Origin of the sequence: Streptosporangium sp. NPDC023963, from assembly GCF_040639135.1 — a bacterium.
GTDB lineage: Bacteria > Actinomycetota > Actinomycetes > Streptosporangiales > Streptosporangiaceae > Streptosporangium.
The window spans coordinates 1-226,054 of record NZ_JBEZZK010000003.1; the positions used below are offsets into that span (position 1 = coordinate 1).

A 226,054-nucleotide genomic window follows, 5' to 3' on the forward strand; every position below is an offset into this window, starting at 1 on the left:
CATGGGCACTGGCCCTGACCATCGCCTACCTCACCATCCTGGGCATCGCCAGATTCTTCCGCGGCCACGCCCTCACCTGGCCCACCCTGGCCACCTCCTCGGTCGACATGCCCTTCCACCTCGCCCTGATCGGCGAGGTGAAACACCACCTGCCCCCCACCGTCCCCATGATCGACGGCGAACCCCTGCTCTACCACTGGTTCGTCTACACCCACTTCGCCGCCTCAAGCTGGATCACCGGCATCGAACCCCTCGTCCTGCTCTTCCGCCTGGGCATGCTGCCCATGCTGGCCGCCCTCCTCGTCCTCCTGGCCATGATCGCCCACCGCCTCACCGGCTCCCGCCCCGCCGCACTCCTGGCCCTCACCGGCACGATCTCCGTCGGAGCGGCGAGTCTTTACCTGGGGACAAGTGAGCTGTTCACCTGGGGAGGCATTCCAGACGCTTCATGGACGAGCCCCACCCAGGCCTTCGGAGCCCTCCTGTTCGCCCCGGTCGTCCTGCTGCTCGCCGACCTTCTCGAACGGCGGAGACGTGACGTCGGCAGATGGCTCCTGCTCGGCGTGTTCATCGTGGCGGTCATGGGGGCCAAGGCCGTCTACCTGCCTCTGCTCGCGGCGGGACTGGCCGCCGTCGTCGGGGTCGAGGTGGTCAGGCGGCGCCGGGCGCCCCGGGCCGCGCTCGCCGCGCTCGGGATGACGGCGGCGTGCTCTCTCTTCGCGCAGTTCGCGCTGTTCGGCCGCGTTCGGCAAGGGCTGATCGTCGAACCTCTCTCCTTCGCGCGAGCCGCATGGGGCGAGGTGACCGGTCTGGGCGACCAGGTGGAACCTCCGACCGGCTCGGTGGTGGGCGTCGCGTCGATCTACCTGCTGTGCTGGGTCGTCGCATGGTGCGGGATCCTCGGGCTGCTGTGCAGGCCGCGACTGCTCCTGCGACCGGCGGTGGTCCTCCTGCTCGGCACGGGCGCGGCGGGTGCGGGCGCGGCGCTCCTGTTCGGGCACCCCGGCCGGAGCCAGCTCTTCTTCCTCTGGGGGGCCTATCCCTACCTGGTGATCGTCGCGGTCTACGGGATCCTTGTCCTCGTGCGGCGGGCACGGATGCCGCTCAGGACGATCGCGTACGCGGCCGGCGCCGGGACGGTCGCCGCCTATGCGATCCCCATCCTGTGCGGCGTCAGGATCCCTCTCGATCCGGGCGAGGGGGACTTCGTCCTCTACCGGCCGTACATCGTGCTGACGATGGCCGCCGTGCTGGTGGCCGCCGTGCTGGTCGTCAAGTGTGGAGGACTTCGCGCGTGGGTCCTCATGACGGTCGTGTTCGCGGCCATCGGCCTGCCCGCCTATGGGCATGCGCGTGTGCTTTCGGCCATGGACCGCCTCCTCGGAAAGGACTCTCGTGGAGTGGCCGGGCCGGTGGCGTCCACGTCGGTCCCCCGGGGTGTCATGGAGGCCGGCCGCTGGCTGCGCGCCCACTCCGATCCGGGCGACCTGGTCGCCACCAACGCCCACTGCCGCTGGGGGTACGAGGATCCGTGCGACAGCCGCCAGTCCTGGGTGGCCGCCCTGTCCGAACGGCGCGTGCTGGTCGAGGGTTGGACCTACACCTCCGCGAACATGAGCCGCTGGCGTCCGGGGTCCCTGCCGGAGCATCTGCCGTTCTGGGACGGCGAGCGGATCCGGCTGAACGACGCCGCCTTCCAGGCACCCTCGGCGGCCGCGATCGGGCGGCTGCGCGAGCGCTACGGGGTGCGCTGGCTCCTCGCCGACGAGCGCCGCACCGGCCGGGCACCGGGGATCGGGGACATCGGGGACTTCGCCGAACTCCGCTTCCGTTCCGGCGACTACGCCGTCTACCGGATTCCGGAGTACGGGATCCCGGCGAGTCCCGCCGGTGGCACACCCGGCGACGAAGCATCCGCCCGGCTCGGCCGAGCCGGGAAGGCACCAGGCCCATCAGGGGATTGACATGAGGATTCTCCATATCGGATACCGGCTCCCGCCCATGCCGGGGGGGAAGGAGCGCTACATCGAGCTCCTCGCCCGCGAGCAGATGCTGCGTGGACACGAGGTGATCGTCGCCCACCGGCGCGGCGATCTCCCGCTTGGCGCGCAGGCGCTTCCCCTGATACGGACCGGCGCCAGCCGTGCCGTCTCCAGGAAGTCGGACGTGATCGCCTTCGCCATGGAGTGCGCGCGAGCACTTCGCCGGGCACGCCGGGTCGACGTCGTTCACGCGCACGGCGACCACCGCGAGGCGCTCGGTCTCGGCTCCGCCGCACGACGGCTCGGGATTCCCCTGGTGATCCACGTCCACGGCGCCCTCACCGTGCGTCACCGGCGGATCATGCCGTGGGCCTTCCGCCATGCCGACGGGTTCATCGTGTCCGGAGACCGGCCGCAGGGGGACCTGCTGGCGGCCGGCATCCCCGACCGGCGGATGCGGATCGTGCCCAGCGGCCTGAGCCTCGACCACCTCGCCCGGTTCCGGGAGAACCATCCGGTCGAACCAGGATTGATCGTCAGCGTGGGCTCGCTGGTGGGGGTGAAGAACCACGCGCTGACCATCCAGGCCTTCCACCGGCTGCGCGCCGTCCGCCCCGACGCGCGTCTCGTCATCGCGGGGGACGGCCCCGAACGCGCCCGGCTGGAGCGGCTCGCCCGAACAGGCTCGGGAATCGAGTTCGCCGGGCACCTCCCCGCCGACGGCGTCTACTCGCTCGTGAGCCGTGCCCAGGTGGTCGTGCACGCCTCCCACCGGCTTCCCACCGTCGGGGAGGGCATTCCCACCGCCCCCCTGGAGGCTCTCGCGCTGGGCACCGCCGTGATCGTCTCGTCCGACGCCTCGCTCGGCACGGCCGTCGCGGACGGCTCCGCCTACCGCGTCTTCCGCTCGGGATCCGTGGACGACCTGGTGACGCATCTGCGAGTGGTCCTCGACGACGAGGCGCTGTGCCTGCGGATGATCGAACGCGGCGTACGGGCCGTATCGGACCTCGATTGGCGGGTGGTCAGCGGCCGCATCGGGGAATGGTACGAGACGCTCATCGCCGACCGGCCTCCTCTCGCCCCCGCGAGCGCGTCATGAGGAGCCTGCACGTCTGCGAAGTGATCAAAACGCTGGACGTGGGCGGCGCGGAGGTCCTGCTCGTCGAGAGGCTGCTCTCCGCTCCCCCGACGGGCAAGCGCTACACCGTCGTGTGCCTGCGGGCCTCCACCCCCGTGCTGAGCGGGCGGCTGCGATCGGCGGGCATCCGGGTCGTCGACCTCACCGCGTGCCCGCGCTGGCTCCGCCTGGTCCGCCTCGCGTGCGTGGTGCGGAGGTTGGAACCCGACGTCCTCAACATTCACTCCCCCCTGCCGGCGTCGCTCCTGCGGCCCGTGTCCCAGTTCTTGAGTCCACGCCCGGCCCTGGTCTCGACCGTGCACAACGTCCGCTACCGCCTGCCGACGATGTTGCTCGACCGGGCGACGGGGTGGCTGGACACCCGGACCGTGGCCGTCTCGCCTGAGGTCGCCCGCGCTCGCACCGGCAGGCGCTCGCGGGGCCTGTCCGTTCGCGTGCACGGCGTCCACCTCGCGGAACAACGCCGCTGGGCGGCTCGATCGGAACAGACCAGGCGAGAGTGGAACGTTTCCCCGGACGCCTTCCTGGTCGTGCACGTCGCCAACTTCCACGCGCAGAAGAACCACGAGCTACTCGTCGAAGCCGCGGCGATGGTCGGGGAGCGAGACCCCCGTCCCGTGTTCCTGCTCGCCGGATCCGGTCCCCTGCACGCGCGGGTGGCTCGCCGGGTCGAGGAACTCGGCCTGGGCAACGTACGCCTGCTCGGTCACGTGCCCGACGCCGGCCGGCTCATCGCCTCCTCCGACCTGCTCGTGCTCAGTTCCTCGTACGAAGGGCTGCCCGTGGTCGTCATGGAGGCTCTCGCCGCGGGCGTGCCCGTCGTGTCCACCGCCGTGGGCGGAGTGCCCCATCTGATCGAGGACCGCGGGAACGGCCTTCTGGTCAGGCCGGGGAACCCCGCCGCCCTCGCCGAGGGCATCCTGCGGGCGACGCGCCCGGAGATCCACGCGCGCCTTCGCGAAGGAGCGCGGGAAAGCGCGGAACTCGTGGACATCAGCCGGGCGGCCGCCTGGTTCGACAGGCTGTACGACGAGGTCTGCTCGTAGGACATGGTCAACACTCTCGGACGTGCCGTCCACCGGATGCGCCCGCCTGGCGGGCGCCATCTGCGGACCTTCACCTCGCTGGCCGCCGCCGGCCTGGGCGAGGCGGTCCTTCCCACTCTCAGCCTGATCGCCCTGGTGCGCCTGACGGGAACCGAGACATCCGGTCAGGTCATCTTCGCCCAGTCCGTGGCGACCGTCTGGTTCCTTTTGTGCGATCCCTGCCTGGAGAACGCCGCCCAGCGATTCGTCCCCATCGAACAGCAGCGTAGCGGGCGGGGCTCCTCGCTGTTCATGCGCCTGATCCGCTGGGACGTGGCGATCGGGGTGGCCGCGGCCTGTGTCGGTCTTCTGGCGGTGCTGACCGCGCGCCTGCTGGGCTCCCTGCCGGACGAGTTCGCGTTCATGTTCGCTCTCGCGATCATCACACGCGGGGCCATGGCGTCGTACGGCACGGCGGGCGCGGCCTTCGCGCTGACAGACCGGCTTCGCGCTCTGGGCGTGCTCAGGATGCGGTGTGCGCTCCTGTCCTTCGGGCTGTCCCTCGGCGGGTTGTTCCTGGGAGGGCCCCTCCTCTACCTGGCGGGCCAGGCCGCGGGTGCGCTGGTGATGGCGGTGGTGTCCTACCTGCTCGCGACCCGAGGGCTCCTCGCCGAGCTGGGGCCGGCCGTCCATCGGGTCCGGATGCCCTCAGGCATGATCGCCTTTACCGTGAAGACGTCCATGGGAACCAGCGTGGCCGGGATCTCCGACTCGGGCATCCTCACCCTCGCGGGCCTGCTGGGCGGTCCGACCCTTGTGACCATCCTCAAGATCGCGTCAGCTCCCGGCCGCTTCTACGCCAACCTGGCCGTTCCCGTGGCCGCGATGCTCTATCCGCGGATCATCCGGGCCACCACGGCGGGGGCGGGGACGGCTCCCGTCAGGCGGGACATCGTGCGCACGATCCTGCTGCTCACCGTGGCCGGAGCGGCGACCCTCACCGTCGCGCTCCCGACGACCGACACCGTCATCGGCATGGCCTACGGCCCCCAGTACGCCCACATCGGCGTGGTCGCCGTGGTGCTCCTGGGCGGCGCGTGCGTGAAGGGATCCGTGTGCTGGTCCAACGTGCTTCCCCTCGCCCTCGGCAAGCCGGGCTGGCGGCTCGCGTACCTCTCGGCGGAGGGGGCCATGCTCCTGGGCATGCTTCTCGCCGCCAGCTGGACCACCTCGGGCCCGTTCCAGGCGTCGCTCTGTTTCGCATGGGGCACGCTGGCCGTCGCCGCGCTCGGCACGGGTTTTTGGATCGCGTCGTTGCGGCGCATCACCGACCTCGGTCGTCCGGACCGCACGTGATCTTCCAGAAGCGAAACGCGGATATGCGGAATATCTATAAACAAGGCTAATTCGCCTTATTTCCATCATGGCCACTCGCGAAGTCGCCGGCCCCAATGGGGATCATCGGGCGGACTGCGAACACTTGGGGCGACCCAGCTAGATCATGCCTAGGTAGGGAATAGGAAAAACCTCGCGCCGTCACCGTGATGGTGTCGGCGGACAGCTCAAAGAGCGAACTAGTTTCTCCGACGTGAGCCAGGCCTGTCACCGAGGAGCCCGTATGAAGCCGGACGGCCGGATTCGTGTAATGGAGATCATCGCCCGAATGAACGTCGGCGGCCCCGCCACGCAGGTGTCGGGGTTGTCGGAAGGGTTGGACACGAAGGAATTCGACCACCGCCTTTACACCGGCTACGTCGACGACCACGAGTGCGACCACCTCCGGCTGCACGACACGGAGACCCGGGTCCAGCGGGTCCCCGGCCTCGGCCGGTCGGTCAGGCCCGGAGACGACTACCGCGCGCTCTTCTGGCTGATCAGCGCCATGCGGGCGTTCCGCCCGCACATCGTCCACACCCGCACGGCCAAGGCGGGCGCCCTGGGCCGGGTGGCCGCCCGCCTGGCCGGCGTCGGCTCGGCGCGGGTGCACGTCTTCCACGGGCACCTCCTGCACGGCTACTTCTCCCCGGTCAGGCGCGAGCTCTACGTGCGGTCGGAACGGCTCCTGGCGTCCGTGTCGGACCGGCTGGTGACCGTGGGTTCCCAGGTCAGGGATGATCTGCTCCAGGCCGGGATCGGGCGCCCCTCCCAGTACGTGGTGATCCCTCCCGGTGTCCGGCTGGGACCGGTCCCCGACCGCAGGACGGCACGCGCCACGCTGGGGCTACCGCCGGACGCGCCCGTCGTGGCGTACGTGGGCCGCCTCACCCAGGTGAAGCGGCCCGACCGGTTCCTCGCTGTGGCCGACACCGTGTCCAGGCAGATCCCCGGCTGCCGCTTCGTCATATGCGGAGGCGGCGACCTGGAGCGGCAGGTCACGCGGGACGTCGAACCCGTCCGCGACTCCTTCCACCTGCTCGGCTGGAGGAAGGACGTGGAGGCCGTCTACGCCGCCGCCGACGTGGTCGTGCTGACCTCCGACAACGAGGGAACCCCGCTCACCCTCATCGAGGCGGGCATGGCGGGCACGCCGGTCGTCTCCACCCGGGTGGGAAGCGTCGCCGAGGTCGTCAGGGACGGGCACACCGGCCTGCTGGCCTCGACCGACCCGGCCGAACTGGCGGCGCACACCGTCCGCCTGCTCTGCGATCCGGATCTGGCCCGCCAGATGGGCGAGGCAGCCCGCGACTGGACGAAGTATGCGTTCGGCCTGGATCGCCTCGTCTCCGACACCGAGCACCTCTACCGGTCGCTGTGCGGGAAGGCCGGCCGGCGGCTCGTGGCGGAAGAGAACACGCGATGAGAGTGCTGGTGACGGGCGGCGCCGGGTTCATCGGCGCGCACATGTGCCGGGCGCTGGCGGCCAGGTCCGACGTCGGGAACATCACGGTGCTGGACGACCTGAGCAGCGGGGACCTCGCCAACCTGGACGGCGTCGAGGCCGACGTCGTGATCGGCAGCATCCTGGACCGGGATCTGCTGACGGACCTGGTGGCCGGCGCCACGCACGTGATCCACCTCGCCGCCAGGCCGTCGGTGCCCCGGTCGCTGGCCGACCCGCTCGCCTCGCACGCCGTCAACGCGACCGGCACCCTGTACGTGCTGGAGGCGTGCCGCGCGAGCAGGCCGCACGTGATCCTCGCCTCCTCCTCCTCGGTGTACGGCGACCGCCCCGAACCCCGCAAGCACGAGGACCTGCCCACCAGGCCGCTCAGCCCGTACGGGGCCGGCAAGCTCGCCGCGGAGGCCTACGCGCTGGCCTACGCGCACAGTTACGGCCTGCCGGTCCTGCCGTTCCGCTTCTTCAACGTCTACGGCCCGCTGCAGAGCGCCGGGCACGCGTACGCGGCGGTGATCCCGGCGTTCGTCTCCGCGGCGCTGCGGGGCGAGCCGGTCCCGCTGTACGGCGACGGCGGCCAGGCGCGGGACTTCACCTACGTGGAGTCGGTGACCGGGGTCCTCGCCGACGCGGCCGCCCGCCGGGTGACGAGCACGAAGCCGGTGAACCTGGCCTTCGGCACCCGTGTCTCCCTGCGGCACCTGATGGACGTCATCTCCGAGATCCTCGGCCGGGTGGTGGAGCCGGTCTCCCTGCCGCCGCGCAGGGGCGACGTCCGGGAGTCCCAGGCCTCCGCCCGCCTGCTGCGCGAGCTGTTCCCCGGGGCGCGCCCCGTCTCCCTGGAGGACGGGCTCCGCACGACGGTGGCCTGGTTCGAGAGGACGCGGGCCGCGAACGTCGAGGTGGCCGGTGTGCAGGCGTGAGCGTCCGTCTCCCGCCGACGACAGAGATCTCTCCAGGCACGTGATGAGGAGAAGCCCGTGAGCAAGACACCACCTACCAGATACCTGATAACGGGCGGCAGCGGATTCATCGGCTCGCATCTGGCCGACGCCCTGCTCGCCCGCGACGACTCCGTCGTCGTTTTGGACAACCTCTCGACGGGACGGCTGGAGAACCTCAGGCCGCACCCGAACCTGCGCTTCGTGCACGGTTCGGTCCTGGACGAGCTCATGGTCGACGAGCTGGTCCACCGGTGCGACGTCGTCGTCCACCTGGCGGCCGCGGTCGGCGTGAAGCTGATCGTCGAGCAGCCGCTGCGGTCCCTGACGACCAACATCCGGGGCTCGGAGATCGTCATCGAGGCCGCGCACCGGTACCGGAAGAAGATCCTGATCACCAGCACGAGCGAGATCTACGGCAAGAACTCCTCGGGCGCGCTGCGCGAGGACGCCGACCGCATCCTCGGCAGCCCCGCCGTGGTCCGCTGGGCCTACAGCACCGCGAAGGCCGTCGACGAGATCCTCGCCAACGCCTACCACAAGGAGCGCGGCCTGCCGACGATCATCGTCCGGCTGTTCAACACGGTGGGCCCGCGGCAGAGCCCGAGCTACGGCATGGTCATCCCGAGCCTCGTCCGGCAGGCACTCTCGGCCGTCCCGCTGACCGTGTTCGGCGACGGGACCCAGACCCGCTGCTTCGCGCACGTCGCGGACGTCGTCGACGCGCTGCTCAAGCTGCTCGACGAGGACGCGGCGGTCGGCGAGACCTTCAACATCGGTTCCGGCGACGAGGTGAGCATCATGGAACTGGCGAAGCTCATCATCGAGTTCACCGGATCCACCTCCGGGATCGACCTCATCCCCTACTCCGAGGCCTACGAGCGGGGGTTCGAGGACATGACCCGCAGGGTTCCCGACACCGCGAAGCTCAGCGCGCTCACCGGCTGGGTCCCGCGGCGGAGCCTCGACGAGATCCTCACCGAGATCATCAGGGAGGCCTCCGGAGAGTCGGCGGCGTCCATCCCGTGAGCGGGACCGTCGCCCTCGTCTCGGGAGCGGCCTGCGCGCTCAGCGCCACGGCCGTCGTGCCGCTGAGGCGTCTGGCGATCCGCTGGAACCTCGTCGACACCCCAGGCGGGCACAAGGTACACGCCCGCCCGACCCCGTACATCGGCGGCATCGCGATCGTGACGGGCACCGTCGTGCCCGCCCTGATCGCCCTCGGCCTCGCCGACCTGCAGATCACCGCGATCGTCCTCGCCGCGGCCGCGGTGTCCGTCCTCGGGCTGATCGACGACATCGCCCCGCTGCCCGCGGTCACCAGGCTGGCCGTGGAGACCTCGGTGGCGATCGGGGTGGTGCTCTCCGGTGTCCAGGCGACCGTGACCGGGACGTGGCTGGACGGCGTCCTCACGGTGGCGTGGATCGTCGTGATGACGAACTCCTTCAACCTGCTGGACAACATGGACGGCGCGCTGGGAACCGTCACCGCCGTCACCGCGGCCCTCCTGGCCGCCACCGCCCTGGCGCAGGGCCACGTCGCGCTCGCGCTGCTCCTGTGCGCGCTCACCTGCGCGTGCCTGGGTTTCCTGCCGTACAACTGGGCGCCCGCGAGGGTGTTCATGGGCGACTCGGGGTCGCTGTTCATCGGATTCACGCTGGCCTGCTCGGCGGCCGTCCTCGCCGTCGGGCGCCCCGCGGACGCGGCGGTCGCCGGATTGTTCCTGCCGACCTTCCTGGCGACCCTCGACACCTGCGTGGTCTTCGTCTCCCGCATGCTGGCGGGCCGCTCACCGTTGCGGGGCGGCACCGACCACGTGTCCCACCGGCTGCGCCGGACCGGCCTGGGAACCCGCGCGGTCGCGGCGGCGCTCGGCGCGATCGCGGCGATCTCCGGCGCCCTCTGCCTGGCGATGGCCCTAGGCCGGGTCTCCCCGCTCGCCGCGACGGCCGCGGCCTGCGTGATCGCCGTCGCCCTCACCGGCCTGCTGCGAGGCGTGAGCGGGCGCGCCCCGGCCCTCCCCCCCGAACCCCTCCCGAAGATCCGCGAAAGGCGGCACTGACATGGAACTCCTCTATTACACGCGGCTCGCGCGCAGGAACTGGCCGTTCATCCTCCTGGCGCTGGTCCTGGCGGTGGGCGCGTCGGCCGCCGTCACGGCCGGCACGCCGCCGAAGTACGTCGCGACGATCTCCATGCTGGTCTCGGGCCACGACAGGGAGGGAAGCCTGTCCACCGCCTACCAGGCGGGGATGCTGTCGGCGCAGCGGGTGCACTCGTACGCGACCCTTCTCTCCAGCCGGCGGGTGGTCGCCCAGATCACCGGCGAGGACGACGTGGAGCGCGTGCAGGCGAACATCACCGCGGAGGCCGTCCCCGGCACCGTATTGCTGCGCGCCACGGTCGGCGATCCCGACCCCTCCCGGGCCGCCGGCCTGGCCAACGCCCTGGGCGAGCGCTTCGCCGAGCTCATCGACCAGATCGAGCGGCCCAGCCCCTCCAGCCGCCCCGTCGTGAAGGTCACGCTGGTGGACCGGGCCGAGACGCCCGAGGCACCTGTCAGTCCCAGGCCGGTGGTCAACCTGGTGATGGCCCTGCTGATCGCCCTGGTCCTGGCCATGGCCGTCATCGTCGTCCGCGACCGCCTGGACACCACCGTCAAGTCGACGGAGGCACTGCAGCAGGCGTCGGGCAGCTCGACCCTGGGAATCATCGGCTACGAGCGGGACGCGCGGCGCCATCCGCTGATCGTGCGCAACCAGGGCCGGTCGTCCAGGTCCGAGGCGTTCCGCACGCTCCGCACCAACCTGCAGTTCATCGGCGTCGACCGGCAGCCGAAGTCACTCGTGGTCACCAGCTGCCTGCCGAGCGAGGGGAAGTCCTCGGTCTCGGCCAACCTGGCGATAACCCTGGCCCAGGCCGGATGGCGGGTCGTCCTGGTGGACGGCGACCTGCGCCGCCCGACCATCCCCAGCTACCTCGGCATCGAGGGGACGACGGGCCTGACGGACGTGCTGATCGGCAGGGCCCAGCTGAAGGAGGTCATCCAGGTCTGGGGCGAGCCGGGCATGTCGGTCCTGCCGAGCGGGCGGATCCCGCCGAACCCGAGCGAGCTGCTCGGCTCCGGCGGGATGCGCGAGGTGCTGGCCCAGCTGACCGAGACGTACGACATGGTGATCATCGACGCGCCGCCGCTGCTGCCGGTGACCGACGCCGCGACGCTAGGCGCGCTCTGCGACGGCGTTCTCCTCGTCACCCGTCACGGCAAGACCCGGCGCGAGCACATGGTGCGCGCCACGGAGCTGCTGGCGTCGGTCAACGCCCGAGTGGTGGGAACCGTCCTGAACTTCTTCCCGCTCAAGGACAACACGTACTTCGGCTACGGCTACGGCTACGGCCACGACGCCGAGGAGTCCAAGCCCGAGGTCAAGCATCCTGTGAGTGTGTGAGCAACCCGAGCGGGACGGCGAGCGCCCTGGCGATGGTCCGCCCTGCCGCCCGGTAGGCCAGCCGGGAACCCCCGTAGGGGTCGGCGATGTCGAGCTCGTCCACCCGCACCAGCCCGCGCAGCGCCCGCGCCTCGTCGACCAGGGCGCGGGCCCGATGCGCGGGATCGCGATGCCGGGTGACCTTCCCGGGCGGCACGGCCCGCACCAGCGTGCCGAACTCGGCGATGGTGAAGGCCCGGCCGGCCGCCGCGAGATGCAGGGCCACCGCATGCGCCCGGTGCCGGCCGGTGGCCGTCAGCACCAGGTCCGCCTCGGCCACCAGCTTGGGGACGAGGAGGCGGGAGCCGAAGCCCGCGGGGTCCCCGCCGAGCCGTACCAGTGTCCGCCGGGCGTGCCCGGCCATCTCCATCCCGGACTGGGCGTGTGTGCCCGCGCTGGACACCTGGACCGCCGGGCACGGCCCGAGCGCCGCGCGGGTCAGCCGCTCGGCCAGCGGGGAACGGCAGATGTTGCCGGTGCACACGAAGAGGATGCGAAAGCGGGCACCCTCCCGCGGCTCCCACGCCTCCCGGACATCCCGCCAGCAGCGCCGCCCACAGCCCTCATGCCCGGCCGGGGCGCCCTCGCCCGGGGCCGCGGCACCCTCCGCGGCCCCGGGGTCCTGTGCGGTCCCACCGGTCCGCGGTGAAGCCTTCATGGCGCGAGAGTAGATCGCCCCCGGTTACGCCACCGCCCACGGCACGCGGTTCTTTGCTCTTTTCTGCCGATACGGACGGACGATACGGACGATACGGCGCGGGAGCGCACCGGGTGGCGGCCCCCGGCCCTCCACCGGAAGGTCCGGCGTCAGGGTGGGCAGCCCCGCGGGTCCTGGGTGACGCGAGTCCGCTGGGGACGGGCGAGCGGCTGCACCGGAACCCGCGGCGGCTCGCCGGAGGCGAGTTCGGTGAAGTCGAACTCCAGCCTCCTGGACTGTCCGGGGGCGAACTCTAAAAGGGCCGAGTAGACGGGATGGGAGCGTTCGGTCTCCCTGATGACCGCGACCCGGTCGCCGTCGAGGCGGGCCGCGGTCATCCTCGTGCCGAGTCCGCCGTAAAGCGACACCCAGAGCAGGTTGGAACCGGGGAGGTGGCGGTGCCCCGGATCGTCGAGCCGGCCGGTGACGTAGGAGGGCAGCGTCCGCCGCGGGACGTCGTTGGTGAGCCCGATCCGCACCGTCGAGGAGCGCGACCCGCCCCGGCAGGGGCCCAGCTCGTAGTCGAGAGAGCGCTCCAGGTAGTAGTCGAGCTTTCCGCCGGCGGAGTTGTTGACCACCAGCCCCGCGAACGGCCCGGGCCGCGACGGCAGCACGCCGCCGATCGGTGTGCCCGACAGGCGCCGCTGCTCCGCCTCGTGGCGGCTCCAGACCTGGATCCGCCGCTCGCTCACCATGTCGGACAGCACGGGCAGCAGCCTGGCGGGGGCGGCGAGGGAAGCGGGCAGCGCCTCGCCGACGGCACCGGCGATCTCGATGAGGAACCGCTTGCGCTCCGCGGGGTCGGGGTAGCGGGCGTAGGCCTTCCGCTCGGTGAGGTCGACGACGTTCCCGGCGGTGACCCTGCCCCCTCCGGGGAGGGGGACCGGCCCGATCAGCCTCAGCAGGTGGGCGAGACCCACCGGGTCGGTGGCGACGGCGCCGTCCAGCCGCCTTCGGCTCTGCCGCTCCCACAGCCCCGTCCAGGTGGCCGCGGCGTACGGGAAGTGCGGGGAGAGGTTCGAGACGGAGAGCATCCTGGTCGCACTCGTTCCATAGCGCTCGAGGAAGTCCCGGCCGTGCTCGGCGACGGGAACGGGACTCGTGGCCAGCCCCGTGTTGGCGGAGAGGTGCCCGACGGCGACCCTGCCGCGGTCGGCCTTCAAAATGCCGAAGGCTCCGACCAGCCCTCCGGTGCCGCGCGCCTCGGCATTGGTCTGGAAGGCCAGGAAGTAGTGGCGGGGGCCGTCGCGGCCGAGCATCGGAGGCAGCAGGGCGGCGGCGTCGGCGGCGTGGCCGAGCAGGCCGCGCAGCCGGTCGATCTCGGCCAGTGCCGTGCCGCGCGCCTCGTCCAGCCGGTCCAGGCCGGTACCGCCGGGGGCGGCCGCCAGGCGTGAGAGCGCCCGTCCGAGGCGGGAGACGCCGTCGTCCAGGACCGGTGCCGCGGCGTCGAGCGCGGCCAGCCGGTGGCGCAGGTCGTCCGGGGAGTGCGACCCGATCGCCAGGAAGGGGGCGGCGACCTCCCGCACGTCGGCGAGAACGCCGGTCAGCTCGGCGGCGGCCTCGGCGAGACCGCGCACGGTCGCCGCGGCGTTCCCCACGATCGGAGCGTGGGCGATCGTCCACCACTCCGGGCCCCCGGTGAGCCGCCGGGCCTCGGCCGCGTGCCACCGAGCCTCGGCCAGTGCCGTGGCCGCCGGGCGCGGGTCGCCCGCGCCCACCGCCGCGCGCAGCCGGACCAGTGCGGTCCCGGTGGCCTCCAGGTGGTCGCGGACGCGCATGCCGAGATGGGCCGACCAGCCCCCCGCGAGCACCAGGCCCGCGGAGGCCAGCAGGCCCACTGCGACTACTCGGCGTCGTCTCCTATTCGGCACTGGCGGATCGGCGGCGCCGTACCGCGATCAGCGTGCCGACGGTTCCCGCGGCCAGCAGTCCGCCTCCGAGCATGGCCACCGTCGTCAGGGGCGCTCCCGTGAACGGCAGGTCCGCCACCGAGTCCGGCCGGCAGCCGTCCCCGCTGGCGGAGCTGTCGTCCCCGCAGCAGTCCCCCTCGCAATCGTCCGAGGAGCCGCCGCGGTGGTTCTTCCTGTCCTTCAGGTCGATGTTGGTGGCGTTGTCGTTCTCCTGCTTGATGCTGTTGACCTCCTCGTTGGGACCTGGCGGGTACGGCACCTGCCCGACTGCCGGCGCAGGCAGACCGGTCACGGCGGTCGGCGGCGCGGCCGAGGCCGCCGTGGAGGCCCCGAGGACCAACGCGGCCCCGGCGCTCACCGCCAGAACAATAGATGTCGAATAATTTTTTGCCATTTCAGACTCCCGGCGGCAGCATTTCAAGCTATAGAAGTAGCGCCCGCAATTCGGGCAGCATGTCCATGGAACCCGTTATATGCACCCTCGCCGGGAACGAGCTCGCCGCCTCGCGACGCTTGCCGAACAATCACCGACTTTTCGCCCCTCTGTGACGAGCCGACACGGCCTCCGGCGGTGACCGCCGCACGCCGCCGGCCACCCGTCGCGGCGGGCGGAGCCGGACGCTCTCCCCGGATCGCCCACCCGCCCCGGGGCGGGCGTCCAGAGCCGGGGTTCTAGCCGGCACCCGGCTCCAGGCGGTACACGGGCCCCGACAGGCTGAGCGCGTACAGCTCGCCGTCGTGGTCCTGGCCGAAGGACGACAGCTGCTCCACCGTGCCGAGGTCGTCGCCCCGCCCCTTCCCGCCGGGGGGCGCGGCCTTGACCCATCCCGCGCAGAAGTCGCCGTAGACGAACCGTCCCTCCAGGCCGGGGATCTTCTTGCCCCGGTAGACGTATCCGGCGATGACCGAGCAGTTGCCGCCCTCGCCCAGCGGATACTCGATGACGGGGTCCACAGTGCCGCCGCCGTCGCCGTCACCGCCGCCCTCGAAGGGGTGGGTTCCCTCCTTCAGGTTCCAGCCGTAGTTGCGGCCCCCCTCGCCCTTCGGCTCGAGATCGACCTCCTCCCAGGCGTTCTGGCCGACGTCGCCGATCCACATGTCGCCGGTCTTCGCGTCGAAGGTGAACCGCCAGGGGTTGCGCAGGCCGTACGACCAGATCTCCGGCCTGGCGCCCCGCCTGCCGACGAACGGGTTGTCGCGGGGGACCTTGTACGGGGTGCCGCGCGGGTCGATCCTGAGGATCTTGCCGAGCCAGGTGTCCAGGTTCTGGCCGTTGCCCTGCGGGTCTCCCCCGCTGCCGCCGTCGCCGAGGGCGATGTAGAGGTGCCCGTCGGGCCCGAAGGCGAGCTGCCCGCCGTTGTGGTTGGCGTACGGCTGCCGCTGGGTCAGCACGTCCCTGCGGCCGGTCGCCTTGCCTCCGGAGAAGGCCCATTCGGTGAGGTGGGTGTGCCCCTCGCGGTCGGTCCAGTCGAGGTAGAGGAAGTTCCCTTCCGGGTGGAAGGCCACCCCGAGCAGCCCCTGCTCGTTGCCCGTGCTGATCTCCCCGGAGAGGTCGACGACGGGCGCCTCGGCGACCTTCCCGTCCCGCACCGCGCGCAGCCGTCCCGTCTGCTCGGCGATGTAGAGCGTCGGATCGTCCTTGCGCAGGGCCATCGCCACCGGCATGTCGAGCTGTGCGAACTCGGTGAAGCGGACCTTCGGCGCGGCCTCCGTCCCCGCCTCCCCGGTGGGTTCCGCCCGCGAGGCCGTGGGCGAGACCGCGGGAGGGGCGGATCCGGAGCCGGCGGACCCGGGGGTCTCGGCGGACCCGGTGGCCCCGGTGGAGGAGCAGGCGACCAGCGCCGCGCTCAGCAGGGCCAGGCCCCATCCTGTCCGGCATCCTGTCCGGCGGGAGATCGGCACGGTTCTCAGCCTCCTGTGTTCGTCGCCTGCATCAGATGATCACCTGTACGCGCCGGACGCCGCGAAGGTTCCGGCCGCGGGGCGACTCCCGCACGTCCCTGCCCTCCCCAGGCCGCGTACGTCCATTCTCCGTTCGCTGATTCTCAGTGTCTCTCCGAGGGTCAACGGCGTTCAGCCGGCCCGCCCGACACCCCTGTGCACCCGAGCCGTACGGTCGATGAGCTCGCGCAGCGCGCCCTCGTCGACGTCGTCGAGCCGTTTCAGGTAGAGGCAGCCCTTTCCGGCTTTGTGGGGACCCAGCCGGGTGAGCACCGACGCGTATCGTTCCTCGAACCCACCCACCAGGTAGACAACGAGATGCTGCTTTCGCGGCGAGAAGCCCACCAGAGGCCAGTCGCCCGCGCGTCCGCTCTCGTGGGTGTGGCGATAGCTGCCGAAGCCGACGATGCTCGGGCCCCACATCATCGCGGGCTCACCGGTCACCTCGCGCAGGATCGCGCGGAGGCGCTCCGCGTCGGCTCGCCGGCGTTCGTCGGGGACCGCAGCCAGAAAACCGTCGACGCTGACGTCGGTCGGAACCGTCACCGGCTGTTTCGATGTCGCCATGGGGGCATGCTGACACACCGGTACGACAAAAGGCTGAGATCCGTGGCGCAACCCCTGGAACTCTCCCGGCCGCCCCCTCCCTAGACTGCTGGCATGCCAACCGCACTGATCACGGGGGCGACGGCCGGCATCGGTGCCGCCTTCGCCCGCCGCCTGGCCGCCGACGGATTCTCACTCGTCCTGGTCGCCCGCGACGAGAAGCGCCTCGTCTCCGTCGCCGAGGAACTGCGCCTGCGCTACGGGGTGAGCAGCGAGGTTCTCGCCGCCGACCTGGTGACCGACGAGGGCCTGGAGGCGGTGGAAAGGCGGCTCGGGGAGGGAGTCGACCTGCTGGTCAACAACGCGGGCTTCGGCCACCGGGGGCACTTCCTCGACGTGCCCGCGGAGGAGGAGCTGCGGATGCTCAAGCTGCACTGCGAGGCGGTGCTGCGGCTGACGCTGGCCGCGCTGCCGGGGATGAGGGCCCGCGACCGGGGCGCGGTGATCAACGTCGCGTCGGTGGCGGCGTTCTTCCCCCGGGGCTCCTACAGCGCGTCCAAGGCGTGGGTGGTCAGCTTCAGCGAGTCCACGGCCGTCGAGATGGCCGGCAGCCGCGTGCGGGTCATGGCCCTGTGCCCGGGGTTCGTGCACACCGAGTTCCACGAGCGCGCCTCGATGGACAAGTCGGGCATCCCCGAGTTCTTCTGGCTGTCGGCGGACAACGTCGTCCGCGAGGCGATGCGCGATCTGGCCCGGGGCGTGCGGGTCAGCATCCCCGACCTGCGCTACAAGGTGATCGTCAGGGTCGGCAGGCTGCTCCCCCTCGGCCCGATCGGCCGCTTCTCGCGCCGCCTCGCCCGCCGCTGAGGGAAGACCCCAGGAGAAAGACCGCAGGAGACCGGCGGTGGGAGACCACCGGCGAAGGCGAGGAAGACGAAAAGGGCCCGCGCCACGGGAGGGGGTCGTGGCGCGGGCCCTTCCGGCCTGCGGTGGTGGTCGGGACGCGTCTCGCGGCCCGCGCGGTGGATCAGACGCGGGCGTTGGCCTCGTGACCGATCGCCAGACCCGAGACCGGGTCGAAGAAGTGCAGGTTGTGGGTGTCGACGATCAGCTCGATGTTCTGGCCGGGACGGACGTGGCTGCGGGAGTTGACCCGGGCGGTCCACAGCGACTTGTCGCCCACCAGCGGCAGCGTCGCGTCCTCCTCGCCGTCGTCGGCGGCGGCGGCCACGGTGTCCTGGTGCTGGACCGGCGGGGCGTCGATCAGGAACAGCACGTTGATCTCGGAGCCCAGCTCCTCGGTGACCTCGGCGCGGACCGGCAGGCGGACCCAGCCGGAGGAGGAGCCGTTGGCGGCGATCGAGTCGTCGAAGTCGGAGGGGCGGATGCCCAGGATGATCTTCTTGCCGAAGTACTGGTCGAGGCCGCGCTTCTCGGCGAGGGTCTCGGCCGGCACCGGAAGCTTGAAGCCCGCGAACGCGACGGCGGCGCCGCCGTCGCCGCGCACCAGCTCGGCGTTGACGAAGTTCATCGACGGGGAGCCCATGAAGCCCGCGACGAACAGGTTGACCGGCTTGTCGAAGAGGTTCTGCGGGGTGTCGACCTGCTGGAGCAGGCCGTCGCGCAGCACGCAGACGCGGTCGCCGAGGGTCATGGCCTCGACCTGGTCGTGGGTGACGTAGACGGTCGTCACGCCCAGGCGCTCGTGCAGGGTGTTGAGGGAGGCCCGCATGGAGACGCGGAGCTTGGCGTCCAGGTTGGACAGCGGCTCGTCCATGAGGAAGGCCTGCGGCTCGCGCACGATCGCGCGGCCCATGGCGACACGCTGGCGCTGGCCACCGGAGAGGGCGGCGGGCTTGCGCTTGAGGTACTGGTCCAGGCCGAGCATCTTGGCGGCCTCGCCGACGCGCTTGGCGATCTCCGCCTTGGGCATCTTGCGGAGCTTCAGACCGAAGGCGAGGTTCTCCTCGACGGTCATGTGCGGGTAGAGCGCGTAGTTCTGGAAGACCATGGCGATGTCGCGGTCCTTCGGAGGCAGGTGGTTGACCACCCGGTCGCCGATGGAGATCTCGCCGCCGCTGATGTCCTCGAGCCCGGCGATCATCCGCAGGGCGGTGGACTTGCCACATCCGGACGGACCGACCAGCACCATGAACTCCCCGTCCTTGATCTCAAGGTCGAGGCCGTTCACGGCTTTGACGCCGCCCGCGTAGATCTTGTCGACTTTGCTGAGAACAATGGATGCCATGGAAGTCCTTGTCGCCTCGGGCCAACCCCGCGTTCACCCGATATTGGATACGTTTTCATGCATCTCATCGGAAACGGACATCCGTGTCAAGAGTCTGCCCGGTTCTGGCCTGTCAGCAGGACCACTGTTGCCGCTCCGCACTGGATCGGGCTCGGAAATCATGATGGAATCGTTTCCATGAACATGCGTCGTACGACGATCAAGGATGTCGCCGGGGCGGCCGGGGTGGGGGTCGCCACGGTGTCCCGGGTTCTGTCGGGCGGGTCGGCCAGCCCGGAGACCAGGGAGCGGGTGCTGACCGTCGCCGCCCAGCTCGACTACCGGCCCAGCGCGCTCGGGCGCAACCTGCGCCAGCGGCGCTCGGGCGGGATCGGGCTGCTGCTGCCCGACATCACCGACACCTTCTACGGCCGGGTGGCCGACGGCGTGCTCGCCTGCGCGCGCTCGGCGGGCGAGCCGGTGATCGTGGGCGCGACCGGCGACGATCCCGAGTCCGAGGCCGAGCTGATCGGCACGCTGCTGGAGCAGGGCGTGGACCGGGTGATCGCGGTCCCCTCGGGCGACGGCGACAGCTGGGCGCCGACCCTGCGGGCCGGGGTGGTCACGGTGTTCGCGCACCGGCTCGCGGCCGGGCGCGACGACATCCCCGCGGTGGTGGCCGACGACCGCGCGGGGGTCAGGACCGCGGTCGACTACCTCACGGGGCTGGGACACCGGCGCGTCGCCTATCTGGGCGGCCCGGGGCAGGAGCAGCGCCTGTCGGTCTTCAGGCAGGCGCTGGGGCCCCTCGTCGACGAGGAGCTGATCGTCGTCGCCCGGGGCAGCCGCGACTCCGCGTACGCCGCCGCCGCCGGACTCTTCCAGCACCGGCCGGACCTGACCGCCGTGCTGGCCGGGGGCAACCTGCTGGGTGAGGCGGCCGTGCTGGCGGCACGGGAGCTGGACCTGCGCATTCCCCGGGACCTGTCCCTGATCATGTTCGACGACGTGCCCTGGGCCGAGCTGTGCTCACCGCCGCTGACGGTGATCGCCCAACCGGCCAGGGACATCGGCTACCGCGCCGCCGAGCTGGTGCTGCGCGGCGGTGCCAGGAGGCCGCGGGGCGTGCTGCTGCCCACCGAGCTGATCGTCAGGGGCAGCTGCGCGCCTAAAGGGACTTCTCGATCGCCGCGATGAGGGCGGGGTCGTCGGGCTGGACGGTCGGCCGGAACCTGGCCAGCACCTCCCCGTCCCGCGCGACGAGGAACTTCTCGAAGTTCCACTTGACGTCGCCGGCCTCTCCGCCGGCGTCGGGGGTGGCGGTCAGCGCCTCGTAGAGGGGGTGCCTGTCGTCGCCGTTGATCTCGGACTTGGCCAGCAGCGGGAAGTCGACGCCGTAGGTGGTGGAACAGAACTCCTGGATCTCCTCGGCGGTGCCCGGCTCCTGACCGTAGAACTGGTTGCACGGCACGCCGACGACGGTGAAGCCCCGCTCGCCGTAGGTCCGCTGGAGGTCGACGAGCCCCGCGTACTGGGGGGTGAGGCCGCACCGGGAGGCGACGTTCACGACGAGGACGGCCCGGTCACCGGCCAGCTCGGCCAGGGTGGTGGGCGCGCCGGCAAGAGTGTGAATGGAGATATCACGGATTCCCATGATCAGCAGCCTAATCCCTCTGTCACATTTGAGAGTTATGACGTCCACCAAGTGAAATGTGACCGACACCACAGGTGAGACGACGCCCGCCTCACCAACGCTCTGATCATTCTCTTACCGATCTTTGACAGGACCCCTGACAGGCGCTGTCGACTGGCCCGCCGCCGGATGGCCGGGCATCGTGTCGGCCGTCCCCCGTCCCCGAAGCACAGGGAGTCCCATGTCGACGCTCCGCCGTACCGGTGTGCTGGTGATCACCTCGGTGCTCGCCCTCGGCACCACCACGGTCGCCCAGGCGTCCTCGGCAAGACCGGGCAACCAGGCCGTCGCCAGGCCCATGGTGTCCGCGCACGGCTGGAACAACAGCCAGTTCGCCTGCCTCAGCAGGCTCTGGACCAGGGAGAGCAACTGGAACCACCGCGCCCGCAACCGCTCGTCGGGCGCGTACGGCATCCCGCAGGCGCTGCCCGGCGGCAAGATGGCCAGCGCCGGACGCGACTGGCGCACCAACCCCAGGACGCAGATCAGGTGGGGGCTCGGCTACATCAAGCAGCGCTACGGCTCGCCGTGCCGGGCGTGGGCGCACTTCACCACGCGGGGCTGGTACTGATCAGGGAACGGTGAATTGAAACCCCATGGCAGGGTGATTTTCACACCGTCTCCCAGCATGGGTGATTCGCCGGTCGTAACCGCCCCTTCTCCGAATCACCCGTAAATCCCGAAGATCGGGCAAACACCTTTCCTTCGCGTGTCCCATCCGCCGCTCGGCGCGCTCTCGCGTAATAGAAAGCGGCCTAGAGAGATCGCCGCGGCGTCTCATGCCGGAAACAGGCCGGAGAGACCGCGCGGACGTTCCCCGTCCGAGCCACGGACGCCGGATCGTCGGACGCCGGAGGGCACCATGTGCCCTCCCGCGCCTTCCGCACGCGGCCAGAGGACAAGGATCCACGTGAACAGCTACCGCGTTCTGCGCAACACCGTCATGACCGTGCTCACCGCCTCGGCGATGGTCGGTCCACCGACGGCGGGGCAGGCTGACAGCACCTCCGAGACGTCCAGGAAAGGGACGGCGAGGACGGTGTACCGCCTCACCTGGGCCACCCAGGCGAAGCCAAGGGTCAAAGCGGTCGCGAGGACCGCCAAGGGCAGGAACAAGACGATCGCCTATCGTCTCGTGTCCCGCCGAGCGTGGCCGCACCGCCAGTTCCGCTGCCTGGACAGTCTCTGGACCAGGGAGAGCAACTGGAACCACCGCGCGTACAACCGTTCGTCGGGTGCGTACGGCATCCCGCAGGCGCTGCCCGGCTCGAAGATGGGCGGCAGCGGCAGGGACTGGCGATACAACCCGAGCACGCAGATCCACTGGGGTCTGCGATACATCAAGAGCCGCTACGGGTCACCGTGCGGCGCGTGGGGTCATTTCCGGTCGAGCAACTGGTACTGACCCGCGCGGAGAGTGTCCAGGGGAAGGGAACACTCTCCTGACGCCCGGGGCCTCGCGGCCCCGGGCGTCACCCTCCGGGCCGCCCGGCCGCGCCGGCGACCGTCAACGGTTGAGGCGCACCGCCATCGCCTGGATGAGCATCTCCAGCCCGAAGGCGAACTCGGCCTCGTGGTCGCACTCGTCGAGGATCGGAGCCAGCTCGCCGACCTGGGGGAACAGCACGGGATCGACCTCGTCGACCCTGACGTCCGAGCGGTGGACCGGGGCGAACGTCGGGGTCACCCCGACCTCCCGCAGCAGCGAGCCCACGATGTAGGCGATGAACACGCGCAGGGCGCGCACCGCCTCGTCGCCGCCGAACCCCGCCTGGCGCAGCGTGTCCAGCGCCCGCTCCACGGGGAGCAGCCCGGCGGTGGAGCGGAGCTGGCGGCTGACCACCACCATCGTGCAGCGCGGGTAGTGGCTCGCGATCTGCCGGAAGGCGAGCGCCTGCATGCGCACCCGGTCGGTCCACTCGGCGTCCGGGTCGTCGGTGAACTCGATCTGCGACAGGACGGTCTCGGCCACCGCGTCCAGCAGCGCCTCCTTGTTCGGCACGTGGTTGTAGAGGGACATCACACCCACGCCCAGATCGGCGGCGATCGCGCGCATCGACACCGCGTCGGCGCCCTCCCGCTCGATCAGCGCGATGGCCGAGGCGACGATGCGCGGCCTGGACAGTGGCTGGACAGGCATATGGCCGTCGTCCCCTCATCGGTTCCATTGACGTACGTACAGCGTACGTGACAACCTCGATGGATACGTACGGTGTACGTCTCTGGAGGCAGCATGTCGACGCACGATCTCTACACCATTCCCGCCGAGCTCTCCACCTGGGACGTCGAGGCGGCCGGGGCCGCCCGCTTCACCTGGGAGTACGACGACGGCAGGGACCGCATGCTCGCCCTCTACCAGAAGGGCAAGGACAAGCAGTGGGACTCGGTCAAGCGCATCGACTGGGACCTGGAGGTCGATCCGTACGACGTGCTCGGCGTCCCCGACGAGACCATCGCGATCTTCGGTACCCCGCTCTGGGAGCGGATGGACGACAGGCAGCGCAAGGACGTGCGCCTGCACAACGCCTCCTGGCAGTTCTCCCAGTTCCTGCACGGCGAGCAGGGCGCGATGATCTGCTCGGCGCGGATCGTGGAGTCCGTCCCCGACCTCGACTCCAAGTTCTACGCCGCCACCCAGACCATGGACGAGGCGCGACACGCCGAGACCTACGCGCGGTTCCTCCAGGAGAAGGTGGGCCTGGCCTACCCCATCAACCCGCACCTGAAGTCGCTGCTCGACAACACCCTGAGCGACTCCCGCTGGGACATGCCCTATCTCGGCATGCAGGTGCTCATCGAGGGCCTCGCCCTGGCCGCCTTCGGCGTGATGCGCGACATCACCACCAAGCCGCTGCCCAAGCAGATCCTCGCCTACGTGATGCAGGACGAGGCCCGGCACGTCGCCTTCGGCCGGATGGCGCTGCGCGACTACTACGCGCAGCTCGGCGAGTCCGAACTGCGCGAGCGCGAGGACTTCGTCATCGAGGGCTGCTACCTGATGCGCGACCGGCTGCGCGGCCGGGAGACGTGGGAGAACCTGGGGCTGACCAAGGCCGAGGTCAACGAGGCCATGGAGTGCGTCGACAAGTCCGAATATCTCAGGATTTTTCGCTCTCTGCTTTTCAGCCGCATCGTCCCCTGCGTCAAGGACATCGGGCTGTGGAGCCCCCGCCTGCAGCAGGCCTACGCCGACATGGGCGTGCTGGACATGGCCGGCCAGAGCCTGGACAAGCTGATGCGGCAGGACGAGGACATCGCCGAGAGGCTCGACGCCGAGCGGTTCGCCGCCGAGGAGGCCGAGCGCCACGCGGAGGTCGCCGAGACCGTCTCCCTCGGCGAGGAGCCGCGGCCCTGACCCGATCCGCCACGGGGCCCGCGCCCCCGCAGGACCGCCCTCACCGGACCTCAGGGCAGGTGGAGGGCGCTCAGACCCAGCAGGAGGGCCTGCCGGTCACGGGTGGTCAGGCTCTCGTACGGCCGCGCGGCGCGGCGGTTCGTCTCCGCCTCGATCCGGTCGCGGGCGGGTCCCGGGGGCAGGGCGATGATCTGGGCCGCGGTGAGGCCCTCCCGCGTCCAGGCGCCGGCGTGCGCGTCGGCACGGTGGTAGCGCAATACGGCCAGCCGGTTGAACAGCAGCACGCCCGGCGGGGTCCCCACCGGCTCGTGGGGCGGCGAGGCCTGGGCGAAGGCCGCGCCGCCGCCACCGGCCGCCACGAGCCTGCCGGCGAGATCCGCGAGCTCGGGCAGCCGGTCGGCCTGGCCGGCCCACAGCTCGCCGGTCACCGCCGCGTGCACCTCGTACAGGGAGGCGATGAAGGAGAGCGCGGCCTCGGTGGCGCGCAGCGCGCCGCCGTCGTCGACGAGGGCGCCCTGGGCGATCTGCGCGTCGATCTCCGACCGGTCGAAGGGGTTGTAACGGTAGAGGGCGGCCAGCCCCTCGGCGGTGAGCGGCCTGGCGGGGAGCACGAATCGGAGATCGACCAGCAGGTCCGTCTGGAGGCCGGACCGCTCGGTGAGCTCCCGGCTGAGGGGCCTGCTCGCGATGTGAACGCCGAGATTGACCGCGTCGATCAGCGAAGCGATCGACGCCGCGTAACCGGGCAGATCATCGAAGCGTGACATGCTGCGATATCTTGCCGCATTTTTTTACCTTCCGAACCTTCCCAGAACGAAGGCGGCGGCTCCGGCCACGGCGGCGAGCGTACCGAGCCAGGCGATGAGGGCGTCGGCCCGGTTGTCGAGGGGACGGCTCCCGTGCAGGGCCTCCTGGGCGCGCCGGTAGCGGATGCCCGTGTGGGTCAGCAGCAGGACGGCGCAGAACACGGCCGGGACGAAGGGGATGATCGCCACCGCGGGCGTGCCGGCCCGCAGGGCCACCCCCGCGCCGGCCAGGCTGGTGACGGCCAGCATGGCGGTGGTGCGGACCCAGGCCAGGCGGGTCCGCTCGCTCTGCAGGCCCGCGTCCCACAGCCTGTTCACCGGGGGCTCACCGGGACAGCAGGATGAGGATCAGGGCGAGTACGGCGACCGCCGCCACGCCGTACCCGAACAGGGGCGCGAGGGCGGGGGGCGGGAGCGGGGCGGAGCTGCGCAGGGCGCGCTGGACGCGGCGCCAGCGGGGGTAGGCCATCGCGGCCGCCAGGGCGGACAGCGACACCAGGACCACCGCGAGCACGGTGCGCATCCATGGGACGAAGACGTCGGCGGAGACGGCGGCCATCGCCACGCCGCCCGCGCTCAGCGCGAGCGACGTGCTCAACCAGGTCAGATACGTGCGTTCGTTGGCAAGGGTGAACCGGGGATCCGGCTCACGGTCCGGAGAGTTCATGAACTGTCCTGGGTCTTCATAGAAATGACGGTATTTCAACCACATTTCCCCTAGAGAACCCGGGATTCCCGGAGGTGCCCGCGGGCACCTCCGGCCGGCCCCGCCGGGCGGCGGCCCCCGCCCCGGGCGGGACGGGCGTGCCGCACCGGGGCGGCGGGGACTACCCGCAGGCGTTGGTCAGCTGCTGGACCCACTGCACCGAGTCGGTGGCCACCTTCTGGGCGGCGTCGACGGCGCTGTTGGCGTCGGTGACGTTGAAGCCCTCCAGGGTGCCGGAGACGCCCTCGGCGGCCTCCTTCAGCGAGGTGTTGGCCGCCGTGTCGGCCAGGTCGCCCAGCTTGGCGCCACCCTCGTTCAGCGCCTTCTCCATCGCGGCGGGGTCGTTGAGCAGCCCGGAGACCTTGGCGGCGGTCTCGGTGACGATGCCCGCGGCCTGCACGCACTGCTGTGCCTTGTCGATGCCCTGGCTCACCTCCTGGAGCTCGGAGCAGCCGGTGGTGACGAGGACGGCGGCCAGCGCAGAGGCGGCGAGGACGGGAATTCGTCGCGGAAGGGGTCGCATGACCCGACCCTACCCAACGGGCCGCCGCGGCAGGCGGTGCCGTACCGGCTCGTTACCCACCGGTCCGCCGGCGGGCCGGAACGCGGGGGAGACGGCGGAACCGGGAGGCGCGAAGATCGCGAAACCGGAACACGGGAGGTGGCGGAATCGGGACGCCGCGATGGTCGTACGATCATCAGTAATAACGATGAGGGGGAGACCATGACGACCTGTGAGCACATCGTGGAGGCCCAGGACACGCCCGCGCGCACTCCGCAGGGGTGCGAGGAGTGCCTGGCGACGGGCGGCCGCTGGGTCCACCTGCGCAGGTGCCTGGCCTGCGGGCACATCGGCTGCTGTGACTCGTCGCCCAGCAAGCACGCCACCGCCCACTTCGCGGAAGACGGCCACCCGGTCGTCGCCTCGTTCGAACCGGGCGAGGACTGGCGCTGGTGCTACGTGGACAACGTCATCGGCTAGTCGCGCTCCAGGGTGGCCTCTTCGAAGTCGATCTCGTGGAGGACCCGGCGGAGCACCTCGTCGTCGATGCGCCGCTCGTCGCGGAGGCGGACGAACACGTCGCGCTCGACCGTCAGCATCTCCCGGCGGAGCCGCCGGTAGACGTTGCTCGGCGTCTCCGCCCCCTCCTGCCCCGTGCCGCCGCCCAGGCGCTCCCAGGCGGTGAGGGTACGGCGCTCGGCGCGGGATCTGAGCTGGTCGACGACCTCCCGGTGGACCTCGTCGACGCCCTCCGCCACCAGCTCGTCCAGCCGGGCCAGCGAGGCCGTGGCGGCCGCCTGCTGCGCGGCCGCCTCCGCCAGGTTGTCGGTGTAGGTCTCCTGCGCGTTGGAGACCCTCAGCCTGCGGATCAGCGCCGGGAACGTCAGGCCCTGGACGAGGAGGGTGCCGATCACCACCGAGAAGGTGAGGAAGAGGAGCAGGTCGCGGCCGGGGAAGCTCGCCGGGATGGCGAAGGCCGCGGCCAGGGAGACCACGCCGCGCATGCCCGCCCAGCTCACGATGGTCACGTTCTGCCAGGTCGGCGCGTGGATCTCGGTCCTGCGGATCTTCTTCGACAGCATCCGGGGCAGGTAGATGCTGGGCACGACCCAGACCACCCTGGCGACCACCGCGGCGGCGAAGACGGCGAGCGCCATCCCGGCGAGTTTCCACCCGTCGCCCCACTCCAGCCCGCGCATGATCGGCCACATCTGCAGGCCGATCAGCGCGAAGACGATCGTCTCCAGGAAGAAGTCGAGGACCTTCCAGACCGCGTCGGACAGCAGCCGGGTGCCGAAGGCCGCCCTGGGCATGCGGTGGCCGATGTAGAGGCCGACGATCACCACGACGATCACGCCGGAGACGTGCACGCTCTCGGCCGCCAGGTAGACGGCGAACGGGATCAGCAGCATGACGGTGTTCTCGACGAGCGCGTCGCGCAGCCGGACCAGCACCCAGGCCAGGGCCCAGGCGAGCGCGAGGCCCATCACCACGCCGCCCGCCGCGGAGCGGGCGAAGTCGAGGGCGGCGTGCTGCCAGGTGATGCCCTGCCCGACCGCGGCGGCGATGGCCACCCGGTAGGCGGTGAGCGCGGTGGCGTCGTTGAACAGGCTCTCCCCCACCAGGATGGTGACCACCTTGCGGGGCAGCCCGAGCCTGCGGGCCACCGCGACGGCGGCGACCGCGTCGGGCGGGGCCACGATCGCGCCCAGCGCGAACGCGGCGGCGAGCGGCAGCTGGGGCAGGAGCAGGTGGGTGACCCACCCGATGACCAGCGTGGTGAACAGCACCAGGCCGACCGAGAGCAGCGCGACCGGCCTGCGGAAGTCGTTGAGCCTCAGGTAGGAGCTGTCGATCGCCGCCGAGTAGAGCAGCGGGGGCAGGAAGACCAGCAGGACCAGCTGGGGGTCGAGCTCGTAGGTGGGGACGAACGGCGACAGCACCACCCCGGCGAGCACCAGCAACAGCGGCGCGGGCCATCCTTTGCGCCTGGCCACCGCGGCCACCGCGATCGCGACGACCGACACGGCCAGCATCTGCAGCACCGTCGACTCGTCCACGCCACCCCGCCCGATAGGGATCGATCAGCCTATGTGCCCCGGCACGCCTCGCGAACCGCCCGGGGCGGCCGAAACCACCACACGGCGCCGGACCACGGACCCGGCGGACGCCACACGGTATCCCCTCCGGCGGCGAGCTCGCGACCTGGGCCCGGCGGCGCCGGGTCTCGGAGGAAGATCACCAGTCGCGGTGCTCGTCCCTGTCGTCGCGGCGACGGCCCTCGCGGCGCCCGCCCTCGTACTGGCGCCCGTCGTCGTACTGGCGCTCGTCGCGGCGGCGGTCGTCGTACCGCTCGTCGTAGCGCTGCTCGTCGTAGCGCTGCTCGGGGCGGAGCCTCTCGCCGGTGGAGTGCGGCGGTTCCTGGACGTAGGGGCGGGGCAGTCTCTGGTCGGGCGCCGCCTGGCCGAGCAGGCCCAGCGGGTCGGACGGGTCGACGTCCTGCTGCGGGTAGGCGGGCGGCGAGCCGTACAGGTCGCGCAGGTCGGCCGGGTGACCGGCCTGGTGGGACTGGTGGGGCTGCTGGGCGCCGAACGCGTACGGGTCGGGCTGCGAGGGGGGCGGGTAGCCGCCGCCGTACTGGTCGGCCTGCGCGTTCCCGTAGGCGGCCTGCTGCTGGGCGGCGAACCCGAAGGGGTCGGTCGAGTTCTGCTGTCCCGGCCCGTAGGAGTCGGGCTCCGGCCGCTGGGCGGAGTCGGCGAACTGGCCGAAGAACTGGTCGGGGCGCGGCGTGAACGGGGCGGCCGGCTTCTGCCGGCCCTCCGGGGGCGCGAACGGGTCGACGGGCTGGGGCGGCACGCCGTACGGGTCCGGCTGCTGGGCGCCGAACCGGTCGGCGGGCCCGGCGTAGGGGTCGGGCCGCTGCTGGACGGGCGGGGCGGCGTAGGGGTCGGGCTGCTGGACGCCGTACGGGGGCTGCGCGGGCGGATAGCGGTCGCCGGACAGCTGGTAGGCGGGCTCGCCGGGGACGGGACCCGCGCCGAGCGGCTCGACGGGCTGCGGCTGCCCGTAGGGCAGGGAGTCGTTCACGATCATGTTCTCGCGTGGCACGGCGTCGGAGGAGCCGTATCCGGGGGCCATCCGGTCCTGGGGCCGGTCCAGGGGCGGCGGCACCACGCCCCGCGCGACGAGCACGTCGTTCGGGCCCAGGGCGGCGACCTGGCGGGGTTCGTCCAGCGGCGAGGGGGCCAAGGGGATGTGGCCCGCCGGGTCGGGATACTGCTGCGGCTGGGCGTAGTCCTCGGGCCGGGGCCGGGCGTACTGGCCGGTGCCGGGATACTCGCCGTAGGCCTGCGGCTCGTCCTGCGGGGGCTGCTCGGCGTGCACGGGCTCGCCCACCTCGTCGGGGTACTGCCCACCGGCCTCGACGAAGCCCTCGTCAAGGGTGTCGACCAGGCGCCCCACATCGCTCATGGGCATGCGGAAACTCGCGGTGCACATCTCGCCGCGCCACAGGCTCAGCACCAGCGTGCCTTCGTGCCAGGTGACCCGGAGCACCCGCTCCTGGCCACGCTCGTCAAAGAACACCTCGCCGAACGACGGCAACGGGACAACTTCCGACATGGAGGACATAGTGCTTTAACCAGCCTTTATTCGTCCACTCGACCTCGGGAAACCCTACCGAACCGGTCTTTCCATCCCTATCTTCCGCCCCAACGGCACCAGAACGGTAGACCTTCCCTTGACCTTACGAGGATTGATGAGCCGGGTGATCCAGCCAGTTTGCCATGCGAGGTGAACCCCGGGTTCCGGAATACGGGTATGCGTCCAGCCGCGACTCGCCGGAGCAGCCGCGACTGTCGGGCCGAACGGGTACGGTTGGCTGTCGTGCCGACCGACTCCATCGCCCCATCCGAAGACGTCTCCTCAAAGGTGGATATTCCCCCGGTTGAGGATCTGCTGAGCACCGCCGTCGAGGCGGTGGGCGGGGTCGAGCGCCCCGGCCAGATCACCATGGTGAGGGCGGTGCAGCACGCGATCGAGTCGGGCGACCACCTGGCCGTGCAGGCGGGCACGGGCACCGGCAAGTCGCTCGCCTACCTGATCCCCTCGATCAGGCACGCGATGACCTCCAAGGGCGCCGTGGTCGTCTCCACCGCCACCATCGCCCTCCAGCGCCAGCTCGTCGACCGCGACCTGCCGCGCCTCGCCAAGGCGCTGGCCCCGCAGCTGCCGCACGAGCCGGCGTTCGCGATCCTCAAGGGCCGCCGCAACTACCTGTGCCGCTACAAGGCGAGCGCGGGGTGGCCCGACGAGGAGCAGGACCAGCTCTTCGACCCCCGGGAGGTCAACGCGACGGGCCGGATGGTCCAGCGCATCCAGGAGTGGGCGAACGAGACCGAGACCGGCGACCGCGACGAGCTCGTCCCCGGCGTCAACGAGCAGGCCTGGCGGCAGTTCTCGGTCAGCGCCAGGGAGTGCCTGGGGGCCACGCGCTGCCCGAGCGGCACGGAGTGCTTCGCCGAGCTGGCCCGCGCCCGCGCCGGCGAGTCCGACGTGGTCGTGACCAACCACGCGCTGCTCGCGATCGACGCGATGGAGGACTTCCCGCTCCTGCCCGAGCACGAGGTGGTCGTGGTCGACGAGGCCCACGAGCTGGTCGACCGCGTCACCTCCGTGGTCAGCGGCGAGCTGTCGGAGACGATGATCACGGTGGCCGCGCGGCGGGTCGGCAAGCTCATCGAGCAGCACCTCGCCGACCGGCTCATGGAGAGCGGCGAGGACCTCAAGTCCCTGCTGGCCGCCGCTCCCGCCGGGCGCCTCGACGAGCTCCCCCAGGTGCTCGGGATGACGCTCGCCCTGATCCGCGACGCGGCGTGGGCGTGCATAACGGCCCTCGGCCCGCGCAACGGCGACAAGGACGACCCGGAGGGCGCGGGGCTGCGCAGGGCGGCCTTCACCTCGCTGGACGAGGTCCACGACACCGCGCAGCGCATGCTCGACGCCTTCGGCCACGCCGAGGAGGTCGACCGCGCCGAGGTGGTCTGGCTGGAGGCGGGCACCGACCGGCGCCCGCCCCTGCTGCGGGTGGCGCCGCTGACGGTGGCGGGCATGCTCCGCGACAAGCTCTTCGGCGACCGCACGGTCATCCTGACCTCGGCCACGCTCGCCCTGGGCGGCGCCTTCGACGGCCTGGCCCGCCAGTGGGGCCTGGGCGGCGGCAGGAGCGCCGCCGAGGACGAGAACGGGAAAGAGGGGAAGAAGGAGGGGAAGGGCGGCAAGGGCCGGGCCGGGTGGGCCGGCATCGACGTCGGCTCCCCCTTCGACCACCCGCGCAGCGGCATCCTCTACGTCGCCAAGCACCTGCCCCAGCCGGGCCGCGACGGCCTGCCCGAGGCCTACCTCGAGGAGATCACCGAGCTGATCGAGGCCGCGGGGGGCCGCACCCTCGGCCTGTTCTCCTCGATGCGCGCGGCCAAGGCGGCCACCGAGGCGTTGCGCGACCGGCTGAGCGTGCCGCTGCTCTGCCAGGGTGACGACTCCACGATGCTGCTGGTCAAGCAGTTCGCCGAGGACGAGCCGACCTGCCTGTTCGGCACGCTGTCGCTCTGGCAGGGCGTCGACGTCCCCGGCCCCTCGCTGCGCCTGGTCATCATCGACCGCATCCCCTTCCCCCGCCCGGACGACCCGCTCAGCTCCGCCCGCCAGCGCCACGTCGCCGCCAAGGGCGGCAACGGGTTCATGTCGGTCGCCGCCACCCACGCCGCGCTGCTCCTCGCCCAGGGCGCGGGCCGCCTGCTGCGCAGCCAGCACGACAAGGGTGTGGTCGCGGTGCTCGACCCCCGGCTGGCGACGGCCCGTTACGCCGGGTTCCTGCGCGACTCCCTGCCGCCCTTCTGGCCCACCAACGACCCGGCGAAGGTCCGCAGCGCCCTCAAGCGCCTCAGCGATTCCTGAGGCCGCCGGCCGCGCGGGACACCCGTGCCGAGGCGCCCCGCGCGGGGCTCGTACGAACCGGCCGTGGCTACGGACCGGCCGTGGCCCGGCACGGGTTCCGGGGCGTCTCGGAGGCGTGGGCTCAGGAGGTGGTCTCGGCGATGGCCTGCAGGGCCAGCACGTACGACCTCAGACCGAAACCCGCGATGGTGCCGGTCGCCACGGCGGCGACCACCGAGGTGTGCCGGAACTCCTCGCGGGCGGCCGGGTTGCTGATGTGCACCTCGACCAGGGGCGCGGTGCGCTGGGCGATGGCGTCGCGCAGCGCGTAGGAGTAGTGGGTGAACGCCGCCGGGTTCAGCACCACGGGGATCCGGCCGTCGGCCGCCTCGTGCAGCCAGCCCAGCATCTCGGCCTCGTCGTCGGTCTGCCGGACGTCGACCGACAGGCCGAGCTCCCTGCCGGTGTCCCGGCAGAGCGCGGCCAGGTCCGCGAAGGTCTCCGCGCCGTAGACATCCGGCTCGCGGGTGCCGAGCCGCCCCAGGTTGGGGCCGTTGAGCACGTAGACGGGTCTCATCGGGTCACTCACCGCTCCTTGATGGCCGCGCGCCTGCCGCGCGGCCGACGTCACTCACCCGGCGCGCCGCCCGGCACGGTCCCGCCGCGCCTCGCCGGCGCCCCGGAACCGGCCCCCGCCGCGCGGAAGCCCCCGGGCCGCCGGGAGCGTAGGAGGCGTAGGGGGCGCACGGGGACGCGAGGCTCACCGGGCGACCTGGTGGTAGGCGGCCTCGAGGAGTTCCTCCGGCGGGTCGACCAGCGGGGACACCTTCGCCAGGTCGTCCAGGAGGACGAAGCGCAGCTTGGCGCCGCGGCTCTTCTTGTCGAGGCGCATGTGGTCGCGCAGTTCCGGCCAGGCCTCGCGGCGGTAGGCGGTGGGCAGCCCGACCGAGCTCAGGATGGACCTGGTCCGCTCCACGAGGTCGGCGCCGATCCTGCCGTCCAGGCGGGACAGCTCGGCGGCGTAGACCATGCCGATCGCGACGGCCTCGCCGTGGCGCATCCGGTATCCCTCGACGCGCTCGATGGCGTGCGCCAGCGTGTGGCCGTAGTTGAGGATCTCCCGCAGGCCACCCTCGCGCAGGTCGGCTCCGACGACGTCGGCCTTGATCTGGATCTTCCGCTCGATCAGCTCCCGGGTGTGCCGCCCCTCGGGGAGCCTGGCGCCCTCCGGATCGTCCTCGATGAGCGTGAGGATCCGCGGGTCGGCGATGAAACCACCCTTGACGATCTCCGCGAGGCCGCCCACGTAGTCGTCGCGGGGCACCGAGACCAGCGTCGCCAGGTCGCACAGCACCCCGGCGGGCGGGTGGAAGGACCCCACCAGGTTCTTGCCCTCGGGGGTGTTGATGCCGGTCTTGCCGCCCACCGCCGCGTCGACCATGCCCAGCAGGGTGGTCGGCACCTGCACGACCTTGACGCCGCGCAGCCAGGTGGCGGCGGCGAACCCCGCCAGGTCGGTGGTGGCTCCCCCGCCGACGCCGACCACGGCGTCGGAGCGGGTGAGGCCCGCGCGGCCGAGGGCGGACCACAGCCCCGCGAGCACCTCGACCGTCTTGGCGCGCTCGGCGTCGGGCACCGGCAGGGCGACGACCTCGTACCCGGCCGCCTCGATCGCGCCGCAGACCGGGCGGGCGATCTCCGGCAGGCTCTCCGGGTGTATCACCGCGACGGTGCTCACCCCCGCGCCGAGCAGGCCGGGCAGCTCGCCGAGCACCCCGGTGCCGACCACCACGTCGTACGGGCTCTCGCCGGGGACCTCGATCCTGGAGATCGTCACGGCTTCAGGCCCTCCACGATCTCGTCGACGATCTGGCCGGGATCGCGCTCGTCGGTCGCCACGACGATCGTGGCCAGTCCCTCGTAGACGGGACGGCGGGCGTCCATCAGCTTCTTCAGCTGGCTGCGCGGGTTCAGTACGAGCAGCGGCCGCGCCGAGGCCAGGCCCACCCGCTGGACGGCGTTGGAGAGGCCGACCTCCAGGTAGATCACCGGCTGCCCGGCCAGCAGCTCGCGGGTGGCCTCGGCGAGGACCGCGCCACCGCCCAGGGAGAGCACGCCGTCGTGCTCGGCCAGCGCCCGCCGCACGGCGTCGGCCTCCAGCTCCCGGAAACGCTCCTCGCCGTCCTCGATGAAGACGTCGCTCACCGGCTTGCCCGCCGTGCGCTCCACGTCGGCGTCGGTGTCGCGGAAGGCGACTCCGAGCCGCTCGGCCAGGAGCTGCCCGACGGTCGACTTGCCCGATCCCGGAGGACCGATCAGCACTGCTCGGGGACTCATCTGCTCTCCTTCGACGCCGGCCCGCTCACCGGGGAACCGGGAGCGCCCTCGCCCGGACGCCCGCTCACTTGATCACCAACGAGGAGAGGTAGCCGGACAGGTTGCGGGCGACCTCCTCGACGGAGTCGCCGCCGAACTTCTCGATCGCCGCGTCGGCCAGGATCAGCGCGACCATCGCCTCGGCGACGATCGCGGCCGCCGGGACCGCGCACACGTCGGAGCGCTCGTGGTGGGCCTTGGCGGCCTCGCCGGTCAGCACGTCGATGGTGGCCAGCGCCCGGGGGACGGTGGAGATCGGCTTCATCGCCGCGCTGACGCGCAGCGGCTCGCCGTTGGTCATGCCGCCCTCGACGCCGCCGGCCCGGTTGGTCGTCCGGCGTACGCCGTCGGCGGTGTTCTCGATCTCGTCGTGGGCCAGGGAACCGGGGCGGCGGGCCGTCTCGAACCCGTCGCCGACGCCGACGCCCTTGATCGCCTGAATGCCCATCAGGCCGGCCGCGAGGCGGGCGTCGAGGCGGCGGTCCCAGTGGGTGTAGCTGCCCAGGCCCGGCGGCAGGCCGTAGGCGATCACCTCGACGACGCCGCCCAGGGTGTCGCCGTCCTTGTGCGCCCTGTCGATCTCGGCGACCATGGCCGCGCTGCCCTCGGGGTCGGCGCAGCGCACCGGATCGGCGTCGACCGCCTCCAGGTCGCCGGGGCCGGGGACGACGCCCCGGGTGCTGACGGCCCCGCCGATCGAGACGACGTGGCTGACGATGTCGACGCCGAGGGCCTGCTTGAGGAAGCTCCGCGCCACCTGGCCGAGCGCGACGCGGGCGGCGGTCTCGCGGGCGCTGGCCCGGTCGAGCACCGGGCGGGCGTCGTCGAAGCCGTACTTCTGCATCCCGGCGAGGTCGGCGTGGCCGGGACGGGGGCGGGAGCGCGGCGCGTTGCGCGCCTGGCCCTCCAGCACGGCCGGGTCGACGGGGTCGGCGGCCATGACCGTCTCCCACTTGGGCCACTCGGTGTTGCCCACCCGGATGGCCACGGGGCTGCCGAGCGTCCGGCCGTGGCGGACCCCGCCCGCGATGGTCACGACGTCCTGCTCGAACTTCATCCGCGCGCCACGGCCGTAGCCGAGGCGGCGGCGGCGCAGCGCCTCGTCCAGCTGTGCCGTGGTCACCTCCACCCCGGCGGGCAGGCCTTCCAGGATCGCGACGAGCTCGGGGCCGTGGGACTCTCCGGCGGTCAACCAGCGCAACATGGTGACAAGTCTTCCACGTGTCGCCCACTGGAATGGCCTCCGTTCACCGGTTGAGACATCCGCCGGTGATCGTCCCGCCGGAGGCTGGAGGCGGCGGCAGAGGCGGGCGGCCCAGAAGCGGGTGATCCAGGGGCGGGTGATCCAGGGGCGGGTGATCCAGGGGCACGTGGTCCAGAGGGTGGACGGTCATGAGGGCGGCCCGGCCAGAAGGCGGTCCAGCCAGAAGGCGGTCCAGTCAGAGGGCGGTCCGGTCAGAGGGCGGCTAGGACGGCGGCCAGGGCGCCGATGGCCATGAAGGGGCCGAAGGGGATCTCGCTCTTGCGGCCCGCGCGGCGCAGCACCATCAGGGCGGCCCCGTACAGCCCGCCGGCCAGGAGGCCGAGGAAGGCCCCGGTGACCAGGGTGTCCCAGCCCAGCCAGCCGAGGGCGGTGCCCAGGCTCGCCGCGAACTTGACGTCGCCCAGCCCCATCCCCGCCGGGTTGACCAGGAACAGCACCAGGTAGAAGCCCGCCAGGGCGAGGCCGCCCAGCCCGGCGCCGAGCAGGTCCCCGAGGCGGCCGTCGGCGAGGGCCGGCACGGCCAGCGGGGCGGCGGTCCCCAGGTAGGCGGCGAGGGTGAGCCGGTCGGGCAGCCGGTGGACGGCGGCGTCGACGAAGGACAGGGCGACGGCGACCACCGCCAGCCAGCCGAAGGCGAGCAGCTCCCCCGTCCTGCCGACCGGCGTGATCCCCGCCCCCGGCGCTCCCGGCCACGCGGCCGTCCCCGCCGCGTCCGGCCACAGCGCCCGCAGCGCGAGAGCGGCCAGCACCGCCGCGGTCACCCCCTCCACCGCCCCGGCCGCGGGCCAGGGGCCGTACCGTCCCCCTTCGGCCTTCTCGGCCCCTTCCGCCCTCTCGGCCCCCTTGGCCCCCTCGGCCCTTTCCGCCCTCTCGGCCCTATCAGCCCTTTCCGCCCTCTCGGCCCTTTCCGCCCCCTCGGCCGCCGAGTGGCGGGCCACCACGCGCCGCGTCCCGGACCCGATCGCCAGCCCTGCCAGGGCCGCGAGCGCGGGGAGGAGCAGAAGGGTCACCGGGGGGCTCATGGACCGACCATAATCCGCGAACCCCGGCCGCGCCGGGGATCCCGGGCACTCCCCCGCCCCGTCCGGGGGCGGAAGTGACCTCGGAGGTCATTGACGGGCACCGCGATGATCACGGAGGCTGGAGGCATCCCTACCCCCGGAGGGCCGGACGGCGTGGACACGGATCGCTTCAGCAAGATTCCCGCGGTCATCGCGTCACTCGTCCTCCTGCCGGTGCTGCTCGAACTCCTCGCGTGGTACATCGAGGGCGAGGAGTACGACGTGGCCCGCGCGGTCACCGTGATCGCGGTGATCGTGACGCTCGCCCTCATCGCCACCGTGCTCGGCCGGATCAGGGCGCGGCTGCCGGTGCTGCTGGTGGTCGCCCTGACGGTCACCGCGGCGGGCGAGGCGGTGCTGGGGTTCGTGGCGGCGTTCGGCCCGGTGCTCTGGCGGGGCGGGGTGCCCGGCGAGTTGCACGGGCTGATCACCGCGGGGGTGAGCGCGTTCGCCGTCGCCACCGGCGTCTACCTGCTCGTCCAGTACCGCCGGGGCCTCTACCTGCCGTACCTGGAGGCGGGGATGGGCCCGCTGCCCACCGCCACCAAGCGCAGGGTGATCGGCGAGTCGGAGATCCTGATCCGCACCATGCCGGGCATCGGCCCCTCGGTGGAGAAGGCGCTGGCCAGCTGCGTGGCCATGGTCGACCAGGACGACCTGCACTTCGTGGCCTACTTCGCCGACCAGAAGTGCTGCTTCTACACCGACGTGCTGGAGGACGGCGACCTGGCCCACTTCTTCCACGAGACCGACCAGGAGGAACGCAGGAAGATCTACCTCAAGGCCGGAAACCAGCTCAACTGGCTCACCCAGCGGCTCAACCGGCAGCTGCGCAGGCTGGAGGGGGGCGTCCTGATCCGCACGGTCCTCGACGTGGAGCGCGGGGCCATGTTCTTCTACTGGATCGACGAGACCCGCTACCTCATCGGGGTGACCCTGGACCAGCGCAAGGTCGAGACCTCCGACGACAAGATGGCCAGGCTCGTGGACACCATCCGCGGGCACTTCACCCTGCCCCCGATCAACCAGCGAGAACGCGCCCCGAAGCCTCAGGGGCACCTGCGATCCATTCCGAGGAGTGAGCGGTGGCCCGAATCGGGCTCTTGATCGTCGTCGTCGGCCTCGGCTGGCTCGCCGCCGACCTGGGCGGCCTGCGCAATCTGGAACACTCGGGCGCGTACGTGCTGTTCAGCAGCCTGCTGCTCGCGATCGGCCTGTACGGCAGCACGCACGGGATCGACCGCGCCGAGGCCAGGGAGCACTCCCGGCTGATCGTGCTCGCGGTCACCGTCGGGGTGCTGCTGAAGGCGGCGTTCATCGCCGGGGTCGTCTACCTCGTCTCCGGCGACCCCCGGGCGCTGATCATGGCGGTGGTGGTCGCCCAGATCGACCCGCTGTCGGTCGCCGGGGTGATGCGGGACAGCCGGCTGTCGAACCAGGCGAAGACGATCCTCGGCGCGTGGTCCTCCTTCGACGACCCGGTGACGATCATCCTGGCCGTCTACGCGGCGGCGCTGGTGAGCGGCTCGGGGGGCGGCGGTCTGTCGGCCTCGTACTTCGCCGACCTGGGGCTGAACGTGCTGTTCGCGGGCGCGGTCTACCTGCTGTGGCGGCTGATCAGGAACGCCCCGCCGGTGCTGACGTACGTGACGGCGGCCGGGGCGGTCGTGTCGGCCGCGTGGACCTCCCTCATGCTCGGCATAGCGACCGCCGGGCTCTACCTGCGCCTGCCCGACGCGCGCTGGCTGGGCCGGGCGGTGAGCGTGGCGTTCGCGCTGTCGGCGTTCCTGATGGGCCTGCTGCTCGTCGGCGGGACGAACATGGGCATGGGCGTGCTGCTCGGGCTGGCCGCGTACGCCGCGCAGATGGTCGCCGCGCTGGTGCTCACCCACGGCCTGCCGATGATCGACCGGGTGCACCTGGGGCTGGCCCAGCAGAACGGAGTGACGGCGGTGATCCTCGCCCTGGTCTTCGAGCGCGACTTCGGCGGGTTCGTCGCCGTGGTCGCCCCGGCGATCCTGACGGTCAACCTCGTCCACGCGGCGGCCAACCGAACCGCCGACGCCTGGGAGGCTCGTCGATCTCTTCGATCCGCGCCACGGTGACGCCGGGGGCCTCGGCCCCCAGCCGGTCGAGGGTGCCCGACTCGACCGCGGCGAGCGCCCGCAGGAGACCGCCCTCGATCACGAAGGGCACCGGGCCCGCGACGTCCATCACCACGGCCGCGGTGCCCTCGTGCACCGCCGCCTGGCAGACCTGGAGGATCGTGGCCTGGATGGGCCTGGCGTCGGGGCGCCAGCGCCGCAGCGGCTCCATCCCGGTGAAGGCGAGCACCGCCTCGCGGCCGTCCGCGCCGACGAGCTTGGGGAGAGCCATCTCGCTCTCCTTCTCCTGCCGCAGCCCGTGCTCGCCGATCTCCGACTCCTTCAGCAGGGCGACCACCGGCACGAGCAGCCGGGCCCCGCTCAGCGCGGCGACGACCTCGCCGGCCTGCGCCTTCCCCGCGGCGAAGGCCGCGAGCACGGATGTCACGGCGGCGTCGGCGGCGCCGTCGTCGCCGGGGACCAGGGGCTGCGGAATGCTCGGCACGAACCGGGAGCCTACCCGCGGCCGGGACGGGAGGACGAACGCCCCGCCCGGCGCGCGCCCCGGCCCGCCCGGGTGCGGCACGGGCCGGGGCGGGTGCCGCCCACCGGCGCCGCCCGTCAGGAGCGCGCCCGTCAGGAGCGCGCCCGGGTACGGCACGGCCGGGGCGCGTGCCGCCCGTCAGGAGCGTGTCCGGGTACGGCACGGCCGGGGCGCGTGCCGCCCGTCAGCCGAGGTCGGCGATGGCGGCCACCGGGCCCCCGCCGCTCGGCCCCTGGTGGACCGCCGCGACCGAGACGAACACGGCCGGGTCTCCGGTGACGCTGGCCGCGACGCCGCCCACGGTGGCCTTGATCTGGCGGTGCCAGTGCACGTCGGAGTCGTCGAGCATGATGTTGCGGCGGCCGCGCACGCTGCCCGACGGGTCGGCCTCGCACTTCATGAAGACGTTGACGAGCCGGTCGCCCAGGTCGGACGGGTGGGGGCGCTCCGGCAGCTCGATGCCGCTGGAGCGGATCGCCTCCCAGATGCCGTCGGCGTCCAGCGCGTCCTTCATGACCGAGTGGCCGATCCGGTAGCGGCCGCCGATGCCCCGTACGTTGCCGACGACCACGATCTGGGCCCGGTCCAGCTCGACGCCCGAGGAGCACGACGCGACGGAGGAGTAGAGCGACAGGTCGCGGTGGATCTGGTCGGCGGCGGGCATCTCGATCTCGCCGAGGGCGACGGCGACGCCGAGCGCGGTGGTGGAGTTGGAGATGTCCATCGACGGGCCGGTGTCCTCGATCACCACGTCCTTGCCGCGCGACTTGGCGTCGTTGATCGTGGACAGCGTGAGCAGCGGGGTCTTGGTCTGGACGTAGTGGACGTCGGCGGGGTCGTCGATCCCGGCGAGCTTCATGGCCTCGCGGACCCCGGCGGCGACCTTCTCCACCATCGCGGGGCGGCCGATGTCCTCGGGCAGGATCACGTCGCTCATCGCGATGCCGACGCTCACCCTCGGCTCGTCGTTCGGCTCGGCGTTCGCGGTGGTGGCGAAGATCGTGGCGTGCGGGCTGAGCACGCCGTCGGTCCCGCCCGACCACACCAGCGGCACGCTCTCGGGGGACGGATGCCCCTTGGCCGCGAGCACCCCGCGGAAGGCCGTGTCGGCCAGGATGCGGGTGTAGTCGTTCACCCCGCCGTTGCCCTCGGTCTTGCCGATCACCGCGAGCACCCGGTGCGCCTCGATCACCCCGTCGTCGATGAGCCGGGCGAGCCCGGAGGCGTCGGTCACGCTCTCGATGGGGACCTTGCGCACTTCAATGGGTTCGGGCATCCCTGCCACCTTTCGATCGCGTCATGTTCACTTTCGCACCACGGTGCCGGTCTCCCCGGTGAGCGCCGCTCCCATGTCCTCGAGAGAGGTGATCACCGACCGGTCGCCGCCCTGCTCGACGAAGCGCAGCGCGGCCTCGACCTTCGGGCCCATGCTGCCCCCGGCGAAGTGCCCGGCGGCGTGCAACACGCGCAGCTCGGCCGCGGTGACGTGGCCCAGGGGCCGGGCCCCGGGCGTGCCGAACCCGACGACGGCCCGGGGGACGTCGGTCGCGATGACCAGGACCGTGGCCCGCACGGCCCGGGCGAGCACGGCGGCGGCCAGGTCCTTGTCGATCACGGCCTCGACCCCGGCCAGCCGCCCCTCGCCGTCGCGGGTCACGGGCACGCCGCCGCCGCCCGCGGCCACGACGGTGAACCCCGCGGCCACCAGCGCGGCCACCGCGGGCGCGTCGAGGATCTCCAGCGGCTCGGGGGAGGCCACCACGCGGCGCCAGCCGCGCTCGAACCGGCGCCAGGTCTGGCCGAGGTCCTCGAAGCGGCGTGCCTCCGCCTCGCTGAAGTAGCGGCCGATCGGCTTCACGGGGTCCTGGAAGGCCGGGTCGGCGGGGTCGACGAGCGTACGGGTGACCACGACCGCGGCGCGGCCGCCGAGCGCGTTGAGGATGAGGGTGCCGATGGTGGCCTGCGTCTGCGCCCCGCACCAGTCGAGCGGCACCGGGGGCACGACGTGGGCGGCGAGCTGGTTCTTCAGGATCAGGTTGCCGACCTGGGGGCCGTTGCCGTGGGTGAGGGTCACCTGGTGGCCGTCCTCGATGAGCGCGACGACGTGGCGCACGGCCTGCTCGACCGCGCGGTGCTGGTCGACCGGCGAGGCGCCGCCGTCGGGCCCGGTCATCGCGTTGCCGCCGAGCGCGATCAGTACTCGTTCACCCACCTGGCCGACGCTAACGGCCTCCCCGCCCCACCTCATGGGCACTCGTTGCCCAAGGGGTACCGTTCCTTCGGCACAACCAGCCAACCGGCCGGCTTTCGTGCGTCGCGAGGGACGGCCGCTCACCCCAGGAGCGTCCGGGCCGTCCTCTCGACCACCGGCGCACGCTGCGGCTGCAGGTAGAAGTGGTCGCCGGGGAAGACGGTCAGGGAGAAGTCTGAGCTCGTACGGGTCTCCCACGACTTGGCCTGGGCCGGGGTGACCACCGGGTCGGCGTCGCCGACGAAGGCGGAGATCGGGGTGTGCAGCGGAGGTCCGGGACGGTGGCGGTAGGCCTCGACCAGGCGGAAGTCCGCGCGTACGTAGGGCAGGACGATCTCGCGCATCGCCCGGTGGGACAGGATCTCCACCTCGGTGCCGCCGAGCTTCGCCAGCTCGGCCACGAGGCGGTCGTCGTCGTACTCCGAGATCGGAGGCCTGTCGCGGGGATCGTGCGGCGCTCTCGCGCCGGACACGAACAGCCGTGCCGGAGCGATTCCCCTGGTTTCGAGGCGACGCGTGACCTCGTAGGCGAGCGTCGCCCCCATGCTGTGCCCGAACAGCGCGAAACGCCTGTCCAGCAGCGGCAGCATCGACCCGGTCACCTCGTCGGCCAGCGTGTCCATGTCGTCCGGCGACGGCTCGTTGAACCGGTCGGCCCGGCCGGGCAGTTGCGTCGCGTGCAGCTCGACGGACGCGGGCAGCAGCTCGGACCACGCGCGGTAGGCGGTGGCCGACCCTCCCGCGTGCGCGAAGCAGAACAGCCTCGTGGTCGCCCCCGGACGGGGGAAGGGGCAGCGCAGCCAGCTCATGCGACTTTTCCGCTCACTGTCCCGTGGCCTTGGCCGGGGTGCCGGGCCGCGTGTCGGTCCGGCCGGCCTCGATGTGCTTCACCGCGTGTCCTCTCTGGAAAGCGCCGCGATCTCCGCGACGGGCCCGGGATGCACCATGTTCGCATGCCGCGGGCGACCGGATGATCGCGGGCGGCGCCGGGACAGGCTCGGCGCTTCATATCCCAAGACAGGCCTCACATCCCGAGACAGGCCTCACATCCCGAGACAGGCCTCGAAGACGGCGGTGAGGCGGGCGACCACGACCTCGTGGTCGGGGGCCGCGGCGGCGTCGGGACCGTAGAGCTGGCGCATCGTGCCGGTGCCGGTGACGAGCGCGGCGGCGACCGTCGCCCGGAAGGCCGCGTCGGGCCCGGAGAGCCGCGCCGACAGGGGTTCCAGGATCGCCGAGCTGACCCGGTCGCGGATGATCTCGTGGATCTCCGGGGAGCTGGACGACCGGATGAGCGCGGCGAGCACCACGCTCCCCTGGTCGGAGCGGAGCCGGTCGGCGACGTACTCGGCCAGGCGGCGGGGCAGCTCCTCCTCGGGCCCCTCCAGGACGCCGGGGAAGCGCCCCTGCATCGCGAGCACCTCGGCGAACAGCTCCCGCTTGCTGCCGAAGTAGCGGTTGATCAGCGCGATGTTGGCGTCCGCCTCCGCGGCGATCGCCCGCATCGTCACCTGGTCGTACCCGAGGTCGGCGAACAGCCGGCGGGCGGCGTCGAGGATGCGCCGCCTGGTGCCCTCCCTGTCGCGCTGCCGTGTCTCGTCCACCTACGGGATCCTTCCAGATTTGACGAGTAAACAAGCGTCTACTAACTTCATGTGTACTGTACATGTATTGGGGGAAGGTTCATGCCGACCGAACAACAGATCCAGGCCGAGGCCGCACCGGTTTTCACCCACAGACAGGTGCTGGAGATCCTGGCCGGACTGATGCTCGCCATGCTGACGTCGATGATCTCGACCTCGGTGGTGGGAACCGCGCTGCCGACCATCGTCGGCACGCTCGGCGGCCAGGACCAGCTCGCCTGGGTGGCCAGCGCGACCCTGCTGACCATGACCGCCTCCACCCCGATCTGGGGCAAGCTCTCCGATCTCTACGGCCGCAAGCTCATGTTCCAGGTCGCGCTGGTCGTCTTCCTGCTGTCCTCCGTCGCCGCCGGCTTCTCCCAGGACATGGGCCAGCTCATCGCGGCCAGGGCGGCTCAGGGCATCGGCGCCGGCGGCCTCGCCGCGCTGCCGCAGATCATCCTCGGCGACGTGGTCGAGCCCCGCGAGCGCGGGCGGTACTCCGGCTACATCGGCGCGGTCTTCGGCGTCTCGACGGTGACCGGCCCGCTGCTCGGCGGGTTCATCGTGGACAACATGTCCTGGCGCTGGACCTTCTGGATCTGCGTGCCGCTGGCCGTGGTCGCGTTCGTCGTCATCCAGAAGGTGCTGAAGCTGCCGCTCGTCCGCCGCGACACGAAGATCGACTGGTGGGGCGCGACCTTCATCACCGGCGGCACCACCGCGCTGATGCTGCTGCTCTCCCTCGGCGGCAAGGAGTTCGGCTGGAACTCCGCGTGGACCTACGGCCTGGGCGCGCTCAGCCTGGTGCTGTTCGGCCTCGCCGTCGTCGCCGAGCGCAAGGCCGCCGACCCGATCCTGCCCCCGCACCTGTTCCGCAACCACACCTTCGTGCTCACGTCCGTCGCCTCCCTGCTGGTCGGCGCGGCGATGTTCGGCGCGCTGATGTTCCTGCCGCAGTATCTGCAGATCGTCAAGGGCATGAGCCCCACCGGTTCGGGCCTGATGACCCTGCCCCTGGTGCTCGGCCTGCTCACCTCCTCGATCCTGACCGGCCGGTTCGTCAGCCGGACGGGCCGATGGAAGATCTTCCCCGTCGTGGGCATGCTGCTGGTCGCGGTCGGCCTGTTCCTGCTCTCCCGCCTGCACGTCGACAGCTCGCTGGTGATCGTCGGCCTCGACAACGCGGTGCTCGGCATCGGGCTCGGCGCCTCCATGCAGATCCTGATCCTGGCCGCCCAGAACGCGGTGACCCGCGCGAACCTCGCCTCGGCGACCTCCGGGGTGTCGTTCTTCCGCTCCCTCGGCGGCGCGGTGGGCGTCGCGGCCTTCGGCGCGATCCTGTCCAACCGGCTCACCTCGGAACTGATCTCCCTGGCGAAGGCGGCACACCTGCCGCTGAGCGGTGGCACGGTTCCCAGCCTCGGCTCCCCCAAGGCCATCCACGATCTTCCCGCGCCGATCCTGGAGATCATCCTGGAGGCCTTCACCCGGGCGATGAGCGCGGTCTTCTTGGTCGGCGTCCCGATCGCCGTCCTGGCCGCGGTGGCCGCCCTGATGCTCAGGGAGATCCCCCTGCGCTCGGCGCGGACCGCCACCCCGGCGGTCACCGCCGACCCGACCGCCCCGCCGGTCGCCACGACCGATCCGCTCACCCCGCCGGCCTCCCCGACCGATCCGGCCACCCCGCCGGCCGTCGCGGGAAGGCGGTAACGCCCCCGCGCCGCCCGGGACCGGCCCGCTCTCCGGCCGGCCCCGGGCCCTCCCACGCCCGTCTCACCCGAGCCGCCCGCCCCTGGAGGGGGGCGATCCTCCCGGCGGCGCCGCGAGGATCGCCCCCCTTCCCCGTCCGGGGGTCAGGCCCCGGCGCGAGGAAACAGCGGACACGGCCCGCACCACCGCACCCCGTCCGGGGGTCAGGCCCCGACGCGAGGAAACAGCGGACACGGCCCGCACCACCGCACCCCGCCCGAAGGTCAGGCCCCGGCGCGAGGAAACAGCGGACACGGCCCGCACCACCGCACCCCGCCCGAAGGTCAGGCCCCGGCGCGAGGAAACAGCGGACACGGCCCGCACCGCCACCCGCGGGCGGCGGACGTCAGAGCGTCCACTTCTGGTTGGCCCAGCCGTTGCAGTTCCACAGCTGTACTTTGGTCCCGTTCGCGTTGATGGTCCCCAGGTCCGCGTCCAGGCAGCGCCCGTTGTACATGCTGTAGATCGTGCGGCTCGTCGCGTCGTAGATCCATTTCTGGTTGGCCCAGCCGTTGCAGTCCCAGAGCTGCACCTTGGTCCCGTTCGCGTTGATGGTGCCGAGATCGGCGTCCAGACAGCGGCCGTTCTCCTTGCTGTGGATCGTGTGACTGGACACGTCGTAGCTCCACGACTGGTTGTCCCAGCCGTTGCAGCCCCACAGTTGCACCTTCGTCCCGTTCGGGCCGATGCTGCCGAGGTCTGCGTCCAGACAGCGCCAGTTCTGGTGGCTGCGAATGGGACCCCAGGCCGCGGACTCCGAACCCGAGGCGGTCGCCGCGCCGGGGACGAACCCCGCGCATCCCAGCGCGACCGCCGCCGCCGACGCCAGCACCCTGAATCTCCGTCGCATCGTCGATGCTCTCCTTCCTGCGAATCACGGCAGTGTGGAGAGCGGCGCACGCCACCGGGAGGAAACCGCCCAGCCCGATCCACTCCGCACCGCGCGCACCGCTCCCGCGAGCACGCCCGGCCATCACTCTCCGCAGCAGAAGGTACACGCAGAGAGATCGATTCCGGGTCGGCGACACGACGACCGGCGTTTCGCGGGGGTACGGGCGTCCTCCGGGCGGGCTACCGGGGCCCCTCCCCCGCGAGGGAGCCCGTGGCGCGCTCGGCCGCCGTGATCGCGTTGCGGAACAGCATCGCGACCGTGGTGGGCCCGACCCCGCCGACCCTGGGGGTGATGGCCCCGGCCACCCGGGCGCAGGACTCGTCGACGTCGGGCAGCAGGCGCCTGCCCTCGTAGCGCACCCCGCCCCCGATGACGACCGCGCCGGGCTTGACGTGCTCGGGCTGGACGATCCCCGGCACCCCCGCGGCGGCGACCAGGACGTCGGCGCGCCGCGTGTAGCGGGGCCAGTCGCTCACCCCGGTGTGGACGACGGTGACCGCCGCGTTCGCCGTCGGGCGCTTCTGCGCGAGGAGGATCGACAGGGGACGGCCGAGGGTGGCCCCGCGGCCGAGGACGACCACCTCCCGGCCCGCCACCGGGATGTCGTAGTACGCGAGCAGCGCCTCGATCCCGGCGGGCGTGCACGGCAGCGGGCCGGGAAGCTCCAGCGCCAGCCGCCCGATGTTGAGCGGGTGCATGCCGTCGACGTCCTTGTCCGGATCCATGACCTGCAGGGCCCGGTCGTAGTCGAGGTGCTTGGGGACGGGGTGCTGCACGAGCAGCCCGTGCACCGCCGGGTCGTCGTTGAAGGCGGTGATGACCGCGTGCAGGTCCGCCTGGGTGGCACTCGCGGGCAGGTGCTCGTGCGGCGAGGCGAAGCCGAGCTCGGCGGCCTGCCGCTGCTTGATGCGGATGTATCCGGCGCTGGCGTCGTCGTCACCGACCAGGACCGTCGCCAGGCTCGGGGTGACACCCTCGCGGGTCAGGGCGGCCACCCGCGCGGCCACGTCGGCGAGGATCCTCTCGGCCACCGGGCCGCCCGGGAGAAGCCGGGCCGACGGCGCGCTCTCGGACTCCGGGCCGTTCGCTGCGAACTGGGACATGCGCGTCCTCTCGGCGTGGGCGCCCAGGCGGTCGACTCCCACGACGAGCTCCCCGATGGTTGATGCCATCCCCTAGCCGCCAGTCGCGTCACCCCCAGGATGCCCGATCACCCCCCGCCGGGTCGAACCGCCCCCGCCGCCGCGCCGAGACCGGCCAGGCGGCTCACGGCCTCGTCGATGACCTCGTCCCGCTTGCAGAAGGCGAAGCGGACGAAGTGCCTGCCGCGCTCGGGGCGGGCGTAGAAGACCTGGGTCGGGATGGCGACCACGCCCGCCAGGGACGGCAGCTCGCGGGTCAGGGCGAGGCCGTCGGTGAAGCCCAGGGGACGGATGTCGGTCTGCACGAAGTAGGTGCCCGCGGGGCGGTAGACCTCGAAGCCCGCCGCGGACAACCCCGCCGTCAGGCGGTCGCGTTTGGACTCCAGGTCCGCCCGCAGGGAGGAGACCCAGTCGAGCTCGTGGCGCAGGCCGTGGGCGACGGCGAGCTGCCAGGGCGCGGCGGCGGTGAAGGTGAGGAACTGCTTGACGGTCTGCGCGGCCCTGACGAGCTCGGGCGGCGCGCAGATCCAGCCCGTCTTCCAGCCGGTGACCGAGAAGGTCTTGCCCGCGGAGGAGATCATCACGGTGCGCTCGCGCATGTCGGGCAGGGTGGCGATCGGCACGTGCTCGACACCGTCGAAGGTGAGGTGTTCGTAGACCTCGTCGGTGACGACCACCAGGTCGCGCTCCAGGCACAGGCGGGCGATCTCGTCCAGCTCGGCGCGGGTGAAGACGGTACCGGTGGGATTGTGCGGGGAGTTGACCAGGACGGCCCGGGTGCGCGGCCCGGCGGCGGCGCGCAGCTCGGCGGGGTCGAAGGTGAAGCGGCCCTCGACCGGGCGCAGGGTGACCGGGCGCAGCACGGCCCCGGCGAGGGCGACGGCGGCGGCGTAGGAGTCGTAATACGGCTCGAAGGCGATCACCTCGTCGCCGGGCTCGCACAGCGCGAGGATCGTCGCGGCGATCGCCTCGGTCGCGCCGACGGTGACGAGGACCTCGCCGTCGGGGTCGTAGTCGAGCCCGTAGTGGTCCTTGCGGTGCTCGGAGACGGCCCGGCGCAGCTCGGGCACCCCCGGCCCCGGCGGGTACTGGTTGGCGCCCTCGCGGATCGCCGACACCGCGCGCTCCAGCATCGCGGCGGGCCCGTCGGTGTCGGGGAAGCCCTGCCCGAGGTTGATCGAGCCGGTCCGCAGGGCCAGCGCCGACATCTCGGCGAAGATGGTCGTGCCGAACTCGCGCATCCGCGCCACCAAAGGATCACTCACGCGCTCCAGCGTAGTCCCGCCCCCGCGGCGCCTCGCGGTCACCGCCGCGTTCTCCTCCCGGAGAACATCCTGGCGACTTCCCGGAGGACATCCCCGCGGACCCACCATGACGCGCCGAATGCCTGGTCCGTCCCCGGCTTCGTAAATGCGGGCGGCCGTGAACACCGCGGCGGTGAATCCCCGTTCCGTAGATCACCGAAAGCCTCTCTCGGTGGTGATGGTCCGACGTAGGGTGAACGCGAAGTCTCGGGAAACCACCGGCGGAGACGACTGACAGATGGCGAACAGCGAGAAGACCGCGGAGACCTCGCCTTCGACGGACACCACCGGCTCGACGGAACGCGCGTGGCAGATGGTGACCGGTTTCTCCAACGCCCTCGTCCAGACACTGCTGGTGCTTCTCGCCCTCTCCATTTCCACCGCCTCGAAAGTGCTCCTGGTCTGCGGGATTCTCGCGCTGACGGCATTGACCATCTTCCCCGGCCACCTGCTGAAGAGCACCGCCTGGCTGCGCCGCGCGATTCCGGGACGGCTGTACGGCCTTCTCGGGACGTTCTCCCAGTGGGTGCGCCAGGACGCCTGGTGGCTGCTCTCCGCCGGGGTCCTGGTCACCGTCGTCGTCACCCTGGCCGTCGTTCCCAAGGACGAGCCGTGGGTCACCTGCCGGATCCCCGACGAGATCACGCTCCTGGCCTCCGCCGAGACCTCCCCGGCCATCCAGCGGGCGGCCGGCGAGTTCATGGCCGGGAAGACCGACTGGTGGGGCTGCCGTCAGATGAACATCAACGTCAGCGGGCTGCGCGCCGACGAGGTCCGGGACCGGCTGGGCGACTGGACGTTCCCCGTCCAGCCGGCGACCGGGCGGACGGCGGAGCCGATGCCCCTGCGGCCCCCGGGCGCCCGGCCCGACGGGTGGATCGCCGACTCCCCGCAGGAGATCGACTACCTGGACAGGAGCGCGGACGGCATGCCGGCGTTCGGCGCGCGGACGGTCGTCGCGACCTCGCCCCTGGTCATCGCCGCGCCGGAGGAGCTCGCCGAGGAGCTCACCGAGGCCAACAGGAAACCGGGAGACCGCGACTGGGCCGACCTGCTGCGAAGCAGGCCGGGCGCCCGGCAGGTCGTGCGCACCCACCCGCTGGCCTCCAACGTCGGCCTGATGGCCACGGCCGCCGCCCCCGGCCGCGCGGAGGGGCTGTCCACGAAGGTACGGCCGGGCGACGACGTCCGCGACGTGATGTGCCGGTACGCGGGCTCCCTCGACACGTCCGCGATGGTCCTGACCGAGCAGCAGTTCCACGAGCTCAACGTCTCCCTGTCGGGCGCCGACCCCGCGCTCCCCGCGTCGGGCGGCTGCGCCGTCCCCGGTGCGGGCTCGCCGGGTGCCGCCTCCGCGCCGGAGAACGCCGGGGACCGGCCGCCGTCGCTGACCGCCGTCTACCCGAGGGGCGGCCACGCCATGAGGTACGCCTGCGTCTCCAAGCGGTGGCCGGACCTGAGGCGGCCCCCCGCCGTCGAGCGGACGGTCAGGGAGTTCTGCGACTTCTTGCGGGAGGCCCTCCCCCGCTACGGATTCCGTGACGCCGAGGGCCGTCTGAACGTCGGGAGGCTGCCGGCGAAGGCGCCCTGGCTGAGGCCGGGCGCGCCGGTGGCGGCGGGCTGGAGGCCGGACATCTCCAAGCTGCTGTACAAGCTGGCGACCCCGCTCGCCGACCACGTGCTCGTCGTGGTCGACGTCTCCGGGTCGATGGCGGGCAACAGGGTGAACGACGGCAGGTCACGGCTGGAGGCGGCGATCCAGGTGGCCCAGCTCGCCGTCACGTCCAGGCGCGGTGAGCTGACCACGGGGATCATGACGTTCTTCCCTGACGACGACGACGGCCGCGGTGTCCCCCTCGCGCCCGTCGCCGACGAGGGAAGGGCTCTCGCCGGCAGGCTCACCGCCGTCCAGAAGGCCTACCGGGACAGCTCGCACCGCGATCCCCCGATGCGCCCCATCATCAGGGAGGCGCTCGGCCAGATGGCGAGGATCGGTGACCCCGGGGAGCGGAAGGCCGTGCTCGTACTCACCGACGGGGGGAGCCCTCACGGGCTGACCGTCGGGGACCTCAGGGAACACGACGGTGTCCGCCTGCTGATGCTCTCCTTCGACCTGCACGGCTGCGCCACGGCCCCGCTGCCGAAGCTCAGGGACGAGGGCCTGATGTCCTGCTACGACGCGAGCACCGACCCCGACCAGAAGCTGGACGACGCGTTCACCGAACTCCGGACGGTCACCGATTGACGTCCTCCCCAGGGCCGAAGCCCGAGGTCTCCCCGCTGGAGGTATCCGATGAGCCGCCCCTCGCCGTCCACGACGTCCGCCCCGGGCGGGACGGGCGGGCGGGGCACGCCCTCCGGCGCGAAGCCGGTCGGCCACGGGGTGATCCTTCTCCTCCTGCTGCTCGTCCTTCTGCCCTCCCTGGGGGCGAGCGCCGCGCCCACCCCGCCCCCCGGCCCGCCCAGGGACGACTGCGTCCTGCGCATCGCCAGCGGCGCCGACGTCTCGGGAGGGGCCCGCGAGCGGGCGCTCCAGGCCGTCTGGAACGGCTTCGGCGGCAGGCCCCGGGCGTGCTTCGTGGCGATCTCCTCGGTCGCGGACGAGCAGCGCAGCGCGATGATCTCGGCCGCCCAGTCGAAGGCCGGGCACTACGACGTGTACAACCTCGACATCCAGTGGATCCCCGAGTTCGCCGAGGGCGGCTATCTGCGCCCGATCGACACCTCCGAGCACGGCGGGACCAACGACTTCCTCTCCCAGATCTGGTCCGCGGGCGCCTGGGACGGCGTCCAGTACGCGGTGCCGTTCAACACCGACGTGGGGCTCCTCTACCACCTCGACGACCTGCGGGAGCCGAAGGACTGGCGGGACATGACCGGCCTCGCGAAGGCGCGCCGCGCCGGTCCCGGCTCCACCGTCCTCGGGCTCACCGGGCAGTTCGCCTCCTACGAGGGGCTCACGGTCAACGCCCTGGAGGCGATCTGGGCCAACGGCGGGGACGTGGTCGACGCGAACGGCCGCGTGGTGATCACTCAGAAGGAGGGCGTGGAGGCCGTCCGGCGGCTCATCGAGACGGTGCGGGCCGGCGTGATCTCCGGGGAGACCCTCGGCAGCACGGAGACGGAGTCGCTGACCGCCTTCCGCAAGCGGCACGCGCTGTTCCTGCGGCACTGGCCCTCCGCCCACGAGGTGCTCTCCGGGGAGTCGAAGTCGGGAGGGGTCGCCTTCCGCGCGGCACCGCTGCCCTGGCAGGGGGTCCTCGGCGGCCAGTACCTCGCCGTCTCCCGGCACACCGTCCGGCGCGACGCCGCGCAGCAACTGGTGGCGGCGCTGACCGGCGGGGAGGCGGCCAGGCTGCTCTACCACTGCGGCGGGTTCGCCCCCGCCAGGGTCTCCGCGCTCTACGCGCGGCCGGAGAGCGGCTGCGGCGGCCCGTCGCCCGCGGCGACCCCGTCCGAACCCGCCGCCGAACCCGCCGCCCGGCCCGGCTCCACCCCCTCCCCCGCCGCCGAGCCCGAGTCCGAGAGCGTGCGGCCCGACACGCTGCTGCGCGCGCTGACACAGGCCAGGGCCCGCCCGCCCTCCCCGTACTACAGCCAGTTCAGCCGGGTCTTCCGCACGGAGGTCCACGAGCTGCTCGGCTGCTGGTCGCTCGGGCGCAAGGGGTGCGAGGACGCCAGGACGTTCACGGCCGGCCTCGCCCCCAAGCTGAGAAAGGCGCTGGCCGGCGGCTGACCCCCGTTACCTTCCTCACGTCCCCACCGTGAGGTGGGGAGCCGGGTCACCCGCCCCGGCTCCGGCACTTGCCCCCGACGTAAGGTCATGGTTTCCACTGGGGGCATGAAGCCCGTTCCCCTGATCTACCTGGCCTCGTACGCCCTGTCGTTGCTGGGAAACTCGATTGCCGCGGTGGCTCTTCCCCTGATCGTGTTGCAGACGACGGGAAGCGTCCTCTCCGCGGGGGTCCTCTCCGCCGCCACCGCGGTGCCGGCCTTCGTCTCGGGCCTGGTCATGGGTGTAGTGATCGACCGGATCAACAGGCGCACGTCGTCGGTGATCACCGATCTGATCTCCGCCGCGTCGCTGGCCGCCCTGCCCGTCGTCGACCTCGTGACCGGGTTGAACCTGGGGTGGTTCATCCTCTTCGGCATCGTCGGCGCGGTCGGTGACGTGCCGGGGATGACGGCCCGCGAGGCGATCCTGCCCGCGATCGTGCGGACCGGCGGCATCCCCGCGCACCGGCTCATGGGCATCAGGGAGGGCCTCGGCGCATTGATCATGGTGATCGGGCCGGCCGCGGCCGGGAGCCTGCTGGTCCTGTTCGACGGGTCCATGGTGCTGTGGATCACAGCAGGTACCTCGTCCGCCGCGGCGATGCTCACGCTCCTGATCCCGAGGAACGTCGGCGTGATCCCCGCCGGGACCGGCCCCGTGTCTCCGCCCGCTTCGGGATGGGGGCTGTTGAAGGAGGGCTGGCGCGTGCTGTTCCGGCGCGACCGGTTCCTGCTCGCGGTCACGATGCTCAACCTGGTACTGATCACCGTGATCGTCTCCCTGCAGGGAATCGTCCTGCCCGCGCACTTCACGCTGATCGGCAGCCCTGAGACGCTCGGTTTCGTGCTCACCGCGATCGCCGCGGGAACCCTCGTGGGTGGCGGCCTCTACGCCGCTCTGGCGACACGCGGGTCACGCCGGGTCTGGTTCGTGACCGGGCTGCTGGGCAGCGCCGTGGGCATCGGTGTCATCTCGGCCCTTCCCCCGGTGTGGACCGTCTTCGCCGGCGCGTTCGTGCTGGGGCTCTCCTCGGGACTGCTCGGCGGCCTGCTCGGGGTGCTCATGATCGAACGAATCCCCGAGGACCTGCGCGGGCGCATCATGGGCACGCAGAACTCCCTCATGACGATCGCCGGACCGGTGGGGATCCTCGCCGCCGCGCTCATCGGCCATTTCGGTGGCCTGGCCGCCGCGGGAGCCACCATGGGCGTCGTCTGGCTCGTCACCGTGCTGGCGGCGCTCCGCGCGCCCGCGCTGCGTAGCCTTGAGGCGGAGCGGGAGGTGACCGCGCGTGCGGAGTAGCGAGCTGGCGTCACTCGCGGACGTGACGGTCCGCACGCTGCGCCACTACCACCGGATCGGCATCCTGCCCGAGCCCGGGCGCGACCCGAGCGGATACCGGCGCTACACGATCCAGGACCTGGTCAGGTTGCTGCGCATCAAACGGCTCGCCGCGCTCGGGATCCCCCTCGACAAGGTGGCGGGCCTCCTCGACTCTGAGGAGGAGGACCACCACGATCTGCTGAGCGACCTCGAGCACGAGCTCGACGCCCAGATCGCCCGTCTCACCAGGCAGAAGACGATGCTGGGGATCATCCGCGAGCACCGCACCCTCCCCGACGTGCCCCCGGAACTCGCGCGGTTCTTCGAGGCCTTCGCCCTGTCGGGCATCTCACCGGCCATGAACAGGATCGACCGGGAGCAGTCCGTTCTTCTCGCGCATCTCGTCGGCGAGGCCGGCATCGAGCACCTCGCCGAGTTCTACGAGCACATCGCCGCGCCCGGCACCGTCGAGGTGGTGGCGGGGCTCGCCCGGCGCTTCGACCGGCTGGACGCGGACGCGGATCCGGCGGTCACCGACCGCCTCGTCGAGGACTTCACCGAGCGGCTGGGGATGATCGTCGCCGACTTCACCGGGTGGGACGGGGGCACCGACCTCATCGACGGGAAGCTGTACGGCCTCTTCGAGCAGTACCTGCGCGACGCCCTGAACCCCGCGCAGCGAATGGTGGTCGCCCGGATCACGGAAAGGCTGAAAGCGCTCACCGGCCCGCCGGCGTGAGAGCCGGTCACCGCCGAGCGCCGTGCCCGCGCCCCCGGAATGAACCTCTCGCGGTGGCCGGTCGCGCCGTCGGACCGGCCGCGCGATCCGGTCCGGGCGCCGGCAACCGGGTGGGTCGTCTATGCGTAGGTGATTATGGGATGGTACGTCTATTTCCTGTGACCCGACCGACCCCACCGGCCGACCCGGCCGACCCGGCAGGACCGGACCGACCGATCGAACCGGCGGGACCGGCGGGGCCGGCCCGGCTCGACGCGCTCGACGCGCTCCGCGGCTTCGCGGTGTGCGGGATCATGGTGGTCAACACCTGGCAGCACACGCGTGAGCATCTGGGCGCGTCCGATCGCAACGCGGTCGACTGGGCGATCGACAACCTGCTGCAGAGCAGGTTCTACCCGATCTTCTCCTTCCTGTTCGGGCTGAGCTTCGTCCTCTTCCTGAGGTCGGCGGCCGAACGGACCGAACACCCCCGGGCCGTGCTGCTGCGCAGGCTGGCGGTGCTCGCCGCCCTCGGCGCGGTCCACCAGGTCCTCAACTCGGGCGAGGTGCTCCTGCCTTACGCGATCTTCGGGGCGTTGGTCCTGCTGCCCGCCTCGTTCTTCCCCCGGCCCGCGGTGGCGGTGCTGGGCGTCGCCCTCACCGTGTGGGCGGTGTACCAGGGCGGCGCGATCATCCTCGTTCCCGGCCTGTTCCTCCTGGGCATGCTCCTGATGGAGCGCCCGCCGCCCGGGTGGCTGCTGCCGCCGGCGTTCGTGGCGAGCGCGGTGCTGGGCGTGACGCTCACCTGGCTCTGGCTGCGCATCGCCAATGACCCCCTCCTCTTCCACGCGTCCGTCCACGCGGCCGCCGGGCTCGCCGTCGCCACGGCCTACGGCACCGGGCTGCTGCTCCTGCTGCGGACCCGGCTGCGCGGCCCGCTGCTGGCGGTCCTGGCCCCGCTCGGCCGGATGGCGCTGACGAACTACCTGGTGAGCACCCCGATCATCCTGATCTTCGTACCCCTGCTCGTCGCGGACACGACCCGGCTCGCCGGCGTGGCGCTCTCCGTCGCCGTCCTGGCGCTTCAGGTGCTGTTCAGCCGCGCGTGGCTGGCCAGGTTCAGGTACGGGCCGCTGGAATGGGCGTGGCGGAGCCTCACGTGGTTGGAACGAGTGCCGAACAGACGGATAGGGTCACATCCGTGACGCGCATCGCCCTCTGTCAGATCCCGGTGGCCGAAGACCCCGCCGCCAACCTCAGCCGTGCCCGCGACGCCCTCGCCGAGGCCGCCGCGGGCGGCGCCGAGCTGGCGATCCTCCCGGAGGCCGCCCTCACCCGGTACGGCAAACGCGTCACCGACCTCGCCCAGCCGCTGGACGGGCCGTTCGTCACCGGGCTGGCCGCGGCGGCGCGGGAGCACGGCCTGTCGGTGATCGCGGGGGTGTTCGAACCCGGCGAGGACCGGGTCCACAACACCGCGGTCGCCATCGGCCCCTCGGGCTCGATCGAGGCGGCCTACCGGAAGATCCACCTGTTCGACTCCTTCGGCGCCCGCGAGTCGGAGCTGGTCGCGCCGGGCGACACGCCGGTCGTGGTGGAGCTGGCCGGGATCCGGGTGGGCCTGGTCACCTGCTACGACATCCGCTTCCCCGAGCTCACCCGGGCCCTGGTCGACCTGGGGGCCGAGATGTTCGCGGTGATCGCCGCATGGGGTTCGGGGCCGATGAAGGAGGAACACTGGACCACCCTCGTCAGGGCCCGCGCGATCGAGAACACCACCTGGGTCGCGGCCGTGGGTCAGGCGCCGAACCCGGAGGCCCGCGACGGCTTCGGGATCGGGCGGAGCATGCTGGTCGATCCGATGGGAGTGGTACGCACCGATATGGGGCCCACAGCCGCCGTGCAGACGTGCGAAATCGACGCGCAGATCACGATTGCCACCCGGAATGCCCTGCCGTGCCTGGAACACCGGCGGCTCCAGGTCGGCGGATCGTAAAATGCCGACCGTGAGTGAGCCACCTGGGCGTAGAACGCAGATGCAGAAGGTCATACCGCCTCGGCTGCTCGTGCCCTATCTGGCCGGCAGACGCACCGTGATCTCCGGGTACGTGTACCGGGTTCAGGACTGCGCGCGGCTGACCACCCCCGCGCAGCTCTTCGCCGGCCTCGACCTGGGGTTCGAGGGCTCGGAGCTGAGCGCGACGGTCCCGGAGATCTATCTGATGCGCTGGTTCGCCCGCGACATGGACGCCTACGTCGTACCATACGGCCCGCACATGGGCGGTGACTGGAACGATTCACCGCCCTTCACCGGAAACGGCTTCACCACCTCGCGGGAGCACGTCGTGCCGCAGTTCCACACCACGCCCATGCCGATCCCCGCGGGGGCCGAGATCATCCACGTGGTCCCCGGCGAGGAGCGCCTCTTCGGCCTCTACGACGGCCTGAGCTGGCGGCCCGCCTCATGAGCGCCGAGATCGAGCCGGTGGCCTCGGGGTTCGCCGCCCGCTACCTGGGCCGTACGTACGCCGCGGCCCTCGGGCCCGGCAGCGCCGAGGTGGTGCTGTTCAACGAGGAGGCGCAGAAGGGCTTCGAGGCGGCCTCCGGCTACTGGCGGCTGGTCGTCGCCCGCGAGGACCTCGAATGGCTGGTGCTGGTCCGCACGGTCGGCGCGTTCGGCGGGGAGCCGTGCCTGGTCCTCGACGTCTCCGAGGAGAACGGCGAGGAGAGCCTGCACATCGCCTACACCGGGCACAGCGGGATGAAGGCCGAGGCGCTGGGCTACTGGATGGTCGACCACGGGGCGTACGAGGTCGTCGTCCCCCGCGACGAGGTCTTCTCCATCAGGATCGAGCGCCTGCCCGTCCCGCTCACCCCGGAGGGCGCCGAGCCGTAACGCTCCCGGCACACCCACGGGGCGGCTCACCGGCCGGCCGGGAGCCGCGAGCCGGGCCCGCCGGTCGGCCGTCGGTCTGCCGGTCGGCCCGTCGATCGGCCCGTCGATCGGCCGGGAGCGTCTCATCGCCCGGCGTCCTCGCGGAGCAGGATCACCACCAGCAGGGCGATGCCCGCCATCAGGACGGCGCTGATCGCCGCGGTCAGGTGGAAGCCCTGGACGAACGCGGTGCGCGCCGTGTCGAGGAGTCCGGACGCGAGCCGTCCGGGAAGGCTCCCCGCGACCGCCACCGCGGCGTTGAGGTTGTCGCGAGCGGCCTCGGGAACCTCCGCCGGTGAGATCCGGCTCCGGTAGACCGCGGTGATGACGCTGCCGAGGACCGCGATGCCGAGCGCGCCGCCGAACTGGGGCGCCACCGAGGCGATCGCCGCCGCGGCACCGGCCCGGCGAGGCGGCGCGGAGCCGACGACCAGGTCGGTGGCGAGCGCCATCATCGGCCCCAGCCCCGCGGAGACGACGACGGCACCGGACACGAGGACGGCGAGCCCGCCCGTCCCCTGCGTCCGGGTGAGCACGATATAGCCGGCCGCGGACACGGCCAGGCCCGTGGCGATCACTATGGAAGGCGGGATCCTCCGCGCGATCCGGGGGGCCAGGAGGGAGCCGGCGATGACCCCCGCCGCCGAGGGCGCCGTCCACAGGCCCGCCTCCAGGGGCGACAGGCCGTGCACCAGCTGCAGGTACTGCGCGACGGCGTAGTTGGAACCCCACAGCACGTAGATGCCGAGCGCCAGCGTGGCGGCCGCGGCGCTGAACGTCCGTCCGGCGAACAGCCGCAGATCGACGAGGGGATCGGCCAGCGTGCGCTGCCTGCGGACGAACACCGCCGCCAGCGCGAGCCCGGTCACGACCGCGACCGCGGACGTCACCTCCGGGCCGTCGGCCGCGATCCGCTTGAGCCCGTAGACCAGCGGCAGCACCGCGCCCAGTGACAGCACCGCGCCGGCGACGTCCAGCCGCCCCGCGGCGGCGTCCCTGCGCTCCGGCAACAGGAGCGGCCCCGCGACCAGCAGCACCGCCATGAAGGGTACGGCCAGCAGGAACGCCGACCCCCACCAGAAGCGTTCCAGCAGCCAACCCCCCACCAGCGGGCCGATCGCGGTGCCTCCCGAGACGCTGGCGACGATGATCCCGATGGCCGTCGCCCGCTGCCGCGGATCGGAGAACATGGACGTGGCCAGGGAGAGTGTGGAGGGCATCAGCGTCGATCCGGCGACACCCATCAGCCCCCGGGCGACGATCAGGCTCCCGGCGTCGGGCGCGTAGGCGGCCAGGACCGAGGCCAGGCCGTACGCCACCGCCCCGATCAGCAGCAACCGGCGGCGGCCGATCCGGTCGCCCAGCGCGCCCATGGTGATGAGCGACCCGGCCAGCAGGAAGGCGTAGACGTCCACGATCCACAGCGACTGGGTGCCGCTCGCCGCCAGATCCCTGCCGATGGCGGGTAACGCGAGGTTGGTGACGGTCAGTTCGAGGGAGGCGAGGAGGGCGGGCAGCGCCAGCACGGCGAGGCCCGCCCACTCCCGCCGCCCGGCCGTAACCGGCGTGGCCGGCGTCGCGGGCGTGGTCGGATCGGTCATGGTCATCAGAATGAGACCTCAACCAAAGTTGAGGTCAACCGCCGACGGCCACCTCTGGGCCCCGGGGGCGTCCGGCATCCGTACGGGTGATACCGCCGTCCCCCGGGCCGGGGATCCTCAGCTCACGCCGACCCCCGGGCCGGGGATCCTCAGCTCACGCCGAGCCGCCGGTAACGGGCCAGCCTGGCGGCGAGGCGGTCGGCGGGGGCCTGGCCCAGCAGTCCCGCGATCTCGTGCTCCAGGGTGCGCGCGACCCGGACGCAGAACGCCTCCGGCTCGTAGGCGGCGTCGGGGAACTCCGGGATGATCCGGTCGACGAGGCCGTCCCTGCGCAGGTCGGTGGACCTCACCCCCTGCGCCGCGGCGATCTCCGGGGCGAAGTCGACACTCCGGTACAGCAGGGCCGAGGCCCCCTCGGGAGACAGCGGCGACAGCCAGCCGTGCTGGGCGCACAGCACCCGGTCGGCGGGGAGCAGCGCGAGCGCGGCACCGCCCGCCCCCTCCCCCAGCAGCAGGCACACGGTCGGGGCGTCGAGCATCACCAGATCGGCCACCGAACGGGCGATCTCCGCCGCCAGGCCGCCCTCCTCGGCCGCCTTGGACAGCGCGGCCCCGGCGGTGTCGATCACGGTGACCAGCGGCAGCCCCAGCTCGGAGGCGAGGCGCATGCCCCGCCTGGCGACCCTGAGCCCGGCCGGGCCGAGCGGGGCGTCGATCCGCTGGTGCCGCCGGTCCTGGCCGAGCACGATCGCGGGGGCCTCGCCGAACCTGGCCAGGGCGAGGATCAGCCCGGGGTCGTTCTCGCCCACGCCGGTGCCGTTGAGCGGGGTGACGTCGGAGGCGCCGAGCTTGAGCAGCGCCCGAACCCCGGGACGGTCGTCGCGGCGGGAGCGGCTGATCGCGTCCCACGCCTGGACCGTCGGGACCCGCTCGTCCGGCTCGGGCCCCGGATCCAGGTCCCGGCGGGGGGCGCACAGCACGGCGAGCGTCCGTATCGCGACCCGGCGGGCGTCCTCCGCCGACACGACCGCGTCGACCAGGCCGTGGGCGAAGAGGTTCTCGGAGACCTGGACGCCCGCGGGGAACGGGTAGCCGTGCAGCGACTCGAACACCCTCGGCCCCAGGAACCCGATCAGCGCGCCCGGCTCGGCGGCGGTGACGTGCCCGAGCGACCCCCAGGAGGCGAAGACGCCTCCCGTGGTGGGATGGCGCAGGTAGACGACGTACGGCAGCCCCGCGGCGCGGTGCGCGGCCACCGCGGCGGTGATCTTCACCATCTGGACGAAGGCCACCGCGCCCTCCTGCATCCGGGTTCCGCCCGAGGCGGGGGCGGCCAGCAGCGGGAGCCCCTCGGCGGTGGCCCGCTCGACCGCGGCGGTGAGCCGCTCGGCGGCGGCCACCCCGATCGAACCGGCCAGGAAGGAGAACTCGCACACGGCGATCGCCACCCGGCGCCCGTCCAGCAGGCCCTCCCCGGTGATCACCGACTCGTCGTATCCCGTCTTGACCCGGACCGCGGCCAGCTCCTCGGCGTACCCCGAGCCGGGCGCGGCGGGGTCGGCGGGCGGTTCGTCCCACGACCGCCACGTGCCCGGGTCGAGGAAGGTGTCGATCAGCGTGCGCGCGTCGGGCCGTGCCGGGGTCATACCCGCGCTCCGCGGGACGGCGTCCGGGCGTGGACGGGGGGTGTGCCTGTCATCGCTCGCGCGCCTCCAGCCAGGCGAGGACCTCGTCGTCGTGCTCGCCGAGAGCGGGCGGGGCGGCGTGGCGCACGGGAGGGTCGCCGTCGAAGCGGAGCGGCGGTCCGGGCAGCTCGATGGTGCCGAGCACGGGATGGTCCACCTCGACGACCAGGCCCTGGGAACGGGTCTGGTCCCAGGCGTAGACCTCGTCGAGGGACCTGATGGCCCCGGCGGGCACCCCGGCCTCGCCGAGCGCGGCCAGCCAGTGGGCCCGGTCGTGCTCGGTGAGCGCCCGCTCCATGTCGGCGATCAGCTCATCTCGATGCGTAAATCTTTCCCGGTTGGTCGCATATTTAGCGACATATGGGTCGCTGTCCAACCCGAGCAGGGCGGCGACCTTGCGCCACTGCGCGTCGTTCGCCGCCGCGATCTGGATCATGCCGTCGGCGCAGCGGAAGGCGCCGTACGGGGCGATGGAGGCGTGGTGGTTGCCGCCCGCCCGGGACACCTGGCCGCCGACCGTCCATGCCGTGCCGTGGTAGGAGTGCACCCCGGTCACCGCGGCCAGCAGCGAGGTCCGCACGACCTTGCCCCGCCCGGTCCGCTCCCGCTCGTAGAGCGCGGCGACCACCCCGTACGCGCCGTGGATACCGCCGAGCAGGTCCGCGACCGAGGCGCCCACCCGGTACGGCTCCTCGGGCGAGGGGCCGGTCAGGCTCATCAGCCCCGCCTCGCCCTGCGCGATCTGGTCGTAGCCGGGCCTGCCGCCCTCCGGGCCGTCATGGCCGAAACCGGTGATCGACAGGATGACCAGGCGGGGGTTGAGCTCGTGCAGCCGCTCGGCGGAGAGGCCCAGCCGGTCCATGACCCCGGTGCGGAAGTTCTCCACCAGCACGTCGCTCTGCCGCACCAGGCGCTCGACGAGCGACCTGCCCTCGGCGGACTTGAGATCGACGGCGATCGACTGTTTGTTGCGGTTGGCCGCCAGGAAATATGTGGAGATGTCCTGGTCGGGGCCCACGAACGGCGGGCCCCAGCCCCGCGAGTCGTCACCTCCCGCGGGATGCTCCACCTTGATCACGCGGGCGCCCAGGTCACCGAGCATCTGCGCGGCGTGCGGGCCCGCGAGCGCGCGAGAGAGATCGAGGACGACGATGTCGCCGAGTGCTCCCTGCAAGATCAACCTCCGGTGCGTGGCGGCCGGCCCGGCCGGCAAGGGCTCCCCCGCTCCCGGCCCGCTTGCCATGAGACCACCTGGCTTAGCCATGAGACCACTTGGCACGACATCCGGACGGAGGAACACCCATGATCTCCCATACCGTCACCCGGCGGGACGGGAGGGGGCAAGATCATGAGGATGTGTTCGTCACGATCTCCCGCACGGCTCCGATCGGAGGACCGGAGGCGGCCGGGTACGTACGGCTCACGGCCGGGGAGAACGGGAGGCGCCCGCGCCGGGCCCTTCTCGCCCGCGTCCGTCCGGTCGTGGCGGCGGGCGCGCGGGACCCGGCCAGGACGCGCCGGGAGCAGCCACCCCCGGCCTCGACCCCGCCGGTCCGTGAGCGGATCGGCGTGCGGGCGGGTTCTCGATCGGCACGGGCGTCCCAGGCCGGTGACGACCAGAAGTACATTCTGGAAATCGGCACGCTTCCGGATGTCGAGAAACCGCGCGCGGCTTCGTCCCCGCGGTGAACAGCCGACACGGCCACAATGGGCCGTACCGCAACAAGGAGAACACGATGGCCAAGTACCTGCTGCTCAAGCACTACCGGGGCGCGCCGGCGGCGGTCAACGACGTGCCGATGGACCAGTGGACGCCGGAGGAGGTTTCGGCCCACGTGCAGTACATGAGTGACTTCGCCACTCGGCTCGAGGGCACCGGCGAGTTCGTCGACGGTCAGGCGCTCTCCCCGGAGGGCACGTTCGTCCGCTACGACGGCGAGGGGCGGCCGCCGGTCACCGACGGCCCGTTCGCGGAGACCAAGGACCTGATCGCCGGCTGGATGGTGATCGACGTCGAGACCTACGAGCGGGCGCTCGAGCTGGCCGGCGATCTGTCCGCGGCTCCGGGTGCGGGTGGCAAGCCCATCCACGAGTGGCTCGAGGTGCGCCCGTTCTACGCCGAACCGCCCACGGTGACCGAGTGAACGAGTCGCTGCTGCGGGAGCTGGTGCCCGCGGTGATCGGTGTCCTCGTCCGTCGCGGAGTCGACTTCGCGGCGGCCGAGGACGCCGTGCAGGACGCCCTGGTCGAGGCAGTGCGCGTGTGGCCGGACGACCCGCCGCGGGACCCCAAGGGCTGGCTGGTCACCGTGGCCTGGCGTAAGTTCCTCGACGCCGCCCGCGCCGACACCTCCCGGCGGCACCGCGAGGTACGCGTCGAGACCGAGCCCGTGCCCGGCCCGGGCGAGGCGGTGGACGACACGCTCCGGCTGTACTTCCTGTGCGCGCACCCGTCCCTGACACCGGCCTCGGCCGTCGCGCTCACGCTGCGCGCGGTCGGCGGCCTGACCACGCGCCAGATCGCGCAGGCCTACCTCGTGCCGGAGGCGACCATGGCCCAGCGGATCAGCAGGGCCAAGCGGACCGTCTCGGGCGCCCGGTTCGACCGGTCCGGTGACGTCGCCACGGTGCTGCGCGTGCTCTATCTGGTCTTCAACGAGGGCTACTCCGGCGACGTCGACCTCGCCGGCGAGGCGATCCGGCTCACTCGCCACCTGGCGGCCAAGATCGACCATGAGGAGGTCGCGGGCCTGCTCGCGCTCATGCTGCTCCACCACGCCCGGCGCCCGGCACGGACCGGCCCCGACGGCAGGCTCGTGCCTCTCGCCGAGCAGGACCGCGGCCTGTGGAACACCCGCCTGATCGCCGAGGGCGTCGACGTGCTCCAGAGGGCCCTCGCCCGCGACCGCCTGGGCGAGTTCCAGGCCCAGGCCGCCGTCGCCGCGCTCCACGCCGACGCCCTGACGGCCGAGGAGACCGACTGGGTGCAGATCGTCGAGTGGTACGACGAGCTGGTGCGCCTCACCGACAGCCCGGTGGCCCGCCTCAACCGGGCCGTCGCGGTCGGCGAGGCCGACGGCCCGCGGGCCGGCCTGGCCGCCCTGGCGGAACTCGACCCCGCCCTGCCCCGCCACACCGCCGCCGCGGCGTACCTGCACGAGCGTGACGGTGACCCGGCGACCGCGGCACGGCTCTACGCCGAAGCCGCCCGAAAGGCGCCCAACCTCCTCGAACGCGACCACCTCACGCGACAGGCCGCCCGGCTCAACGTGCGGCTGCGCGGGTGAGCGGCACGATCGCCACGAGGCACCTCCGACGAGCGTGCCGCGGTGGCCTCCGTTCCTCGGACCGCGCTCCTGATCACCGGAGGCCGCTCCGCGGGCGGCAGGTCGCACTCCGCAGGCACCCGGCAGGCACCCGGCAGGCACGGTCCCGCTCCCTCTCCTCGCTCACGGTTCCTCGATCACGGTCTCTCGCTCACGGTCTCTCGTTCACGGCGCGGGAGCGCAGGCCGACGGCCGAGGGCGGGGACGCGAAACGAGCCGGGGCCCGCACCTCAGAGAGGTGCGGGCCCCGGCCCGTGATGTGCCTGTACTACTAGGCGGGAACGATGTTCTCCGCCTGCGGGCCCTTCTGGCCCTGCGTGACGTCGAAGGAGACCTTCTGGCCCTCCTGCAGCTCACGGTAGCCCTGGGCGGCGATGTTGGAGTAGTGGGCGAAGACGTCGGCGCCGCCGCCGTCCTGCTCGATGAAGCCGAAGCCCTTTTCCGCGTTGAACCACTTAACGGTGCCAGTCGCCATGATCATTCTCCTTCGATAGGGGGCAGAGCCGAGATCCACACCGCGTGGATCTCGCGTCGCCGCGATGAGCCCATCCGGAGATGACCGGGAAAACAAAATGCACCTGAAGGGTTATCCGTCAGGTGCACACAAAGTTTCATGGGTACCACAACCGCAACTACGTTCAGGCTAGCACCTGTCCGGGCCAACGCACGAGTCCACCCCGGCCCGGGCACCGGGAACCTGTGGCGATCACCCGCCCGACCGCTCCTTGCGCGCCAGGACCCGCTTGTGCGCGGCGTCCAGAACCGCGATCACGGCCAGGGCTGCGATCGTCGCGCCCGCCGCCGCGAGGTAGCACCAGGGGGCGGGCAGGTAGTTGGCCGCGGTCAGGGCGTTGGGGGCCTTGTCGGTGAACACCCGGAAGACGACCGCCAGCGGCCCCTCCCAGACACCCGCGGCGAGCACCAGAAGCATTCCGAGCCGGTACCAGGCCTCGTTCATCTCGAACCTCCTTACGTGTGACCCAAGAACGATACAAACGTATCAAACGATCATGAATCAAAAGGCTTGTGATCTGGACTATTCACGACTTACGTCACAGATTATTGGGAATATGCTGTGAGAGTGCGTGATGAAAACAGGGCGGCCTGCCGGGTCTGCCGCACCCCGCTGCCGGCGGTGACGCGAGGACGGCCCCCGGCGTACTGCTCGCGCGGCTGCCAGGCCAAGGCGTACCGGCGGAGGAAGAACCCGCCCGTCGCGCCCCCGGCTCCCGCGCCGGGCACGGGGCCGTCCAGGCGCCGCGAGATCAGCGAGGCGCTCTGGCGCGTCGCCGCCGAGCGCGGGCTGGACGCGGCGAGCATGCGGGAGATCGCCGCCGAGGCCGGGGTGTCACTGCGGGTGGTCCAGTACCACTTCGACAGCAAGCACCGGCTCCTCGTCTCCGCGCTCCGGCTGCTGAACGAGGACAACGAGCGGCACGCACGGGTGCGGATGGCCTCGGTCGATCCCTCCGACTCCCGTGCCCTGCTGCGGGCGATCCTGGGCGAGTTCCTGCCGCTGGACGACCAGCGCCGCGCGGCCCTGCGGGTGCTCGCCGCCTACTACGCCCGCAGCCTCACCGATCCCGCGCTGGCCTCGGTCTTCCTGCACGACGCCCAGCCCCTCGAACAGCTGGTCGCCGGTGTCATCGAGCGGGCACAGCGCGACGGCACGGCCGCGCCGGGGCTCGACCCGCGCCACGAGGCCGACCTCCTGGTGGCCGGTGTCACCGGGCTGGGCATGGACGTCCTGCACGGGCGGCGCACGATGGCCGAGGTCAGGCGCGTCGTCGACTACCACCTCGGCCGCGTCTTCACCACGGGCCCGAAAGGCGGCCCGGGTCCGAAAGGCGGCACAGGCCCGGGAGACGCCACGGGCCCGGGAGACGCCACGGACCCGGGAGGCGGCCCGCGCGTGGCCGGGCCGTCCTGATGCGGAGCTTGACATTCCCCGGCCCGAGCTCCACCCTTTCACTACTTAATTAGTGAAAGGGTGTGGACGTTGATCGAATTCCGCCTCGATCGGGGTTCGGGGGTGGCGACGTACCTCCAGCTGGTCCACCAGGTCCGGCACGCGCTGCGGCTCGGCGTGCTGCGGCCCGGCGACCGGCTGCCGACGGCCAGGGAGGTCGTGGCCCAGCTGGCGATCAACCCGAACACGGTGCTGAAGGCGTACCGCGAGCTGGAGCGTGAGGGCCTGGTCAGCGGGCGGCCGGGGCAGGGCACGTTCGTGGAGCGGTCGCTGGGCCAGACCTCCATGGGCGACCGCGCGCGGTTGCGCGCGGACCTGGTGCGCTGGGTGCGCGACGGGCGCCAGGCGGGTCTGGACCTGGAGGATCTGGAGGCGCTGGTCGCCTCCGTCCTGACCGGCTTCTCCCACGAGACCCCCGAGACCCCCGGTGCCCGCGAGTCCCGTGACTCCCACGACTCCCACGACTCCCGTGAGGAGATCGCGTGACCGCGCTGGAGACCGAGGCGCTGGGCAGGCGTTACCGGCGGACCTGGGCGCTGCGCGACTGCTCGGTGGCGGTGCCGTCCGGGCGGGTGGTCGCGCTGGTGGGCCCGAACGGCGCGGGCAAGTCGACCCTGCTCCACCTGGCCGTCGGCCTGCTCACCCCGACCACGGGGACCGTGCGGGTGTTCGGCGGACCCGCGCGCGAGAACCTGCGGCGCATCGCGTTCATGGCGCAGGGCAAGCCGTTGTACGCGGGCTTCAGCGTGGCCGAGATGCTCACGTTCGGGCGCGGGCTCAACCCCCGGTGGGACGACGCGGCGGCCAGGAGGCGGCTGGCGGAGCTGGACATCCCGCTCGGCCGCAGGGTCGGCGGGCTGTCGGGCGGGCAGCGGACGCAGGTTGCCCTCACCGTCGCGCTGGCCAAGCGCCCGGACCTGCTGGTGCTGGACGAGCCGCTTGCCGACCTCGACCCACTGGCCCGCCAGGACGTGATGCGCGGCCTGATGGCGGCGGTCGCCGAGACAGGGCTGACCGTGCTGCTCTCCTCGCACGTGGTGTCGGAGCTGGAGGGGACCTGCGACTGGCTGATGGTGGTCAACGGGGGCCGGGTCCAGGTCAGCGGCGACATCGACGAGCTGGTGGCCGGGCACCGCCTGCTGACCGGCCCCGCCGAGGGCGCCGACGCGCTCGCCGCCCGGCTGCCGGTGATCTCGCGGGGCGGGACGGGTCGGCAGACCACCCTGCTCGTCCGGGACGGCACTCCGCCGCCCGACCCGCGCTGGACCGCCCGCCCGGTGAACCTGGAGGAGACGGTGCTGGCCTATCTGCGCGCCCCGGACCTCGCGGCCCTCCCCCGCCCCACCCTGACCTCCACCCGCTGATCACCCCGCCTCCACCGTACGGAACCGGCACGAGGCCGGCGGGTTCGCGCGGTCCCCCGTATGGGACCGGCACGAGACCGGCGGGTTCGCGCGGTCCCCCGTATGGACCGACACCGGACCACCAGGTTCGCGCGGTTCCTCATAGGGGACCGGCACCGGACCGCCCAGGTGAACCGGGCGTACCACCTGAAGGGATTCCTCCTTGCTCTGGCTGACCTGGCGACAGCATCGCGCACAGATCCTGGTGACCTGCGGTCTGCTGCTCGCCCTGGGGGTGCTGCTGCTCGTCTCCGGCCTGCGGACGACCGCCTACATCGCCGGCCACGCCCCGCCCGGCTGCCCCGGGCCCGCCGCCGCGTGCTCCGGCGTGAACTCGAAGATCTACGACGATTACTACTACCCGGTCTTCATGGTCTTCGGACTGCTTCCCATCGCCGGGTCCGCGCTGGTCGGCGCCTTCTGGGGCGCGCCGCTGCTGGCGGCCGAGTTCGAGCGCGGGACCAGTGCGCTGGCCTGGACCCAGTCGGTCTCCCCTCTGCGGTGGCTCGTGACCAAGCTCTGCCTGCTCGGCGGCATGGTCGTGGCCGCCGCCCTGCTCCTGTCGGTGATGATCGGCGCGTGGCTGCCGGTGTTCCGCGACGTGATCGGCGACAAGTCACTGGAACCCGGGACGTTCACCGTCATCGGCGTCGTCCCGGCCGCGTGGTGGCTGTTCGCGTTCGTCCTGGGCGCCGCCGCCGGGACGTTCTTCCGGCGCACCCTGGCCGCGATGGCGGTGACCGTGGCGCTGGTCGCCCTGACCGTCCCGTCCGTCTTCTTCTCCCGCGACTCCTACGCCGAGCCGGTGCGTACCGTCACCACCGGCTGGACGGCGCTCTACCAGGGCGGCGGCACCCTGGTCGGGGAGGCCTGGGTCGATCCTTCCGGCCGGGAGACCACGGAGCCGCCCGCCGGTGCCTGCCCTCCGCCCGCCGGGGTGGACGCGCGTTCGGAACGGGCCCAGTTGCTGAAGGAGGAGTGCCTGATCGACGAGGGCTACCGCAAGGCGGTCTACCACCATCCGGTCGACCGGTTCTGGCGCTTCCAGTGGACCGAGACCGGCATCCTGCTGGCCGGCACCCTCGCCCTCGGCGGCCTCACCGTCACCCGCACCCTCCGCCGCCGGAGGTGAGCCGCCCCGCGAGCGCCTCGCGGGCGCCTCGCGAGCGTCATATGAGGTCCACCTCCGCGTGCGGCAGGCCGCCCGACAGGGTGGGGAAGCCCGGACCCCGGTCGAAGAAGGGCCGGTCGGCCGGATCGGCCGGGAGGAGTGCGCGGAGCCCGGCCCGGCGGGTCGCGGTGGCCTCGACGTCCACCCGCAGGTCGTCGGGGCCGCCGTACAGGACGACCCCGTAGTCGTCGCGGGCGCCGTCGGCGGAGACCTTGCCGTCGCGGACGTCGGCGGCCACCAGGGCGGGGTCGCGGTCCAGCGGGGAGCCCCAGCCGCCCCCGCCCGTGGTGCGCACCCGGATGATCTCACCGGCCCGGACCGGCGAGTCGTCCACCAGGCCCTCCATCTCCCTGCCCTCGATCTCCACGACGAAGGGCCGTCCGGCGCGGCCGCCGTTCACGCCCCAGCACGACAGGATCGAGCGGTCGGCGATGGACATGAACGAGGCGTCGCGGAGCATCCGCAGGTGCTTGTCGTAGCCGAGGCCGCCCCGGTAGAGGCCGGGGCCGCCGGAGTCGCGGGCCAGGCCGAGCCGCTCGACCCGGAACGGCCAGCGGGACTCGGCGAACTCGACCGGGATGTTGCGCGAGTCGGGCACCACGTGGATGGTGTCCTCACCGTCGGCGTACCACCGGCCGCCGGAGCCGCCGCCGAGGACCTCCCTCATCAGGTACGGGGTGCCGTCGAGTCCCTCGCCGTAGACGCCGGTGTAGCGGATGGTCTCCTGGTCGGCGGGCATCCGGCCGCCGGTCGCCTTGGCCAGCACCCCGGCCAGCACGCCCAGCAGGCGCAGGATCACGAACGTGCGGGCGTTGGTGGGGGCGGGGAAGATCGGGGTGAGCAGGGTGCCCTTCCCGGGGAACCGCATCTCGATGAGGGGGACGACCCCCTCGTTGACGTCGAGTTCGGCCATCCGCTCGGGGGTGTCGGCCAGGTTGCGCAGGATCGGCGCCAGCCACTTCTTCAGGAACACCCCGTCGGCGTAGTCGCCCGCGTGGTTGATCGGGCCCTTGGCCTGCGGGGAGGTGCCGGTGAAGTCGATGACGAGCGGCACCTCGGCGGAGTGGTCGACGGTGAGGGTCATCCGCTGCGTGTGCAGGCGGGGCTCGTCGACGCCGTCGTGCTCGGCGTAGTCCTCCCACACGTGCGTGCCCTCGGGGATCTTGGCCAGCAACTCCCTGCGGAACGTCTCGGTGGTGTTGGAGATGATCGCGTCGAAGCACGCCTCAACCGCCTCGCGCCCGTACCGGTCGAACAGCTCTCCCAGCCGCCGCGCGCCCATCAGGCAGGCCGAGCACTCGGCGTCCAGGTCTCCGGCGAGGGAGTCGGGCATCCGGGAGTTGCGCGTCATGATCGTGAGTGCCGCCCGGTTGGGCACGCCCTCGTCCCACAGCCTGATCGGCGGGACCATCAGCCCTTCCTCGAACACGCTGCGCGCGTTGCTCGGCATGGAGCCCGGCACGGCCCCGCCGATGTCGTCGTGGTGGCCGAACGCCTGCACGAAGGCGACGACCTGCCCGTCGTGGAAGACCGGGACCGTCACGCAGAGGTCGGGCAGGTGCCCGATGCCGCCCTCGGACAGGTAGACGTCGTTGTGGAAGAACACGTCGCCGGGCCTCATCTCGCCGACCGGGAAGTCCCTCACGATCGGCTGGACCAGCGCCGAGTAGGACCTGCCGGTCAGCTTGCGCAGCCGTACGTCGTGGATGCCGGCGCGGAAGTCGTGCGCGTCGCGGATCATGGGTGAGCGGGCGGTACGGGCGATGGCGGTCTCCACCTCCATCTCCACCGACGCGAGCGTCCCCTCGACGATCTCCACCAGCACCGGGTCGGCCCCGTTCACCGGCCGCTCACCCTGCCGGGCTCGCTGCGCGCTCATCGGTCGCTCACCGCTCCTCGCTCACTTCGCGGGCCGCTCGTCCCTCGCGGACCACTCCGCTCGCCGCGTCGGGCTCGCTGCGTGCTCATCGGTCGCTCACCGCTCCTCGCTCACTCCGCGGGCCGCTCGTCCCTCGCGGACCACTCCGCTCGCCGCGTCGGGCTCGCTCCGCGTCATGCACGGCGTACCTCCAGGTTTCCGAACTCGTCCGTGGTCGCGGTGAAGCCGGGGTGGAGCGGCAGCGTGGAGCCGTACTCCTCGATGACCGCCGGGCCGGTGACCTGCGCTCCGGCGGTCAGGTCGGAACGGCGGTGGACGGGGGTCGCGCCCCACTCGTCGTAGAAGACCTCGCGGAAGGCGGCCGGCTCGGGCCGCGGGTCGCCGTGGGGCCTGCGCCCGATGACGGGCCGGGTGATCGGGCCGATGCCGGAGACGCGGAGGTTGACCCACTCGACGCCGTGCCGGGGGTCGTCGCGGTATCCGTACCCGTAGAGCTTGCCGTGCTCGGTGTGGAAGCGGTCCAGCACCTCGGCACGCCAGTCCTCGTCCAGCGGGCCGGACGGCGCGGACACCCTCACCTCGTAGGCCTGGCCGTAGTAACGCAGGTCGGCGCTGCGCGCGTAGACGTGCGCGCCGGGGGCGAAGCCCTCGCGGTCCAGGGCCGCGGCGGCCTGCCCCTCCAGGTCGCCGAAGATCTCCCCGGCGGTCTCCAGGGAGAGGTCGCGGGTGACGAAGGTGCGCACGTAGTCGTTCTTGACGTCCACGGTGAGCAGTCCGAAGGCCGAGACGTTGCCCGGGTCGGGCGGGACGATCACCGACGGCAGTCCGAGGATGTCGATCAGGCGGCAGACCAGGAGCGGGCCCGAGCCGCCGAAGGCGACCATCGGGAAGTCGCGCACATCCAGGCCGCGTTTGACGGTGATCTGGCGGATGGCGTTCGACTGGTTGAACGCGCTGATCTCCAGGATGCCCGCCGCGGTCCGTTCCGGGGACAGCCCGATCTTGCCCGCGAGCGCCTCGATCCCCTCGCGGGCGGCGTCGGCGTCGAGCGGGATCTCCCCGCCGAGCAGGTGCGGGGGGACCCGGCCGAGGAAGACGTGCGCGTCGGTGACGGTGACCTCGGTGCCGCCCCGGCCGTAGCAGAGCGGGCCGGGGTCTGCCCCGGCCGATCTGGGCCCGACCTTCGGCGTGCCCTCGGGGGAGATCCACGCGACGGAGCCGCCGCCCGCGCCGACGGTCACGATGTCGATCATCGGGATCTTGCAGGGGTAACGGCCGATGCTGCCCTCGGTGGTCAGGGACGGCTCTCCGTCGACGACCACCGCGACGTCGGTCGAGGTGCCGCCGCCGTCCAGGGTGATCACCGAGGGGTGCCCGGCGGTGGCGGCGATCAGCGCGGCGCCGAGCGCGCCCGCGGCCGGTCCTGAGAGCACGGTGGTGATCGGCTGGTGTACGACCTCGGCCGCGGACAGCACGCCGCCGTTGCTCTTCATCACGGAGAACGGCAGGCCGCTCCCCCTCACCGCCCGCGCGACGCCCGCCGCGGACCGCGCCACCGCCGGGCCCCCCGGCGTGACATCCGGCGCGGGCGGCGCCTCGCCCACGACACCCTCCAGGTACGTCCGGTCGCCCGCGTCGCCCGCGTGCGCCCGCCCGTCCGCGTCCCGTGCGTGGCTCGCCGCCTCCAGGCGTTCGGCCAGGTTGGCGATGTAGCGGCGCATGGTCGGTTTGACCGCGGCGTCGACCAGGGTGGTGACCGACCGCTCGTACTCGCGGTACTCGCGCAGCACGTCGCACGAGATCGAGACGACGGCGTCCGGGTGCTCCCGTTCGAGGACCTCCCGCATGCGCAGCTCGTGGGCGGGGTTGGCGTACGAGTGCAGGAAGCACACGCCGATCGCGGTGATGCCGCGGTCGCGGAACCAGCGGGCCGCCGCGACGGCCTGCTCCTCGTCGAACGGCCGCACCTCGGCACCGGTGTGGTCCAGGCGCCCGCCGACGGTCCTGACCCGGTGCACCGGGACGATGCGGGGCGGCTTCACCCAGAAGTAGGAGTTGCCGTAGCCGTCCGGCACGCTCTGGCGGGCGATCTCCAGGATGAACTCGAAGCCCTCGGTGGTGACGAAGCCCAGGTCGGCGATGCGGTCTTCGAGGAGCTGGTTCGTGGCGACCGTGGTGCCGTGCACGACGGCCGACACCGCCTCCATGGCCGCGTCGCCCGCGTCGCCCGCGTCGGCTACGTCGGCTACGTCGGCTACGTCGGCCGCGTCGCTCACGTCCTCCGAGCCGGCCGCCTTCCGCAGGACTTTCCGCACCCCCTCCATGAACCCGTCGGCCGGGTTGGCGGGGGTGGAGGGAGTCTTGGTCGTGGTGATCTCACCGGTCTGCTCGTCCACCGCGACCACGTCGGTGAACGTGCCTCCGGTGTCGACCCCGATACGGACGCTGCGCATGCCCCCGTGTCTACCCAGTCCCGGCGAGTCCGCAAATCGGCGGACCCTGCCGAAGCTGTGCCCGGTCCTTGGGCAGTGTTGGCGGGAAACGACCTCGAACGACCTCGAACGAACTCGCCGGAAACGGACCCGCCGCCCCGGTCACGGACCGGGGCGGCGGGAGCGGCTCCTAGCGGCGGCGGGGACCCATGGTGGTGTTGATCACCGCGTCGGCGTCGTGCGCGTGGATCTTGGCGGCGAGGCGGATGGCCATCTCGTTCGTACGGCGCAGTTCGGCCTCGACCCGGTCCTTGCCGGACTGGCCGACCTGCACGCCGAAGTAGGCGCCGATGATCGCGCCCGAGACCCCGACGAGCCCGGCGAACGGCGCGGCCGTGTCGCCCTCGCGCAGCGCGATCACCACGAAGCCGATCAGGATCACCACGAGTCCCATGACGACGACGTAGAACCCGTACCGCCAGCGAGCCGCCTCGGCCTGGGCGGCGACGGCCTCGTCCTCGGTCATCATCGCCGCGAGCGCCGCGGGCATCTCCGTGGTCTCCGCGCCGGAGGGACCGGGGGTCACGACGGCCGGGGTCTTGCCGAGGGGTGGAGCGGAGTTGTTGGTGGTCGTCACAGATTCTCCCACTTTTCGATAGACCAAAAGGAATCTCCCACGGTTCTCACCGCCAAGCCAAGTCAGGCCGCGCCCGGGCTTGCCGGCTGGGGATCACCCCCTTTTACCAGCGCATCTTCCACCTAAACGTCCTCATATACCCCACAGTGCACTACCAGTTGTAGATCGTTATCTTTCAAGCGGATGCACGAGGTCGGGCCGTCCACGAAACATGAAGATCACGATCCATGCTCGGCGCGGTAAAACGGGACTCGGATGAGATAGAAGACATTCACCACTCTCATCTGGTTTTCAGAGGTATCTGTGACGAAGCTTCTCCGGCTCCTCGTGGCCCCGCTGTCCGCCGCCGTCCTCCTTCTCAGCGTGTTCTCGACCCCCGCCCGGGCCGACACCGACCCCGTGCTCGCCGCGCGGTGGCAGATCGCGTGGGACACCTACCGGTTCTACGAGTGCCTCACCGCCCCCCTCCCGATAACGGGACGGAGCCAGGCCAAGCGCGACATCTCCATCGAGATCAACGCGCCGGTGCAGCACGTGTTCGACGCCTACTCGAACATCAACAACCACCTGGGCATGCACTCGTTCCTGAAGCGGGTCGTCACCCACGCGGACTGGACCGACGCCGGAACGCGCTACGTCAACTTCACGGCCGTGGAGGACATCCCGGTCGCCGGGCTGCCCGTCACCTCCAACACGCACGCGCAGCAGCGCATCCACCGCGACGAGCTCTACTACGAGACCGACACCTGGACGCTGCCGAACGTCGTCACGCACCAGAAGATCGTCTTCGAGGACCTGGGCGACGGGCGGACGCGCGTCACCGAGCATCTCACCTTCGAGGCGAGCATCCTGCTCATCGACTTCACCGTGACGAACGGCGTCTCCTCCCACCAGGCGACGCAGGCGGGTCTCAAGGCGGCGATCGAGAGCGGCGAGCTCTGAACCGATCCCGTACGCTCGGCGGCTGGTGAGGGCGACGAACCGACGGTCAGGGGTGGAGATCGTGGAACGCGGCCGGAGTACTAGGCTGGCCCCCCGTGACCGAATTGTCTGCCCTCTCCGCCGTTCCCGCCGGTTCCCGGGACGGAGTGCTGCGCTTCTACTTCGGCCCGATGGACTGCGGCAAGTCCACGCTGGCCCTGCAGATGAACTACAACCACGGCCGCCAGGGCAGGCGTGGCCTGGTGCTCACCAAGCACGACCGCTCGGGCGCCCCGCAGGTCACCAGCCGGATCGGCCTGGGCAGCGAGGCCATCGAGGTCGTCGACGACCTCGACCTGGTGGCCCTGGTCCGCGCGCACGAACCCATCGACTACGTCATCTGCGACGAGGCGTGCTTCTACACGGTCGCCCAGATCGAGCAGCTCGCCGACCTCACCGACGGCTACGGCATCGACGTCTACGCCTTCGGCCTGGCCTCGGACTTCCGCTCGCAGATGTTCCCCGCCACCCAGCGGCTGTTCGAGCTGGCCGACGAGATCAGCCGCCTGCAGGTCGAGGTCCTGTGCTGGTGCGGGCGCCCCGGGCGCCTGAACGCCCGGGTGGTCGGCGGCAGGATGGTCCGTACCGGCGAGCAGGTCGTCATCGGCGACACGGGCGCCGACCCGATCCGCTACCAGGTGCTCTGCCGCCGCCACTACCGCTCCGGGGAGCTCGGCCTGACCGGCTGAGCCCTGCGCCGGGCGGGGGGACGCCCCGCCCGGCGGTGTCAGACGGCGCAGTGGCCCTCGTCGTCACAGGCGTCGCCGCCGTTCGTGGCGGCCTTGACGGCCCTGGCGGCCGGCGACTGGCCGGTGCGCTCGGCGACCTCTTCGAGGGCGGCGAGCAGGGTGTCCTCGGGCTGGGCGCCGGAGACGGCGAACTGGCCCTCGAAGAGGAACAGCGGCACCGAGCTGACACCGAGGGCGCGGGCCTGGGCCAGCTCCTCCTTCACCGCCGCCGCGCCGTCCTCCCCGTCCAGGTCTGCCTGCACGCCGAGCTCGCGGGCCAGTCCGGCGAGGACCTCGCGGGAGCCGACGTCGAGGCCGTCGGTGAAGTGGGCGCGGAAGAGGGCCTGGAGCGCTTCCTCACCCCTGCCCTGCTCTCCGGCGAGCTGGATGAGACGGTGCGCGTCGAAGGTGTTGGCCTGGATCGAGTGGTCGAAGTCCAGCACCAGCCCGTCCTCGGCGGCGACTTCGGTGACCCTGCCGAACATCTGCGCGGCCTGTTCGGCCCCGCCGAACCTCGTCGCGGCCCATGTGAGCGTGAGCTCACCGTTGGACTTCGCGTCCGGCATGAGCTGGAACGGCCTGAACTCGACCTCCACCTCACCGCCCTTGGCCCGGTAGCGCTCCACGGCGCGGGCGAAGCGGGTGTGGCCGATGTAGCACCATGGGCAGACGACGTCTGAGTAGATTTCAACCTTCACACCACGCTGCAACCGGTACCGGGACCCGCTGATTCCACGGGCCCGGCCCGCCGTCCGCGAACACGGGGACGGACGCGGGAACGAACACGGACATGTGGCACCCCGGCGAGAGCCACCCGACCCGCGCCGACCGGCGCTGACCGGCGACGGCGACGGCGACGGCGACGGCGACGGGAGCGAACGGGAAAACCGGAGGCCGCGGGGACCGCGCCCGCCGCCGGGCGGGGTGTTCACGCCCGGCGGCGGGGGTCAGTACGGCAGCGGCCTTCCCGACGGGCTCCGCAGGTCCAGCATGTCCCGGTCGCGACGTCGTGAGCGCTTGCGGATTCGTGTCCGGCGCATCGTCCGGAACTCCTTTCGGGTGCGCGTGCGGGCCTGGCCTGCCGATTCCTGTGATGTGCCGCCGTCCGGACGGCGCGGATGGTCCATGTCTTCTACGTCCCCCGTATCCTCTCTGCCCTCGGTGAGGAGAGGCTTTCCTGTGGTGGTTTGGTAGCCGGTCGCCCCTGTGGTGGTCGGTGAGCCGGGTCGCCGGAAGGTCCCCCGGCCTTCTCAGGCCGCGGTGCCGTTAAAACGCGGGTGGATGGCCAGCTCGAACCAGCTGACCTTCCCCAGGGACGTGCGTTCGCTGCCCCACCGGGCGGAGAGCAGGTCGAGCAGATACAACCCGCGCCCTCCCTCGTCGTCCTCGTGGGCGTCACGCACGTAGGGAAGGGCGGGATTGGCGTCGTCCACCTCGCACCGCAGCATTCCCTCCTGGTAGGAGACGGCGAGCCGGATCGGTCCCCACGCGTGGCGCAACGCGTTGGTGACGAGCTCGCTGACGAGCAGCCGGGCGATCTCGCCCTGCTCGCCGATCCCCCACTCGGCCAGCTGCCCGCAGATCAGCCGCCGGGCTCTGGGCACCGAGGCCGGGATGGGCGGGAGTGGCCAGGACGCCCTCCTGGCAGATGGGCGCGGGAGCGGAACGGCGATCGCGCAGAGGGAGAGGGTAAGGGCGAGAGCGACGAACGGTCTCATGCCGCCCTCCCGCAGGGAGCGCGGTGGGCGGGAACGACACGCCCGTCGGGCAGGATTTCCCCGGTGTCCTCGAAGACCACCACACCGTTGCAGAGCAGCCCCCATCCCTGCTCGGGGTGAGAGACCACGAGACGAGCCGCCTCATGATCGAGGGCGTACGCTGCCGGACAGGCGGGCAGGTGCTGACACACGGTACTACTCCGATCTTGATTGGCTACGGAGGGGAACCTCGCGGAACCCCGAGCGAATGATCGTCCTCACCGGCTCGCCCCCGGCCCGTCGACGACGGGACCGGTCTTCCTTGCCGAACGCGATGGATTCGACTCGCTTCCGCTTCCGGCGACGTCTGTTCACGCGCCCCCGCGCCCGCGTACATCCCAGCGCGATCGGTGGCGAACGGTTCCAGCGATGGCCGGAAACCCGTCGTCGGCGACCACATCCACCCGTTCGATGACCTGCACGTGACGCGAAATCTTCTGCCAGGCTCCCCCGAGCGAACGCGGTGTTGATTTATGCCATTTATGTGTTGTTTCATCTGTGTTTACACCCGTATGTGTTGAGCGTCGATAGAGCCATGGTCTTGTCCTGGTAGAGCATTTTTTGCGGTATTGGTTCTCGCCGCATCAGGTAAAACGGGCGATGACGAAGAGGCCCCCGAAAGCCCGGGTCACTCCCGGCGTGGCGCGGTGGCATCGGCGGCGAAACGGACGAGGAGCGAGGCGAAGGTCTCGCGATCCTCGGCGGGCCAGTGCGCGGTGAAGGCGTCGAACGTGTCGTTCTGCCAGCGGCGGGCGGCTGCGAGGAGTTCGTGGCCGGACGCGGTCAGCGCCAGGTCTGCGTGGCGGGCGTCGCGTTCCATCGTGCCGCGCCGTACCAGCCCTGCGGCGACCGCGTCGGCGACCATGCGGCTGGCCACGGAGCGGTCCACCCCCAGGGCGTCGGCGACGGCCCGCACGCCGGTACGCCCACCGCCACCGCCACCGCCCGTCACACCGGCGCCTCCGGCCCCGCCACCGCTCTCGCCGCCTCCGCCGCCTCCGCCCCTTCCGCCGATGATGTCGACGACCACGACCCGCGAGACGTGCCCGCCCTCGGCGCCGTCGCCGGCGACCCCCTGGGGCCAGCGCCGCGACCAGTAACGGATCAGCGCGAACAGCGCGGGTCCCGCCTGCTCCGCGACGGGGAGGCGACCTCCGGAAAGGGCGGGGACCGCCCCCGGGCCGGAGGACGCACCGGGCACGAGAGGCGCCGCGGGGTCGACCACGGAGCCGGACCCGGGACCGGCCTCAGGTCCGGTCTCAGGTCCGGTCTTGGGGCCGACCTTGGGAACGGTCTCGGGACCGGACGACTCCCGGTCGTGTGCCTGGTCACCGGTGGTCCGCATGGGCGCAGCATCGCACTCGCCCTTGATGTGTGCAAATCGCACATGTAACGTGTGCAAAATGCACGCACTTGATGGCAGCGCTCCCGATACCGAACGAGTGAACGAAGCGATCTCCCTGGTCACGCGATTCGAGGAGGCGGTCAACCGGCAGGCCGTGGCCGAGGCCGCGGGGATGGCCGCCGAGGATGTCGCGATCACCGGACCACGCGGCACCGCTCACGGGGTGGACGTCCTGCGCCGGTGGGTCGCGGACTCGGGCATCCGGCTCACCTCGCGGCGCCTCTTCGTCCGGCTCCCCCACCTGGTGGCCGAGCAGACGGCCCGCTGGCACGACCCCGGCACCGGGGCTCTCGGCGACGCGACGACCGTGGCGACCCTGTTCACCGTACGGAACTCGAAGATCGCCGGTATCGCCCGCTATGACAACGGCCTCGCGGCGGCGCTCCTCGCCGCCGGACTGGCCGAGATCGACGAGGTCGCCGTCCCAGGTCCGCCGCGGGCGGTCTAGAGGGAGGACCGGATGCGACCGGCGGAGGGGACCGACGGACCAGGGGCGCTACGGGGCGTAGACGACGGACCAGGGGCGGGGGGCGGGCGACGGGGACGTCCCGGGTGCCGCCCGCGGCGTCCCTGCGGTGACGTCCTGGGCGAGGATCCCGGCCGCCAGGGCGGCGAACCCGGCGGCCGCGGGGTGGGCCGACCGCTCCGGCCAGGCGACACAGATCCCTCTCAGGAGAGGGGCGCCGGCCAGGGGGCGCCAGGCCAGCCGAGGCTCCCTGCGGGCCATCGCCTCCTGTTCGAACGCCACCCCGTGCCCCGCCAGCACGAGCCCCAGCAGGAACTCCGGGTTGCGGGCGTGCTGGAGGCGTGCGGGCGAGAAACCCCCCGCGCGGCAGACGTCGAGCATGCGGTCGTACCACGCCGGGGAGGTCTCGCGCGGGAAGACGACGAGGTCGTGCCCGGCGAGGTCGGCCAGCGCGACCTCCCACGGCCGTGACCCCGTCCGCGGTTGCGGCCGTGCCTGCGCCAGGGGGGAGGTGCGGGGCAGCACCACGCCCAGCGGGATCTCCACGACGGGCCCGGACCGCAGGCCGGGAACGTCGACGGGGTGGTGCACGAGGCCCGCGTCGAGCTGGGCGGAGGTCAGCCGGCGCAGCTGTTCCGGAATGGTGAGCTCGTGGAGCTCCAGCCGTAGCCCCGGAGTCTCCTCGGCGACATGCCGCAGCAGGGCGTGCAGCGTCACGGCCGGGATCTCCGGGGGTACCCCGACCCGGAGGGTTCCCAGCTCACCGTCACCGGCCTGGCGCATCATCGCCCGCAGGCGCTCCTCACCGGCCAGGAACCGCCTGGCCTCCTCGACGAGGAGCCGGCCCGCCATCGTGAGCTCGATCTGCCGTCGCGAGCGGTCGAACAGCTCGGCACCGAGCTCGCGCTCCAGCCTCTGGATCGACTGGCTGAGCGGCGGCTGCGCGATGCCCAGCACCTCCGCGGCGCGGCCGAAGTGCAGTTCTTCGGCGACGACGATGAAATGCCGCAGATGCCGGGAAAGGTCCACGGCGTCACGATAGGCGATCGTCCGCGGACCCGCGGCACGTCACAGGCCCGCGGCACGCCGCGATCCGTTGGCGCACCGCGATCCGGAGGTACGGCATGATCCGGTGGCGCGCCGCGACCCGGCGGCGCGTCACGATCCGGCGGCGGGGCTGGATAGCGTTGCGGGCATGTCGGCAGAGGAACGGATAGCGGGAATCTTCGCGGCCGCCGGGGTGGAGGGGCACCTGCACGCGCTGGACGTCGCCGGGGGCCGCGAGATCGCCGTACGCGCCGACGAACAGGTCGTGATCGCCTCGATCTTCAAGGTGCTCCTGGTCCTGGAGTTCGCCCGTCAGGCGGCGGCCGGTCAGCTCGACCCGGCCGAGCGCGTCCTCGTGGCGGCGGAGGACAGGCTCGGCGGATGGGGGACCGCCGGATGCGCGGACGACGTGGAGATGTCACTGCGCGATCTCGCCCACTTCGCCATGCAGGTCAGCGACAACACCGCCGCCGACCTGCTGATGCGGAGGATCGGCCTGGACACCGTGCGGATGCTGGCGGCGGAACTGGGGCTGGCGCGCACCCGCGTGGTCGGCGGGCCCAGGCAGCTGCTGGAGTCGATGCTCGCGGACGTGGGGGCGCGGGACGACGCCGAGTTCGCGCGGATCTTCCCGACGCTGCCCCCCGAGCGGGTACGGGCGCTGCGGGTCCTCGATCCCGATCACACGACCTCCGGCACGGCGCGCGACATGACCCGGCTGCTCGGGCTGATCTGGCGGGACGAGGCCGGGCCGCCGGAGGCGTGCGCGGCCGTCCGCGACTACATGACGCGGCAGATCTTCTGGACGCGGATCGCCTCTGGCTTCCCGCCGGGGACGCGGGTGGCCGCCAAGACGGGGACGCTGCCCGGCCTGCACATGGAGGCCGGAGTCGTCGAGTATCCCTCCGGCGAGGGCTACGCGGTGGCGGTGTTCACCCGGGCCGGGCAGCTGCCCACCCGGCGCATCGACGTCGACCTGGCGATCGGCCAGGCCGCGCGGGCCGCCGTCGACGCGCTGCGGGCCGAGTGATCTCCCCCACTCGGCGGGCGGGTTCCGCTTCCCGCACGCCGTCCGGTTCCCGCCCCAGCTGCTCTGATACGCGTTCGCCTATCGGAGACGACGGTCGAGGATCTTGGACGTGGACGGCCTCGTGGTGGTTGGGTCCTCAGCGGGCCGCACGCGGCCGGCGGTCGTCACCCGGGTGACCGGTGACGACCGTGCGTTCATCCGCACCGAGGGAGAGACATGTCCCGATTCGATCGAAGAGGTTTCCTTCGCACCGCGACGGCGGGGGCAGCGCTGGCGGGGGCCGCGCTGGCACCGGCGGCCGGAGATCTCCTGTCCCCGTCGCCCACCAGGGCGGCGGCGCGTCCGGGCGGGGGGAAGACCGCCGCGACGTTCCGCTGGCTCGGCACGTCGGGCTGGCGCGTGGACGTGGGGTCGTCGACGTTCCTCGTCGACCCGTACGTGACGCGGTTCGACACCGGCCTGGCGGCGGGCGCGTTCAAGCCCACCACGCGGCTGGAGGTCGACGCCGAGGCGGTCGGCAAGCACGCGGGCACGCCGAAGGTGGTGCTGGTGACGCACGCGCACTGGGACCACTTCAACGACGTCCCGCACATCGCGACGTCGACCGGGGCACGGGTGGTCGGCACCGCCACCACGTGCAACCTGGCGCTGGCGTTCGACGTGAAGAGCAACCTGCTCAGCCCGGTGAAGGGCGGGGAGGTCCTGGACTTCGGCGACTACGTCGTCGAGGTGGTGGCGTCGCTGCACAGCCGCAACGCCGACTACTCCATGGTCTTCCCCGGGGTCCGGCTGACCCGGCCTGAGCGTAAGCCGGAGAACATCTCCGAGCTGCCCGAGGGCGACACCCTGGCGTTCCAGGTGAAGATCAAGGGCGGTCCGTCGGTTTTCTTCATGGGCGGCAGTGACTTCGTCGAGCGCAACCTCACCGGTCTCGCCCCGGACGTCGCGATGATCCCCACCACCTCCTCGTCGTCCACGTACGACTACGTGCCGCGCCTCCTGCGGGCCCTGGACATGCCCCGCGTGGTCGTCCCGGTGCACTGGGACAACTTCGAGGTGGCACTGCGGAACCCGCCGCAGGCCGACGAGAAGTCGAGGAAGAGCCTCGCCGGGTTCGTCGCGGCGGTGCGCAGGGTCAGCCCCGGGACGAAGGTCGTGATCCCGGACTATCTGACACCGCACACCTTCGGCTGACGCCCGCGCCGCCGGTCCCTGCCGACGGCCCGCGCTCACGGGACACGCTGACGACCCGCGCTCACGGGACACGCTGACGACCCGTGCTCACGGGGCGCGCTGACGGTCCGTGCTCACCGGGCGCGCTAGGGAACGGAGGCGATCTCCTCAAGGCGGGCGGCCAGCTGCTCGGGCTCGCCGTCGATCAGGGCGGACACCCCGCGCCACCAGGCGAACCACTCGCCGCTGCGCCACATCCAGTCGATCCGTTCGATGGAGGCGACGACGTCGCCCTTGACGCGCCACACCTCACCGGCCTGCTCGGTGGAGGCGCCGTGTCGCAACGCCCAGGCGTGCAGGGTCGCGGCGGCCTCGGCGTCGACCGGTTGCCCGTACGGGTCGGGGTGCTCGTCCAGCCGGTGGGGGCCGAGCCCGGCGGCGACGCCCCAGCTCCACTGGGCCTCGGCGGGACGGGAGTAGCGGAGGGAGTCGAAGTCGAGGTTGGAACCGAGCTCGTCGTCGGCGCGGCGCACGACCACCGCGTCGAGACGGCCGCCCGCGTCGAAGGAGACCACGACCCGCCGGCCGGGGTGCGCGTCCTTGGGCAGCTCGACCCGGTCCTCGGCCTGCCAGGAGTTGAGGTCGGTGACCGCGGCCGGACGCCCCCAGGCCTCGTCGGCCGCGTCGTCGGCGATCCAGGCGGCGAGCATCTCCAGGACGGTCAGATCGGTCCACGGTTCGATCGCCGTGGAGGTCTGGAGCACCTCGTCGGGCGCGGGCAGCTTGCCACCGCGCTCCTGCCGCCACCACTCCTTCCCGAGTTCGCGGGTGCCGACCAGCAGACCGGCCAGGGCGGCGAGTTCGGTGGATCTGCGGGTGAGGGGGGCGCCACGTGCGAGCTCGACGGCACGCGCGACGCGGTCGGCGCCCAGCGCCGCCTTCGCCTCGCTCAGCAGCAGGGCGGCGTCCGGCCGCTCCTCGCCCAGCAGATCGCGGATCAGTCGTCTGGCCTCGGTCCTGGCGTCCTCCGCACGTGCATCACGCATACCGACACGGTACGCCGGGAGATCCTTAGGCGCGAGCGTCACCGGGCGGTACGGCCGTGCCGTCGTCCCGTGGCGACTCGGCGAGATACGCCGCCCTTCCCACCATGTAGGCGGCCACCGCCACCGTCACCACCTGGTAGACGGCGATCAGCAGCAGCGTGCCGGCGATCGCCCAGCGGGGGTGGCGCAGCCACATGGCGAGCAGGACGAGCTGGAGGCCGAGCACCTGGGGTTTGGTCGCCGCGTGCATGCGAGACAGGGTGCCGGGAAACCGGACCATCCCCACCCCGGCCGCGAACGCCAGGCCCGCCCCCAGCAGCAGGCACGCGCCGGCGGCCACATCCAGCACGGTCACCGGGCACGTCCCGCGAAGAACCTCGCCAGCGAGACCGAGCCGACGAATCCCAGCAGGGACAGCGCCAGCAGCAGGGGCATCGCCGAGTACTCCCGGTACGTCGCCGCCTCCGCGCCGATCGCGCACATGACGACGGCGGTGAGCACGTCCAGCGCGACGGCCCGGTCCAGCATCGTGGGGCCGCGGACCAGGCGGTAGAGCGTCATCACCGCGGCGGCGGCGAGCAGCACCAGAACGGTCAGGTATGTCACCGTCATCGCGGCTCCCCCTCACACGCCCCCGTCATCGTGGCCCCCTCACAGATCACCGTCATCGCAGCTCCTCCCGGTCGGCGCGGGTGCCGAAGGCGGCCACGATGCGGCTCTCCAGCCGCGTCACGTCCTCGCGGGTGACCCGGGTGACGGTCGGCGCGTCACCCGGGATGCCGAGCACGTGGAGCACCAGCAGCCTCCGCCGCACGTTCGCCTCCAGCACCAGGCTGCCCGGCAGCGCCGACAGCGCCACCGTCATCAGCACGGCCATCGTCTCCGACGAGGAGTGCAGCCTGACCTCGACGATCTGGACCGGGGGCGGCGCGCCCGGGCGCAGCGCCCAGAAGGCGACCCGGAAGCTGGAGGCCGCCAGGTCCCCCGCGAAGCGGACGACGAACAGGAGGATCCCGACGGGGTGGAGCCGGATCCCGGAATCCTCGACCGGCAGCGGCAGCAACCACACGGCGGCCAGCGCGGCCAGCAGGCCGCCGAGCACGTTGCCCACGCTGAGGTCTCCCCAGAGCAACAGCCAGATCGCGGTGAGCCAGGCCACCAGCGGCAGCGGTACGGGCCTGCCCAGCACCCGGGGCACCGGGATCGTCGGGCCCGGCCCCCTCACCGCTCACCGCCGAGCACCGCGGAGACGTACGGCTCGCGAGCCAGCAGCTCGCCCGCGGCCCGCTCGGCCAGGGCGGACAGCGGCCCGGCCAGCACGGTGTACGACAGGGCCAGCACCACCAGCGCCGCCGTGGCGGCGAGCATCGGCGCCGGCATGGTGACGGCGGTGACGACGGCCTTACCGGTGATCCCCCCGGTGTCCCCCGCGCCGCTCTCATCGTCTCCCGCCTCGCCTGTCCCTTCCGTACCGGCCGCGCCGGGCTCTCCCTCCCCGCCCTCCCGCACGGCTCCCCCCTCCGCGGTCGTTTCCGGGGCCGGCGCGGCCGATGTCCCCCAGAAGGCCCTGTTCCAGGTCGTGGCCACCGCGTACAGGGTGAGCAGGCTGGTCACCAGCCCTCCCGCGACCAGGGCCAGGGCCATCGGACGGCCGTCCGCGACCCCTGCCTGGAGCAGCCCGAGCTTGCCCAGGAAGCCGGACATCGGCGGTATCCCCGCCAGGTTCATCGCGGGCACGAAGAAGAGCACCGCGATCGCGGGAGCCGCCCCCGCCAGGCCGCCGAGCCGGTTCAGGGAGGTGGTGCCGGTACGGCGCTCGATCAGGCCGGTCACCAGGAACAGACTCGTCTGCACGGTGATGTGGTGGGCGACGTAGAAGATGGCGCCCGCCATGCCGGCGACGGTGAACAGCGCGACCCCGAACACCATGTAGCCGATGTGGCTGACCAGGGTGAAGGAGAGCATGCGCTTGATGTCGGTCTGCGCCACCGCCCCGAACACCCCGACCAGCATGGTCAGGAGCGCCGCCCACATCAGCAGGCCGCTCACCGGGCCGCCGGGGAACAGCAGCGCCTCCAGCCGGATGATCGAGTAGATGCCGACCTTGGTGAGCAGCCCCGCGAAGAGCGCCGTCGCGGGGGCGGGCGCGGTCGGGTACGAGTCGGGCAGCCACGCCGACATCGGGAAGATCGCGGCCTTGACCACGAAGACCAGCAGGAGCGTCAGCTCGACCAGCAGCCTGATGTGCTGGGGCAGCACCGAGAACCGCTCGGCCAGCTGTGCCATCGACACGGTGCCGGTCGCGGCGTAGGCGACCGCGATCGCGACGAGGAACAGCAGCGACGACGCCAGCCCCACCACCGTGTATGTGGCGCCCGCCCGGATGCGGGCCTCTGTCCCGCCGAAGGTCAGCAGCACGTAGGAGCCGCTGAGCAGCATCTCGAACCCGACGAAGAGGTTGAACAGGTCACCCGAGAGGAAGGCGTCCGACACCCCGGCGACCATGATCAGATACGCCGGGTGGAAGATCGACAGCGGGGCCCTGTGCTCCTGGTCGGCCCGGGACTGGGAAATCGAGTAGACCATCACGCAGAGCGTCACCGCGGAGGAGACCGCCAGCATCAACGTGGAGAGCCTGTCGGCGACGAGCGTGATGCCGATCGGCGCGCCCCAGCCTCCGGCATGGGCCACCAGCGGTCCCTGCCGGTCGGCGGCCGGCAGCAGGAGCAGCGACACGAGCAGTACCACCGCGAGCGTGCCCACGCTGATGAGCGCCTGGAGCCGTACCAGCTTCCGGCCGATGGCCAGCTTGAGCCCGGCGGCCAGCAGCGGCAGCACCACGGGCACCGGGATCAGCGCCTCCACCGGCACCCCCTCCCGCGGTCCCCCACGGACCTCCCTCCCGCACGGCGCGGGACGCGATCCCGCATCAGTCCTCCCCCTCCAGGTCGGTGTCGTCCTGCGCCCTGGCCTGCCGTGCCCGGTCGGCGCGGATCGCGGCGCGCATCTGCCGGAGGGCGTCGCGACGGCGGGCGTGGAGCCGCCTGCGGATCTGCCGCTCCCGCACGATCTGCTCCCGCTCCCTGCGGGCGAACTCGGCGCGTATCTCCCGGACGCGTTCCTGCCGCTCCTCCTTGGAGAGGTCCTCGGCGCGCCGCGCCTCGGCGAACCGCTCGGCGAGCCGTTCGGCGGACAGTCCCTTGTCCTTGTGCTCCTGCAGCCAGCGGCCCAGGTCGACGTTCACGTCGAGGATCCGCTGCTCCAGTTCCGCGGTCTCCCTGCGCTCCCGCTCGTGGCGGGCCTCCCGCAGGCGGGCGAGCTCGACGCGCTGCTCCCTGACCAGCCGCCGGTACGCCTCCTGGCGCTCGAGCACCTCCTGGCCGAGCTCGCCGCGCCTGGCCCGCAGCCGCACCCGGCGGTCCTCGGTGTCGTCCTGCACCTCGTCGGCACCGGTGAGCTGCCAGGACCGGTGGATCATGGCGAGCAGGAAGGCGGTGACGCCCAGCGTGATGACGATGGCGGTGAGCACCATGGCCTGCGGCAGCGGGTCGGCCATCAGCTCCGGCGCGGTCGTGCCCAGGATCGGCGGCCTTCCCGGTGGCCCGCTCGCGGTGAGGATCAGCAGGTTCACCCCGTTGGTGAGCAGGATGACACCGGCCAGCAGCCGGACCAGGCTCCTCTCCAGCAGCAGCGTGACCCCGGTGGCCACGAGCGTGCCGGCCACCAGGAGAGGCAGCAGCGGGGCGGTCACCGGTCCTCCCCCTCGTCGATCCGCCGGTCCAGCTCGGCGCCCAGGCTGCGCAGGACGTCCTGCACCATGCCGACCACCGTGATGTAGACCCCGGCTTCGAACAGCAGCACGGTCGACAGGTGAAGGTCGCCGACGAGCGGGAGGCGCAGGTCGGCGGGGAGCATGTCCAGCGGCCCGGCGCCGGCCAGCATCCCCCAGAACGCGGTGGCCGTGCACAGCAGGAGCCCCAGGCCGATCAGTACCCCGGCGGTGACCGGCGCGGCGGCGGCCAGCTCGTACCGGCCTCCGGCGAGATAGCGCATGACCAGCGCGAGACCGGCCACCATGCCCCCGGCGAACCCGCCGCCCACCGCGCCGTGCCCGGTGAACAGCAGGAAGACCGAGACCACCATCACCGTGTGGAAGGTCAGCCTGGCCACGAGCTCGAAGATGACCGCCCGCTGCCCGGGTGGCAGGGTGGCCGCCAGCCAGTACGTCCGGGAGTCGTCGCCGGTCCTGCCCTGCGGGACCCGCAGCGCGTACGACCGGCTGCGCAGGAAGACCAGGCCGGTCATGCCGAGGGTGAGGACGACGAGCACGGAGGTCTCCCCCATGGTGTCCCAGGCCCTGACGTCGACCAGGATCGCGCTGACGATGTTGGCGGCCCCCGCCTCCTCGGCGGCCGGGGCCATCAGCGTGCCGACCGGCGTCGCCTGCCGCGCGTTCATCGCGAGCATCCCCGCCCCGGCCATTACCGTGCCGCTCACGACGCCGAGGGCGAATCGCGCGGCGAACGGCACCCGGGGCCGGTTCTCCCGGGGACCGAGGGGAAGCCTGCGGAGCACCAGCACGAACACGACCAGGCTCAGCGTCTCGACGAGAAACTGGGTCAGGGCCAGGTCGGGCGAGCCGTGGACGAGGAACAGCAGCGCCGTGCCGTACCCGGTCAGGCCCGCCACCAGCACCAGCACGATGTGCGAGCGCACCCTGAGCACGACGGCGGCCGTGGCCATGAGGAGCACGCCGATGACGGGCTGCTCGACGCGTTCCCAGAGCACCACGTCCGGACGCAGGTCGGGCGAGGGCCCGTACAGCAGCGAGAAGGCCGCGACCCCCGCCAGGGACACGAACGCGATCATGAGGTAGTCGGGCAGCGAGCCGCGCTGGACGACGCCGGTCAGCTGCAGGGAGAAGCGGCCCAGCCCGCGGACCAGCGCCCAGTAGGCCCGGCCGGAGTCCATCATGTGCAGTGCCGCCCCCACCTGCGCCAGCGGTTCCCTGACCAGGAAGAGGAGCGCGCCCCCCGCCAGCGCGGCGGCCGACAGCAGCAGCGGCACCGGGGCTCCGCTCCACAGCGCGAGGTGGGTGCCGTGGCCGGGGCCGGGAAAGGTGCCGGTGTAGCCCTCCATCGCCTCGCCGTACCGCCCGGCGAGCGGGGCTGCGGCGAGCCCGAGCACCGACAGCAGCGCGGGCGGCAGGAACGTCGCGGCGCCGGTGGGGCGCACCGGCACCGGTTCCCCGCCGGGCTTGTCGCCGAAGGCGCCCCACAGGAAACGCGCGCTGTAACCGGCGGTGAGCGCGGAGCCGAGGACGACTCCCGCGAGGACCGCCGTGTCGGCGGGCCGCCCGGTCAGCAGCGACTCGAAGGCGGCCTCCTTGCCGACGAATCCCAGGAACGGCGGGATGCCCGCCATCGAGACGGCGGCCCCCGCCGCGGTCGCGGACAACCACGGCGCCGAGCGCCGCAGGCCGCTCAGCTCGCGCAGGTCACGGGTTCCCGTGGAGCGGTCGACGACACCGACGACCAGGAAGAGGGACGCCTTGAACAGCGCGTGCGCGAGCAGCATCCCGACCCCGGCGATCGCGGTGTCGCGGGTGGCCGCGCCGAACAGCACGGTCAGAAACCCCAGCTGGCTCACCGTGCCGTAGGCGAGCAGCCTCTTGAGGTCGTACTCGCGCAGTGCCCGCCAGGCGCCGAGCAGCATGGTGAGCAGGCCCAGCGGCACGGCCGTCCAGCGCCACACGGCGAGGTCACCGAAGGCCGGGCCCAGGCGGGCGAGCAGGTAGACCCCGGCCTTCACCATCGCCGCGGCGTGCAGGTAGGCCGAGACCGGCGTCGGCGCGGCCATCGCGGCCGGCAGCCACATGCTGAACGGGAAGATCGCAGACTTCGACAGCGCGCCGACCAGGATCAGCACCACCGCCACCGGGACCAGGCCGCCGGACGGCGGGTCCGCGACGATCCGCGAGATGCGGTACGTTCCCGCGGCCTCGCCGAGCACGACCATGCCGCCCAGCATCGCCAGCCCGCCGAACGTGGTGACGGTCAGCGCCTCCATCGCGGCCCTGCGGCCGGCCCTGCTCGCGGGGTCGTGGCCGATCAGCAGGTAGGAGAAGACGGTGGTCAGCTCCCAGAACACGTACAGCAGCAGGAGGTCGTCGGCGACCACCAGGCCGAGCATCGCCCCGGCGAAGGCCACGAGCACCCCGGCGAACCGGCCGAGTCCCTCGGCGGTGGCGGCGAAGTAGCGCGAGCAGTACAGCACGACCAGCGCGCCCACGCCGGTGACCAGCGCCATCATCAGCACGGCCGGCGCGTCGGCGCGGAAGGACAATCCCAGGCCGAGGGCGGGTGCCCAGTCATGGTGCGACTCGACCGGGACGCCGGTCAGGGCGATCCGGACCGTGTAGGCGAGCCCGCAGGCGGGCGGTACAGCGAGCGGGAAGAACGCGTCCCGGCCGAAGCGGCGCACCAGTGCCGGGGCGAGTACCGCCGCCACGGCGTGCAGGATCAGCAGCGGCTCCATGTCCCCCCGGGCACCCGTCGTGGCCGACGTATCCCAAAATGCCGGGAGGTACACGTTTCACCGGTCAAGCACGCGGGCCGCTTGACCCGAACACCGCCGGTTCTTCACCTGGGCGTGATCAGCTCCTCGAACCGGCGGGCACGGTCACCGTCTCCCGCCGCTTCCCGCCGGGAAACACTGCGGAACACCGGGAAACACCGCGGAACACCGGGGAACGCCGTCACCGCCTCCCGCCGGTACGGCCGAGCAGCCAGCCGATCACCGCGCTGCCGAGCGCGACGCCCGCGCCCATCCCGAACGCGGCGAGAAGCGACCAGGCGGGGACCCCGGGCCTGGGCTGCTTGGCCGGGCGTTCGAAGACGTGCGCGGGTCCGGACTGGCCGGCCGCGACCGGCGATCCCGGCTCGGCGAGTGCCACGGGCCCGGCGGGCGACGGATCGCCGCCCGGCGCGATCCGGGTGAGGGCGCCGGAGGCGGAACCGGAACCGGAACCGGAACCGGAAGCGGAAGCGGAAGCGGGAACGGGAACGGGAACGGGAACGGGAACGGCGGGAATCTCCCCCGAGGCGAGGTGGCTCTCCACGGCGGAGAAGAACTCCCCCGCGGTCTTCCTCGCGACGGAGCCCAGCATGCGCTGACCGACCCCGCCGATCATGCCGCCGATCACGGCCTCGGCGTCGTAGTCGATCCGGGTGCCGCCCTCGACCTCGCTGAGGCGGATCTCCACGGTGGCGTCCACGGTGCCGGGGGCGCCCTGGCCCCGGGCCCTGAGCACGAACCGTTCCGGCGCCTCGGGCTCCGACAGGGCGACCTCGCCCTGGTAGACGCCCTTGATGGAGGCCACCCCCGCGGTGACGGTCATCCGGTAGGTGTCCGGCCCCGTCTCCTCCAGGCGCTCGCAGCCCGGGATCGTGCGTACGAGCACGGCCGGGTTCTGGAGCGCTGACCACACACGATCTCTGTCGATGCCGAGCACGGCACTGCCTGCGAGCTTCACACCAGCACCCTAGGCAATCGCCGGGCGGGCGGATAACAGCAACATCTGCCCGCCGGCGAGACCCGCCCTTGTCAGTGCTGCCCCAGTGCCTCGAACCGGACTCCGGCGCGCCCGGAACGCGGGGCCCGGCCCGGCGCGAGACAGGCGGGACATCACGGATCAGCCGGACACGGGGCTTCCGGATCGAAGGGGCACGCCCACGTCGTGCAGGTGACGCAGCGCCTGCGCGTACGAGCTGACGATCCCGGACTCCAGGTAGTCGACCCCCAGCTCCTCGCAGTACGCCCGGACGATCGGCTGGGCGCGGCGCAGGTTGGGCATCGGCATGCTCGGGAAGAGGTGGTGTTCGATCTGGTAGTTGAGCCCGCCGAGCACGACGTCCAGGACCACGTTGCCGCGCACGTTACGCGAGGTCAGCACCTGGCGCCGGAGGAAGTCGAGCTTGTCCTCGCCCCTGAGCATCGGCATGCCCTTGTGGTTGGGGGCGAAGGTGCAGCCCAGGTAGACGCCGAAGATCGCCTGGTGCACGAGGAGGAAGACCACGGCCTTGCCGGGCGACAGCACCGCGAACAGCGCGCCCAGGTACAGGACGGCGTGCACGGCGAGCAGCGACGCCTCCACGGCCCGGTGCTTCATCGCCGGGCGCGTCAGTGCCCGGACGCTGGACACGTGGAGGTTGAACCCCTCGAAGGTGAGCAGCGGGAAGAACAGGAACGCCTGCCAGCGGCCCACGAACCTGGGCAGCCCCTTGCTCGCGGCGGCCTGCTCGCGCGACCAGAGCAGGAAGTCGGGGTTGACGTCGGGGTCGTGGTCCTCGTGGTTGGGGTTGGCGTGGTGGCGGGTGTGCTTGTCCATCCACCAGCCGTAACTCATGCCGATGGCGAGGTTGCCGGCCACCAGCCCGGCGATCTCGCTGGAGCGGCGGGAGCGGAAGACCTGGCGATGCGCCAGGTCGTGGGCGACCAGCCCGATCTGGGCGAACACCACCGCGAGGAAGACCGCCACCAGCAGCTGGTACCACGAGTCACCGAGGGCGAAGAAGGCGGCCCAGCCACCGACGAAGGCCGCCGCGACCAGGCCGAGCCGCGCGGCGTAGTAACCGGGGCGCCGGTCGAGCAGTCCCGCCTGGGCGATCCGGCGCGACAGGCGCGCGAAATCACTGCCCCGCTCTCCTTCTCCGGGGGCGGCGTTTTCGGGGACGACGGGAGGGTCCACGTCATCGATCGCGGTTGAGTTGGTCACGGTTCTCCTCAGATGGGCCGGATCACTCGACATGATCACGTCAGCCGGTGGCGCCATGAATCGACGTCGGCCAAGCAAGACGACCATCCCAGGATTCCGTGCCCGCCGTAATCCCAAACCCCCGCTCACACCCCAGCTTGTGGTAGTGCTGGCCCTACCCTGGCAGATGCCACTATTCCGGGATGATCACCAGATAGCCGCCGGAGTCAGCCCTGCCGCCCCTTTCGGACCCGCCATGTCGACTCCCGGCTGCTGGCAGGATGGTCGCCCATGGCATCGGGGACATACTGGACGATCAGAACGGCGGCGGCGACGGCTCTGGCGGTGAGCGCAGGGTGCGCCACGAGCCCCGACGGCGGGACGGGCGGGGCCGGCGCCACCCCCGGTCCGGGCGCCTCCCACGCGTCGAAGGCCCCCTCCGGCGCGGGCGACCGGGCGGCGAGACCGGCCGGGCCCCCCGGGGTGACGCCCAGGCCGGGTGAGGTGGGCCGGTTCCCCCGCCCCGGCGACGGCCTGCCTCCGGTGATCAGTTCCATTCCCACCAGGCGGAAGGTCGTCTTCCTCACCATCGACGACGGCTGGGAGCAGGATCCCGGCTTCGTGGCACAGGTCCGCGACCAGCGGATCCCGGTGGCGGCCTTCGTCACCCGCGACGCCGTGGAGGCCAGGGGCGCGGCCGATCCGACCGCCCAGGGCGGCAGGTTCCTGGGCGCGGGCAAGTGGAGGTACGTGCGCGACCTGCGCGACGCGGGGGCGACGATCGAGAACCACACGCTGACCCACCCGAACCTCCCGGCGCTCGGCTACGAGGGGCAGAAAACCGAGATCTGCGGCATCTCCAAGCTGATCCGCAGGCACACCGGCACCGCGCCCACGCTGTTCCGCCCGCCGTTCGGCAACCACAACACCCTGACCCGCAGGGCCGCCAAGGCCTGCGGCATCGACGCGCTCCTGCTCTGGACCGCGACCGTGCAGCCGGGCGGGAAGATCGCCTACCAGGTGCCCGACAAGAAGCTCCGCCCCGGCGACATCCTGCTGCTGCACTTCCGCCCGAACCTCGCCCGCGACTTCAGGATCCTCGTCGCGAAGATCAAGCGCCGGGGCTTCGAGATCGGCAACCTCGACGCGTACCTGAAGGCGGCGGCCCGCTGACCCGGCCACGACGGGCGGAGGTCCCGCGGCCGGACGGCGGCCCGCCCCTGTGCGGGAGTCCCCGGCCGGACGGCGGCCCCCCGGTGCGGAAGTCCCGCGGCCAACCGGCGGCCCGCCCCTGTGCGGGGAGTCCCCGGCCGGACAGCCGGACGGCCCGCCCCCTGCGCGGGGACGGGCCGTCCGGGGATATATGTGATCACTCACTCTCGGCGGTGTAGAGGTACTCCCAGTCGCCGCACCGGGTGGGGTAAGAGCTGTGCAGTCCGACCTGGCAGACCTTGACGCGGACGCTGTCGACCTTGTGCCTGCTGAAGGCGAAGTGCTTGGCGCCCCCGGCCCCGCAGTACTTGTAGGACTTGCCGTCGTACCACTTGTCGCCGTCGCCGAAGTGGTGGACGGCGAACTTCACGTAGGCGCACTTGCCGCCCTGCTTGTACGTGCGGTGGTCGAGGTCGTACAGCTTGCCCTTGACGTCGACCCGGTTCCACTTCTGCTGGTCGTCCCACTCGACGCCGATCCAGCCGCGGCTCTTGGCCCGGTGGTTGGACGAGAAGTAGTGGCCCCAGTTCTCGCTGTAGTCGTAGCCGGACGAGCCGGTCGCGGCGGTGGTCGCCGCCGCCGGGGCCGCCGTGGTCGCGGCGTGCGCGGTGGCGGGCGCGGCGAGCGCGATCGCGCCGAGGGCGGCCGTGGCCAGCAGGCCGGTGGCAAGTCTCTTGATCATGATTTCTCCTTTACCTCCCCGAACCGGCCTCTGCCGATTTCCCCCTGGAGTGACTCATTTGTATGGGGAGGTGCTTGCAGGTCCCCATACCGTTCCTTACGGAGCGCTTGCGAGCCGTTTGCAGTGGCTTGACCCGGTCGCATGGAGAACAACCCGGTCACCGGAGGGGTTGCGGGTCCGCCGCCCGGCGTACCGGGAAATCACCCCGGAGGCGGACGCCTCGCGGGGGGTGCCCGGCCCACCATGGAGTCACGCCCCGGGGGAGGCGGCCCGGGGATCGCCGGCGCGACGGGACGGACGTCCCTTCGGGCGGGGACATCGGGGAGGGGGTCCCCGGTGGCGCACGGGAGAGCCGGCGCCGCGAGCCGGCGGAGACGATCTCGGTCCGACGGAGAAGTGCGGTCTCCCGGAGGACCGTGTGACGAAGATCGCAGTAGCTCGCGGCGCCTCTCCCACCCATAGCTCTACAGGCCGTAGTACTACTAGAAGTAGAACTACAAGTTGTAGAGCTCCAGGCCCGCGAAGGGAACGCGAAGGAACGATGGAAGCGCTAGATCTGGCCCGGTGGCAGTTCGGGGTGACCACCGTGTACCACTTCCTGTTCGTACCCCTGACGATCGGGCTCGGCGTCTTCGTGGCCGGGCTGCAGACCGCGTGGTACCGCACGGGGAAGGAGCACTACCTGCGGCTCACGAAGTTCTTCGGGAAACTCTTCCTGATCAACTTCGCGATGGGCGTGGTGACCGGCATCGTGCAGGAGTTCCAGTTCGGCATGAACTGGAGCGAGTACTCGATCTTCGTGGGCGACGTCTTCGGCGCCCCGCTGGCGCTGGAGGCGCTGCTCGCGTTCTTCCTGGAGTCGACCTTCATCGGCCTGTGGATCTTCGGCTGGGACAGGCTTCCCCGGCGCGTCCACCTGGCCACGATCTGGGCCGCGGTCATCGGGTCCAACCTGTCGGCGTACTTCATCCTCGCCGCCAACGCCTGGATGAAGCACCCGGTCGGGTACGAGGTGGTCGACGGCAAGGCCAGGATGACGGACCTGTGGGCGGTGCTCACCAACTCCACCACGCTCGCCCAGGTGCCCCACGTGATCGCGGGAGCCTTCGTCGTGGCGGGCGGCTTCGTGCTGGCGGTCTGCGGCTACCACCTCCTGCGCGAGCGCCGCACCGCCTCCGCCTCCACCTCCACCGCCACGGCCACGGCCACGGCCGACGCCACCGGCGGGACCGCGCCGGCGCCGCGAGGTGTGAGCATCTGGCGGACCCCGATGCGGGCCGCGCTGGTGATGACGGCGATCGCCGGGGCCCTGGTCGCGGGCAGCGGCGACATGTCGGCCAAGCTGCTGTACGAGCAGCAGCCCATGAAGCTCGCCTCGGCCGAGGGGCTCCGGCACGACACCGCCGGCGCGCCGTTCTCCCCCGTCCCCGGGCTGGAGGTGCCCATGCTGCTCAGCTTCCTGGCCACCGACGACCCGAACGCGGTGGTCCAGGGCACCGAGGACCTGCAGGCGCGGTACGAGGAGCGGTTCGGCCCCGGCGACTACCGGCCCAACCTCCCGGTGGTCTTCTGGTCCTTCCGCGTGATGATCGTCTTCGGTCTGTCCACGGTGGGCCTGTCGGTGCTCGGCCTCTGGCTGACCCGCCGCAGGCGCCGCGACGGTCTCCGCGTCATGGGAGAGGTCCCCGCCTGGTTCGCCCGGATCTGCGTGCTCGCGCTGCCGCTGCCGACGATCGCGATGATCTCCGGCTGGCTGCTCAGCGAGATCGGCCGCCAGCCGTGGACCGTCCAGGGCGAGCTGCTCACGGCCGCGAGCGTCTCGCCGGGCGTCAGCCTGGCCGAGGTGGCCGTCTCTCTGGCGGTCTTCACGGTGCTGTACGGCGCGCTCGCGCTGGTCGAGGCGGTACTGCTCACGCGCCACGTCAAGACGGGCCCCGAGCCCGTCGCCCCCGCCGCTCCCCGTACGCCGCCCTCCCGCGACGACGAGAGCGCGGACGCCCGGCTCCAGCCGACCCTCATGTACTGAAGGCGACGACGATGGAACTCACCACCTTCTGGTTCGCGGTCATCGCGTTCCTGTGGACCGGCTACTTCGTGCTGGAGGGCTTCGACTTCGGCGTGGGCATGCTGGCACCGGCGCTGGCCAGGAACGAGGCCGAACGCAAGCAGGTCCTGGGCACGATCGGCCCGGTCTGGGACGGCAACGAGGTCTGGCTGATCACCGCGGTCGGCGCCATGTTCGCCGCCTTCCCCGCCTGGTACGCCGGGATGCTCAGCGAGTTCTACCTGCCGATCGTGCTGGTCCTCGTGGGGCTGATCGTGCGCGGCGTCGGCCTGGAGTGGCGCGGCAAGGTCCGGCACGCCGCCGACCGCGCCTGGTGCGACCTGGGCGTGCTGGCCGGCAGCGCCCTGCCCGCGTTCCTGTGGGGCGCCGTCTTCGCCGACCTGCTGCGGGACAGCGCGACGGCCGCCCTGGTCGGCGGGCTGTTCTCGCTCTCGGTGTGCGTGCTGCACGGGGCGGTGTTCGTCGCGCTCAAGACCACCGGGCCGGTGCGCTCCCGCGCCCGGCGCGCCGCGATGCTCGCCTCCGCGGTGGCGCTGCCCGCCGCGGTGGTGGCCCTGTCGCACATCCCCGTCGCGGGTACGGCGGTCGGCGCCTGGTCGGCGGCGCCGACCAGCCCGTGGCTGTGGGCGGGCGCGCTCGCCTCGATGGCCGCCCTGGCCGCCGGGGTCGCGCTGACCTGGCGCGGCCGGGACGGCTGGGCGTTCGCCGCCACGGCCTCGTCCATCGCGCTGGGCGCCGCCGCCCTGTTCGGCGCCCTGTGGCCCGCCCCGCTCCCCGGCCTCACCGTCGCCGAGGCTGCCTCGGGCCCGTACACGCTGGGGGTGCTGACCTGGATCGGCCTGATCGCGCTGCCGTTCGTGCTCGGCTACCAGGCCTGGTCGTACTGGGTCTTCCGCAGGCGCCTGGTCGCCGAGGTGTCCTGAGAACGCAGGCCGCCTCGACCGGCCGCCTCCGTACCGGAACCTCTCGGCACCGGCCGCCTCGGCCGGACGCCTCAGTGCGCGCCGAGCCGGGCGATCGGCTCGACGAGCTCCCTCTCCTCGTAGGACAGGTGCGACAGGAGCGCGTCGGTCAGCAGGTCCAGGGCGGCCCACAGGGCCTTGTGACCGTCAGGTTCCGAGACGAAGGCGACCAGCGCCCGGTCGACGCCTTCGAGGACCTCGTGGATGGCGTGGTGCTCCTGCTCCAGACGGTCGACGACGGGCACCAGCCTGGGGTCCGCGCGGCGCAGGTGGGGAAAGAGACTCTGGTCCTCGATGGTGTGGTGGGTCGTGACGATCCGGCAGTAGGACTCGCAGTACACCCCGGCCGTCCAGTTGTTCTGGCGCATCGTCATCGTGTTGATGTGCGAGCGCGCCACGCCGGGATCCATCGCCCCGGTGGTGACCTCCTCGACGAGCCGCCGGACCTCGGCGAGCTCCTGGCGGAGCTGGTCGTGGACCTCGACGAGGTGGTGTCCGGCCGCCTGCTCCCTGGCGGTGTAGGTGCGGGCCGGGTCGGGGGCCGGGCCGGTGGGACGGGTGGACTCGTCCCAGACCCGGACGTCGGTGAGCCGGGTGCCGTCGTCCGGGGTCGGCATGAACCCCAGCGCGGGGGCCCCGCCTCCGTCGCGGGCGGGCGCGACGGTGACCGGTGAGGTGGCCGGTGAGGTGGCCGGTGAGGTGACGGTGGCCGGTGACGCGCCCCGGTCACCGGCCCGCGTGCCCGTCCCGGCCGGCCGGGACCGGTCCTCGGCGGCGGGCGCGCTCGAGGCGGCGCGCTCGGCGGCCACGAGCTCGCGCACGCCGGGGACGACCTCGGCGGCGAAACGCCGGATGTCGTCGGGGTCGTCACTCGCGAGGATGTAGGCGCTCATCCCCTGCTCCAGGGTGAGCTCGGCGAGCTGCTCGACCCAGACGCTCGCCGGCCCCTGGAGGAAGGCCCGGCCGGAACCGGTGAAGGTGCCGGCGATGTTGTACAGGCGCCGGACGTCGGCCGGGGAGCGCCCCGCGCCGAGAGCGGCCTCGTCGATGATCGCGTTCATGGCGGGAAGGGCGTCCAGGTCGGCGTAGGCGTGGGTGGGCAGCCAGCCGTCCGCGAGCCTCCCTGTCATGTCGAGCATGCGCTTCTTGTAGGCCCCCAGCCAGATGCCGACGTCGTGGGCGGGCGCCGGACCGGGGTGCGCGCCCCAGACGCGGTGGTGGCGGCCGTCCACCCGCACGGTTCCGCCCCCTTCCGCCCATATGGCTCGGATGACCTGGATGCCCTCCTCCAGCGCGTCGACCCCCTCGGCGGCGGTCAGCCTGGGACCGCCGATGGCGGCGATGGCGTCCCGGAAGCCGCCCGCGCCGAGCCCGAGCTCGACGCGGCCACCGCTGAGGATGTCCAGGGTCGCCACACTGCGGGCGAGCACCGCGGGCGGGCGCAGGGGCAGGTTCGCCACGTTCGGCGACACCCGCACCGTCGAGGTGACGGCCGCGATGACCGACAGCAGCGTCCACGTGTCCAGGAACCGCGCCTGGTACGGATGATCCTGCACGGTCACCAGGTCCAGACCGGCCTGGTCGGTGAGCCGGGCGAGCGCGACGACCCTCTCGGCCTGGTCGGCCATCGGGGTCAGGAAGGTCCCGAACAGCAGCTCGTGCCCGTAGTCGGCCATGTCTCTCCTCGGTGCGTCATCTCGGCTGCGTGGCACGCGTCCTCCCCGATGTCCGGCTGCCCGGACGCGTGGACGCGCGGCACCGCGATGGTGCGGCACGACAGATCGTATGCAAAGCAGATGAATTGTCAAACAGAAGGTCTTATTGACCGTTGATCCTGGTAATCTCGTGGCATGCCCGCAACCCCACGTTCCGGCGCCGAGACCCCGGACGCCCTGGACACCGACCTGGGCTGGACGCTCGGAGTGGTCTTCCGCTCCTACGTCAGGACCGCGAACGCGCTGGTCAGCCACCTCCCCGGTGGCCCGCGCGGCTACCAGGTGCTCGTCGCCGCGGTCGAAGGGCTGCCCGGCGGCCAGGGCGCGCTGGCACAGCGCCTCGGCGTCGACAAGACGGTGATGACCTACCTGCTCGACGACCTGGAGAAGGCCGGCCTGGTCGAGCGCCGCCCCGACCCCGCCGACCGGCGCAACAAACGCGTCGTCGCCACCGAGCAGGGCAGGGCGACCTGGAGCGACACGCAGTCCCGGCTGGAACACGCCGAGGAGCACGTGCTGGCACCGCTGGACCCGGCCGACCGCTCGGTGTTCCGGGAGCTGCTGCGGAAGCTGGCCGTCCGGGCCAACACCCTGGACCCGGTGCACAGCGCCTGCCGGATCGTCGAGGAGCTGGACCCCGACGGCGCTCCTCCTAAACCCCGGCGCTCCGCCCGCGGCTGAACACCGGAACGAGCCGCGCCCAGCCGAACGCGGATACCGGGTCGGTGCGTAGGCCCTCGCAGGAGACCTCACCGCCGCCCGGCACCGTGGTGATCGCCGCGATCCTCTACGTCCTGCTCAGCGGCTGTGCGTGGCGGGCATCGCCACCGTGTTTCGGAGCATCGAAGTCGACCGTGCATCGCGGCTTCGCCATCCGGTCCCCACAGGGTCTGGGGCCGGCTGCATCAGACCGGCCGGCGAAGGAGCACTCCGGCTGAGCTACTTCTTGAGCCTGCGGCTTCCTGCGTGCCAGTCCTCGGTCCTACCGGTCTCCTGTACCGTGACGCCGAATGACGGTAGCTGCGGACGCTCGCGCAGGCTGCGCTTGAGTTCGGCGAAGCCCGGGAACCGGGCAAGGCCGATGACGTGATCCCACAGCACCCCCGCCTGCTCGTCGTCGGGCAGTCGGCTGATCACCGGTCCGAAGAAGGCGACGCCCTCGGGCGGTTCGAAGTGCACGATCGGCGTGCCGACGTCCCTGCCCGTCAGCGAGAGCGCCTCGTCGGACTCGGCCTGGATCTCGACGTCGCGGGTCGTGTCGTCGAGTGCCTCGACGAGCGAGGCCGGCAGGCCGGCTTCGGCGAGGGCGCCGACGACGAGGCCGGGGGTGCTTCGCCAGCCGGGGGCTCGGCCCTCGTCGGGTCCGGCCTCCATGATGCGCGCGCCGAAGGCCGCGTAGAGCGGGCCGATCGCTTCGCGGCCATGCTTCTCCCTGGCAGCCGAAGCCACCCGCAGCAGTCGCAAGCCCGAGGTGTGCTGGTCGTGGTACTCCTCGGGGAAGTGGGTGTCGTAGTCGATGTGCGAGTTGATGAGCCGCAGTGAGATGAATCGCCAGTCGACGGTGTAGTCGCGCTGCGCCTGAATGATCCGGATCCACTTGCTCGTCATCCACGCGAACGGGCAGATGGGGTCGAAATAGAAGTTGATATCAGCTTTCTTTGCTGAATTCATGATCATGTCGACGATCCTAGGTCGGCTGGTCTTCGATGCGATGACTGCTGGAACGGTGTGGATTCATCGGTATCCCGCCGCGCTCGTCGCCGACCCGGTGACGGCGACTCCTTGGTCAGGGACCGTGAACGGGCCGGCGGAGGAGGTCGTTCACACGCCGGTTCAGCAGACACACGCCGCCGCGAGGGCGTCGAACACCTGGCCCAGCGCTTCGTCGGTGCCGGTCGAGGGGTCGGACAGCACCACGACTGCGGTCTTGCCGCTCACGAAAGACCCTCCTCCAGGTCGAGCGAGACGAACAACTTCAATTTACCGTACGTTCGGTAATTATGAAGAATGATGCGCGCCACACCCTTCGCCCACAGCCCTCCGGCGGACCGGATCCGCCGACGTGGCACCGAGGTCCCCAGATCGGCGGCGCACTCCTCAACAAACCGACAGGTCGGTGACCGCGGTGCGGCGACCTGGCGGATCGGCCGAAGTGGGACGGGACTCGTCGCGGGGCCGATGGCGCGCCCTTCGCGAGGCGGCGGTTCCCCGTGGGACCACGACCACGCCACGGAGCGGAGCGAGCCCCGCCGGCCGTCGGCGAGCCGAGGAGCCGGTCGAGCCCTGGCTCTAGCTCTGCGCGGGCATCAGCAGGCTCGGCAGGAGGGCCACGGTTTCGGTGAAAGCACGCGTCTCGCCCAGCACCCGTGCCAGCACCAGCGCTCCCTCGATCCGCAGGAACGCGTCGTTCGAGGCGCTTCGGGCGTCTTCGGGCTGCCGTCCGGCGCGCTGCGCGGCCTCGGCCATCGCGTCGATCCACGTCACGGCGAGCGAGCGAGCGTGATCGCGGACCTTCGCCGGAGTCCCCGCCAGCGTCATCGTGTCGAGAACGCACGACAGCGCCCCCGCCCCGTAGAAGTCACTCAGGCGGCGTGCGGTCTCGGCGATCCCTCGCGCGACGTCGGAGTCCGTTCGCATCGGTTCGAGGATCCACAGGAAGCGCTCGCCGACCATGGTGAGGACCGCGTCCGCGATCTCTTCCTTGCCGGCGGGGAACCGGTGGTAGAGGCTCGCGCGCTGCAGGCCCGAGGCCGCCGACAGGTCGCCGATCACGGTCCCGTCGAAGCCCTTCTCCCGGAAAACGGGCAGGAGGAGGTCGAGCAGCCGAGCCTGATCGATGGAGGGAAGACGCGCCATCCCTCAATATTACCGAACTTTCGGTAATATTGAGGACCGTCGGCGACGGCTTCGCCGCGGTCGCGGGGGCTCACATTCGGAGGAATGGCCGCCCTGCTGCGGTCGCGATCGATGGGCGCAGTCCTCCTGCCGATCCAGGGGTTGATGCGTTCGGATCGGCCGGTCGAACAGGGCCATAGCGTGGATGATCTCGCGGAAGCGCCTTGGGAGCCCGGCTCGCGGGCGCGGCTCGCCCCGCGGATACGAGTTCGCTGCCGCCTGTACCGGTCGGACACGGCGCCCCGGCTCCCGCTCGTCCCGCATCGCCTACGAGGCGCTCGCCATCGGCCGTCGCCACGCGGCTGCGCGTCACCGTTTGTTGAGAGCGTCCAGATAGTCGTCCATGGCCTTCAGGTTCTTCGCCAGGCATGCCAGGCGCTCGGCCATGCGCTCGCGCTCCCGGCAGACCCGGCTCACGAAGTCGGGGGCGGGATACCGAGAGTTCGCCGCCTCGGCCAGGCAGGGCAGCACGGTCCCGATGATCTCAGTGGTCAGGCCCGCATCCAGCAGGCTGCGAATCTGGCGGACCCTCGCCTCGTGGGACTCGTCGTACTCACGGTAACCGTTCTCCGCACGCTCTGGACTCAGGAGACCCTGCTCCTCGTAGTAGCGCAGCAATCGAGCGGAAACACCGGTCCGCTCGGAGAGTTCCTTGATCCTCACCACATCTCCTGAGACGTAATTTGCCTTCTCACTGATGTCAAGGTCGGAGCCTAGTCGAGTCGCCGCGACCGCGGAGGCCCGACCTGAACCCGGAGTTCTCTCCGAGGCTCTGACCAGTGAAGGAACAGTCGTGACCACCACCCAGACGGACGTTGCACGGACCTCGTCCGCGGAACGTCTGCCGCTCCCGCCCCTGATCGCCCTCTTCACAGCCGGGCTGATCACCACCCAGACCGAGGCGCTGCCGGCGGGTGTGCTGCCGCAGATGAGCCACGCGCTCGGAGTCTCGGAATCCGTCGCCGGCCAGACGGTCACCATCTACGCGGCGGGCACGCTCCTGACGGCGATACCCGTCATGCTGGCCACCGCCTCATGGCCACGGCGCCACCTGTTCCTGGCCGCGCTCGTGGGCTTCGTGATAGCCAACCTCGTGACCGCCGTCTCCGTCAGCTTCCCCCTGACCATGGGAGCCCGGTTCATCGCGGGCGCCTCCTCCGGCGTCGTCTGGAGCCTCCTCGGTGGCTACGCGGCACGTCTGGTCGGCCCCAGGCTGAAGGGCCGGGCGATGGCTTTCGCCATGGCGGGCACTCCCGTGGCCCTCTCCCTCGGAGTCCCCGTCGGGGCGTACCTCGGCAAGGCCGTCGGGTGGCAGCTCACCTTCGGCATCGTCACCGCCCTGACCGGGCTGCTCATCATCTGGACCGTACGGACCCTGCCGAACTTCCCCGGCCAGAAGGTCGAGGACAGGATCCCCTTCCGTCGCATCCTGCGACTGCGGGGCCTGCGCACCGTCCTCGTGGTCACCGGCGCTTTCGTGCTCGCGCACACCGTCCTCTACACCTACATCGCGCCAATCCTCGGCGACGTCGGGCTGGAGGACCAGGTCCAGTGGATCCTCCTCGACTTCGGCATCGCCTCGATCATCAGCATCTGGCTCACCGGCGTACTCATCGACCGCCACCACCGCACCCTGGTGGTCCTCAGCACCGCACTCTTCGCCGCGGCCGCGGCGGTACTGGCCGCGTTCGCCTCGAGCCCCGCGGCCGACTACGCCGCCGTCGCGGCTTGGGGACTCGCGTTCGGCGGAGCGGCCACCCTGCTTCAGTCGGCACTGATGCGAGCGGCAGGTGAACACGCCGACGCGGCACAGTCGTCGATGGTGACCACCTGGAATCTTGGCATCGGCCTCGGCGGGCTCGTCGGCGGCGTACTCCTCGCCGGTTTCGGCTCCGGATCTCTCATGATCGCGGCCGTCGTACTCCTGGCACCGATCGTGCTCGTCGTCATCCTCGCGCGCGGTCACGCATTCCCCAGGCGCAGCCCCGTAACCGGCTGACGCCACAGCGGTGCGCACGATCTCCGTAGCGGATCACGCCATGTCGCCGTAGGTCCCGCTGCCGGAAAGTCGGTCAGAACCAGCGAAACAAACCGTCATCACACTGCGCCCCACCCACCCGGTCCCGGAGACTCCCATGTCCGTCTCAGATTTGTTCGAACCGCTTACTCTTTCGCATGGCCCTGCGATGAGGAATCGTTTCATGCTGGCGCCGCTCACCAATCAGCAAAGCGAGCATGACGGCTCCGCGTCCGATTTCGATCGGGATTGGATCAGGCAGGTGGCGCGGGGCGGTTACGCCCTGATCCAAACCGGCGCCGCCACCGTCGAGGCCAGCGGCATAGCGTACGAGCGGCAGCTGGGTGTTCACAGCGACGAACACCTGCCCGGCCTGACCGAGATGGCAGCCGCGATTCGGGAGGGAGGCGGCCTGTCCGCGGTGCAGTTGCACCACGCCGGCCACCGCGCTCGACCGGAACTGGGGGGAGTTCCAGCCCCTGCCTCCAGCGCCACGGTTCCGGGAGTCAAAGCGCTGACCACGGAACAGGTGGAGCGAATCCGGGACGGCTTCATCGCGGCCGCGAAGAGGGCAGAACAGGCAGGGTTCGACGGCGTCGCGCTCCACGGCGCTTTCGGATGGATCCTGTCGGAGTTCATGTCCCCCTTGCTGAACGACCGCACAGACAAGTACGGCGGCAGCACGGAGAACCGGGCTCGCCTCACCATCGAGGTGATCGAAGGAATCCGCCGAGCGTGCGGCCCCCGGTTCCAGATCGGCTGGCGCCTGTCGGTCGAACGCTACGGACTACGCCTGGAGGAACTTCGTGACATCACGGCCGAGATTCTCGATCGAGAACTGATCGACTACCTCGACCTGGCCCTGTGGGACTCTGCCCAAATCGTTCGAGAAGGAGCGTTTCAAGGGCAGACCATGCTCAGCGTCTTCACAGACCTCCCCCGCAAGGGCGTACGCGTGGGAGCCGCGGGCAAGATCACGAGCGCCCAGCGCGCCGGCCGACTACTGGACGAGGGATGCGACTTCGTATTGATCGGCCGGGCGGCCATTCTCCAGCGGGACTTCCCCCGGCGAGTACACGAAAACCCTCTGTACGAAAGCCCGAAGCTTCCGGTGACGGCGCAGTACCTGCGCACCGCCGGGCTGAGCGAGCGCTTCATCAATCACATGCGGGGATGGCAGGGCTTTGTTCGGCGATTCAGCGTGTGAGTGGGTCGGGCTACCGCCCGTGCTCGCCGGACGGTGCCACCACGTACGCGCACGGGACACGCACGGTCGTGCGGCTGGACCCTGCGACCCTGCGGTCTTCGCCCTGGTGGGACGAGGTGCGGGAAACGGTCCAGGCTGTCACGAAACCGCAGGACACCGCACCCTGAAAGGGCTGAGAACGATCCTGACCCCTGTGCCAGCAGGTCAAAGGCCACCGATCCGAATTCGGCGGCCTTTGAGAACGGGCGGGGTCGGCTTCTCCCAGGGGTACCGCAGGTCTTGGACGAGCGGGCGTGCAAGACGGAGCCGGGTGTGGGCCACGACGATCCAGGTCCCCCGGTCGGCGGCCTCAGAGTTGCGGAGTCGAGGGCGGCCCACCACCCATCAGCCGGCTGTCGCCAACGCCACGACCGAGTACACCTAGCCGGCGCGCAGCCCGCCGGCGTCCAGCAGCACCGACGCGGTGGTGACGGCCAGCCCCCCGACCCCGCTCCCCCGCACCACCGCGCGGGCGGCCAGCCCGTCGAACACGATCGTCAGCTGGCTCGCCAGCGTCTCCGGGTCGTCCGCGCCGCCGAGCGCGGCCTGCCGCGCGAAGAAGTCGGTCAGCTCCTGCTTGCGCGCGCGGGCCACCAGGGCCGCCGGGTGGGCCGGGTCCTTGAGCTCGGTGGCGGTGCCGACGAACGGGCAGCCGCGGAAGGCCGGGTCTCCGGCCAGCGCCTCCAGCCGTTCGAAGACGTGCACGATCCGCTCGCGCGGGGTCAGCCCGGCCGCCTCACCCGGAAGGTAGTCCGCGAGGACGTCCGCCCCGAGCAGCGCCAGGCTCTCCGCGACCAGCTCGTCCTTGGTCTCGAAGAGCTGGTACATCGACCGCTTCGAGACCCCGGCGGCCCGGCAGAGCCGCTCGACACCGGTCGCGGTGATGCCCTCTCGGTAGAAGAGGTCCGCCGCGGCGCGCAACAGCCGCTCGCGGGGGGTGGCCTTCAGGATCGTGCTCACCCCTGAAGGGTACCTCCCGATTTGGCGTTGGAAACCGATCGGTTTACCATGACGGAAACCGATCGGTTTCCACCTTCTGGAGGCTCACATGAAGATTCAAGACGCCGTCGTGCTCGTCACCGGCGGCAACCGGGGAGTCGGCAGGGCCCTGGTCGAGGAGGCTCTGGCGCGGGGCGCGCGCAAGGTGTACGCCGCCGCCCGGGACCCGAAGACCGTCTCCACCCCGCACGCCGTGCCCCTGAAGCTGGACGTCACCGACCCCGAGGCGGTCGCCGCGGCCGCCGAGCACGCCTCCGACGTGACCGTCCTGATCAACAACGCCGGCGTGGACCTCGCCATCGACGACATCCTGACCCACGACCTCGACGACGTCCGCCGCGAGTTCGAGGTGAACTTCTTCGGCCCGCTGCGGCTCATGCGCGCCTTCGTCCCGGTCATCGCCGGCAACGGCGGCGGCCACATCCAGAACGTCAACTCGGCCCTGGGTCTCCTCGTGGCGCCCGGCTTCGGGTCGTACACCGCGTACGCGTCGACCAAGGCCGCGCTCCTGATGGCGACCAACGGCCTGCGCGACACGCTCCCCGCGCGAGGCGTGGAGCTGTCCAGCCTCCACATGGGCTTCACCGACACCGACATCCTGCGGGACCCGGCCGTGCAGAAGAACCCGGCCTCCGAGATCGCGCGGAAGGCGTTCGACGGCATCGAGGCCGGAGCGGCGGAGATCCTCGCGGACCCGGTCAGCGTGCAGGTCAAGGCGGCGGCCGCCCTGGATCCCGCCCAGCTCTTCCCGCAGCGCGCCGCCTGAGGCGTTTCCCCGCGACACCGTCCGCCCTCGCGCCCGGCCACCCGCCGCGCATTGACCTCAAGAAGGCTTGAGGTTGAACGATGGCCTCCATGGAGATCGGAGTGATCCTGCCTTCCGTCGCCGTGCAGCGGGAGCAGCGGCTCGACCTGGGCACCGCCGCGCGGCACGCGGAGGAGGCGGGGCTGGACGGCGTCTGGCACGGCGACCACCTGGCCACCGGGGCGGCCTCGCTGGACTGCGCCGTGGCGCTGGCCGTCGCGGCGGGGGCGACGACGCGGATCCGGATCGGGGCGAGCGTGTTCGTCCCGGCGATCCGCGCCCTGGCCTGGTCGGCCAAGCAGATCGCGAGCCTCCAGCACGTCTCGGGCGGGCGGCTGGTGCTGGGTGTCGGGTCCGGCGGGGGCGCCGGGCAGTGGGCGGCGGCCGGGGTGCCGTACGGCGAGCGCGGCAGGCGGACCGACACCGCGCTGGAACTGCTCCCGCGCCTGCTGGCCGGCGAGACCGTCACGCTGGCGGACGAGCCGGCGCAGGTGCGGCTCGAACCGGCCGTGACACCCCCGCCGATCTGGGTCGGCAACGCCTCTGCGGTGGCCGTGCGGCGGGCGGCACGCCACGGGGACGGCTGGTTCCCCTCGATGGTCCCCCCGGCGGCGGTGGCCTCGGGAAGGACCGTGCTGGCCGAACTCGCCGCCGCCCGCGGACGCCCGGAGCCGGTCGTCGCCGTCGGTGCCACCGGCGTCCTCGGCTCGGCACCCGGCCTGCCCACCCGCGCCTCCATCGCCTCGGGCATCACCGGGTACGGCATCCCGCTGGAGGAGGCGACGAGACTCCCCGTCACCGGGAAGCCCGCACGGGCGGCCGAGCAGCTGGCCGCCTACCGCGAGGCCGGGGCGCGTCACGTGGTCCTGGGGTTCGCCGGAGGCGACTGGCGCGAGCAGTGCGACCTGCTCGCCGAGGTCCGCGCGCTCCTGCCCTGACCACCGAAACGCCTCCGGCACCCGCCTCGCCCGAAGCCGGGTCGTCTTCGCGGGAGTTCGTCGCGAGAGACCGGGTCGTCCTCGCGAGAAGGGCCCGTGGCGGCGCGCGGCACCCGCGGGATGTGCCCCGTGGTCAGGATAGATTCAGGCCCGGTACCACCGGGGCCGACCCGGGCATCGGCCCGGCCGCCTCCTTCGCCATGAACGGACTGCTGCGATGAGCGCGCGTTTCGAGGAGATCGACTGGCGGCAGACGCCGATCGGCGCCATCAGCCTGCGGCGCCGGCGGGAGCCCTCGCTCGGCGTCGACGTCTACGAGATCAAACTCGACGACGACTTCCTCATGTCGAGCCTGTTCACGGTTGCCGAGGTCGAGCTCGCCAGGCTCGGGCTGGCGGCGCTGCCGGGCACGGACCTCGACGTCGCCGTGGGCGGGCTCGGGCTCGGGTACACCGCCCAGGCCGTGCTTGAGGACTCCCGCGTGCGCTCGCTCGTCGTGATCGACGCGCTCGGTGAGGTGATCGAGTGGCACGAGCGGGAGCTGCTGCCGGTCGGCGCCCGGCTGATGTCGGATCCCCGCTGCCGTCTGGTCCACGGTGACTTCTTCGCGATGGTCGCCGCCGGTCCTGGCCTCGACCCCGAGACCCCTGACCGGCGCTTCCACGCCGTCCTGGTGGACATCGACCACACGCCGCGCCACGTGCTGCACCCGAGCCACGCCGCCCTCTACACCCCCGGGGGCCTGCGCCGGCTCGCCGAGCGCCTCCATCCGGGCGGTGTCTTCGCCCTGTGGTCGGACGACCCGCCGGACCCGGACTTCGCCGCCGTGCTCGAGGAGGTCTTCGCGACCTCGCGGGCGCACGTCGTCACCTTCCCCAACCCGCTGCGGGGCGGCGAGTCGGCCAACACCGTCTACGTCGCGAGAAACGCCGGCCCTGCGAGCTGAGCGGCGTCCCGCCCGGCGTTTCCCGAGACCACGGGGCCGCGCGGAAGGAACCGGCGGGGCCGGGCGTGCCGCCGCGACCCCGCCCCGGCCCCGAGGCGCTCCACCACGGGGCCGGGGCGGAGCACCTCTGCCGCGCCGGGCCCTGACGTGCCTACCGGGCCGAAGCGGCTCCGCCCACGGTCTCCAGCCTGTTCTCGCGGCAGTCGCGGCGCGAGAACACCGGGTTGCAACGCACCGCGCCCCCGCCGGGGAGTTCCGCCACGAAATCGCTGTCGTACCGCGCGGCCATGCCCACCGTCGGGAAGTCCGTCGTCACCAGCTGCGACCCACTGGCCAGCGCGATCTCCACCCGGCTGAACTCCTTGTTCTTCACCGTGCTCAGCGGCTCGTCCGACCGCGTGCGCACCATGTAGCCGCGCTTCACCAGGTCCTGGATCATCGCGGTGTTCGCGCCTCGCGGGTCGTTCACCATCGTGATCGCCGCGTCCGGGTCACCGGGATTCCCCCGGGTGAAGACCGCCCGGCCCTCAAGGTTGGGGTGCCCGTCGAGATACATGTCGCGGATCGTGCCCGGTCCGCCGTTGTCGAAGAAGAGCATCACCTTTCCCCGCGCCGAATCGAGGGTGGGCCAGCCGTGCTTCAAAATCGACTGTTCAAGCGTGAGGCCGGGCCGGCGCAGGTCATCGGCGGTGATCAACTCGGCGTCGGAGAAAACGGAACGGACCTCACGATCGACGCCGTCCAGCAGGGCCGCGTCCCACGGCGGGCTGACCGCGCCGCCCAGACGCTCCCAGCGGTCGTCGGTCTGCTTCAGTTCCAGCTGCAGGACGATCGGCACGTGTCCGGGGTTGGCCCGCGACCATGTCCGTACCTGCTGCAGGCAGTCGACGAACGTCCGGCAGGTCGTGTTGTAGTCCTGGTCGGCGACGTGAAGCACCTTCATGCCCGGCTTCGCCATCGCCGGATCGTCGATCGGTCCCAGGCCGGCCTGCTTGCGCGCGAGCGGATGCCGGTAGAGCCCGCCCTCCGGGTCGGGCAACAGGTCCAGCTCCAGACCGCGAACGTTCTGCCGGCCGAGCAGATCGGGGATGGACGCGTGCGAGTAGAGACCCCAGGAGGGGTAGCCGGGGTCGATCTTGATCGACTCTGCCAGCTCGGTGCCCTGCATCTCCCGGTGATAGGCGTTGTGGGCGCCCATGAACTGGATCTGGTTCATCCTGGTCTTGCCCGCCTGGGACGAGCCTGCCGATCCATCGGCCTGAGCTCTCTCCTGCCCGAAGGCGGCAGACGGCAGGAGGCTGGATGCGGCGACCATGGCGATGGCGGCGGCCACCATGGCACCGAGGCGAGTTGAAACGATCATAGGTCCTCCAAAACAGTGACTTGCCCGATCAAGCTAGGAAGGCACTGTGTCCCGGCAGCCACATCGGGCCGGTGACCGATCGTCCAAATCGTGAACGTTCTTCGAATGGGGGCGAGCGGCGTGTACTCGATGCGGCCGGGCGGCCGAGGCACGCGCGGGCTCAGGTCACTCACCGTGATCTCGGCCGTTCTCGCGCGGATCGCCGCCACAGGGCGCGGCGAACGGCCCGGCATCCACCGGTTCCCCAGGCTACGAGGGCGGCGGTCGGGGCCGCCCACCCGGGCCCACCGCGCACCGGCGCCGGATTCGCGAACAGCGGTCGTCAGCCGGGCTGGTTGCTGTCCTTGTGCGCGCCCCAGCCGTGCCAGGACTCGATCTCGATCCAGGCGCTGACCCGGCTGCGGCCCCGGTCCGGATACTCCTTGCCGAGGTACTGGCGGGCCAGCCGGTCGATGTCGGTCAGATCCCCGTCGTCGCGCATCTCGGCGATGTGCCCGACGATGCTGACGTGGGTGTACCAGTCCTTCTCGTCGAGCACGGTGAGGGAGACCCGGGGATCCTCGCGCAGGTGCTCCAGCCGCTTGCGGCCCCCGTCCATGTTGACCAGGATCCGGCCGTCGTCCCAGAGATACCAGGTGGCCGTGGACACGGGCTGGCCGTCGGGCTGAAGCGTGGTGATGACGGCGTGGTTCGGCTTCCTCAGCATGGCGACTGCTTCCTCGGGAAGCGGCGGCTTTGACATGATCGCTCCTCTTCGTCCCGGCGTCCCCTGTGGTGAAGGCGGCGCGTGCGGTTCACGGGATACACATCCACGGTGTCATATCCCGGATGGTGACGATCCGGCGACCCTCCGTAAGCGACCGCTCACCGGCCCCGGAGGGATCCGCCGCGGCGCGGGCCCCGCCTGTTGCCGCCGTACGCCGCCACCGCCCCACCGGATCAGCCGCCGATCCTGCCCACCGCCTCGACGACGGCTCCGGCGCCGTCCTCGGCCTCGATCCGTCCGGCGAGGATCCCGGCCCTGTCGCGATAGGACCGCTCCGACAGCGCGGCGTCGAGTGCGGCCGCGAGCCGATCGGCCGACAGGCGCCCGAGGGGGATCGCGGCCGGTCCCACGCCGAGTGCCGCGAGACGTGAGGCCCACAGCCGCTGGTCGGTCATCGCCGGTATCCCGACGGCGGGCACCCCGGCGCGCAGCCCGGCCGCCGTGGTCCCGCAACCGGCGTGGTGCGCCAGCGCGGCCATCCGGGGGAACAGCCAGGAATGTGGCACGTCTCCGACATGGAACACGTCGTCACCGCCGAGGTCCGGGCCGGCCGCGCCGGTCTGCAGCACCCCGCGCAGCCCGGCCCGCCGCAACGCGGTCACGGCCGCCTCGCCCGCCCGCGCGAGAGGGCCGGAGCCCATGCTGCCGAACCCGACGAAGACCGGCGGCGGCCCCGCGTCCAGGAAATCGGCCAGCTTCGCGGGCGGTCGCCAGCCTGGCGGATCCTCCGGCCACCAGTATCCGGCCACCTCGAGCCCCTCCCTCCAGTCGGCCGGGCGCGGCAGCACGCTCGGGCTGAAGCCGTGGAAGACCGGCCAGCGGGTGGACTCGCGACGACGGTACGTCGCGGCGGCGGTGGCGCCGGGAAGCCCCAGGCGGGCACGCAGCCTCCTGGCTCCCAGATAAACCGGCGAGGGCGTGGTGAACGCCAGCCGGGACGCCGTGCGGTTGCCCCATCGGCCCAGCGAACGGGTGAACGCGCCCAGGACCGGGGAGAAGTCGCCGGTCGGGTCGACGGGCTGGAGATACACCCCCATGCTCGGGACCCCCATGGCCTCGGCCACGTGGATTCCGGCCGAAGCGGGAACGTTGAGGAGTAACACGTCGGCGCCGCGTTCGGCCGCGGCCACGATCCCGTCGCCCGTCTGGCGCTCGTACTCGGCGAACATCCCGACCCTGGCGGCCATGGACGTCCGCTCGCGCCCCCCGCCCGCGGGAAGACCCCCCTTGCCCGCGGGAAGAAGGGGGAGCGGGTCGCCGGGGATCGGCCGGAACTCCAGCCCGCATGCCCGCACCATCTCGGCGTAGGGCTCATGGGCCGCTATCGCCACCTCGTGCCCGGCGGCACGGAGCCGGGCGCCCAGCCCGGTGTAAGGGGCGACGTCGCCCCGGGTGCCGATCCCGATGATCAGCACTCGCATGCGGGCGGGCCTTCCGCGCCCGGCGGGGCACCGGCACTACGTGCGGTAAAGATGGGCATGGGCATGTCCTCTCGGGCGACACAATACAATGCACTCGCATTGTAAAAAGAAGAGACGCCGCATTCAATACGACCGCATGGGAAAAACGGATGCCGAAGAAGGTGGATCACGAGGTGCGGCGGCGCCACATCGCCGAGGCCCTCCACCGGGTCATCGACAGGGACGGGCTGGACGCCGTCAGCCTGCGGGAGGTGGCGGCGGAGGCGGGCGTGTCCATGGGGATGGTCCAGCACTACTTCGCGACCAAGGACGAGATGCTGATGTTCGCGCTCGAGCACCTGAACGCGCGCGTCGGCCTGCGGATCGCCACCGCCCGGAACCGGGACTCACCGCGAGAGCTCGTACGCGCCGCGGTCCTGGAGTTGCTGCCGCTGGACGACGAGCGCCGTACCGAGGCCCGCATCGCACTGGCCTACCTGGCCCGGTCGGTCGTGGCCGTCGACCTCGCGGACCTCCTGCGGGCCGCCCTTCCCCACGTCATCGGGTTCTACGCCGAACAGATCAGGATCGCCCAGGGCGACGGTCAGGTCCCGGCGAACCTCGACCCCGAGCGCGAGGCGACGATCCTGTTCGCCCTCGTCCAGGGCCTCGTCAACCCGGCCCTGATCGGCCACTACACCCCGGAGGCCGTCGTGGCGGCGGTGGACTATCACCTGGACAGGCTGTTCCCCCGCGGGAACCCGTAGCGCGTACCGGCCGGAGACTCCGAGCGAGCCGATCCCGGAGGCCCGGCCTCCACCGCCACCCCCGCGGCGAGGCCGGCCGCGCCCGGCGCCCCGGACCTCCGCCCCCCTCATGATCACGGTGATCCGCGTCATATCGTCGGCAGGAGGTTTGACTTCAAGCGCTTCAAGTGTCGGAGGCTCCCTTCATGGCAACGGCGTCCAGAGAGCGAGCAGCGGGTCTGACCATCCAGGAGATGGCGCGACGATCGGGTTTCAGCGAGCCCACGCTGCGCTACTACGAGAAGATCGGCCTGCTGGGAGCGGTCGCCAGGGACGAGTCCAGCGGTCATCGCCGGTACGAGGCGGCGACCGCGGACCGCGTCGAGGCGCTCTCCTGTCTGCGTTCGTCGGGGATGACGGTCAGCGGGATGCGCCGCTACCTGGACCTGCTCACCCGGGGGAACGCCGCGGCGGCCGACCAGCGGGACCTGTTCGCCGCGCAGGCGGAGAAGCTGGCCGCCGACATCGAGCAGCTGCGACTGCGCCTGACATATCTGCGACAGAAAGCAGACATGTGGGACGCCCGCGCTCGCGGGGACGCCGCCGCCGAGAAGCGCGCGATCAACGAGATCACGCGCGTGCTGGCAGAATTCATCCACTGAAGGACCGATCACGATGAGCGCAGAAGATCTCACCACCCCCGCGAACGAGACGGTGCTGGTCACCGGTGGCACCGGCTACGTCGGCGGCCACACGGTCGCCCGCCTGCTACGCGAGGGATACCGGACCCGCGTGACGGTCCGGGAGCCCGGGCAGCGGGCCGAGGTGCTGGACCAGCTCCGCCGGGCCGGGGTCGATCCGGCCGGCCGCCTGGAGTTCGCCGTGGCGAACCTCTCTGGCGACAAGGGCTGGGCCGACGCCGTGGACGGGGTCGGCCACGTGCTGCACCTGGCGTCGCCCTTCCCGTTCACCCCTCCGGAGACGGAGGCCGAGCTCATCCTCCCGGCGCGCGACGGCGCGCTGCGGGTCATCGCCGCCGCCCGTGCCGCGGGCGTGCCGCGCGTGGTGATGACCTCCTCCTACGCGGCGGTCGGTTACACGGTGAAGCCCGGCGGCCGCTACTCGGAGGAGGACTGGACCGACCCGGACACCGACGGCCTGCCCGCCTACCACAGGTCGAAGGTCCTCGCCGAGCGTGCGGCCTGGGACTTCGTCCGCACCCACGGCGGCATCGAGCTCACGGTCGTCAACCCCACGGGCATCTTCGGCCCGGTGCTGAGCGACCGTCCGTCCGCGTCGGCCGGCCTGGTCAAGGCCATGCTGACCGGGCGGATGCCCGTGGTGCCGATCATGTACTTCGGCGTCGTCGACGTACGGGACGTCGCGGACCTGCATCTGCGGGCCATGCTGCACCCGAAGGCGGCGGGCGAGCGCTTCATCGGGGTCAGCGGACCGTCGATCAGTTTCTTCGACATCGCCCGGATCCTGCGTGAGCACTTCCCCGCCGCCGCGGACCTGCTGCCGTCCGCCGAGCTGACGGTCGAGCAGGTGCGCGAGGCCGCGAAGACCGATCCGTCCCTTCGGGACGCCGCCGGCCTGGGGGGTCAGATCCCCGTCATCAGCAACGACAAGGCCCGTTCGGTGCTGGGCTGGGAGCCCCGCGACGTCACCGGGACGATCGTGGAGACCGCCGACAGCCACATTCGGCTGGGACTGACCCTGCCGGAGGGCCGCAGCCTCCACAGCCTCCGCGCGTGACCTCCCGGGACGCTCCTCGCGTCAGGAGAACGCCGGGGGCCTGCGCCGGAAGGCATTGAGCGCGGTGGCGATACGGGCGAGATCGCGCTCTACGCGGACGGCTCGGCGACCCCGCCGATGACGGCCAGCGACGGGACCTTCGCCTCGGCCGGGCCGGCTTCGGCTCGCCCTTCCAGGAGCCCGACCGCCTGGCCGAAGTACTCCCGCACGAACGTGTTCGACACGCGGCGACCTTGGCCGGCTACGCACCGGCGGGCAGGCGGGTGTGCCGGGGGATCTTGCCGAACCTGCCGGAGTGGAAGTCGCGGTAGGCCTGTTCGATCTCGGCGCGCGTGTTCATCACGAAGGGGCCGCTGGCGTACACGGACTCGCCGATGGGCCGCCCGGCGAACAGCATCACCCTGGTCTGCTCGTCACCGTCGCCGGTGGCCAGGGTCAGCGTGGTCGCCTCGCCCTGCCGGGACACAGGGTCGGACCAGGCGATCTGCCCGGCGTGCACGGTCCGGCCGGCGACCGTCAGCCGGCCCGAGAGCACGTACGCGAACGCGCGCTGGTCCCCGTCGAGCAGCTGCCGGTACTCGGTCCTCGGGTCGAGCGTGATCATCATGCCCAGGATCGGCCAGTGGTTGAGCGCCGGCCCGCGCGCCGCCCCGGTCTCCCCCGAGATCAGCTGGACCAGCACGCCGTCCTCGGTGTGCACGGCGTGCATGCCGGCCCGCAGGTCCTGGTAGCGGGTGGGTACCAGCTTCCGATCCGACGGCAGGTTGACCCACAGCTGGATCACATGGGCCCGCTCGGAGCGGGCGGCGACCTCACGGTGGATGATGCCCCGCCCCGCGGTCATCCACTGCACGTCCCCCGCCCCGAGCACACCGGCGTTCCCCATGCTGTCGCCGTGCTCGAGGGCCCCGTCCAGGATCAGGGTCACGGTCTCCATCCCGCGGTGCGGGTGCCAGTCGAACCCCGGCTGGTTGACCAGTTCCTCCCCCATCACCAGGAACGGATCGGTCCAGGCGTTGTCGCCCGGTGCGATGATCATCGCGCTGTGATCGGACGTCGCGGTCGCCCCGATGTCCACCTTGTCGATAACCCGGTCCACCTTCCGGCTCGCCGGCGCGGTTCGCGTGGTCATGACGCCCCTCCCTTTCTTCGTTCACCAGAAGCATCCATCCGCCGATCCGGGTTGGCAAAAGGCACCAAAGTTACTTACATTTAGAAAGTGACTACGCCGCCCAGCACTCCGATCAACGAGGAGCACTGCCACCGCATCCTGCGCGCGATCGACATCATCGGGACCCGCTGGACCGGGCCGATCCTGCTCGCCGCGGTCCGCGGCGCCCGCCGGTTCAAGGAGTACCGCGCCCTGGTGCCGGGCGTCTCGGATCCACAGCTCACGCTGCGGCTCAAGCAACTCCAGGCCCGTGGGCTCATCGAACGCACGGTGATCCCCAGCATGCCGGTCCAGATCACGTACGCCCTCACGCCCGACGGCGAAGAGCTGATCTCCGCCCTTCAGCCCTTGTCGCGCTGGAGTGAGCGGCACCTCCCGGCCGACGACGCATGACCCGGAGCGGCTCCCCGCCCGCCCGGGTCGGCACCGCCCGGGACCACGGCCGCCCGGCCGGATGATCCCGCGGAGTTCGGGAAGACGGCCTCGGCCGGCGTGGCCGTCGTAGACCGTCCTCTCATGAACGGCGGCCGGCCGACGAACCGCGAGGTGATCCAGGCACAGCTCCGCACTTCACGGGTTTCGTCAGCTGTGACAGGTAGCGAAGGGCAGGCCGGAAGCGATATCCGGAGTGGGTCTCCTGCCGGGCAGGAAAGGCGATCACCGTCACCGGCGGTCACCCGACCCGCTCCGGACCACGAATGGGAGAGGTGCGGCGTGGAAGACGGCGTGGAGGATGTCGCGCTCGTGTCGGTGGACGTGCCGAGTGAGGTGCGGGACGTGTACATCTGGCTGCGGGAGGATCCAGAGCTGCGCCGCTGGGTCGACCTCGTCGAAAGCCCGCCGGCAGAAGGCACGCTCGGGCCCGTCGCGGAGGCCGTCCAGATCGTGGCCGACGCGCCTGAGGTGGTGGCCACGCTCGCCGGCGTTCTCATCGCCTGGCTGCGCTACCGGACCAGCGACGTCAAGGTCAGGATCCGAAGGAGCGCCACCGACATCGAGATGGAGGTCACCGCCAACCGGGTGAAGACCATGAACGCCGCGCAGGTACAGGAGCTGAGGACCCAGCTCGAAACCGTCCTCAACACCCACCCCCCGCTGTTGCCGGCATCGGGGTCGGCAGGGGCCGCGGCAGACCCCTCCCCGCCCGAGGAGGAAACGGCTCCCTCCCCCTCCGAGGAGGAGGCGGATCCCTTCCCGTCCGAGGAGGAGACGGGCGGTGGCTGAGGCCGCGCCGAGGCTCCTGCTGTCCGGATCCGGCGTTCGCGTGCTGGTCGTCGGCTCGGGCCGGCACGTCGCGGGGGCGAGGATCGGCGACGTGCCCCAGGCGGTCTCCGCCGCGACCGACCTGGCCACCGCCCTGGTCGAGCGCACCGATCTGGCTCCCGAGCAGCTGACGCTCCTGGTGAACCCGGACGACCCCGCCCGGCTGGCGACGGCGATCGACGCCCTGTCCCGGCAGGCCACCGACGTACTGGTCTTCGTATATGTCGGGCACGGTCTCATCGGTCCCGACAACCGCCTGTATCTCGCCACCCAGGCCACGGTGGACCTCACCCGAGGCCCGGTCAGGAACCAGGCGCTGCCGTACGCGGAAGTCGCCGACCTGTTGTCAGGGAGCAGGGCCCGGCTGAGCGTGGTGATCCTGGACTGCTGCTGGGCCGGACGCGCCACCGGCTGGCCGGACACCTATCTGCTGACCTCCACCAGCCGTGACGAGGCGGCCTGGGCGCTGCCCGGGGATTCCCACACCGCTTTCACCGGCGCGCTCATCCACCTGCTCACCGAAGGTGACCCGACCGGACCGTACCTACTCGGCCTTGACGACGTGCATCGCTGCCTCACCCGTGGCCTGCGCGAACGCGGTCTGCCCGTTCCCCGTCGCCAGGCCGCCGACCACGGTGGCCGTCCGATCGTGGTCAACGCCGCGTACCGTACCCCGGCCGGTCACCGCCTCCCTGCGGCACTGCCCGATGACGGGCGGCACAGCCCCTACCAAGGTCTGCGCGCCTACCGTGCCGAGGACACGGCCTTCTTCTTCGGCCGTGCAGCACTCACTCACACCCTTGCCGATCGGGTGATCTCCGAGCGAGACGCACCGCTCGTCGTCACCGGTCCCTCCGGTTCAGGCAAGTCCTCCGTCCTGCAGGCCGGGCTGATCGCGGCGCTGGGCCCCGAACGTTGCCTGCTGCTCACCCCTGGCGCCGATCCCCTCAACGGTCTTCTCCAAAGCGTGACCGATCTGGCCGGAGACTACCGGCCCGGCCCCGATCTCACGGACGGCACGACAGCTGGACGAGAGCAGCGGCCCGCGACGCCACCTGACCCCGACCGCCTGGGGGACGCGCTTCCCGAAGACACCGTTCTCCTCGTTGACCAGTTCGAGGAGGTGTTCACCCTCTGCGAGGACGAGTCTCGCCGCGCATCGTTCATCAGGGCACTCGTCGCGATCTCCCGCAGGATGCCCGTGGTGATCGGTGTGCGCGCCGACTTCTTCGGCCATTGCACCGCATACCCCGAACTCGTGGACGGGTTGGAGCATGCGGTCGTCGTTCCGCCGCTGACCCGCGACCAGTTGCGCGATGTGATCGAGGAACCGGCCCGGCTGGCCGGTCTCACCCTCGATGAGGGTCTGGTGGAACAACTGCTGGACGACCTCGGCGACAGCACCGACAGTACCCCGCTGCCGTTGCTGTCCCATGCGCTGCTGGCCACCTGGCAACGCCGCGAGAACGGCGTCCTCACCCTGGCGGCCTACCGCGCGACCGGCGGAATCACCCAGGCGCTGGCCCGCACCGCCGACGAGACCCTGAACTCCCTCCGCTCACCAGACCCTCCCACCACCGTGCCCCGGTCACCGCAGTCGTCCGGCATCGCGCCGTCCCACAGTGCGAAGCGGCCGCCAAGCGGGCCGGAACCTCCCGATTCCTCGGCCAGGGACGCCGCACGCCGCATGTTCCTGCGCCTCGTCCGGCTTGGCGAGGCCACCGACGACACCCGCCGGACGGTCCCCCTGCTGGAACTGCTCCCCGCGGCCGACGGCCCGGAACACGATCAAGCCCGGGTCGTCCTCGACGCCTTCACCCGGGCCCGGCTGATCACCGTGGATCAGGATCGGGCCCACATCGTTCACGAGGCCCTCATCCGCGCCTGGCCTCAGCTGCGCGCCTGGATCGACGCCGACCGCGCCGACCTGCTCGTGGGCCAGCAACTCTCCGAGGACGCCGCGCGCTGGGACCGCCAGCGACGCGATCCCGGCTATCTCTACACCGGCGCCCGGCTGGAGGCCATCGACCGGACCCGCGAGCGCTGGCGCTCCGGCCCGACCAGCCACCCCTTTCTGAACGAGGTCGTCGCCGACTTCCTGACCAGCAGTGACGCGGCCGCGAAACGGGTCAGACAGCGCCGCCGGGTGACCCTGGTGACCCTCATCGCCCTGTTGATCGCCTCGCTGGGAGGCGCCGGGGCGGCCGTCCTCGCCGCGAACGACGCCAGGACCCAGCAGCATCTCGCCGAGGCTCGAAGCCAGGAGGCCACGTCACGAGAGCAGGCGCTACAGAGCGAGTACATCGCGGCCGCCGATCCGGTACAGTCCGCCGCGCTGGCCGCCAACGCCTGGCGCATCGCCCGTACGCCCGAGGCGCGTTACAGCGTGCTCGACATCCTCGCCGGCGCCGGACGAGGCGTCATCACCGTGGGCGAGGGCTCCGCGTGGGCCGTGGCCTACAGCCCGGACGGAAAGACCCTGGCCGTCTCGGAAACCGATGGCACCATACGGCTGTGGGACGTCGCCACCCACCGTCCCATCGGCGCCCCGTTCACCGGCCATCAGGAGATCGTCCCTTCCGTCGCCTTCAGCCCGGACGGACGCACGCTCGCCAGCGCCGGCCTGGACGGCACCGTACGGTTGTGGGACGTCGCCACTCATCGCTCCATCGGTGCTCCCCTCACCGGCCACAGCGCATTCGTCTGGACGGTGGCCTTCAGCCCGGATGGCAACACGCTCGCGAGCGCAGGAAACGACAAAACCATACGTTTATGGGATATATCCGCCCATCGGCAGCTCGGTGCGCCCCTCACCGGACACCAGGGTCCCGTCTACGCGATCGCCTACAGCCCGGACGGGCACACCCTCGCCAGTGCCGGAGACGACAAGACCCTACGGCTGTGGGACGTCGCCACCCATCGTCCGTCCGCAACCCCGCTGACCGGCCACACGGACGCCATCGGCGGCGTCGCCTTCAGCCCGGACGGGAGGACATTGGCCACCACGGCCGCCGACGAGGCCGTACGGCTGTGGGACGTCGCCACCCGTCGCCCGCTCGGCACCCCGCTCACCGGCCACACGGACGCCATCGGTTCCGCGTTCAACCCCGTCAACGGCGTGCTATTCAGCCCCGACGGACGCACTTTGGCCACGGCGGGAAACGACGGCACCGTACGCCTGTGGGATGTCTCCACTCACCGCCGGCTCGGTGCCCCGCTCACCGGGCACAAGAACACCGTCATCGGGCTGGCCTACAGCCCGGACGGACGCACTCTAGTGAGTGCCGGATTCGAGGGAACCGTCCGTCTCTGGGATGTCACCGCGCACCGCCAACTCGGCGGCCCCTTCGACACCGCCGCCGAGTTCGCCTGGACCGTCGCATTCAGCCCGGACGGAAGCACCCTGGCCGGCGCGGGAAGCGACGGCATCGTGCACATCTGGGACGTAGCCTCCCACCAGCGTCTCGGCGAGCCCCTCACCGGCCACAAAGAGCACGTTCTCCGGCTGGCCTTCAGCCCGGACGGACGCACCCTGGCCAGTGCCGGAAACGACGGCACCGTACGGCTGTGGGACATCGCGACGCACCGCGAAGTCGCGATCCTCACCGGCCACCGGGACAGAGTCCGGACCGTCGCCTTCAGCCCGGACGGACGAACCCTGGCCAGTGCCGGGGACGAGGGCACCGTACACCTGTGGGACGTCGCCACCCGTCGCCCGCTCGGCGCCCCGTTGACCGGGCACGGCGGCCACGTCATTGAGGTGGCGTTCACCCGAGACGGGCGCGGCCTCGCCAGCGTGGGGGGCGACGGAAGCGTCCGCCGGTGGAACACCGCCGGCCGCAGTGGCGTCGCGGTTCTCCCGCCGCGTCGCGAGGGCTCGGTCAGCATCCTTGCCCTGAGCGCCGACACGCGTACCCTCGCCATCGCCGACCCCGACGAGAGCGTGGTGCGCCTGTGGGATCTCTCCACCGGGCAGGAGCGCGGCAATCCCCTCGCCGGGCACCGGGACACCCGCAACCAGGTGGTCGACCCCATCAACAGCGTGGCCTTCGGCCCCGACGGGCGCAGTCTCGCGACCGGGGGAGCCGACGGCACCATCCGTCTGTGGGACACCACCACCCACCGGCAGCTGGGCGACCCCCTCACCGGGCACACCGCCTCCTCCAACGGACTGCCGTTCGTCGGCGGCCTGGCCTTCAGCCCTGCCGGAGGGACGCTGGCCAGCGCCGGCGGTGACGGCACCGTACGCCTGTGGGGTGGCGTCGCGGTCCCGGCCGACAGCGATCTGTCACGGCTGATCTGCCCGCCGGCCGCCCGGTCCCCCTACTCCGAGGGGTATGACAAGTACGCCGTTCCTCCACCTGGCAGGGGAGGGCGGTGCTGAACTTCAGGAGTCCGGCCGCAAGAACTCGGCCCCGGGAGCTCTGACGACGCCGAAGGTCAGCCCGTCGCGGCGCGGCGCAGCTCGAACAACTCCGACGGGGAGATCGGCATCCTGTCGATCCGGATCCCCTCCGCGTCCTCGATCGCCGAGGCGATCACCGCCGAGACCGGGATGACCCCCGCCTCCCCCGCGCCCTTGATGCCCAGCGGATTCAGCGGGGACGGCGTCTCCAGGTGGGCGGTCTCGATGAAGGGCACCTCGGTGGCGTACGGCATCAGGAAGTCCATGAAGGAGGCGTTCAGCAGCTGGCCGTGGCCGTCGTAGACCATCTTCTCGTACAGGGCCCCGCCGACGCCCTGGGCGACCCCGCCGTGGATCTGGCCCTCGACGATCATCGGGTTGATCAGCCTGCCGCAGTCGTGGACGACGGCGTAACGAAGGATGCGGATCTCGGCGGTCAGCGGGTCGGTCTCGACGATGGCCGCGTGCATGCCGGAGGCGAAGGTCGAGCGGATCGGCGAGTAGTAGTCGCGGCCCTCCAGCCCGGGCTCCTCCCCCTCCGCCACCGGCGGCCGGTCGTAGGCCGCGGCGCCCGCGAACTGGGTGGCCCTCGCGGCCTCCTCGTCGAAGGCGTAGCGCAGCGGGTTGGACAGCACCGCCACGGTCGCCAGCGGGATCGAGGCGCCGGGGGTGCCCGCCACCCGCACCTCCCCGTCGACGATCTCCAGGTCGCGCGGGTCGGCCTCCAGCGCGTCGGCGGCGATCCGCAGCGCCTTCTCCCGCACCTTCCTGCAGGCCAGCGCGATCGCGTTGCCGCTCATCACCGCGGCGCGCGAGGCGAACGTGCCGACCGCGTAGCCGAACCTGCGGGTGTCGCCGGTGACGACCGAAACCCGCTCCATCGGCACGCCCAGCTCGGACGCGGCGATCTGCGCGAACACCGTCTCGTGGCCCTGGCCCTGGGAGGTGAGGCCGGTGGAGACGTGCACCCGGCCGTCGGAGGTGATCTGGACGTGCCCGCCCTCGTACGGGCCGACGCCGGTGCCCTCGACGTAGCAGCCGACGCCGATCCCGATCGTGCGGCCCTCCTCGGCGGCGCGGGCCTTCAGTGCCGGGAAGCCGTCCCAGCCGATCAGCTCCTTGAGCATCCGCAGCGACTCGGGGTAGTCGCCGCTGTCGTAGATCAGCGGGCGGCCGTCCTGGAAGATCAGGCCCTGGTCGTAGGGGAACTCGTCGGGCTGGATGAAGTTGGCCGCGCGCACCTCCGTGCGGTCGGCTCCCAGATACTCGGCGATGTGGTCCATGGTGCGCTCCATGCAGAAGACCCCCTGGGGGCGGCCCGCCCCGCGGTACGGGGTGACCTGCACGGTGTTGGTGTAGATCGAGGAGAACTCGACCCGGTAGGCGCCGATCCGGTACGGGCCGAGCAGCTGGGTGGAGGTGATGATCGGCACGATGATCCCGTACGGCGTGTAGGCGCCGTGGTCGTGCAGGATCTCGACGTCCAGGCCGAGCACCCGGCCCTCGTCGTCGAAGCCGACCCGGACCGACTGCACCTGGGCCCGCTCGTGCGCGGAGGAGACGAAGTGCTCGCGCCGGTCCTCGGTCCACTTGACCTCGTGGCCGAGCGTCATCGCCGCCCACGGGACCAGGATCTCCTCCGGCCACGGGTGGACGATCTTCACGCCGAACCCGCCGCCCACGTCGGGGGCGATCACCTCGACCTTCGGCAGCGGCAGGCCGAGCTTGGCCGCGATGGCCATGCGGACGCTGGTGGAGGTCTGGGTGCTGGAGTGGACGCGCAGGGACCGGTCGTCGGCGTCCCAGCGGGCGTGCACGCCGCGTCCCTCCAGCGGCATGGACGCGCTGCGCTCGATGTCGAGCCGGAAGGACAGCGTGTGCGGCGCGGCGTCGATCGCCTCGCGCGCGCCGAGCCCTGCGGCCGAGGGCACCTCCTGGACGAGGTGCGCGCCGACGTTGCCCGGCACGCCGTCGTGGACGAGCTGGGCGGACTGCGCGGCCTCCTCCACGCCGACCACCGGCTTGAGGATCTCGTAGTCGACCTGGATGAGCGCGCAGGCGTCCTCGGCGAGGTAGCGGTCGCGGGCGACGACCATCACGACGGGCTCACCGACGTGCCTGACGATCTCGCGGGCCAGCGGGTACGCGGTGCGGCCGTGGGTGAGCGCCGGGTGCGGGATGAGCAGCGGCAGCGGCTGGGCGAGCGCGCCGGGCAGGTCCTCCCAGGTGTAGATCGCCACCAGCCCGTCGACCTCGACGGCGGCCGAGACGTCGATGTCGCGGATGCGGGCGTGGGCGTGCGGGGACCGGACGAACGCCGCCTCCAGCGCCCCGGCTCCCAGGTCGTCGACGTAGCGGCCCTGCCCGGTCAGCAGCCGGGGGTCCTCGCGCCGGACGACCGGCTCGCCGAACAGTTTCGTGGTCATGGTCGCCTCACCTGCCGGCTCGTCGGGAAGTGTCTCCTGCCCCGACCGCCAGAAAACTCCTTGAGCCCGCCCGCGAATCCCCCTGGCCCACCCGGGGATTCGCCACACGCATTTACGGACACTCCGTACCCGCTGTACCCGCCGTACCCGCTCACGGCTCCTCCGCCATGATCTCGGCCGCGCGGTGGACGGACTTGACGATGTTCTGGTACCCCGTGCACCGGCACAGGTTGCCGGAGATGCCCTCCAGCACCTCCTCGTCGGTCGGCGCCGGGTTGTCGCGCAGCAGCGCGGTCACCGTGCACAGGAAGCCGGGGGTGCAGAAGCCGCACTGCAGGCCGTGGCACTCGGCGAAGGCCCGCTGCACCGGCGAGAGCGTGCCGTCCCCGTCGGCGAGTCCCTCGACGGTGGTGATGTCGCGCCCGTCCACGGTGACCGCGAACGTCAGGCAGGAGCGGACGGGCTCGCCGTCCAGCAGCACCGTGCAGCACCCGCAGACCCCGTGCTCGCACCCGACGTGCGTGCCGGTCAGGCCGAGGTCGTGCCGCAGGCAGTCGGACAGCAGCCGCCGCGCGGGGACCTCCGCCTGCCGCAGCACCCCGTTGACGGTCAGCGTGATCTCATGCATCCGCGGCCTCCCTGGCGGCGTCACGGAGTGCCTGCTCGGTGAGGACTCCGGCGAGGTGCCGCCGGTAGGCGGCGGTCGCGTGGATGTCGGTCTCGGGATCGACCCGTTCCCGTACGAGCCGGGCCGCCGCGTCCCAGTCGGCCGAGGCGGCCGGGCGGTGCCCGACGGCCTCGGTGACGTCGACGAGCAGCGGGACGAGGGCGAGGCTCACGCACGCCACCGCGGCCGAGGTGATCCTCAGGTCGTCGTCCAGGACGACCAGCGCCGCGATCCCGGCCAGGGCGTAGTCGCCGTGCCGCCGGGCGACCTCGCGGAACGCGGTGCCCGAGCGCGGGGGCGGCGCGGGGAAGAACGCGGAGACGGCCAGCTCGCCCGGGGCGAGGGCCGACTCCAGCGGGCCGATGAAGAAGTCCCCCGCGTCGACGTCCCTGACGGCGCCGGGCCGTGCCAGCCGTACCGAGCCCCTCAGCAGGATGAGGACGGCGGGCAGCTCGGCGGCGGGGTCGGCGTGGGCCAGGCTGCCGACCACGGTCCCCCGGTTGCGGATCACCGGGTGGGCCACCAGCCGGAGCGCCTGGCGCAGCAGCGGCTGGGCGGCGGCGACCCGCTCGTGCCGTTCCACCTGGGCGTGCCTGGCCAGGGCGCCGACCCGGACGCCCTCCGGGGCGACGTCGACGAACGCCAGCTCCGGCAGCCGGTTGATGTCGACCAGGTGGGCCGGGGCGGCCAGCCGCATGTTCAGCAGCGGGATCAGGCTCTGCCCCCCGGCGAGCACCTTGCCGTGCTCCCCGGCCCCGGCGAGGGCGCCGAGCGCCTCGCCGAGGGAGCGGGGGGCGTGGTATTCGAACGGGGGTGGCTTCACCCGGTGGCCTCTCGTTGCGGCTCGGACACCTTCGGACCGGCGCCGCCACCGGTGCCGCCGCGCCCGGCGATGACCCGGAGCAGGTGGTAGCCGGCCACCACCACGATGGTGCCGAGGGCGATGCCCTCCAGCGTGAAGTCCGAGCTGATCATATGCTTGACCGGGCCGATGGCGAGGATGATCCCGGCCCCGATCGGGACAAGGTTGACGGGGTCGGCGAAGTCGACCCGGTTCTCGACCCAGATCTTCGCGCCGAGCAGGCCGATCATGCCGTACAGGATGACGGTGATGCCGCCGAGCACGCCGCCCGGCGTGGCCGCGACCAGCGCGCCGAACTTGGGACAGAGGCCGAACAGGATCGCGATGACGGCGGCGATGTAGTAGGCGGCCGTCGAATAGACGCGGGTGGCGGCCATCACGCCGATGTTCTCGGCGTAGGTCGTGGTCGGGGAGCCGCCGAAGGCGCTGGCGACGACGGTGGCGGCGCCGTCCGCGGCGACCGCCCGGCCCATGTACGGGTCGACGTCGGTCCCGGTCATCTCGCCGACGGCCTTGACGTGGCCGACGTTCTCGGCGACCAGCGCGATCACCGCCGGGAGGACCAGCAGCACGGCGGAGAACTTGAAGTCGGGGAAATGCATGCTCGGCAGGCCGATCCAGTCGGCCGACGCCACGCCGCTGAAGTTCACCCTGGGATGCGTGTCGACCGCGCCGGTGCCCGCGTTGAAGGCGGTGATGTTCCCGAAGACCCTGTCGGCCCCCCAGGAGAGCGCGAAGCCGATGACCAGGCCGAGCAGGATGCCGATCCTGCCGATGAAGCCCTTGAAGAGCACGATGATGACGAAGGTGACGGTCATCGTGATCAGGGCGATCCACTGGTCCTGCGGCCAGTAGATGTCGGCGACGACGTACGCCAGGCCGAAGCCGATCAGCATCACGACGGCGCCGGTGACGACCGGCGGGAAGACGCGGTTGATGATCTGCACGCCGAGGAAGTGGATGGCCACGCCCACGAGCGCGAGGACGAATCCGGCGACGAGGATGGCGCCGGTGACGATCGCGTCGGTGGCGGGCGTGTCACCGCCCATGAGCGCCCGGATCGCGAGCACGCCGCCCACGAACGAGGCGCTGGTGCCGAGGTAGCTGGGGACCTTCCCCTTCACGATGAGCAGGAACATGATCGTTCCGACGCCCGAGAACATGATGGCGACGTTGGGATCGAGTCCCATCACCAGGGGGAAGACGAAGGTCGCGCCGAACATCGCGACGACGTGCTGCGCCCCGAACCCGACCATGCGCGGCCACGAGAGCCGTTCGTCGGGTCTGACCACCTCTCCCGGGGCGAGTGTCTTGCCGTCGCCGTGTTTCGTCCAACCTGCAACCATCGAGCCCCACCTTTCACCGGGCCGTCGGTCGGTGACCACCCCGCGGGCTTCCCTCCGGCGAATCCCCTTACAGCTGTTGCGGGCACGTTAGGACGGAAAGCATGCCCTTACATCGTCATGATCTGCCAAATCTGAGCGGCCGACCAGTGGACACCTCGCGCACGGCCCACCTACCCGCCCGGTGAGAGTCGTGTACGGCGTACCCGCGGGCCCGGCGAGGATCACGCACGGCGCGCCCGCCGGCCCGGCGAGGAGCGCGTACGGCGCGCTACTTCGCGACCACGTGGATCTCGAAGCCGTCGCCGGTCACCACCTGCCCGTCGCGGATCTTGCAGGTCTTGCGGAGCTCGACCTCGCCGTCCACCAGCACGTTGCCGTCGGCGATGAAGTGCTTGGCCTGGCCGCCCGTCTCGGTGACGCCGCAGTATTTGAGCAGGTCGCACAGCGGGATGTATTCGGTGTCCAGCTCGAAGGTCTCGTTCACGCCGAACAGCTTAGATCCCGCGTACGCGCCGGACGCGGCCGCTCCTCGCCGCCACCGCTTCGGGCCGGCGCCGGATCCCGCCCTCAGATCCCGCGCATCCGCAGGACGTGCAGGGCGAGGGTGAGGTTCAGGCGCAGGTGGGCGTCCTCGGTGAAGCCGCCGAGCATGCGCTCCAGCTTGCCGATCCGGTAGCGCAGCGTGTTGTAGTGGAAGTGCAGCCTGCGCGCCGTCTCGGCCACGTTGAGGTTGGTCTCCAGCAGCACCTGCAGCGTACGGCGCAGGTCGGCGTTCTCCGCGTCGTCGTCCGAGGCGAGCGGCCCGAGGGTCTCGCGGACGAAGGCGTGCAGCTCGGCGGTGTCGTTGACCAGGGAGAGCAGCCGGTAGACGCCGAGCTGGTCGAAGTGCGCGACCGCGCCGTTGCCGTGGAGCTGGCGGCCCACCCGCGCGGCCTTCAGCGCCTGGCCGTACGCCTCGGGCAGCGCCTCGGCCCCGACGGCGGTGCGGCTGGCGCCGGTGGAGAAGGTGGCGGGCAGGGACTCGGCGAAGGCCGCCGCCGCGTCCTTGGCCAGGCGGCCCGCGTCGACGGACGCGTCCACGACGGTGACGACCTCGTGGGAGAACCCGGCCACCGCGCCGCGCACGTCGTGGCGGCGCATCGCACCGGTCCAGCAGGTGACCAGGCGGTCCTGGGCGGCCCGCTCGTCGCCCTCGGGGTCGAGCTCGGCGACCAGCACGGTGACCGGGCGCTGCAGGTCCCAGCCGAAGGCCCTGGCCCGGGAGGCGACCCGTTCGGAGCCCCCGGCCCTGCCGGTGAGCACGTCGCGCAGGAAGTCGGCGCGGTACTTGCTCTCGACGGCGTTGACCGCCTCCTGCCGGGTCACCACCAGCGCGGCGACCGTGGCGGCACGTTCCAGAATGCCGACGTCGCCGTCGCCGATGGACCCGACCGGGCCGCAGGCGACGATCCTGCCGTGGTGGTGGCCACCCGCCACGACCGGCACCGAGGTGTGGCGCCCCTCGGAGGTTCCGGCGGCCCCGGGGGCCTCGCGCAGCGTGGCCACGTGCTCGACGGGCCCGGCCGCGGCCAGCACGTGGCCCGTCCCGTCCAGCACGGCCACCCCCACGCCCAGCAGCCCGGCGACCTCGGCCGTCACCTCGCGCAGCCCGCCCCCGGCGAGCACGACCTGGACCAGCGCCCGGTGCGCCTCCTCGGCCCTGGCCAGCACGGCGGCCTGGCGGTTGAGGATGTCGGTCAGGACCTGGTTGAGGATGTCGTCGAAACCGACGTCGTCGGGAAGCTGGATGAGCGGGAAGCCCAGCCGGTCGGCCTGCTCCACCATCTCCTCGGGCAGCTCGTCGAGATAGCGGCCGAGCTTGATGGCGAGCGCGGCCAGGCCGCGCTCGTCGAGGTCGGCCACCAGCCTGCCGAGCGACTGGGGGGTGTTGCGCAGCGGGTATCCGGTGGTGAGCAGCAGCTCGTGCGGCTTGACCCAGGCCAGGACGTCGGGCACCTCCATCACGTTGAGGCGCTGCACGACGCGGTCCAGGCCCCGCTCCCCCGCGATCAGCCGGGCCCCCGCCAGTGTCGAGACACCGAGGACCTCGCCGACGGCGACGCCATGGATGATCGTTCCGGTGCTCGCCGGGCGCACGGGGGGTTCCATGAGGTGATTGTGACTGATGGACCCGTCTGTCAGGAAGAGCCAACCTTTGGGCAGACTGTTGGCATCTTTCTCCGTACGGCCTGTGTCCGCGCCCGTTCTACCGTCGGCTCAATGGATGGGGGAGTCCGTGAGCGAGCGAACCGCTGGAGAGACCACCTTCACACCCACGGGGCCGGCCGAGGAGCGCTCATGAGCATCAAGACGCGCCCGAGAGCGCAGGGCGTACACGTACGGACGCACGGGACCGGCGCGGCCAGCACGACCCTGCGCCGGATGCTGGAGGCGCCCCGCCGCCCGGCGCGGGTGCTGGCGGCCTTCCCCTCCGGCGTCTACCTTGAGGTACGCACCGAGCTGGAACCGCAGGTCATCGCGGTGGTGACCGGGGAGGCCACCCGCCTGCCCAACGCCATGGTGGTCACCGGCCCGATGCCGAAGGTCGCGGTGGGCGACGAGGCCTCCGTCGGCGACGGCTCGATCGACGTCGGGCGGCTCAGCCTGCGGGCCCACCGCTGGTGGGACCCGGCCCCGCCGCTCGGCGCCGTGGACGCCGCGCGGCTGGCCCGCTCGCTGCCCGCGATGGCGGAGCTGTGCGAGCGGTCGCCGAGGCGTCCCGGGCTGGAGGGCAACGGCGCGGCCGGCCTGCTGGCCCAGGGATGCGCCGAGGGCTCGCTGCTGAAGAGCGTGGTGGCCGCCGAGCAGCTGGTCGGCCTGGGTCCCGGGCTCACACCGAGCGGTGACGACGTGCTCGCGGGACTGCTGGTCGCGCTGCGCCACCTGGGCGGGGCTGCGGGGGCGGGCCGGGCCGTCTGGCTGGCCGGCTGGCTGGCCGCGGCGGTCACCTTCGACGTGCGCGGCAGGACCACCCCCATCTCGGCGGCGCTGCTGCACTGCGCCGCCCGGGGCGAGGCCAGCGGCGAGGTGCTGGCCGTGCTGCGGGGCATGGCGGGACGGCAGTCCCTGGAGCCGGCGCTGCACCGCCTCCTGCGGCTGGGCCACACCTCCGGGGCGGACCTGGCGTGGGGGCTGCGGATCGGGCTCTCGGCGGTGATCGATCTGGAAGGCGGGGGCGATGGCGAGTACTGATGTGGTCCGGACGCGTACGGGGGTCTACCACGACTCCGTGAGCCTGATGCGGGTCAGCCGCGCGGCGGCCGCGCTGCCCGGCGTGGAGGTCGCGGTGGTGGCGATGGCCACCGAGCTCAACCTCGGGATCGCCGCCGACCTGGGTTTCGGCCTTCCCCGGGCGGATCCCGGCGACCTGCTGATCGCACTGCGCGGCGAGGCGGACGCCCTGGAGGCCGCGTCCGCGGAACTCGACGGGCTGCTCGCCGCGCTGTCGGCCCCGTCCGCGGGCGGCGGCGGCGCCGAGCGCCCGCCGCGGACCGTCCGCGCCGCGGCCCGCGAGCGCGCCGCCACCCTGGCCCTGGTCTCGGTGCCGGGCCCGCACGCGTTCGCCGAGGCGCTGGACGCGGTCGAGGCGGGCCTGTCCGTGATGATCTTCAGTGACAACGTGCCGGTCGAGCAGGAGGTGCTGCTCAAGAGGCGCGCCGCCGAGCGCGGCGTGCTGGTCATGGGTCCCGACTGCGGCACCGCGGTGGTCGGCGGGGCGGGTCTCGGTTTCGCGAACGTCCTGCGGCCGGGCCCGGTCGGGCTGGTGGCCGCCTCGGGGACCGGTGCGCAGCAGGTGAGCTGCCTGCTCGACCTGGCGGGGGTGGGGGTGTCGCACGTGCTGGGCGTGGGCGGTCGCGACCTGTCCGCGGACGTGGGCGGGCTGTCCACCCTGCGCGCCTTGGAGGCCCTCGACGCCGACCCGGCCACCGAGCTGATCGTCCTGATCTCCAAACCTCCGGCCCCCGAGGTCGCGCGGGCCGTCGAGGAGGCGGTGGCGAAACTCGGCACGCCGGTCGTGACCGCCCTGCTCGGTACCGGCCAGGACGACCTGACCTCGGCGACCGAGGCCGCCCTGCGCGCCCTCGGCGTCCCGGTCCCCACCTGGCCCTCCTGGCCCGTCCCCGGGACGGGCGGCGCGGCCCATGCGGCCTCCGCGGCCTCCGGGCTTCCCGGGAAGCCCGGGCTCCCCGGGACGGGTGACGCGGGGGCCGGGGGGAACCTGCGGGGGATCTACTCGGGCGGGACGCTGTGCGTGGAGGCGCGGCTGGTCGCCGGGCACGGCGAGTTCACCGACTTCGGCGACGACGCCTACACGGTCGGCAGGGCCCACCCGATGATCGACCCGACGCTCCGTCTGGAGGCCCTGGCCGAGGTGCCGCCCGGCGACGTCGTCCTGCTCGACGTGGTGCTCGGCCACGGCGCCGATCCCGACCCCGCCGCCAGGCTCGCGCCCGCGATCGCCGAGGCCGTCGCGAGAGGCGTCACGGCGGTGGTCGCGCTGGTCGGCTCCGAGGGCGACCCGCAGGGGCTGGCCACGCAGGCCGGGGCCCTGAACGCGGCGGGGGCCGCGGTGTTCACGTCCAACGCCGGGGCCGCCGGGCACGCCGCGCGAGCGAGCGCGGGGATCGCCGCGAACACTCGTTGACCGTTCGCCCGGAACGGGTTTCAGGTTCAAGGAGATTTCGATGACGCTGTCCATGCTTTCCGGCGAGCCGGAAGTGATCACGGTGGGGGCCGACGTGCTCGGCGAGGCGCTGGACGCGCAGGCCGTCCCGCAGGTCCGGGTGGACTGGCGCCCGCCGATGCCCGGCACCGAGGCGGACCTGGCCAGGGTGCTGGCCGACCCGCGCAGGGTCCGCGCCAACGAGACGGCCGTGGGCCGCCTGGTCTCGGCGCGGCCACAGCTCGTCGGGGTGCGGCCCGCGCACGAGGTGCTCGACCTGCCGAAGGGGACGTTCCTGCACGCGGGACCGCCGATCGAGTGGGAACGGGCCTCGGGCCCGATGCGGGGCGCGCTCATCGGGGCGATGCTGCTGGAGGGGCTGGCCGCCGACCCCGGGGAGGCCGAGGAGCTGCTGGCCGCCGGGCGGGCCCGGCTCGACTCCTGCCACCACCACCGGACCGTCGGGCCGATGGCGGGCGTGGTCACCCCGTCGATGTGGATGTTCGAGGTCCACGACGCCGAGCACGGCGGCACCGCCTACTGCTCGCTCAACGAGGGCCTGGGCAAGGTCCTGCGGTACGGCGCGTACGGCCCCGAGGTGCTGGAGCGGCTGCGCTGGATGGGCGAGGTGCTCGGCCCGGTGCTCCAGGCCACCCTGGAGCGGAGCGGGCCGCTCGACCTCAGGTCGCTGGCCGCGCAGGCCCTGCAGATGGGCGACGAGCTGCACAACCGCAACCGCGCCGCCACCTCGCTGCTGGTGCGCGAGCTCGCCCCCGGCGTGGTGGAGGCCGCTCCCGGCCACGCCGCCGAGGTCCTGCGCTTCGTCAACGGCAACGACCACTTCTTCCTCAACGCGGGCATGGCCGCGTGCAAGGTCAGCACGGACGCCGCGCGGGACGTCCCCGGCTCCACGATGGTCGTCGCCATGGCCCGCAACGGCACGGACTTCGGGGTCCAGGTCTCCGGGCTGGGCGACCGGTGGTTCACCGGCCCCGCGGGCGTGCCGGACGGTCTCTACCTGGGCGCGTACGGCCCGGACGACGCCAACCCCGACATCGGCGACTCGACGATCACCGAGACGGCCGGGCTGGGCGGCTTCGCGATGGCCGCGGCCCCGGCGATCGTGCGGTTCGTCGGCGGCGACGTGTCGGACGCGATGGCGGCCACCCGGTCCATGTACGAGATCACCCTGGCCGAGCACCCCGCGTACCAGATCCCGGGGCTGGACTTCCGGGGCACGCCGGTCGGCGTCGACGTCACGCTGGTGGCCAGGACGGGCCTGCTGCCCACCGTGAACACCGGCATCGCCGGACGGGTCGCGGGGACCGGACAGGTCGGCGCGGGCCTGGTCAGCCCGCCCGCCTCGGCCTTCACCTCGGCCCTGGCCGCGCTGGCCGAGGCGGTCGATCATGAACATACGACGTCTTAGTGATCTTTTGTCTATTAAGATTGGGTAAAGCTGACAATTCCGCCATCCGCCGGTAGCATTCGGCGACGTCAGAGCGCGGGCGCGGGCTCGGTGATCCGGAGAACACCGATCCTGACAAATACCGTCACGTGCTTTCTCAGCATGCAAACTTCCATAACCAAATGCCATCTCGCTATCGTGTCCACCTCACAAAAGCGCTGGTTATGGGGAACGGGGAACGATGACCGATCGCTTGCTCGGGAGAAACCCCCAGGGGCCTGAGGGCGGCGATTCCGCCGGAACACCGGAGGGCCAGGGCAGGCTCGTGGGCAGGCGCTACCGCCTGGTGTCCCCGGTGGGCCGTGGCGGCATGGGCATGGTGTGGCACGCGCACGACGTCCTGCTCGACCGGGACGTCGCGGTCAAGGAGCTGATCCTCCCCTACGGGCTCGACCACGCGGGCACCCAGGGGGCCCACCGGCGGATGCTGCGCGAGGCCCGCTCGGCGGCCCGGCTCAGCCACCCCGGCATCGTCACCGTCCACGACGTCGTCGAGGAGGACGGCCGCCCCTGGATCGTGATGGAGCTGGTCCGCGCCTGGTCGCTGGAGCAGGCCGTGCGGCAGAGCGGGCCGCTGCCGGTGGTCCAGGCCGCCGAGATCGGCGTGCGGGTGCTCGACGCGCTCCGCCACGCCCACGCCGCCGGGATCATGCACCGCGACGTCAAGCCGGGCAACGTGCTGCTCACCTCCGACCGGGTGGTCCTCACCGACTTCGGCATCGCCGCCATAGAGGGCGACGTCGCGATCACCCAGACCGGCCTGCTGATGGGCTCGCCCGCCTACATCCCGCCGGAGCGGCTCTCGGGCCAGCCGGTCACGCAGTCCTCCGACCTGTGGTCCTTCGGCGCCACCCTGTACGCGGCGGTCGAGGGGCGGCCTCCCTACGAGGGGCCGGACGCGGTGGCCGTGCTCGGCGCGATCCTCACCCAGGAGCCCAGCCGCCCCCAGCGGGCCGGCGCCCTGATCACCGTCATCGAGGGCCTGCTCCGCAAGAACCCCGCCGACCGGATGAGCGCCTCGCAGGTGTCCGACCTGCTCGACCGGGTGCTGCGCAGCCACGGCTCCAGCACCCCGAACCGCGCGCCCACCCCGGCGCCCTCGTCGATGCCGGTCCCCGGCGACTCCATGCCGATCCACCTGATGCCCCCGCTGGACATGCCGTCGGGACCGATGCCCTCCCGGATCATCGAGACGCCCTCCGGCCCGATCCGCGTGCCGTACGGCTCGGGCAACGACTCCTCCGGCGGCCACCCGCTCCCCTACGACGCGCTCTCCGGCCCGTCGGGATCCCAGCGCGCGGACCTGCTGTCCTTCCCCGCCTCCGCCTCCGGCGGGTTCCCCCGGCCGGGCGGGCCGCCGGCCGACGCGGCCACCGGCCTGACCGGCGGCCACCAGCGCGGCTACGACGCGCTGCGCATCCCGGCGACCGGGCCCGACGGCAACCCGTTCGACCCGCTGACCAGCTTCTCCGGCGACCTGCCCGTCGCCGCGCCGTCCGCGCCACCGGCCGCACCGCGGCGCGGCGGGCAGAGCGAGGCGTCCCGGGCCCGGGAGGCGGCGCTCTGGCCCGTCCCCTCCTCGCCGGAGGCCTCCTCCCGCGCCGCCGTACGGGACTCGCAGACCCTGACCTCTCCCAGCCGGAACGGGGCGCGCGGGAGCGCGCGCCGCGCGCAGGGAAACGAGGGCGGCGGTCCCGACGTCCGCCTGCTGATGTTCGGCGGGGGCGGCGTGCTGGCCATCGTGGTCGCCGGGCTGCTCGTCTTCCTGCCCGGCGGGAACTCCGATCCCGCGGCCCCCGCGACCCCGTCCACGGCGATCTCCTCGGCGGCCGAGTCGCAGGCCCCCACCGGGCCGAGCGAGGTCCCCGAGGGCTTCAAACGGGTGGACGCCGCCGGTGTCTCCGGCGCGGTGCCCGAGGACTGGACGGTGAAGGAGGGCGCCGGCGGAACGGCCACCCTCTCCGGGCCGAAGGGCGGCGGGCAGAACATCGTCGTCGCCAAGGTGCCGGTCGCGGAGCCGGTGCTGGCGCTGAGCAGGGCGAGCAAGAAGGGCCTGGACGAATACACCGAGGTCGGCGTGACGGCGGTGAACTACCGCACGTGGAAGGCCGCGGACTGGGAGTACACCTACGTCCAGTCCAACGGCGTCCCGATGCACGGGCTGACGCGCTACATCGCCGTCAACGGCCTGACCGCCTACCAGATCACGTTCAGGGTCCAGGATCTGGACTGGGAGAAGAACTCGGAGATCCTCCAGACGTTCTTCGCCACCTTCGCACCGGTCGACTGATCCCGCCGGTCGTCTCCTTACCCCGTCGGCGAAATGGCCTCGTGGTGCGGTCATGAGCGATGGCAGACTTCGCTCGTGACCGCGAACCCCACGAACACCGCGAACCCCGGCGGCCCCCCGGACGCGGAGCGGATCGCCGCCGTGCAGCGGCGGACGCTCACCGTCCTGTCCGCCGCCCAGATCAGCGGCGGGATCGGGGTCGCCGTAGGGCTCACCTTCAGCTCGGTGACCGTGGAGGAGCTGTCCGGCTCCACCGCGCTCAGCGGGCTGGCCGGGACCGCGACCGTGCTGGGCGCCGCGCTGCTGGCGCTGCCCACCGCGAGATCGTCCGGCAGGGGCGGGCGGCGGGCCGGGCTCGCCCTGGCCTACGGGTGCGCCCTGCTCGGCTGCCTGGTCTCGCTGCTCGCCGTCGGCCTGGGATCGTGGCCGCTGCTGCTGGCCGGGCTGGTGCTGTTCGGCGCGGCCAGCGCGGGCGGCCTGGCCTCGCGCTACGCCGCGACCGACCTGTCCCCGCCGGGGCACTCGGCCCGGCACCTGTCGCTGGTGGTGTGGGCCACCACCGTCGGATCGGTCACCGGGCCGAACCTCGCGGGACCGGCCGAACGGTTCAGCGCCGGACTCGGGCTGCCGGCGGGCAGCGGCCCGTTCGCCCTCGCCCTGCTGGGCTTCGCCCTCGCCCTCGGCATCATCATGATCGCCCTGCGTCCCGATCCGCTGCTCCTGGCCCGCGCCACACTCCCGGCCCCGGACGCGTCCCCCGGTTCCGGCGTCCCCGCGTCCGGCCCGGCCCCGAAGGCCCCCGGCTCCCCGGGAAAGGGCGCGGGCACGTTCCGTACCGCCTGGCGGGTGCTGCGCGGGACGCCCGTGGCGGGCCGCGCCCTGGTCGCGATCGCGGTCAGCCACACCGCGATGGTCTCGGTCATGTCCATGACGCCGGTCCACCTCGACCACGGCGGCTCGACGTACACGGTCATCGGGATCGTGATCAGCCTGCACATCGCGGGGATGTACGTGCTGTCGCCCGTGGTCGGCTGGCTCGCCGACCGGGCCGGCAGGACACCGGTGCTGGTGCTGGGGATGGGCCTGCTGCTGGCCGCCTCCGTCCTCGCGGGCGGGGCCGGGGCGCACGACGTCACGCGGGTGACCGCCGGCCTGGTCCTGCTCGGCCTCGGCTGGTCGTGCGGGCTGATCTCCGGCTCGGCGATGCTCAGCGAAGCCGTGCCGCTGGAACACCGCACCCCCGTGCAGGGCCTCTCGGACCTGCTGATGAACGTCTGCGGCGCGACCGGCACCGTGATCGCCGGGGTGATCGTCGGCAGCCTGTCGTACGGCGTGCTCGGCGCGGCCGTCGCGGTCATGGTGGCGGTCACCGGCGCCTGGCTGGCCCTGGCCCGCGCCTGAGCCATGGCCGGAGCGCGAGCGGGAGCGGGGCCGGAGCGCGATCGGTGTCGGGGTCGCCGGGCGTCATTTGGCGTCGGCGTAGCACCTGACCGGGACGGCCTGCATGGGGAAGCGCACCGGGGTCGATCCGAACAGCAGCCGGGTCGCCTCCTCCGCGGCCTTGCCGACCGCCGCGACGACCTCGCCGGCCTGCTCGGCCGGGCAGTGCACCATCACCTCGTCGTGCTGGAAGAACACCAGCCTGGCCGGGTCGGGCAGCAGGCCGCGCAGCACGGCCATCAGCGCGAGCGCCCACTCGGCCGCGGTCGCCTGGACGACGAAGTTGCGGGTGAACCGGCCGCGGTCGCGGGCCGCGCGGCCTCCCTCGGGACCGGAGACCAGCTCCCGCCAGCCCGCGGAGGGCGGGGGCGAGGTGCGGCCCAGCCAGGAGCGGACCACCTTGCCCTCCTCCCCCGCCCGGGCGGCGTCCTCCACGAACCGGTGGGCAAGGGGGAAGCGCCGGCGCATCACGGCCAGCAGCTTGGACGCGTCACCGCTGGTGCCGCCGTACATCGCCGACAGCATGGCGAGCTTGGCGTTGTCGCGCTCGCCGCCGAACGCCTTCGCCAGCGCCTGGTAGAGGTCGGCCTGCCCGGCGGCCCTGGCCAGGCCGCCGTCCCCCGCCATGGCGGCCAGCACCCGCGGCTCCAGCTGGGCCGCGTCGGCGACGACGAGCGTCCAGCCCTCGTCGGCCACGACGACCTTGCGCATCAGCTTGTGGATCTGCAGGGCCCCGCCGCCGTTGGTGGCCCAGCGGCCCGTCACCACGCCGCCCACCACGTATTCGGGACGGAAGCGGTGGTCGCGCACCCACTGGTCGGCCCAGGCCCAGCCGTGGAAGCTGTAGAACCTGGCCATCTCCTTGTAGGCGAGCAGCGGCGCGACGCCCGGGTGCTCGACCTGCTTGATGTCGTGGGCCCGGGTGGAGGCGACCGGCACGCCCGCCGCCTTGAAGGCCCTCACGATCTGCTGCGGGGAGTCGGGGTTGAACGATGTGCCGAAGGCGGCGGCCACCTGGTCGGCCAGGGCCTGGAGCTTGACCGGCCGCATGCCGTGCACCGGGCGCGGGCCGAGCAGGCCGGTCAGCAGCTCGTCGTGCACGTCCTCCCGCCAGGGCATGCCCTCCTGGGCCATCTCCGCGGCGATCAGCGCACCGGCCGACTCGGCGGCGACCAGCAGCCGGAACCGCCGCGGATCGGCGGTGGCCTCGATGCGGCGCAGCTGGTCGGCGTACACCTCGGCGATCAGGTTCGCGTCCGGCGGGGGCGCCTCCTCCTCGAAGAGGGTGGCCTGCCGCGCCTGCCCCCCCGCGGGCCCGTGGTGGTCGTCGGGCACGGGAAGGCCGTGCAGCCGGGCATAGGCGGCGGGGACGGACCGCGGCTCGCCGAACCGCCCCTCGTGGGCCAGGAGCAGCCCCTCGGTGAGCACCATGTCGTGACAGCGCGCCAGCCGCACCCCCGCCGCGAGCAGCGCGGGGTAGACCTCCCGCGTGTCGGCCCAGACCCAGCGCGGGCTCCGGGCCTCCAGCTCGCGGGCGGCCGAGGCCAGATCGGCGACGGCCCCGGCGGGCTCGCCGTCCACACGCAGCACGCCCCCACCCCCGGGAGCCGCCGCGACCGACACGTGCATGCCCCAACACTGCCATGCCGCCACGACATTCTCGATCAGACGAGCGGTATGGCGATCTCGTCCTCGATCGGGGGTTCGATCTCCTGCTGCAGGCAGCCGGTGGCGGCGAAGCAGCGGATCGTCAGGACCTCGGGGGTCACCGAGATGTGCAGGAAGCTCTTGAAGAACGGCGGGGTGTCCCAGTCGGACAGCTCCGACAGGTAGCGGTGGAAGGTCCTGCCCACGGGCAGCCGCAGCGGCATCGGCCAGCCGCCGAGGATCCGGGCCGCCCACCTCATCCGCCGGGTGATCGGCACGGCCGGGGTGTCGTCTCGCACCGGGGTGTTGCCGATCCGGCGGGACATCAGCGCCGCGCTCTCGTCGGGCGTGAGATAGAGCCAGCGCATGCGCAGCCGGTCGCTGTAGAGCCTGCTGTAGAACGACAGCGAGTCTCCGCGCAGCGGGTAACAGCGGTAGTCGTCCTCGTCCAGGCCGCCGACGGTGACCCTCGGGATGGTGTGGGTGGCGTGCATGAAGGCCCCGGAGCCGCCCGCCACGAGATACTGGACGGTCCGGTCGCCGACCTTGATCGGGAAGCGCTGGTAGTTGTGCACGTCGCCGCCGATCGCCGCAACGTAGTTGTTCGCGGGATCGGTGACGATGTCGTCGATGGTGCCGCCGCCGGCCAGCTTCGACGGCTTGTGGTCGTTGCGGGTGTAGATGGGCTTCCCGGTGATCAGCACCTTGGGCCGGGGGTCGCGGGAGACCGCGCGCAGCCATTCGGCCTGCTCCCTGTCGATGTCGCCGCGGATCCCGGTGTCCACGCCGACGATGAGCAGCCCCGGGGTCTCCATCGCCCAGTAGGGGGCGGGCTGCACGACCCGCTGCTCGGGCCGCGCCCGCCACTCGCGCGCCTTGGCCAGCCGGGTCTCGTCGATCTTCTCGGGCTTGCGCCAGAGCAGGCCGCGCAGCCCCGAGGGCGACAGCTTGAACCCCTCGTTCTCGGCCGCCAGCGCCGGGGCGTCGCAGAAGACGCGCATGAAGCCGCCGAGCCCGTCGTACCAGTCGTGGTTGCCGGGGATCGCGTAGATCGGCGCCCGGTAGTCCTGGTACGGGCGGAAGAACTTGTCCTCGTACTCGTTGCCCGAGCCGGTGGGGTAGATCACGTCACTGGCGACGACCGCGAAGGCGGTGTCCGCGCCGATCTTGAGCATGCCCGGCACCACGGCGTACTGCGAGGCGTCGCCCTCCCCCGTGTCGCCGAGGACCAGGAAGGAGAACTCGGGGCCGACGTCCATCGGGATGCGGAAGGAGGGGTCGACGCCCCGGTCCCGCTGGGAGCCCACCCAGCGCGCCCGCACCTGCCCCGAGGGGTCTCCGAACAGGATCGCGAGGACCTCGTTCCGCGACCGCCAGATGGTGCGCGGGTTCAGCCAGGAGAAGGTCTCCTTGCTGGGCAGCAGGTCCTTGAAGGTGCCCGTCTGGGCGCAGGACCAGCCCGCGCCCTCCTTCGACACCCGGGAGGAGGCCTCACGCCCGCGCTCCGCCGCCTGTCCTATGTCAACCATGCCCCATATCTTGGCAATGATCTTAAAAGGCCGCACGTCCTCTCGGGAAAGGCGGCCGAGCCGGAAGCCGCCGACGTACGTCCCCAGCCCGAGCGGCCACCCTCTGGAATATGGTTCTACCGTGTACGCCTACTGGGAGACGGTTCCGACCAGGTGGAAGGACAACGACGTCTACGGCCACGTCAACAACGCCGTCCACTACTCGATGATGGACACGGTGATCAACACCTGGCTGATCAGGACCGCGGGCCTGGACATCCACGGCGGCGACGCCATCGGCCTGTGCGTCGAGTCGCACTGCGTCTACCGGGCCTCGGTGTCCTTCCCCGAGGCCGTCAGGGTCGGGCTGCGGGTCGGCCGTCTGGGCCGCTCCAGCGTCCGGTACGAGCTGGGGCTGTTCCGCGAGGACGGCGAGACGGTCGTGGCGGAGGGCCACTTCGTCCACGTGTTCGTCGACCGGGAGACACGCAGGCCGGCCGGGATCCCCGGGCCGCTCCGCGAGGCCATGGAGAAGCTCGTGGTCGCCGGTTGACCTCCGCAGGCCGGCCTCCGCAGGCCGAGTTCCCGCAGCCGGGCGCGGCCGAGCGCCCCGGCCGAGCCTCCCCGCGGCCGAGCCAGGTCGAGCCCGGTCGAGCCCGGTCGAGCGCCCCGGCCGAGCCCGGCCGGACTCCCCCTGCCGGGCCTGCCCGAGCTCCTCGCCCCGGCCTCCCCTGCCGAGCCCGGTCAGGCTCCCCCCGCAATCTCCCTGCCGGGCCTTCCCGCACCCGTCATCTCCCCGGAGGGACGAGGACGCCGGGGTTGAGGACGCCCTCGGGGTCGAGCCGGTCCTTGATCCCGCGCAGGATCTCCACGCCCAGGTCGCCGATCTCGGTCGCGTAGGCCTCCCGGTGGTCGCGGCCGACGCCGTGGTGGTGCGAGACGGTGCCCCCGGCGGCGACGATCGCCTCGTTGACCGACCGCTTGGCCGCCTCCCACTGCCCGACGGGGTCGTCGTCCTGCGCCGTGACGACCGTGAAGTACAGGGAGGCGCCGGTGCCGTACACGTGGGAGATGTGGCACATCACCAGGGGCGAGCCGAGCGAGGCGTGCAGCGAGAGCCGTACGGCGTCGTAGAGGCGGGGCAGGTTGGACCAGAACCCGGCCGTCTCCAGCGTCTCGACGGTCGCCCCGGCGGCGAGCAGCGAGTCGCGCAGGTAGGGCGCGGAGTAGCGCCCGTGGGCCCACGACTCCCCCGGCCCCGTGCCGAGGGGGACGCCGCCGAGGCCGGACAGCACGGCGGCGACCCGCTCCCGCAGCGCGGGCACCTCGGAGAAGCCCTCGTACCCGGCGATCGCCAGGCAGCCCGCGCCGGTCGGCGGGGCGCCGATCTCGCCGGGGCGGGCCAGGCCGACCATCGTCTCGGTCTCGTCGGACAGGCGCAGCACGGTGGGCACGGCACCCTCCTGGACCAGGTGCCGCAGCGCGGCCGTTCCCTCCGCGAACGACGCGAACCGCCACCCCTCGTAGACCCGCTCGGCGGGCGCGCGCCGGACGCGGAGCCGCAGGGAGGTGATCACGCCGAAGGCGCCCTCGGAACCGAGGATCACCTGGCGCAGGTCGGGCCCGGCCGCCGACTTGGGCGCCCGGCCGAGTTCCAGGGTGCCGCGCGGGGTGGCCACGGTCATGCCGACCACCATGTCGTCGAAGCGCCCGTACCCGGCCGAGGCCTGGCCGCTGGAGCGGGCCGCGGCGAAGCCCCCCAGCGTGGCGTACTCGAACGACTGCGGGAAGTGACCTAGGGTGAATCCGTGCCCGGCCAGAAGCCGCTCGGCCTCCGGTGCCCGCAGCCCCGGCTCCATCTCGGCGACCATCGACTCCGCGTCGACGGCGATCAGCCGGTCCAGCCTGGCCAGGTCCAGCGCGACGACACCGGCGAAGCCCCGCCGGTTCGCGACCAGGCCGCCGACCACGGACGTTCCGCCGCCGAACGGGACCACCGCGACCCGGTGCGCGGCGCAGATCGTCAGCACCTCCAGCACCTCGCGGTGGGAACCGGGCAGCACCACGGCGTCGGGCGCGTCGGAGCCGTCTCCGGCGCGCATGCGCATCAGGTCGGGGGTGGACTTGCCCCGGGTGTGCCGGACGCGCGCCTCGTCGTCGGAGCGCACGTGGCCGGCGCCGACGACGCCGCGCAGCTCCGCCAGGACGGGCGGGGGGAGGGTCACGGCGGGCAGCCGCACCTCGCCGAGCTCGGCGGCCCGGTCCCGCCGCGGGCGCACGCCCAGCACGTCCTGGAGCAGTTTTCTGACCGGTTCCGGCAGGTCCGCGGCCTTGCCGGGATCGCCCCAGCCGGACCAGAGCATGGGATCTGCGGCGCTCGTCGGGTTTTCCACCCTTACACTGTGACACATGACGTCTATTCGTCACAACGCGGACTCGGAGCGCACCGACCAGGTTCTGGACGCCGCCCGGGAGACGGTCCTCGCCGTGGGGGTGCGGCGCACCACGCTCACCGACGTGGCGCGCAGGGCCGGACTCTCCCGCATGACGATCTACCGCCGCTGGCCCGACGTGCGCACCCTCGTCGCCGACCTGATGACCCGCGAATGGGTGCGCGTCGCGGACCGGTTCGCGACCGAGGACCCGGTCGCCTCGTCGGTGGCGGTGGTACGGGCGCTGCGCGGCCACCCGCTCTGGCGAAAGATCGTCGAGGTCGACCCGGAGCTGCTCCTGCCCTACCTGCTGGACCGCAGGGGCGCCAGCCACGAGGCCATGCTGGCGCTCGTCGAGGCCGCGATCGTCCGGGGCCAGCAGGGGGGCACCGTGCGCCCCGGTGACCCGGCGAGGCTGTCCAGGGCCGTGCTGCTGACCGCTCAGTCGTTCCTGATCTCCGGCCCGACCATGCTCGGCCCTGTCGGCCTGGACGACCTGGACGACCTGGACTCCGAGCTCACCACGCTCCTGGAAAGGTACCTGCGACCGTGAACTCCTCTCTCAACGCCGCCCGCCGCGAACGCGAGCTGGCCGAGGTGCGCGACCTCGTGGTGGACGTGCTGGTGGTGGGTCTGGGCGCCACCGGCGCCGGGGCCGCGCTCGACGCGGCCTCCCGAGGCCTTTCCGTGGCCGCGATCGACGCCCACGACATGGCCTTCGGGACCTCCCGGTGGAGTTCCAAGATGATCCACGGCGGGCTCCGCTACCTGGCCAAGGGGCAGGTCGGGGTGGCGTACGAGAGCGCGGTGGAGCGCGGCCACCTGCTCGGGCGCACCGCGCCGCACCTGGTCAGGGCCCACCCCTACCTGCTGCCGCTGGTCCCCGAGGTCTCCCGCCGCCACGCGGCGCTGGTGATGACCGGGTACCGCGCCGGCGAGGGGTTGCGCATCGCCGCGCGCACGCCGCGCCACCTCCTGCCCGGCCCCTCGCGGATCTCCGCCGCGCAGGCCCTCGCCCTCGCCTCGCCGCTGGCCTCGCGAGGGCTGCGCGGCGCCCTGCTGTCGTGGGACGGGCGGCTGGCCGACGACGCCCGCCTGGTGGTCGCCGTGGCCAGGACGGCCGCCGCCCAGGGGGCGAGGATACTGACGCGCTGCCGGGCGCTGGAACTGTCCGGCGAGGGCGCGCTGGTCCGCGACGAGCTCGGCGGGGACACCTTCACGATCCGGGCCAGGACGGTGGTCAACGCCACCGGCGTCTGGGCCGCCGGGCTGCACCCGGGCATCCGGCTGCGCCCCTCGCGCGGCACCCACCTGGTGCTGCGGCCCGAGACGCTGCCGGGCCTGGCCGCGGGACTGCACGTGCCGATTCCCGGGGAGAGCAATCGCTTCGCCCTGGTCCTCCCCCAGCCCGACGGACGGGTCCACGTCGGCCTCACCGACGAGCCGGTGGACGGCCCCGTCCCGGACGTCCCCCCGGTGCCGGAGGAGGACGTGACCTTCCTGCTGGCCGTCCTGAACTCCGTGCTGGAGGAGCCGGTCCGGCGCGAGGACGTCGCCGGAACCTACGCGGGGCTGCGGCCCCTGCTCGCCGCCGACGGCCGCACCGCCGACCTGTCCAGGAGGCACGCGCTGCTGACCACGCCGGACGGGATGGTGACGATCGTGGGCGGCAAGCTGACCACGTACCGGCGGATGGCCGAGGACGCGGTCGACCGGGCCGTGTCGCTGGGGCGGCTCGACGCGGGACGCAGCCGCACGACGGAGCTGCCCCTCGTCGGGGCCGTCCCTGCGGCCGGCCCCGAGGGCGCGGACGGCGGGAACGGCGGGAAGGGCGCGGACGGCGAGAGGGGCCGGGAGGCCGACCGGCTGCTGGAGCGGTACGGGAGCGAGGCGGGCTCCGTACGGGCCCTGATGGCGGAGGACCCCTGGCTGGCCGAACCCGGGCCGACGGGGGTCACCGGGGCCGAGCTCGTCTGGGCGGTCAGGCACGAGGGCGCCCTGGACGTGGACGACCTCCTCGACCGGCGGACCAGGATCGGCCTCGTCCCGCAGGACCGCACCGCGGCCCTCCCCCTGGCACACGCCGCGCTGGCCTACTGAGAACCGCCCGACACCCGCCTGACACCCGCGCCCGTCCACCGGCGCCTTTACATCCCTGTGATCATTTTACTCCTCGCCTCCTCGATCATGCTGTTAGGTTAGTCTTACCTAAGTCAGAGCGAGGAGAGAGTGTGAGTACGGGGAGTGTCGTGAGCAGGGCGGATACGACGGTCAAGGGGTGCACGCACCCACCGGGCTGTCACACCGGCGAACTGCCGGTCTACGCCAGCGCGACCGTCGGAGCCCGTTTCTGGCTGCTCATCGAGCACCCCGGCCCCTGGGCCTCCCACCTGGAGGACTGCAGCCTCCCCGAGGACGTTCACATCCTTATCAAACGCGCCACACGGCTCGGCATCCGGCCCCAGCTGATCCGTCGTCCCGGACGCAGGAACCTCGAGGAAACCGGCATCCACGTCATGGTCGCCGACTCCGGCTCCGCCGCGCCATGGATCGCCGAAGGCGTCATCGCAGGTCCGGACGATCTTAACCTTGACAGCGTGGTGGCCGGAGTGGTCCCGGAGTCCTGCATACTTGTGAGTGAGCCGGTTTTTCTGGTCTGCACGCATGCCAAGCGCAACGCGTGCTGCGCCCGCATTGGACTACCCCTAGCTCGGTCCTTGGCAGAAACATTGCCGGACACAGTATGGGAAACATCACATGTTGGCGGCGATCGATACGCCGCCAACCTCGTGTGCTTGCCACACGGGCTTTACTACGGCAGCATGTCTCAGGCTGCTGCGATCGCGGCAGCCGACGCGTACCGGTCCGGCGAGGTCATCCTCGACCGTTTCCGGGGACGCGCAGGCATCCCTGAGCCACTGCAGGCCGCTGAGCATTTCATCCGCATTCATACGGGTGATCTCTCGGTTGGCGGAGTGGCCGTGGAATCCTCCAGGTTGGACGGCGCCGTCACCGAGGCATTTGTGCGCGGTAGTGGCGCTCGTTTTCGGGTAGTGGTTGAACCCATGACGCTGACAACGCCATGCGGTACGGCTTGCGCCGATACGATCACTACCTACCGGCTGGTCACGCTGGACAGGCTCACCCCTGTGCGGTACGCCACGTCCGCTCTGACCTGACCTGAGGGAACATCACGGCCAATCCAGGCGTTGGACCCAGGGACGTCACAAGCGTCCAATGCGGCATTAACCAGAAATACCTCTCACTATAAGGTGGTTTTCTCATGTCTCAGGTACGTCGGCAGACCGCCCGGCCTCGGCCCAGCTGGGGCTGGCAGGATGACGCCGCGTGCCGGGGCGAGGACCTCGTGCTCTTCTTCGGCCCCGACGGCGAGCGCCAGCCCGAGCGTGACATCCGTGAGCGTAAGGCCAAGGCCATCTGCGCCCAGTGCCCCGTTCGCGCAGAGTGCCTGGACTACGCGCTTTCCCGTCCGGAGAAGTACGGCACCTGGGGCGGTCTGAACGAGGACGAGCGCGCCTCCGAGCGTCGCCGTCGCATGCGCCGCGCCGCCAGCGCCGGCATCAGTGCCGTCGCCTGAGCAGTACCTCCACCCGGCTTCCCCCGCACGTGTGATCTCGCGCACCCCCTGCGAGATCACACGTTGTCGTGTCGGGCCCCGCGCGTGCGGCCCCCGGGACGGGCGACCGCACGGCGGGCTTCCCCCGCGTGTCAGGGCCTGTTACGGCCCGCCTTCCGCATCTCCTTGGTGATGCTCTTCCACTTTCCCTGCAGCTCCTTGCGGAGCCGCGCGTCGCTCCTGGACGCCATCCACGCGGCCTCCCGCTGAAGCTTGTTCCAGCTTTCCAGCCGCCGCTCGGCAAGCGTGCCGTCCTCGATCGCGGCGATCACGGCGCAGCCCGGCTCGCTGTCGTGGCGGCAGTCGCCGAACCGGCACCGCTCGGCGAGCTCCTCCAGGTCCGAGAAGACCATGTCCACGCCCTCGCCCATGTCGTACAGGCCGACGCGGCGGATGCCCGGGGTGTCGATGATCAGCCCGCCCCCCGCCAGCGGGATGAGCTCGCGGTGCACGGTGGTGTGACGGCCCCGGCCGTCACCGGCCCTGACCTGCTGGGTCTCCATGACCCCATCCCCCGCCAGGGCGTTGACGAGCGTCGACTTGCCCGCCCCCGAGGCGCCGAGCACCACCGCGGTGCGCGTGCCCTCCAGGTATCCGCGGACGATGTCGACGCCCTCGCCCGTGACGGAGCAGATCGGGTGCACGTCCACCCCCGGCGCCGCCGAGGCGACCTCGTCCATCAGGAAGTCGAGGCCCTCGCCGATCAGGTCGGACTTGGTGACGAGCACCACGGGACGGCCCCCGCTCTCCCAGGCGAGCGCGAGCAGCCGCTCGATCCTGCCCAGGTCGGCGGTGTCGGTGGCGTGCAGGGCGGGTTCGGCGACGAAGACGACGTCGACGTTGGCGGCGAGCACCTGGCCCTGGGAGTCTCCGGAGAGCCCTCCCCTGGAGACCCTGGCGACGCCGCCGCGCACGAACGCGGTGCGCCGGGGCAGCAGCGCCTCCAGCTCGAAGCGGCCCTCGGCCAGGCGGCGGAGCCCGGCCCAGTCCCCGACGCAGGGAAGAGCCACGGGGTCGGCGGCGGCGTCGCGCCGCACCCTGGCGCCGTAGTTGGCCCGGAGATGACCGGAGGCCGTCAGCACCTCGGCGGCACCGCGATCGACGCGGGACACCCGGGCGGGGATCAGGCCCTCGGGAAGCTCGGCGGCGAAGGAGTCGTTCCAGCCGAGCGCGGTGAGAACGGATGAAGAAGAGACGATTGACGAAGACAACGTAAGCACCCTTGTGGAAGGCCGGGTGCCCTGTCGCGAATCGGCTAGGCGGGCACCCGGAGGTTGACGGACGGCAGGCTCACCAGAACAACCCGCATGGTCCCCACCTCCTGTCGCCTCGTTGCCGTGCGTCTCCCGGACGGCGTCTTCGGGAGAACTTTAGCGCAGTACCGCCCCTGTGGCGCAAACACATTTGGCGCGCCTCCCGCGGCCGGAGCCCGGAGATCCCGGCCGGCCCGGACGCCGCCGGCGCGCGGCGCGCCCCGCCCCCGGTGCCGCGTGGCGGGTTCCGTCCCCGAGCCGGGCCCTCTGGCCGCCACGGCGCCCGGCGACGCGAGAACGCCCGGCCGGGGAGTCCCGGCCGGGCGTCTCGTCCTGCCCGACGTGGTCGATCGGCGCGTCACGGCGCCCCGGAGACCTCGCGAACCGCGAAGGTCATCCGAACGGCGGTCCGGACACCGTGGGCACGGTCACAGGCCGGGGGCCGGGAAGTGGGAGGTGAGCTCCCTGACCTCGCCGTGAACGCGGGTGATCACGTGCTTGGCCTCTTCCTCGTCCTTGGCCAGCGCGGTGACGACCTGGTCGATCCAGGCGCCGATCTGCCGCATCTCCGCGACGCCCATGCCCCGGCTGGTCACGCCCGCGGTGCCGATGCGGATGCCCGAGGGGTCGAACGGCTTGCGCGTGTCGAAGGGCACGCTGTTGTAGTTGGTCTCCAGCCCGGCCTTGTCCAGGGCCTGGGCGGCGGGCTTGCCGCCGATGCCCTTGGGGGTGAGGTCGAACAGGATGAGGTGGTTGTCGGTGCCGCCGGAGACCAGGTCGAAGCCCCGGCCCAGAAGCTCCTCGGCCAGCGCCTGCGCGTTCAGGACGACCTGGCGGGCGTAGTCCTTGAAGTCGTCGGTCGACGCCTCCTTGAGCGCCACCGCGATGGCCGCGGTGGTGTGGTTGTGCGGCCCGCCCTGCAGGCCGGGGAAGACGGCCTTGTTGAGGGCGGTGGCGTGCTCGTCGGAGGTGGCCATGAGCATGGCGCCCCGGGGACCGCGCAGGGTCTTGTGGGTGGTGGTGGAGATGACGTCCGCGTGGCCGACCGGCGACGGGTGGGCGCCACCGGCCACCAGGCCCGCGATGTGCGCGATGTCGGCGGCGAGCACGGCCCCGACCTCGCGGGCGATCTCGGCGAAGGCCGGGAAGTCGATCGTGCGCGGGACCGCGGTGCCACCGCAGAAGATCAGCTTGGGACGCTCGCGGAGGGCGATCTCGCGCACCTCGTCCATGTCCACACGGCCGGTGTCCTGCCGCACGCCGTAGCGGACCGGGTTGAACCACTTGCCGGTGGCCGAGACCGACCAGCCGTGGGTCAGGTGGCCGCCGAACGGCAGGCCCATGCCCATCACGGTCTCGCCCGGCTTCAGGAAGGCCAGGTAGATGGCGAGGTTGGCGGGCGAGCCCGAGTAGGGCTGTACGTTCGCGTGGTTCACGCCGAACAGGGCCTTGGCCCTGTCGATGGCCAGGGTCTCGACCTGGTCGATGACCTGCTGGCCCTCGTAGTAACGCTTGCCGGCGTAGCCCTCGGAGTATTTGTTGGTCAGGACGGTGCCCGTGGCCTCGAGGACGGCCTTGGAGACGTAGTTCTCCGAGGCGATCAGCTTGACGGTGTCGGACTGCCGCCGCTCCTCGGCCCTGATGAGCTCGGCGATCTGCGGATCCACGCTGGAAAGAGCGCTCATGCGCCTTCACTCCCCTGTCATCGTCGACATCGCGCGAAGACCCAGGCGCTCGGCCTCCTCGCTTTTTCGCTCCCCGGTGGTCTCTCCCACCTTATGCGCCAGTCGCGCTTAGACGATAGCGGACTGGGCTCCGCGCCCGGCGCGACCTGCGCCCTCGACAGGCCAGAGCCGGTCGACCTCGGCGTTGAGCGTGGCGCCGATGAGCACGGCCAGCGCGGTGATGTAGAGCCAGAGCAGCACGGCGATGGGGGCGGCGAGCGAGCCGTAGATGGAGACCGGCGAGAACCAGGCGGCGAGGACCGCGCGCAGCACGGCCGCGCAGACGATCCAGATGACGAGCGCGAGCAACGCCCCGGGCAGCTCGCGCCACCAGCGCGTGCGTACGGGCACGCTCACGTGGTAGAGCAGGGTAAGGAAGATCACCGAGCCGATGATCACCACCGGCCAGTAGAGGATGTCGACCAGCACGGTGTAGTCGGCCGGCAGGGCCCCGCGCAGCGCGGCCGGGCCGAGGACGAGCACGGGCATGACCACCAGCCCGATCAGCAGGCCCGCGAGGTAGAACCCGAAGGACATCAGGCGGGTGCGGATGATGCCGCGCTCCTCGCCGAGGCCGTAGGCGACCGAGATCAGGTCGACGTAGACGAACAGCGCCCGCGAGCCCGACCAGAGCGCGAGCAGGAAGCCCAGGGAGATCAGCGAGACCTGGTTCTCGGGCTTCAGCACGTCCTGGAGAAGGGGGGTGACGACGGTGTCCACGGCGCTGTCGGTGAACAGCAGGTGGGCCTGCTGGTCGATCCAGACGCTGACGTTCTTGACCGTCTCGGGGCCGAAGACCCGGGTCAGCTGGCCGAGCACGCCGATCAGGCCGAGCATGAACGGCGGCAGCGACAGCAGCGCGAAGAAGGCCGCCTCGCCCGCCAGGCCGGTGACGCGATAGGTGATGCCCGCGTTCGTGGTCGCGACGATCAGGGTCCACACGTCGGTGCCGCGGATCCACGCGCGCAGCGCCCGCAACCTGGCCCAGACGTCCGTGCCGCGGATCCACGCGATACCGGCGCGCCAGCGAACCCCGGGCCCGCGCGGAGGGCGCCGCTCGGGCCCGGGCCGATGGGCCGGGGCATCAGTGGACGTCATGCCACACAACGGTATTCCTAGCCGCGCTTGATCACGAGTCGGGCGGGCAACGATCCAATCTCGCGCCCCTGCCCGCACCGCCGGTGGCGAAACCTACCCGACCTACCCGCGGTGGAACGCCCCGGCGTCGCCGGCGTCGACGATGCGCGCGCCCAGCGGCAGCAGGGAGATCGGGATCAGCTTGAGGTTGGCCAGGCCCAGCGGGATGCCGATGGTCGACAGGAGGAGCGGGATCGAGGTCAGCAGATGCCCGATCGCCAGCCAGGTCCAGGCCCTCATATCGCCAGCCAGATCCAGGCCCTCATCCAGACCCTGAAACCAGGTCAGGTCCTCACTCAGGCCCAGGCCCAGGCCCTCACCCAGGCCCAGGCCCGAGTGGGGCCCGCCCCTTGCCCGGCGGTCCGGCGAAGGCCTGGGCGATCGCGGTCCACGTCCGGGCGGTCTCACCGCGCACCAGCAGGGACGTGTCGGCGAGGTGACGGCGCTGGACCACCAGGAGGCAGAAGTCGAGCGCGGGACCGCGGACCACGTCGGCGGCGCCCGGGGGCCCGGCCTCCCACTGCGACCCGTCGGGCATGGTCAGCTCCACCCGCACCGGGCTCGACGGCGGCTCCAGGCCGCGCACCGCGAAGCCGTACGGCATGGCGCGCACCCCGAGCGTCGCCACGTGCCTGAGCCGGGCGGTCGGCACGCGCTCGACACCGAGCGCGTCCGCCACATCCTGCCCGTGGGCCCAGGTCTCCATCAGGCGCGCGGTGACGAAGGACGCGGCCGACATCTCCGGCCCGTACCAGGGCAGCCTGGCACCGGCGTCCAGCCTGGCGAAGGCCTCCAGGCAGCGGGCCCTCGCCTCGCGGAACCACTCGTGGAGCCGGGCGGCGGTCAGCTCGCGCGAGACGGCGGCGAGCTCGTCCACCGCGGAGTCCCCGCGGGCGAGGAACGCGGGCAGGGCGGCGCGGAACGCCCCGGGATCGACGGCGGAGAGGCAGGCCGCGTCGTCGAACCAGGCGAGATGGCCGACCTGGTCCCGGACCGCCCAGCCCTCGGCCGGGGTGGGCAGTTCCCACTCGTCGGGGGCGAGTCCTCCGATCATGGTGTCGAACTCGGCCGTCTCGGCGCGCAGATCGGCCAGCAGCTCGTCCATCAACCCCATGACGCCTCCCTGTCGCGGACCAGACAAGGATAACCGAGTAATATTCTAGAAGGAACAGCGCAGAATGGGCCTATGAGCTGCGAGGACTGCACGTGATCTGCGAAGACTGCAAGGAGCGGCGGCACGAGAAGTGCCGGGGAGGCTCGTGGTGCGACTGCCAGCACCAGCCCGCCCCCCAGCCCAGGGAGTCGGCGCTGGACTGGCCGCGCCAGGGATGACCCCCGGCCCCGGACCCGGCCCCGGACCCGGCCCTGGACCCGGCCCGCCGAGCGTCCGGCACCTCCGCGCTCCGAACGCTCCCGGCCCCCGTACTCCGGCGTGGGTCCGGACGTACTCCGGTGTGGGTCCGGATCCGCACGTCCGCGGCCGGATGTCCACGTTCACGTCCAGATATTGGACCAGACATTGGACATCCACGATGCCCGGGGTATCGTCGTATACATGCCAGCGGACCCGTTGCTCGTCGTGCGACGCCACGTCGACCTTCTGCGTGTCCACAGTGCCATCTGTTGTGACGTCCGTTAACCGTCGCCCCCTGCTGATTTCATCCAGCTCGGCCGCGTAACAGGCGTCCTCTTCTGAGTAATCAACCCCCGCACTCGACGATGAGGCGGGAGGTGCCGCCGGTGCGCGTCCGGAAATCATTCCATCGAGCCACAAAAGGACGCGCACATGACGACCCCAGCCCGGTCGGCGAATCGACATCACAAGCGCCCGCGCGGCGAAGGTCAGTGGGCTCTCGGCTACCGCGAGCCACTGAACAAGAACGAGGAGAACAAGAAAAACGACGACGGCCTCAACGTCCGTCAGCGGATCATCGACGTCTACTCCAAGCGCGGCTTCGACTCCATCGACCCCGCCGACCTGCGCGGCCGGATGCGCTGGTTCGGCCTCTACACCCAGCGCAAGCCCGGGATCGACGGCGGCAAGACCGCGATCCTGGAGCCGGAGGAGCTCGACGACCGCTACTTCATGCTCCGCGTCAGGATCGACGGCGGCCGGCTCAACCTGGCCCAGCTGCGCGTCATCGCCGACATCTCCAACCTCTACGGCCGCGGCACCGCCGACGTCACCGACCGGCAGAACATCCAGCTGCACTGGATCGAGATCGAGGCCGTCCCCGACATCTGGGAGCGCCTGGAGTCGGTGGGCCTGTCCACCACCGAGGCCTGCGGCGACACCCCGCGGGTGATCCTGGGCTGCCCGCTGGCCGGGATCGACATCGACGAGGTCATCGACGGTTCCGCGCTGGTCCAGGAGATCCACGACACCTACATCGGCGACCCGGCCTTCTCCAACCTGCCGCGCAAGTTCAAGTCCGCGGTGAGCGGGTGCCCGGCGCACTGCACCGTGCACGAGATCAACGACGTGGCGTTCGTGGGCGTCGTGAACGAGAGCGGCGAGCGCGGCTTCGACCTGTGGGTGGGCGGCGGCCTGTCCACCAACCCGATGCTGGGCAAGCGGCTCGGCGTCTTCCTCACCCCGGAGCAGGTCGCCCCCGCCTACGGCGGCGTGATCGGCATCTTCCGCGACTACGGCTACCGCCGGCTGCGCCACCGGGCCCGGATCAAGTTCCTGGTCAACGACTGGGGTGTCGAGAAGTTCCGCGACATCCTCGAGAAGGAATACCTGGGATACACCCTGCCCGACGGCCCGGCGCCCGAGCAGCCCCGCGGCGGCCGCAGGGACCACGTGGGCGTCTTCCCGCAGAAGGACGGCAACTTCTACGTCGGCTTCGCCCCGAAGGTCGGCCGCCTCGACGGCGACAAGCTGCACCTGATCGCCGACATCGCCGAGCGGCACGGCTCCGACCGGGTGCACACCACGGTCGAGCAGAAGATGGTCATCCTCGACGTGGCGCCCGACAGGGTCGACAGCCTCGTCGCCGAGCTGGAGGCGGGCGACCTGCGGGTCAACCCCTCCACCTTCCGCCGCCAGACCATGGCGTGCACCGGGATCGAGTTCTGCAAGCTGGCCATCGTCGAGACCAAGGTCACCGCGGCCAACCTGATCGACGAGCTGGAGCAGCGGCTGCCCGACTTCAAGAACCCGCTGACCATCAACGTCAACGGCTGCCCCAACTCCTGCGCCCGCATCCAGGTCGCCGACATCGGTCTCAAGGGCCAGCTCGTCGTCAACGACAAGGGCGAGCAGGTCGAAGGCTTCCAGATCCACCTCGGCGGCTCGCTGGGCGTCAACCCCGGCTTCGGCCGCAAGGTCCGCGGCCTGAAGGCCACCTCCGAGGAGCTTCCCGACTACGTGGAGCGCGTGCTCCGCAACTTCGAGAAGCAGAAGGACGAGGAGGAGACCTTCTCCGACTGGGTGCAGCGCGCCGACGAGGCGGACCTGAAGTGAGCGGCCGGTACGCCCTCCTGCCGAAAACGGGCCGGACGGGCCGGACGAACCAGACGCGCACCGGGACGAGGAGGAGCGGATGAGCGAGCGAGCCGTTCCCTTCCACTGCCCGTACTGCGGCGAGGAAGACCTGGAGCCCTACGAGGGCGACGGCGGCTGGTACTGCCGGTCGTGCGTGCGCGCCTTCAAATTGAAGTTTCTCGGAATCGGGGTGCGCTCGTGACACGCGGCGAATCCGGCGCGGCGAACGCGATGACCGCGGTGACCTCTCCGACCGGCGAGGTCACCGCGATCCGCGCGGCCCGCACGGTGAATTCCGGCACGACGACGAGCGCAACGGCCCGCGCGGCACGACCTGCCCGCGCGGCGAACGAGGATTGGGTGAGCGAGCGATGACACTGGTGGACATCGAAGTCGGATTACGTCAGCAGCGTGGGACGCTCGATCTGCAGGAGATCGTCGAGTCCGCCGCGCGGTTCCTCGAGGACGCCTCTGCCCTCGAGATCATCCGCTGGGCGGCGGCGACCTTCGGAGACCGGCTCTGCCTGACCGCGTCGATGAGCGACGCCCTGCTGATCGACCTGGTCAGCCGAGTCAAGCCGGGCGTGGACGTGCTGTTCATCGACACGGGTTACCACTTCGCCGAGACGATCGGCACCCGTGACGCCGTCCAGCAGGTCTACGACGTGAACGTGATCGACGTGAAGCCGTCCCGCACGGTGGCCGAGCAGGAGCGCGACCTGGGTCCGCGCCTGTTCGGGCGCAACCCCGACCTGTGCTGCTACCTGCGCAAGGTCGAGCCGCTCAACCGGGCCCTCGAACCGTACCTCGCCTGGGTCTCCGGCATCCGCCGGGACGAGGCCGTCACCCGCGCCGGCGTCAAGGTCGTCGAGTGGGACGCCAAGCGCCAGATGGTCAAGATCAACCCGATCGCCCGGTGGACGCAGGAGGACGTCGACAACTACATGGCCGACAACGGGGTGCTGATCAACCCGCTGCACTACGACAACTACCCCTCGATCGGCTGCGCCCCCTGCACCCGCCAGGTCGCCCCGGGAGAGGACCCGCGCAGCGGCCGCTGGGCGGGCATGGGCAAGACCGAGTGCGGGCTGCACGTATGACGTGGCGTGCCCCCGGCGCCGCTCTCGGGACACCGCTGGTCGCGGTGGCGCACGGGTCCCGTGACCCGCGCGCCGCGGCGACGGTGGAGGACCTGCTCGACCTGGTACGGGACGCGCGGCCCGAGCTCCTCGTACGCACCGCCTACCTCGACCACGCCTCCCCGACGCTTCCCATGGCGCTGTCGGGGCTGGCCGAGGCCGCGGTGCTGCCGCTGCTGCTCACCGAGGCCTACCACAGCCGGGTCGACATCCCCGGCGCGCTGGCCGAGGCGACGGCCCGCAGGCCCCTGCTGCGCGTGCACGCGGGCGCCACGCTGGGCCCGCACCCGCTGCTGGTCACCGCGCTGGAGCGGCGCCTGGCCGAGGCGGGCGTGGAGCCGGGCGAGCCCGGCACCGCCGTGGTGCTGGTCTCGGCCGGTTCCAGCGACCGGCGGGCCAACGCGACGGTCGCCGGGATCGCCGGGGACTGGGCGAGGGCGCGCGGCTGGCGGTCGGTGACCGCCGCCTACGCCTCGGCCGCCGGCCCCACCCCCGAGGAGGCCGTGCTGCGCCTGCGCCTGGCCGGGGCCTCCCGCGTCGTGGTCGCCCCCTACCTGCTCGCCCCCGGCCACTTCGCCGACAAGATCCGCCGCGAGACCCTGGCCGCGGGCGCCGACGCCGTCGCCGACGTGCTGGGCGCCGCCCCCGAGATCGCCGCGGTACTGCTCGAACGCTACGAGCAGGCCACGCACCGGCACCCGGTGCTCGCCACGGCCTGACGTCCCTGCCGGGGAGCGAGGTCCGGGGCGGAACGGCGGCCTCGGGCCGCGGAGGCTTCCGGTCGCCTCAGGAGTGGCCGGAGGGCGCGGCGCCCTCGTCCCCGCATTCCATGCGGACCATCTCCCCGGTCCTCGGGTCCACCTGGCGCACGTCGTCCAGGCACTCGGGGTCCTCAAGCCGGAAGACCAGGAATCCCCACCCCTCCGTGTAGGGGAACGGCCGCTGCTCCCGCAGCAGGCGATCGACGTCCGCGCTGCCGGTGAGGCCCTCCGGGCTCGTGAGACCGGTCTTCATCACGACGCCGGTAAGCGTGTGCCGGGAACCGGGTTCACCCTCGAAGTCCCCGGAGAGGCCGAACCGGATGTCGCCTTCGCCGTCGCCACAGGGACCCGCCGTGATCAGGCGCCCGTCGACCCAGAACGCGGCCTTGTACAGTGTCCCCTCACACCGCATCACCAGCCTGACCTGCTGGGAGGTCATCGTGAAAGCGAGGTCCTCGCGTACCCCGCCCTCCGTGTTCACCCTCGACGATGCGATCTTCTCGTGGACGACGGGCCCTCCCACGGGACCGGAAACGGCCTGGGGGGTCTTCTCCGGTCGCGCCATCACACCGGTCCAGACGTCCTCGGGCATCCATGCGCTCCGGGCCGACGGTGAGGACACCAGGCTCGCGACGAGCCCGAGGACGACTACCCCGCCCGCGGTCCAGCGGCGGCGGCGCCTGATCGCGCGGACGCGCCGGTGGACGCCGGCGACGGTCACGCCCCTGTTGTGCCCCTCGTCCCCACCCCCGTCCCCGTCCCCGTCCCCGTCCCCGTTCAGGATCTCGCGCAACTCGGATTCGGTGATCGTCATCTCAGCTCCCCGTGGTGATCGCGGCGACGGCCGCGGGATCGACGCGCAACTTGCGCAGTGCCCGGCTGGCCTGGCTGCGTACGGTCGCCACCGAACAACCGAGGATCTCGGCGATCTGCTGGTCGGGCAGGTCGGCGAAGTAGCGCAGGACGATCACGGCCCGCTGCCTGCCGGGCAGCCCGGCCAGGATCTGCCGGACCGCCTCCCGCGTCACCACGGCGTCCACCGTGTCGCCGTCCGGCGCCTCGGGGAGGACCTCGCTCGGCACCTCGCCGCGCCACCTGCGCCGCCACCAGGTGGCGTGGGTGTTGACCAGGATGCGGTAGACGTACGGGTCCGGATTGTCGCCCACCCTCCGCCAGGCGAGCCACGCCTTGGCCAGGGCCGTCTGCAGCAGGTCCTCCGCCGTGCCCCAGTCACGGCACAGCAGGTACGCGGCCCGTAACAGGCGGGCCGAGCGCTGCTCCACGTAGTGCTCGAAGTCAGCCCGATCTCGCATCGGGGATCCTCACTGCTCGGTGTATGTCACCGATCACTACGCCTCAGGGATCCCGGGACGTTGCACGTGTCCTGGGGCCCGCCCGCCGGGGCTCGGATGCCCACGTGCGGGCGGTGAGAGCGGGGCCGCCGTCAGTGGCGGGGCGGCTGCGGGGGGTGGGGAGGCTGGGGCGGCGCCGGGGGCCACGGGCGCGCCTGCGGGTGCCGCGACCATTCCTGGTGGGAGGGGTGGATCTGGTGGGAGCCCGGTCCGACCTGGTAGGGGCCCGACTCGCCGGTGAGCTCGCCGCGCAGCTCGTTCCACTGCTCCCGCCAGGCGGCCCACGCCTTCTTGAGGGGCTTGGCCTTGGCGTCCCCGACCACCTTGACGTCTCCCATGAGGACGTACGCCCTGACCCTGACCAGTGGCGCTTGAGTGCCCGGGGGCGCCTCGATGACCTGGACCTTCTTGTCCCCCATGACGGCGATGCCGTCGAGCTCGACGTCCACCCCGTCCGGGACGATGATCTTCACGTCGCCCATGACCGCGGTGGCCATGATGTCGACCACTCCCCCGGTGCGCACCTCGGCCTGGCGCAGGTCCAGCACGACGTCGCCCATCACGGCGACGGCGCCGAGCGGCTTGTCGATCCGCCACGAACCGCGCCGCTTGGAACTGCCCATCACCGCGACGAACCAGCGCCGTGCCTGACCGCTCCGCTCCGCAGGGGGGTAGGCGGGTGCGGGCACCGGGTGGCCGCCGGGCAGGTCGGAGGTGACCACCGTCAGCTCGGCCTGGGTGCGGGCGGTGTAGGCCGCCTCGGTGCGCTCGGTCAGCTCCCCGAGGGTCAGACGGCCCTCGACGGAGGCGACCCGCAACCACTCGACGGCGGCTTCCCGCTCCGCGTCCGAAACCCGCATGTCCCCGGGATCATTCATAACTCACAACATATCGCGAGTTGCCCTAATAGAGGATCCCTCGGAAGGAGGAACCCCGATAAACACATCGGATGACGCCTCGTCGCCGGGCGCGAGGCCGGCGTACGGCCGAGCCGGGGAGGCACGCCATATGATCCGGAGGCATGTACCGAGAACTCCTGGACGCGGTGGCGGCCAACGACGCCGAGCGGGCCGAGCGGCTGCTGCAGGGCGGCACGAGCGCCGACCCCGACGGCGCGGAAGAGCCCACCGCCCTTTACCTGGCATCGAACCAGGGCCGCGTGGCCGTCGTACGCGCGCTGCTGGCCCACGGAGCCGACCCCAACCGGATCAGCGGCGGCGAGGACGGGGGGCTGCCCCTGTCCGCCGCCGCCGCCCTGGACCGTGTCGAGGCCCTGGAGGCGCTGCTGGCCGCCGGCGCCGACGTGTCAGGGCGGGAGGCCGGCGGGTGGACCGCCCTGCTCTGGGCCGCCGCCAACGGGCGGGCCGACGCGCTCCAGACGCTGCTCGCCGCCGGGGCGGACCCCGAGGACGCCAACGAGACCGGCGACACCGCGCTCACCCTGGCCACCCGGCGCGGTGCCCTGGGCGTCGTGCAGGCGCTGCTGCGGGCGGGCGCCGAGGCCGACCGGCCCGACGACGACGGCGACACGCCGCTGTCCATCGCCTACGACTGGCTGGGCACCCAGCTGGAGAGCGCGCTCCTGGAGCAGATCACCGAGCAGGTCCCCGAGGACTCGCAGTTCGTCGTGGGCCGCAGCAGGGCGAAGGACGGCACCGACCTGGTGACCGTCGCGGCGGTGGGCCCCGACGGGACCCGCCTGGCCGAGCTCACCTGCCAGCGCGGGCACGCGGCCGTCGCCACCCTGCTGGAGGACGCCACGGGCGAGCGGCTGCCGTTCGACGAGATGGTCGAGCGGGCGATGCCCTACCGGGACATCGACGAGGAGGCCGAGACCTGGTGGACCGTGGCGAGCTCGCTGAGCGGGCGCGGTGACGGGGAGACCTTCGACGCGGCGGTGCGGCTGTGCTCCAACGAGGATCCGCGCAAGCGGGAGTTCGCCGTCGACGTGCTCGCCCAGTTCGGGTTCACCGACGACGAGAAGCCCTACCTGGAGGAGGCGCTGCCGGTCCTGCGCCGGATGGCGGCCACCGAGGGCGACGAGCGGGTGCTGCGCTCGGTGCTCGGCGCGCTCGGCCACCACGCCGACCCGCGCGCCCTGCCCGAGGTGCTGGAGATCATCAACGCCGACGGCTGGACCCGCACCCAGGCCGACCCCGCCGCGCTGGCCGCCGTCCTGCCCCCCGGCGACGCCGAGGGGCTCGCGCTGCTCATCTCCATGACGCAGGACCCCGACGCGGAGGTGCGCGACTGGGCCACCATGGGCCTGGCGGGCCTGTCGGAGGCCCCGCAGGACAGCGAGCGGATCCGCGACGCGCTGGCCGCCAGGCTCGACGACGAGGACCTGAACACGGTCGCCGAGGCCACGCGCGGCCTGGCCACCAGGGGTGACGCGCGGGCTCAGCGGGGCGCCGACCGCGTGCTCGCCGAGAGCGACGAGGACGACGACTACATCCGCGATCTGGTCAAGAACCCCTGACCCGCGAGCCGGCCGCTCCGCGCTTCGGCTCCGTCCGCGCTTCGGCTCCGTCCGCGCTTCGGCTCCGTCCGCGCTTCGGCTCCGTCCGCGCTTCGGCTCCGTCCGCGCCCCGTCCGCGCCCCGTCCGCGCCCTGGCGCCGGGGCGCGGACGGGGCCGTCCCGCGTACGGCGGGGTGAACTTCCGGAGGCCGGTGTCCAACTATGGACGAAAATCGGATATAGCCCCCAATAAAGGGCGCCACCCCTCCGGAAGGGTGTTGAGATAGGCACAGAGGCCGGCGACGAGCCGGATGATTCACCGGAGGCCGCACGTGACCCATGACGTCTTCAACCAGGCTCATCCGCTCACCGGGCACGACGTGTCCGCCGACGCCGCCCTGATGGAGGGCGTGGCCCGCGAGGGTGCGGGATGGGCCACCGGGGAACTGCACAGGCTCGGCCTCCTCGCCGGTTCCGAGCAGGCCCAGGACTGGGGGCGGCTGGCGAACGAGCACCCGCCCGTCCTGCGTACCCACAACCGGTACGGGCGGCGGGTCGACGAGGTGGAGTTCCACCCCGCCTGGCACGAGCTGATGACCGTCGCCGTCGACAACGGCATGCACGCCACCCCGTGGTCGAGCGCCAGGCCGGGCGCGCACGTGGCCCGCGCCGCCAAGTTCTACGTCTGGAGCCAGGTCGAGGCCGGGCACGGCTGCCCGATCTCGATGACCTACGCCTCGATCGCCGCGCTGCGCCACAGCCCGGCGCTCGCCGCGGACTGGGAACCGCTGCTCGCCGCCCGGAGCTACGACTTCGGGCTGCGCCCGCCGCTCGGCAAGCGCGGAGTGCTCGCCGGGATGGCGATGACCGAGAAGCAGGGCGGCTCCGACGTGCGCGCGGGCACCACCCGCGCCGAACCGCAGGGCGACGGGAGCTACGTCCTGACCGGCCACAAGTGGTTCAACTCCGCCCCGATGTGCGACGTGTTCCTGGTCCTCGCCCAGGCTCCCGGCGGATTGTCGTGCTTCCTGCTCCCCCGCGTCCTTCCCGACGGGACCCGCAACGCCGTCCACCTGATGCGGCTGAAGGACAAGCTGGGCAACAGGTCCAACGCCAGCGCCGAGGTGGAGTACCACGGCGCGACGGCCTGGCTGGTGGGCGAGGAGGGCCGGGGGCTGCGGACCATCCTGGAGATGGTCAACATGACCCGGCTGGACTGCGTGATCGGCTCCGCGGCCGGCATGCGGTACGGCGTCACGCAGGCCGTCCACCACACCCGGCACCGGGGCGCGTTCGGCAGGAAGCTCGCCGACCAGCCGCTGATGCGCAACGTCCTGGCCGACCTGGCCCTGGAGTCGGAGGCGGCGACCGTCCTGATGACGCGGCTGGCCGGGGCGACCGACCGGGCCATCGCCGGCGACCGGGCCGAGGCCGCGCTGCGCCGCACCGCACTGGCCGTGAGCAAGTACTGGGTCTGCAAGCGCGCCCCGGTCCACGCGGCGGAGGCGCTGGAGTGCCTGGGGGGCAACGGCTACGTCGAGGAGTCGCAGATGCCGCGGTTGTTCCGCGAATCGCCGCTGAACGGCATCTGGGAGGGGTCGGGCAACGTCGCGGCGCTGGACGTGCTGCGCGCCCTGGGCCGCGAGCCCGAGGCCCAGGAGGCGTTCTTCGCCGAGGTCGCGCTCGCCGCCGGGGCCGACCGGCACCTGGACGCCGCCGCCGACCGCCTGCGCAAGTCCCTGGACGACACCACCGACTTCGAGATCCGGGCCCGGCGCGTCGCCGAGGACATGGCGCTGGTGCTGCAGGGCTCCCTGCTCGTCCGGCTGGCCCCCGCGGCCGTGGCCGACGCCTTCTGCGTCTCCCGCCTGTCCGGCGACGCGGGACGCGCCTTCGGCACCCTGCCCACCGGCCTGGACCTGGACGTCCTCGTCGAGCGCGCCTCGTTCTGACCCCTGTCCTCCGGGTTCCGGGACAACGGGGCGCTCCGGGTCACGGCGAGGTGACGACGCCGAGTAGGGTCGGTCATGGCCAACGGTTCATGATCGAAAGGACAATCGCCATGGCGACGACACGTACCGCGACGACTCAGTGGAAGGGCGCGCTGCTCGACGGTTCGGGCAGCGTCTCCCTCGACTCCTCCGGGGTGGGCACGTTCGACGTGTCCTGGCCCTCGCGCGCCGAGCAGGCCAACGGCAAGACCTCCCCGGAGGAGCTCATCGCGGCCGCCCACTCCTCGTGCTTCTCGATGGCCCTCTCCCACGGGCTGGCCCAGGCGGGCACCCCGCCCCAGACCGTGGAGACGAAGGCCGACGTGACCTTCCAGCCGGGCGAGGGCATCACCGGGATCGTCATCTCGGTCCGCGCCCAGGTTCCCGGCCTGACGGCCGAGCAGTTCCAGGAGGCGGCCGAGACCGCCAAGGCGAACTGCCCGGTGAGCAAGGCCCTCTCGGGCACGACGATCAGCCTCAACGCCGAGCTGCTGAGCTGATCGCGGTCATGCCCTCGCGATCGGGATGACGGCGGCCGGGCCGCTCCGCAGGGCGTTCACCACGGGTGGCCGCCCCGGAGTGGACTGGTCGCCTCGAACCGGTCACCGAGGGTGGCCGGCGACGGGCCCGTCACGGCGCCTTCGCGGCCACGCGTACCCCAGGGGTCACGCGTGGCCGCGCGGCGTGCGCGAAAAGGACAGGTACGGAAAGCACTCCATACCCCGGATACGAAACTCCTCAATACCGTCTTAAAGTGACAGGGGCGAGATACAGCCTGCACAAGGGAGCCGGACCAGAGGAGAACGGGGTCACATGCGCGCAGTCTGGCCGGGAGAGTCCTATCCGCTCGGCGCCACCTGGGATGGCGTGGGTACCAACTTCTCACTGTTCTCCGAGGTAGCGGAGCGTGTCGAACTCTGCCTTTTCGGAGATGACGGCCGCGAGGAGCGCGTCGAGCTGACCGAGGTCGACGGGTTCGTCTGGCACGGCTACGTCCCGGGGATCATGCCCGGACAGCGGTACGGCTACCGCGTCCACGGCCCCTACAACCCCTCCCAGGGGCACCGGTGCAACCCTTCCAAGCTGCTCCTTGACCCCTACGCCAAGGCCGTCGAGGGTGACCTGAAGTGGAACGAGGCGATGTTCTCGTACCAGTTCACCGATCCGGGCAACCGCAACGACGAGGACACCGCCCCCTTCATGCCGAAGAACGTGGTGATCAACCCGTTCTTCGAGTGGGGCAACGACCGGTCGCCCCGGACGCCGTACCACCAGACCGTGATCTACGAGGCGCACGTGCGCGGGCTCACGATGCGTCACCCCGCGGTGCCCGAGGAGCAGCGCGGCACCTACGCGGGGCTGGGCCACCCGGCGGTCATCGAGCACCTGCTGAGCCTTGGCGTGACCGCGGTGGAGCTGATGCCGGTGCACCAGTACGTGCCCGAGCACGCGATGGTCGCCCGGGGGCTGACCAACTACTGGGGCTACAACACGATCGCCTACCTGGCCCCGCACGCCGCCTACTCCGGCTCGGGCCAGCGCGGCGGGCAGGTGCTGGAGTTCAAGGCGATGGTGCGGGCGCTGCACGAGGCGGGGATCGAGGTCATCCTCGACGTGGTCTACAACCACACCGCCGAGGGTGACCACATGGGGCCCACGCTGGGCTTCCGCGGCATCGACAACCGGTCGTACTACCGCCTGCACGACGGCGACCGGCGCTACTACCTCGACTACACCGGCTGCGGGAACTCCCTCAACGTCCGCTCGCCGCACGCCCTCCAGCTGATCATGGACTCGCTGCGCTACTGGGTGCTGGAGATGCACGTGGACGGCTTCAGGTTCGACCTGGCCTCCGCCCTCGCCCGCGAGCTGCACGACGTCGACCGGCTGAGCGCCTTCTTCGACCTGATCCAGCAGGACCCGGTGATCTCCCAGGTGAAGCTGATCGCCGAGCCGTGGGACGTGGGACCCGGCGGCTACCAGGTGGGCAACTTCCCGCCGCTGTGGATGGAGTGGAACGGCAAGTACCGCGACAGCGTGCGCGACTTCTGGCGCGGGAGCGGGTCCGCGCTGCCGGAGTTCGCCTCCCGGCTGACCGGGTCCGCCGACCTGTACGCCACCTCGGGGCGCCGCCCGGTGGCCTCCATCAACTTCGTCACCTGCCACGACGGGTTCACCCTGACCGACCTGGTCTCCTACGACCGCAAGCACAACGAGGCCAACAAGGAGAACAACCGCGACGGCACCGACGACAACCGGTCGTGGAACTGCGGCGCCGAGGGCCCGGTCGAGGACCCGGAGATCGTGACCCTGCGCCGGCGCCAGCGCCGCAACCTCCTGGTCACCCTGTTCATCTCCCAGGGCGTGCCGATGCTGCTGGCCGGCGACGAGTTCGGCAGGACCCAGCGCGGCAACAACAACGCCTACTGCCAGGACAACGAGATCTCCTGGATCGACTGGTCGCTGGTCAACACCGAGGGCGACCTCCTCGACTTCGTCAGGAGCCTGTCCAAGCTGCGGCGCGAGCACCCCGTCTTCCAGCGGCGCCGTTTCTTCCACGGCCACAAGGCCGACGACGGGACCCGCGACATCGTCTGGCTCACCCCGGCCGGCGAGGAGATGTCGGCCGGCGACTGGCACACCGGCTACGCCAAGTCGCTGACCGTCTTCCTGAACGGCGACGCCATCACCGAACCGGGCACGCGCGGCGAGCGGATCGCGGACGACTCCTTCCTGCTCCTGATCAACGCCCACCACGAGGACATGTCCTTCAAGCTGCCCGAGGCGAGGTACGGCAAGCGGTGGCAGCGCGTGCTGGACACCGCGGACGATGGGCCGGCCGAGGCCCCGTTCGCCGAGGAGTCGTGGCCGGCCGAGGCCTCGGTGGAGGTGACCGCGCGCTCGGTGCGGATCCTGCGCTGCGCGCGCCTGTAGAGCTCTTCGAGGTCTCTCGTGCGCCTTGAGATCTTTCCCATGCGTGCCGGGATCTCTCGGGCGGCCTGAGAGCTCTCAGGCGTCCTCAAGGTCTCTTGGGCGCCTTTGAGAGGTCTCTCGGGCGTCCTCGAGGTCTCTCAGGCGCCGGACGCGACCGCGGCGGTGAGCAGGACGAGCACGAACGTCACCACCCCCACCGCGCCGTGCAGCAGGACGGCGACCATGGGGAAGCGCTGCTCGGCGCCGCGGGCGTGGCGGCCACCGCCCAGCCAGCGGGTGAACATCGTGAAGCCCAGCAGCGCGGAGGCCGAGAGCACGCCGAACGACAACCAGGCGAAGAGCGGATCCAGGGTGAGCACGTGGACGACCCAGCAGGCCAGGGCGGAGACCGCCAGGACCGGATGAGCGAAGATCAGCAATGCTGGAAAACGGGTGACCTTGGTCGCCTGCTGGCGCAGCCCTCCCCCGGAGAGCCACAGATACAGCAGGTAGATCCCGACCATCGCGGTGATCAACCATGTCACGATCGCGACAAGCCCCACACAGTCCTCCCGTGTCTCCAGGGATGAATCATGTATCGGGAGCCGTCCGAAGTCACTACAAGCCTTCACAACCGTTATCGACCATGCCGGGAAAGCTCACGGACCGCCTTCGTGCGAAGGTAGGGCGATGCGCCTCATCCATCCCGAGACCTCTGCCGAGGTCGACCTCGCGCGGGCCTACGCCTACCCCGCCGGCCCCTGCCTCCGGATCAACATGGTCGCCAGCGCCGACGGCGGGACCTGGCTGAAGGGGTTGTCGGGCGAGCTGTCCGGCAGGGGCGACCGCCATGTCTTCTGGGTACTGCGCGGGCTGGCCGACGTCATCGTGGCCGGAGCCGCGACCGTGCGGGCCGAGGGGTACGGCCCGGCGCGGGCCAGGCCGTCGTGGCGGGGGCTGCGCGAGGGCCGCCCGGCCGTCCCGCCGGTGGCGGTGATCACCCGCGGGCTCGACCTCGACCTGTCGGGCCCGTTGTTCGCCGAGGCGGAGCCGTACGCCCGGACGATCGTCATCACCTGCGAGGCCGCGCCCAGGGAGCGTCGCGAGGAGGCCGCCAGGCACGCCGACGTGATCGTGGCCGGGGGCGAGCGGGTGGACCTGGCGCTGGCGACGCGGGAACTCGCCGAGCGCGGCCTGACCCGGGTGCTGTGCGAGGGCGGCCCGAAGGTCAACGCCCAGCTGGCCGCCGCGGACCTGGTCGACGAGCTCTGCCTCACGGTGAGCCCGGTGCTGATCGGCGGGGACGCCGCCAGGGTCCTCGACGGCCCGTCCTCGCTCGCGCGCCTGCGCCTGGCCCACGTCCTGGAGGACGAGGGGTTCCTCTTCACCCGGTACGTCCGGCGGCGCGAGGAGGCCGTGACCCCCTGAGGCCATGACTCCTTGAGGCCGTGACTCCTTGAGGCCGTGACTCCTGACGCCGTACCCCCGAGGCCGTGACCCCCGGTGCCGTGACCCCCGAGACCGTGTTCCGCGAGGCCGGGACGGCGTTCGCATGGACATCTCAGCAAAGAAACGATATATCTCGAATATGTCTCGAACATCTTCCTCCGGTGACGAACTGCGCGCCTCGCTCGAAGCCCGCCGGCACCTCGGGCCGGAGTACGAAGACTCCCTCGTTGAGGGTTTCCTGGAGAAAATGGACCAGGAGATCGACAAGCGGGTGGACGACCGGCTCGCCGCCCGCGCACGCACGGAGAGCCCCGGGGTCCGCCCCTCCGTGGACGCCGGGCAGCGGCTGGCCCTGGCGATCATCTCTCTCGGGCTCGGGGTGCCGGGGACGATCGCGGTGTCCTACTCCGGCCTGAGCGACTCGCTCCTCGGGTTCATCCTGGTGCTCATGTGGGTCGGGATCATCAGCGTGAACGTGTCGTTCACCCTCGGACGGCGCCGCCAGAGCTGACCTCCGGCCCCGCCTCCACCGCCCGCCCCGCTCCCCGTGCCCTCGCCGGGCAGGCGCACCCGGGAGGTCCGCGCACGGCCGAGCCCCGTGGCGGGCGGAGAGGCCTTCACCGGCGCCGTCGTCGGCGGGGTGAAGCTCCCGGGCGCGTACCCGGTCAGGCGTGTGCGGCCGACCAGCCGAGGTGGGGGGCCGCGCGGGCGAGGAGGCCCGGCAGCGCGGGGTGGAGGCCGGCCGGCAGCTCGCCCTCACCGAACCAGGTCAGGTTCCCGATGCGGTCCGGCTCCGACGGTGTGACCTCACGCGGGTCGACCAGCACCGCGAACTGGACGGACACCCAGTGCGTCGGCAGCCCGCCCGAGGTCCGCCTCACGTTGGCCACCCCCACCTGGACCAGGTCCAGGGCGGTGGCGCCGAACTCCTCCCCGACCTCGCGCCGGACGCACTCCTCGAAGTCCTCGCCGAACCCGAGCTCGCCCGCCCCGGAGTCCCACACCTCACGGCTGTCCCTCGCCCCGGGACCGCGCAGGTGCAGGAGGATCCGGCCCTCGCCGTCGTGGCAGACGAAGCTGCAGCTGACCCCGATGTGGGAACGGCCGGCCGGGCGGGGGTCGACGGGGGCCGGATCGGGGTCGCGGCCGGGGTCGAAGCCGGGGTCGGGGTCGCGGTCGGGGCCGGGGTCGCTCAAGGGAGTCCGTCCTGGGTGAGGTCGAGGCGCGGGCGGCCGCCCGCCGGGCGGGACCAACCGTAGACCAGCCGGGAACCGGGCCGTCATGGCGGGATCAGGATCGCTCACGCGCGGGGACGGGTAGGTCCGCCCCGGAGCCGCCGCGGCGGCGGGACCGGGCACTCAACGGGACGGACCGCACAATCACCTGCCGTACCCACCGGTGTCCGGGCGCTGGCGCGCCACCCGGACGGCGGCATTGTGGCCGATCCGCGGCGTGCGGACGGCCGGCAGATGATTTCACCCCTCAACGGGAAGGTGAACCACCCTCCACACCCTTAAAGACGCCAAAACGGTCACAAAAGGATGCTTCGCCCATCAAGATTTTTTCGGGCGCACCGGCCGGACGTACGGCCAGGCGCCCGACGCCGGGACTCGCCCCTCCGCCCGCTTCGGCGACCGCATAGGCTGGTGGGATGGACAAGGTGGTAAAGAGCGACGCCGAATGGCGCGTCCAGCTCTCTCCCGAGGAGTTCCGCGTGCTCCGCCAGGCGGGGACCGAGCGTCCCTTCACCGGCGAGTACGTCGACACCAAGACAGTGGGCGTCTACAGCTGCCGGGCCTGCGGCACCGAACTGTTCCGGTCCGATACCAAATTCGACAGCCATTGTGGCTGGCCCAGCTTCTACGAGCCGTCGAAGTCCGAGGCGGTGACGCTGATCGAGGACCGCTCGATGGGCATGACCCGCGTCGAGGTCAGGTGCGCGACCTGCGACTCGCACCTCGGCCACGTCTTCCACGGCGAGGGCTACGGGACCCCCACCGACGACCGCTACTGCATCAACTCCGTCTCGCTGAGGCTGGAGCCCGTCGAGTAGGCTACCGGCTCACCTGTGGAGGCCCCGCCGGACCGACATCCGGCGGGGCCTTCCGCGCTCGGACGGCCACCTCGCTCCGTCCGGGAGGTTAACCGGCCGCAAGGAGGGGCAAAGCGAGATGACGCGTAGTGCTCGGACACACCCGTAGCGTGTTCACCTAAGGAGCTCCCGTGCATCTCCGCCATAAATGGGAGATCATCGAAACCATCGGCCGGGTGGTCACCCAGCGCTGCTCGATCTGCGGCAGGACCAGGGTCCGGGTGGTCTCGGCGGCGCCCCGCGTCGACTATCGCGGACTCGGATAGGTGAGGCGGCAATCGGCGTCGTCGGGGCCGAGGACGTTGGCCAGGACCGGATTGCCGTTCTCCCCGAACTCGGCCTGGACGAAGACCACGGGACTGGGCATGCCGAGCTCTCCGACGAGATAGTCGACGCCCGCCTCGCAGAGCTTGATCGCCTGCTTCGAGTTGTCCGCCGTCTCCGGCAAGTCCGTATATATCCGTAGATAACCGCCGACCATGCGGATGTCCTTGATCCGCTTGGTCACCTTACGGCTCTCGAAGTAGGCCACCGCCTTCTTGTCGGTGTGCTTGGAGGGTCCCGACGCCTCGGTCTCCCTGTCCTTCTGGCGTTTCTTCTCGGCCTTGGCCCGCTTCCCGGCCGCCTCCTCGCCCTTTTCGCCCTTCCCGTCCACCTCGGCGGCGACCACAGTGCCGGCCGCAGGGGCCCCGGGAGGCGCCATGGCGGCCACGCCGCCGGGAACCGGCGCCCGAGCCGTCCCGCCCGCGGGGGCCGCCCCGCCGGAGAACCACCCGCTCACCGCGAGGGCCCCCACCGCGAAGGCGACGACGGCCACCGAGACCTCGGGAACGTGCGAGCGAGACTTCTTCCTCCGGCGCCCCCGAGCACGCCGCCTGGATCGTGCCAGACCTTCGCCCCTTTTCACCCTTGGCCTCACATAGACAGGTGATTTTCCCCGAGTATGACAAAGCCAGGGAGCGGTAAAGAGACCTTCACGGGATTATTTTCCGCCGGGTCGTCACAGGAGACACGCCCTTCACCTCGCGGAACTCCCGGCCCTCCCGGAACCCCCGGCGACCCCCGCGACCCGCGGGGCCCGTGAGGCTCCCGGCGCCCGCGGGACCCGCGGGCCTCGCGGGAACCGGGGAACCGCGCCCTCGCCGCCGGGCCGGACCCGGCGGTGGCGCGGGAACGTGCGAAGGACTACGGCAGTGCCGCGATCAGCTCGCTCGGGGGCTTGCGGACCCCCGTGTAGAAGGGGATCTCCTCGCGGGTGTGCCGCCGGGCCTCGGCGCCGCGCAGGACGCGCATCAGGTCGACGATGCGGTGCAGCTCGTCGGCCTCGAACGCCAGCATCCACTCGTAGTCGTTCAGCGAGAAGCAGGCGACGGTGTTGGCCCGCACGTCGGGATACTCGCGGGCCATCCTGCCGTGCTCGGCGAGCATCCGGCGGCGGTCGGCGTCGTCCAGCAGGTACCACTCCAGGGAGCGCACGAACGGGTAGACGCTCACGTACCCCCGTGGCTCCTCGTCGGCCAGGAAGGCCGGGATGTGTGACTTGTTGAACTCGGCCGGGCGGTGCAGCGCCATCGCCGACCAGACCGGCTCGGCCAGCTGCCCCAGGCCGGTGCGGCGGAAGCGCGAGTAGGTCTCCTGCAGGTCCTCGGCCGTCGGGGCGTGCCACCAGAACATGAAGTCGGCGTCGGCGCGGAAGCCCGCCACGTCGTACAGGCCGCGGGTGACCACGTCCTTGCGCCCCATCTGGGCCATGAGCTCCTCGACCTCGGCGGCCATGCCCTCACGGTGTCCCGGGCAGTGCTCCCTCATCCTGAAGACCGACCACATCGTGTAGCGGATCACCTGGTTCAGGTCGCGCGCCTTGGGCCTCGGGTTCTCGTCCGTCATCGTCACCCCTTTGTCAACGAATCGGTGCTGTCCTGCCATTCTCCCGTGGGGTCCAGGTGGTCGAGAATCCGGGCCGCCGCGGTGCGGGCGGTGGCGACGCAGGCGGGGATGCCGAGGCCGTCGTAGGCGGCGCCGCACAGGGCCAGGCCCGGCTGCTCGGCCGCGGCGGCCCGGATGCGGGCCACCCGGTCGAGGTGGCCCACCTCGTACTGCGGCAGGGAGCCCCCCCAGCGGGTCACCCGGGAGTCGCGGGGCAGCCCGCGCACGCCCATGACCTCGACCATCTCGGCCATCGCCAGCGCGACCAGCTCCGCGTCGTCGCGCTGGAGCACGGCCTCCTCGCCGATCCTGCCGATCGAGCAGCGCAGCAGGACCAGGTCGGGATCGCTCTCGGCCAGGTGGGGCCACTTGACCGAGCTGAACGTGGCGGCCTTGATCGGGCGCCCGTCGACGGCCGGGACCAGGTAGCCGCTGCCGGTCGGCGGCCTGGGGAACGCCTCGCGCGGATAGGCGAGGGTGACGATGGCCATGCTGGCGTACTCGATCCTGGCCAGTTCGGCGGCGGCCCGGGGCACCTCCCCGGCGAGCAGGCGGCTCGCCGCGGGGGCCGGAACGGCGACGATCACCGCGTCGGCCTCGACGGTCTCCGGCGCGGGGACGGGACCGGTGACCAGCAGCCAGCCGTCCTCGGTCCTGCGCAGCTCCCTGACCGTGACGCCGGTCCTGATCTCGGCCCCCGAGGCGGCGGCGACGGCCTCGGGCAGGCTGCCCATCCCCCGGCTCAGGGTGGTGAAGACAGGCCCGGCGTCCTTGGGGGCGTCGGCGGTGATCTCCCTGGCCGCGGTGAGCAGCGACCGCTCGGACCTGGCCGCGATCGCGATCCTGGGCATGGTCGCGTCCAGCGAGAGCCGCTCGGCCCTGCCCGCGTAGACGCCGCCGAGCAGCGGCTCGACGAGCCGGTCGACCACCTCCTCGCCCATCCTGGCCCGGATGTACGCCGCCACCGACACGTCGTTGGTGACGCGCGTGGCCGGCAGGACGTGGTCCAGCGGCACCCGGGCCAGGCCCGCGGGGCTCAGGACGCCCGACCTGGCCAGCGCGAGGACGTCGGAGGGGACGCCCATGACGTGTCCCTCCGGCATGGGCCGCAGCACGCCCCTGGTCAGGATGCCCGCCTTGGTGGTGCCGGGGAGCCTCAGCTCCTCGCCCAGCCCGGCCATCCTGGCCAGTTCCTTGCCCTCGGGCCGCCGGGCGAGCATCGCCTCGGCCCCCGCGTCCATCGCCACACCCGCCACCTCGGTGGTGTGGAGCTTGCCGCCGATCCGCGGGGCGCCGTCGAGGACGGTCACCCTGAGGTGCTCGCCGTGCCTCCGCAGGTGCCACGCGGCGGCCAGCCCGGCGATCCCGCCGCCGACGACCACCACATGCCTCCGCTTGCCTTCCATGACCCGACCGTATCGGTCCCCCCACCCGCCCGCGCATCCCGCCCGGCGCCCCCGGCGCCCCCGTGACCCGACGGCGCGGAGAACGTGACGCCATCGTGACTGCCCTTCTCCGAACCCCTCCGCCGCGCCCGGCGTCATGATGTTCATGAGCAGATTCCGGTACGGCCCGCGCCTGGCGGTCCCCCTGGTGGGCCTGGCGTTGTTGGTGTCCGCCTGCGGTGGCGGCGAGGCAATGAGCACGTCCGGCGGCGCGGCACCCGCCGCCGGCTCCGACATGCGGGCTCCCGAGGGGGAGTCCGCCGCCAGGGACGCCGCCGCGTCCCTGGCGTCCCCTGAGTCCCCGGCGTCCCCTGAGTCCCCGTCCGACTCCCAGAACACCGCCCAGGTGAAGGTGGTCCCGGAGGACCGGGCGATCGTCTACACCGCGGAGATGACGGTGAGGGCCAAGGAGGTCACCGCAGCGGCGGACCGGGCCCGGCAGATCGTCACCACCGCGGGCGGCTACCTGGCCAGGGAGAGGTCGGACGCCCACTCCAACGGCGAGGGCTCCGCGACGCTGGTCTTCAAGATCCCCCCGGGGAACTACCCGGGAACGCTCGACCGCCTGGGCAAGGACCTGGGCACACGCGAGTCGCTGCAGCAGAACACCAAGGACGTCACCGAGCAGGTGGCCGACGTGGAGAGCCGGCTGAAGTCGGCCAAGGCCGCGCTCGACTCGCTGCGCACGCTGCTGAAGCGGGCCAACACCATCGGCGAGGTGCTCGACGTGGAGCGGGAGGTCTCCAACCGCGAGAGCGAGCTTGAGTCACTGCAGGCCAGGCAGAGGACCCTCGCCTCGCAGACGAGCATGGCGACGCTGACGCTGAACCTGGTCGGCCCGGCGGCGGTGGTCCAGGAGGAGGACGACGAGCCGTCCGGTTTCCTCGGCGGCCTGGAAACGGGGTGGAGCGCCTTCGTCGCCGCCGTCAAGATCGGTCTGACGCTGCTGGGCGTGCTGCTCCCCTGGCTGGTCCTGATCGGCCTGGTCTGGCTGGTGCTGGCCTTCCTGCTCCGCCTGCGCCGCGGCGGGCGGGGCGGCAGGCCGCCCGCGCCCGCGCCCGCGGATCCGGACCCCGCGCCGGTCGAGGACGGGGAGGCCGGCGACGGCGACGACAGGGCGGAGGACGGCGAGGGACCCGTCCCCATGAGCCCGAGAAGGAGCGACACCTCCGGGTGAACGCCTCCGGGGAACTCCGGGGAACTCCCGGGAACGGGGCCGGACGGACGGACCCCGGTGAGCGGGCCTCGGCGAACGGGCCGGTCAGCGAGCCGAGGCCTCGTGGACGAAGTCGGTGAGGCGGGCCAGCTGGTCGGGGTCGGTGCCGGGCAGCACTCCGTGCCCCAGGTTGAACACGTGGCCTTCGATCTTGGACGCGCGGGCGAGGATGTCGCCCGCGCGGCGCTCCACGACCTCCCACGGGGCGAGCAGGATCGCCGGGTCCAGGTTGCCCTGCAGCGCCTTGCCCGGGCCGACCCGCGGGGCGGCCTCGTCGAGGGGGACCCGCCAGTCGACGCCCACGACGTCGGCCCCCGCCTCGCCGAGCAGGCCGAGCAGCTCGCCGGTGCCGACGCCGAAGTGGATGCGCGGGACGTCCAGGCCGGCCAGGCCCGCGAAGATCCGGCTGGTGTAGGGGAGGACGAACTCGCGGTAGTCGTCGGGCGAGACCGCCCCCACCCAGGAGTCGAAGAGCTGGACGGCGGAGGCCCCGGCGGCGAGCTGCACGCGCAGGAAGCCCAGGGTGATCTCGGTCAGCCGGTCCATGAGGGCGTGCCACAGCTCCGGCTCGCCGTACATCATGGCCTTGGTGTGGTCGTGGTTCTTGGAGGGGCCGCCCTCGATGAGGTAGGACGCCAGCGTGAACGGCGCTCCCGCGAAACCGATCAGGGGGGTCGCGCCCAGCTCCTTCGTCAGCGCCTGGACGGCCTCGGTGACGTAGGAGACGTCGTCCGGCTCGAGCGGGCGCAGCGCCCTGGCCGCCTCGGCGTCCCTGATCGGCGAGGCCACCACCGGCCCGACACCGGGCTTGATGTCGAGGTCGACGCCGATCGCCTTGAGCGGCACGACGATGTCGCTGAAGAGGATGGCCGCGTCCACGCCGTAGCGGCGGACCGGCTGCATCGTGATCTCCACGACCAGCTCGGGGGTGGCGCAGGCCGTGAGCATCGGCACCCCCTCGCGGAGCGCCCGGTACTCGGGCAGCGAGCGCCCTGCCTGGCGCATGAACCACACCGGGGTGTGGGAGACGGGCCGGCGGCGGCAGGCGCGCAGGAAAGCGGAGTCGGCGGGCTCGGAAGTCACCCCACCAGGGTGCCATGCCAGGGGACCGGTCGGCTCACCAAGGCCGCCGGCCGGTCAGACCGATACGAAATCACCGACTGTTCGATGAGATTCCATCTCACACCACCCAGGCACGGCCAAGTGATGATAATGATCGCGTCTTACCGGTTTTGAGAGCTTCGTCCACTGAAATCCGATGTTGGTACGCGACAAGTGCCGTCGCGCGGAGCGAAGCGATCATGTTTCCGGGTACAGTTCCTCCCATCGGCGATCCTGGCCCGGCCCCCGGCTGGTCCAAATGTTCGCCAACTCACCGCGCGGCATCGATTCCCGCACCACTTTGGGGACACGCCGAGCACGCTGCGCGGAAATGTCGGCGCGACGTGCCAACGTCGGACCACGACCCGACGAAAGGCCCGTGCGATGTCCACCATGTGGAGTTCACCCGAACATCGCGGTGAGCACCGTGCCTCCTGCGCCCGCGGACGGGTTCCCGGACCACGACCCCGTTCCGGCGATCACGGCCGAGGCGGGCGCCCGGAACGGCCCGGAGCCGGGCAGGTCGGCGCCGGACGCGGTCGCACGCTCTTTCCTGGAGTTCCCGTCGGCGGGGTCGCCTCCGCCCTCCGCAGGCCGCCGGCAGCGGCTTGATCGGCTCCAATGGCTCCTACACACACCCCAGTGGTCCCCATGCGCTCAGTTTCGACCTACGCTTCCGATATGACCGTCGGTGACGCGCCGCCCGCTCCCGCCGCCTTCAGGCGCGCGGTGGCGAGCATGCGCCCCGCGGAGGTCAGGCCCGAGATCGAGCTGGAGGACATCCCGGCCCCGCAGCGCCTGGCCCCCTACTCGGCCGCGATCGGCGCGTCGGTGTACCGCGACGACGACGAACTCGCCGTCGGCCGCCTCATCGTGCTCTTCGACCCCGACGGCCAGCGCGGCTGGGACGGCCAGTTCCGGCTCGTCGCCTACGTGCGGGCCGACATGGAGCCGGAGATCACCGAGGACCCGCTGCTCGGCCCCGTCGCGTGGAGCTGGCTCACCGAGTCGCTCGACGCGCACGACGCCGGCTACGCCGCCGCCGGAGGCACCGTCACCCGGGCGGTCTCCGAGGGCTTCGGCAACAAGGCCGAGGACCCGGTGACCACCGAGCTGGAGCTGCGCGCGTCCTGGTCACCGCTGCAGGAGGACCTCTCCGGCCATGTCGCCGCCTGGTGCGACCTGATGTGCCTCGCCGCGGGCATACCACCCCTGCCACCCGACGTGGCGGCGCTGCCGCCGCGCCGTCGCGAAGATCCGGAGCCCTTCAGAACGTGACCGATGAGACGACCGTAGTCCCGCTGCTGGAACCTCGCGAGGGAATCCCACCCGTCGTCGAGGACCCGGCCGCTCTCGCACGCGTGGTGCGCGCCTTCGCCGAGGGCACCGGCCCCGTCGCCGTCGACGCCGAGCGCGCCTCCGGCTATCGCTACAGCGGCCGCGCCTACCTGGTCCAGCTGCGCCGGGCCGGCGCGGGCAGCGCCCTGATCGACCCCATCCGCTGCCCCGACCTCTCGGGGCTCGACGCGGCGCTGGCCGACGCGGAGATCGTGCTGCACGCGGCCTCCCAGGACCTGCCGTGCCTGGCCGAGGTGGGCTTCCACCCGCGCGAGCTGTTCGACACCGAGCTGGCCGGCCGGTTGCTCGGCTACGAGCGGGTCGGGCTCGGCCTGATGGTGGAGAACGTCCTCGGATTCAGGCTGGAGAAGGGCCACTCGGCCGCCGACTGGTCCACCCGCCCGCTGCCGGAGGACTGGCTGCGCTACGCCGCGCTCGACGTCGAGGTGCTGATCGAGCTCCGCGACGTCCTGCACGAGGAGCTGGTCTCCAGCGGCAAGCTGGCGTGGGCCCGCGAGGAGTTCGCCTCCGTGCTCGCGCACAAGGCCCCCGCCCCGCGCTCCGACCCGTGGCGGCGCACCTCGGGGATCCACAAGGTCCGCTCGCTGCGCGGGCTGGCGGTGGTACGGGAGCTGTGGACGCTCCGCGACGGCCTCGCCCGCGAGTCCGACGTCGCCCCCGGCCGGGTCCTGCCCGACTCGGCGATCGTCACGGCCGCGCTGGAGCTGCCCCGCACCACCAAGGCGCTCACCGACATCCCCCCGTTCACCGGCCGCAGCGCCCGGCGGCACCTGCGCGACTGGCTGGCCGCGATCGGCACCGCCCGCTCGCTGCCCGAGGCGGAGCTGCCGCAGCCCAGCGCCCCCGGCGACGGACCGCCGCCGGCCAACCGGTGGATGGACCGCGACCCGGTGGCCGCCCGCCGGCTGGCCGCCGCCAGGGCCGTGGTGGCCGCGCTCGCCGACGAGCACCACATGCCCGCTGAGAACCTGATCCAGCCCGACGCGGTACGCCGGCTGACCTGGGAGCCTCCCCCGGTCATCGACGACGAGGCCGTGATCGCCCGGCTGCGCGAGCTGGGCGCCCGCGAGTGGCAGATCGGGCTGACCGCCCATCCGATCGCCAAGGCGCTGCTCCGCCTGGAGATCAAGGGACAGGCCTGAGACCCCCGTCCTTTACAAAGTAGATCATTGATTCCGGGATCCGGGCGGGCACGGCCCGCTCCGGCCCGGGTCCCCGGGTCCCCGGCCCGCGGGAACGCTCCGGCTCAGTTCCGGCAGGCCGCCGGGAGGGTCCACGACGAGAACCGCTCCGCCTCGTCCTCCTCCGCCGCGGACGGCTCCGTCCGCACGTAGGGAACGGCGCACCACACCGTCCGGCCCAGCCCCGGGCCGTGCTCGCGGGTCCCCCAGCGCCCGGCGGAGAGCCGGTCGACGATGAACAGGCCGCGCCCGCGCCTGGCCCCGGAAGGCAGGTCCCGCGGGATGTGCGGGGCGCGGGAGGCGGAGCCGGGATCGGAGACCTCGACGTGGACGGAGTCGGGGGTGGCGGTCAGCGTCAGGCCGATCAGGTCGCCCACCAGCCCGCGGTCGGCGTGCTCCACGGCGTTGGCCAGCAGTTCCGAGACCACCTGGACGACGTCCGGCAGCAGCACGTGGTCCGGGCCGAGGGCCTCGCGCGTCTCGCGGCGCGCCCGCCCGACCGATTCGTAGGCGCTGTCCAGAAATACCTCCGCGAGCTTTCCCGTCTCCATGCCCGAAGCCCTCCACCTGGTTTCACGAATCGCCGTCGTCACGTCCGCTCCCGCGGGAATCCCTCCAAAGGACGACTACCCTTCGTGTCCGTCTCGACACGCGCGGGTACGCGCTTCCGGGCGCTTTCCGCGCGCTTTTCACCCGGCCGGCGAAGAACCCGGGACATTCGCCCCGCGGGGGCCGGCGGCGGGGCGAATGTGATGCCGGAGCCGGAGCCGTCAGGCTCCGGGGGCCGACTCCCCCGATCCCCGCGCGAGGAGCTCCACGGGCACCGTCACGCGGCGGACCGGACGGCCGGGATCGGCGATGCGGGACAGGAGCATGTCGACCGCCAGGTGCGCCTGCAGCACCCCTGGCCCGGCCGGACGATCGTGGTCAACCGGGTCGGCGGCGGCACGGTGGCCCACACCGTCAGCGACAACGTGACCACCTTCCCGACCCAGGCGGGCGCGACGTACACCATCGCGGCCCCGTGACCTCCGTCTCCGTCTCCGTCTCCGTCTCCGCCTCACCGAGCCGTACGGCCTGACCGGCCTCACGGCGGCCGTCCGCGTGACGGGGAGGTCCCGGGTCCCGCCCCCGCCCCTGAGCCGGGGCGCGGGACCTGACGCGAGATCATCCCCGTCACGCGGACGGCGGGCGTCTCGTCCCTCCGGTCAGAGGGACGAGACGCTCAGCAGGTCGCGAGCATGCCCTGCAGGGCGCTCTTCTCCGAGCTCTGCAGCGTCAGCTTCCAGTAGTACTTCACCTGGATCCACGCCCTGGCGTAGGTGCAGTCGAAGCCTCCCAGCGGCGGCTGCCACGTCGAGGGGTCCTGGTCGCCCTTGGCCTGGTTGACGTTGTCGGTGACCGCCCACAGTTCGGGACCGCCCAGGTCGTTGGCGTAGGACTGGCGCTGCGCGCTGGTCCAGGCGTAGGCGCCCGAGCGCCACGCCTCGGCGAGCGGCACCATGTGGTCGATGTCGACGTCGCTCGCGGCGGTCCAGGTGGCGCCGTCGAACGGGGAGTACCAGCTGCCGGAGGTGGGCGCGCAGCTGGAGTTGACGACCACTCCCGTACCGTCCCTCTTGAGCACCGTCTCGCGGGTGTTGCAGGCGCCGCTGATGGTGATCCAGTGGTTGAACAGCGACCGGTCGTAGGAGGACTGGTTGGTCTCCGGGGCGACGGTGAGCGTCGCCAGCCTGCTGGCGGCGGTGGACGCCGAGGGGATGTTCGGCGGGGTCGCCGACGCCGTCCCCGCCGTCAGGGAGACGGTGAGGAGAAGTGCCGTGAGGGCAGCGGAGATCCCGGTGACGACTCGTTTCACGAGTGGCCCCTTCTGTCGCTCCACCTCGGCCAGTCGGGGGGTCTGGGCACGGCGAGAGGACGACAGACGGAACGTCTCAACTCATGACAAATGCGGAAATGTCATGGTTTGACGACGAGTCAGGACGCGCTTGGTCGGATACTGCCTTGGTCCATGATCGGACGCGTTTGATCTGCGACGACACGGCGCGCGGAAAGGCGCGGCCTCCTCCTTTCCCTGCCAACACGGCATGAAGGTCTGGTGAACGCCGGAATCCTCGCGAGGCTCAACCGGATTCAGCCGGACTCGGCCGGGTTCAGCCGAGCCCAGCCGGACTCGACCGGGCTCAGCCGGGTTCAGCCGGGCTCAGCCGGTCGACAGGGCCGCCTCGATGTCGTCGGCGCCGGCCAGCGAGCCGGCCAGCCGTTCCCGCTCCGCGGCGTCCAGGGGGATCGCGCGCACGCGGGCCAGCAGCTCGCCCGCCCGCTCCCGGTCGGAGAGCGCCAGGGCCATCTCCGCGCGGTAGAGGAGCGCTTCGACGAGGTCCGCGTTCGGCGCGTCCCCGGCTCGCGACAGCGCGCCGTCGAGAATCTTGGCGGCCTGCCGGTGATCGCCGTGGGAGTCGCCCATGACGACGGCGTTCTGCAGTGCCGTGGCGAGTCTGCCGGTCGGGGGTTCCTCCTGGATCGCGTCCTTGGACGAGGGGAAGATCCGGATCCAGTTCCCTCCCGGATCGACGATCGTGAACCCGGCGAGGTTGTCGGCGTTCTTCCGTTTCCTGGGCCTGGTCATCCGGGGGATCCCGGAGATCAGGAGCTTGCCGTACGCGGATCGCATGCCCTCGGCGAAGGCGCCGAAGAGAGCTCCGGTATCGGGGACGGTGATGATGCAGGTGCCGTAGGAGTCTTCCGGGTTGAAACCCGGGATGGTGAAGAAGTGCAGATGGATGTCCTCCCGCCGCAGGGCGAGGTACGGATTCGGGCGAACCTGGTGGTAGGTCCTGGTGAAACCCAGCGCGGTGTAGAACTCCTCGATCTCGTCGATCGATCGGCAGGGCAGTGCCGGCACGGTCGTCTCGTTGGCCATCTCGCTCCTCCGGATGAGCAGTAGTCAAATTTTACTACTTCCGAGCCCGAGTGTAGCGGTGGCCGAAAGTGGACGCCTCCCGGATTGTCACGCCCCGCCCGAAAAACGCCCCCGCGCGGGAACACCATGGCGACCGCGGATCCGTGGCCACCCGCGTCCGCGCATGCCCGCCGGGAGCCGGAGGCGCCGGCACGGCCTTCCTCAGGACGTGCGCGCGTCCCTCTCCAGGCGTTCGATCAGCCCGCGGGTCCACTCGGCGCCGCTGCCGGAGAAGTGCGTCCAGAGCCGCATGATCTCGGCGATCGGCTCCCAGTCCCGGGAGTCGGCGTCGTCGGACGTCCAGTGGCGGGCGACCTCCGCCCGCCAGCCGTCGAGTGCCGCCAGCCGCTCCTTCAGCAGCGCGATCACCTCTTGCCTGGGCAGGCAGGTGAGGAAACCCACCCCGGCCGTCAGCTCGTCGATCTTCTGGTCGTGCCTGGCCAGGGCCTTGCGCAACATGTCCAGGAACTCCGCGTCACCGGCCTCGGTGAGCTCGTACTCCACGCGCGGCGGCCCGCCCGCGGCGCTCGGCGCCATCTCGTGGGCGCGTAGCAGCCCCTGCTTGGCCATCTGCCTGAGCGCGTGGTAGATCGAGCCGGGCTTGGCCGTGGACCACTCGTGCGCGCCCCAGCTCTCCAGGTCTCCGCGCACCTGGTAACCGTGCGCCCGGCCGCGTTCGCGGACGGCCCCGAGCACCAGCAGCCGGATGGCCGACACCCTAGCCCCCATCTCCGAACGATCGGTGACCGGAGTTTACCGGTCCCGCGCCGCCGGGAGGGCACGCCGGAAGGGAGAGGAGCGCACGCCGTCCCCGGACCGGCCGCCGGCGCGGCCCGTCCGCCACCCCCGCGGACGCCCTCCAGCTCACCCCCGCTTTCCCCCGGCGCTTGCAGCGGGCGGGACGGCTGCCGTACCGTGGAAAGGAAAGCGCTTTCCAATTGGAGGTCGGAGAAGATGTCCCCGCAAAGCATCGGCGTCGTGATGAACGGTGTCACGGGCCGCATGGGCTACCGCCAGCACCTGGTCCGATCGGTCCTGGCGATCAACGAGCAGGGCGGCGTGACGCTGTCGGACGGCGGGAGGGTTCTGCTCAGGCCGGTGCTGGTGGGCCGGAGCGCGGAGAAACTGGAGAGGCTGGCGAGCGCGCACGGCATCGCGGACTGGACCACCGACCTCGACACCGCCCTCGCGGACGACGCCAACCTGATCTACTTCGACGCCCAGGTCACCCAGGCCCGGGTGAAGGCCGTGCTCGCGGCGATCGAGGCGGGCAAGCACATCTACGCGGAGAAGCCGACCGCCGAGACGTACGAGGACGCGCTGGCGCTGGCCGAGGCCGCGACCTCCAGGGGCGTGAAGAACGGCGTCGTGCAGGACAAGCTCTTCCTGCCGGGCCTGCTCAAGCTCAAGCGCCTGATCGACGGCGGCTTCTTCGGCCGGATCCTGTCGGTGCGCGGCGAGTTCGGCTACTGGGTGTTCGAGGGCGACTGGCAGGACGCGCAGCGCCCGTCGTGGAACTACCGCACCGAGGACGGCGGCGGCATCGTCCTCGACATGTTCCCGCACTGGGCGTACGTGCTGGAGAACCTGTTCGGCCGGGTCACCTCGGTCTACGCCCAGGCCGTCACCCACATCCCCGAGCGGGTGGACGAGCGCGGCGAGAGCTATCGGGCCACCGCCGACGACGCCGCCTACGGGGTGTTCGAGCTGGAGGACGGGATCATCGCGCAGATCAACTCCTCCTGGAGCGTCCGGGTGAACCGCGACGAGCTGGTGGAGTTCCAGGTGGACGGCACGCACGGCAGCGCCGTCGCGGGCCTGCGCGACTGCCGGATCCAGCACCGCGCCACCACTCCCAAGCCGGTCTGGAACCCCGACCTGCCCGCCACCGCCCGCTTCAGGGACGGCTGGCAGGAGGTGCCCGACAACGCGGAGTTCGACAACGGCTTCAAGATCCAGTGGGAGCTGTTCGTCCGCCACGTGGTCGAGGACGCGCCCTTCCCCTACGACTTCGCCTCGGGCGCGCGCGGCGTCCGCCTCGCCGAGCTGGGCCTGCGCTCCTCCGCCGAGGGCCGCCGCCTGCCGGTGGAGCCCTGATGGCCGCGCTGAGGATCGCGCTGCCCGGCGGGGAGCACACCCTGCGCGAGCCGGTCGCCTGGGCCAGGCCCGCGGGCCCGGCGGTGAGCCGCGTCGTCTACGCCGCCGCGCACGTGGTCGCCGACCCGCTCGGCGACAACACCCCCGGCTCCCCGGCCGCCGTCGACTGGGACGCCACCCTGCGCTTCCGGCACCACCTGTGGTCGTACGGGCTGCGGGTCGCCGACGCCATGGACACCGCGCAGCGCAACATGGGTCTCGACTGGGCGGCCACCCGCGAGCTGATCCGGCGCAGCGCCACCGAGGCGAAGGCCTTCGGCGACCCGGCGGAGCTGGTGGCCTGCGGCGCGGGCACCGACCAGGCCCCGCACGCCCGGACCCTGGACGAGGTCGTGGCGGCCTACACCGAGCAGATCGAGACCGTGCGGGACGCGGGCGCCGGGGTCATCGTGATGGCGAGCCGCCAGTTGGCCGCGATCGCGCGGGGCCCGGAGGACTACCACCGGGTCTACGGCGAGCTGTTCTCCCGGGTCGACCGCCCGGTGATCCTGCACTGGCTGGGCGAGATGTTCGACCCGAACCTGGCGGGCTACTGGGGCTCGCGGGACGTGTCCGAGGCCACCGCGTCGTTCCTGTCCCTGATCCGCGACCACGCGGCGAAGGTGGACGGGGTCAAGGTCTCGCTGCTGGACGCCGAGCACGAGATCGGGCTGCGCGCGGCGCTGCCCGAGGGCGTGCGGCTCTACACCGGCGACGACTTCAACTACCCCTCGCTCATCAAGTCGGGCAGCCACGCCCTCCTGGGCATCTTCGACGCGATCGCCCCCGCCGCCGCGGCGGCCCTGGAGGAACTCGACGCCGGGGACCTCGGGCGGTACGACGAGATCATGGAGCCTACGGTCCCGCTCTCGCGGAAGATCTTCGAGGCTCCGACGTACAACTACAAGACGGGCATCGTCTTCCTGGCCTGGCTCAACGGCCACCAGGACGCCTTCGCCATGGTCAACGGCGCCCAGGCGGCCCGGTCCCTGTCCCACCTGGCCGAGGTGTTCCGCCTGGCCGACGGGGCGGGGCTGCTGGCCGACCCCGAGCTGGCGGTCTCCCGGATGCGCTCGCTGCTGGCGGTGAACGGCCTGTGAGCGCGACGAGGGCGACGAGGGCGACGAGGGCACAGACGAGCCGGTTCTCGCTGAACCAGTGGACCACGAAGCGCTGGACGGTGGCCGAGGCCGTCGACGGGTGCGTGCGGCACGGCGTCGAGGCCATCGGCCTGTGGCGGCAGGACGTCGCCGCGCAGGGCCTGGAGCAGACCGTCAAGCTCGTCGCGGACGCCGGGCTGCGGGTGTCGTCGCTGTGCCGGGGCGGGTTCCTCACCTCCGGCGGTCCCGAGGCCCTGGACGACAACCGCAGGGCGATCGACGAGGCCGCGGCGCTGGGCGCCGCCTGCCTGGTCATGGTGGTCGGCGGCCTGCCCGGCGTGGTGCCCGGCGAGCCGCTGGGCACGATCTCCCGCGACCTGCCCGCCGCGCGGGAGCGGGTCGCCGAGGCGCTGGCCGTGCTGGCCCCGTACGCGGGCGAGCGCGGGGTGCGGCTCGCCCTCGAACCGCTGCACCCGATGTACTGCGCCGACCGGGCCGTGCTGTCCACCCTCGGCCAGGCGCTCGACCTGGCCGAGGCGCACCCCGCCGAGCAGGTGGGCGTCGTCGTCGACACCTTCCACGTGTGGTGGGACCCGCGGGTGCTGGAGGAGATCGCGAGGGCGTCGGGCCGGATCGCGAGCTACCAGGTGTGCGACTTCCTGTCGCCGCTGCCCGCCGACGTGCTGCTCGGCCGGGGGGTGATGGGCGACGGGGTGATCGACTTCGCGCCGATGACCCGGGCGGTGGCCGAGGCGGGCTACACGGGGGACGTCGAAGTGGAGATCTTCAACGCGGACGTGTGGGCCGCCGACCCCGACGGGATCCTGGCCAGGGTGAAGGCCGCCTTCGCCGAGTTCGTCGGCGGTTGACACGCGGTCCCCCGCTCCGGTGTTCCGGGGGCGGGGGACCGTTCCAACACGCGGGAAAACGCGTTCGCCGGCCCCGGATTACCGCTTCACGTTGGAGTGACATGGCAGGTACTCGTACGGTAGGGGTATGACGACCGCAGAAAGCGAAGCCAGCCCCGCCGTACAGCGGCCGCCGGAACATGTGATGGCCGTACTGGAAGCGATCAGGGAGTGGGAGGCGGCCAACCCCGACTCGGCCCCCTCCGGCCAGGGAGAGGCGATTCTCTGGGCCCTGGGCAAGCGGGAGCAGGCGCCGATCAGCGGCCGCCCCTCCTCGGGATCCCCGCCCACCCTCGCCGAGGCACGCGCCGAGATCGACGCCGCCGAGCGGGTTCCGCGCGAGGGCCGGGTCGTGCCGGCCGACGGGGTCATCAGCACCCTGAACTGGTTGATCGGCGCCAAGGACGGCCTGCCCATTCCCGGCCGTAAGTCCTCGGAGGGCTGGGGACACCTGGTCGGCGGGCGCGGTGTGATCCTGCGCACCGAGGCCGAGATCGCCAGGATCGCCGAGCTGGCCGCCGAAGGCCGGCCCAACGCGGCGGGCGAGTGGGAGAGGGAATGGTGCGCGGGCACCATCGCCGTGTGCGAGTGGGTTCTCGGCACGCGCAGGAAGTCCCCGGTCCGTAACACGCCTCGCCCCATCCACGGACCGACCGGCCTCAACCTCGGCATGGAGGAGAGCGCGGCCGAGGACGTGTCCCGGCAGCTCGGCCGGGGACGCCAGCACTCCCCCGGCTACGGCGACGGGGTCATCAGGACGATTCGCTGGCTGCGCGGCCAGATCATGGTCCCGCCGGTCAACGAGCAGGGAAACCCCGTTCCCGGCATGCGCTGACCCCCGCCACTCCCTCTCTTCCCGGCCCCCGCCCTTCCCTGCGACACGAGCGGCCCGGACACCCCTGAAGGTGTCCGGGCCGCTCGTCGTGCCGGCCTCGTCGCCTCCGGCCTCTCGTGACGACCCCGCCGCGACCGGCCCGCCCTGACGGACTCTCGTGACGGACTCTCGTGACGGAGGCGTGTCACCCCAGGCTCACCCCAGGCCGCGGGTGCTCTCCCGGAGGATCACCTCGCCGGTCACGCTCTCGGCCCTGGACTCCTCGGACGGGTCGAGGGCCAGCTCCAGCGCGCGGGCGCCCATGCCGGCGAGCGGCAGCCGCACGGTGGACAGCGAGGGGACCAGGTCGCGCAGGGTGAAGATGTCGTCGAAGCCCGCCACGGAGACGTCCTCGGGAACCCGGATGCCCCGGTCCCTGAAGGCGGCCAGGGCGCCCACCGCCATCACGTCGTTGACGGCGAAGACGCACGTGACCCCGGACACCTGAGTGGCCGCCGCGTAGCCGCCCTCCCGGTCGAAGGAGCCGTTCAGGACGCGCGGCGCGGGCAGGCCGAGCTCCTCCAGCGCGTCGGTGAACCCCTCCACCCTGTCCCTGGGCGCGATCAGCCAGTCCGGCCCGGCGAGGATCGCGAAGTTGCGGTGCCCCAGCCCGGCGAGGGCGCGGGCCAGCTCGGCGGCGCCCAGGCGGTTGTCCGGCACCACCGTGTCGACGCCGAGCAGGTTCTGGCCCACGCAGGCGACCCGGCCCCCGGACTCCCGGTAGTGGTCGAGTTCCGTCCGGAGCCTCCGGGTCGCCTCCGGGTCGGTGACCCGGGAGCCGACGAGCAGCACGGCGCGGACCCGCTGGGCGTTGAGCGTCGAGACGTAGGCGATCTCCCGCTGGGGGTCGCGATGGGTCGTGCCGATCATGACCATGAGCCCCTGGCTCTCGGCGACCCGCATGGCCCCGTCGGCGATCGCGGCGAAGTAGGGGTCGGTGAGGTCGTGGACGACCAGGCCGATCACGTTGCTGGCCCCCCTGGCGAGGGTCTGCGCGGCCACGTTGGTGCGGTACCCCAGCTCGGCGGCGGCCAGCTCCACCTTGGCCCGCAGGGAGGCGCCCACCTGCCGGGTGCTGCCGTTGAGCACCCGCGACGCCGTGGCGAGCGAGACGCCCGCCTGCCGGGCGACATCCTCAAGCGTGACCACCGACAACCTCCCGGAAAGCGTTTTCCAAAGTCTGCCAGAGTTACCCCCGCCCCGCATCCCGGGACACGGCCCGCGAGGTGGGGCCGTAAGCCCGCACACCCTTGGGGACAACTTACCCACCTCTCGCGCGCCCGGCCGCGCCAAGCGTTGTTACTGACGAGTAGCATGGTGGGGAAGCCATCCAGCAACGAGGAGCGAACCCCGTGCCTTCGTCTCGTGACGTCGTATTCGTCGACGGTGTGCGCACACCATTCGGCAGGTCGGGCCCCAAGGGCCTGTACGCCGAGACGCGCGCCGACGACCTGGTGATCCGCGTCATCCGCGAGCTGATCCGGCGTAACCCGAATCTGCCTCCCGAGCGCGTCGACGAGGTGGCCATCGCGGCCACCACGCAGATCGGCGACCAGGGCCTGACCCTGGGCCGCTCCGCCGCGATCCTGGCCGGCCTGCCCAAGACCGTGCCCGGCTACTCGATCGACCGCATGTGCGCGGGCGCGATGACCGCGGTGACCTCGGTCGCCGGCGGCATCGCCTTCGGCGCCTACGACGTCGCCATCGCCGGCGGCGTCGAGCACATGGGCCGCCACCCCATGGGCGAGGGCGTCGACCCCAACCCCCGTTTCCTGGCCGAGCAGCTCGTGGACGGCTCCGCCCTCGTCATGGGCATGACCGCCGAGAACCTCCACGACCGCTACCCCTCCATCACCAAGGACCGCGCGGACGCCTTCGCCCTCGCCTCCCAGGAGAAGGTCGCCAAGGCGTACGCCGACGGCAGGATCCAGCCGGACCTGGTCCCGACGGCGATCAGGTCCGCGGAGAAGGGCTGGGGGCTGGCCACCGCCGACGAGGCGCCCCGCCCGGGCACCACGCTGGAGGGCCTCGCCGGGCTGAAGACCCCGTTCCGCCCGCACGGCCGGGTCACCGCGGGCAACGCCTCCGGGATCAACGACGGCGCCACGGGCTGCGTCGTGGCCGCCGCCGACGTCGCGGAGGAGCTCGGCCTGGCGCCGAAGATGCGCCTGGTCTCGTACGCCTTCGCGGGTGTGGACCCCGAGGTGATGGGCGTCGGGCCGATCCCGTCCACCGAGCGGGCGCTGCGCCTGGCCGGGCTCTCCATCTCCGACATGGGGCTGTTCGAGATCAACGAGGCGTTCGCCGTGCAGGTGCTGGCGTTCCTGGAGCACTTCGGCATCGCCGACGACGACCCCCGGGTCAACCCCTACGGGGGCGCCATCGCCTTCGGCCACCCGCTGGCCTCGTCCGGGGTGCGCCTGATGACGCAGCTCGCCCGCGAGTTCGGCGAGCGCCCCGACGTCCGCTACGGCGTGACCACGATGTGCGTGGGCCTGGGCATGGGCGGAACGGTCATCTGGGAGAACCTCGGCTGGGAGGGCGAGAAGTGACGGACACCAAGACGGGCGGCGCGGGCACCGCGAGCACCGCGGACATCGCGGAGATCTTCGCCGACGAGGTCGTCACCCGGGCGGCCGTCCGGGACGTGGAGCTGCCGTACGGGGCGGGCACCATGGCCCTGATCACGCTGGACAACGGTTTCGACCACACCAAGCCGTCGACGTTCGGCCCCGGCGGGCTGACCTCGCTGGGCGAGGCCCTGGACGCGGTGGCCGGGCGCGGCGACCTGGCGGCGGTGGGCGTCGTCGGCAAGCCGTTCGTCTTCGCCGTCGGCGCCGACCTCAAGGGCGCCGCGCTGGTCACCGAGCGGGAGCAGGCGCTGCGGATCGGCAAGCTGGGGCACGACGTGTTCCGCCGCCTCGGCGAGCTGGACGTGCCCTCGTTCGCCTTCGTCAACGGCGCGGCGATGGGCGGCGGCCTGGAGGTCGCGCTGCACTGCACGTACCGGACCATCTCCTCCGGCGTGCCCGCCGTGGCGCTGCCCGAGTGCTTCCTCGGCCTGGTCCCCGGCTGGGGCGGCACCCAGCTGCTGCCCCGCCTGATCGGCCCGGCCGCGGCCGTCAAGCTGATCGTCGAGAACCCGCTCTCGCAGAACCGCATGATCAAGGGCAGGGAGGCGTTCGCGCTCGGTGTCGCCGACGCGATGTTCGAGCCCGCCGACTTCCTGGAGGAGTCGCTGCGCTGGGCCGCCCAGGTGCTGCGCGGCGACGTGACGGTCTCCCGCGCCGACCACACCGGGGACGACTGGGCCAAGACGGTCGCCGACGCGCGCTTCCTGCTCGACATGAGGCTGCACGGTGCCTCCCCGGCCCCGTACCGGGCGCTGGAGCTGGTCGAGCTGGCCCGCACCGCCTCGCGTGACGAGGGCTTCGACGCCGAGGACCAGGCTCTGGCCGACCTCCTCATGGGCGACGAGCTCCGCGCCGGCCTGTACTCCTTCGACCTGGTCCAGCGGCGGGCCAAGAAGCCCGCGGGCGCCCCCGACAAGGCGCTCGCCCGCAAGGTGACCAAGGTCGGCGTCGTCGGCGCGGGCCTGATGGCCTCGCAGATGGCGCTGCTGTTCGCCCGCCGCCTGGAGGTACCGGTCGTGCTGACCGACCTGGACCAGGCCCGGCTGGACAAGGGCGTGGGCTACGTCCACGCCGAGGTGGACAAGCTGCTCGGCAAGGGGCGCGTGTCCGCCGACCAGGCCAACCGGCTCAAGGCCCTGGTGACCGGCTCGCTGACCAAGGACGCGTTCGCCGACGCCGACTTCGTCATCGAGGCCGTGTTCGAGGACATGAAGGTCAAGCGGAAGGTGTTCGCCGAGGTGGAGGAGGTCGTCTCCGCCGAGTGCGTGCTGGCCACGAACACCTCCTCGCTGTCGCTGACCGAGATGGCCTCGGGGCTGCGCCACCCCGAGCGCGTGGTGGGCTTCCACTTCTTCAACCCGGTCGCGGTGATGCCGCTGCTGGAGATCGTGCGGGGGGCGGAGACCGACGACGCGACGCTCGCCACGGCCTTCTCCGTCGGGCGGTCGCTAAAGAAGTCGTCGGTGCTGGTCAAGGACGCGCCCGCGTTCGTGGTCAACCGCCTGCTGACGCGCTTCATGGGCGAGGTCATCGGCGCCGTCGACGAGGGCACCCCGCTGGAGGTCGCCGACCACGCGCTGGACGGGCTCGGCCTGCCGATGACCCCGTTCGCGCTGATGCAACTCGTCGGCCCCGCCGTGGCGCTGCACGTCGCCGAGACGATGCACGAGGCCTTCCCGGCCCGCTACGGGGTGTCGGAGAACCTCGCCCGGCTGGTCGCGGCGGGCAAGCCGGGCGTCTACGCGCCGGACTTCTCGCTGGACCCCGAGGCGGTGGCCCTCTTCACCGGCGGCACCTCCCCGTCGACGGCGGAGGAGGTGCGGCTGCGGGCGCTGCGGGCGCTGGCCGAGGAGATCGGCCTCATGCTCCAGGAGGGCGTGGTCTCGGCCCCCCAGGACATCGACCTGTGCATGATCCTCGGCGCGGGCTGGCCGTTCCACCTGGGCGGCGTCACCCCCTACCTCGACCGGACGGGCATCGCCGAGCCGCGCTTCCTGCCTCCGGGCGTGGCCTCGGTCCCCGCCTGATGTCCTCTCCGTACGGCTTCCCCCGTCCTTCCGCGGCGGGGGAGCCGTACGGCGTTCACCGGGAGTGCTCCGACAGCCTGCTGTGCCGGTAGCCGTACCCGAAGTAGATCAGGACCCCCAGCAGCATCCACGCCACGAACCTGAGCCAGGTCTCCACCGGGAGGTTGAGCATCAGGTAGAGGCAGGCGAGCACCGACAGGACCGGCACCAGCGGCACCAGCGGGGTGCGGAAGGAACGCGGCAGGTCGGGGCGGGTGCGGCGGAGGATGATCACCGCGATCGAGACCACCACGAACGCGAAGAGCGTGCCGATGTTGACCAGCTCGGCGATGGTGGACAGCGGCACCAGCCCGGCCAGGGCCGCGACGACGAGGCCCATCATGACGGTGATGAGGTACGGGGTCCGGTACTTGGGGTGCACCTTGGCCAGTCCGCGCGGCAGCAGGTTGTCGCGGCACATGGCGAACATCACCCGCGACATGCCCATCATGAGGATCATCACGACCGTCGTCAGGCCGGCCAGGGCCCCGATGCTGATCAGCGACGCGGCCCAGGTCTGGCCGACCGCCTTGAACGCGTCGGCCAGCGGCGCCGCCTCGCTGAGCTGACCGTAGGGCTGCATGCCCACAACGACGAGGGAGACCGCGACGTAGAGCACCGTGCAGATGCCGAGCGAGGCCAGGATGCCGATGGGCAGGTCCCGCTGCGGGTTGCGCGTCTCCTCGGCGGCGGTGGCGACCACGTCGAAGCCGATGTAGGCGAAGAACACGATGGCCGCGGCGCTGAAGATGCCCAGCACCCCGAACGCGACCGGGGTGATCCCGAACAGCACCTGGATCAGCGGCGCGGACAGCCCCTCCACCGCGGGGGTCGGCTTCGACGGCGGGATGAACGGGGAGAAGTTGGCGGCCCTGACGAAGAACAGCCCGGCCACGACGACCAGCAGGATGACTGCGAGCTTGATCGTGACGATGACCAGGTTGAACCGGGACGACAGCTTGATCCCGACGACCAGGACCGCGGTGAGGATCAGCACGATCAGCGCGGCGGGCAGGTTGAACGCCGCCCCCTCCCCCGCGATCGCGCCGGGCAGTGTTATCCCCAGCGACGCGAGCAGCGAGGTCAGGTATCCCGACCAGCCGACCGCGACGACCGCGGCGCCGAGCATCATCTCCAGCATCAGGTCCCAGCCGATGATCCAGGCGGGGAACTCGCCGAGGGTGGCGAAGGCGAAGGTGTAGGCGGACCCGGCCGCCGGGACGGTGGAGGCGAACTCGGCGTAGCAGAGCGCCGCCAGCGCGCAGACGATGCCCGCGACCACGAAGGACAGGGCGACCGCGGGCCCGGCCATCTCCCTGGCGACCCGGCCGGTGAGCACGAAGATGCCGGTGCCGATGACGACGCCGATGCCGAAGACTGTGAGGTCCAGCGCGCTGAGATCCTTGCGCAGCCGGTGTTCCGGTGCCTCGGTATCCGAGATCGACTGCTCCACCGACTTGACGCGCAAGACACTCATGGTCCCTCCTCGACCGTCGGCAGTGTGTTTCAGATCACATGCCCAACGGACGGGCCGCCGAACGGAGAACTCCTGGGTTGTTCGAGGGAACGGTGAACTCGGGGTTGTTTAGGGGGAGGTCCCCGATGCCGCCCGCCGCCCACGGCCGCGATCCTGGGGTCATGCTCCTGGACATGCTGCAGTCGTCGTCTCCTTACCTGGTCGGTTCGGTACTCCTCGCGGTGCTGGCGTTCGCCGGATCGCTGATCCCCGCTGTCGCGGCGATCCTCGCGGCGGGGGCGACGCTGGCGGATCCCCGGGGCGTCGCGGTGGTGGCGCTCGCCGGGTGCGCCGGGTGCGTCCTGTACGCGACCGGCGGCTGGCTCGTCGGCCGCCGGTACGGGTCGCGGCTGCGCCACGGCGGGGCCGGGCGCCGGATCGGCGAGCGGCGCTGGTCGCGGGCCGAACGGCTGGCCACGGCGACGGGCGCGGGAAGCGGCCCGGCGCTGGCGGCGGCCTTCTTCCTGCCTGTCGTCGGCTCGCTCACCCCGATCGCCGCCGGGGCGTCGAGCGTGCCGTACCCGCGCCTCATCCGCTGGGCCCTGGCGGGCGGCGCGGCCTGGGTGAGCGTCTACCTGTCGCTGGGCGCCCTGGCGGGCGAGGCCCTGCGCCAGAACCAGCACCTGCTGGTACCGATCCTCACGTGCGTGGCCGTCGTGGTCGCGGGCCTTCTCGTGATCAACCACCGCGCCCGCCCGCCCCGGGAGAGGGCGGGCACGGGCGACGCCGTCAGCGGGTCGGGTGGTTCTCCAGGGCCGGGGAGCGCTTCGCGATCGCCTCGGTGATCTGGCGGGCGATGTCCTGCGAGGTCAGGCCGATCTCGCCGAGGATCTTCGGGCGCTTGGCGTGGTCGAGGAAGCGCTGCGGGATGCCGTAGGTGCGGATCGGGACGTCCACGTCGGCGTCGCGCAGCATGCGGGCCACCGCGTCGCCGACCGCGCCCACCCGGCCGTTGTCCTCGACCACCACGACCAGCTTGTGGGCGCGGGCGGCCGGCACCAGGGCCTCGTCCAGGGGCTTGACCCAGCGCGGGTCCACCACCGTGGCGGAGATGCCCTGGGCGTCGAGCAGGTCGGCGGCCTCCAGGCACAGCCCGGCCATCGGTCCCACGGCCACGAGCAGCACGTCGGGATCGCCCGCGCGCAGCACGTCCATCTCGCCGAGACGGCCGACCGCCTCGATCTCGGCGGTCACCGCTCCCTTGGGGTAGCGCAGGACGGTCGGGCCGTCGTCGATCTCCACGGCCTCGGCCAGCAGCTCGCGCAGGCGAGGCTCGTCGCGGGGGACGGCCACCGACAGGCCGGGGACGACCTGCAGGATCGACAGGTCCCACATGCCGTTGTGGCTGGCGCCGTCGTCGCCGGTGACGCCCGCCCGGTCGAGCACGACCGTGACGGGGAGCCGGTGCAGGGCGACGTCCATCAGGAGCTGGTCGAAGGCGCGGTTGAGGAAGGTGGCGTAGACGGCCACCACCGGGTGCAGGCCGCCGAGCGCCAGACCGGCGGCGCTGGTCAGGGCGTGCTGCTCGGCGATGCCGACGTCGTAGAGGCGGTCGGGGTAGGCCTCGGAGAACGGGATCAGGCCGGTGGGGCCGAGCATCGCGGCGGTGATCGCCACGATGTCGCGCCGCTCGGCGCCCAGGCGCACCATCTCCTGGCCGAAGACGTTGGTCCAGCCGTGCGGCTTCGGCTTCTCCTCACCGGTCAGCGGGTCGAAGACGCCCGGCGAGTGGAAGCAGTCCTCGTCGTGGTTCTCCGCCGGGGAGTAGCCGAAGCCCTTCTTGGTGAGCACGTGCACGATGACCGGGCGGCGGAAGTCGCGGGCCCTGCGCAGCGCGGACTCCACGGCCTGCTCGTCGTGGCCGTCGACCAGCCCGATGTACTTCAGGCCGAGGTCCTCGAACATGACCTGCGGGGCCAGGACGTCCTTGAGGCCCTTCTTGACGCCGTGCAGGGCGTCGTAGACGGGGGCGCCGACCACCGGGACCTTGGTCAGGTTGCCCTTGACGAAGTCGAGCACGTCCTCGTAGCGCTGGTTCGTGCGCAGGGAGGCCAGGTGGGAGGCGAGCCCGCCGATGGTCGGCGAGTAGGAGCGGCCGTTGTCGTTGACCACGATGATCAGCGGCAGGTCCTTGCGCGCCGCGATGTTGTTGAGCGCCTCCCAGGCCATGCCGCCGGTGAGCGCCCCGTCCCCGATCACCGCGACGACCGTGCGGCCGGCCTCGCCGCGCAGCCTGTACGCCTTGGCCAGGCCGTCGGCGTACGACAGCGCGGTCGAGGCGTGGGAGTTCTCGATGATGTCGTGCTCGGACTCGGTCTGGCTCGGGTAGCCCGACAGGCCGCCCTCCTGGCGGAGCGTGTCGAACTGCCCGGCCCGGCCGGTGAGCATCTTGTGGACGTAGGCCTGGTGGCCGGTGTCCCACAGGATGGGGTCGCGTGGCGAGTCGAAGACCCGGTGCATCGCGATCGTCAGCTCGACGACGCCGAGGTTGGGGCCGAGGTGGCCGCCGCTGCGGGCGGTGGAGGAGATCAGGAGCTCCCTGATCTCGGCGGCGAGGACCGGTAGCTCGTCCACCGCCAAGCGCTTGAGGTCTCCTGGCCCCTTGACCGACTCCAGAAGATTTCCAGGCTGCCCGGTCCGCTCGCTCACGGAATCATCCTCTCTGTCCAGTCAACGTCACGACGAGTCTAGTTGCGATGAAGGACGCAACCCCCGGGAGCGGCGATTCTGCACGTTTTATCCACACTTGCAATAACCTTTGCCCCACCATGAAAACTCTCCCCTATAGGCAACTATCATCTCTTGTTGCCGCCTCGTTGACGTTTGCCCTGGTGACGGGCCTGAGCCCAGCCAGCGCGTCCGCCTCGCGGACCATCGCGCCCTCCGCCTCGCAGCAGGTCGCGCCGGTCACCGGGACGACGTCGGGTACGACCACCTCCCCGGGCTCCGCAGCCCTCGCCGCCCCTGCCGCCTCCGCCGGGAAGCAGGCACCCCCGCGCGGCCGGGCCGCCGCGACGGCCAGTCCCCTTTACCGCACCGGCACCCTGCCCACCATGCGCTGCCAGGCCGGACAGATCCGCGCGGGGAGCGCGGCCTCCTACCGGACCTTCGTCACCAAGCTCATCCGCTGCCTGAACCTTGCCTGGAAGACCCAGTTCAGGAAGACCAACCTGCCCTTCTCCCACCCGAAGCTGCGTTTCTCCACCGTCAAGGTGTCCACCCCCTGCGGCCGGTGGCCCACCAGCGCCGGGGGAATGTACTGCTCCAGCAACCGCACCATCTACATCGGTGTCACGCGGGACGTCCTGAAGAACGCCTTCGTGGCCAACCACGCCCAGTTCATCGCCCACGAGTACGGCCACCACGTGCAGCACCTCGCGGGCATCGTCAACTACTACAGCAACAGCATCTGGCGCGCCTCCGCGTCCACCAAGCTGGCCTTCTCCCGCCGCCTCGAACTGCAGGCCGACTGCCTGGCCTCCGCCTTCCTGCGCCAGGCCGCCGACGACCTGCCGCTCGAGGAGGCGCAGTGGGAGGCGATGGTCAGCTGGGTCAGCGCCAACGGGCACAAGAACTGGCCCAAGAACGACCACGGCAAGGGCCGCAGCCAGGCCTACTGGATGGAGCGCGGCTTCAACGCGGGCTCCCCGTCCGGCTGCAACACCTGGACGGCCCCGACCGGCCGGGTCGCCTGAGCCTCCCGACCCGTCGCCCGACCTCCGGCACGCCTCACGCCGCCTGACTTCCGATGCGAAACCGCGATATGCGGCCGCGCTTTCCAAGCGTGGCCGCATATCCGCTTTACCCCCTCTTTAACCTCCCCTAAGGTTGATGATCATGCGCATCCCCCTTATCGCACTGCTCTCCGGCGTGCTCGTGAGCACCCTCCTCGCCGGTACGGCGGGCGCCGCGGTCAGCACCGGCGAGCTCGCGCCGGTGCCCACGGGCAAAACCGCCCTGACCGCCAACCCGATCTACAAGACGGGCAGGCTCGAACCGGATGCCTGTCCGGAGCAGCCGGTCTACAACGACGACCTGGAGACCGCCGAGACCTATCTCAGCTTCGCTCTGGACTGTCTCAACGAGGGCTGGGAGTACCAGTTCTCCAAGACGAAGCTGCCGTTCTCCAAGCCCAAGTTCGTGATCACCACGCGCATCGGCGTCCAGACCGGCTGCGGCAAGTTCCCCAAGGGCGCCCAGGCGGTCTACTGCTCGCTGAACAAGAAGATCACCTTCTACCTCGACAAGGGGATCCTCTCCCAGGCGACCGAGCTGTTCCTGCTGCAGACCCTGGCCCACGAGTACGGTCACCACGTCCAGCAGCTCTCCGGGATCCTGCCCACGGTGTTCAAGCGGAAGTACAAGAACGACAAGCAGTACCTGCCCGAGCTGCGCAAGGTCGAGCTCCAGGCCGAGTGCCTGAGCGGCGCCTTCATCGGCAGCATCTGGCGTTCCCTCGGCCGTCGTGAGTCGGACTTCAGGTACGTCCTGAACGCCGCCTACAGCACGGCCAGCCACGGTACGACCAAGAGCATCGCCTACTGGGTGACCCGCGGCTTCCAGCAGGAGTCCCCCGGCGCCTGCAACACCTTCTCCGCTCCCAAGTCCAGGGTCACCTGACCCCCGATCCCCTGATCTCCGCGACCACCCGCCGCCGTCCCACGGACACGCGACGGGTGGTCGTTCTTTCCCACTCGGTGTAAGGCTTTTCCTCCACGGGGTGCGGACCTCATCTCCATGCCCACCCGGCCCGGACGATCTCCCCCGAAAACGCGACCACGAGTGGCGACGCAGCCATGACGTTCAGTAACCTGGCGACGCCGCCTGAACGACCCTCCCCGTGTGCGCCCTCCTCGCCACGGAACCAGGCCCGGTCCCCCGCTGGTCGACGGCAAGGAGAAAGACAGACATGAACACCGCAGACATTCGCCTGCGCGTCCTGGAAACGGACGTCGCCAAGCTCCGCCTGGCGAACGAGGAGAGCAAGATGATCGACACCGGGATCGTCGAGGTCCTGACCGACCTGCGAACGGAGGTGTCCGAGCTCCGCACGGAGGTGTCTGGATTCCGCACGGAGATGTCTGGATTCCGGACGGACATGGACAAACTCCGGGCCGGGCAGGACGAGCTTCGCGCCGAGATGCGAACCGGGCACGCCGAACTCCGCGAGGAGCTCTCCGTGGTCAAGCGCTCCGTCGGCAACCTGGAGCTCTCCATGAAGCGCGTCGAGGGTGACGTCGCCGAGCTCAAGGCCGGTCACATCGAGCTGCGCAACCTGGTCGCCGGTCTCGTGAAGTAACCACGCACCACTGCCGGCACCCACGCCTCCGGGTGCCGGCGGTACGACATCCCGCGGATCGCCACAGAACACCACAGAACACCGCGGCACACACAGAACAGCACGGCGCGCCGATCGCCCGAGAAGCCGGATCGGCCACGGACCGCGAGTCACCGCACATCAGAACGCCCCTCACCGCCGCCGATCGGCGCGGGAGGATCAGGAGCCCGCGCGGGCGAGGACCTCGAGAGGGTCGGCGAGGACCTGGGAGAAGGCCAGCTCGGCGGCGCCGACGAGAGTGGCGTCGTCGCCGAGGGCCGAGGTGCGCAGACGCAGTTGCTCGCGGCACGGGGGCAGGGCGTCGAGGGCGAGGCGGCTGCGGACCTGCGCGGCGGAACCGAGGTAGATCTCCCTGAGCGTGCCCCCGAAGACGACCATCTCGGGGTTGAACAAATTGACGAGGTTGGAGACGCCCAGGCCGAGCCAGTCGCCGACGCGGCTCAGGGCCGCCTGCGCGACGACGTCTCCCCGGTCGGCGGCGTCGACCGCCGCGCGGACGGCGTCCCTGCCGACCCGGGAGCCGAAGCGGCCCGCGGCCTCCAAGAGGGCGCGCTCCCCGACCTCCGCCTCCAGGCAGCCGTGCGAGCCGCACCCGCAGAGCCGTCCCTTGTCAGGGTTGACGATCATGTGTCCGACCTCGCCGCCGAAGCCCAGGTGACCGCCGAGCAACTGGCCGTTGACGATCACTCCCCCGCCGATGCCGACGTCGCCGTGGAGGTAGACGAGGTCGCGGCAGCCGACGCCGACGCCGCGGGTCTGCTCGGCGAGGGCGGCGAGGTTGGCGTCGTTGCCGACGGTGACCGGCAGGCCGAAGGCCAGCCGCCGGGTCATCTCGTCGGCGAACGGCACGTCGTCCACGGTGACCATGTTGGGCCCGAACCTGACGACCCCGTCGCCGCGTCCCACTCCCCCGGAGAAGGCCGCCGCCACCCCGACGCACACCGTGTCGGGCCGGGTCCTGCGGTGCATCTGCCGGGCGAAGGCGGCGAGCGGGCCGACGATCTCCTCCAGGGAGAAGTCTCCGCGCCGCCGTACCGTCTCGCGGCGGTCGAGGATGGTGCCGCCCAGGCCGACGCGGGCGGCGACCAGCCGGTCGACGCCCACGTCGAGGGCGAACACGTAGACTCGCGCCGACTCCGGGCGGACCACCAGGGACGGGCGCCCGGCCCTGCCCGTCTCCCTGGGGAGCTCCTCCCTGACCAGCCCCGCGGCGGTCAGGTCGGCGGTCAGCGCCATGATGGTGCTGCGGTTGAGGCCCATCCGGTTGGTGAGTTCCGCACGCGAGGTGGGGCCGCTCAGATGGACGTGCCGGAGCAGGGCCCCAAGGTTGTGACGCCTGATCTCCTCCTGGGAGGGGCCTGCCCGCATGACGTGATGTTCCTTCGGTGAATCGGATTCGCTGATCACCTTAGACCAGTGGCGGCCGCCCGCTTGCGGGACAGCGCGTCCACCATGGCGGCCAGCAACAGGACCGATCCGGTCACCATGAACTTCACTCCGGAGCTGTAGCCCATCAGGCCCATGCCGTTCTCGATGACCGCGACCACGGCGCCGCCGAGGATGGCGTCCAGCACCCGGCCCTTGCCGCCGAACAGGCTGGTGCCGCCGATGACGGCGGCGCCGACCGCGTAGAGCAGCACGTTGCTGCCGCCGGTGTTGGGGTCGACCGAGCTGGCCCGTGAGGCGGCGATGATGCCGCCGACCGCGGCCATGGAGGAACAGATCACGAAGGCGCTGATCTTCATCCGGTCGACGTTGATGCCCGCCCGGCGCGCGGCCTCGGCGTTGCCGCCGACCGCGTACAGGTGGCGCCCGTACGCCGTGCGGCGGAGCACGAACGTCAGGATCAGCAGCAGCACCACGATGATGGGCACCACCAGCGGCACGCCCGCCAGGGAGACGACGGCGACGTTGCGGCTGCGCTCGATGTTGAGGAAGTAGACGGCGAGGCCGCCGAGCAGCGCGAGGGCGCCGACCCTGACGGCGATCAGCGAGATCGGGTCGGAGGTGAGGCCGCGGGAGGCGCGCTTGCGGGCACGCAGCAGCTGGAGGCCGGCGTAGGCGGCGACGCCCACGACCAGCAGGATCCAGCCCAGCGTGGGCGGGAGGTTCTTGTTGGCGATCGACAGGATGGTCTCGTCGCGGATGGCGATGATGGTGCCGCCCTTGACGAGCAGCAGGACCAGGCCCTGGAAGGCGAGGAAGGCCGCGAGCGTCACCACGAACGACGGGATGCCGAGTTTCGCGACGATGGAGCCGATCGCGGTGCCGATCACCACGCCGGTGAGGATCGCCGCGCCCACGGCCACGTACCAGGGCAGCCCCTGGCTGCTGAGCATGATCGCGAGCACCGCGGCGCAGACGCCGCTGGCGAAGCCCGCCGACAGGTCGATCTCACCGAGGAGCAGCACGAAGACCAGGCCCATGGCGATCACGGTGACCGCGGCGCCCTGGGTGAACAGGTTGGCGAAGTTCCCCGCGGTCAGGAAGGAGGGACGCAGGATGGCGAAGATCGCGCAGAGCACCACGAGGCCGAACACCGCGGGCAGCGCGCCCATGTCGCCGCCGCGTACCCTCTCGGCGTAGCCGCGGACGTTGGTCCTGATCGAGGGTGCCTCGTGTACGGTCTTCGGCGAAATCGTGGCGGTCATACGGTGACTCCGTTGGTGAGGCCGAGGTCCCCGCTGCGGCCGGAGGTGATCAGTTCGACGACCTGCGCGTGGGTGACGTCCGAGGTCTTGACCTGGGCCGCCATCCGGCCGAGGTAGAGGGTGGCGATCCGGTCGGACACCGCGAAGACGTCGTTCATGTTGTGCGAGATCAGGACGACGGCCAGACCCTGGTCGGCCAGGCGCCGGACCAGTTCCAGTACCTGCGCCGTCTGGGCGACGCCGAGGGCGGCGGTCGGCTCGTCGAGGATGACGACCTTGCTGTTCCACAGCACGGCCTTGGCGATGGCCACCGTCTGGCGCTGGCCACCGGAGAGGCTGGCGACGAGCTGGCGGATGGACTTGACGGTCCTGACCGACAGGCTCTCCAGTGTCCTGGCCGCCATCTCCTCCATCGTGTCCTCGTCGAGGACGATGCCGCGCTTGTGCTCGCGGCCGAGGAACATGTTCTGGACGATGTCGAGGTTGTCGCAGAGCGCGAGGTCCTGGTAGACGATCTCGATGCCCAGGTCGGCCGCGTCGCGCGGGCTGCCGATCTGGACGGGCTTGCCGTCGAAGAAGTACTCGCCGGAGTCGATCGCGTGGATGCCTCCGACGCACTTGACGAGGGTGGACTTGCCTGCGCCGTTGTCGCCGACCAGCGCGGTCACCTCTCCGGCGTACGCGGAGAGGGAGACGTCGTGCAGGACCTGTACGGGACCGAAACTCTTGTCGATCCCGCGGAGTTCCAGTGCGGGGGTCATGGGGTTGTGCTCCCTGTGTTCATTTCGCGCGGCGAAGCTCGCGCGGCTCGGACGCCTGCGGGCGGCGTCCCGCCCTGTGACGCCGGGAGACGCCCACCTGCCGCGTCTCCCGGCGTCACAGGGTGAGGTGTGCCGCGATCGAGCGCGAGGGGGTGGCCGGCCGGGGGGAACGGCCGGCCGCCCCCTCCGCGCCTTACTGGATTCCGGCCTCGGTGCACTTGGCGGCGAACTCGCCGGTGCACAGCTCGTCCTTGGTCACGAAGCCGTCGGCGACGACGTCCTTGACGCTGTCGAAGAAGATCGGCTGCGGGTCGAGGAGGACGGAGGGCACGTCGGCGCCGCTCTCGGTGTCCTTGACCGTCCCGGTCGCCGCGGGCTTCTCGCCCTTGGCCAGGCCGATGGCGAGCGCGGCGGCCGCGTCGGCCTCCTTCTTGATCGCCTTGTAGACCGTCATGCACTGGTCGCCGGCGAGGATGTTCTGCAGGCCCTGCACGGTGGCGTCCTGGCCGGTGACCGGGACCTTGCCGTTCAGGTTGTTCTTCTTCAGGACCGAGATGGCGGCGTTGCCGAGACCGTCGTTGGCGGCCAGAACACCGGCGATCTTCGGCTGCTCGGTGAGCATCTGCTCGAAGATCGTGCCCGCCTGGGTGTTGTCCCATTCGGGGACGGACTGGTCCGGGCCCTTGACGTAGTCGCCGGAGTCGTACTTGGCCTTGAGCACGCCGTCGTAGCCGTTCTTGAACAGCGTGGCGTTGTTGTCGGTCGGCGAGCCGTTGAGCTCGGCGACGATCGGCTTCTCGGCCTTCTTGTCGGTCAGGCACTTCACCAGGCCCTCACCCTGCAGGGTGCCGACCTTGGTGTTGTCGAAGCTGACGTAGTACTGGGCACCGCCGTTGAGGGTGAGGCGGTCGTAGTCGATGGTGGCCACGCCCTGCGCCTTGGCCTTGTCGAGCACGGCCTTGCCGGTGCCGCTGTCGAGGTTGACGATCATCAGGACCGTGGCCCCGTTGGTGATCATCTGGTCGGCGATGGTCTGGAACTGGGTCTTGTCACCCTGGGCGTTCTGGATGTCGTAGGCGACACCCGCGGCCTTGAAGGCCTCCTCCAGATACTTGCGGTCCGCGGTCTCCCAGCGGGCGGAGGACTTGCTGTCGGGAAGGATGACGCCGACCTTGCCCGCGGCCGCCGCGCTCTCCGTGGGGGCGGCACCGCTCGAGGCGCTGGTCTCGGGGCTGTCGCTCCCGCAAGCGGTGAGGCCGAGGGTCATCGCCGCGGCGGCGGCGGTAAGGCTGAGGATCCCCTTGCGCATGGTGCACGGGTCCTTTCTTCGAAATTGGGGGGTACGGACGTGCGGCATGCCGAATTCGCGGGTACGGCTGTGCCGGATCTCGGCTCACCGTTCCGTTGAATGTTGTTTGCGGCAACGTATTCCGCCGTTGGCCTGGAGCGCCAGACCCTCCATAGGTAAAGTTTGTTGTGGCCGGTAACAATCCAGAAACGCGCCCTTAACCGTCCCGGGTCCGGACGGCCCTTTACCCTCCCGATGCCCTCGCGGTCACCGAGATCGCGGCTCTGATCTGCCCTTTTCCCGGCGCGGTGCGGCGTTCTCCCCGACCGTCCCCGCCCGCGGTGCGGCGTTCTCCCCGCCCGCGGTGCGGCGTTCTCCCCGCCCGCCCCCTGCCCCTTGCCCGGCGCCGCCCCCGGAAATCCTCGGGACTCTCCGGGACACCGGGACGCGCGAAAGTCTCCGGAAAGCACGGAACCGCCCGGCGGGATGGTGTCTCGCCGGGCGGTTCTCGTCTGGGGGTGTACCCCCATGCGGGCGGGGCTTACGTGCGGCCCCGCCCCCCTGCTCAGCTCTTGGCGAGCAGGGAGCGCAGGACGTACTGCATGATGCCCCCGTGCCGGTAGTAGTCGGCCTCTCCGGGGGTGTCGATGCGCACGACCGCCTGGAACTCCTTGCCGTCGGCCCTGACCGTCACGGTCTGCGGGACGCCGCCCTCGTTGAGGGCCTCGACGCCGACGACGTCGAAGGTCTCCTCGCCGGTCAGGCCGAGCGACCGCGCCGTCTCGCCCTCGGGGAACTGCAGCGGCAGCACGCCCATGCCGATGAGGTTGGAGCGGTGGATGCGCTCGTAGGACTCGGCGATGACGGCGCGCACGCCGAGCAGCGCGGTGCCCTTGGCCGCCCAGTCGCGAGAGGAGCCCGAGCCGTACTCCTTGCCGGCCAGCACCACGAGCGGGATGCCCGCGGCCTGGTAGTTGGCCGAGGCGTCGTAGATGAAGGACTGCGGCCCGCCGTCAAGGGTGAAGTCGCGGGTGTAGCCGCCCTCCACGCCGTCGAGCAGCAGGTTCCTCAGCCGGATGTTGGCGAAGGTGCCGCGGATCATGACCTCGTGGTTGCCCCGGCGCGAGCCGTAGGAGTTGAAGTCCTTGACCCCGACGCCGTTCTCCTTCAGGTAGTCGGCGGCGGGGGTGCCGACCTTGATGGCACCCGCCGGGGAGATGTGGTCGGTGGTGACCGAGTCGCCCAGCTTCGCGAGCACCCGGGCACCGGAGATGTCGGTCACCGGCTGCGGCTCCGGCGGCATGCCCTCGAAGTAGGGGGCCTTGCGGACGTAGGTCGAGTCCGGGTCCCACTCGAAGGTGTTGCCGGTCGGGATCGGCAGCGAGCGCCAGGTCTCGTCGCCCTTGAACACGTCGGCGTAGTCGTGCAGGAACATCTCCTGGTCGATCGAGGAGGCGACGACCGCCGCGATCTCCTCGGGCGCCGGCCAGATGTCGGCGAGGAACACCGGCTCGCCGTCCGAGCCCGTCCCCAGCGGCTCGTTGTTCAGGTCGAGGTCCATGGTGCCCGCGAGGGCGTAGGCGACGACCAGCGGCGGCGAGGCCAGGTAGTTCATCTTGACGTCGGGGTTGATCCGGCCCTCGAAGTTGCGGTTGCCCGACAGCACCGCGGTGACCGCGAGGTCGTTCTCCTGGATGGCGGCGGAGATCTCCTCCTGCAGCGGGCCCGAGTTGCCGATGCAGGTGGTGCAGCCGTAGCCGACCAGGTTGAAGCCGATCTTGTCGAGGTACGGCTGCAGGCCGGAGCGCTCGAAGTAGCCGGTGACCACCTGCGAGCCGGGGGCGAGCGAGGTCTTGACCCACGGCTTGCGGGTCAGGCCCTTCTCGACCGCGTTCCTGGCGAGCAGCGCGGCGCCCATCATGACGTACGGGTTGGAGGTGTTGGTGCAGCTGGTGATCGCGGCGATGGTGACCACGCCGTGGTCGATCTCGAAGTCGGTGCCGTCGGCCAGCGTGACCCGCACGACCTTGTGCGGGCGCTCGCCGTTGAGGCCGGCCGGGTGCGGCTTGTCGCCGTTGTCGTCGTGGGAGACCGCAGGGGAGTCGGAGGCCGGGAACGACTCGCCGGACGCCTCGTCGAGCGGGCCCTGCTCGCTCGACACGTAGTCCTTGACGGCCGCGCGCCAGGCGCTCTTGGCGTCCGACAGCGCGATGCGGTCCTGGGGCCGCTTGGGGCCGGCGATCGACGGGACGACCGTGGACAGGTCCAGCTCGATGTACTCGGAGAAGACCGGCTCCTCGGCCTCGGGGTCGAGCCACATGCCCTGAGCCTTGGCGTAGGCCTCGACCAGGGCGACCTGCTCGGCGGGGCGGCCGGTCAGCGTGAGGTACTCGGTCGTCTGGCCGTCGATCGGGAAGATCGCGCAGGTCGAGCCGAACTCGGGGCTCATGTTGCCGATCGTGGCCCGGTTGGCCAGCGGCACGCTGGAGACGCCGTCGCCGTAGAACTCCACGAACTTGCCGACGACGCCGTGCTTGCGGAGCATCTCGGTGATCGTGAGCACCAGGTCGGTGGCGGTGGCCCCGGCGGGGAGCTTGCCGGTCAGCTTGAAACCGACCACCCGCGGGATGAGCATGGAGATCGGCTGGCCGAGCATCGCGGCCTCGGCCTCGATGCCGCCGACGCCCCAGCCCAGGACGCCGATGCCGTTCTCCATGGTGGTGTGGGAGTCGGTGCCGACGCAGGTGTCCGGGTACGCCTTCCCGTCGCGGACCATCACGACGCGGGCCAGGTGCTCGATGTTGACCTGGTGCACGATGCCGGTGCCCGGCGGGACGACCTTGAACTCGTCGAAGGCGGTCTGGCCCCAGCGCAGGAACTGGTAGCGCTCGCGGTTGCGCTCGTACTCCCGGTCGACGTTGCGCTGGAAGGAGTCGGCGCCGCCGAAGAAGTCGACGATGACCGAGTGGTCGATGACCATCTCGGCCGGGGCGAGCGGGTTGATCCTGGCGGGGTCGCCGCCGAGGTCGCGGACGGCCTCGCGCATGGTGGCCAGGTCGACGACGCACGGGACGCCGGTGAAGTCCTGCATGATCACACGGGCCGGCGTGAACTGGATCTCCACGTTCGGGGCGGCCTTGGGGTCCCACTGGCCGATCGCGCGGATGTGGTCGGCGGTGATGTTCGCGCCGTCCTCCGTGCGGAGCAGGTTCTCCAGAAGGATCTTCAGGCTGTACGGGAGACGTCCCGACCCCTCCACGGCGTCCAGCCGGTAGATCTCGTACTCCGCGTCACCGACGCGGAGCGTGTCACGGCTGCCGAAGCTGTTCGCGGACACGGTTCGCCTCCCTCATCACCTGATGTCTGGCGCGCCGGCACATAGGGCGCGATTGAATCCTGCCGCACCGCCCGAGCGCCCCGGACTGTTAGGTCTGCCTAACTTCCAGGTCACTCACAGGTTGCAGCGGATGTCTCGATATCAAGATATCCCTCCGGGTATCTCGACATCAAATTACTCCCCAGTATGATCACTGCGGGGCGAGGCGGAGGTACAGCAGCCCGAGAACGACGACGGAAAGTACCGGGGCGAGAAACTTCTGCTCGAAGGCCCGGCCCGTCTTGATGCCGATCTTCCACGGCAGCAGCCACTTCTGCCGCATCGGCCAGAGCACCGGACAGCCCTTCTCGGTGCAGCAGTCGCCCACGACGTGGGTGAGGCACCCGATCGCCACCGCGAGACCCAGCCAGGCGTACTCCACGTTGTCGCTGCGGAACACCACGAACAGCCCGGCCGTCATGCCGACGTTGAGCATCGCCGAGGCGAACTTCTTGCCCGGGATGCCGATGCCGATCGCCCGCAGCGCCAGGCCGATGAGCAGGATCACCAGGATGTCGCGGCCGATCGGATAGGTGTTGGCCAGGTAGTGCGCGCCGAAGCCCGCGGCTATCGAGAACACCAGCGAGTGGGTGGCGTTGCGGTGGCCTCCGGCGAGCCACGAGACCGCCTTGCTCAACCCCCAGGTGACCGGCCCGAACGTCTGCGCGATCGTCGCGCTCGGATGGTCGAGGTCGGGCAGCATCGCGGCACCGGCGCAGATGATGGCTCCGGCGACGAACTCGGCCGGGTTGAGCGCGTTGACCATGACGCCGGTCTCGATGAACCTGGACGTCTCGGTCAGGAGGGGCAGCGCGGCCAGCGCGGGCGCCACCCCCAGCCAGGCGATCGCACCCGTCAGCGCATGCGTATGCCCCATCATCGGTCAAAAACCCCCATCAAGATCACCTCGGGAGACTGTACGTCAAAGCCTCCTCCAGATGGAGGACCGTGCCATTTCACGCCATCGGCGTGTCGCGCGGGCGAGATGGCCCTGGCGCGCGCGTGTTGATCGTTTCCGGCCGACTCCAGGGTCGCCCGAGGGCGACGATGGTCCGCTTCGATCTCCCCGTCCCTTCACGAGAGGTGCCTGCCATCCGAATCTTCCTACGAACGGGGAACGGATGGAACGGGCGAATGGTGCCTGGGACGGCGGCCGGGAAGCGTCTCGGCGGAGTGATCGCCCTCGCGGGGCGGACCTGGAGCGGGGAACCCTCCGGGGGTCTTCACCGGAAGGCCCGGACGCGAATCCGGGAGGGTCGCGATCAACCCGGGAGGGTCGCGATCAAGAAGGGACGTGCGAAAACGTGGAGAAACGACAGACGGGACCGTTCCGCGCCGAAAGCACCCCCCAGCCCTTCCGGCGCGGAACGAATCCCGTCTACGTCCTTTGTAACGTGCAGGTCTCAGTACTTGTTCCAGAATCCGGCAAGAATTACGTGATCTGCCTCACTTCTACGTAGAGTGACGATCTTTCACTCTCGGCGACGGCCGCCGAAAAAGGCGCGCAGGACGGCGAATCGAGGCTCCGGGAGCGGCTGCGGGGCCGCCCGCCCGGCGAGTCCGGCCCGGACCCGGCCGACCCCCGGCCCGGCGGACCGGCGGCCCGGCGGACCGGCGGACCGGCGGCCCGGCGGCCCGGCGGACCGGTGGATCGGCGGACCGGTGGATCGGTGGATCGGTGGACCGGACCGGCAGGCGTCCGGACCAGAAAGGCGAGCCGTGCCGGGCAGGCGGGCCGGAGAGCATCTCATCCCACCAACGATCAAACACCTCAGATCGCACACAAGCCCCATTTCCTGACATGAGGTTGCCGTCAGAATGTTCTCGATATATCTTTGAAGCATCGAGAGCGGTCAAAAGACGATCGCTGCATGGAGGTACGACATGACATCGTCCAACGCGATGGGCGCCCCCTGGGCCGGATTCGGCTCCCACGAGATCAGGCGCGAGATGAAGCGCGCGGCCAGGGAGGCATGGCGGCAGATGGCCGCCGGGTGGCACGAGGGCGGCCCGGAGCACGGTCCCCGCGCGCCACACCACACGCACCACGAGCACCACGAGGGCGGGCCTCGCGAGCACCGGCACCGCGGCCACCGCGGCCCCTTCCCCTTCGGCGGGTTCCCCTGGGACATGGGCCGGGGCGGCAGGGGGGGCAGAGGCCCGTTCGGCGGGGGCCCGTTCGGCGGCCCGCCGTTCGGGAGGGGGCGCAAGGCCAAGCGCGGCGACGTCCGCGCGGCGATCCTCGCCCTGCTCACCGAGTCCTCGCGCAACGGCTACCAGATCATCCAGGAGATCGAGCGGCGCAGCGAGGGCGGCTGGAAGCCCAGCCCGGGAGCGGTCTACCCGGCTCTGCAGCAGCTCACCGACGAGGGCCTGGTCCTGGCCGAGGAGAACGAGGGCCGCAAGACCTTCAGCCTCACCGACGCCGGACGCGCCTACGTGGCCGAGCACTCCGACGAGGTGCGCGCTCCGTGGGAGGAGATGACGCCCGACGTCGACGACGGCACCTGGGAGCTGATGGACATCACCCGCCAGTCGGGGTTCGCCATGCTCCAGATCCTGCAGACCGGCAGCGACGCGCAGATCCGGCAGGCCAAGCAGACCCTGGTCGAGACGCGCCGCAAGCTCTACCAGATCTTGGCCGACGGCGACACCGGCGAGGAGTGACCCGACCATGACCCCCCGAGACGACCTCCGTATCGGAGACGCCGAGCGTGACGTGGCGATGGAGTCCCTGCGCGAGCACTACGTGCAGGGACGCCTGACCCGTGAGGAGCTCGACGAGCGCCTCGAACTGACCCTGGCCGCGCGGACCGGTGGCGAGCTGGCCCGGGTGAGCGCGGATCTGCCCGGCCCGGGCGACCCCCGGGCGGAGGAGTCCGAGGACACCTGGGGTCCCTGGGGCGCGGGGGCCCCCTGGGGTCCGGGGAAAGGGCCGTGGGGGCCGGGCGGAGGGCCGTGGGGACCGGGTGGGCCGTGGGGGCCTGGCCACCGGCACCGCGCGCACGCGCACCCCTGGGGCCACCACCGTCCCGGGGGCCGCCACCCGGGCTGGAGCCGCCGCCCCAGGGGTCACCGTGGCGGGCCGCCGTTCTTCCCCCTGATGATCCTGGTGCTGGTGGCCGGGGTGTCGATCGGCGGGTTCGGGGTGCTCAAGTTCGTCTTCCTCGCCTGGCTGGTGATGGGGGTGCTGGGCATGCTCCACCGCGGGCGGGGGCGCTCCAGGACGCGCTCCCGCGGGCTCGGCCCCCCGACCGCGTCCTGACCCCGCTCCGACCGGCCCGTGCCGGCCTCTGACCGGCCTCTGAGGGGCCTCTGAGGGGCCTCTGAGGGGTTCGGGCGAGCGGGCGACGTGCTGGCCCGCTCGCCCGAACCGGCTCGCGGGGGACGCCCGCACCGGCCGGTCAGGCGAGAGACTCCCGGAGCCTGCGCATCTCCCCCGCGATCCCGTCCAGCGTCCAGTGCGCGTTCAGGCCGCTCGGGTTGGGCAGCACCCACACCGCCGCGCCGCCGATCTCGCTCTCCTGCGGCCCGATCACGGCCTTGGGCACGCCGAACGCCTGCCGGTAGGCGGTCACCCCCGCCACCGCCAGCACCCTCGGGCGGATCTCGGCGACCAGCCCCGCCAGGCGCTCCCCGCCCGCGCGGAACTCCTCGGCGGACAGTTCCGCCGCCTGCGCGGTGGGCCGTCGCACCACGTTGGTGATGCCCAGCCCGTACGAGGGAAGCAGGTCCTGCTCGGCGGGCGAGAGCAGCCGGGGGGTGAAGCCCGAGCGGTGCAGCGCGGGCCAGAAGCGGTTGCCGGGGCGGGCGAAGTGGTGGCCGGTGGCCGCGGAGTACAGGCCGGGGTTGATCCCGCAGAACAGCACGTCCAGCGAGGGCCCGAGCACGTCCTCGATCGTCCTCTCCCCGGACGCCTCGAGCTCGGCGCGGCTCGGCCGCGCCTGGGCCCGCGCTCCGGAGGTCGCCCGCCTCGCGCGCGGGGCACTTTCCTGTCTCCTGGACGGCACGAGGCGAACCTAACCCATCTCCTCGAGCTTTCGCCCCTTGGTCTCCCGTACCTTGAACAGCACGAAGACGAAGGAGAGCGCGGCGAAGGCGGCGTACCCCACGTAGGCCCCGGCCAGGTTCCACTCGCTCAGCGACGGGAACGAGACGGTGATCAGCCAGTTGGCCACCCACTGGGCGGCGGCGGCCACCGAGAGCGCGGCGGCCCTGACGCGGTTGGGGAACATCTCCCCCAGCAGCACCCAGACGATCACACCCCACGACAGCGCGAAGAACAGCACGAAGACGTGCGCGGCGATCAGGGCGACCGTGCCCTGGGCCTCGGGCAGCTTGACCGCCTCGCCACTCGGGACACCCGCGCTGAAGGCCCACGCGGCCACGGCGAGCGCGGCCGTCATGCCCGCGGAGCCGATCAGCAGCAGCGGCCTGCGGCCGATCCTGTCGACCAGCGCGATGGCGATGAACGTGCCGACGAGGTTGATGATCGAGGTGGAGAAGCTGATGAGCAGCGAGTCCGACTGGTTGATGCCGACCGACTGCCACAGCGACGCCGAGTAGTAGAAGATCACGTTGATGCCGACGAACTGCTGGAAGACGGAGAGCAGGATGCCGATCCAGACGATCGGCATCAGCCCGAACCGGGAACCGCGCAGGTCCCGCAGGCGGGGCCGGCGCTCGCCGCGCACCGAGGTCTCGATCTCCGCCAGCCGGGCGTCCAGATCGGTCCCCTCGCCCTCGACCTCCGACAGCACCTTGCGCGCCGCGTCCGTTTTCCCGACCGCGATGAGGAAGCGCGGCGACTCGGGGATGACCGTCGCGAAGACCAGATAGAGCAGGGCGGGTACCAGGCAGGCGCCGAGCATCCACTGCCAGGCCTGCAGCCCGAGCAGCTCGTTGTTGACGTCGCCCCCGGCCCGCTCCGCGATCGCGTAGTTGACCAGCTGGGAGACCGCGATGCCCAGCACGATCGCGAGCTGCTGGAAGGACCCCAGGCGTCCCCGGTAGGCGGGCGGCGCGACCTCCGCGATGTAGGCGGGGCCGATCACCGAGGCCATGCCGATGCCCACACCGGCGAGCACCCTCCAAAGAGCCAGGTCCCAGAGCGCGAAGGGCAGGGCCTGGCCGATGGAACTGACCGCGAACAGGATCGCGGCCACCTGCATCGCCCTGGTGCGTCCCCAGTGGTCGGCCAGCCCTCCGGCGATCCAGGCGCCCAGCGCCGAGCCCAGCAGCGCGATCGCCACGACGAAGCCGGTCTGGACCGGGCCGACGTCGAAGTTCTTCTCGATCCCGGTGACGGCGCCGTTGATGACGGCGCTGTCGTACCCGAAGAGGAAGCCGCCGATCGCCGCCGCCGCGGTGATGAAGACGACGTGCCCGATGTTGTCACCGGAGGTGCCCGTGGGGGCAGTGCTGGCCATGAGGGTTCTTTCCCCCAAGAGGAAGTATGAGACATGGATCCCGGACTTTCGGGGACGGCCCCATGGCGGCCGTCCCCACCGGCACCGTTCCCACTCGCACCGTGTCCCACCTGCGCCGTTCCCTCCTGTGCCGTTCCCACACCCCGCTCCCGCCGGCGCCGTCCCCGCGAGGGCCACGGCCGGGACCACCGGCGGGGACCACAGGCCGGAACCACCGCCCGGGACCACCGGCGGAGACCACAGTGACCACAGCCGGGGACCACAGTGACCACAGCCGGGGACCACGGGCCGGGACCACCGGCGGGGACCACAGTGACCACAGCCGGGGACCACGGGCCGGGACCACCGGCGGGGACTACAGGCGGGGATCGACCGGCTCGGACTCCAGTGCCAGGACGGCGAAGACCGCCTCGTGCACCCTCCACAGCGGCTCCCCCTCGGCCAGCCGGGAGAGCGCCTCAAGACCCAGCGCGTGCTCGCGCAGGGCGAGTGATCGCTTGCGGCCCAGGAACCGGCGACGCAGCACGTCCAGGCTCTCGGTGTAGTCGGGCCCGTAGATGATCCGCAGGTACTCCCGCCCGCGCACCTTGACCCCGGGCTGCACCCGGCTCCGCCCGTCCGGCGGGTCCAGCGGCTTGACGACCATGCCCTCGCCGCCCTCGCCGGTCAGCGCCGACCACCAGGCCGTGGCCGCCTCCGTCGACTCCGGTGAGGCCGGATCGGCGAACACGTGCCGGGTGGGCGCGATCAGCGGGTCGTCGAGCCGTGACAGCAGGTCCAGGTGCCAGGAGTGCGGCTCCTGGATCGCGGTCGCCCTGCCCTCGCAGGCGAGGATCTGGAACGGCGCCAGCCGAAGACCCTCGAGTCCGGAGACAGGCCAGCAGTAACGTGCATATGCCTGCCTGAAACGGGCAGCGTTGGTGGAGCGGCGTCGGGTGCGGTCCAACAGAACGCCCACATCCAAACCGCGCCCGGCCGCCGCTTCCAGCACGGTGATCGCCTCGGGCAGCACCGTGCGTGCCGCGGCGCCCACCGACGCGTACTGGCCGCGGATCAGCCCCTCGGCCTTGGCCGACCAGGGCAGCAGCTCGCAGTCGAGGGCGATCCAGCCCGACCCCAGCTCCTCCATCAGCGGCGCGCACACCCGCCTGAGCCTGTCGACCAGCTCGGTGGTGTCGGCGAAGAACGACCTTCCCGTACGGGTGTAGACCGCCCCCGCGCTGCCGTCGGTGACCCCGAACCGGGCCGCCGCCACCTCCGGGTCGGCGGCCAGCACGGCCACCGCCCGCGAGCCCATGTGCTTCTCCTCGCACACCACCCGGGTCACCCCGGCCGCCGCGAACTCGGCGAACGCCTCGGCCGGGTGTTCCAGGTAGCCGTCGAGACGGGAGGTCTCCGGAGGCGCCATCGTCGGCGGGAGGTAGACCAGCCAGCGCGGATCCACCGCGAACCGGCTCATGATCTCCAGGGCGGCGGCCGAGTTCTCCTCGCGGACCTTGATGCGGCCGCCGCCGTGGCGCACCTCGATGTGGCGGGTGCCCCGCACGTCGTCGACGGAGAGCAGGCCGGGAGCGCGGTGACCGGGGGCGGTCAGCGGCCTGACCGACTCGTACCAGACGCGCTCGGCGGGCACCGAGACGATCTCCCGCTCCGGGTAGCGCAGCGCGGTGAGCCGCCCGCCGAAGACCACCCCGGTGTCCAGGCAGATCGTGTTGTTGATCCACTCGGTCTCGGGGACCGGGGTGTGGCCGTAGACGACCATGGCCCGGCCCCGGTACTCGTGCGCCCAGGGGTAGCGCACCGGCAGACCGTACTCGTCGGTCTCGCCGGTGGTGTCGCCGTACAGCGCGAAGGAGCGGACCCTGCCGGAGGCGCGGCCGTGGTACTCCTCCTTGAGCCCGGCGTGGGCGACGACGAGCCTGCCCCCGTCGAGCTGGTAGTGGCTGATCAGGCCGTCCATGAAGGCCAGCGCCTCCCGCCTGAACTCCTCCGGCTCGGCGGCCAGCTGGTCCAGGGACTCCTGGAGGCCGTGGGCCACCCGGACCTTGCGGCCGTTGAGCGCGCGGGCCAGCTTCTGCTCGTGGTTGCCCGACACGCACAACGCGGTCCCGGCCGCGACCATGCCCATGACCAGCCGGAGCACGCCCGGCGAGTCGGGCCCCCGGTCCACCAGGTCGCCGACGAACACCGCCGTCCTGCCCTCGGGGTGGACCGCCCCCGCGCCGCCGGGATCGACCTCCCAGCCGAGGTCGCGCAGCAGCGTCTCCAGCTCGGCGCGGCAGCCGTGCACGTCGCCCACGATGTCGAACGGGCCGGTCAGCTCGCGCCTGTCGGTCCACGCCTTCTCGGTGACGACCGTGGCGGCCTCGATCTCCTCGGCCCCGCGCAGCACGTGGACCCGGCGGAAGCCCTCGCGGGAGATCCTGCTCATGGAGCGGCGCAGCTCCTTGCGCTGCCTGACGACCACGCGCGCCCCGAAGTCCCGATCGGGCCTGGACTCGTTGCGCGCGACCGCCAGCTCCTCCGGGACGTCCAGGACGATCGCGTCGACCAGCACGTTGTGCGACTTCGCGAGGGTGACCAGCTGCTTGCGCGCCTCCCACTGCACGTTCGTGGCGTCCACGACCGTCAGCAGCCCGCGCCGCAGGCGGGTGCCGACGATGTAGTGGAGCACATCGAAGGCGTCGGGGGTGGCGGCCTGGTCGTTCTCGTCGTCGGCGACCAGCCCCCGGCAGAAGTCGGAGGAGATCACCTGCGTCGGCGCGAAGTGCCTGGCGGCGAAGGTCGACTTGCCGCTGCCGGACACCCCCACGAGCACGACGAGCGACATCTCCGGTACGGCGACCTCAGTCATCTCCACCTCCCGCGTTTCCCGTCCCCACGGGCATCTCCGTACTTCCGGGACCGTTCTCGGTGTCTCCGGGACCGCCTGACGTGCCCGGCGGGTCCTTCGTGCCCGCGAGGCCGAACAGGGCCATCTGGGTGGGCGGGCCGACCTCGGGGTCGTCGTCGCCGACCGGCAGGAACTCGGCGCGGTAGCCGTACTCGCCGCACACCTTCGCCGCCCACGCGCGGAACTCCGCGCGGGTCCACTCGAAGCGGTGGTCGGGGTGGCGCACACCGCTCAGGGATTCGTAGCGGACGTTGTGCTCGGCGTTGGGGGTCGTGACGATCACGTGCCCCGGCCGGGCGGTGCCGAAGACCACTCGCTCCAGCGCGTCCAGGCGCGGCGGATCGACGTGCTCGATCACCTCCATCAGCACCGCGGCGTCGTACCCGGCGAACCGGGCGTCGGTGTAGGTCAGCGCGCCCTGGAACAGCTCCAGCCGCTCCCGCCGGCGTTCCGGCATCCGGTCGAGCCTCAGCCGCCTGGCCGCGAACGCCAGCGCCCGGGAGGAGACGTCCACTCCCGCCACCCTGGCGAACCGGGGCCGTTCGAGCAGCGCCGCGACCAGACGGCCGGAACCGCACCCGAGGTCGATGACGGTGCTCGCTCCCAGCCCTTCCAGCGTGGCGAGCACGGCCTCCAGGCGAAGGACGTTCAGCGGCCGCCTGGCGGCGCCCCCGGGCCCGGTCCGCGCCTCCCCCTCGGGAGGGGCCTCACCGGCCGGAAGGGCCCCGTCCGGCGCGCCGGTCCCGCCGGCGGCGGTGGCGGCTCCCGGCACCTCCGCCGCGGAGCCCTCCCCGGCGGAGCCCTCCGCGGCGGCGGCCTCCGCGGCGGGGTCGGCCGAGGGGTCCTCCTCGACAGGGGTCTCGAGGTCCTCCTCCACGTCGTCGCCGATCTCGGCGAGGCGGGCGAAGGCGGTACGGGCGAGGGCCCGGCGACGGCCGAGGTAGCGGTGAGTGATCAGACCCCGGGCGGGGTGGGCGGCCAGCCACGACTCGCCCGCCCTGATCAGCTTGTCCACCTCGTCGGGGGCCACCCAGTAGTGCTTGGCGTCGTCGAGCACCGGAAGCAGCACGTAGAGCTGGTTGAGCGCGTCGGCCAGGCGGACCTCCCCGCGCAGCACCAGCCGCACGTAACGGGAGTCGCCCCACTCGGGGAACTCCTCGTCCAGCGGCAGGGCGGTCGCCTCGACCCGCCAGCCCAGCGGTTCGAACAGCCGGCGCGCGAGCTCGGGACCGCCCTTGCACGGCAGCACGGGCAGGGTGATCTCCAGCGGTATCGGCCCCGCGGCCAGCTCGGGACGGCTGTCACAGCGCCCGGTGCGCGCCGTGCGGAACACGTCGGCGAGCGCCACGGCCAGCAGCGACGACGCGGCGTAGGGCCGGTCGTTGACGTACTGGCCCAGCGTGTAGTCGGGCGTGGACCGGTCGCGCGAGCGCACCAGGCGGATCGGGTCGACGTCGAGCATCAGCGCGGCCGTGCAGCGCTCCTCGCTCGCCTCGGGATAGAGGACACGTGCCACGCCGTACGACTGCCCGAACTCCTGGACCCGGTCGGGGTGCTTGTGCAGCAGGAATCCGAGGTCCGTGGCGGGACTCACGGTGGTGGAGATCGTCAGCAACACCCGGTTCAGTGTGCCGCACCCACGCGGGGACGGCCATCGGTTAACGCCCCGAACCCCCATGAGACGGCCATCGACCGACGGTTCCGGATCCACACGACACACCGCCGGTCGGATGACATATCCCGATTGGCCCTTGCCGGGGAACCCCGAGGACGCGGGCCCCCGGGCCAGGACCGGGCCGCGGCCTACACGTGGGACAGGATCTCGTCCGAGATGAGTTCCAGCTGGTCGAGGTCGTCCAGGTCCAGCACCTGCAGATAGATCCGCTCGGCGCCCAGCTCGGCGAACCGGCCGATCTTCTCGGCCACCTCGGCGGGGGTGCCCGCCAGGCCCGTCGCACGCAGCGCGGCGAGGTCCTGCCCGGTCGCCTCGGCCCGCCGCGCGATCTCCGCGTCGTCGGAACCGACGCAGACGGTCTGCGCGGCGGAGAACACGACCTGCTCCCTGCCCTCCGCCTCGCACGCCTTCCTGACCCGGTCGAAGGCCTGCGAGGTGTCCTCCAGGGTGCGGAACGGCACGTTGTACTCGTCGGCGAACCGGGCGACCAGGCGCGGGGTGCGCGTGGCGCCGGTGCCGCCGATGATGATCGGCGGTTTCGGGCTCTGCACGGGCTTCGGCAGCGCGAGCGAGTCGGCCAGCCGGTAGTGGGCGCCTTCGAAGGAGAACGTCTCGCCCTTGGGCGTGGTCCAGAGCCCGACCAGTATCTCCAGCTGCTCCTCGAACCGGCCGAACCGCTCACCGACCGGCGGGAACGGGATGCCGTACGCGGTGTGCTCGGCGTCGTACCAGCCGGTGCCCAGGCCCAGCTCCACCCGCCCGCCGCTCATCTGGTCGACCTGGGCCACGCTGATCGCCAGCGGGCCCGGCAGCCGGAAGGTGATCGGCGTGACCAGGGTGCCGAGGCGGATCGTGGAGGTGTCCCTGGCCAGGCCGGCCAGGGTCGTCCAGGCGTCGGTGGAGCCCGGCCCCGGGTCGCCGGGGCCGAGCCGCATGTAGTGGTCGGAACGGAAGAAGGCGTCGAACCCCAGCCGTTCCGCGGCCAGCGCGACCGTCAGCAGCTCGTCGTAGGTGGCACCCTGCTGCGGTTCAGTGAAGATCCTCAACTTCATGGGAACCATTATCCGGGCACTCCGGACGGCATCCGCAGAAAGCCCGCGCCATGGCGGGAACGCTTGCTAACGTTCTGGCCTCTGACGCAACGGGTAGCGGATCGACCACTCACAGCGATCGCCCCTTGGCCGTCGAGGAGGGGATCACATGCCTGTGGCGACCGACCGCCCCCGCACCCGCCGGGTCCGTGAGCCCGGCACTCCGCCCCGGCCTCTCGTGGTGCTCGCCTCGATCGTGCTCGCCACGGGCACCGGGGCCGCGATCTGGCTGCTGCCCTCCAGGGCGCAGGGCGAGTGGGCCCCCCTCGGCGGGCGGGCCGGGTCCGGGGCGACGCCCTCGGGAACGACCCCGGGGCCCGCGGCCGAGCCCCCGCCCCCATCGGCCGTCGCCCGCCCTTCGGGCTTCGTGGCATTCGTGGACGCGGTCCGCGAGCCGCGCTTCAACCTTTCCAGGGAGGCCAGGAGGAGCCACGTGCGCTGGTTCACGCTGGGCCACCTCACCGCCGGGCAGAAGGGCTGCGTCCCCAAGTGGGGCGGGCTCCAGGACCAGAGGGGCAACCCGGTCGCCAACCGGCTCGCCCCCCTGCGCGCCGCGGGCGGGAACGCGGGCCTCGCCTTCGGCGGCCCGGCGGGGCGCGAGCTCGCCGCGGCCTGTTCCGACCTCGCCAGGCTCACCGCCGCCTACCGCCGGGCGATCGGCATCTTCAACGCCACGTACATCGACTTCGAGGTCCACGGCCCTGCGGGCGGCGCCACCGTGCTGCGGCGGGCCAGGGCGATCGCGGCCCTGCAGCGTGAGGCGGCCGGCGAGGGCCGCCCCCTCACGGTGAGTTTCACCCTCCCGGTCACCGGGGCCGGCCTGTCCCCCGCCGGTCAGGAGATGCTCCGGACCACCCGGGCGGCGGGCGCCGAGATCGCCGCCGTCAACCTCCTCGCGCCCGTCGACGCCGCCTCGGGCGCCGGGAGCCGCCTGCGTCCGATCGCCTCGGCCGTCCGCGCCGCGCACCCTCAGATCGCCCGGTCCCTGGGCGAGAGCGCCGCCTGGAACCGGATCGCCCTGACCCCCGTGCTGGCCGGTCCCGGCGACCTCACGCGGCTGGAGGCCCGCAGGCTCGCCGCCTTCACCAGCCGCAACCGCCTGGCGTGGCTCTCCACCAGGGGCGCGGCCCTCTCTCCCGGTATCACCCGGTTCCTCACCGGCGCGACGCGCTAGCCGGCCCTCGGCGGGCCCGGGAAACCCGGGCGGGCGCTGGACAAGCGCCTCCTTTGGGGTTATCAATGGGTTATAACCCTTCTGTAACCCCATAGGGGAGATGCAATGCCGAAGATCAATGTCTATCTGCCCGACGAGCTGGCCGAGGCGGTGAAGAAGGCGGGCGTGCCGGTCTCCGCCGTGTGCCAGCGGGCTCTGGAGCAGGCCGTACGGCGGGTGACGGCCATCCGCGAGACGGCGCTCGGCGCCCCCGACCTCGACGACCTGACCGCGCGCCTCACCCACTTCACCCCGCGGGCCCGGGAGGTGGTCAAGCTGGCGGTGGAGCAGGCGCGCGCCCTGGGCGCGGCCGAGGTCGGCACCGAGCACCTGCTGGGCGGCATGCTCGCCGAGGGAGGCAACCTGGCGATCCAGGTTCTCGGCGCCCTGGAGATCGATCCCGAGGAGGTGGGGCGGCGTCTGGACCGGCTCAGCCTCGACACCCCGGCCGCGACCGGCGCCGACGAGGCGGAGCTCGCCTTCGGGGCGCCCGCGGCGGCGGCCCTGGAGATGACCGTCACCGAGGCCACCTCGCTCGGTCACAACTACGTCGGCTGCGAGCACCTGCTCCTCGGACTGGTCGCCGAACCGGACGGGGCGGCCGGGCGCATCCTGCGGGAGCTGGGCGCCGAACACCGGCTGACCCGCCACGCGGTCTCGGCCGCGCTCGCCGGATACGTCCACCTGCGCGCGCAGACCCGGCCCGCCACCCCTCCCCCGGCCCTGCCCGCCGACGCGGCGAGCGCCCTGTCGGCGGCCGTGCGCGAGGAACTGCGCCCCGTCCTGCTGAGGCTCGAACGACTGGAGGAGCGCCTTGGCACGGCGGACGAGGCGTAGCCATGGGCGCGATCCCTCCCCGCCCCGAAGGACGGGACGCCCGCACCGCGGGCACCCGGTGACCACCCGCCCGGCCGCGTACCTGGTCGCGGGCGTGATCGCGTGGCTGGTCACCGGGATCGCCGTCGGCGTGCTGGTGGGGATGGGCTCGGGCGTGCTCGCCGGGGTGCCGGCGGGCATGAGCGCGGGCCTGGGCGCGCGCGCCCTCACCAGGCGCCTGCTGGCCGAGGTGGGCACGGCCCCGGACCGGGAGCCGAGGGCCGGTGCCCGGCGGGTGGCGCCCCCGGCCCGGTGACCGCCGGAGACCGGCGGCGACGTCGGAGGGGTCTCACCGGGCCCGGCCGCACAGGGCGGTCTCGAAGGCGGCGATCAGGTGCTCGCGCTGCCCCGCCGTACCGGCTTGGCCCGTGGTGTAGACGGTCGCCTGGCGTCCCGCCCGGTCGCGCCCGCTGATGACGGACACGCCGGGCACGTCACCGCCGTGGAACCAGGCCGGACCACAGCTCAGCCGGGCGCGGGCGATGCCGAGACCGTACCGGGCGTCCGCGGGCCAGCCCGCCTCCCCGACGGGCACGGGAGCGCCGACCATCGTCCGCAGCGTCTCGCGCGACAGCACCTTGCCGTCGAACACCCCTCGCCAGAACCGGTTGAGATCGCCGGGCGTGGAGACCAGGCCACCGCTCGCGCCGAACTCGTAGCCGGGCAGCCTCGTGAGGTCGACGACCCCGGCTCCGGGGTTCGCGGGGTGCACGCCGTAGGTGTGCGCGTGCGCCCCGCGGATGCCCGTCTCGCCACGGGCCGGCCAGTAGGTGTGCCGCATGCCCAGCGGTTCGATCACCAGATCGCGGCTGACCGCGCGGAAGTCGCGGCCGGTCGCGGCATGCACGATCATGCCTGCGACCAGGTAGTTGGTGTTGGAGTAGGCGAACCGGCCGAGGGGGGTCGGCTTCCGGGCGAGCGCGAGCCCGAGGTAGTCCTGGGGGATCTTGGACCAGTCGGCCACGTCGGCGTACTCGGGCAGCCCGCTGGTGTGCCGGAGGAGGTCGCGCACCGTGATCTTCCGCCCGTCCGTCGCCGCGCCCGCGCCCTTGCCGCGTACGGTGCCGGGGAGGTAGCGGTCGACGGTCGCGTCCAGGTCGATCTTCTTCCGCTCGGCCAGCCGCATCACGGTCACCGCCATGACCGGCTTGGTCACGCTGCCGATCCTGAACCTCCCGCCGGCGCCGATCATCGGCCGCCCGGTGCCGCGCTCGGCGGTACCGGACACGGTGGTGACGGTCCTGCCGTGGCGGTCACGGACGTGGGCGAGCGCGCCCGGCAGCCCGTCCGCGCCGGTGAGCCGGTCCAGCCGCGCCTGAAGGGAGCCGGGGTGAGGTGTCTCCGGCTCGGCGCGCGCGAAAGCGGGACCTGGCAGGAACGACAGCGCTGACAGCGCCGACAGCGTCGACAGCGTCGACAGGGCCAGCGCGCCGGCGACCGCGGTCGCGAGCGACCGGCGGGAGTTCTTCCGAGGCATGGGTTCGCCTTAGGGATCGGGGGACGGATGACGCCTCCGACTCTGTCCGGCGGAGAGAGGAAGAGCAGTGACGCCAGCACCGCTCTTGCGGGAGGGCCTCCCCTACCCCCTCCGGTCGTGCGCCCCCCACGGCGAAACCGGCCCGACCGGAACCGGGCCGACGAAGGCGGCCATCACCTCGTGGGACGAGCACGAAGCCGGGCCAACGGTCCCCCTCGGCGCGGAGGCTCCCCGTCTCATGAGAACTCGCTCCCCGTCTCATGAGAGCTCGTTTCCCGTCTCATGAGAGCTCCCGGCCTCGCGGAAGCTCTCCGCGAGCCGCTCCAGACCCGGTTCGATCCTCTCCAGGGGGATCGAGCCGTACCCGAGCACCAGTCCCGCCCGCGCGGGCGCCTCACCGTAGTAGGCGGCGAGGTCCTGCAGCGCGACGCCCGCCTCCCACGCGTACGCCGTCACCAGGGCCGGGTCGACCCCGGCGTCCGGCTTCAGGTAGGCGCAGAGGTGCAGGCCCGCGGCGGAGGGGACCGGCTCCAGCCAGTCGCGGAAGTCACGCCGGAGAATGGTGAGGATCCGCTCGTGGCGGGCCGCGTACTCGCGCGTCGCCCTGCGGACGTGCCGCCCCAGGAGGCCCTCGTCGATGAAGCCGGCCAGCGCCGCCTGGGTGGGAAGCCCGCCGCCCCAGTCGGTGAGCCACTTGGCGGCGCGCAGGGCGGGCTGGAGCGAGGCGGGGGCGATCAGGAAGCCCAGGCGCAGCATCGGCAGCATCGTTTTGGAGAAGGAGCCGACGTAGATGACGTGACCGCTGCGGTCGAGGCTCTGGAGCGGTTCGAGCGGGCGGTCCTCGAAGCGGAACTCGCTGTCGTAGTCGTCCTCGATCACCACGGCGCCGCGCCGCCCGGCCCATTCGAGCAGCGCGGCGCGGCGGCCGAGCGACATCGGCGTACCCAGCGGGAACTGGTGTGACGGCGTGACGTAGACGAGGCGGGCGGAGTCGGGGAGGGCGGCCACGTCCAGGCCCTCCCCGTCGACGGGGACGCCGACGACCCGCGCGCCCAGGGACCCGAAAAGCAGCCTGGCCGGAGGGTAGCCCGGCTCCTCGACGGCCACCCGGCAGCCCGGCTCGATCATGACGCGGCCGATCAGGTCGAGCGCCTGCTGGGCTCCCTGCGTGACGAGCACGTCATCGGCGCTCGCCCGCACCGAGCGGGAGACACCGACGTGGCGGGCGATGGCCTCTCGCAGTCCCGTGTATCCGGAGGGGACGCCGTAGCCGGCGGAGCGCACCAGCGCCGGACGCAGCTCGCGGGCGACGAGCCTGCGCCACGTTTCGAGCGGGAACAGCTCCGCGTCGGGGAGCCCCACCCTGAAGTCGTAGGCCGCCTCCCCCTCCGGTTCGGCCAGCAGGGCGGCCGGGGAGCGCCAGAGGCGGCGGGGACGCACGCCGCGGCCCGCGGGCGCGTTCCTGGCACGGGTGCGGGCGAGAGGCTCGGCGCACACGAAGGTGCCCGCCCCGACCCGGCCGACGAGAACGCCCTCGGCGGTGAGCCGCTCGTAGGCGACGGCCGCGGTGTTGCGCGACACGTCGAGCCGCCGCGCCAGCTCGCGGGTGGGGGGCAGACGCTCCCCCGGGCGCAGGCGGCCGTCGAGGACGGCGTCCAGGAGCTGGCGGTAGATGCGGGCGGACAGGTCGCCGCGACCGGTGAGGCTCACGTGGAAGTCCATCGTGTCCCCTCACATTGGCCCAGCGGACTCTCCTCATATTGGATCTTACATGGGACCAATGGGCTCCCTAGGGTTGCCCTCTGTACGGCTCGCGGCGAGCCCTTCCCCGCCGGGTCCCCGCCCGGGCGCGTCGCGCGTGCCGGAGCGGGGACAGGCCACCGCCGGACCGGTGCCGGGATGCCGCCTGAGCGCATCCGGGCCGGTGACGGCCGAACAGCCGACGAAGGAGCACCATGTTCAACCGGATCATGCCCTCGTCCGGGCCGCCGCGGGTTCTCGCCCTCGCGCAGCTGGCCAATTCCATCGGGGACGGCGCGTACTACGTGTGCTCGGCGCTCTACTTCATCCGGGTCGTGGGGCTCTCACCGACCCAGGTCGGCTTCGCGCTGACGCTCGGCTGGGCCGTCGGCTTCGTGGCGGGCGTCCCGCTCGGCCATCTCGCCGACCGCCGGGGACCTCGCGGCACGGCGGTCCTGCTGGCCGTCGCCACGGCCGCCGCGGTCGGCTCGTTCCTGTTCGTCCGTTCCTTCCCCATGTTCGTGGTGGCCGCCTGCCTGTACGCGATCTCGCAGTGCGGTCTCGCCGCGGCCAGGCAGGCGCTGCTCGCCGGCCTGGTGGACAGGGCTCGGCGGACGCGGGTCCGGGCCCACCTGCAGGCGACGGTCAACGCCGGCCTGGCGGTCGGCGCCGCGCTCGGCGGGGCGGCGCTGCACCTCGACACCCGGGCGGCCTACCTGACGGTTCTCGCGATGGACGCGCTGAGCTTCCTGCTCTCCGCCCTGATCCTGCTCCGCCTTCCCCCGGTACCGCCCACGGCGGCCGCACCGGCGGGCGAACCGGCGCTGGCGGTGCTCAGGGACAGGCCGTACGCCCTGCTCTCCCTGCTCAACATGGTCACGCTGCTGAACATGCCGCTGCTCAGCCTGGTCATCCCCCTGTGGATCGTCCAGCGGACCGAGGCCCCGAGCTGGACGGTCTCCGCCCTGCTGATCCTCAACACCCTGGGCGTCGTGCTGTTCCAGGTGCGGGTGGCCCGGCGGGTCACGGACCTGGAGAGCGCCGTCAGGTCCGTACGGCGGGCGGGCGCGGTACTGCTCGCCGCGTGCGCGGTGTTCGCCCTGTCGTCGGCGTCGTCGGCCTGGTCCTCGGCGTGGGCCGCCGCGCTCGTCCTGCTCCTCGCGGCCTGCCTGCAGGTGTTCGGCGAGATGGCGCACGCCTCCGGCGCCTGGGAGATCGGGTTCGATCTCGCCCCGGCCGACAGGCAGGGGCAGTACCAGGGCTTCTTCGGGTCCGGCGCGGCGGTCGCCAGGATGCTCGGCCCGCTGCTGCTCACCACGCTGATCCTCACCTGGGGGACCCTGGGCTGGCTGGTTCTCGGCGGCCTGTTCCTGCTGTCCGGCCTCGCCACGGGACCGGTCGTGCGCTGGGCCCTGCGAACCCGGCGGGCGGAGCCGGCCGCCGGAGGGGTGCCCGGGTAGCGGAAGCGGCCCTCGCGAGATCTCCGAGGCCGGGTGACCCGCCGCGCCGTCCCGCGGGCCGGCTCGTGGACGCCCGGCGGGTCAGCCGCGGCCTCGCCGGGTGACCGCGTCGCCGGCCGCGCCCACCGCGAGGCCGAGGACGATCATGATGACGTAGCTGTAGATCTCGTAGCCGCCGGGGGCGAGGAAGCGGACGAAGCCCATGAAGTGGATCCAGCCGAACCACTCGTGCAGAAGGCCGCTCGCGCCGCCGACGACGAGGACGAAGCAGATCAGGCCGGACAGGGCCGCCAGGGGGGACTTCGAGGTTGAGGTCATGGCCCGACGGTAGGCGTGCGGCTCCGGGCACCGGATCGGGCTCAAGATGGCCGGGTGGTGACCAAGGTCGGCCGCCGGCGGGCCGGGGGTCGTACTTAAGTATCGGGCCGCGACCTGGATGCCCGGTCGCGGGCGGGGGGCGCGTAGATTTCCGGAGTATGCGCCGCATCCACCGCACCCGACGCGACTGGGCCGCCGACCTGGCGCTGTTCCTCTTCGCCGCCTGCTTCGCCGCCGTCAGCTCGCAGTCCATCCCGATCCCCGAGGACCTCGATCCCCTGTGGCGGGACGCCGACCAGGTGGCCGGCGGGCTGGGGTGCGCGGCGGTGCTCCTACGGCGGCGCTGGCCGGTGCCGCTGGCGGTGACGCTGCTGCTCGCGGGCACCCAGGCGCACTATTTGACCGGCCCGGCGATGGTGGCGGTGTTCACGGTGGCCGCGACCCGGCCGTGGCGGGTCACGGCGTGGGTGGCGGCGCTGGCCTTCGCGCCGCTGCCCGTCTTCCTGTGGCAGATGGCGGAGCTGCCAGAAAGCCGCGCGGACTCGGCGCTGACGTACTTCGCGCTGATCGCCGGGGCCATCGGGTGGGGGCTGTTCCGGCGCTCCCGGCAGCAGCTGATCGCCTCGCTGAGAGAGCGTGCCGAACTGGCCGAGGCGGACGCGGAGTTGCGCGCCGAGTGGGTCCGGCGGGAGACGCGGGAGGAGATCGCCCGCGAGATGCACGACGTGCTCGGCCATCGGCTGTCGCTGCTGAGCGTGCACGCGGGAGCGCTGGAGTTCAACCCGGGCGCGCCCGGGGAGGAGATCGCGCGTGCCGCCGGGGTGATCCGGGAGAGCGCCCACCTGGCCCTGCGCGACCTGCGCGAGGTGATCGGGGTGCTGCGGGCCGGGCCTGAGGAGGGTGAGCGTCCGCAGCCGGAACTGGCGGACCTGGCCCGGCTGGTGGAGGAGGCCCGGGCGACGGGCGGCCGGATCGAGCTGACCGGGCCGCCGGAGGGATCGGCGCCACCGCCCGTGGTGGGGCGTACGGCGTACCGGATCGTCCAGGAGGCGCTGACCAACGCACGCAAGCACGCGCCCGGCGCGGCGGTCGCGGTGGAGGTGACCGGGGGCCCGGCGGGCGGGCTGGCGGTGGAGGTCCGCAACGCGCCGCCGCCCGGACCGGCTCCGGTCTCCGGCGCGGGCGGGAACGGGAACGGGGGCGGGGGCGCCGGGCAGGGGCTGATCGGGCTCGCCGAACGGGCCCGCCTGGCGGGCGGTGAGCTGACGGCCGGCCCCGCCGGCGGTGGTTTCCGGGTCCACGCCGCACTGCCCTGGCCCGCGACGGACATCGCGTCCGTCGCGGGCCAGGGCTGAGAAGGGGGACGAGGTGATCCGCGTCCGTCGCGGGCCGGGGCCGAGGAGGGGGACGAGGTGATCCGCGTCCTGCTGGTCGACGACGACGCGATCGTGCGGGCCGGGCTACGCCTGATGCTGGGCGGTGCCCCGGACATCGAGATCGTCGCGGAGGCCGCCGACGGGGCGGAGGTGCCCGCCCTGGTCGCCGCGCACGGGCCCGATCTGGTGTTGATGGACATCCGGATGCCGGGCGTCGACGGGCTGGCCGCCACCGAGAGGCTCCGGGCCGGGCCCGGCGCCCCGGAGGTGCTGGTCCTGACCACCTTCCACACCGACGCGCACGTACTGCGGGCGCTGCGCGCCGGCGCGGCCGGGTTCCTGCTCAAGGACACCCCGCCGCAGGACATCGTCACGGCCGTCCGGACGGTGGCCGCCGGGGATCCGGTGCTCTCCCCCGCCGTCACCCGCCGCCTCATCGAGCAGGTGACGGACGGCTCCGGGCAGGACGACCGGGCCGCCGCCGCCCGCGCCCGGCTGGCGCTGCTGGCCGAGCGGGAGCGGGAGGTGGCCCTGGCGATCGGGCGTGGCCGCTCCAACGCGGAGATCGCGCGGGAGCTGCACCTGGCGCTGCCGACGGTGAAGACGCACGTGTCACGGATCCTGACCCGGCTGGATCTCAACAACCGGGTCCAGATCGCCCTGCTGGTCCACGACGCGAGCACGCCGGGAGGCCGGTGAGACCACCGCAGGGCGGGCACTCGGAAGTCTCACGCTCCTGCCCGGCCGACGGCCCGCCGAGCAGGCCCCGCTCGGTGCTGCCCGGAGACCGGCGCCTGGTCACCTCGGGCACGCTCGTCTGCCCTCGCCCGGCGGACGGGTGTGCTCACGTACTCGGAGGGAGAGGCGACCGGTGGCCGTGCCGTCCGACGCGAAGGAGCGGCACCTCCCCGTCCGGTACTCTGCGGCGGCTTCGCGAAACAGGCTTGATCCGGCCTCGGTGCCCTCTGATGGAATGACCGGCATGACCACACCTCGTGACAAGGCCCTGCTGTTCCGCTCGATGCATGTCCCCGGCCGGCCGCTGGTGCTGCCCAATGCCTGGGACGTCGCCTCCGCGCGTATCGTGACGGATGCCGGTGCCGCCGCGGTCGCCACCACCAGCGCCGGGGTCTCGTGGGCCCTGGGCTATGGAGACGGCGACCACCTGGACCGGGACCGCGGCCTCGACCTGATCGCTCGGGTCGCCGCAGCGGTCGACGTTCCGGTGACGGCCGACGTCGAGAGCGGCTACGCGCCCGACCCCGCGGGGGTGGCCGAGACCGTGCGGGGCGTGCTCGCGGCCGGAGCCGTCGGCATCAATCTGGAGGACTCACTCCGCGCGGGCCCGGCCCCGCTGCGTCCCGTCCTGGAGCAGTCCGAGCGCATCGCGGCCGCCCGTGGTGCCGCGGACAGCGCCGGTGTGCCGCTGTTCATCAACGCCCGGATCGACACGCACCGCCTGCCGGCCGGGGATCTCGCGGCACGGCTGAAGGAGACCCTGGCCCGGGCCGAGGCCTACGTGGCGGCCGGCGCCGACGGGGTGTTCGTTCTCGGGGCTCTGGACGCGGAGACCGTCACGGCGCTCGTGCGTGCGGTGTCCGTGCCGGTGAACGTCCTGGCGGGTCCTGGGACTCTCACCGTGCCCGCGCTCGCGGCGCTGGGCGTGGCTCGCGTGAGCGCTGGATCCTCGATCGCCGAGGCGGCCTACGGGCTGGTCGCACGCGCCGCCCGGGAACTGCTCGCCGACGGCACCTGCGGAACCCTTGAGGGCGGTCTCGGGTACGGCACCCTCAATTCGTTGCTGCTGGCAGAACCTGGCCGCTGAACGGCGGGACAGGGCGTCAGAGGTCGAGGACGAGGTCCTCGCGGGGTTGCGAGCAGCAGATCAGCGCGTTGCCTTCGGCGGGGGCGTCCACCGGCTCCGGCGAGTAGCCGATCGTGCCGGACAGCAGACCGCTCTCGCAGGTGTGGCAGACCCCGGTACGGCACGACCAGCGGGTCGGCACGTCGCACGCCTCCGCGAGTTCGAGCAGGCTCTCGTAGGCGGGATTCCAGGCGACGGTGAGGCCGCTGCGCGCGAACGTGACGGCGGGCCCGGCTCCCGGTACGCCGACGGGCGGGTGCGGGGGGCGGGCGGCCGCCGGGGTCACCCCCGGCGTCAGCGCCGCCTCCGCGCCGAAGACTTCCGTGTGGACGCTCGCGGGGGCGAGTTCGGAGGCGACGAGGGCGGGCGGCAGGTCGCGCATGAAGGCGGAAGGACCGCAAAGGTAGGCGTCGGCGGCGTGCGGGACGCCGAGGCGGCCGAGCAGTCCGGCCGACAGCCGTCCCGCCGTGTCGTAGTCGACCCCCTGGCGGTCGCCGGGCGCGGGCCGGCTGTAGCAGACGTGCCCGTGCGCGTTGGGGAGCAGAGCGCGAAGGCCGCCGCTCTCCGCGGCGAACGGGTGTTCCGTACCGTCGCGCGTGCCGTACAGCCACCACACCTCGCGGGTCGAGCGGGCGGCGGCGAGGGCGTGCAGCATGGCGAGGACGGGGGTCGCGCCGATGCCCGCCGAGAGCAGCAGGACCGGAGCGTCCCCCTCTTCCAGGGTGAACGTGCCGCGCGGCGCCGCCGCTTCGAGAAGGTCGCCGACACGCAGGCGGGTGCGGAGGTAGGTGCTGGCGACGCCCCTGGGCTCCTGCTTGACGCTGATGCGGTAGCGACCGGCGTCAGGGGGGCCGGACAGCGAGTAGCCGCGGATGACCGGTGGGCCGCCGCTCTCGGGGCGCAGCCGTACGGTGAGGAACTGGCCCGGCAGAGCGGCGGGCAGCGGCTCCCCGCCGGTGGCCTCCAGGGTCAGTGAGAACACGCTGCGGCTCTCGGCGTCGATCCGGGTGATCCGCAGCGGCCGGAACCCCGGCCAGGCGGGCCGCGGCCCGGCCGCGGCGGGTGTCAGCCCCGGGTTCCCCGCCGGTCCCTTCTTCGCGTCCTCGTCATCGGGCCGGTCGAGCAGGGCGCGCAGGGACGCCCGCCAGCCTTCGCTCAGCGCGGGGACGCGCAGCGCCCGTTCCAGCCGGTCGCGGGGGTGCCCCGGCAGGTAGAGCAGGGCGTCGATCTCCGCGACGGACATCGCCTCCGGGCCGGAGGCGACCTTGACGATCTCGTCGCCCGCCTCCACCCGCCCTTCGGTGATTACCCGGAAGTAGAACCCGGGACGCCGGTGGGACACCAGCAGGGCCGCCATCCGCGGCTCGTCCATCCGCAGGCCCACCCGGTAGCAGGTGACCCGGGGCTGGGTGACCTCGAACACCGCCTCCCCGATGCGGTAGCGGTCGCCGACGCACACCTCGTCGTCGGGCAGCCCGTCGACCGTGAAGTTCTCCCCGAACTGCCCGTAGACGAAGTCGTCGCGGCCGAGTTCCTCCTGCCAGTGCCGGTAGGAGTCGATCTGGTAGACCAGCACCGCGCGGTGCTCGCCGCCGTGCCCCCGAAGGTCTCCCTGGCCGTCCCCGTCGACGTTCAGGCGGCGTATCGTGCGTGGCCCGGTCACGGACCGCTTCCACACCCCGGTGTGCACCGTCGTGCCGTGCCACGGGACGTCCCTGGGCAGGCCGACGTTGATCGACAGGAGCGTCGCCACGTGTCTTCCCCCTCATCACGAGGCACCCGGCTCCCTTGCACGATACCTCGTTCTCGCAGGTCAGCCGGGATCTCGTGGCGCGGCCCCCGGGCCTGCGCGCGGCGCGGCCCCGGCCGTACCGGCACCCTTTCCGCCGTGTTCCGGCCGCATCTCGCCAGGAGACGACGAAATCCGGGCCGCACATCGTGTGCGGCCCGGATTCCTTTACAAAGTAGATTCAGGCCAGACCCATGTCGGGTCCGCTGGCTCC

205 protein-coding genes and 1 riboswitch are annotated in these 226,054 nt (G+C 71.9%); of the genes, 100 read left to right on the forward strand and 105 right to left on the reverse strand.

Annotated features, from left to right (window positions below; all coding sequences use genetic code 11):
* From AB0F88_RS11265 to AB0F88_RS11305, 9 genes are all read left to right on the forward strand, one after another.
* Positions 1-1,964, forward strand: a 1,964-nt coding sequence (locus tag AB0F88_RS11265) for a hypothetical protein (RefSeq protein ID WP_362680679.1), incomplete at its 5' end; no start/stop codon positions are given.
* Position 1,965: 1 nt separating this feature from the next.
* A complete protein-coding gene (locus AB0F88_RS11270) occupies positions 1,966-3,084 on the forward strand; it encodes a glycosyltransferase family 4 protein (protein WP_362680682.1) in 1,119 nt (372 codons plus the stop codon).
* Positions 3,081-4,169, forward strand: coding sequence for a glycosyltransferase (locus AB0F88_RS11275; protein ID WP_362680685.1), 1,089 nt, complete (start codon positions 3,081-3,083; stop codon positions 4,167-4,169). Before AB0F88_RS11270 ends, AB0F88_RS11275 begins: the two co-directional genes overlap by 4 nt.
* Before the next feature lie 3 nt (positions 4,170-4,172).
* Positions 4,173-5,504: a hypothetical protein gene (locus AB0F88_RS11280; protein ID WP_362680688.1), complete on the forward strand. Its 1,332-nt coding sequence runs from the start codon at positions 4,173-4,175 to the stop codon at positions 5,502-5,504.
* Positions 5,505-5,811: 307 nt separating this feature from the next.
* Positions 5,812-6,948 carry a glycosyltransferase gene (locus tag AB0F88_RS11285; protein ID WP_362680691.1) on the forward strand — a complete coding sequence of 379 codons (1,137 nt, stop codon included), beginning with the start codon at positions 5,812-5,814 and terminating at the stop codon, positions 6,946-6,948.
* Positions 6,945-7,907: an NAD-dependent epimerase/dehydratase family protein gene (locus AB0F88_RS11290; RefSeq protein WP_362680693.1), complete on the forward strand. Its 963-nt coding sequence runs from the start codon at positions 6,945-6,947 to the stop codon at positions 7,905-7,907. The genes AB0F88_RS11285 and AB0F88_RS11290 overlap by 4 nt, the downstream gene beginning before the upstream one ends.
* A 57-nt stretch (positions 7,908-7,964) precedes the next feature.
* On the forward strand, positions 7,965-8,954 hold the full coding sequence (locus AB0F88_RS11295) for an NAD-dependent epimerase/dehydratase family protein (RefSeq protein ID WP_362680696.1): 990 nt from the start codon (positions 7,965-7,967) through the stop codon (positions 8,952-8,954).
* On the forward strand, positions 8,951-9,988 hold the full coding sequence (locus AB0F88_RS11300) for an MraY family glycosyltransferase (RefSeq protein ID WP_362680699.1): 1,038 nt from the start codon (positions 8,951-8,953) through the stop codon (positions 9,986-9,988). Before AB0F88_RS11295 ends, AB0F88_RS11300 begins: the two co-directional genes overlap by 4 nt.
* A gap of 1 nt (position 9,989) precedes the next feature.
* The gene (locus AB0F88_RS11305) at positions 9,990-11,375 is read left to right on the forward strand and encodes a polysaccharide biosynthesis tyrosine autokinase (protein ID WP_362680702.1); all 1,386 of its coding nucleotides are present in this window, start codon (positions 9,990-9,992) and stop codon (positions 11,373-11,375) included.
* Here AB0F88_RS11305 and AB0F88_RS11310 read toward each other — a convergent pair.
* The 5 genes from AB0F88_RS11310 to AB0F88_RS11330 all read right to left on the reverse strand — a co-directional run bounded on the left by AB0F88_RS11310 (position 11,353) and on the right by AB0F88_RS11330 (position 16,529).
* Positions 11,353-12,072: a hypothetical protein gene (locus tag AB0F88_RS11310; protein WP_362680705.1), complete on the reverse strand. Its 720-nt coding sequence runs from the start codon at positions 12,070-12,072 to the stop codon at positions 11,353-11,355. The genes AB0F88_RS11305 and AB0F88_RS11310 overlap by 23 nt on opposite strands.
* A gap of 149 nt (positions 12,073-12,221) precedes the next feature.
* Positions 12,222-13,949 (reverse strand): DUF4012 domain-containing protein, encoded by a 1,728-nt coding sequence (locus tag AB0F88_RS11315; RefSeq protein WP_362680708.1) that lies wholly within the window; start codon positions 13,947-13,949, stop codon positions 12,222-12,224.
* Positions 13,950-13,971: 22 nt separating this feature from the next.
* Complete coding sequence (locus AB0F88_RS11320) at positions 13,972-14,379, reverse strand: hypothetical protein (RefSeq protein ID WP_362680711.1); 408 nt, start codon at positions 14,377-14,379, stop codon at positions 13,972-13,974.
* Positions 14,380-14,693: 314 nt separating this feature from the next.
* Entirely contained in the window at positions 14,694-15,923 is a 1,230-nt protein-coding gene (locus tag AB0F88_RS11325; RefSeq protein WP_362680714.1) for a PQQ-dependent sugar dehydrogenase, read from the reverse strand.
* Between the two features lie 171 nt (positions 15,924-16,094).
* Positions 16,095-16,529, reverse strand: coding sequence for a DUF1801 domain-containing protein (locus AB0F88_RS11330; RefSeq protein ID WP_362680717.1), 435 nt, complete (start codon positions 16,527-16,529; stop codon positions 16,095-16,097).
* 93 nt (positions 16,530-16,622) lie between these two features.
* Between AB0F88_RS11330 and AB0F88_RS11335 the strand changes: the two genes are divergently transcribed.
* A complete protein-coding gene (locus AB0F88_RS11335; protein ID WP_362680720.1) occupies positions 16,623-17,375 on the forward strand; it encodes an SDR family oxidoreductase in 753 nt (250 codons plus the stop codon).
* A gap of 160 nt (positions 17,376-17,535) precedes the next feature.
* Here AB0F88_RS11335 and ugpC read toward each other — a convergent pair whose 3' ends face one another.
* Positions 17,536-18,756 carry a sn-glycerol-3-phosphate ABC transporter ATP-binding protein UgpC gene (gene ugpC / locus AB0F88_RS11340; protein ID WP_362680724.1) on the reverse strand — a complete coding sequence of 407 codons (1,221 nt, stop codon included), beginning with the start codon at positions 18,754-18,756 and terminating at the stop codon, positions 17,536-17,538.
* Positions 18,757-18,933: 177 nt separating this feature from the next.
* Between ugpC and AB0F88_RS11345 the strand changes: the two genes are divergently transcribed.
* The gene (locus AB0F88_RS11345; RefSeq protein ID WP_362680727.1) at positions 18,934-19,932 is read left to right on the forward strand and encodes a substrate-binding domain-containing protein; all 999 of its coding nucleotides are present in this window, start codon (positions 18,934-18,936) and stop codon (positions 19,930-19,932) included.
* On the opposite strand, the gene AB0F88_RS11350 is transcribed toward AB0F88_RS11345, so the two are convergent.
* Entirely contained in the window at positions 19,904-20,389 is a 486-nt protein-coding gene (locus AB0F88_RS11350; RefSeq protein ID WP_362680730.1) for a glutathione peroxidase, read from the reverse strand. The genes AB0F88_RS11345 and AB0F88_RS11350 overlap by 29 nt on opposite strands.
* Positions 20,390-20,609: 220 nt before the next feature.
* Here AB0F88_RS11350 and AB0F88_RS11355 point away from each other — a divergent pair, with 220 nt between their 5' ends.
* Positions 20,610-20,999: a transglycosylase SLT domain-containing protein gene (locus tag AB0F88_RS11355; RefSeq protein ID WP_362680733.1), complete on the forward strand. Its 390-nt coding sequence runs from the start codon at positions 20,610-20,612 to the stop codon at positions 20,997-20,999.
* 339 nt (positions 21,000-21,338) lie between these two features.
* Positions 21,339-21,833 (forward strand): transglycosylase SLT domain-containing protein, encoded by a 495-nt coding sequence (locus AB0F88_RS11360; RefSeq protein WP_362680736.1) that lies wholly within the window; start codon positions 21,339-21,341, stop codon positions 21,831-21,833.
* Positions 21,834-21,935: 102 nt separating this feature from the next.
* Here the strand turns inward: AB0F88_RS11360 and AB0F88_RS11365 are convergent, their stop codons facing one another.
* A complete protein-coding gene (locus AB0F88_RS11365) occupies positions 21,936-22,568 on the reverse strand; it encodes a TetR/AcrR family transcriptional regulator C-terminal domain-containing protein (RefSeq protein ID WP_362680739.1) in 633 nt (210 codons plus the stop codon).
* Between the two features lie 93 nt (positions 22,569-22,661).
* Between AB0F88_RS11365 and AB0F88_RS11370 the strand changes: the two genes are divergently transcribed.
* The gene (locus AB0F88_RS11370; RefSeq protein WP_362680742.1) at positions 22,662-23,783 is read left to right on the forward strand and encodes a ferritin-like domain-containing protein; all 1,122 of its coding nucleotides are present in this window, start codon (positions 22,662-22,664) and stop codon (positions 23,781-23,783) included.
* Between the two features lie 50 nt (positions 23,784-23,833).
* Here AB0F88_RS11370 and AB0F88_RS11375 read toward each other — a convergent pair whose 3' ends face one another.
* From AB0F88_RS11375 to AB0F88_RS11390, 4 genes are all read right to left on the reverse strand, one after another.
* Complete coding sequence (locus AB0F88_RS11375) at positions 23,834-24,550, reverse strand: hypothetical protein (protein ID WP_362680745.1); 717 nt, start codon at positions 24,548-24,550, stop codon at positions 23,834-23,836.
* Between the two features lie 24 nt (positions 24,551-24,574).
* Positions 24,575-24,907, reverse strand: a complete 333-nt coding sequence (locus AB0F88_RS11380) for a DUF202 domain-containing protein (RefSeq protein WP_362680747.1) — start codon at positions 24,905-24,907, stop codon at positions 24,575-24,577.
* Positions 24,908-24,914: 7 nt separating this feature from the next.
* Positions 24,915-25,256: a DUF202 domain-containing protein gene (locus AB0F88_RS11385; protein WP_362680750.1), complete on the reverse strand. Its 342-nt coding sequence runs from the start codon at positions 25,254-25,256 to the stop codon at positions 24,915-24,917.
* Positions 25,257-25,416: 160 nt separating this feature from the next.
* On the reverse strand, positions 25,417-25,818 hold the full coding sequence (locus AB0F88_RS11390; RefSeq protein ID WP_362680753.1) for a hypothetical protein: 402 nt from the start codon (positions 25,816-25,818) through the stop codon (positions 25,417-25,419).
* 201 nt (positions 25,819-26,019) lie between these two features.
* Here AB0F88_RS11390 and AB0F88_RS11395 point away from each other — a divergent pair, with 201 nt between their 5' ends.
* Positions 26,020-26,277 (forward strand): UBP-type zinc finger domain-containing protein, encoded by a 258-nt coding sequence (locus AB0F88_RS11395; protein WP_362680756.1) that lies wholly within the window; start codon positions 26,020-26,022, stop codon positions 26,275-26,277.
* On the opposite strand, the gene AB0F88_RS11400 is transcribed toward AB0F88_RS11395, so the two are convergent.
* The gene (locus tag AB0F88_RS11400) at positions 26,274-27,857 is read right to left on the reverse strand and encodes a Na+/H+ antiporter (RefSeq protein ID WP_362680759.1); all 1,584 of its coding nucleotides are present in this window, start codon (positions 27,855-27,857) and stop codon (positions 26,274-26,276) included. The genes AB0F88_RS11395 and AB0F88_RS11400 overlap by 4 nt on opposite strands.
* Positions 27,858-28,035: 178 nt before the next feature.
* The gene (locus tag AB0F88_RS11405; RefSeq protein ID WP_362680762.1) at positions 28,036-29,418 is read right to left on the reverse strand and encodes a hypothetical protein; all 1,383 of its coding nucleotides are present in this window, start codon (positions 29,416-29,418) and stop codon (positions 28,036-28,038) included.
* Positions 29,419-29,682: 264 nt separating this feature from the next.
* Between AB0F88_RS11405 and AB0F88_RS11410 the strand changes: the two genes are divergently transcribed.
* Positions 29,683-31,752: an ATP-dependent DNA helicase gene (locus AB0F88_RS11410; protein WP_362680765.1), complete on the forward strand. Its 2,070-nt coding sequence runs from the start codon at positions 29,683-29,685 to the stop codon at positions 31,750-31,752.
* 121 nt (positions 31,753-31,873) lie between these two features.
* On the opposite strand, the gene aroQ is transcribed toward AB0F88_RS11410, so the two are convergent.
* The 5 genes from aroQ to AB0F88_RS11435 form a co-directional block, all read right to left on the reverse strand.
* Positions 31,874-32,308, reverse strand: a complete 435-nt coding sequence (gene aroQ / locus AB0F88_RS11415; protein ID WP_362682458.1) for a type II 3-dehydroquinate dehydratase — start codon at positions 32,306-32,308, stop codon at positions 31,874-31,876.
* A 183-nt stretch (positions 32,309-32,491) separates the two neighbouring features.
* Entirely contained in the window at positions 32,492-33,568 is a 1,077-nt protein-coding gene (gene aroB, locus AB0F88_RS11420; protein ID WP_362680768.1) for a 3-dehydroquinate synthase, read from the reverse strand.
* The gene (locus tag AB0F88_RS11425; protein ID WP_362680771.1) at positions 33,565-34,068 is read right to left on the reverse strand and encodes a shikimate kinase; all 504 of its coding nucleotides are present in this window, start codon (positions 34,066-34,068) and stop codon (positions 33,565-33,567) included. The genes aroB and AB0F88_RS11425 overlap by 4 nt, the downstream gene beginning before the upstream one ends.
* 64 nt (positions 34,069-34,132) lie before the next feature.
* A complete protein-coding gene (aroC, locus tag AB0F88_RS11430; protein ID WP_362680774.1) occupies positions 34,133-35,311 on the reverse strand; it encodes a chorismate synthase in 1,179 nt (392 codons plus the stop codon).
* Between the two features lie 251 nt (positions 35,312-35,562).
* Entirely contained in the window at positions 35,563-36,393 is an 831-nt protein-coding gene (locus AB0F88_RS11435) for an A24 family peptidase (RefSeq protein WP_362680777.1), read from the reverse strand.
* A 153-nt stretch (positions 36,394-36,546) separates the two neighbouring features.
* Here AB0F88_RS11435 and AB0F88_RS11440 point away from each other — a divergent pair, with 153 nt between their 5' ends.
* Positions 36,547-37,539 (forward strand): hypothetical protein, encoded by a 993-nt coding sequence (locus AB0F88_RS11440; protein WP_362680780.1) that lies wholly within the window; start codon positions 36,547-36,549, stop codon positions 37,537-37,539.
* Positions 37,518-38,537: a hypothetical protein gene (locus AB0F88_RS11445; RefSeq protein WP_362680783.1), complete on the forward strand. Its 1,020-nt coding sequence runs from the start codon at positions 37,518-37,520 to the stop codon at positions 38,535-38,537. Before AB0F88_RS11440 ends, AB0F88_RS11445 begins: the two co-directional genes overlap by 22 nt.
* Here AB0F88_RS11445 and AB0F88_RS11450 read toward each other — a convergent pair.
* From AB0F88_RS11450 to AB0F88_RS11470, 5 genes are all read right to left on the reverse strand, one after another.
* On the reverse strand, positions 38,458-39,021 hold the full coding sequence (locus AB0F88_RS11450; protein WP_362680786.1) for an SseB family protein: 564 nt from the start codon (positions 39,019-39,021) through the stop codon (positions 38,458-38,460). The two genes, AB0F88_RS11445 and AB0F88_RS11450, sit on opposite strands and share 80 nt — an antisense overlap.
* A 223-nt stretch (positions 39,022-39,244) precedes the next feature.
* On the reverse strand, positions 39,245-40,336 hold the full coding sequence (locus tag AB0F88_RS11455; RefSeq protein WP_362680789.1) for a ring-opening amidohydrolase: 1,092 nt from the start codon (positions 40,334-40,336) through the stop codon (positions 39,245-39,247).
* Positions 40,337-40,363: 27 nt separating this feature from the next.
* Positions 40,364-41,272 (reverse strand): carbamate kinase, encoded by a 909-nt coding sequence (gene arcC / locus AB0F88_RS11460; RefSeq protein WP_362680792.1) that lies wholly within the window; start codon positions 41,270-41,272, stop codon positions 40,364-40,366.
* A gap of 119 nt (positions 41,273-41,391) precedes the next feature.
* Positions 41,392-42,120, reverse strand: a complete 729-nt coding sequence (locus tag AB0F88_RS11465; protein WP_362680795.1) for an alpha/beta fold hydrolase — start codon at positions 42,118-42,120, stop codon at positions 41,392-41,394.
* 234 nt (positions 42,121-42,354) lie between these two features.
* On the reverse strand, positions 42,355-42,915 hold the full coding sequence (locus AB0F88_RS11470) for a TetR family transcriptional regulator (RefSeq protein ID WP_362680798.1): 561 nt from the start codon (positions 42,913-42,915) through the stop codon (positions 42,355-42,357).
* 81 nt (positions 42,916-42,996) lie between these two features.
* Here AB0F88_RS11470 and AB0F88_RS11475 point away from each other — a divergent pair, with 81 nt between their 5' ends.
* On the forward strand, positions 42,997-44,646 hold the full coding sequence (locus AB0F88_RS11475; protein ID WP_362680801.1) for an MDR family MFS transporter: 1,650 nt from the start codon (positions 42,997-42,999) through the stop codon (positions 44,644-44,646).
* A 385-nt stretch (positions 44,647-45,031) separates the two neighbouring features.
* Here AB0F88_RS11475 and AB0F88_RS11480 read toward each other — a convergent pair whose 3' ends face one another.
* The 3 genes from AB0F88_RS11480 to AB0F88_RS11490 form a co-directional block, all read right to left on the reverse strand.
* Positions 45,032-45,535 carry an RICIN domain-containing protein gene (locus tag AB0F88_RS11480; RefSeq protein WP_362680804.1) on the reverse strand — a complete coding sequence of 168 codons (504 nt, stop codon included), beginning with the start codon at positions 45,533-45,535 and terminating at the stop codon, positions 45,032-45,034.
* Positions 45,536-45,756: 221 nt separating this feature from the next.
* Positions 45,757-46,680 carry a tetrahydrofolate dehydrogenase/cyclohydrolase catalytic domain-containing protein gene (locus AB0F88_RS11485; RefSeq protein WP_362682460.1) on the reverse strand — a complete coding sequence of 308 codons (924 nt, stop codon included), beginning with the start codon at positions 46,678-46,680 and terminating at the stop codon, positions 45,757-45,759.
* 107 nt (positions 46,681-46,787) lie between these two features.
* Complete coding sequence (locus tag AB0F88_RS11490) at positions 46,788-47,984, reverse strand: pyridoxal phosphate-dependent aminotransferase (RefSeq protein ID WP_362680807.1); 1,197 nt, start codon at positions 47,982-47,984, stop codon at positions 46,788-46,790.
* Between the two features lie 277 nt (positions 47,985-48,261).
* Between AB0F88_RS11490 and AB0F88_RS11495 the strand changes: the two genes are divergently transcribed.
* From AB0F88_RS11495 to AB0F88_RS11530, 8 genes are all read left to right on the forward strand, one after another.
* Positions 48,262-50,268, forward strand: coding sequence for a VWA domain-containing protein (locus AB0F88_RS11495; RefSeq protein ID WP_362680810.1), 2,007 nt, complete (start codon positions 48,262-48,264; stop codon positions 50,266-50,268).
* A 48-nt stretch (positions 50,269-50,316) separates the two neighbouring features.
* On the forward strand, positions 50,317-51,759 hold the full coding sequence (locus tag AB0F88_RS11500) for an extracellular solute-binding protein (protein WP_362680813.1): 1,443 nt from the start codon (positions 50,317-50,319) through the stop codon (positions 51,757-51,759).
* A gap of 105 nt (positions 51,760-51,864) precedes the next feature.
* Positions 51,865-53,100, forward strand: coding sequence for an MFS transporter (locus tag AB0F88_RS11505; protein ID WP_362680815.1), 1,236 nt, complete (start codon positions 51,865-51,867; stop codon positions 53,098-53,100).
* The gene (locus AB0F88_RS11510) at positions 53,090-53,860 is read left to right on the forward strand and encodes a MerR family transcriptional regulator (RefSeq protein WP_362680818.1); all 771 of its coding nucleotides are present in this window, start codon (positions 53,090-53,092) and stop codon (positions 53,858-53,860) included. Before AB0F88_RS11505 ends, AB0F88_RS11510 begins: the two co-directional genes overlap by 11 nt.
* A gap of 158 nt (positions 53,861-54,018) precedes the next feature.
* Complete coding sequence (locus tag AB0F88_RS11515) at positions 54,019-55,044, forward strand: DUF418 domain-containing protein (RefSeq protein WP_362680821.1); 1,026 nt, start codon at positions 54,019-54,021, stop codon at positions 55,042-55,044.
* On the forward strand, positions 55,041-55,835 hold the full coding sequence (locus AB0F88_RS11520; protein WP_362680824.1) for a carbon-nitrogen hydrolase family protein: 795 nt from the start codon (positions 55,041-55,043) through the stop codon (positions 55,833-55,835). Before AB0F88_RS11515 ends, AB0F88_RS11520 begins: the two co-directional genes overlap by 4 nt.
* A 10-nt stretch (positions 55,836-55,845) precedes the next feature.
* Positions 55,846-56,307, forward strand: coding sequence for a hypothetical protein (locus AB0F88_RS11525; RefSeq protein ID WP_362680827.1), 462 nt, complete (start codon positions 55,846-55,848; stop codon positions 56,305-56,307).
* Positions 56,304-56,735 carry a hypothetical protein gene (locus AB0F88_RS11530; protein WP_362680830.1) on the forward strand — a complete coding sequence of 144 codons (432 nt, stop codon included), beginning with the start codon at positions 56,304-56,306 and terminating at the stop codon, positions 56,733-56,735. The genes AB0F88_RS11525 and AB0F88_RS11530 overlap by 4 nt, the downstream gene beginning before the upstream one ends.
* A gap of 122 nt (positions 56,736-56,857) precedes the next feature.
* On the opposite strand, the gene AB0F88_RS11535 is transcribed toward AB0F88_RS11530, so the two are convergent.
* The 3 genes from AB0F88_RS11535 to AB0F88_RS11545 form a co-directional block, all read right to left on the reverse strand.
* Positions 56,858-58,375 carry an MFS transporter gene (locus AB0F88_RS11535; protein WP_362680833.1) on the reverse strand — a complete coding sequence of 506 codons (1,518 nt, stop codon included), beginning with the start codon at positions 58,373-58,375 and terminating at the stop codon, positions 56,858-56,860.
* A gap of 149 nt (positions 58,376-58,524) precedes the next feature.
* The gene (locus AB0F88_RS11540; protein WP_362680836.1) at positions 58,525-60,021 is read right to left on the reverse strand and encodes a carboxyl transferase domain-containing protein; all 1,497 of its coding nucleotides are present in this window, start codon (positions 60,019-60,021) and stop codon (positions 58,525-58,527) included.
* A 49-nt stretch (positions 60,022-60,070) separates the two neighbouring features.
* Entirely contained in the window at positions 60,071-61,234 is a 1,164-nt protein-coding gene (locus tag AB0F88_RS11545) for a CoA transferase (protein ID WP_362680839.1), read from the reverse strand.
* Positions 61,235-61,796: 562 nt separating this feature from the next.
* Here AB0F88_RS11545 and AB0F88_RS11550 point away from each other — a divergent pair.
* Positions 61,797-62,204 (forward strand): YciI family protein, encoded by a 408-nt coding sequence (locus AB0F88_RS11550; RefSeq protein ID WP_362680842.1) that lies wholly within the window; start codon positions 61,797-61,799, stop codon positions 62,202-62,204.
* The gene (locus tag AB0F88_RS11555) at positions 62,201-63,346 is read left to right on the forward strand and encodes a DUF6596 domain-containing protein (protein WP_362680845.1); all 1,146 of its coding nucleotides are present in this window, start codon (positions 62,201-62,203) and stop codon (positions 63,344-63,346) included. The genes AB0F88_RS11550 and AB0F88_RS11555 overlap by 4 nt, the downstream gene beginning before the upstream one ends.
* A gap of 310 nt (positions 63,347-63,656) precedes the next feature.
* On the opposite strand, the gene AB0F88_RS11560 is transcribed toward AB0F88_RS11555, so the two are convergent.
* Both AB0F88_RS11560 and AB0F88_RS11565 read right to left on the reverse strand, forming a co-directional pair.
* A complete protein-coding gene (locus AB0F88_RS11560; RefSeq protein ID WP_049562746.1) occupies positions 63,657-63,860 on the reverse strand; it encodes a cold-shock protein in 204 nt (67 codons plus the stop codon).
* A gap of 231 nt (positions 63,861-64,091) precedes the next feature.
* A complete protein-coding gene (locus tag AB0F88_RS11565) occupies positions 64,092-64,343 on the reverse strand; it encodes a hypothetical protein (RefSeq protein ID WP_362680849.1) in 252 nt (83 codons plus the stop codon).
* 123 nt (positions 64,344-64,466) lie between these two features.
* Here AB0F88_RS11565 and AB0F88_RS11570 point away from each other — a divergent pair, with 123 nt between their 5' ends.
* The 4 genes from AB0F88_RS11570 to AB0F88_RS11585 all read left to right on the forward strand — a co-directional run bounded on the left by AB0F88_RS11570 (position 64,467) and on the right by AB0F88_RS11585 (position 67,889).
* Complete coding sequence (locus AB0F88_RS11570) at positions 64,467-65,315, forward strand: TetR/AcrR family transcriptional regulator (RefSeq protein WP_362680852.1); 849 nt, start codon at positions 64,467-64,469, stop codon at positions 65,313-65,315.
* Between the two features lie 60 nt (positions 65,316-65,375).
* Positions 65,376-65,840: a GntR family transcriptional regulator gene (locus tag AB0F88_RS11575; protein WP_362680855.1), complete on the forward strand. Its 465-nt coding sequence runs from the start codon at positions 65,376-65,378 to the stop codon at positions 65,838-65,840.
* Positions 65,837-66,718 (forward strand): ABC transporter ATP-binding protein, encoded by an 882-nt coding sequence (locus AB0F88_RS11580; protein ID WP_362680858.1) that lies wholly within the window; start codon positions 65,837-65,839, stop codon positions 66,716-66,718. Before AB0F88_RS11575 ends, AB0F88_RS11580 begins: the two co-directional genes overlap by 4 nt.
* A gap of 202 nt (positions 66,719-66,920) precedes the next feature.
* Positions 66,921-67,889, forward strand: a complete 969-nt coding sequence (locus AB0F88_RS11585) for a hypothetical protein (RefSeq protein WP_362680861.1) — start codon at positions 66,921-66,923, stop codon at positions 67,887-67,889.
* Between the two features lie 37 nt (positions 67,890-67,926).
* On the opposite strand, the gene AB0F88_RS11590 is transcribed toward AB0F88_RS11585, so the two are convergent.
* The 3 genes from AB0F88_RS11590 to AB0F88_RS11600 all read right to left on the reverse strand — a co-directional run bounded on the left by AB0F88_RS11590 (position 67,927) and on the right by AB0F88_RS11600 (position 72,876).
* Positions 67,927-69,807 (reverse strand): hydantoinase B/oxoprolinase family protein, encoded by a 1,881-nt coding sequence (locus AB0F88_RS11590; RefSeq protein ID WP_362680864.1) that lies wholly within the window; start codon positions 69,805-69,807, stop codon positions 67,927-67,929.
* Between the two features lie 173 nt (positions 69,808-69,980).
* On the reverse strand, positions 69,981-72,260 hold the full coding sequence (locus AB0F88_RS11595; RefSeq protein ID WP_362680867.1) for a hydantoinase/oxoprolinase family protein: 2,280 nt from the start codon (positions 72,258-72,260) through the stop codon (positions 69,981-69,983).
* A gap of 169 nt (positions 72,261-72,429) precedes the next feature.
* On the reverse strand, positions 72,430-72,876 hold the full coding sequence (locus AB0F88_RS11600; RefSeq protein WP_362680870.1) for a hypothetical protein: 447 nt from the start codon (positions 72,874-72,876) through the stop codon (positions 72,430-72,432).
* A 303-nt stretch (positions 72,877-73,179) separates the two neighbouring features.
* Between AB0F88_RS11600 and AB0F88_RS11605 the strand changes: the two genes are divergently transcribed.
* Both AB0F88_RS11605 and AB0F88_RS11610 read left to right on the forward strand, forming a co-directional pair.
* Positions 73,180-73,818 (forward strand): SRPBCC family protein, encoded by a 639-nt coding sequence (locus AB0F88_RS11605; protein ID WP_362680873.1) that lies wholly within the window; start codon positions 73,180-73,182, stop codon positions 73,816-73,818.
* 95 nt (positions 73,819-73,913) lie between these two features.
* Positions 73,914-74,546 carry a thymidine kinase gene (locus AB0F88_RS11610; RefSeq protein ID WP_362680876.1) on the forward strand — a complete coding sequence of 211 codons (633 nt, stop codon included), beginning with the start codon at positions 73,914-73,916 and terminating at the stop codon, positions 74,544-74,546.
* A gap of 38 nt (positions 74,547-74,584) precedes the next feature.
* Here AB0F88_RS11610 and AB0F88_RS11615 read toward each other — a convergent pair whose 3' ends face one another.
* From AB0F88_RS11615 to AB0F88_RS11630, 4 genes are all read right to left on the reverse strand, one after another.
* On the reverse strand, positions 74,585-75,283 hold the full coding sequence (locus AB0F88_RS11615; protein ID WP_362680879.1) for a DsbA family oxidoreductase: 699 nt from the start codon (positions 75,281-75,283) through the stop codon (positions 74,585-74,587).
* A 552-nt stretch (positions 75,284-75,835) separates the two neighbouring features.
* The gene (locus AB0F88_RS11620; RefSeq protein WP_362680882.1) at positions 75,836-76,303 is read right to left on the reverse strand and encodes an ATP-binding protein; all 468 of its coding nucleotides are present in this window, start codon (positions 76,301-76,303) and stop codon (positions 75,836-75,838) included.
* Positions 76,300-76,494, reverse strand: a complete 195-nt coding sequence (locus tag AB0F88_RS11625; protein WP_362680885.1) for a DUF5999 family protein — start codon at positions 76,492-76,494, stop codon at positions 76,300-76,302. The genes AB0F88_RS11620 and AB0F88_RS11625 overlap by 4 nt, the downstream gene beginning before the upstream one ends.
* A 476-nt stretch (positions 76,495-76,970) precedes the next feature.
* Entirely contained in the window at positions 76,971-77,687 is a 717-nt protein-coding gene (locus tag AB0F88_RS11630) for a MarR family winged helix-turn-helix transcriptional regulator (protein ID WP_362680888.1), read from the reverse strand.
* Between the two features lie 58 nt (positions 77,688-77,745).
* Here AB0F88_RS11630 and AB0F88_RS11635 point away from each other — a divergent pair, with 58 nt between their 5' ends.
* Positions 77,746-78,195, forward strand: coding sequence for a nuclear transport factor 2 family protein (locus tag AB0F88_RS11635; RefSeq protein ID WP_362680891.1), 450 nt, complete (start codon positions 77,746-77,748; stop codon positions 78,193-78,195).
* A gap of 48 nt (positions 78,196-78,243) precedes the next feature.
* Here the strand turns inward: AB0F88_RS11635 and AB0F88_RS11640 are convergent, their stop codons facing one another.
* Positions 78,244-79,242 carry a LysR substrate-binding domain-containing protein gene (locus AB0F88_RS11640; protein ID WP_362680894.1) on the reverse strand — a complete coding sequence of 333 codons (999 nt, stop codon included), beginning with the start codon at positions 79,240-79,242 and terminating at the stop codon, positions 78,244-78,246.
* Between the two features lie 166 nt (positions 79,243-79,408).
* Here AB0F88_RS11640 and AB0F88_RS11645 point away from each other — a divergent pair, with 166 nt between their 5' ends.
* Entirely contained in the window at positions 79,409-80,290 is an 882-nt protein-coding gene (locus AB0F88_RS11645; protein WP_362680897.1) for a serine hydrolase, read from the forward strand.
* A gap of 216 nt (positions 80,291-80,506) precedes the next feature.
* Positions 80,507-81,484, forward strand: coding sequence for an MBL fold metallo-hydrolase (locus AB0F88_RS11650; RefSeq protein ID WP_362680900.1), 978 nt, complete (start codon positions 80,507-80,509; stop codon positions 81,482-81,484).
* 125 nt (positions 81,485-81,609) lie between these two features.
* Here AB0F88_RS11650 and AB0F88_RS11655 read toward each other — a convergent pair whose 3' ends face one another.
* The 9 genes from AB0F88_RS11655 to AB0F88_RS11695 form a co-directional block, all read right to left on the reverse strand.
* Positions 81,610-82,509 (reverse strand): hypothetical protein, encoded by a 900-nt coding sequence (locus AB0F88_RS11655; RefSeq protein WP_362680902.1) that lies wholly within the window; start codon positions 82,507-82,509, stop codon positions 81,610-81,612.
* A gap of 25 nt (positions 82,510-82,534) precedes the next feature.
* On the reverse strand, positions 82,535-82,864 hold the full coding sequence (gene mnhG, locus AB0F88_RS11660) for a monovalent cation/H(+) antiporter subunit G (RefSeq protein WP_362680905.1): 330 nt from the start codon (positions 82,862-82,864) through the stop codon (positions 82,535-82,537).
* Complete coding sequence (locus tag AB0F88_RS11665) at positions 82,861-83,121, reverse strand: monovalent cation/H+ antiporter complex subunit F (RefSeq protein ID WP_362680908.1); 261 nt, start codon at positions 83,119-83,121, stop codon at positions 82,861-82,863. The genes mnhG and AB0F88_RS11665 overlap by 4 nt, the downstream gene beginning before the upstream one ends.
* 52 nt (positions 83,122-83,173) lie before the next feature.
* Positions 83,174-83,707: a Na+/H+ antiporter subunit E gene (locus tag AB0F88_RS11670; RefSeq protein ID WP_362680911.1), complete on the reverse strand. Its 534-nt coding sequence runs from the start codon at positions 83,705-83,707 to the stop codon at positions 83,174-83,176.
* Positions 83,708-83,730: 23 nt separating this feature from the next.
* On the reverse strand, positions 83,731-85,374 hold the full coding sequence (locus tag AB0F88_RS11675) for a Na+/H+ antiporter subunit D (RefSeq protein ID WP_362680914.1): 1,644 nt from the start codon (positions 85,372-85,374) through the stop codon (positions 83,731-83,733).
* A gap of 64 nt (positions 85,375-85,438) precedes the next feature.
* Entirely contained in the window at positions 85,439-86,260 is an 822-nt protein-coding gene (locus tag AB0F88_RS11680) for a Na(+)/H(+) antiporter subunit C (protein WP_362680917.1), read from the reverse strand.
* Positions 86,257-89,046 (reverse strand): Na+/H+ antiporter subunit A, encoded by a 2,790-nt coding sequence (locus AB0F88_RS11685; RefSeq protein ID WP_362680919.1) that lies wholly within the window; start codon positions 89,044-89,046, stop codon positions 86,257-86,259. The genes AB0F88_RS11680 and AB0F88_RS11685 overlap by 4 nt, the downstream gene beginning before the upstream one ends.
* Before the next feature lie 220 nt (positions 89,047-89,266).
* Entirely contained in the window at positions 89,267-90,043 is a 777-nt protein-coding gene (locus tag AB0F88_RS11690) for a carbon monoxide dehydrogenase subunit G (protein WP_362680922.1), read from the reverse strand.
* Between the two features lie 159 nt (positions 90,044-90,202).
* Positions 90,203-91,189, reverse strand: a complete 987-nt coding sequence (locus tag AB0F88_RS11695) for an acyl-CoA desaturase (protein WP_362682463.1) — start codon at positions 91,187-91,189, stop codon at positions 90,203-90,205.
* Positions 91,190-91,555: 366 nt separating this feature from the next.
* On the opposite strand from AB0F88_RS11695, the gene AB0F88_RS11700 reads away from it, so the two are divergent.
* On the forward strand, positions 91,556-92,437 hold the full coding sequence (locus AB0F88_RS11700; RefSeq protein WP_362680924.1) for a polysaccharide deacetylase family protein: 882 nt from the start codon (positions 91,556-91,558) through the stop codon (positions 92,435-92,437).
* 196 nt (positions 92,438-92,633) lie between these two features.
* Here the strand turns inward: AB0F88_RS11700 and AB0F88_RS11705 are convergent, their stop codons facing one another.
* Entirely contained in the window at positions 92,634-93,158 is a 525-nt protein-coding gene (locus AB0F88_RS11705) for a hypothetical protein (protein ID WP_362680927.1), read from the reverse strand.
* A gap of 541 nt (positions 93,159-93,699) precedes the next feature.
* Here AB0F88_RS11705 and AB0F88_RS11710 point away from each other — a divergent pair.
* Both AB0F88_RS11710 and cydB read left to right on the forward strand, forming a co-directional pair.
* Complete coding sequence (locus AB0F88_RS11710) at positions 93,700-95,184, forward strand: cytochrome ubiquinol oxidase subunit I (RefSeq protein WP_362680930.1); 1,485 nt, start codon at positions 93,700-93,702, stop codon at positions 95,182-95,184.
* An 11-nt stretch (positions 95,185-95,195) separates the two neighbouring features.
* Positions 95,196-96,146 (forward strand): cytochrome d ubiquinol oxidase subunit II, encoded by a 951-nt coding sequence (cydB, locus tag AB0F88_RS11715; protein ID WP_362680933.1) that lies wholly within the window; start codon positions 95,196-95,198, stop codon positions 96,144-96,146.
* 71 nt (positions 96,147-96,217) lie between these two features.
* Here cydB and AB0F88_RS11720 read toward each other — a convergent pair whose 3' ends face one another.
* Complete coding sequence (locus AB0F88_RS11720) at positions 96,218-97,861, reverse strand: LLM class flavin-dependent oxidoreductase (protein WP_362680936.1); 1,644 nt, start codon at positions 97,859-97,861, stop codon at positions 96,218-96,220.
* Positions 97,862-98,035: 174 nt separating this feature from the next.
* Here AB0F88_RS11720 and AB0F88_RS11725 point away from each other — a divergent pair, with 174 nt between their 5' ends.
* The gene (locus tag AB0F88_RS11725; RefSeq protein ID WP_362680939.1) at positions 98,036-98,581 is read left to right on the forward strand and encodes a MarR family winged helix-turn-helix transcriptional regulator; all 546 of its coding nucleotides are present in this window, start codon (positions 98,036-98,038) and stop codon (positions 98,579-98,581) included.
* Positions 98,582-98,839: 258 nt separating this feature from the next.
* On the opposite strand, the gene AB0F88_RS11730 is transcribed toward AB0F88_RS11725, so the two are convergent.
* From AB0F88_RS11730 to AB0F88_RS11740, 3 genes are all read right to left on the reverse strand, one after another.
* On the reverse strand, positions 98,840-99,571 hold the full coding sequence (locus tag AB0F88_RS11730; protein WP_362680942.1) for a hypothetical protein: 732 nt from the start codon (positions 99,569-99,571) through the stop codon (positions 98,840-98,842).
* 618 nt (positions 99,572-100,189) lie between these two features.
* On the reverse strand, positions 100,190-100,756 hold the full coding sequence (locus AB0F88_RS11735; RefSeq protein WP_362680945.1) for a helix-turn-helix domain-containing protein: 567 nt from the start codon (positions 100,754-100,756) through the stop codon (positions 100,190-100,192).
* A 348-nt stretch (positions 100,757-101,104) separates the two neighbouring features.
* Complete coding sequence (locus AB0F88_RS11740) at positions 101,105-101,458, reverse strand: MerR family transcriptional regulator (RefSeq protein WP_362680948.1); 354 nt, start codon at positions 101,456-101,458, stop codon at positions 101,105-101,107.
* A gap of 130 nt (positions 101,459-101,588) precedes the next feature.
* On the opposite strand from AB0F88_RS11740, the gene AB0F88_RS11745 reads away from it, so the two are divergent.
* Both AB0F88_RS11745 and AB0F88_RS11750 read left to right on the forward strand, forming a co-directional pair.
* Entirely contained in the window at positions 101,589-102,794 is a 1,206-nt protein-coding gene (locus AB0F88_RS11745; RefSeq protein WP_362680950.1) for an MFS transporter, read from the forward strand.
* Between the two features lie 136 nt (positions 102,795-102,930).
* On the forward strand, positions 102,931-104,019 hold the full coding sequence (locus AB0F88_RS11750) for an NADH:flavin oxidoreductase (RefSeq protein WP_362680953.1): 1,089 nt from the start codon (positions 102,931-102,933) through the stop codon (positions 104,017-104,019).
* Between the two features lie 420 nt (positions 104,020-104,439).
* Here AB0F88_RS11750 and AB0F88_RS11755 read toward each other — a convergent pair whose 3' ends face one another.
* A complete protein-coding gene (locus AB0F88_RS11755) occupies positions 104,440-105,018 on the reverse strand; it encodes a TetR/AcrR family transcriptional regulator (RefSeq protein ID WP_362680956.1) in 579 nt (192 codons plus the stop codon).
* An 88-nt stretch (positions 105,019-105,106) separates the two neighbouring features.
* Here AB0F88_RS11755 and AB0F88_RS11760 point away from each other — a divergent pair, with 88 nt between their 5' ends.
* From AB0F88_RS11760 to AB0F88_RS11770, 3 genes are all read left to right on the forward strand, one after another.
* Entirely contained in the window at positions 105,107-105,823 is a 717-nt protein-coding gene (locus AB0F88_RS11760; RefSeq protein ID WP_362680959.1) for an SDR family oxidoreductase, read from the forward strand.
* Positions 105,824-105,903: 80 nt separating this feature from the next.
* Complete coding sequence (locus AB0F88_RS11765; protein WP_362680961.1) at positions 105,904-106,800, forward strand: LLM class flavin-dependent oxidoreductase; 897 nt, start codon at positions 105,904-105,906, stop codon at positions 106,798-106,800.
* A 217-nt stretch (positions 106,801-107,017) separates the two neighbouring features.
* Positions 107,018-107,746, forward strand: coding sequence for a spermidine synthase (locus tag AB0F88_RS11770; protein WP_362680964.1), 729 nt, complete (start codon positions 107,018-107,020; stop codon positions 107,744-107,746).
* Positions 107,747-107,897: 151 nt separating this feature from the next.
* Here the strand turns inward: AB0F88_RS11770 and AB0F88_RS11775 are convergent, their stop codons facing one another.
* From AB0F88_RS11775 to AB0F88_RS11785, 3 genes are all read right to left on the reverse strand, one after another.
* On the reverse strand, positions 107,898-109,109 hold the full coding sequence (locus AB0F88_RS11775; RefSeq protein ID WP_362680967.1) for a phosphatidylinositol-specific phospholipase C1-like protein: 1,212 nt from the start codon (positions 109,107-109,109) through the stop codon (positions 107,898-107,900).
* 322 nt (positions 109,110-109,431) lie between these two features.
* A complete protein-coding gene (locus AB0F88_RS11780) occupies positions 109,432-109,851 on the reverse strand; it encodes a PPOX class F420-dependent oxidoreductase (RefSeq protein WP_362680970.1) in 420 nt (139 codons plus the stop codon).
* Between the two features lie 197 nt (positions 109,852-110,048).
* On the reverse strand, positions 110,049-111,296 hold the full coding sequence (locus AB0F88_RS11785; RefSeq protein ID WP_362680973.1) for a glycosyltransferase: 1,248 nt from the start codon (positions 111,294-111,296) through the stop codon (positions 110,049-110,051).
* A gap of 149 nt (positions 111,297-111,445) precedes the next feature.
* Here AB0F88_RS11785 and AB0F88_RS11790 point away from each other — a divergent pair, with 149 nt between their 5' ends.
* The 3 genes from AB0F88_RS11790 (at position 111,446) to AB0F88_RS11800 (ending at position 113,779) form a co-directional block, all read left to right on the forward strand.
* On the forward strand, positions 111,446-112,042 hold the full coding sequence (locus AB0F88_RS11790) for a TetR/AcrR family transcriptional regulator (RefSeq protein ID WP_362680976.1): 597 nt from the start codon (positions 111,446-111,448) through the stop codon (positions 112,040-112,042).
* Between the two features lie 233 nt (positions 112,043-112,275).
* Positions 112,276-112,683, forward strand: coding sequence for a MerR family transcriptional regulator (locus AB0F88_RS11795; RefSeq protein WP_362680979.1), 408 nt, complete (start codon positions 112,276-112,278; stop codon positions 112,681-112,683).
* Positions 112,684-112,696: 13 nt separating this feature from the next.
* A complete protein-coding gene (locus AB0F88_RS11800) occupies positions 112,697-113,779 on the forward strand; it encodes an aldehyde reductase (RefSeq protein ID WP_362680981.1) in 1,083 nt (360 codons plus the stop codon).
* A gap of 89 nt (positions 113,780-113,868) precedes the next feature.
* Here the strand turns inward: AB0F88_RS11800 and AB0F88_RS11805 are convergent, their stop codons facing one another.
* Both AB0F88_RS11805 and AB0F88_RS11810 read right to left on the reverse strand, forming a co-directional pair.
* Positions 113,869-114,003, reverse strand: a complete 135-nt coding sequence (locus AB0F88_RS11805) for a hypothetical protein (protein ID WP_362680984.1) — start codon at positions 114,001-114,003, stop codon at positions 113,869-113,871.
* A 17-nt stretch (positions 114,004-114,020) separates the two neighbouring features.
* Positions 114,021-114,911: a pirin family protein gene (locus tag AB0F88_RS11810; RefSeq protein ID WP_362680987.1), complete on the reverse strand. Its 891-nt coding sequence runs from the start codon at positions 114,909-114,911 to the stop codon at positions 114,021-114,023.
* Positions 114,912-114,998: 87 nt separating this feature from the next.
* Between AB0F88_RS11810 and AB0F88_RS11815 the strand changes: the two genes are divergently transcribed.
* From AB0F88_RS11815 to AB0F88_RS11825, 3 genes are all read left to right on the forward strand, one after another.
* Positions 114,999-115,343: a helix-turn-helix domain-containing protein gene (locus AB0F88_RS11815; protein WP_362680990.1), complete on the forward strand. Its 345-nt coding sequence runs from the start codon at positions 114,999-115,001 to the stop codon at positions 115,341-115,343.
* A gap of 321 nt (positions 115,344-115,664) precedes the next feature.
* Positions 115,665-116,174: a hypothetical protein gene (locus AB0F88_RS11820; RefSeq protein WP_362680993.1), complete on the forward strand. Its 510-nt coding sequence runs from the start codon at positions 115,665-115,667 to the stop codon at positions 116,172-116,174.
* Positions 116,167-120,597, forward strand: coding sequence for a caspase family protein (locus AB0F88_RS11825; protein WP_362680996.1), 4,431 nt, complete (start codon positions 116,167-116,169; stop codon positions 120,595-120,597). Before AB0F88_RS11820 ends, AB0F88_RS11825 begins: the two co-directional genes overlap by 8 nt.
* A gap of 56 nt (positions 120,598-120,653) precedes the next feature.
* Here AB0F88_RS11825 and cutA read toward each other — a convergent pair whose 3' ends face one another.
* From cutA to AB0F88_RS11855, 6 genes are all read right to left on the reverse strand, one after another.
* Complete coding sequence (gene cutA / locus AB0F88_RS11830) at positions 120,654-123,044, reverse strand: aerobic carbon-monoxide dehydrogenase large subunit (protein WP_362680999.1); 2,391 nt, start codon at positions 123,042-123,044, stop codon at positions 120,654-120,656.
* A gap of 151 nt (positions 123,045-123,195) precedes the next feature.
* Positions 123,196-123,672, reverse strand: a complete 477-nt coding sequence (locus AB0F88_RS11835; protein ID WP_350970475.1) for a (2Fe-2S)-binding protein — start codon at positions 123,670-123,672, stop codon at positions 123,196-123,198.
* The gene (locus tag AB0F88_RS11840; protein ID WP_362681003.1) at positions 123,665-124,534 is read right to left on the reverse strand and encodes an FAD binding domain-containing protein; all 870 of its coding nucleotides are present in this window, start codon (positions 124,532-124,534) and stop codon (positions 123,665-123,667) included. The genes AB0F88_RS11835 and AB0F88_RS11840 overlap by 8 nt, the downstream gene beginning before the upstream one ends.
* The gene (locus AB0F88_RS11845; RefSeq protein WP_362681006.1) at positions 124,531-125,919 is read right to left on the reverse strand and encodes a solute carrier family 23 protein; all 1,389 of its coding nucleotides are present in this window, start codon (positions 125,917-125,919) and stop codon (positions 124,531-124,533) included. The genes AB0F88_RS11840 and AB0F88_RS11845 overlap by 4 nt, the downstream gene beginning before the upstream one ends.
* 268 nt (positions 125,920-126,187) lie before the next feature.
* Entirely contained in the window at positions 126,188-126,403 is a 216-nt protein-coding gene (locus AB0F88_RS11850) for an RNA-binding S4 domain-containing protein (RefSeq protein WP_362681009.1), read from the reverse strand.
* An 83-nt stretch (positions 126,404-126,486) separates the two neighbouring features.
* On the reverse strand, positions 126,487-128,067 hold the full coding sequence (locus AB0F88_RS11855; protein ID WP_362681013.1) for a PucR family transcriptional regulator ligand-binding domain-containing protein: 1,581 nt from the start codon (positions 128,065-128,067) through the stop codon (positions 126,487-126,489).
* 189 nt (positions 128,068-128,256) lie between these two features.
* Here AB0F88_RS11855 and AB0F88_RS11860 point away from each other — a divergent pair, with 189 nt between their 5' ends.
* The 5 genes from AB0F88_RS11860 (at position 128,257) to AB0F88_RS11880 (ending at position 135,780) form a co-directional block, all read left to right on the forward strand.
* Positions 128,257-129,150, forward strand: a complete 894-nt coding sequence (locus tag AB0F88_RS11860; RefSeq protein ID WP_362681016.1) for a DUF2877 domain-containing protein — start codon at positions 128,257-128,259, stop codon at positions 129,148-129,150.
* Positions 129,137-130,603: an FdrA family protein gene (locus AB0F88_RS11865; protein WP_362681019.1), complete on the forward strand. Its 1,467-nt coding sequence runs from the start codon at positions 129,137-129,139 to the stop codon at positions 130,601-130,603. Before AB0F88_RS11860 ends, AB0F88_RS11865 begins: the two co-directional genes overlap by 14 nt.
* A gap of 40 nt (positions 130,604-130,643) precedes the next feature.
* The gene (locus tag AB0F88_RS11870) at positions 130,644-132,050 is read left to right on the forward strand and encodes a DUF1116 domain-containing protein (RefSeq protein WP_362681022.1); all 1,407 of its coding nucleotides are present in this window, start codon (positions 130,644-130,646) and stop codon (positions 132,048-132,050) included.
* Between the two features lie 220 nt (positions 132,051-132,270).
* The gene (locus AB0F88_RS11875; protein ID WP_362681025.1) at positions 132,271-134,379 is read left to right on the forward strand and encodes a serine/threonine-protein kinase; all 2,109 of its coding nucleotides are present in this window, start codon (positions 132,271-132,273) and stop codon (positions 134,377-134,379) included.
* Positions 134,380-134,454: 75 nt separating this feature from the next.
* Complete coding sequence (locus AB0F88_RS11880; protein ID WP_362681028.1) at positions 134,455-135,780, forward strand: MFS transporter; 1,326 nt, start codon at positions 134,455-134,457, stop codon at positions 135,778-135,780.
* A 63-nt stretch (positions 135,781-135,843) separates the two neighbouring features.
* Here the strand turns inward: AB0F88_RS11880 and AB0F88_RS11885 are convergent, their stop codons facing one another.
* Together AB0F88_RS11885 and AB0F88_RS11890 are read right to left on the reverse strand one after the other, a co-directional pair.
* Complete coding sequence (locus tag AB0F88_RS11885; protein ID WP_362681031.1) at positions 135,844-137,448, reverse strand: bifunctional 3'-5' exonuclease/DNA polymerase; 1,605 nt, start codon at positions 137,446-137,448, stop codon at positions 135,844-135,846.
* Positions 137,449-137,483: 35 nt separating this feature from the next.
* Positions 137,484-138,995 carry a metallophosphoesterase gene (locus AB0F88_RS11890; RefSeq protein ID WP_362681034.1) on the reverse strand — a complete coding sequence of 504 codons (1,512 nt, stop codon included), beginning with the start codon at positions 138,993-138,995 and terminating at the stop codon, positions 137,484-137,486.
* A gap of 121 nt (positions 138,996-139,116) precedes the next feature.
* Here AB0F88_RS11890 and AB0F88_RS11895 point away from each other — a divergent pair, with 121 nt between their 5' ends.
* Positions 139,117-139,527, forward strand: coding sequence for a thioesterase family protein (locus AB0F88_RS11895; protein WP_362681037.1), 411 nt, complete (start codon positions 139,117-139,119; stop codon positions 139,525-139,527).
* A gap of 235 nt (positions 139,528-139,762) precedes the next feature.
* Here AB0F88_RS11895 and AB0F88_RS11900 read toward each other — a convergent pair whose 3' ends face one another.
* On the reverse strand, positions 139,763-141,337 hold the full coding sequence (locus tag AB0F88_RS11900) for an FAD-binding oxidoreductase (protein WP_362682466.1): 1,575 nt from the start codon (positions 141,335-141,337) through the stop codon (positions 139,763-139,765).
* A gap of 46 nt (positions 141,338-141,383) precedes the next feature.
* On the opposite strand from AB0F88_RS11900, the gene AB0F88_RS11905 reads away from it, so the two are divergent.
* The 4 genes from AB0F88_RS11905 (at position 141,384) to AB0F88_RS11920 (ending at position 145,004) form a co-directional block, all read left to right on the forward strand.
* Positions 141,384-141,959, forward strand: coding sequence for a TetR/AcrR family transcriptional regulator (locus AB0F88_RS11905; RefSeq protein WP_362681040.1), 576 nt, complete (start codon positions 141,384-141,386; stop codon positions 141,957-141,959).
* Positions 141,956-143,506 carry an FAD-dependent oxidoreductase gene (locus AB0F88_RS11910; RefSeq protein ID WP_362681043.1) on the forward strand — a complete coding sequence of 517 codons (1,551 nt, stop codon included), beginning with the start codon at positions 141,956-141,958 and terminating at the stop codon, positions 143,504-143,506. Before AB0F88_RS11905 ends, AB0F88_RS11910 begins: the two co-directional genes overlap by 4 nt.
* Before the next feature lie 149 nt (positions 143,507-143,655).
* On the forward strand, positions 143,656-144,585 hold the full coding sequence (locus AB0F88_RS11915) for a sucrase ferredoxin (protein ID WP_362681046.1): 930 nt from the start codon (positions 143,656-143,658) through the stop codon (positions 144,583-144,585).
* Positions 144,586-144,689: 104 nt separating this feature from the next.
* The gene (locus tag AB0F88_RS11920; protein ID WP_012893126.1) at positions 144,690-145,004 is read left to right on the forward strand and encodes a WhiB family transcriptional regulator; all 315 of its coding nucleotides are present in this window, start codon (positions 144,690-144,692) and stop codon (positions 145,002-145,004) included.
* A gap of 131 nt (positions 145,005-145,135) precedes the next feature.
* Here the strand turns inward: AB0F88_RS11920 and rsgA are convergent, their stop codons facing one another.
* From rsgA to AB0F88_RS11945, 5 genes are all read right to left on the reverse strand, one after another.
* Positions 145,136-146,254: a ribosome small subunit-dependent GTPase A gene (rsgA, locus tag AB0F88_RS11925; RefSeq protein ID WP_362681049.1), complete on the reverse strand. Its 1,119-nt coding sequence runs from the start codon at positions 146,252-146,254 to the stop codon at positions 145,136-145,138.
* Between the two features lie 470 nt (positions 146,255-146,724).
* Positions 146,725-147,981: a serine hydroxymethyltransferase gene (gene glyA, locus AB0F88_RS11930; protein ID WP_362681052.1), complete on the reverse strand. Its 1,257-nt coding sequence runs from the start codon at positions 147,979-147,981 to the stop codon at positions 146,725-146,727.
* 32 nt (positions 147,982-148,013) lie between these two features.
* A riboswitch (ZMP/ZTP riboswitch) is annotated at positions 148,014-148,097 on the reverse strand.
* Entirely contained in the window at positions 148,090-149,118 is a 1,029-nt protein-coding gene (locus tag AB0F88_RS11935; protein ID WP_362681055.1) for a YihY/virulence factor BrkB family protein, read from the reverse strand. Its footprint overlaps the riboswitch before it by 8 nt.
* Positions 149,119-149,220: 102 nt before the next feature.
* A complete protein-coding gene (locus tag AB0F88_RS11940; protein ID WP_362681058.1) occupies positions 149,221-149,397 on the reverse strand; it encodes a YccF domain-containing protein in 177 nt (58 codons plus the stop codon).
* Positions 149,398-149,473: 76 nt separating this feature from the next.
* On the reverse strand, positions 149,474-150,271 hold the full coding sequence (locus AB0F88_RS11945) for a TIGR03084 family metal-binding protein (protein WP_362681061.1): 798 nt from the start codon (positions 150,269-150,271) through the stop codon (positions 149,474-149,476).
* Between the two features lie 92 nt (positions 150,272-150,363).
* Between AB0F88_RS11945 and AB0F88_RS11950 the strand changes: the two genes are divergently transcribed.
* The 6 genes from AB0F88_RS11950 (at position 150,364) to AB0F88_RS11975 (ending at position 154,505) form a co-directional block, all read left to right on the forward strand.
* Positions 150,364-150,489, forward strand: a complete 126-nt coding sequence (locus AB0F88_RS11950; protein ID WP_362681064.1) for a hypothetical protein — start codon at positions 150,364-150,366, stop codon at positions 150,487-150,489.
* A 454-nt stretch (positions 150,490-150,943) separates the two neighbouring features.
* Positions 150,944-152,626 carry a nitrite/sulfite reductase gene (locus AB0F88_RS11955; protein WP_362681067.1) on the forward strand — a complete coding sequence of 561 codons (1,683 nt, stop codon included), beginning with the start codon at positions 150,944-150,946 and terminating at the stop codon, positions 152,624-152,626.
* 79 nt (positions 152,627-152,705) lie between these two features.
* Positions 152,706-152,849 carry a hypothetical protein gene (locus tag AB0F88_RS11960; RefSeq protein WP_012893136.1) on the forward strand — a complete coding sequence of 48 codons (144 nt, stop codon included), beginning with the start codon at positions 152,706-152,708 and terminating at the stop codon, positions 152,847-152,849.
* Complete coding sequence (locus tag AB0F88_RS11965) at positions 152,846-153,022, forward strand: hypothetical protein (protein WP_362681070.1); 177 nt, start codon at positions 152,846-152,848, stop codon at positions 153,020-153,022. Before AB0F88_RS11960 ends, AB0F88_RS11965 begins: the two co-directional genes overlap by 4 nt.
* On the forward strand, positions 153,019-153,747 hold the full coding sequence (locus AB0F88_RS11970) for a phosphoadenylyl-sulfate reductase (RefSeq protein ID WP_344746662.1): 729 nt from the start codon (positions 153,019-153,021) through the stop codon (positions 153,745-153,747). The genes AB0F88_RS11965 and AB0F88_RS11970 overlap by 4 nt, the downstream gene beginning before the upstream one ends.
* Complete coding sequence (locus tag AB0F88_RS11975) at positions 153,744-154,505, forward strand: sirohydrochlorin chelatase (protein ID WP_362681075.1); 762 nt, start codon at positions 153,744-153,746, stop codon at positions 154,503-154,505. Before AB0F88_RS11970 ends, AB0F88_RS11975 begins: the two co-directional genes overlap by 4 nt.
* A gap of 67 nt (positions 154,506-154,572) precedes the next feature.
* Here AB0F88_RS11975 and AB0F88_RS11980 read toward each other — a convergent pair whose 3' ends face one another.
* From AB0F88_RS11980 to AB0F88_RS11990, 3 genes are all read right to left on the reverse strand, one after another.
* Positions 154,573-155,361 (reverse strand): hypothetical protein, encoded by a 789-nt coding sequence (locus AB0F88_RS11980; protein ID WP_362681077.1) that lies wholly within the window; start codon positions 155,359-155,361, stop codon positions 154,573-154,575.
* 1 nt (position 155,362) lies between these two features.
* Positions 155,363-155,860 carry a SigE family RNA polymerase sigma factor gene (locus AB0F88_RS11985; protein WP_362681080.1) on the reverse strand — a complete coding sequence of 166 codons (498 nt, stop codon included), beginning with the start codon at positions 155,858-155,860 and terminating at the stop codon, positions 155,363-155,365.
* A 131-nt stretch (positions 155,861-155,991) separates the two neighbouring features.
* The gene (locus AB0F88_RS11990; RefSeq protein ID WP_362681083.1) at positions 155,992-156,777 is read right to left on the reverse strand and encodes a DUF1707 domain-containing protein; all 786 of its coding nucleotides are present in this window, start codon (positions 156,775-156,777) and stop codon (positions 155,992-155,994) included.
* A 143-nt stretch (positions 156,778-156,920) separates the two neighbouring features.
* Between AB0F88_RS11990 and AB0F88_RS11995 the strand changes: the two genes are divergently transcribed.
* From AB0F88_RS11995 to glgX, 4 genes are all read left to right on the forward strand, one after another.
* Complete coding sequence (locus AB0F88_RS11995) at positions 156,921-158,378, forward strand: ankyrin repeat domain-containing protein (RefSeq protein ID WP_362681086.1); 1,458 nt, start codon at positions 156,921-156,923, stop codon at positions 158,376-158,378.
* A 311-nt stretch (positions 158,379-158,689) separates the two neighbouring features.
* Positions 158,690-160,309, forward strand: a complete 1,620-nt coding sequence (locus tag AB0F88_RS12000) for an isovaleryl-CoA dehydrogenase (protein ID WP_362681089.1) — start codon at positions 158,690-158,692, stop codon at positions 160,307-160,309.
* Positions 160,310-160,419: 110 nt separating this feature from the next.
* On the forward strand, positions 160,420-160,848 hold the full coding sequence (locus tag AB0F88_RS12005; RefSeq protein WP_329083919.1) for an OsmC family protein: 429 nt from the start codon (positions 160,420-160,422) through the stop codon (positions 160,846-160,848).
* A gap of 313 nt (positions 160,849-161,161) precedes the next feature.
* Complete coding sequence (gene glgX / locus AB0F88_RS12010) at positions 161,162-163,282, forward strand: glycogen debranching protein GlgX (RefSeq protein WP_362681092.1); 2,121 nt, start codon at positions 161,162-161,164, stop codon at positions 163,280-163,282.
* A gap of 137 nt (positions 163,283-163,419) precedes the next feature.
* On the opposite strand, the gene AB0F88_RS12015 is transcribed toward glgX, so the two are convergent.
* Positions 163,420-163,806, reverse strand: coding sequence for a hypothetical protein (locus AB0F88_RS12015; RefSeq protein ID WP_362681095.1), 387 nt, complete (start codon positions 163,804-163,806; stop codon positions 163,420-163,422).
* A 145-nt stretch (positions 163,807-163,951) separates the two neighbouring features.
* On the opposite strand from AB0F88_RS12015, the gene AB0F88_RS12020 reads away from it, so the two are divergent.
* Together AB0F88_RS12020 and AB0F88_RS12025 are read left to right on the forward strand one after the other, a co-directional pair.
* Positions 163,952-164,689, forward strand: a complete 738-nt coding sequence (locus AB0F88_RS12020; protein WP_362681098.1) for a pyrimidine reductase family protein — start codon at positions 163,952-163,954, stop codon at positions 164,687-164,689.
* Positions 164,690-164,849: 160 nt separating this feature from the next.
* Positions 164,850-165,221, forward strand: a complete 372-nt coding sequence (locus AB0F88_RS12025) for a hypothetical protein (RefSeq protein ID WP_362681101.1) — start codon at positions 164,850-164,852, stop codon at positions 165,219-165,221.
* A 154-nt stretch (positions 165,222-165,375) separates the two neighbouring features.
* On the opposite strand, the gene AB0F88_RS12030 is transcribed toward AB0F88_RS12025, so the two are convergent.
* Positions 165,376-165,906 (reverse strand): NUDIX domain-containing protein, encoded by a 531-nt coding sequence (locus AB0F88_RS12030; RefSeq protein WP_362681104.1) that lies wholly within the window; start codon positions 165,904-165,906, stop codon positions 165,376-165,378.
* Positions 165,907-166,361: 455 nt separating this feature from the next.
* Here AB0F88_RS12030 and msrB point away from each other — a divergent pair, with 455 nt between their 5' ends.
* Positions 166,362-166,763 carry a peptide-methionine (R)-S-oxide reductase MsrB gene (gene msrB, locus AB0F88_RS12035; RefSeq protein WP_344746678.1) on the forward strand — a complete coding sequence of 134 codons (402 nt, stop codon included), beginning with the start codon at positions 166,362-166,364 and terminating at the stop codon, positions 166,761-166,763.
* Positions 166,764-166,933: 170 nt separating this feature from the next.
* Positions 166,934-167,068 carry a hypothetical protein gene (locus tag AB0F88_RS12040; RefSeq protein ID WP_362681108.1) on the forward strand — a complete coding sequence of 45 codons (135 nt, stop codon included), beginning with the start codon at positions 166,934-166,936 and terminating at the stop codon, positions 167,066-167,068.
* Here AB0F88_RS12040 and AB0F88_RS12045 read toward each other — a convergent pair.
* From AB0F88_RS12045 to hemG, 3 genes are all read right to left on the reverse strand, one after another.
* Complete coding sequence (locus AB0F88_RS12045) at positions 167,050-167,619, reverse strand: hypothetical protein (RefSeq protein ID WP_362681111.1); 570 nt, start codon at positions 167,617-167,619, stop codon at positions 167,050-167,052. The two genes, AB0F88_RS12040 and AB0F88_RS12045, sit on opposite strands and share 19 nt — an antisense overlap.
* Positions 167,620-167,987: 368 nt before the next feature.
* Positions 167,988-168,689 (reverse strand): hydrogen peroxide-dependent heme synthase, encoded by a 702-nt coding sequence (gene hemQ / locus AB0F88_RS12050; protein WP_362681114.1) that lies wholly within the window; start codon positions 168,687-168,689, stop codon positions 167,988-167,990.
* Between the two features lie 2 nt (positions 168,690-168,691).
* A complete protein-coding gene (gene hemG, locus AB0F88_RS12055) occupies positions 168,692-170,134 on the reverse strand; it encodes a protoporphyrinogen oxidase (RefSeq protein WP_362681117.1) in 1,443 nt (480 codons plus the stop codon).
* Between the two features lie 145 nt (positions 170,135-170,279).
* Between hemG and AB0F88_RS12060 the strand changes: the two genes are divergently transcribed.
* Positions 170,280-171,350 (forward strand): DUF4349 domain-containing protein, encoded by a 1,071-nt coding sequence (locus tag AB0F88_RS12060; protein ID WP_362681119.1) that lies wholly within the window; start codon positions 170,280-170,282, stop codon positions 171,348-171,350.
* Positions 171,351-171,434: 84 nt separating this feature from the next.
* Here AB0F88_RS12060 and hemE read toward each other — a convergent pair whose 3' ends face one another.
* Positions 171,435-172,472, reverse strand: a complete 1,038-nt coding sequence (gene hemE / locus AB0F88_RS12065) for a uroporphyrinogen decarboxylase (protein ID WP_362681121.1) — start codon at positions 172,470-172,472, stop codon at positions 171,435-171,437.
* A 699-nt stretch (positions 172,473-173,171) separates the two neighbouring features.
* On the opposite strand from hemE, the gene AB0F88_RS12070 reads away from it, so the two are divergent.
* Together AB0F88_RS12070 and AB0F88_RS12075 are read left to right on the forward strand one after the other, a co-directional pair.
* Positions 173,172-173,768: a DUF3000 domain-containing protein gene (locus tag AB0F88_RS12070; protein ID WP_362681124.1), complete on the forward strand. Its 597-nt coding sequence runs from the start codon at positions 173,172-173,174 to the stop codon at positions 173,766-173,768.
* Positions 173,765-174,991 carry an HRDC domain-containing protein gene (locus AB0F88_RS12075; protein WP_362681127.1) on the forward strand — a complete coding sequence of 409 codons (1,227 nt, stop codon included), beginning with the start codon at positions 173,765-173,767 and terminating at the stop codon, positions 174,989-174,991. Before AB0F88_RS12070 ends, AB0F88_RS12075 begins: the two co-directional genes overlap by 4 nt.
* 104 nt (positions 174,992-175,095) lie before the next feature.
* On the opposite strand, the gene AB0F88_RS12080 is transcribed toward AB0F88_RS12075, so the two are convergent.
* Complete coding sequence (locus AB0F88_RS12080; RefSeq protein WP_362681130.1) at positions 175,096-175,581, reverse strand: ATP-binding protein; 486 nt, start codon at positions 175,579-175,581, stop codon at positions 175,096-175,098.
* A 336-nt stretch (positions 175,582-175,917) separates the two neighbouring features.
* On the opposite strand from AB0F88_RS12080, the gene AB0F88_RS12085 reads away from it, so the two are divergent.
* Positions 175,918-176,058 carry a hypothetical protein gene (locus tag AB0F88_RS12085; protein WP_362681133.1) on the forward strand — a complete coding sequence of 47 codons (141 nt, stop codon included), beginning with the start codon at positions 175,918-175,920 and terminating at the stop codon, positions 176,056-176,058.
* Between the two features lie 197 nt (positions 176,059-176,255).
* Here AB0F88_RS12085 and AB0F88_RS12090 read toward each other — a convergent pair whose 3' ends face one another.
* The 3 genes from AB0F88_RS12090 to AB0F88_RS12100 form a co-directional block, all read right to left on the reverse strand.
* Positions 176,256-176,888, reverse strand: a complete 633-nt coding sequence (locus AB0F88_RS12090; RefSeq protein ID WP_362681136.1) for an HNH endonuclease family protein — start codon at positions 176,886-176,888, stop codon at positions 176,256-176,258.
* A 345-nt stretch (positions 176,889-177,233) separates the two neighbouring features.
* Entirely contained in the window at positions 177,234-177,953 is a 720-nt protein-coding gene (locus tag AB0F88_RS12095) for a VOC family protein (protein WP_362681139.1), read from the reverse strand.
* Positions 177,954-178,154: 201 nt separating this feature from the next.
* Positions 178,155-178,721: a PadR family transcriptional regulator gene (locus AB0F88_RS12100; RefSeq protein WP_362681142.1), complete on the reverse strand. Its 567-nt coding sequence runs from the start codon at positions 178,719-178,721 to the stop codon at positions 178,155-178,157.
* A 225-nt stretch (positions 178,722-178,946) separates the two neighbouring features.
* On the opposite strand from AB0F88_RS12100, the gene AB0F88_RS12105 reads away from it, so the two are divergent.
* From AB0F88_RS12105 to AB0F88_RS12120, 4 genes are all read left to right on the forward strand, one after another.
* The gene (locus AB0F88_RS12105; protein ID WP_362681145.1) at positions 178,947-180,089 is read left to right on the forward strand and encodes a Gfo/Idh/MocA family oxidoreductase; all 1,143 of its coding nucleotides are present in this window, start codon (positions 178,947-178,949) and stop codon (positions 180,087-180,089) included.
* Positions 180,090-180,097: 8 nt separating this feature from the next.
* Positions 180,098-181,228 carry a dihydrodipicolinate synthase family protein gene (locus AB0F88_RS12110; RefSeq protein ID WP_362682469.1) on the forward strand — a complete coding sequence of 377 codons (1,131 nt, stop codon included), beginning with the start codon at positions 180,098-180,100 and terminating at the stop codon, positions 181,226-181,228.
* Positions 181,225-182,097: a sugar phosphate isomerase/epimerase gene (locus tag AB0F88_RS12115; RefSeq protein ID WP_362681148.1), complete on the forward strand. Its 873-nt coding sequence runs from the start codon at positions 181,225-181,227 to the stop codon at positions 182,095-182,097. The genes AB0F88_RS12110 and AB0F88_RS12115 overlap by 4 nt, the downstream gene beginning before the upstream one ends.
* A 127-nt stretch (positions 182,098-182,224) precedes the next feature.
* The gene (locus AB0F88_RS12120) at positions 182,225-182,971 is read left to right on the forward strand and encodes a hypothetical protein (protein WP_362681151.1); all 747 of its coding nucleotides are present in this window, start codon (positions 182,225-182,227) and stop codon (positions 182,969-182,971) included.
* 195 nt (positions 182,972-183,166) lie between these two features.
* Here AB0F88_RS12120 and AB0F88_RS12125 read toward each other — a convergent pair whose 3' ends face one another.
* Complete coding sequence (locus AB0F88_RS12125; RefSeq protein ID WP_362681154.1) at positions 183,167-184,159, reverse strand: LacI family DNA-binding transcriptional regulator; 993 nt, start codon at positions 184,157-184,159, stop codon at positions 183,167-183,169.
* Between the two features lie 203 nt (positions 184,160-184,362).
* Between AB0F88_RS12125 and AB0F88_RS12130 the strand changes: the two genes are divergently transcribed.
* Both AB0F88_RS12130 and AB0F88_RS12135 read left to right on the forward strand, forming a co-directional pair.
* Positions 184,363-185,562: a thiolase family protein gene (locus tag AB0F88_RS12130; protein ID WP_362681159.1), complete on the forward strand. Its 1,200-nt coding sequence runs from the start codon at positions 184,363-184,365 to the stop codon at positions 185,560-185,562.
* A complete protein-coding gene (locus AB0F88_RS12135) occupies positions 185,559-187,670 on the forward strand; it encodes a 3-hydroxyacyl-CoA dehydrogenase NAD-binding domain-containing protein (protein WP_362681162.1) in 2,112 nt (703 codons plus the stop codon). The genes AB0F88_RS12130 and AB0F88_RS12135 overlap by 4 nt, the downstream gene beginning before the upstream one ends.
* 55 nt (positions 187,671-187,725) lie before the next feature.
* On the opposite strand, the gene AB0F88_RS12140 is transcribed toward AB0F88_RS12135, so the two are convergent.
* On the reverse strand, positions 187,726-189,186 hold the full coding sequence (locus tag AB0F88_RS12140; protein WP_362681165.1) for an amino acid permease: 1,461 nt from the start codon (positions 189,184-189,186) through the stop codon (positions 187,726-187,728).
* Between the two features lie 161 nt (positions 189,187-189,347).
* Here AB0F88_RS12140 and AB0F88_RS12145 point away from each other — a divergent pair, with 161 nt between their 5' ends.
* On the forward strand, positions 189,348-190,010 hold the full coding sequence (locus AB0F88_RS12145; protein ID WP_362681168.1) for a VTT domain-containing protein: 663 nt from the start codon (positions 189,348-189,350) through the stop codon (positions 190,008-190,010).
* On the opposite strand, the gene dxs is transcribed toward AB0F88_RS12145, so the two are convergent.
* Positions 189,955-191,874 carry a 1-deoxy-D-xylulose-5-phosphate synthase gene (gene dxs, locus AB0F88_RS12150; protein ID WP_362681171.1) on the reverse strand — a complete coding sequence of 640 codons (1,920 nt, stop codon included), beginning with the start codon at positions 191,872-191,874 and terminating at the stop codon, positions 189,955-189,957. The two genes, AB0F88_RS12145 and dxs, sit on opposite strands and share 56 nt — an antisense overlap.
* Before the next feature lie 182 nt (positions 191,875-192,056).
* Between dxs and AB0F88_RS12155 the strand changes: the two genes are divergently transcribed.
* The 3 genes from AB0F88_RS12155 to AB0F88_RS12165 all read left to right on the forward strand — a co-directional run bounded on the left by AB0F88_RS12155 (position 192,057) and on the right by AB0F88_RS12165 (position 194,524).
* Positions 192,057-192,920 carry a neutral zinc metallopeptidase gene (locus AB0F88_RS12155; protein ID WP_362681174.1) on the forward strand — a complete coding sequence of 288 codons (864 nt, stop codon included), beginning with the start codon at positions 192,057-192,059 and terminating at the stop codon, positions 192,918-192,920.
* A 142-nt stretch (positions 192,921-193,062) separates the two neighbouring features.
* Positions 193,063-193,845: a neutral zinc metallopeptidase gene (locus AB0F88_RS12160; protein ID WP_362681177.1), complete on the forward strand. Its 783-nt coding sequence runs from the start codon at positions 193,063-193,065 to the stop codon at positions 193,843-193,845.
* A 289-nt stretch (positions 193,846-194,134) separates the two neighbouring features.
* On the forward strand, positions 194,135-194,524 hold the full coding sequence (locus AB0F88_RS12165; RefSeq protein WP_362681180.1) for a hypothetical protein: 390 nt from the start codon (positions 194,135-194,137) through the stop codon (positions 194,522-194,524).
* Between the two features lie 198 nt (positions 194,525-194,722).
* On the opposite strand, the gene AB0F88_RS12170 is transcribed toward AB0F88_RS12165, so the two are convergent.
* The 6 genes from AB0F88_RS12170 to AB0F88_RS12195 form a co-directional block, all read right to left on the reverse strand.
* Entirely contained in the window at positions 194,723-195,931 is a 1,209-nt protein-coding gene (locus tag AB0F88_RS12170) for an ROK family transcriptional regulator (RefSeq protein WP_362681183.1), read from the reverse strand.
* 35 nt (positions 195,932-195,966) lie between these two features.
* Entirely contained in the window at positions 195,967-197,214 is a 1,248-nt protein-coding gene (locus tag AB0F88_RS12175; RefSeq protein WP_362681186.1) for an ABC transporter permease, read from the reverse strand.
* Positions 197,211-197,975, reverse strand: coding sequence for an ATP-binding cassette domain-containing protein (locus tag AB0F88_RS12180; protein ID WP_362681189.1), 765 nt, complete (start codon positions 197,973-197,975; stop codon positions 197,211-197,213). The genes AB0F88_RS12175 and AB0F88_RS12180 overlap by 4 nt, the downstream gene beginning before the upstream one ends.
* Before the next feature lie 193 nt (positions 197,976-198,168).
* On the reverse strand, positions 198,169-199,284 hold the full coding sequence (locus AB0F88_RS12185) for a substrate-binding domain-containing protein (RefSeq protein ID WP_362681192.1): 1,116 nt from the start codon (positions 199,282-199,284) through the stop codon (positions 198,169-198,171).
* Positions 199,285-199,828: 544 nt separating this feature from the next.
* On the reverse strand, positions 199,829-202,600 hold the full coding sequence (acnA, locus tag AB0F88_RS12190) for an aconitate hydratase AcnA (RefSeq protein ID WP_362681195.1): 2,772 nt from the start codon (positions 202,598-202,600) through the stop codon (positions 199,829-199,831).
* 190 nt (positions 202,601-202,790) lie between these two features.
* Positions 202,791-203,516, reverse strand: coding sequence for a metal-dependent hydrolase (locus AB0F88_RS12195; protein WP_362681198.1), 726 nt, complete (start codon positions 203,514-203,516; stop codon positions 202,791-202,793).
* A 1,007-nt stretch (positions 203,517-204,523) separates the two neighbouring features.
* On the opposite strand from AB0F88_RS12195, the gene AB0F88_RS12200 reads away from it, so the two are divergent.
* The gene (locus tag AB0F88_RS12200; RefSeq protein ID WP_362681201.1) at positions 204,524-205,306 is read left to right on the forward strand and encodes a PadR family transcriptional regulator; all 783 of its coding nucleotides are present in this window, start codon (positions 204,524-204,526) and stop codon (positions 205,304-205,306) included.
* Between the two features lie 7 nt (positions 205,307-205,313).
* Complete coding sequence (locus AB0F88_RS12205) at positions 205,314-205,904, forward strand: DUF1707 domain-containing protein (protein WP_362681204.1); 591 nt, start codon at positions 205,314-205,316, stop codon at positions 205,902-205,904.
* A gap of 139 nt (positions 205,905-206,043) precedes the next feature.
* Here AB0F88_RS12205 and mug read toward each other — a convergent pair whose 3' ends face one another.
* The 5 genes from mug to AB0F88_RS12230 form a co-directional block, all read right to left on the reverse strand.
* Positions 206,044-206,538: a G/U mismatch-specific DNA glycosylase gene (gene mug / locus AB0F88_RS12210; protein WP_362682472.1), complete on the reverse strand. Its 495-nt coding sequence runs from the start codon at positions 206,536-206,538 to the stop codon at positions 206,044-206,046.
* Positions 206,539-206,658: 120 nt separating this feature from the next.
* Entirely contained in the window at positions 206,659-208,068 is a 1,410-nt protein-coding gene (locus tag AB0F88_RS12215) for a sugar porter family MFS transporter (protein WP_362681207.1), read from the reverse strand.
* Positions 208,069-208,423: 355 nt separating this feature from the next.
* Entirely contained in the window at positions 208,424-210,922 is a 2,499-nt protein-coding gene (locus tag AB0F88_RS12220; RefSeq protein WP_362681210.1) for a polynucleotide kinase-phosphatase, read from the reverse strand.
* On the reverse strand, positions 210,915-212,579 hold the full coding sequence (locus AB0F88_RS12225) for a 3' terminal RNA ribose 2'-O-methyltransferase Hen1 (protein WP_362681213.1): 1,665 nt from the start codon (positions 212,577-212,579) through the stop codon (positions 210,915-210,917). The genes AB0F88_RS12220 and AB0F88_RS12225 overlap by 8 nt, the downstream gene beginning before the upstream one ends.
* A 185-nt stretch (positions 212,580-212,764) precedes the next feature.
* Entirely contained in the window at positions 212,765-213,688 is a 924-nt protein-coding gene (locus AB0F88_RS12230; protein ID WP_362681216.1) for an LLM class F420-dependent oxidoreductase, read from the reverse strand.
* 148 nt (positions 213,689-213,836) lie between these two features.
* On the opposite strand from AB0F88_RS12230, the gene AB0F88_RS12235 reads away from it, so the two are divergent.
* From AB0F88_RS12235 to AB0F88_RS12245, 3 genes are all read left to right on the forward strand, one after another.
* Complete coding sequence (locus tag AB0F88_RS12235; RefSeq protein ID WP_362681219.1) at positions 213,837-214,901, forward strand: hypothetical protein; 1,065 nt, start codon at positions 213,837-213,839, stop codon at positions 214,899-214,901.
* 105 nt (positions 214,902-215,006) lie between these two features.
* On the forward strand, positions 215,007-215,777 hold the full coding sequence (locus AB0F88_RS12240; protein WP_362681222.1) for a Clp protease N-terminal domain-containing protein: 771 nt from the start codon (positions 215,007-215,009) through the stop codon (positions 215,775-215,777).
* A gap of 58 nt (positions 215,778-215,835) precedes the next feature.
* Positions 215,836-216,072 (forward strand): hypothetical protein, encoded by a 237-nt coding sequence (locus tag AB0F88_RS12245; RefSeq protein WP_362681225.1) that lies wholly within the window; start codon positions 215,836-215,838, stop codon positions 216,070-216,072.
* 33 nt (positions 216,073-216,105) lie between these two features.
* Here AB0F88_RS12245 and AB0F88_RS12250 read toward each other — a convergent pair whose 3' ends face one another.
* Both AB0F88_RS12250 and AB0F88_RS12255 read right to left on the reverse strand, forming a co-directional pair.
* On the reverse strand, positions 216,106-217,293 hold the full coding sequence (locus tag AB0F88_RS12250; RefSeq protein WP_362681228.1) for a serine hydrolase domain-containing protein: 1,188 nt from the start codon (positions 217,291-217,293) through the stop codon (positions 216,106-216,108).
* 258 nt (positions 217,294-217,551) lie between these two features.
* Positions 217,552-219,015, reverse strand: a complete 1,464-nt coding sequence (locus tag AB0F88_RS12255) for a PLP-dependent aminotransferase family protein (RefSeq protein ID WP_362681231.1) — start codon at positions 219,013-219,015, stop codon at positions 217,552-217,554.
* 233 nt (positions 219,016-219,248) lie between these two features.
* On the opposite strand from AB0F88_RS12255, the gene AB0F88_RS12260 reads away from it, so the two are divergent.
* Positions 219,249-220,493, forward strand: a complete 1,245-nt coding sequence (locus AB0F88_RS12260; RefSeq protein ID WP_362681234.1) for an MFS transporter — start codon at positions 219,249-219,251, stop codon at positions 220,491-220,493.
* A gap of 81 nt (positions 220,494-220,574) precedes the next feature.
* Here AB0F88_RS12260 and AB0F88_RS12265 read toward each other — a convergent pair whose 3' ends face one another.
* The gene (locus AB0F88_RS12265; RefSeq protein ID WP_362681237.1) at positions 220,575-220,811 is read right to left on the reverse strand and encodes a hypothetical protein; all 237 of its coding nucleotides are present in this window, start codon (positions 220,809-220,811) and stop codon (positions 220,575-220,577) included.
* 158 nt (positions 220,812-220,969) lie between these two features.
* On the opposite strand from AB0F88_RS12265, the gene AB0F88_RS12270 reads away from it, so the two are divergent.
* From AB0F88_RS12270 to AB0F88_RS12280, 3 genes are all read left to right on the forward strand, one after another.
* On the forward strand, positions 220,970-222,166 hold the full coding sequence (locus AB0F88_RS12270; protein ID WP_362681240.1) for a histidine kinase: 1,197 nt from the start codon (positions 220,970-220,972) through the stop codon (positions 222,164-222,166).
* A gap of 57 nt (positions 222,167-222,223) precedes the next feature.
* Positions 222,224-222,886: a response regulator transcription factor gene (locus tag AB0F88_RS12275; protein ID WP_362681243.1), complete on the forward strand. Its 663-nt coding sequence runs from the start codon at positions 222,224-222,226 to the stop codon at positions 222,884-222,886.
* 283 nt (positions 222,887-223,169) lie between these two features.
* Positions 223,170-224,012 carry an isocitrate lyase/phosphoenolpyruvate mutase family protein gene (locus AB0F88_RS12280; RefSeq protein ID WP_362681246.1) on the forward strand — a complete coding sequence of 281 codons (843 nt, stop codon included), beginning with the start codon at positions 223,170-223,172 and terminating at the stop codon, positions 224,010-224,012.
* Between the two features lie 16 nt (positions 224,013-224,028).
* Here the strand turns inward: AB0F88_RS12280 and AB0F88_RS12285 are convergent, their stop codons facing one another.
* Positions 224,029-225,804, reverse strand: coding sequence for an MOSC and FAD-binding oxidoreductase domain-containing protein (locus AB0F88_RS12285; protein ID WP_362681249.1), 1,776 nt, complete (start codon positions 225,802-225,804; stop codon positions 224,029-224,031).
* Positions 225,805-226,054 lie beyond the last annotated feature (250 nt).

What these genes read in the sequence shown, in the direction of transcription:
- AB0F88_RS11620 (WP_362680882.1), bottom strand. Translation starts at nt 76,303, where the DNA reads ATGAGACCGTTCGTCGCTCTCGCCCTTACCCTCTCCCTCTGCGCGATC.
- msrB (WP_344746678.1), top strand. Translation starts at nt 166,362, where the DNA reads ATGGACAAGGTGGTAAAGAGCGACGCCGAATGGCGCGTCCAGCTCTCT.
- AB0F88_RS11725 (WP_362680939.1), top strand. Translation starts at nt 98,036, where the DNA reads ATGCCCGCAACCCCACGTTCCGGCGCCGAGACCCCGGACGCCCTGGAC.
- AB0F88_RS11875 (WP_362681025.1), top strand. Translation starts at nt 132,271, where the DNA reads ATGACCGATCGCTTGCTCGGGAGAAACCCCCAGGGGCCTGAGGGCGGC.
- AB0F88_RS11645 (WP_362680897.1), top strand. Translation starts at nt 79,409, where the DNA reads ATGTCGGCAGAGGAACGGATAGCGGGAATCTTCGCGGCCGCCGGGGTG.
- AB0F88_RS11795 (WP_362680979.1), top strand. Translation starts at nt 112,276, where the DNA reads ATGGCGCGACGATCGGGTTTCAGCGAGCCCACGCTGCGCTACTACGAG.
- AB0F88_RS11870 (WP_362681022.1), top strand. Translation starts at nt 130,644, where the DNA reads ATGACGCTGTCCATGCTTTCCGGCGAGCCGGAAGTGATCACGGTGGGG.
- AB0F88_RS11270 (WP_362680682.1), top strand. Translation starts at nt 1,966, where the DNA reads ATGAGGATTCTCCATATCGGATACCGGCTCCCGCCCATGCCGGGGGGG.
- AB0F88_RS11800 (WP_362680981.1), top strand. Translation starts at nt 112,697, where the DNA reads ATGAGCGCAGAAGATCTCACCACCCCCGCGAACGAGACGGTGCTGGTC.
- AB0F88_RS12070 (WP_362681124.1), top strand. Translation starts at nt 173,172, where the DNA reads ATGACCGTCGGTGACGCGCCGCCCGCTCCCGCCGCCTTCAGGCGCGCG.
- AB0F88_RS11765 (WP_362680961.1), top strand. Translation starts at nt 105,904, where the DNA reads ATGGCCTCCATGGAGATCGGAGTGATCCTGCCTTCCGTCGCCGTGCAG.
- AB0F88_RS11730 (WP_362680942.1), bottom strand. Translation starts at nt 99,571, where the DNA reads ATGAATTCAGCAAAGAAAGCTGATATCAACTTCTATTTCGACCCCATC.
- AB0F88_RS11710 (WP_362680930.1), top strand. Translation starts at nt 93,700, where the DNA reads ATGGAAGCGCTAGATCTGGCCCGGTGGCAGTTCGGGGTGACCACCGTG.
- AB0F88_RS11860 (WP_362681016.1), top strand. Translation starts at nt 128,257, where the DNA reads ATGAGCATCAAGACGCGCCCGAGAGCGCAGGGCGTACACGTACGGACG.
- AB0F88_RS11780 (WP_362680970.1), bottom strand. Translation starts at nt 109,851, where the DNA reads ATGTCAAAGCCGCCGCTTCCCGAGGAAGCAGTCGCCATGCTGAGGAAG.
- AB0F88_RS12025 (WP_362681101.1), top strand. Translation starts at nt 164,850, where the DNA reads ATGTCTCGAACATCTTCCTCCGGTGACGAACTGCGCGCCTCGCTCGAA.
- AB0F88_RS12215 (WP_362681207.1), bottom strand. Translation starts at nt 208,068, where the DNA reads ATGGCCAGCACTGCCCCCACGGGCACCTCCGGTGACAACATCGGGCAC.
- AB0F88_RS11775 (WP_362680967.1), bottom strand. Translation starts at nt 109,109, where the DNA reads ATGATCGTTTCAACTCGCCTCGGTGCCATGGTGGCCGCCGCCATCGCC.
- AB0F88_RS11855 (WP_362681013.1), bottom strand. Translation starts at nt 128,067, where the DNA reads ATGGAACCCCCCGTGCGCCCGGCGAGCACCGGAACGATCATCCATGGC.
- AB0F88_RS11885 (WP_362681031.1), bottom strand. Translation starts at nt 137,448, where the DNA reads ATGCACGTGTCGGTCGCGGCGGCTCCCGGGGGTGGGGGCGTGCTGCGT.
- hemQ (WP_362681114.1), bottom strand. Translation starts at nt 168,689, where the DNA reads ATGACGGACGAGAACCCGAGGCCCAAGGCGCGCGACCTGAACCAGGTG.
- glgX (WP_362681092.1), top strand. Translation starts at nt 161,162, where the DNA reads ATGCGCGCAGTCTGGCCGGGAGAGTCCTATCCGCTCGGCGCCACCTGG.
- ugpC (WP_362680724.1), bottom strand. Translation starts at nt 18,756, where the DNA reads ATGGCATCCATTGTTCTCAGCAAAGTCGACAAGATCTACGCGGGCGGC.
- AB0F88_RS11425 (WP_362680771.1), bottom strand. Translation starts at nt 34,068, where the DNA reads ATGAGTCCCCGAGCAGTGCTGATCGGTCCTCCGGGATCGGGCAAGTCG.
- AB0F88_RS11900 (WP_362682466.1), bottom strand. Translation starts at nt 141,337, where the DNA reads ATGCTCTGGTCCGGCTGGGGCGATCCCGGCAAGGCCGCGGACCTGCCG.
- AB0F88_RS11705 (WP_362680927.1), bottom strand. Translation starts at nt 93,158, where the DNA reads ATGATCAAGAGACTTGCCACCGGCCTGCTGGCCACGGCCGCCCTCGGC.
- AB0F88_RS11435 (WP_362680777.1), bottom strand. Translation starts at nt 36,393, where the DNA reads ATGAGCCCCCCGGTGACCCTTCTGCTCCTCCCCGCGCTCGCGGCCCTG.
- AB0F88_RS11375 (WP_362680745.1), bottom strand. Translation starts at nt 24,550, where the DNA reads ATGTCACGCTTCGATGATCTGCCCGGTTACGCGGCGTCGATCGCTTCG.
- AB0F88_RS11700 (WP_362680924.1), top strand. Translation starts at nt 91,556, where the DNA reads ATGGCATCGGGGACATACTGGACGATCAGAACGGCGGCGGCGACGGCT.
- AB0F88_RS11305 (WP_362680702.1), top strand. Translation starts at nt 9,990, where the DNA reads ATGGAACTCCTCTATTACACGCGGCTCGCGCGCAGGAACTGGCCGTTC.
- AB0F88_RS12230 (WP_362681216.1), bottom strand. Translation starts at nt 213,688, where the DNA reads ATGAAGTTGAGGATCTTCACTGAACCGCAGCAGGGTGCCACCTACGAC.
- aroC (WP_362680774.1), bottom strand. Translation starts at nt 35,311, where the DNA reads ATGTTGCGCTGGTTGACCGCCGGAGAGTCCCACGGCCCCGAGCTCGTC.
- AB0F88_RS12020 (WP_362681098.1), top strand. Translation starts at nt 163,952, where the DNA reads ATGCGCCTCATCCATCCCGAGACCTCTGCCGAGGTCGACCTCGCGCGG.
- AB0F88_RS12250 (WP_362681228.1), bottom strand. Translation starts at nt 217,293, where the DNA reads ATGCCTCGGAAGAACTCCCGCCGGTCGCTCGCGACCGCGGTCGCCGGC.
- AB0F88_RS11280 (WP_362680688.1), top strand. Translation starts at nt 4,173, where the DNA reads ATGGTCAACACTCTCGGACGTGCCGTCCACCGGATGCGCCCGCCTGGC.
- AB0F88_RS11330 (WP_362680717.1), bottom strand. Translation starts at nt 16,529, where the DNA reads ATGGCGACATCGAAACAGCCGGTGACGGTTCCGACCGACGTCAGCGTC.
- AB0F88_RS12220 (WP_362681210.1), bottom strand. Translation starts at nt 210,922, where the DNA reads ATGACTGAGGTCGCCGTACCGGAGATGTCGCTCGTCGTGCTCGTGGGG.
- AB0F88_RS11835 (WP_350970475.1), bottom strand. Translation starts at nt 123,672, where the DNA reads ATGCATGAGATCACGCTGACCGTCAACGGGGTGCTGCGGCAGGCGGAG.
- AB0F88_RS12205 (WP_362681204.1), top strand. Translation starts at nt 205,314, where the DNA reads ATGACCCCCCGAGACGACCTCCGTATCGGAGACGCCGAGCGTGACGTG.
- AB0F88_RS11455 (WP_362680789.1), bottom strand. Translation starts at nt 40,336, where the DNA reads ATGCCCGAACCCATTGAAGTGCGCAAGGTCCCCATCGAGAGCGTGACC.
- AB0F88_RS11550 (WP_362680842.1), top strand. Translation starts at nt 61,797, where the DNA reads ATGGCCAAGTACCTGCTGCTCAAGCACTACCGGGGCGCGCCGGCGGCG.
- AB0F88_RS11290 (WP_362680693.1), top strand. Translation starts at nt 6,945, where the DNA reads ATGAGAGTGCTGGTGACGGGCGGCGCCGGGTTCATCGGCGCGCACATG.
- cydB (WP_362680933.1), top strand. Translation starts at nt 95,196, where the DNA reads ATGGAACTCACCACCTTCTGGTTCGCGGTCATCGCGTTCCTGTGGACC.
- AB0F88_RS11960 (WP_012893136.1), top strand. Translation starts at nt 152,706, where the DNA reads ATGAGCGAGCGAGCCGTTCCCTTCCACTGCCCGTACTGCGGCGAGGAA.
- AB0F88_RS12160 (WP_362681177.1), top strand. Translation starts at nt 193,063, where the DNA reads ATGCGCATCCCCCTTATCGCACTGCTCTCCGGCGTGCTCGTGAGCACC.
- AB0F88_RS11485 (WP_362682460.1), bottom strand. Translation starts at nt 46,680, where the DNA reads ATGTCCCAGTTCGCAGCGAACGGCCCGGAGTCCGAGAGCGCGCCGTCG.
- AB0F88_RS11385 (WP_362680750.1), bottom strand. Translation starts at nt 25,256, where the DNA reads ATGAACTCTCCGGACCGTGAGCCGGATCCCCGGTTCACCCTTGCCAAC.
- AB0F88_RS11475 (WP_362680801.1), top strand. Translation starts at nt 42,997, where the DNA reads ATGCCGACCGAACAACAGATCCAGGCCGAGGCCGCACCGGTTTTCACC.
- AB0F88_RS11500 (WP_362680813.1), top strand. Translation starts at nt 50,317, where the DNA reads ATGAGCCGCCCCTCGCCGTCCACGACGTCCGCCCCGGGCGGGACGGGC.
- AB0F88_RS11955 (WP_362681067.1), top strand. Translation starts at nt 150,944, where the DNA reads ATGACGACCCCAGCCCGGTCGGCGAATCGACATCACAAGCGCCCGCGC.
- AB0F88_RS11285 (WP_362680691.1), top strand. Translation starts at nt 5,812, where the DNA reads ATGAACGTCGGCGGCCCCGCCACGCAGGTGTCGGGGTTGTCGGAAGGG.
- AB0F88_RS11785 (WP_362680973.1), bottom strand. Translation starts at nt 111,296, where the DNA reads ATGCGAGTGCTGATCATCGGGATCGGCACCCGGGGCGACGTCGCCCCT.
- AB0F88_RS11845 (WP_362681006.1), bottom strand. Translation starts at nt 125,919, where the DNA reads ATGGTTGCAGGTTGGACGAAACACGGCGACGGCAAGACACTCGCCCCG.
- AB0F88_RS12200 (WP_362681201.1), top strand. Translation starts at nt 204,524, where the DNA reads ATGACATCGTCCAACGCGATGGGCGCCCCCTGGGCCGGATTCGGCTCC.
- AB0F88_RS12240 (WP_362681222.1), top strand. Translation starts at nt 215,007, where the DNA reads ATGCCGAAGATCAATGTCTATCTGCCCGACGAGCTGGCCGAGGCGGTG.
- AB0F88_RS12180 (WP_362681189.1), bottom strand. Translation starts at nt 197,975, where the DNA reads ATGACCCCCGCACTGGAACTCCGCGGGATCGACAAGAGTTTCGGTCCC.
- AB0F88_RS12165 (WP_362681180.1), top strand. Translation starts at nt 194,135, where the DNA reads ATGAACACCGCAGACATTCGCCTGCGCGTCCTGGAAACGGACGTCGCC.
- AB0F88_RS11505 (WP_362680815.1), top strand. Translation starts at nt 51,865, where the DNA reads ATGAAGCCCGTTCCCCTGATCTACCTGGCCTCGTACGCCCTGTCGTTG.
- AB0F88_RS11790 (WP_362680976.1), top strand. Translation starts at nt 111,446, where the DNA reads ATGCCGAAGAAGGTGGATCACGAGGTGCGGCGGCGCCACATCGCCGAG.
- AB0F88_RS11355 (WP_362680733.1), top strand. Translation starts at nt 20,610, where the DNA reads ATGTCGACGCTCCGCCGTACCGGTGTGCTGGTGATCACCTCGGTGCTC.
- hemG (WP_362681117.1), bottom strand. Translation starts at nt 170,134, where the DNA reads ATGGAAGGCAAGCGGAGGCATGTGGTGGTCGTCGGCGGCGGGATCGCC.
- AB0F88_RS11480 (WP_362680804.1), bottom strand. Translation starts at nt 45,535, where the DNA reads ATGCGACGGAGATTCAGGGTGCTGGCGTCGGCGGCGGCGGTCGCGCTG.
- AB0F88_RS11810 (WP_362680987.1), bottom strand. Translation starts at nt 114,911, where the DNA reads ATGACCACGCGAACCGCGCCGGCGAGCCGGAAGGTGGACCGGGTTATC.
- AB0F88_RS11390 (WP_362680753.1), bottom strand. Translation starts at nt 25,818, where the DNA reads ATGCGACCCCTTCCGCGACGAATTCCCGTCCTCGCCGCCTCTGCGCTG.
- AB0F88_RS11530 (WP_362680830.1), top strand. Translation starts at nt 56,304, where the DNA reads ATGAGCGCCGAGATCGAGCCGGTGGCCTCGGGGTTCGCCGCCCGCTAC.
- AB0F88_RS12100 (WP_362681142.1), bottom strand. Translation starts at nt 178,721, where the DNA reads ATGGGGGCTAGGGTGTCGGCCATCCGGCTGCTGGTGCTCGGGGCCGTC.
- AB0F88_RS11540 (WP_362680836.1), bottom strand. Translation starts at nt 60,021, where the DNA reads ATGACCCCGGCACGGCCCGACGCGCGCACGCTGATCGACACCTTCCTC.
- AB0F88_RS11940 (WP_362681058.1), bottom strand. Translation starts at nt 149,397, where the DNA reads ATGAGGGCCTGGACCTGGCTGGCGATCGGGCATCTGCTGACCTCGATC.
- AB0F88_RS11335 (WP_362680720.1), top strand. Translation starts at nt 16,623, where the DNA reads ATGCCAACCGCACTGATCACGGGGGCGACGGCCGGCATCGGTGCCGCC.
- AB0F88_RS11770 (WP_362680964.1), top strand. Translation starts at nt 107,018, where the DNA reads ATGAGCGCGCGTTTCGAGGAGATCGACTGGCGGCAGACGCCGATCGGC.
- AB0F88_RS11970 (WP_344746662.1), top strand. Translation starts at nt 153,019, where the DNA reads ATGACACTGGTGGACATCGAAGTCGGATTACGTCAGCAGCGTGGGACG.
- AB0F88_RS11370 (WP_362680742.1), top strand. Translation starts at nt 22,662, where the DNA reads ATGTCGACGCACGATCTCTACACCATTCCCGCCGAGCTCTCCACCTGG.
- AB0F88_RS11405 (WP_362680762.1), bottom strand. Translation starts at nt 29,418, where the DNA reads ATGTCGGAAGTTGTCCCGTTGCCGTCGTTCGGCGAGGTGTTCTTTGAC.
- AB0F88_RS11650 (WP_362680900.1), top strand. Translation starts at nt 80,507, where the DNA reads ATGTCCCGATTCGATCGAAGAGGTTTCCTTCGCACCGCGACGGCGGGG.
- AB0F88_RS11310 (WP_362680705.1), bottom strand. Translation starts at nt 12,072, where the DNA reads ATGAAGGCTTCACCGCGGACCGGTGGGACCGCACAGGACCCCGGGGCC.
- AB0F88_RS12270 (WP_362681240.1), top strand. Translation starts at nt 220,970, where the DNA reads ATGCGCCGCATCCACCGCACCCGACGCGACTGGGCCGCCGACCTGGCG.
- AB0F88_RS12170 (WP_362681183.1), bottom strand. Translation starts at nt 195,931, where the DNA reads ATGCGGGCAGGCCCCTCCCAGGAGGAGATCAGGCGTCACAACCTTGGG.
- aroQ (WP_362682458.1), bottom strand. Translation starts at nt 32,308, where the DNA reads ATGAGACCCGTCTACGTGCTCAACGGCCCCAACCTGGGGCGGCTCGGC.
- AB0F88_RS11665 (WP_362680908.1), bottom strand. Translation starts at nt 83,121, where the DNA reads ATGACGGTGACATACCTGACCGTTCTGGTGCTGCTCGCCGCCGCCGCG.
- AB0F88_RS11990 (WP_362681083.1), bottom strand. Translation starts at nt 156,777, where the DNA reads ATGAATGATCCCGGGGACATGCGGGTTTCGGACGCGGAGCGGGAAGCC.
- AB0F88_RS11945 (WP_362681061.1), bottom strand. Translation starts at nt 150,271, where the DNA reads ATGGGGTTGATGGACGAGCTGCTGGCCGATCTGCGCGCCGAGACGGCC.
- glyA (WP_362681052.1), bottom strand. Translation starts at nt 147,981, where the DNA reads ATGAGCGCTCTTTCCAGCGTGGATCCGCAGATCGCCGAGCTCATCAGG.
- AB0F88_RS12105 (WP_362681145.1), top strand. Translation starts at nt 178,947, where the DNA reads ATGTCCCCGCAAAGCATCGGCGTCGTGATGAACGGTGTCACGGGCCGC.
- AB0F88_RS11685 (WP_362680919.1), bottom strand. Translation starts at nt 89,046, where the DNA reads ATGGAGCCGCTGCTGATCCTGCACGCCGTGGCGGCGGTACTCGCCCCG.
- AB0F88_RS12120 (WP_362681151.1), top strand. Translation starts at nt 182,225, where the DNA reads ATGACGACCGCAGAAAGCGAAGCCAGCCCCGCCGTACAGCGGCCGCCG.
- AB0F88_RS11565 (WP_362680849.1), bottom strand. Translation starts at nt 64,343, where the DNA reads ATGAACGAGGCCTGGTACCGGCTCGGAATGCTTCTGGTGCTCGCCGCG.
- AB0F88_RS11595 (WP_362680867.1), bottom strand. Translation starts at nt 72,260, where the DNA reads ATGCGCAGCGTCCGTATCGGGGTCGACACCGGAGGCACGTTCACCGAC.
- AB0F88_RS11630 (WP_362680888.1), bottom strand. Translation starts at nt 77,687, where the DNA reads ATGCGGACCACCGGTGACCAGGCACACGACCGGGAGTCGTCCGGTCCC.
- AB0F88_RS11465 (WP_362680795.1), bottom strand. Translation starts at nt 42,120, where the DNA reads ATGAGCTGGCTGCGCTGCCCCTTCCCCCGTCCGGGGGCGACCACGAGG.
- AB0F88_RS12255 (WP_362681231.1), bottom strand. Translation starts at nt 219,015, where the DNA reads ATGGACTTCCACGTGAGCCTCACCGGTCGCGGCGACCTGTCCGCCCGC.
- AB0F88_RS11760 (WP_362680959.1), top strand. Translation starts at nt 105,107, where the DNA reads ATGAAGATTCAAGACGCCGTCGTGCTCGTCACCGGCGGCAACCGGGGA.
- AB0F88_RS11365 (WP_362680739.1), bottom strand. Translation starts at nt 22,568, where the DNA reads ATGCCTGTCCAGCCACTGTCCAGGCCGCGCATCGTCGCCTCGGCCATC.
- AB0F88_RS11635 (WP_362680891.1), top strand. Translation starts at nt 77,746, where the DNA reads ATGCACGCACTTGATGGCAGCGCTCCCGATACCGAACGAGTGAACGAA.
- AB0F88_RS11735 (WP_362680945.1), bottom strand. Translation starts at nt 100,756, where the DNA reads ATGGCGCGTCTTCCCTCCATCGATCAGGCTCGGCTGCTCGACCTCCTC.
- AB0F88_RS12280 (WP_362681246.1), top strand. Translation starts at nt 223,170, where the DNA reads ATGACCACACCTCGTGACAAGGCCCTGCTGTTCCGCTCGATGCATGTC.
- AB0F88_RS12140 (WP_362681165.1), bottom strand. Translation starts at nt 189,186, where the DNA reads ATGAGTGTCTTGCGCGTCAAGTCGGTGGAGCAGTCGATCTCGGATACC.
- AB0F88_RS11935 (WP_362681055.1), bottom strand. Translation starts at nt 149,118, where the DNA reads ATGACGTCCACTGATGCCCCGGCCCATCGGCCCGGGCCCGAGCGGCGC.
- AB0F88_RS11720 (WP_362680936.1), bottom strand. Translation starts at nt 97,861, where the DNA reads ATGGCCGACTACGGGCACGAGCTGCTGTTCGGGACCTTCCTGACCCCG.
- AB0F88_RS11590 (WP_362680864.1), bottom strand. Translation starts at nt 69,807, where the DNA reads ATGAGCGCGCAGCGAGCCCGGCAGGGTGAGCGGCCGGTGAACGGGGCC.
- AB0F88_RS11890 (WP_362681034.1), bottom strand. Translation starts at nt 138,995, where the DNA reads ATGGTTGACATAGGACAGGCGGCGGAGCGCGGGCGTGAGGCCTCCTCC.
- AB0F88_RS11975 (WP_362681075.1), top strand. Translation starts at nt 153,744, where the DNA reads ATGACGTGGCGTGCCCCCGGCGCCGCTCTCGGGACACCGCTGGTCGCG.
- AB0F88_RS11655 (WP_362680902.1), bottom strand. Translation starts at nt 82,509, where the DNA reads ATGCGTGATGCACGTGCGGAGGACGCCAGGACCGAGGCCAGACGACTG.
- AB0F88_RS11865 (WP_362681019.1), top strand. Translation starts at nt 129,137, where the DNA reads ATGGCGAGTACTGATGTGGTCCGGACGCGTACGGGGGTCTACCACGAC.
- AB0F88_RS11345 (WP_362680727.1), top strand. Translation starts at nt 18,934, where the DNA reads ATGAACATGCGTCGTACGACGATCAAGGATGTCGCCGGGGCGGCCGGG.
- cutA (WP_362680999.1), bottom strand. Translation starts at nt 123,044, where the DNA reads ATGACCACGAAACTGTTCGGCGAGCCGGTCGTCCGGCGCGAGGACCCC.
- AB0F88_RS12185 (WP_362681192.1), bottom strand. Translation starts at nt 199,284, where the DNA reads ATGCGCAAGGGGATCCTCAGCCTTACCGCCGCCGCCGCGGCGATGACC.
- AB0F88_RS11495 (WP_362680810.1), top strand. Translation starts at nt 48,262, where the DNA reads ATGGCGAACAGCGAGAAGACCGCGGAGACCTCGCCTTCGACGGACACC.
- AB0F88_RS11535 (WP_362680833.1), bottom strand. Translation starts at nt 58,375, where the DNA reads ATGACCGATCCGACCACGCCCGCGACGCCGGCCACGCCGGTTACGGCC.
- AB0F88_RS12195 (WP_362681198.1), bottom strand. Translation starts at nt 203,516, where the DNA reads ATGGGGCATACGCATGCGCTGACGGGTGCGATCGCCTGGCTGGGGGTG.
- AB0F88_RS11560 (WP_049562746.1), bottom strand. Translation starts at nt 63,860, where the DNA reads ATGGCGACTGGCACCGTTAAGTGGTTCAACGCGGAAAAGGGCTTCGGC.
- AB0F88_RS11350 (WP_362680730.1), bottom strand. Translation starts at nt 20,389, where the DNA reads ATGGGAATCCGTGATATCTCCATTCACACTCTTGCCGGCGCGCCCACC.
- AB0F88_RS12005 (WP_329083919.1), top strand. Translation starts at nt 160,420, where the DNA reads ATGGCGACGACACGTACCGCGACGACTCAGTGGAAGGGCGCGCTGCTC.
- AB0F88_RS12265 (WP_362681237.1), bottom strand. Translation starts at nt 220,811, where the DNA reads ATGACCTCAACCTCGAAGTCCCCCCTGGCGGCCCTGTCCGGCCTGATC.
- AB0F88_RS11905 (WP_362681040.1), top strand. Translation starts at nt 141,384, where the DNA reads ATGACGTCTATTCGTCACAACGCGGACTCGGAGCGCACCGACCAGGTT.
- AB0F88_RS11750 (WP_362680953.1), top strand. Translation starts at nt 102,931, where the DNA reads ATGTCCGTCTCAGATTTGTTCGAACCGCTTACTCTTTCGCATGGCCCT.
- AB0F88_RS12145 (WP_362681168.1), top strand. Translation starts at nt 189,348, where the DNA reads ATGCTCCTGGACATGCTGCAGTCGTCGTCTCCTTACCTGGTCGGTTCG.
- AB0F88_RS11980 (WP_362681077.1), bottom strand. Translation starts at nt 155,361, where the DNA reads ATGACGATCACCGAATCCGAGTTGCGCGAGATCCTGAACGGGGACGGG.
- AB0F88_RS12175 (WP_362681186.1), bottom strand. Translation starts at nt 197,214, where the DNA reads ATGACCGCCACGATTTCGCCGAAGACCGTACACGAGGCACCCTCGATC.
- AB0F88_RS12095 (WP_362681139.1), bottom strand. Translation starts at nt 177,953, where the DNA reads ATGGCCAACGAGACGACCGTGCCGGCACTGCCCTGCCGATCGATCGAC.
- AB0F88_RS11985 (WP_362681080.1), bottom strand. Translation starts at nt 155,860, where the DNA reads ATGCGAGATCGGGCTGACTTCGAGCACTACGTGGAGCAGCGCTCGGCC.
- AB0F88_RS12080 (WP_362681130.1), bottom strand. Translation starts at nt 175,581, where the DNA reads ATGGAGACGGGAAAGCTCGCGGAGGTATTTCTGGACAGCGCCTACGAA.
- AB0F88_RS11995 (WP_362681086.1), top strand. Translation starts at nt 156,921, where the DNA reads ATGTACCGAGAACTCCTGGACGCGGTGGCGGCCAACGACGCCGAGCGG.
- AB0F88_RS12235 (WP_362681219.1), top strand. Translation starts at nt 213,837, where the DNA reads ATGCCTGTGGCGACCGACCGCCCCCGCACCCGCCGGGTCCGTGAGCCC.
- AB0F88_RS11275 (WP_362680685.1), top strand. Translation starts at nt 3,081, where the DNA reads ATGAGGAGCCTGCACGTCTGCGAAGTGATCAAAACGCTGGACGTGGGC.
- AB0F88_RS11395 (WP_362680756.1), top strand. Translation starts at nt 26,020, where the DNA reads ATGACGACCTGTGAGCACATCGTGGAGGCCCAGGACACGCCCGCGCGC.
- AB0F88_RS12260 (WP_362681234.1), top strand. Translation starts at nt 219,249, where the DNA reads ATGTTCAACCGGATCATGCCCTCGTCCGGGCCGCCGCGGGTTCTCGCC.
- AB0F88_RS11920 (WP_012893126.1), top strand. Translation starts at nt 144,690, where the DNA reads ATGTCTCAGGTACGTCGGCAGACCGCCCGGCCTCGGCCCAGCTGGGGC.
- AB0F88_RS12060 (WP_362681119.1), top strand. Translation starts at nt 170,280, where the DNA reads ATGAGCAGATTCCGGTACGGCCCGCGCCTGGCGGTCCCCCTGGTGGGC.